Source organism: Blastococcus sp. SYSU D00820, from assembly GCF_054050695.1.
In genome coordinates this window covers 566833-793746 of the sequence record NZ_JBJGZW010000001.1, presented here as the reverse complement: position 1 = coordinate 793746, position 226914 = coordinate 566833, and the positions used below count along the sequence as shown (strand labels likewise).

The window sequence follows — 226914 nt, the reverse complement described above, 5'->3', positions numbered from 1 at the left end:
CGAGTTCGCCGTCCTCGAGTCGCTGGACAACGGCAAGCCGATCCGGGAGTCGCGCGACGTCGACGTGCCCCTGGCCGCGGCGCACTTCTTCTACCACGCGGGCTGGGCCGACAAGCTCGCCCACGCGGGCCTGGGCCCCGACCCGCGGCCGCTGGGCGTGGCCGGGCAGGTCATCCCGTGGAATTTCCCGCTGCTGATGCTCGCGTGGAAGGTCGCCCCGGCGCTGGCCACCGGCAACACCGTCGTCCTCAAGCCCGCCGAGACCACGCCGCTGACCGCGCTGCTGTTCGCCGAGGTCTGCCGGCAGGCCGACCTGCCGCCGGGCGTGGTCAACATCGTGACCGGCGCCGGCGACACCGGCCGGGCCGTCGTCGAGCACGCGGACGTCGACAAGGTGGCCTTCACCGGGTCGACCGAGGTGGGCCGCTCGATCGCCCGCGCCGTCGCCGGCACCCGCAAGAAGCTCACCCTCGAGCTCGGCGGCAAGGCCGCCAACATCGTCTTCGACGACGCCCCGATCGACCAGGCGGTCGAGGGCATCGTGCAGGGCATCTTCTTCAACCAGGGGCACGTGTGCTGCGCGGGCTCGCGGCTGCTGGTGCAGGAGTCGGTGCACGACGAGGTCGTCGCCGCCCTGCAGCGCCGGATCGGCACCCTGCGGGTCGGGGACCCGCTGGACAAGAACACCGACCTCGGGGCGATCAACTCCGCTGACCAGCTGGCCCGGATCCGGGAGCTGGTGGACGTCGGCGAGGCCGAGGGCGCGCAGCGGTGGCAGCCGGCCGGCGAGCTGCCCGAGCGCGGCTTCTGGTTCCCGCCCACGGTGTTCACCGGCGTCAGCCAGGCCTCCCGGATCGCCCGCGACGAGGTGTTCGGGCCGGTGCTGTCGGTGCTCACGTTCCGCACGCCCGACGAGGCGGTCGCCAAGGCGAACAACACCACCTACGGGCTGTCGGCCGGCATCTGGTCGGAGAAGGGCTCGCGGATCATGGCCGTCGCCGACCGGCTGCGGGCCGGCGTGGTGTGGGCCAACACGTTCAACAAGTTCGACCCGACGTCGCCCTTCGGCGGCTACAAGCAGTCCGGCTACGGCCGGGAGGGCGGCCGGCACGGGCTGGCCGCGTACCTGAGGGGTGCCGAGTGAGCGAGCGGCTGGCCGTCCGCAAGACCTACAAGCTGTACGTGAACGGCGCCTTCCCCCGCTCGGAGTCCGGGCGCACCTACGAGGTGACCGACACCAAGGGCCACTTCCTCGCCAACGCCGCGTGGGCCTCCCGCAAGGACGCCCGCGACGCCGTGGTCGCCGCCCGCGCGGCGTTCGCCAGGTGGTCCGCCGCCACCGCTTACAACCGCGGCCAGGTGCTCTACCGGGTGGCCGAGGTGATGGAGGGCCGGCACGCGCAGTTCTGCGAGGAGGTCGCGGCCGGCGAGGGGCTGTCGGCCGGGCGCGCCCGCGCCGCCGTCGACGCCGCCATCGACCGGTGGGTCTGGTACGCCGGCTGGACCGACAAGCTGGCCGCCGTCCTCGGCGGCGCCAACCCCGTCGCCGGCCCCTACGTCGACTTCTCCGTCCCCGAGCCCACCGGGGTGGTCGCGGTGCTCGCGCCGCAGCGCTCGTCGCTGCTGGGGCTGGTCAGCGTGCTCGCGCCGGTGCTGGCCGCCGGCAACACGGCCGTCGTCGTCACCTCGCGGGAGCGGCCGCTGCCCGCGGTCACCCTCGGCGAGGTGCTCGCGACCAGCGACGTCCCCGGGGGTGTGGTCAACCTGCTCACCGGCGACGCGGCGGAGATCGGTCCGTGGCTGGCCGAGCACGACGACGTCGACGGGATCGACCTGACCGGCGCCCCGGCCGGCCGCGCGATGGAGCTGGAGCGGCAGGCCGCGGGCAGCATCAAGCGGGTGCTGCGCCCGCCGGCGGAGGAGCCGGACTGGACGGCCGACCCCGGCCTCTCCCGGATGACGCCGTTCCTGGAGACCAAGACGGTGTGGCACCCGAAGGGGTTCTGACCGAGGCCCTCAGCCCGGTGCCGCCGCACTCCCACCGGTCAGCCGCCGGGTGGACTGCGGCCGCCGGGCGGCGGCCGCCCTCAGGGGCCGGACCACGGTCGCCGGCTCGGGCCGTCGTCCGCGCTTCGCCGGGCTCACCGGCGCCCCCATCGACCGGGACGCACCGGTCGGCACCTGAACCCGGGGTCGCGCTCCCAGCCGGAGACGGCAGGATGGGCCCGTGGCCAGGCCCAGCATCGTCCCCATCGCGCTCACCCTCGACGACCGCACCGGCTACACCCTGTGGGCTCCACCGTGGGAGGAGGACGGTGAGGAGTGGCAGGCGTTCCTCGGCACGACCGAGGACGACACCGCCCGCGTGCACCTGTTCCCCAGCCCGACCGCGCTCGCGGCGTTCTGCCGGACGGCGACCGACCACGACCTCGCCGACCACCCCGTGTGGCCGGTCGTCGTCGGCCTGGACGCCGCCGACCTGACGCCGGACGACGACCACCGCTACGACCTCGACGGCGTCTACGACATCGCCGCGGAGAACCCCGACCGCTGGGCGGTCGAGGAGCTGTCGGCGACCATCGACATCGTCAGCCGGCTGGCCGAGTGCCTCGACACCAGCGAGGACGACGACCTCGAGGACGACCTCGACGACGACGCCGACGAGCGCGAGGTCGACCCCGACGTCGACGTGGAGTCCCGCTCGGGCGACGACGTCACCCGGTACGGCGGGCAGTTCGGCGCCCTCGCCGAGCTGGTCGGCCGGCCCGAGGTCGGCTCGCTGGGCCTGGGCGTGGAGGCGTTCGTCGGCCGCGCTGGCGAGGACGCCTGGGTCGGCGTGGGCGGCGCCCTCGACGAGCTGTGGGAGGACGTCCTCGAGGAGCTGTCGGCGCACCTGGACTGGACCGGCGCCGGCACCGCCTCCCTCGACGACTACCCGTCGGCCGCCGAGGCCGAGGACGAGGACGACGACCTCGACGCCGAGGAGGACGAGGGCGACGCCACCCCGGCCGCGCGCCCGGCCGCCGGCGACACGGCCGCGACCGCGGTGCCGGCCCCGACCGCCGGGGTCTCCACCATCCGGGGCGGCAGCCGGATCACCGCCGGCCCGGAGGCCGTCGCCGCCGCCGCGCCGTTCTGGGAGGGCGTCGGCATCCTGCCGGTGGAGCTGGTCGTGCCCGAGGGCGCCGGGGTGACCCTGCGCTGCTACGTCGAGGACGAGGCCCGCTTCCTCGGCCGGGACGGCGAGGTCTACCTGTTCGCCACGCCGGCCGACCTCGCCCGGTTCTGCGCCGGCGACGAGGAGCACGACCTCACCGAGATCGCCTCGTGGCCGGAGGTCGCCGACACCGACGTCCCGCCGCTGCCGGCCGAGCAGGACCGCTACGACCTCACCGAGCTGGCCGAGGTGCTCGCCGAGGTCGCCGACGGCGCCGCCGGACTGGTGGACCACTCGGCGTTCGCCCAGCCGGTCGAGGGGGTGCGCGACATCGCCGAGTACGCGGGCCTGACCCGCGTCGACGAGCTGCTCACGCCGCCGGCACCGCTCGGCCGGGCGGTGGCCCGTGCCGAGCGCGACCCCGGTGCCACGCTCCGCGCGGAGGACGCCGCGGAGCTGCGGTCGGCCTGGGACGAGGTCGTCACCGAGGTCAGCGGCGCGCTGGTCTTCCGGGAGTAGGAGGACGGCGAGCAGGACACGACGACGGCCGGCCCCGGGAGTCCCGGGACCGGCCGTCGTCGTGTCCGTGCATCGGCCATTCGCGCGCGAATGGCCGGGTGTCAGCCGGAGAAGTGCGTCCGCTGCGGGCGCCCGCCCGGACGGCGCTCCCCGTAGGAGCGCTCGCCGCGCGGGCGGTCGGACCGCTCGCCGAACGAACGCTCGCCGCGCGGCCGGTCGGACCGCTCCCCGTAGGAACGCTCGCCGCGCGGCCGGTCGGACCGCTCGCCGAACGAACGCTCGCCGCGCGGGCGGTCGGACCGCTCCCCGTAGGAACGCTCGCCACGGGGGCGGTCGCCGTCGCGACGGGGACGCTCGCCGTCCCGGCGCGGACGCCGGCCGCCGGGGCCGCCGTGCGGACGGCGCGACTCGCGCACCGGACGCTCGACCGGCTCCACCGGCACGCCGCTGGCGACGAGGTCGGCGATCGGGGCGTCGCCCGGCCGGATGCGGGAGATCTGCGGATCGACCTTGGCTTGGCGGAACCGTCGCTTGGACTGGCCGACCTGGTCGGGCAGCAGCAGCGAGACCACGACACCGGCGGCGCCGGCGCGGGCGGTGCGGCCCGAGCGGTGCAGGTAGGTCTTGTGGTCGGCCGGCGGGTCGTAGTGCAGGACCAGCGAGACGTCGTCGACGTGGATGCCGCGGGCGGCGACGTCGGTGGCGACGAGCACCGGGCTGCGGGCGTCGGTGAACGCCTCCAGCGCGCGGCGGCGAGCCGACTGCGGCAGGCCGCCGTGGATCGCCTCGGCCTTGATGCCGACCGCCTGCAGGTTCTCGGTCAGCCGGTCCACGCCCATCTGGGTGCGGGCGAAGATGATCGTGCGGCCCGGACGGGCGGCCAGCTCCTGGGTCACCGGCACCTTGTCGCGGAACGCCAGGCTGTAGGCCAGGTGCTCGGCCGGCGGCGCGTCGTCGCCGGCGCGCTTGACCTCGTGGCGGGCCGGGTCCTTGAGGTAGCGGCGGACCAGGGTGTCCACCTCGCCGTCCAGCGTGGCCGAGAACAGCAGCCGCTGGGCGTCGGGGCGGGTCTGGTCGAGCAGCTCCTGCACGACCGGGAGGAAGCCGAGGTCGGACATGAAGTCCGCCTCGTCGATGATGGTGACCTCGACCTCGGCCAGGGTGGCCTCACCCTGGTTGATCAGGTCCTGCAGGCGGCCGGGCGTCGCGATGAGGACGTCCACGCCGCGGCGCAGCTGCTGGATCTGGCGGTACATCGAGGCACCGCCGTAGACGGTGGCCATCTGCACGCCGATGGCCTGGCCCAGCGGGGCCAGGTTGTCGTGCACCTGCTGGGCCAGCTCGCGGGTGGGCACGAGCACCAGGCCGCGCGGGGCGCGCGGACCGCGGCGGGCCGTCTCGCCGAGGCGGGACAGCATCGGCAGGCCGAAGGCCAGGGTCTTGCCCGAGCCGGTCGCGGCCTTGCCGAGCACGTCGCGCCCGGCGAGGGCGTCGGGCAGGGCGGAGGCCTGGATGGCGAACGGGTGGCTGATGCCACGCCGCTCGAGGGCGGTGACCAGGGACTGGGGCAGGCCCAGCTGACCGAAGGTCGGGCCCTGCGGCGCCGCGACGGCGTCGGGGGTGACCTCGGGAGCGATCTCAGGGGTGGTCGGGACGTCGACAGTGTCGAACGTGGTCATACGGGTGTGGGACTCCGATACAGCTCGGGCGCGTCCCGTGGTGATAGGCGGGCGCCGCTGTCGGCGTCCTCACTGGCGGTCGCCCTCCCCGACCGGGGCGGCAGACCTGCACGGATGCGCTCATGCCCGGACGGACCGTCCGGGAGGATGACCGGCGAGTGCCGGTACACCCACCGTAGCAGCGGGAACGCCCAGGCTGTTCCCGCGATCGGGGGTGGGGGCGGTCACTCCGCCAGCGCGGCGTACCCCGGGGCGACGACGTCGGCGAGCAGGCGGGCCCGCTCCTCCCCCGGCAGGAAGGCCGCGGCCAGCGCCCGCTCGGTGACCGTGCGGACGTCGTCCCACCCCCAGCCGAACGTGGCGACGACGCCGGCCAGCTCGCTGCTGACCGAGACGCCGCTCATCAGCCGGTTGTCGGTGTTCACCGTGACCGCGAAGCCCAGCCGGTGCAGCCGGTCGACCGGGTGGGCGGCCAGCGACGGGTAGGCGCCGGTCTGCACGTTGGACGACGGCGCGATCTCCAGCGGCACCTGCTCGTCGCGGACCCGCCGGGCCAGCTCCCCGAGGCTGCCGTCCTCGGCGACCTCGTCGGCGATCCGCACGCCGTGGCCGAGCCGCTCGGCGCGGGCGCCGTCCAGGGCCGCGCGGATGCTGTCGATCCCGGCCGCCTCGCCGGCGTGCACGGTGCGGTGCGCCCCGGCCCGGTCCAGCAGCGCGATCGCCGAGGGGTGCCGGTCGGGCGGGAAGCCGATCTCGGGGCCGGCCAGGTCGAACCCGACCACCCCGGCGTCCCGGTGGCGGACGACCAGCCCGGCGACCTCGTCCCAGCGGTCGTTCTGGCGCATGGCGCACAGCAGGGCGCCCACGCGGATCGGCGTCCCGGCCGCGGCGGCCTCGGCGCTGCCGGCGGCGAAGCCGTCGAGGATGGCCTCGACCGCCTCCTCGATCGGCGTCCCGCCGGCGGTGAGCAGCTCGGGGGCCATGCGCACCTCGGCGTAGACGACGCCGTCGGCGGCGAGGTCGAGGGCGCACTCCCGGGCCACCCGGCGCACCGCGTCGGGCCGCTGCATGACCGCGACGGTGTGCGCGAAGGTCTCCAGGTAGCGCACCAGCGAGCCCGAGTCGGCCGCCTGGCGGAACCAGGTGCCCAGCGCCTCGGCGTCCCCGGCCGGCAGGTCGCGGTAGCCGGCCTCGTCGGCGAGCTCGAGCACCGTCTGGGGGCGCAGGCCGCCGTCGAGGTGGTCGTGCAGGAGGACCTTGGGGGCGCGGATCAGCGAGGCGGCGTCGAGCGGTGCGGGCACTGCGACATTGTCGGCCCACCGGCCGGCGGCGCCGTCAGGTGCCCTGCCGTTCGCGCGCGAATGGCGTCAGTCCGCGCCGCGGTCCTGCCAGCGGAAGGTCAGCACGCACAGCACGAGCCCGGCCACGCACCACAGCGCCAGCACGATGGCCACCCGCCCGAGCTCCCAGGTGCCGGCGGGCTCCTGCGCGGCCAGGGCGTCGGGGAGGAACACCGACCGGAAGCCCTGCGCCATCCACTTCAGCGGGAACAGCGAGGCGATCGTCTGCATCCAGGTGGGCACCTGGCTGAACTGGAAGAAGACGCCGGAGATGAACTGCAGGATCAGCGCGATCGGCGTGACCATGGCCGAGGCCGACCGGCCGTTGCGGGCCAGGCTGGAGACCGCGATGCCCAGCAGCGTGCACGCCGCCGAGCCGAGCACCGCCACCCAGACGAAGGTCAGCCAGTCGCTCCCGCTGGGCAGGGCGACGTCGTAGGCGAGGGTGCCGATGGCCAGCAGGATCGCGAGGATCAGCACCGTGACGGCGAGGACCTGCACGATCTTGCCGACGAAGTAGGCGCTCTTGGGCATGGGCGTGCCCGACAGGTGCTTGAGCGTGCCGTCGGAGCGCTCCGTGGCGATGCTGATCGCCATGTTCTGCAGGCTGGCGCCGAGGATGCCCGCGGCGATGATCCCGGCCATGAAGTACTGGGTGAAGCTGATGCCGGAGCCGATGTCGTAGTCGAGGACGGCCCCGAAGACGACCAGCAGGATGACCGGGAAGAACAGCGTGAAGACGACGGACTCGCGCTGGCGGAAGAACTCCTTGAGCTCGACCCCGGCGCGGGAGCGGTAGACGCCGGCGACCGGGGGCAGCCGCAGGTCCGGGGCGGCGGTCACGCGGGCACCTCCGCGTCGGGCAGGACGACGGACGCCGGGGACTCGCCGATCATCTGCAGGTACACGTCCTCGAGGGTGGGCCGGGCGACGGCCAGGTCGGGGATCTCGCCCGGGAACCGGGCGGCCAGGTCGCGCACGAACGCCGTCGGCGTGGCGGTGGCCTCGGTGCGGCGGGCGCCGTCCTCGGTCCAGGAGACGACGGCCGGGGCCGCGCCGCGGCCGCCGAGCGCGGAGGGGACGGCGACCTCGACCAGCCGGCCGCGGGTGATGACGCCGACCCGGTCGGCCAGCGCCTCGGCCTCGTCGAGGTAGTGGGTGGTGAGCAGCATCGTGGTGCCCAGGTCGCGCAGCGACCGGATCAGCGACCAGAACTGCCGCCGCGCCTCGGGGTCGAAGCCGGTGGTCGGCTCGTCGAGGAACAGCAGGCTGGGCCGGCCGACGATGCCCAGGGCGACGTCGAGCCGCCGGCGCTGCCCGCCGGACAGCGCCCGCCCGCGGGCGCGGGCCTTCCCGGTGAGCCCGACCAGCTCGAGCACCTCGTCGGGGTCGCGCGGGTCCGGGTAGTAGGACGCCTGCGCCACCAGCAGCTCGCGGCAGGTGAGCTGGCTGTCCCCCGCGCCGGACTGCAGCACGATGCCCAGCTGCGCCTTCCAGCGGCGGCCGCCGTCGGCCGGGTCGGTGCCCAGCACCCGCACCTCGCCGCCGTCCCGCCCGCGGAAGCCCTCGCAGATCTCGACCGTCGTCGTCTTGCCGGCGCCGTTGGGGCCGAGGAGGGCGAAGATCTCGCCGCGCCGGATGTCGAGGTCGAGACCGTCGACGGCGGGAGCCGCGCCGTACCGCTTCACCAGGCCGCGCACCGAGATGGCGGCGTCAGGATCGAGCGGGCTGCCGGGTCGCGGGGCGGCGGCGTCGGACACCGGGACCGCGGACGTACTCGTCACGAGAGCCCAGTGTGCTCCGCCGCCCGGCGTGACCGGCGCCACCCCCGGTTGCGGAGTGCGGGATGCGAGGAAACCTCGCGTCCCGCACTCCGCCTCAGCCGGAGATGCGGTCGAGGACCAGCGGCAGCGGGCGGTCGTCGGTGTCCACGCCGATCGCGCCCTCCAGCGCCTCCAGCGCCCGGGGGATGCGGGCGGCGTCGTCGGTGTGCAGCTCCAGCAGCGGCTGCCCCGCGGTCACCTGCTCCCCCACGCCCGCGGTCCAGGTGACCCCCGCCGCGGCGGACACCGGATCCTCCTTGCGCGCCCGGCCGGCACCCAGCCGCCACGCGGCGACGCCGAGCGCGTAGGCGTCGAGCCGGGTCAGCGTGCCGGTGGCCGGGGCGGTCACCACGTGCCGCTCGGCCGGCTGCGGCAGCGGCGCGTCGGGGTCGCCGCCCTGCGCGGCGATCATCCGCCGCCACACGTCCATGGCCCGCCCGTCGGCCAGCGCCTCGGCCGGGTCGACGTCCGCGCGCCCGGCGCCGGCCAGCATCTCCCGCGCCAGGGCGAGGGTCAGCTCGACGACGTCGGCCGGTCCCCCGCCGGCCAGCACCTCGACGGACTCGGCGACCTCCACCGCGTTGCCCGCCGCGCGGCCCAGCGGCCGGTCCATCGCGGTCACCAGCGCGACGGTGCGCACGCCCGCCGCCTCGCCCAGGCCGACCATCGTGCGGGCCAGCTCCCGGGAGGAGTCGGGGTCCTTCATGAACGCCCCGGAGCCGGTCTTGACGTCGAGCACCAGCGCGTCGGCGCCCTCGGCGATCTTCTTGCTCATGATCGAGCTGGCGATCAGCGGGATCGACTCCACCGTGCCGGTGACGTCCCGCAGCGCGTAGAGCTTCTTGTCCGCCGGCGCGAGGTCGTGGCCGGCCGCGCAGATGACGGCGCCGACGTCGCGCAGCTGCTGCAGGTAGGCCGCCTCGTGCACGTCGGCCCGCCAGCCGGGGATCGCCTCGAGCTTGTCCAGCGTGCCGCCGGTGTGGCCGAGACCGCGGCCGGACAGCTGCGGCACGGCCACCCCGCAGGCGGCGACCAGCGGCGCGAGCGGCAGCGTGATCTTGTCGCCGACCCCGCCGGTGGAGTGCTTGTCGGCGGTGGGCCGGCCCAGCGAGGAGAGGTCCTTGCGCTCGCCGGAGTCGATCATCGCCCGGGTCCAGACGGCGAGCTCCTCGGGCGCCATGCCGCGGAAGAACACGGCCATGAGCAGCGCGCTGACCTGCTCGTCGGGCACCTCGCCGGCGGTGTAGGCGCCGATCATCCAGCGGATCTGGTCGGCCGAGAGCTGCCCGCCGTCCCGCTTGGTGCGGATGACGTCGATGGCGTCGAAGGCGGCCATCAGCCCTGCCCCCTCTCCGCGGCGGCCGTGAGGTCGTCCGGGCCGAAGGCGTCCGGCAGCACCTCGCGCATCGGCACGATCCCCAGCGACACGGTCTCGATGAGCATCTCCGCGCCGCCGTGCTCCCAGAGCAGCTGGCGGCACCGGCCGCAGGGCATCAGCGGCTGCCCGTCGCCACCGACGCACGCGACGGCGACCAGCCGGCCGCCCCCGGTGCGGGCGAGGTCGCTGACCATCCCGCACTCGGCGCACAGCCCGAGCCCGTACGAGGCGTTCTCGACGTTGCAGCCGGTGACCACCCGGCCGTCGTCCACGAGCCCGGCCACCCCCACGGGGAACCGCGAGTAGGGCGCGTAGGCGTGCGTCATCGCCTCGCGGGCGGCAGAACGCAGCGCGTCCCAGTCGACTGCGGGCACTAGTGCTCCCCTCGTCGGTACACGAGTCCGTCGGCCTTGGGCATCCGTAGTCGTTGGCTGGCGAGTGACAGCACCAGCAGGGTGATCAGGTGCGGGGTGAACCCGACGATCGCCTCGGGCAGCTCCTCCACGGTCAGGAAGCCGATGAGGAACACGACCGCGGCCAGGCCGGCGAGCACCGCCTGCACCAGCCGGCGCCGCACGGCCTGGAAGACGGCGACCGCGGCCAGCACGATCGCCAGCAGCAGGAGCAGCCCCACCACCGGCGGGTTGCTGCCCAGCTGCAGCGCGTCGGCGAAGCCGAACAGGCCGGCGCCGGCGGCCAGGCCACCCGGCCGCCAGTTGCCGAAGATGAGCGCCGCCAGGCCGATGAAGCCGCGGCCGCCGACCTGGCCCTCCTTGTAGGAGTTGGCGACGAACACGAGGAAGACGCCGCCGAGCCCGGCCAGCGCCCCGGAGATCACGACGGCGATGTACTTCAGCCGGTACACCGGCACGCCCAGCGAGTCCGCCGCGGCCGGGTTCTCCCCGCACGAGCGCAGCCGCAGGCCGAACGCCGTCCGCCAGAGCAGCAGGTAGGCCGCGGGCACCATGAGCACCGCGATCAGGGTGAGCACGCCGACCCCGCTGGTCAGCCCGCGCAGCAGGCCCGCCACGTCCGAGATCAGGAACCAGTGCCTGGCCTCGAGGTCACCCAGCAGGTCGGGGCCCGAGCTCAGCACCGGCAGCGAGAAGTTCGGCGGGCGCACCGACAGCGCGGGCGACTGCGTGTCACCGCCGCCGACGTCCGGACCGCCGTAGACCAGTTCGGAGAGGAAGCGGACGACGCCCGCGGCGAGGATGTTGATCGCGACGCCGGAGACGACGTGGTCGACCCCGAAGGTCACCGTGGCGACGGCGTGCAGCAGGCCGCCGATCGCGCCGAACAGCGCGCCGCCGACCAGTGCCCCGGCCCAGCCCCACTGGTAGCCGGCGAAACCGGCGCCCCAGGTGCCCAGGATCATCATCCCGTCGAGGCCGATGTTGACCACGCCGGCCCGCTCGGAGAACAGCCCGCCGAGGGCGGCCAGCCCGATGGGCACCGCCAGCAGCAGCGCCGCGGCGAACGTCGAGGACGACGTCAGGCGCTCCTGGCCGGAGATCACCCGCACGACCGACAGCAGGACGACGAGGGCGACGAAGCCCCACGCCACGCGGCGGGCGGTGCCGCCGCCGAGGAACAGCTCGGCGATCGGGCCGCGCGTGCGGCGGCCGGGGGCCTTGGTGGTCGTCGCGGTGCTCATGCCCCCGCCTCCTGCCGCTCGTCGCCGCCGGTCCGGGCCGGCCCGGTCGTCTCGGTGCCGAGGGCCGGGCCGGGGGCTCCCCCGCCGGCGGTCGGCGCGGCCGCGGGACCGGCCTGGCCGCTGCGGCGCTCGGCGGTGCGGCGGGTCACCTGCCGGGCCACCTCGTTGGCGATGACCACCGCGAGCACGATCGTGCCCTGGATGATCGTGACCACCGAGGCGGGGATGCCGGCGAACTGCAGCGGGATCGCCGACCGGTCGAGGAAGGCGAACAGCAGCGCGGCCAGCGCGATCCCCACCGGGGTGTTGCGTCCCAGCAGCGCGACGGCGATGCCGAGGAAGCCCAGGTTGCCGGTGAACTCGGTGCCGTAGTGGTGGGTGTCGCCCAGCAGGTCGGGCAGGCCGATCAGCCCGGCGATCGCCCCGGAGATGAGCATCGTCTTCACGACCATGCCGCGGGCGTCCACGCCGCTGGCCGACGCGGCCGACGGCGACAGGCCCGTGGCCCGCAGGTCGAAGCCGAAGCGGGTGCGCTTGAGCATCACCGCGACGAGGACGCCGACGACGACGGCCACGAGCAGGAAGCCGTACAGCGGGCGCCGCGGATCGGCCAGCCCGAGGGCGGAGAAGATCCCGTTGAGGTCGGGGAACCACCCGGACTCGGGGATGTCCTTCGTCGTGATGATCTCCGCGCCCGGCGCGCTGCCCCGGAACGGGCCGGTGAGCAGGTAGGAGGCCAGCCCGGCGGCGATGAAGTTCAGCATGATCGAGCTGATGACCTCGCTGACGCCGCGGGTGACCTTCAGCAGCGCCACGATGCCGGCCCACAGGGCGCCGACGGCCATGGCCACCACGATGATCAGCAGCAGGTGCAGCGGCATGGGCAGCGCGACGGCCGCGCCGGCCGCGGCCGCGACCACACCGGCGAGCCGGTACTGGCCCTCGACGCCGATGTTGAACAGCCCCATGCGGAAGGCGACCGCCACGGCCAGGCCGGAGAGGAACAGCGGCACCGCCCGGTTGAGGATGTTGACGATCCCGCGGGTCTGCTGGGCCGGCTCGTCGCCGAAGTCGAACAGCACCCGGACCGCGGCGAGCGGGTCCTGGCCGATGGCCAGGATCACGCCGGTCACGATGACCAGCGCGAGGACGACGGCGATGACCGGCGCGAGGAGCGCCTGCCGGATCCGCTGGGCGAGGGTCATGCGGCACCCGCCGCGTCGGAGGCGCCGGTCATGTGGCTGCCGAGTTCCTCGGGGGTGAGTCGGGCTGGGTCGAGCGTGGCCACCAGGCGGCCACGGAGCATGACGTGCAGGGTGTCGGACAGGCCGATCAGCTCGTCGAGGTCGGCGCTGACCAGCAGGATGCCCAGCCCCTCGGCGCGGGCGTCCTTGAGCAGCTCCCAGATCACCGCCTGGGCGCCGACGTCGACGCCGCGGGTCGGGTGGGCGGCGATCAGCACCCGGGGCGCGGCGCTCATCTCGCGCCCGACGATCAGCTTCTGCTGGTTGCCTCCGGAGAGGGCGACGGCGAGGGTGTCCGGGCCGGGGGCGCGGACGTCGTACTCCTCCATGATCCGCTGGGTGTCGGCGCGGGAGCCCTTGCGGTCGATGAACAGGCCGCGGCTGGCCGGCGGCCGGGTCTGGTGGCCGAGGATGCGGTTCTCCCAGAGCGGCGCCTCGAGCAGCATGCCCTGGCGGTGCCGGTCCTCGGGGATGAAGCCGATCCCGCCCTCCCGGCGGGCGCGCGTGCTCGCCGACGTGATGTCCGCGCCGCCCAGCAGCACCGCGCCTGCGGCCAGGGGGCGCAGGCCCATGACCGCCTCGACCAGCTCGGCCTGCCCGTTGCCCTCGACGCCGGCGATGCCCACCACCTCGCCCTCGCGGACGGTGAGGCTGACGTCGTCGACCGCGGGACGCGCCCCCGAGGAGGCCACGGTCACCCCGCGGACCTCCAGCACCGGCACGTCGCGGACGGCGGAGGTGCGGGTCTGCGGCGAGGGCAGCTCGGCGCCGACCATCATCTCGGCGAGCTGCTTGACCGTCGTCGTCCGCGGGTCGGCGGTGCCCACCGTCGTCCCGCGCCGGATGACGGTGATCGAGTCGGCCACCTTGCGCACCTCGTCGAGCTTGTGCGAGATGAAGATGACCGTCAGGCCCTCGCGCTTGAGCTCGGCGAGGTTGCCGAACAGCTCGTCGACCTCCTGCGGGACCAGGACGGCGGTCGGCTCGTCGAGGATCAGCGTGCGGGCGCCGCGGTAGAGGACCTTGGCGATCTCGACCCGCTGCCGGTCGCCGACGCCGAGGTCCTCGACGAGCACGTCGGGGTCGAGGCCGAGGGCGTAGCGGTCGGAGATCTCGCGGATGCGGCGGCGGGCCTCGGCGCGGTCCAGCCGGCCGCCCTTGCGCGGCTCGCTGCCCAGCACGACGTTCTCGAGCACGGTGAAGTTGTCGGCCAGCATGAAGTGCTGGTGCACCATGCCGACGCCGGCGGCGATCGCGTCGGCCGGGCTGCGGAAGACCGTCTCGCGCCCGTCGAGCAGGATCGTGCCCTCGTCGGGACGGTGCATGCCGTAGAGGGTCTTCATCAGCGTGGACTTGCCCGCGCCGTTCTCGCCGACGATGGCGTGCACCTCGCCCCGGCGGACCCGCAGCTCGATGTCGCGGTTGGCCACCACGCCGGGGAAGCGCTTGGTGATGCCCCGGAGCTCGACGGCCAGCGGGACGCCGTCCGCGTCGGTCCCGACCGGGCCCGGCGCACCGCCGGGCGTGCTCGCTGCGGCCATGTCGGCCCCTCTCTCGTCGCGGCTGCCGGTACGCCGCCGCTCGTCTCCTGTCCGGAGCGGCAGGGTCGCTGCCGGCGCCGGCCGTCCGCGCGCGGCGGACGCAGGTCCCGCCGCATGATGACCCACCGCTGCCGGGCGCCGGTGGGTCAGGGTCGGCCCCGCTCACGACGGCGGGCCCGGGGAGCAGCCTCCCCGGGCCCGCCGGTGTGGTTCTCGCTCAGTCCGAGGACGTCACGGGGTCGTGGGGACCTCGATGTCGCCGTCGATGATCTGCTGCCGGAAGTCGGCGAGCTGGTCCTGGATGTCGTCGATGTAGCCACCGGAGACGGCCAGGCCGACACCCTCGGTCGAGAGGTCGTTGCGGATGTCGCCGCCACCCTCGACGTCACCGTCGGCGTAGGACTCGATGAAGTCCTGCACCGCCAGGTCGACGCGCTTGAGCATCGAGGTCATGATCACGGCCTGCTGGTCGGGCGAGGCGCTCAGCCACTGGTCGGAGTCCACGCCGATGGCCCGCGCGCCGGCCTCGACGGCCGCCTCGAACACGCCCTCGCCGGAGCCGCCGGCGGCGTGGAAGACGATGTCGGCACCGGCCTGGTACATGCCCTGCGCGGCCAGCTTGCCGGCCTGCGGGTCACCGAAGCCGGAGGAGTCGCCCGCGGGCGACAGGTAGTCGACGTCGACCTGGATCTGCGGGTTGACCGCCTCGGCACCGGCGACGTACCCGGCCTCGAACTTCTCGATCAGCGGGCTCTCCTGACCGCCGACGAAGCCGATGTGGCCGGTCTCGGTCTTGAGTGCGGCCGCGGCGCCGGCGAGGAAGCTGCCCTGCTCCTCGGCGAAGACCAGGCCGGTCAGGTTGTCGACGCCGAGCTCCTCGACGGAGGTGTCGACGATGGCGAAGGTGGTGTCCGGGTACTCCTCGGCGACGTCGGCGATGATCTCGCCGTAGGCGAAGCCGACCGCGATCACCGGGTTGTAGTCGCCCTCCGCCAGCTGCACCAGCAGCTCGCGGCGGTTGGAGGCGTCCTCGTTGGGCGAGAGCTCCTGGAAGGTGCCGCCGAGCGCCTCGGTGGCGTTCTCGACGCCGAGGATGGCCGAGTCGTTGAAGGACTTGTCCCCGCGGCCACCGGTGTCGAACGCGACGCCGACCTTGAGCTCCCCGCTGGGCGCGGCGCCGCCGTCGCTGCTGCCGCCGCCACCGCCGTTGTCCTCGTCGCTGGCGCAGGCCGCCAGGGCCAGGCTGCCGGCCATCAGCAGCGCCGCGGCCTTCGTCATCCGCGCAGGGCGCAAGACGCTCTCCTCTCTGGGGGGACCGGCTCCGCGGTGCGGAGCGGTCCCGGTTGTTCAGAACGGTCCCGGACTCCCCGCCGGCCGCACGGCACGGCGGGGAGCAGGGCCTCGGCCACGCTAACCGCGGTCGCCCGCCGGTCCGCCTGCTGGACGGGAGACCGAGACGGGATCGTTGCGAACGACCCACCGCCGTCCGGCCCCCACCACACGGCGGACCGGGACCGTTACCGTCGGCAGCCGTGCGGGGAGCGGGCGACGCGCGGCGCGGGGCAGCGGCCACGCTGCTCGCCGTCCTGCTGCTGCTGGTGGGCGCGGGCCCGGCGCTGGCCGAGGCGCCCCGGCCCACGGTCGACCCGGGTGCCCCGACGCCCACCGCGCCGCACCCCGGCGGCCCGCCGCAGGGCTCGGCACCGGACGGCTCCACGGTCGGCGGCGAGGGGCTGGACACCCGCGGGACGGTCGCCGCCGAGGGCACGCCCCCGCTCCCGGACGGCGTGGTCGCGCCCGGCTGGCTGGTGGCCGACGCGCTGAGCGGCGACGTGCTGGCCGCCCGCGATCCGCACGGCCGCTACTACCCGGCCAGCACGCTCAAGACGCTGACGCTGCTCACCCTCGCCCACCGGCTCGACCCCGGTCTCGTGGTCGAGGGCACCGTCGAGGACGAGCAGGTCGAGGGCAGCCGGGTCGGCCTGGTGGCCGGCGGCCGCTACCCGGTTCCGCTGCTGTTCCTCGCCCTCGTGCTGCAGTCGGGCAACGACGCGGCCAACGCGCTGGCCCGTGCCGCGGGCGGCACGGAGGCCACCCTGGCGGCGATGAACGCCACGGCGGTGGAGATCGGCGCGTTCGACACCGTCGCCGGGACGCCGTCCGGGCTCGACGTCGCCGGCCAGTCGTCCTCGCCCTACGACCTGGCGCTGGTCTTCCGCCGGCTGGTCGCCGATCCGCTCACCGCCGCGGTGCTGACCACGCCGACCGCGCAGATGCCCCCGGTCGAGGGCCGCTCGCCGGGCTACCAGATCCAGAACCAGGACCCGCTGCTCACCAGCTACCCGGGCAACCTGGGCGGCAAGACCGGGTTCACCGACGCCGCCCGGCACACCTTCGTCACCGCGGCCGAGCGCGACGGCCGGCGGCTGGTGGTGAGCGTCATGGGCACCGAGAACGTGCCGCTGCGCGCCGCCGACCAGGCCGCGCTGCTGCTGGACTGGGGCTTCTCCGTGCCCGCCGGCACCGAGGGCGTGGGCGTGCTCGTCGACTCCGGCGCCGAGGCGACCGCCACGGCGCCGTCCCCCACCGCACCGGCCACCCCCACGGAGAGCGCCGCGCCGCGGCCGGTCTCCGCCGGCAGCGCCGCTCCGGCGTCCGGGGACGGCGACCCGCCGGCGCTCCTCGGCATCGGGCTGGCCGTCGCCGCGGCGGCGGTCGTCGCGGCCACCGTCGTGGGCCGGCGCCGGGCGGTGCACCGGACGCCGGCCGAGGGGGACCGGCCGGTCAGGCGTCCACCGGCTCGGGCGCCGGGCGCTGCACCGCACCGCCCACCGGAGGAGCCTCCGGCAGCCGGCGGAGGGTCGCCGTCCACGCCGCGGTGAAGAAGGCCAACCGGAACACGAGGTTGATCCACACCAGGATGCCCACCGAGCCGCCGAACGCCGAGGCCGTCACGTTGCCGGAGATCAGCGACAGGTAGAGGCTGCCCAGCAGCTTCATGACCTCGAAGCCGACCGCTCCGAACAGCGCCCCCGGCAGCAGGTCGCGGATGCGGTGCGACGTCGAGGGCACCACCCGCAGCAGCCACAGGAAGACCACGACGTCGCTGGCCAGCGCCAGGACCGTGCCGAGCAGCCAGGTGAGCAGGAACAGACCGGGGACGTCCTCGAGGCCCAGTGCCTCGAGCAGCCACGTCGTCGCCCCGGTCGTGACGCCGGTCAGGCCCAGGCTGAGCAGGCCGACCGCCCCGAGGACGACCAGGGCGATCAGGTCCTGCACGTTGTCCCGGAGGACGTCGGGCTCGTCGACCCGCCCCTTCCAGATCGTCTCCATCCCGATGCGCAGCTTGTCCATGGCGCGCAGCCCCGCGTAGAGGAACCCGGCCAGGCCGACGACGCCGACCACGCCCGCCGCGCCGACCGCGCCGCGCAGCTCGCTGACGATCTGCCGGCCCGTGGAGCCGGGGAACGCCTCGCGGATGGCGGTGTAGAGCTCGCGCTGCAGGAGGGCGTCCCCCGCCAGCACCAGGCCGATGACCGCCGCGGCGAGGAACAGCACCGGGAAGAGACCGAGGAAGGCGAAGTAGGTGACCCCGGCGGCCAGCAGGTCGCCCTGGCTGCGCTGGTAGCGGCCGCCGGCGCGGGCCAGGTGGTCGAACCACGGCGCGCGGGCGCGCGACCGGTCGACGGCGGCCATGACGCCGCCGGCGACCCGGCGCAGCCAGGCCAGCCGGTCGGGTCCGGGAGCGCTCACCCGCCCGAGTCTGGGGCGCGCCCGCCCCCCTGGCGAGCCGACCGGCCGGCGGCCCGGACCGCAGACGTCCCCGGTGCCGGTCGACACGCTGTGCCGGGACGTGCCCCGCCGCCGCCCACGCGATCAGGTCGTCGACACCGCCGGTCCGTTGCGCCGGTCGCCGGTCCGCTGCTTTACTATCATCCTAGTAAAGCAGGAAGGGCCTCCCGTGTTCGTCTTCCGGCTCGACACCCACTCCGGCGTGCCGCCGTACCTGCAGCTCGTCCAGCAGGTCCGCCAGGCGGTGCTGCTGGGCTTCCTCCGACCCGGCGACCGCCTCCCGCTCATCCGCGAGGTGGTCGAGGACCTCGCGATCAACCCGAACACCGTCGCCAAGGCCTACCGGCAGATGGAGCAGGAGGACCTCGTCACCGGCCGGCCCGGCCAGGGCACGTTCGTCAACGACCAGCAGTCGGCCGCGATACCGCCATCGACGTACACGTCGCTGCACCGCGGCCTGGCGGCCTGGCTGCACCGCGCCTACGCCGCCGGCCTCGACGAGCAGGCGGTCAACGCCCTCTTCGCCGCCGTCCACCAGCAGACCCGGAACGAGGACGTCGCGTGACAGGGACCGAGTTCGCGCTGCACACCGACGGTCTGGGCAAGCGGTACCGGAAGGGCTGGGCGCTGCGCGACTGCACCCTGGCCCTGCCGGCCGGCGGCGTGATCGCCCTGGTGGGGCCGAACGGCGCGGGCAAGACCACGCTGCTGCGCATGGTCGTCGGGTTGCTGGCACCGAGCACCGGCACCGTGGAGGTCCTCGGCCACGACGTCACCGCCAGCACCCCGCACACCCTGTCCCGGATCGGGTTCCTGGCCCAGGACCACCCGCTCTACAAGCGCTTCACCGTCGCCGAGATGCTCCGCTTCGGCCGGGCCTGCAACCTGAGGTTCGACCAGGGGCTGGCCGAGCGCCGGCTGGCGAAGCTGGGGATCCCGCTCGACCGCAGGACCGGTGCCCTCTCCGGCGGGCAGCAGGCCCAGGTCGCCCTGGCCCTGGCCCTGGCGAAGCGACCGGACCTGCTCGTCCTCGACGAGCCGGTGGCCAGCCTCGACCCGCTGGCCCGGCACGAGTTCCTCCAGGTCCTCATGGGCGCGGTCGCCGAAGGCGGGGTGACCGTCCTGTTCTCCTCCCACCTCGTGCACGAGCTCGAGCGCGTCTCCGACCACCTGATCGTGCTCGACCGCGGCCGGGTCACCCTCACCGGCGACATCGACACCCTCCTCGCCGAGCACCGGCTGCTCGTCGGCCCGCGGACGGCCACCGACCTCGACCGGGCCGGCGCCGTCGTGGAGGCCGTCCACAGCGACCGGCACACGACCCTCCTGGTCCGCGACGGCGCGATCCCCACCGCGCCCGGCTGGCAGGCCCATCCGGTCGCGCTGGAGGACCTGGTGCTGGCGTACCTGCGCCGCCCGTCCAGGCCGAGCGCCGCGGGTGCGCCGGAGGTCGCGGCATGACGTGGTTGATCTGGCGCCAGCACCGCACCGAGGTGGGCGTCCTGGGCCTGCTCGTCGGCACGTTCGGCATCGCCCTGCTCGTGCTCGGGACGCAGGCCCACGACCTGTTCCCCGGCGGTCCCGCCCGGTGTGCCGGAGCAGCCGGTCTCGACGAGGGCTGCGCGGCCGCCTTCCGCCGGCTCGACGAGGAGTACGGGTACGTCGAGAACCTCCTGGCGTTCTTCTCCCTGGTCCCCGTCGTCATCGGCGCGTTCCTCGGTGCGCCCCTGCTGGCGCGCGAACTGGAGGGCGGCACCTGGCAGCTCGCGTGGACGCAGGCCGTGCCGCGGATGCGCTGGCTGGCCGCCAAGCTCGCGGCACTGGCCGGCGTCACCGTCGCGCTCACCGCGCTGTTCACCGCGGTGCTCACCTGGTTCCGCCAGCCGTTCGACGCGTGGGAGGGGCGGTTCCAGTACGACGCCTTCGACGTGGAAGGACTCGTCCCGGTGGCGTACGCGCTGTTCGCGTTCGCCGTCGCCACCGCCGCGGGCACGATCCTGCGACGCAGCCTGCCCGCGTTCGGCGTCGCCTTCGGGGCGTTCCTCGTCGCCCGGATGTCGGTGGCGCTGCTGGCCCGTCCCGCGTACGCCACCCCGCTCACCGCCATGGCGGCGGTCCCCGTCGACGACGCGAGGGGCCAGGCGGGGCACCGGTCCGCGCCCGGCTCCGCCGACTGGGTGATCGAACACGGCTACGCAGACGCCACCGGGCACAGGCTGAGCGGGGCCGAGTACGACGAACTGGAGGGCGCCGCCGACCTGGCCGGCACCGACCTCGACCAGTTCCTCCACGCCCGGGGCATCCAGCAGTTCGAGATCTACCACCCGGCCGACCGGTTCTGGACCTTCCAGCTCATCGAGGCGGCCCTGTTCGTCGCCGTCGCAGCGGTCCTGATCGGTGTGGTGGTGTGGCGGGTACGGCGCCGTCTGATCTAGCGCCCTGACCACGGCCGGTGGTGGTCGAGGCGCTAGCGGGGCGGTCCGGTGAGCCGGTACTCCCGCGCCACGACCCACGCCCCGCTGGGCGACTGCTCGAACTCGGTGAAGTGCTCGACCCGGAACTCCACGGACAGGTCGGACAGCGCCTGGTAGGCCAGCTCCAGCATGTCCGGGGCGACGTCGTGCGCCACCGTCACGTGCGGGTGGTACGGATAGGCCAGCGACCGGGCCAGCGGGCCGCAGCGGACGTCGTTGGCGAGCAGCTCGCAGGAGCCGATGCCGCGGGCGACGGCGACGAAGACGACCTCCGAGACCGGCGAGAACGTGCCGGTGCCCGACAGGTGCATGTCGAACGGCGGGTGCGCCCGGGCCACGTTGGACAGGTGCTCGGTGACCGCCGCGCGGTCGGCCACGGGCACCTCGGTGGGCGGCAGCAGCGTCACGTGCGGCGGCACCAGCGTGGCCTGGGGGTCGCCGCACTTGGCCCGCCAGTCGACCAGCAGCTGGGCCCAGGGCTCCGGGATGGCCACGACGACACCCAGGACGGCGGTCTCGGCCGCCGCCCGGCTGCGCGGCACGAACGTGTCGTCGTTCATGCGCCCGCTGCCGCGCCGGCCGGCGCCCCGGGGAGGAAGCCGACCCGGTCGTAGACGGCGGCCACGGTCTCGGCGGCGACCTCACGGGCGCGGGCCGCGCCGGCGGCCAGCACCCGCTCCAGCTCGGCCCGGTCGTCGAGCAGCTCCTGCGTGCGCTCGCGGACCGGGGTCACGAACTCGACGACGACCTCGGCGAGCTCCTTCTTCAGGTCGCCGTAGCCGGAGCCGGCGAACCGCTCCTCGAGCTGCGGCACCGGGGTGCCCGACAGCGCGCTGTGGATGGTCAGCAGGTTGGTGATGCCCGGCTTGCCGACCGGGTCGGCCACGATCTCGCGCCCGGTGTCGGTGACCGCCGAGCGGATCTTCTTGGCCGTGACCTTCGGCTCGTCCAGCAGGAACACGCAGCCGGCCGGCGGCAGGCTCTTGCTCATCTTCTTGTCCGGCGACTGGAGGTCCATGACGCGGGCGCCCCCCTCGGGGATGAAGCCCGCCGGCACGGTGAACGTCTGCCCGAAGCGGCTGTTGAAGCGGGTGGCGAGGTCGCGGGTGAGCTCGAGGTGCTGGCGCTGGTCGTCGCCCACCGGCACCTGGTCGGCCTGGTAGACGAGGATGTCGGCGGCCATGAGCACCGGGTAGGTGAACAGCCCGACGGTGGTGCCCGCCGTCCCCTCCCGCTGGCTCTTGTCCTTGAACTGGGTCATCCGGCTGGCCTCGCCGAAGCCGGTGAGGCACTCCAGCACCCAGGACAGCTGCAGGTGCTCGGGCACGTGGCTCTGCACGAACAGGCTGCTGCGCGCCGGGTCCACGCCCAGGGCCAGCAGCTGCGCGGCCGAGACCAGGGTGTTGCGGCGGAGCTCGGCGGGGTCCTGGGCGACGGTGATCGCGTGCAGGTCGACCACGCAGTAGAAGGCCTCGGTCGACTCCTGGAGCTGCACCCACTGCCGCAGGGCGCCCAGGTGGTTGCCGAGGTGGAAGGAGCCCGCAGTCGGCTGGATGCCGGAGAGGACACGGGGAAGAGGCACGTCGGCCATCAAACCAGCCCGCTGCCGGTCGGGGACCAGCCCGCCCCGTCCCCCGGCGTCCGCCGAGGCAGGGCCCGGCGTGCCGCGGGGACGCGCGTGTCGCCCGGCCTCAGGACGGGACGCCGACCTCGTCGAGCGCGGCGAGGAAGACGTCGTCCTCCTCGGGGCTGCCCACGGTGACCCGGATGCCGGCGTCGGCGAACGGCCGGACGATCACCGCGCGCGCCTCCAGGGCCGCCGCGAGCTGCAGGGTCTGCTCGCCGACCGCGAGCCAGACGAAGTTCGCCTGGCTGTCGGAGACCGTCCAGCCGCGCCCGCGGAGGGCGGCGGTCAGCCGGTCGCGCTCGGCGACCACCGCGGCGACCCGGCGGTGCACCTCGTCCATGCTCGCCAGCGCGGCGACCGCCGCGGCCTGGGCCGGGATGGAGACGCTGAACGGCACGTGCGTCTTGCGCAGTGCCTCGGCGACCGCGGGATCCTCGGCGATCACGTAGCCCACGCGCAGCCCGGCCAGCGAGTACGCCTTGGAGAAGGTGCGCAGCACCGCGACGTTGGGCCGCCCGCGCATCAGCTCCAGGCCGTCGGGCACGTCGGGGTCGGTGACGAACTCGCGGTAGGCCTCGTCGAGGACGACCAGCGTCGACTCCGGCACCGCGTCGAGGAAGCGCTCCAGCTCGGCCCGCCGCACCGCCGTCCCCGTGGGGTTGTTGGGGTTGCAGACCCACACCAGGCGGGTGGTGTCGTCGACCGCGGCGGCGAGGGCGTCCAGGTCGTGGGTGTCGGCCGGGCCGCCGGGCCGGCCGGGCACCAGCGGGACGGCGATGCTGCGCGCGCCGACGACCTGCGCCATGAGCGGGTACATCTCGAACGACCGCCAGGCGAAGGCCATGCTCGTGCCCGGGTCGTTGAACGACTGCGCCAGCTGCTGGCACAGGGAGACCCCGCCACAGCCGGCCACCACCTGCGCGGGGTCGACGCCGTAGTGGGCCGCGAGCGCCTCGGTGAGCACCAGCGCCCCGTTGTCCGGGTAGCGGTTGGTCTCCCCCAGCGACCGCTGCACGGCCTCGACGACGGCGGGCAGCGGCGGGAAGGAGACCTCGTTGCTGGCCAGCTTGATCGCCGACGGGACACCGATCTCGCGGGCGAGGTCGGCGGGGTTGCGGCCCGGCTTGTAGGCGGGCAGGGCCTGCACCGCGGGGCGTGCGCTGACCACGACGTCCGTCCTCCTGGTTCGGGGCCCCGCACCTCGCAGGAGATCCGGGGGGCCCGGACCTAGGGTGGGCCCATGCGCGTACTCGTCGCCGGTGGTGCCGGCTACATCGGCAGCGTAGTCACGGCCGCCCTGCTCGAGGCCGGCCACGAGGTCACCGTGCTCGACGACCTGTCGACCGGCCACGCCGACGCCGTGCCGGAGGGCGCCCGGCTGGTCCAGGCGCGGCTGCAGGAGTCGGCCCCCGTGCTGGCCGAGGTGCGCCCCGAGGCGGTGCTGCACTTCGCGGCCAAGAGCCTGGTCGGCGAGTCGCAGGTCAAGCCGGAGCTGTACTGGGAGCACAACGTCGGTGGCTCGCTGGCGCTGCTGGAGGCGATGCGCGCGGTGGACTGCCGCCGGATCGTCTTCTCCTCGACGGCGGCCACCTACGGGGAGCCGGAGCAGGTGCCGATCCGGGAGGACGCCCCGACCCGGCCGACCAACACCTACGGCGCCACCAAGCTCGCCGTCGACGCGATGCTGACCTCCTACGCCACCGCCTACGACTTCGCCGCGGTGAGCCTGCGCTACTTCAACGTGGCCGGCGCCGCCTACGGCCGCGGCGAGCGGCACACCACCGAGACCCACCTCATCCCGATCGCGCTGCAGGTCGCCGCGGGCACGCGGGAGTCGATCACCGTCTACGGCGAGGACTACCCGACCCCCGACGGCACCTGCATCCGCGACTACATCCACGTACAGGACCTCTCCGACGCCCACCTGCTCGCGCTGAGCGCGCCGCAGCCGGGCGAGCACCGCATCTACAACCTGGGCAACGGCACCGGCTTCTCGGTGCAGCAGGTGGTGGACGCCGTCCGCGAGGTCACCGGGCACCCGATCCCGGTCGAGATCGGCACCCGGCGGGCCGGCGACCCGGCGCAGCTGGTGGCCGCGAGCGACCGGATCCGCGCCGATCTGGGCTGGTCGCCGCGGCACACCGACCTGGCGGGGATCGTCCGCGACGCGTGGGAGTTGACGGACCCCTCTGCCCCCCACCACTCGCAAGCTCGCGGCGGGCCCCTGCAGAGCGGCCGTTAGCCGGCGGCGTCCTCCGCCGGGCGCGGGACGGCCGGCTCCCGGGTGACCGAGAGCCGGGCGATCCGCCGTCCGTCGAGCTCCAGCACGGTCAGCCGCCGGCCGTGCACCTCGACGCAGTCGCCGAGCTCGGGCAGCCGGCCGAGCTCGGCCAGGACGAACCCGGCGACGGTCTCGTAGGGCCCGTCGGGCAGCTCCAGGCCGGTGACCTCGGCGAAGTCGTCGAGGTTGAGCAGCCCGTCCACCTCCTGCGGACCGCCGGGCACCTCCGCGGGCTCGGGGGCGACCTCCTCGTCGTACTCGTCGTAGATCTCCCCGATGACCTCCTCGATGAGGTCCTCGAGGGTGACGATGCCGTCGGTGCCGCCGTACTCGTCGACGACGATCGCCAGGTGCTGGTTCTCCCGGCGCATCTCCGACAGGGCGGTCAGCACGCCTGCCGTGCCCGGCAGCCGCTTGACCTCGCGGGCCAGGTCGCCGACGGTCGCCGCGCGGCCGGCCGGGTGGTTGGGCAGGAGGAGGTCGCGGACGTGCACGAAGCCCAGGACGTCGTCGTGGTCCCGGCCGACCACGGGATAGCGCGAGTGGCTGGAGTCGGCGACCTGCCGGGCGGCGCGGCTGGCGGTCATCGACGCGTCGAGGAAGTCGACCTCGGTGCGCGGCGTCATGACCTCGCGGACCTCGCGGTCGCCGGCGCGGAACACCTCACCGATCAGCTGGCGCTCGTCGGAGCTCAGTGACTCGTGCGCGGCCACGAGGTCGCGCAGCTCCTCCTGGCTGATCTGCTCGCCGCCGGCCTTGGGGTCACCCCCGAGGAGGCGCACCAGCAGGTTGGTCGAGCGGGAGAGCAGCCAGATGACCGGCCGGAAGATCGTGGCGATGCCGTTGAGCGGGGCGGCCACCAGCAGGGAGAAGCCCTCGGCCCGCTGCAGCGCCAGCCGCTTGGGGGTCAGCTCGCCCACCACGAGGGACAGGTAGCTGATCGCGACGGTGACCAGCACCAGCGCGAGCGTGCCGGCGAGGCCCTCGCTCATCCCCCGGGCCACCAGGACCTCGGCCAGGGGCTCGGACAGGGTGCTGGCACCGAAGGCCGCGGAGAAGAAGCCGGCCAGCGTGACCCCGACCTGGACGGCGGCGAGGAAGCGGTTGGGGTCGCTGAGCAGCCGGGCGACGGCCCGGCCGCGCCGCCCGCGGCCCTCGGCCATGCCGCGGACCTGCGACTCGCGCAGCGAGACCAGGGCGATCTCGGCCCCGGCGAACGCCCCGCCGATCAGCACGAAGACGACGACCATGACGAGGTCGAGCCAGACGTCGCTCACCGGCGGCGTGCTCCTCGGGGTGCGGGGGTGACCATGTGCTGCTCCATGCTGCCCGGCCGTGCCGCCGGCGCCCACCGGGCGGCCGGCCGACGCTCCCTTGTTCCAGCAAACGTGACCTTCGCCACAAATCTCTGTATGTGACGGACCGGTCACGGTTAGTCTCTGCCGAAATCACAAACCGGTAACTAGCACCTTGTGAGGACCCCGTCGTGCACCACATGCCGGCCGGCCCGCCGCTGAGCACCCGCCTCGCCGCCGCCCTCGGGCGGTGGTCCCGCGGCATGCGACGCGCGCTGCGGCCGCGCGGCCCGCTCCTGCCCATGCTGGGTATCTCCGGCCTCGTCGCCGCGATCGCCCTGGCGCTCCCCCTGCTGTGGAGCGGCGCCGGCCGGTCCGGCGAGGTCACCCTCGACTCCTCCGCCACGGGGGCGTCCTCCTCGTCCGACGCGGCCGACGGCGGGGACGACGACCTCGACCGGGGCACGGTCGTCCTCGGCGCCGACGGCGCTCCGGTGCCGCCGGGCGGCACCCCGTCCGGGAGCGCGACCAGCGTTCCGCCGGCGGCCGCGCCGGCGCCCGGTGACCCGTCGTCCCCGTCGTCGGCCGCCGACACCCCCGAGGCCCCGGCGGAGACCGCGGGCGGCACGACGCCGCAGGCACCGGCCCCCGACACCACGACCACGACGCCCCCCGCGCCCAGCGCCCCGGGCCCGGCGTCGACCTCCGCACCGGCGCCGTCCGCCCCCGGCACCAGCGCTCCCGCGCCGGCTCCCGCTCCCGCCCCCGCGCCGGCCCCTGCCCCCGCGCCGACCAACGGCAGCGCCGAGCAGCAGGTGCTCGCGCTGGTCAACCAGGAGCGGGCGGCCGCCGGCTGCGCGCCGGTCGTGGCCGACGGCGGCCTGGCCGCCGTCGCCCGGGCGCACAGCGCCGACATGCGCGACCGGGACTTCTTCGACCACACCAACCCCGACGGGTTGGACCCGTTCGACCGGGCCGCCGCGGCCGGGCTCAGCGCCCGTGCCGAGAACATCGCCGCCGGCCAGCCCGACGCGGCCGCCGTCATGGACGCCTGGATGAACAGCTCCGGGCACCGGCAGAACATCCTCAACTGCGGCCTGACCCGGCTGGGCGTGGGCGTGGTCGAGGGGCCCGGCGGCCCCTGGTGGACCCAGCTGTTCGGCTGAGTCCGGTCGAGGCGGCCGCGCCGGCTCAGCGGGTGCGGTAGCGCGCGTAGAGCAGGCCGCCGGCGAAGCTGCGGTGCTCGACCAGCTCCAGGTCCAGGCGGACGCCGTCGGGGAAGAACCGCTTGCCGCCGCCGACCACGCTGGTGGTGTGGAAGAGGTGGTACTCGTCCACCAGGCCGGCGGCGATCGCGTGGGCGGCGAGGGTCGGGCCGTCGATGCTGAGGTCGGCGTCGGACCCGGCCTTGAGCCGGCGGACCGCCTCCGGGTCGAAGGTCCGCTCGATCCTGGTCCGCTCGCTCGACACCGCCTCCAGCGTCGTGGAGTAGACGACCTTCTCGGCGGCCTGCCAGTCACGGGCGTACTGCACGACGTGCGGCGGTGCGTCCGGCAGCGTGTGGGCGGTCTCCCAGAAGACCATCGTCTCGTACATGCGGCGGCCGTAGAGGTACGTGCCGAGGGAGCGGAAGACGTCGCCGATGAAGGTGTGCGCCTCCTCGTCCTCGGCGGCTCCCCAGCCGATGTCGCCCTCGGCCGCCTCGACGTAGCCGTCGAGCGAGCTGATCATCGAGTAGACGAGCTTGGCCATGGGTCTCCTCCGGGTGCGAGCCCGTCGGGCTCCTGGTCACGAGGGCTCCGACCCCCGAAGCACCCGGAACTCATCGCCCGGCCGGGACGGCAGCGGGCCCCCCGACCGGAGTCGGAGGGCCCGCTGTCCGGCCCCGTCCCGAGGGGGACGGGGTCCTGTCTCAGGCCATGGCCTTCTGCAGGTTGGTGTCGATGGCCGCCAGGAAGTCCTGGGTGTTCAGCCACGGCTGTTCCTTGGAGATGAGCAGCGCGAGGTCCTTGGTCATCTGGCCGCCCTCGACGGTGTCGATGCAGACCTTCTCCAGGGTCTCGGCGAAGCGGGTCACCTCGGGGGTGTTGTCCAGCTTGCCGCGGTGGGCCAGGCCCCGGGTCCAGGCGAAGATCGACGCGATCGGGTTGGTCGAGGTCTGCTCGCCGCGCTGGTGCTGCCGGTAGTGGCGGGTCACCGTGCCGTGCGCGGCCTCGGCCTCGACGGTGCGGCCGTCGGGGCTGAGCAGCACCGAGGTCATGAGGCCCAGCGAGCCGAAGCCCTGCGCCACGGTGTCGGACTGCACGTCGCCGTCGTAGTTCTTGCAGGCCCAGACGTAGCCGCCCTCCCACTTGAGGGAGGCGGCGACCATGTCGTCGATCAGCCGGTGCTCGTAGGTGATGCCGGCCTTCTCGAACTGGTCCTTGAACTCGGTCTCGAAGACCTCGGCGAAGAGGTCCTTGAAGCGGCCGTCGTAGGCCTTGAGGATCGTGTTCTTGGTCGAGAGGTAGACCGGGTAGCCGCGGTTGAGGCCGTAGTTCATCGAGGCCCGGGCGAAGTCGCGGATCGAGTCGTCGAGGTTGTACATCGCCAGGGCGACGCCGGCGCCGGGCGCCTGGAAGACCTCGTGCTCGATCGGCGCGGAGCCGTCGGCCGGGGTGAAGGTGACCGTGAGGGTGCCCTCGCCCGGGAAGCGGAAGTCGGTGGCGCGGTACTGGTCGCCGAAGGCGTGACGGCCGACGACGATCGGCTTGGTCCAGCCCGGCACCAGCCGCGGCACGTTCTGCATGATGATCGGCTCGCGGAAGATCACGCCGCCGAGGATGTTGCGGATCGTCCCGTTCGGGGACCGCCACATCTTCTTGAGGCCGAACTCCTCGACGCGGGCCTCGTCGGGGGTGATGGTGGCGCACTTGACGCCGACCCCGTGCTTCTTGATGGCGTTGGCCGAGTCGATCGTCACCTGGTCGTCGGTGGCGTCACGGTGCTCGATGCCGAGGTCGTAGTACTCGAGGTTGACGTCGAGGTACGGGAGGATCAGCTGGTCCTTGATGAACTGCCAGATGATCCGCGTCATCTCGTCGCCGTCGAGCTCGACGACGGTGCCCTCGACCTTGATCTTGCTCACGTGCGTTCTCCTTGTGCACTCGTGGCCCCGCTGCGGGGCTCCACCGCGGTCGTGCGAGCGGTGGGGGCAGTGGGGTCCTTCTTCAGAGGTCGGCTACGTCGGCCTGCTTGGCGCGCACGGCCTCGGCCGCCTCGCGCAGCCCGGCCAGCTCGCTCTCGGCCAGGTCGCTCTCCACGACCCGCCGCACCCCCTGGCGCCCGATCTCGGCCTCCACGCCGAGGTAGACGCCGGAGATGCCGTACTGCCCGTCCACCCAGGCGCAGACCGGCATGACGGCACCGGAGTCCTCCATGACCGCGCGCGCCATGCGGGCGGCGGCCGCGGACGGCGCGTAGTAGGCCGACCCGGTCTTGAGCAGGGCCACCACCTCGGCGCCGCCGTTGCGGGTGCGCTGCACCAGGTGCTCGATGCGGTCGGCGGCCAGCACGTCGGCCAGCGGCTTCCCGTCGACGGTGCAGCGCGAGGGCACCGGCACCATCGTGTCGCCGTGCGACCCCAGCGTGAGGGTCCGCACCGAGGCGACCGGGACGCCGAGCTCCTCGGCGACGAAGTTGCTGAATCGTGCGGTGTCGAGCATCCCGGCCTGCCCCATCACCCGCTCCCTGGGGAACTGGGTGGCGAGCTGGGCGAGCGCGGTCATCTCGTCGAGCGGGTTGGAGACCACGATGACGACCGCGTCCGGCGAGGTGCGCGCGATGTTCTCGGCGACCTGGCGGACGATGCCGGCGTTGGTCTCGATGAGGTCCATGCGGCTCATGCCGGGCTTCCGCGGCAGGCCCGCGGTGATCACCACGACGTCGGAACCCTCGGTGCCCTCGTAGGAGCCGCCGCCGACCCCGACGACCCTGGTCTCGAAGCCCTCGATGGGGCGCGACTGGTTCATGTCCAGCGCCAGGCCCTCGGGCTTGCCCTCGACGATGTCGGTGAGGACGACGGTCTCGAAGAGGTCGTACTCCGCGAGCCGGAGAGCGGTGGTGGAGCCGTAGAAACCGGCTCCGACGACGGTGACCTTCCCGCTGCGCGAGCGGCTGTCCCGGGGCTGCTCTGCCATGGCGGCCAACCTAGCCCTGCACGCGGTCAGCCGCCCGCGGGGGTGGTCGGGACCGTCGGTCCGGCCGGGATGGCCAGCGCCACCACGGCCAGCGTCAACCCCGCGCCGATGAGCAGGACGACGTCCACCGGACGGCTGCGGACGGCGAGGAAACCGACCCGCCGCACGGGCAGCAGCAGCCGCATCAGGCCTCCCCCGACCAGCGCCAGGCCGACGACGACCAGCCCGCGGCGCCAGTGCTCGAAGGTGACCATGACCAGCCCGACACCCACCGCGAGCAGCACCAGGAGCAGCGGCACCTGCCGCAGCAGGCCGGCCAGGAAGGGCCGGCGGGTGTAGAGCGGCGGCCGGGTCATCAGGACGAGAGCGCCTCGACGCCGGCCGCCCGCTCGGCGGCGAGGACCACGTTGGCCAGCAGCATCGCCCGGGTCATCGGCCCCACGCCGCCGGGGTTGGGCGCCACGTGCCCGGCCACCTCGACGACGTCCTTCGCGACGTCGCCGGCGATCTTGCCCTCCACGCGGCTGACGCCGACGTCGAGCACTGCCGCGCCGGGCTTGACCATCGCGGCGGTGACCAGCCCCGGGACGCCGGCGGCGGCGACCACCACGTCGGCCCCGCGCACGTGCGCGGCCAGGTCGCGGGTGCCGGTGTGGCACAGCGTCACGGTGGCGTTCTCGGAGCGGCGGGTGAGCAGCAGGCCCAGCGGCCGGCCGACGGTGATGCCACGGCCGACGACCACGACCTCCGCGCCGGCGATCGGGACGTCGTGACGGCGCAGCAGCTCCACGATGCCCACCGGCGTGCACGGCAGCGGCCCGTCGACGCCGAGCACCAGCCGGCCGAGGTTCACCGGGTGCAGCCCGTCGGCGTCCTTGGCCGGGTCCATGGCCTCCAGGACGGCGTACTCGTCGACCTGGCGCGGCAGCGGCAGCTGCACGATGTAGCCGGTGCAGGCCGGGTCGGCGTTGAGCTCCTCGACCACCTCGAGGACGTCGGCCAGCGTGGCGGTGGCGGGCAGCTCGCGCTGGATGCTCGCGATGCCCACCTGCGCGCAGTCGCCGTGCTTGGCGTTGACGTACCAGCGGCTGCCCGGGTCGTCGCCGACCAGCAGGGTGCCCAGCCCGGGCCGGTGCCCCGCCTCGGTCAGCGCCGCCACGCGGGCGGTCAGCTCGGTGCGGATGGCGGCTGCGGTCGCCTTGCCGTCGAGGATCGTCGCGGGCACGCCGGACAGTGTGCCCGAGACCGCTCCAGGGAGGTCCCCGCGGCCCTAGGCTGCGCGGGCAGCGGATGGCTCCCCCCGTCCGCGCGTCCCCGCGAGGAGAGCCGATGAGCGAGCGCGACCAGTCCCCCGCCGGTACCAGGCCCGACGGGACACCCGACCGGCCGGCCGACTGGCGCGAGCAGACCACCCCGGGCATCGATCCGGTGGGCGGCCAGCCGTCGTCCGGCGTGGGGGCCACGGCGGTGGGCGGGGCGGCCGGCGGCGGGGCGGTCGGGTCGGGCGCGCACGGCTACGCCGGATCGGGTGAGAACTACTACACGACCCCGCAGTACTCGACCGCGCCGGTGACCATCCGCCGTCCCGACGCCCTGGCCGGCGTCCTCCTGGTACTCGCGGGGCTGGCCGCGGCGGCCAGCCTCTTCCTCGACTGGGTGCGCGGCGCCGACTCCGACGGCCTGGACCTGGTGCGCCGCGGCTTCGACGAACTCGGCCAGGGCTTCGGCACGCTGGCCGACTCCGGCTTCTGGCAGCCGCTCGCGGTGGTGCTGGGCGGCGGGGTCCTGCTGGTGCTGGGCCTGCTGATGTTCGTCCGCGCCCGCACCCACCGCACGCTCGGCGTGCTCGCCCTGCTCGTCTCCGGGCTGGTCATCGCCGCCGTCCTGGTCGTGCTGAACAGCCTCGACTGGCAGGCGGCCGACATCGGCATCGGACTCTGGCTGGCCGTCGCGGTCGCGGTGCTGGGCTTCCTCGGGGCCCTCAAGGCGATGCTGACGGGGGTCAAGTACGCGGCGCGGTGACCGCTAGTCGACCAGCGCGCCGTACGCCCGGGCGACCGCCACCGACTGGGGCAGGTCCAGCCGCACCCCGGTGAGCTCCAGCCCCCGCCAGTGCACGGCCTCGGTGGTGGCCCGCCGCAGGTCCGCACCGCGCAGCTTGGCGCCCTGCAGGCGGGTGCGGCTCAGGTCGGCACCGGTGAGGTCGCACTCGCGCAGGTCGGCGTCGGTCAGGTCGGCCTCGCGGAACCGCAGTCCCGACAGGTCCGAGCCCGACAGGTCGACCCCGCGCAGCGAGGTGTAGCTGAGGTCGGTGTCGGTGACCGTCAGCGGCCGCAGCACCGCGCCGGGGAACTGCGAGCCGGTGAGCTTGCAGCCCTCCCACACCGCGTCACCGAGCCGGGCGCGGTCGAAGCGGCAGGAGAGGAACGCCGTCCCGAGGTGGCGGGAGCCGGGCAGCCGGACGCCGGTGAGCACGCACTCCTCGAACACGCACCGCCGCGTGACCACCTCGGTGAGGTCGGCGTCGTCGAAGCGGCAGCGGGTGAAGGTGACGCCGTCCAGCTCGGCGCCCCACCAGTCCACCCGGGCGAGGTCCTCGTCCTCGAGCACCTCGCCCGGCTCCGGTGGCCGCACGTGCGGTCGTGGCCCCGTGTAGGGACCCGACCCGAGCTTGCGAGGGTTGGGGGGCACGGGGTCCTTCCTCAGTGCGCGAAGTGCCGGGTCCCGGTGAGGTACAGCGGCACCCCGGCCGCCGCGGCCGCGGCGATGACCTCCTCGTCGCGCACCGAACCGCCGGGCTGCACGACCGCCCGCACCCCCGCGTCCAGCAGCACCTGCAGCCCGTCGGCGAACGGGAAGAACGCGTCGGAGGCCGCCACCGACCCGGCGGCCCGCTCCCCCGCCCGCGTGACCGCCAGCCGGGCGGCGTCCACCCGGTTGACCTGGCCCATGCCGACGCCGACGGTCGCCTTGTCGTGGGCGAGCAGGATCGCGTTGCTGCGCACCGCGCGGACGCTGCGCCAGGCGAACACCAGGTCGTCGAGGCCGGCGGCGTCCAGGGGCTCGCCGGTGGCCAGGGTCCAGGTGGTCGGGTCGTCGCCGGGGGCGTCGATCCGGTCCATGGTCTGCAGCAGCAGCCCGCCGCTGACCGGGCGCATCTCCGCGCGGCCGGCACCGGCCTCGGCCGGCAGCCGCAGCAGCCGGATGTTCTTCTTCGCGGTCAGCACCTGGAGCGCGTCGTCGGTGAACGACGGCGCGACGACAACCTCGGTGAAGACGTCGGCGACCTGCTCGGCCATGGCGAGGTCGACCTCGCGGTTGGCGGCGATGACGCCGCCGAACGCCGACACCGGGTCGCAGGCGTGCGCCTTGCGGTGCGCCGAGGCGATGTCGGGGCCGACGGCGATGCCGCAGGGGTTGGCGTGCTTGATGATCGCCACGCACGGGTCGCGGTGGTCGTAGGCGGCCCGCCGGGCGGCGTCGGTGTCGACGTAGTTGTTGTAGGACATCTGCTTGCCGTGCAGCTGCTCGGCCTGGGCCAGGCCCGGCAGGTCGCCGCCGCGGTAGAGCGCCGCGCCCTGGTGCGGGTTCTCGCCGTAGCGCAGCACGTCGGCGCGCTCCCAGCTCGCCGCCACCCAGGACGGGAAGGCGGTGTCGGGCTCCGGCGCCAGGACGCTGCCCATCCAGGAGGCCACCGCGATGTCGTAGCTCGCGGTGTGCCGGAACGCGGCGACGGCCAGCCGCTGGCGCTCGGCGAGGGTGAACCCGCCGGCGGAGACGGCGGCCAGGACGTCGCCGTACCGCGCCGGGTCGACGACGACGGCGACCGACGGATGGTTCTTCGCCGCGGCGCGCACCATGGCCGGGCCGCCGATGTCGATCTGCTCGACGCACTCGTCGGGCGTCGCACCGGAGGCGACGGTCTCGGTGAAGGGGTAGAGGTTCACCACGACCAGGTCGAACGCGGCGATGCCCAGCTCCTCGAGCTGGGCGACGTGCTCGGGCTTGCGGCGGTCGGCCAGGATGCCGCCGTGCACCGCCGGGTGCAGCGTCTTGACCCGGCCGTCGAAGCACTCGGGGAACCCGGTGACCTGCTCGACGGGCGTCACCGGGACCCCGGCCTCGGCGATCCGCCGGGCGGTGGCACCGGTGCTGACCAGCTCCACCCCGGCGTCGGCCAGCCCGCGGGCCAGCTCCTCGATGCCGGTCTTGTCGTAGACGCCCAGCAGTGCCCGGCGGACCGGGTTCCTCGGTTCGGTCATCGCGCGCTCTCCCTCTCGTCGCGGCCGGTGGCCAGCTGCGCCACCGTCTCCACCAGGAGCGTGCGCTCCACGGTCTTGATCCGTTCGTGCAGCCGCGCCTCGTCGTCCCCGGGCAGCACGGGCACCTCGCGCTGGGCGATCACCGGGCCGGTGTCCATGCCCGCGTCGACCAGGTGGACGGTGCTGCCGGTGACCTCGACGCCGGCGGCCAGGGCGTCGCGGACGGCGTGCGCGCCGGGGAAGGCCGGCAGCAGCGCGGGGTGGGTGTTGACCAGCCGGCCACCGAAGGCGGCCAGCACGGCCGGCCCGACCAGCTTCATGAACCCGGCGGACACCACGAGGTCGGGGCGGTGCTCGGCGATGGCGTCGGCCAGGGCGGCGTCCCACGCCGAGCGGTCGGCGTGGTCGCGCAGCCGGCAGACGAAGGTGGGCAGCCCGCGCCGGCGGGCGTGCTCGAGGCCCTCGGCGTCCCGGTCGGCGCCCACGGCGACCACCTCGGCCGGGTAGCCCGGCTCGTCGGCGGCCGCGAGCAGCGCGGCGCACAGCGAGCCGGTACCGGAGATGAGGACGACGACCCTCGCCCGCGGGGAGGGCACGGCCGAACCCGGAGGAGAGCCGACCGACACGGTGGCGATCCTAAGAGGACCCCGTCCCCCTCCCGCCTCGCGGGCTCGGCGCGAGCCTCTGGACGGGGCCATGGGAGGCGGGACCCCCTCCCCCTCCCGCCTCGCGGGCTCGGCGCGAGCCTCTGGACGGGGCCATGGGAGGCGGGACCCCCTCCCCCTCCCGCCTCGCGGGCTCGGGGAACCGGCCTCAGCCCCGCGCCCGCCACCGCGCGACGGCGGCGCCCACGGCCGCGGCGATCCCGGCCTGCGCCGCCACGGCCAGCGCGGTGGCCACCGGCGGGGCGCCGACCTCGGCCAGCGCACCGTCGCCCAGCGCCCCGCCGCCGGCCCAGGCCAGCAGTCCGGCACCGACGCCGAGCAGCACGCCGCTGAGCACGCCCCACAGGGCCGCCACCACCGAGCCGCCGTCCTCGTCGCCGAGCCGGCGCCCCAGCGCTCCCCCGGCGACGAGCCCGGCCAGCACCGGCACCGCCTGCGAGACGAACCCGACCAGCGGCACCGCCTGGGTGTCGGGGAGAGCGGCCAGCAGCGGCAGCGCGGGCAGCGGGCCGAGGGCCACGCCGTGCACGGAGACCAGGGTGCCGCTGCCGACGACGAACCCGGGACCGGCGGCCAGGCCGAGGACGGCGGCCGCGGCGTTGGGCAGCAGCAGGACCGACAGCGCCAGCATGCCGACCGCGCCGGCGCCGGAACCGCCGAGCCGGCCGGTGATCGCGGCGTACCCGGCCGCGTCCGAGGCGACCGCGATGGCCACGACCGCGGTGCAGCAGGCGACCGCCGTCAGCAGCCCGGCGAGCGCTCCACACAGCACCGGGCGCACCGGCGGGGGCAGCCGGTCCAGGAGGTCGTCGACCAGCCCGGCCTCCCGCAGCGCCCCCCAGCCGGCGGTGACCGCGGCGAGGACCGCCGCGGCGACGCCGGTGCGCAGCAGCCCCACGCCCGCGCCGTCGTCGTCGACCAGCAGCGCGACGCCGAGCGTGATCAGCAGGTGGACGCCGACGATCGTGCCGACCACGCCGGCCACCGCCGGGGCCCCGGCGACGTCGCGGTAGTGCACGACCCCGCGCCCGGCGCGGCTGAGCCCCCAGGCGAGGGCCAGGGTGAGCAGCAGCGGCGCGAGCACCAGCGGGCCGCTGGGCAGGTCGAGGGCACCGCCCTGCGCGAGCAGCCAGAGGCGGGCGCCCAGCGCCGCGGAGCCCGTCAGCGGCAGGCCCCCGTCGGGGTCGAGGGTCTGCACCACGACGACGGCCAGCCCCAGCCCGACGAGCCCGACGGCGGAGACGGCCGCGGCGGCGAGCGCCGCGAGCCACACCGGCCGTCCGGGCGGGCGGGTCCCGGTGTCGCGCTGTCCGGGCAGCGTGAGGCGGGCGAGCAGCGAGACCACGGCTCCACCATCCCAGCGCGGGCGCCCGGGACGACGGCGCACGCGCCGAACGGACCCGGTCGGTGCACGCGACGAGGGCCGGCGGCTGGATCAGCCGCCGGCCCTCGTCGTGCCGTGCGATGTGTCCCCGGACGGGGACGGCGGTCAGAAGCCGCCGGTGGGCGAGCCCGGGTTCGTGCCCTGGCCCGGGGTGCCCGGGTTCTGCTGACCCCAGCTCGGGGGCTGCTGACCCTGCGCCGGCGCGGCCGGCGGCGGGGGCGGCGGGGCGTACTGCGGCTGGGCCGGCTGCTGCGGCGCGTACTGCTGCGGCGCCTGCGGCTGCCCGTACTGCTGCTGCGGAGCCTGCGGCTGGCCGTACTGCGGCTGGCCGGTGGCACCGCCCTGGGCGGCGAAGTCGGGGGCCTGCTGGTTGGCCCACTGGGCGGCACCGGCGAAGGCACCCGGCACGGCGGGACGGTTCTTCAGCTCGGGCAGCAGGCGCAGCACCGCGAAGACGGTGACGGCCACGGTGACCAGGAGCGCGAGCAGCCCGACCAGGCTGAACTCCCACGAGAAGGTCTGGATCCAGGCGATCAGCGTGAGCAGCAGCGCCAGGCCGGTGAGGCCGACGGTGATCCACCCGCCCGGGAACCCGAGCTTCAGCGTGGTGAACGCCGGGACGAACGACCAGGCGGCCGCGAGCAGCAGCAGGATGAAGCTCAACGTCACCAGGGCACTGAAGGAGAACCCGTTGACGTTGTAGTCCTCGCCGCCGAAGTAGTACTCGTCGAAGTCGATCCACGGCAGGATCGCGAGGACCAGGTAGACGAGGGCACCGCCGGCGACGATGTAGTCGGCGACCTTGAGCTTCTTCAGGTCGAACCCGCCACCGGTGCCCGCCGGGCGCGCGTAGGGGTTCTGCCCGTAGGCAGGAGGCTGCTGGCCGTAGGCCGGCTGCGGCTGCGGCTGCGGCTGGCCGTAGGGCGGCGGAGTGGGCGAGCCGGGCGGCTGCTGGCCGTACGCCGGCTGCCCGTACCCCCCGGGCTGCTGTGGGGGCTGACTGGAAGTCATCGCTCGATTCTCCTCAGTAGTGACTCTCTATCGAGGCGCATGGTGTCCCCAGCATGCTGACCCATGCAACCGCGCCACGCGCGGACATCCCCACCCCGGGGGACATTCGTGACCGCCTCGCAATCCCCCGTTCTCAGTCGAAGGACTCCGCGCAGGTGCCGTAGTAGGGCTCGTCGGAGCGCCAGCCGCAGGTGCTGCCGTAGTCCTCGTACTCGCTGTCGAACGGCGACCGGGCGTACAGCCGGTCGCACGCGGAAAGGTCGCCCTCCGAGCAGGCGACCGCCAGGTCGTGCAGGTCGGGGTCGAAGTCGGCGCTGCCCGGGTCCACCGGTAGCGGAGTGGCGCCCTCGACGCCGGCGGGACCGCCCAGCTCCGGGGCGCTCCCGGCCACGACCAGCGCGGTCACCCCGATGACGCCGACCGCGAGGGCCGCCGCGGCGAGCGACCAGCCGATCCCACGGCCCGGCAGCGCTGCAGGGGCCGGCCGGTCGGGCCGGCCGACGGCGCGGCCGATGGCCCGCTCGGCCGATCGGCGCTCGCCGGCTCCGTACCACCGCCGCGAGGCCGGCAGCCCGGCGAGGACGGCGAGGGCCACCCCGGCGAGCAGCAGCGCTGCCGCCAGGCCGATGCGCAGCCCGTCGGCGTCCTCGAGGACGCTCCAGGCCAGCACCCCGGCCGCGCAGACCGCCAGCAGCACCCCGCCGAGGGTCAGCAGCCCACCGCCCCGGCGGGCCAGCGCGGCGACGATCCCGCCGGCCAGCACACCGGCGACCGGCACGGCGAGCACCGCCGGCAGCACGTCGGCGTCCGTGGGCTGCCACGACGACGCCGTGAGCAGGTCCGGTAGGCCGTCGACGAGCGCGGCGACCAGCACGCCGATCAGCGCGAGCACCCCGACGACGGCGGCGACGACCACCGGCGCCGGGGGCACCGGCAGCGGAGTGGGCGGCGGGCCCGGGGCCGGTGTCGGCGCGGGCGCCGCGGCGGGAGCGGCCGGCCAGGCCGGCTCGGGCTGCGGCTGCGGCTGCGGCTGCGGCCAGGGCGAACTCGCCGGCGGGGCACCCCAGGGCTGCCCGGGCCCCTGCTGCGGCCCGCTCACCGGGCACCGCCGGCCGACGCCGCCGCGGACCGGGCGCGCAGGTGGTCGAACACCGGCGCCAGGAGCAGGACGGCGAGCGCCACCAGCGCCACCACCATCGCGATCACGAGCATGACGCCCCCGCCTCCGGTGTCGATCTCGAACCAGTAGCTCTCCCCGCGCCGGCTCTCGTTCCGGTCCGCCAAGTCGCCGACGAAGGACGTCAGCACCCACCCGGCGCCCACGACCGCGCCGACGGCGCACACGGCGATCCCGGCGGCGACGGTCCGCAACCGCGCGTTCCACCGCGCGGCGAGGACCAGCGCACCGCCCACCAGCAGCAGCAGGGCCGCCCCGGCCAGCGCGAAGCCGTACCGCGGCGCGCCCTCCGCCGAGCCCTCGCCGTCGCTGGCGTCGAAGCCGCGCAGGACGAACTCGTAGTCCCCGATGTCGCCCCGTCCGTCCACGGAGTACAGCGTCAGGAAGGGCGCGATGGCGAGCAGGACGCCGGCAACCAGCAGCAGTGCGCCCGCGACCAGCCGCAGGAGACCGCCGACGTCCACCGGCGGCCGCGCCGGCGCCGGACCAGCCGGCGACTGTCCCCCCGGGGTCCAGGCGACCTGCGGCCCCGCGCCGGGCTGACCCGCCGGCGCCCAGGGGCCGCTCACCGGGCACCGCCCAGGGTCGCCAGGACGGCGGCCCGGCCGCGACGCGCGGTCAGCGCCGCGGCGAGGGCGAGCAGCGTCCCGGCCGCGAGGGCGACCGGCGCCGGACCCCAGCGGGTGACCAGGCCCTCCTGCCGCTCGTAGACCGACACGTCGGCCCAGCCGTAGGCCACGACGACCGCGGTCACCGCGGCGAGCAGGCCGGTGGCGCCGAGCGCCAGCTGCTGGGCTGCCGTCGACCACGGTCCGGGCGCGTCGGTGCGGGCGCCCAGCACGGCGGCGACCGCCGCACCGGCCAGCAGGACGACGGCGAGCACCACCGGCCCGAGCCACTGCACCGTCGTCTGCGGCTCGTCGAGGCCGGTGACGAACTCCCCGTAGGAGTAGACGGTCACGCTCCAGTCGCCGACGTCCTCGGTGGCCCGGACGGTGTCCAGGCTGAGCCCCAGCGAGAGCAGGCCGGACACCGCCGCCGCGACCGCCAGGCCGGCGGCCACCAGGCGGCCGCCCACCGGCCGCAGGACCCGGACCGTTCCCGGCTCCTGCTCCGCCGTCGTCACGTCCGTCCTCCGCCGCGCACCGTGCACCCCCGTCCGCCGCGCACACCCGGCGCGGACCGGGACTGTCTATCGGACCGCGCGTCCCCGTACCGCGGGACCCGCCGTCCGGCCGCGCAGACACGACCGCCCCGGCTCCCTGGAGAGGGAGCCGGGGCGGTCGAGGTGGATCAGGCGCAGGCCCGGGGCCGTCAGGCGCCGACGATCTCCCGCATGAGGCGGGCGGTCTCCGACGGGGTCTTGCCGACCTTGACGCCGGCGGCCTCGAGGGCCTCCTGCTTCGCCTGGGCGGTGCCGGCCGAGCCGGACACGATCGCACCGGCGTGGCCCATGGTCTTGCCCTCGGGCGCGGTGAAGCCGGCGACGTAGCCGACGACCGGCTTGGTCACGTTGGCCTTGATGAAGTCGGCGGCCCGCTCCTCGGCGTCCCCACCGATCTCACCGATCATCACGATGGCCTCGGTCTCCGGGTCGTCCTGGAAGGCCTGCAGGCAGTCGATGTGCGTGGTGCCGATGACCGGGTCGCCGCCGATGCCGACGCAGGTGGAGAAACCGATGTCACGGAGCTCGTACATCATCTGGTAGGTCAGCGTGCCCGACTTGCTGACCAGGCCGATCTTGCCCTGCTGGGTGATGTTGGCCGGGATGATGCCGGCGTTCGAGCGCCCGGGGCTGATCAGGCCCGGGCAGTTCGGGCCGATGATGCGGGTCGAGCCGCCCTGGGCGTGCGCCCAGAAGGAGGTCGAGTCGTGCACCGGGATGCCCTCGGTGATGACCACGGCCAGCCCGATCTGGGCGTCGACGGCCTCGATGACGGCGGCCTTGGCGCCGGCCGGCGGCACGAAGATGACGCTGACGTCGGCGCCGGTCTCCTTCATGGCCTCGCTGACGCTGCCGAACACCGGCACGCTGGCGCCGCCGTCGAAGTCGACGCTCTGGCCGGCCTTCTTGGGGTTCACGCCGCCGACGATCGCGGTGCCCGAGGCGAGCATGCGCTGGGTGTGCTTGCGCCCCTCGGAACCGGTCATGCCCTGGACGATGACCTTGCTGTTCTCGTTGAGGAAGATCGACATCTCTGGAGTCCTGTCGGTAAGGACCTCGTCCTCCTCACCCCTGACACGCTCGGGGTGAGCCTCTGGACGAGGCCGGAGGAGTATTAGGCGGCGAGCTCGGCGGCCCGGCGCGCGGCGCCGTCCATCGTGTCGACCACGGTCACCAGCGGGTGGTTGGCCTCGGCGAGGATGCGCCGGCCCTCCTCGACGTTGTTGCCGTCGAGCCGGACCACCAGCGGCTTGGTGGCCTCGTCGCCCAGGATCCCCAGGGCCGAGACGATGCCGTTGGCGACGGCGTCGCAGGCGGTGATGCCGCCGAAGACGTTGACGAAGACGCTCTTGACGGCCGGGTCGGAGAGGATGATCTCCAGGCCGTTGGCCATCACCTCGGCGGAGGCGCCGCCGCCGATGTCGAGGAAGTTGGCCGGCTTGACGCCGCCGAACTCCTCGCCGGCGTAGGCCACGACGTCCAGGGTGCTCATGACCAGGCCGGCGCCGTTGCCGATGATCCCGACCTCGCCGTCGAGCTTGACGTAGTTGAGGTCCTTCTCCTTGGCGCGGGCCTCGAGCGGGTCGGCCGCGGCGACGTCCTCGAACGCGGCGTGCTCGGTGTGCCGGAAGGAGGCGTTCTCGTCGAGGGTGACCTTCGCGTCGAGGGCCAGCACGGTGCCGTCGGGCGCCTTGGCCAGCGGGTTGACCTCGACGAGGGTGGCGTCCTCCTTGCTGAAGACGTCCCACAGCTGGACGGCGATGGCGATGACCTGGTCGCGCACCTCGGGGGCGAAGCCGGCGGCGTCGACGATCTCGGCGGCCTTGGCGCTGTCCACGCCGACGGTCGCGTCGACGGGGATGCGGGCGAGCGCCTCGGGCCGCTCGACGGCGAGCTGCTCGATCTCCATGCCGCCCTCGACGCTGGCCATGGCCAGGAAGGTGCGGTTGGCGCGGTCGAGCAGGTAGGAGAAGTAGTACTCCTCGGCGATGTCGCTGGCCTGGGCGACCATCACGCGGCGGGTGATGTGTCCCTTGATGTCCAGGCCGAGGATGTCCTGGGCGCGCGCCTTGGCGTCCTCGGGGTTGTCGGCGAGCTTGACGCCGCCGGCCTTGCCGCGGCCACCGGTCTTGACCTGGGCCTTCACGACGACGGTGCTGGCGATCTCCCGTGCGATCGCCTCGGCCTGCTCGGGTGTCTCGGCGACGCCGCCGGGCAGCACGGGGACACCGTGCGAGGCCAACAGGTCACGGGCCTGGTACTCGAAGAGATCCACGAACAGGCACGGTATCGCCCGCGTAACCCCGTCGTCGCATCGGCGTTGGAGGGGGTGGTCGGCATCACAGGGTGCCGTCACCCGTCCGAGCTCCGGCCCGGGCCCCGAGGTCCCCCGACGACGAGGAGCCCCCTCCGTGCGCCGTGCCACCACCGTCCTCCTGACCGGTCTGCTGGCCACCGGCGTGACCTCGGCGTTCGCGCCGGCCGCCACCGCCGCCGCCGACGTCGTCCCCCGGGACCTGACGATCACCGTCACCGGCCTGGGCACCGAGCAGCGCACCTGCAGCATCGACGCCGACCTCTACCTGCCGCCCGGGGCGAGCGCGTCGCGGCCGGTGCCCGCGGTGCTGGCGACGAACGGCTTCGGTGGCACCAAGGCCGACCAGGCCGACCTCGCCCAGGGGCTGGCCGAGCACGGCTACGCCACGCTGTCCTACACCGGCCTGGGCTTCGTCGACGGCGACCTGTGCCCGATCACCCTGGACGACCGCGAGCACGACGGCGCCGCGGCCGGACAGCTGCTGCGCTTCCTCGGCGGCGACCCGGCGATCGTCGCGGTCGACGACGCCACCGGCCGGCGGGTCACCGTGACGGAGGTGGTCCGGGAGGACGGGCCGGACGGACGGCGGTACGACCCCGCCGTCGGCATGGTGGGCGGCTCCTACGGCGGCCAGATCCAGTTCGCGACGGCCGGATACGAGCGGTCGGCCGGCACCGACCGGCTCGACGCGATCGTGCCGATGATCACCTGGAACGACCTCGCCTACTCGCTGGACCCGAGCAACAGCGGCTTCACCCCCGGGCAGTCGGTCACCTCGGCGCAGTCCGGGGTCTTCAAGTACCAGTGGGCGGTGCTGTTCACGGTGCTCGGCGCGGTGAACGGCGTCCAGGACCTCCCGTCGCTGGCCGACCCGGTGCAGTGGCGCAACGTCGTCACCGACAACTGCGGCAACTTCGACCCGCAGGTGTGCACCGCGCTGCTCGAGGTCGGCACCCAGGGCTTCGCCAGCGCCGCCTCGATCGACTTCCTGCGGTCCAACTCGGTGTCCAGCTACATCGGCGACATCCGGGTGCCTACCCTGCTGGCCCAGGGCCAGGCCGACACCCTGTTCAACCTGCAGGAGGCGGTCGCCACCTACACCCGGCTGAAGGCCCAGCGCACCCCGGTGTCGATGGTCTGGCACTCCTGGGGGCACAGCGGGATGGATCCCGTCGCCGGCGAGCTGGACATGCGGCACCCGGCCGACAGCTACCAGGGCCGGCAGATCCTCGCCTGGCTCGACCGCCACGTGGCCGGCGACCGGTCCGCGCCGCAGGTGCCGGCGTTCTCCTACTTCCGCGACTGGGCCTACACCGGCCCGGAGAGCATCGACGAGGCCTACACCGAGGCCGGCCGGTTCCCCGTGGGCACGCCCCGCACGCTGTACCTCTCCGGCGGCGGCCCGGCCGGTGGCTCCCTGGTGCCCTCCGCCGCGCAGGTGACGCCGGGCACCAGCGGCTACGGCAGCGTCACCCCGATCGGCCCGAACTACACCGAGACGTCCTACCTCGACCAGTCGCTGCCGGTCACCGACCCGCCGGGGACGGCGATCCGGTTCGCCACCGATCCGCTGACCGCACCCCTGGACGTCGTCGGCTCGCCGGTGCTGACCGTGCAGCTGGACGCGCCCGCCGTGGCCGCCACCCAGCTGGCCGGCCCGGGCGGGCAGCTGGTGCTGTTCGCCAAGGTCTACGACATCGGTCCCGACGGCGCGGTCGAGCTGCCGCACCGGCTGGTCAGCCCGGTCCGCGTCGGCGACGTCACCCGCCCGGTGACCATCGAGCTGCCGGCGATCGTGCACCGGTTCGAGCCCGGGCACCGGCTGGCCGTCGTCCTCGCCGGCGGCGACTCCGCCTACCGCGGATCGACCCTCCCCCAGCAGGTCGCCCTGTCCACCGGCCCCGGCCGGGTGCAGCAGCTGACCCTGCCGGTCACCCCCTGAGGGTCACGTCCCGCCGGCGGTGCGGGCGCGCAGCCAGGCGACGACGTCGTCCGGCGGGGTGCCCGGGGGGAAGTCGCGGACGCCGTCCGGGAGCTCGCCCGCCACCCCGATGGTGAACAGCGCGACGTCGTCGGCGCCCTGCTCGCGCAGCAGGGCGCCAACGCGCGCCAGTACCTCGGCGGGCGCGCCGGCGAGGCCGAGCGCGTCCGCGTCCTCCTGGACGACGGTGGCCGCCAGCGGCGCGGCGGCCGGTGCCCGGTCCGTGTAGACGACCTCGGCCCCGGCGTCGCGCAGGCAGCGGGCGAGGACGACGGCGGCGGGGTCCTCCCCGCCGCCGGAGTCGGCGACGACCACGCGCAGACGCTCCTCGGCCACGGCCGGAGCGTAGGTGGGCGGCTCAGGCGCCGGCCGGCCGCCCGCGGCGGAGCCGCCACGCCAGGACGGTGAGCCCGGCGTAGCCGCAACCGGCGACCAGGAGCCCGGCGCCGGGGAGCGTCCACTCGAGGTCCTCGGAGACGACGGCGTCGCGGGCGCCGGTCAGCCCCAGCGACAGCACGACCGCGGCGATGGCGAGCAGGCCGCCGACGGTGGCCAGGCGCGGCCGCAGCGAGGGTGCGAGCACCGAGCAGAGCACCACGGCACCGGCCAGCAGCAGGCCACCGAGCAGGGCCAGGCCGGGCCGCTCGAGGAGGGCCTGCGGCCCGGGCTGCTCGACGACGGTCTGCACCAGGGTCGCCGGGTCGGTGACCAGCCGGTCCGGGACGTCGGCGGCCGGCAGCGCCAGGCACAGCACGGTGCCCACGCCCAGCAGGCCGGCGAGCCCGGCCAGCCCCGGCCGGGCGGGGTCGAGCGTGCCGCCGTCCTCCATGACGGTGCGGCCCCAGGTGCCCGCGGCCACCGCGCCGGCCAGCACGGTGAGGCCGAGCCCGGCCAGGGCGAGCCACCAGCCGGCCCCGGGGCGGACGGAGCTGGTCAGCAGCCACTCGCCGGCCAGCACCTCCTCACCCGGGCGCAGCGTGGACGACGATCCGCGGTAGACCTCCAGCAGCAGCGAGCCGAGCGAGAGCGCACCGGCGATCGCGGCGTAGGACAGGCCGAACTTCGGGATCCGCCCGCCGGCGAGCACCCCGCCGACCGCGAGCGACACCAGCGGGACCAGCAGGGTGACCAGCACACCGCCCAGCCCGGTGGCCAGCGAGATCGCGCGCCCCCCGACGACCAGGTAGGTGGGCACCACGGCGGCCGCGCCGGCGAGCCCGGCCAGGACGAGCAGCGCCCCGGCGACCCGGGCGCCGACCGGGGGATCGCCCAGCACCAGCGCCTCCGTGGCCGCCGGGCGGGCCTCCGGACGCCCGGCACCGCGGGCGGACCCCCGGCGCGGAGAGACCGCCCCCGCGCTGCGGCCGGAGCCGGACCGCGACCGCGCGTCGGCGGCCGAGCCGCGCCGTCCGGCCGGTGCGCGGTCCCGGCCGGAGCCGGTGCGCCGGGCCGAGCCGGTGCGGGGAGAGCCGGTGCGGGGGGAACCGTCGCGGGGTGGCACGGGTCCTCCTTCGGTCGGGATGGTCACGAACGGGACTCGAGAGGCCGGAGACCGGGACGGTTGTGTGACGTGTGACACACGAGGGCATTACCGTCGGGTGAACGGAGCACATCAGTGCTCGCCCGCCCGAGGCGCCGAGCCCCGGCACCGACGGCGGGTCCACACGGGGAGGAAGCCGTCATGCGCCCGCTCAGCGACCCCGAGTCGGCACCAGCGTCGCACACCGCGGGCACTGCGGAGGGTGCGCCACGGGGTGTCCTCCGGGCACTGGCGACACCCGCGACCCTGACCGGCGGCATCACCGAGCTGGCCCTCGTCGGGGCACACGTCCTCATGTACCCGCTGGGCACGCGGATGGAGCAGCTGCGCCCCGACCCGAGCCGCCGGCCCGGTGAGCAGCCCCCCGGCGTGCGCGCCCTCTTCGCCGCCGATCCGCTGGCCGCCCGGGTACCCGTCCTGCTGGTGCACGGCCTGGTCGACAACCGGTCGATCTTCACGGTGATGCGCCGGACCCTGCGCAAGCGCGGCTTCGCCCACGTCTGCACCTGGAACTACAGCCCGCGGCTGGACTGCGCCGCCCGCGGAGCCGCCGATCTGGCCGAGCACGTCGAGCGGATCTGCCGGCAGACCGGGCACGACCGCGTGCACGTCGTCGGGCACAGCCTGGGCGGCCTGATCAGCCGCTACTATGTGCAGCGGCTCGGCGGCGGCCGGCGGGTGGCGAGCCTGACCACCCTGGGCACCCCGCACGGAGGATCGGTCCTGGCCCACCTGCTGCCCACCCCCCTGGGCCGCCAGCTGCGGCCGGGGTCGAGCCTGCTGGGCGAGCTCGCCGAGCCGGCGCCGGGCTGGCGCACGCCGCTGACCGCCGTCTACAGCGACCTGGACCAGCTCGTGCTGCCGACCAGCGCCGGCCGCTGCGACCACCCCGACCTCGGCGCCCGCAACGTGCTGGTGCGGGGCGTGGGGCACATGTCGCTGCCCTTCTCGCGCAGCGTCGTCCACGAGGTGACCGCCACGCTCGCCGGCCTCCGCGCGCCCGCGCCCGCCGAGGCCGCGGTCGCCTGACCGGTCGTCCGCCGCCGAGACGCGTCTCACCGTCTGGAGACAAAGCGACACGCTCGGTCAGCTCCCGGGCGATGGCCTGACTGACGGTTACGGTCTGATCACGGCGCCGGTACCCACCGGCGGGCGGATCGCCAGACCGCCCCAGCCGCCGTCGCTCCCCCGGCGGGCTGCTGCGAAGCAGCCGGCGGGCGGGCACCAACGGGAGGGTGCAGCGTGTCTCGCCAGTCCGGTCCCGCGCTCCTCGAGCGGCCCGGGACCTCGCGCGAGCTCCCCGAGCCCGCCGAGGTCACCGCACCCGCCGCAGCCCCCGCCGCCGACGCCCCCGCCGCCGACGACGCCCCGGCCCGCCGCCGCCTCCCCCGCCCGCCGGGCAAGCGCGGGCCGCTCTGGCTGGCCGCCCTGGTCACCGGGGCCCTGATCGCCGGTGTGCCCGGCCTCTTCGGCTTCGGCGAGGCGCCGGCACCGATCACCGCCGACGCCGCCGACTACGGCCTCGGCATCGCCTCCGACATCGGCCTCACCGGGGACATGGAGGACGCCGGCGTCCGCCGCGGCATCACCGAGGCCGAGGCGCAGGCCCGCCTGGGCGAGCTCGCCGCCTCCCGAGCCGCGCGCACGCCCACCACCGTCGCGCCGGTGGCCAACGCCCGCATGACCACCTGCTTCTGCCAGCGCTGGGGCTCGATGCACTACGGCGTCGACCTCGCCGCGCCGCTGGGCACGCCCATCTACGCCGCCGTCGACGGCGTCGTGATCCGCGCCGGCCGCGCCTCCGGCTACGGCAACGCCATCTACATCCAGGACGCCGACGGCGACGTGCACATCTACGGCCACATGCGCTACTACAGCGTCGAGGCCGGCGACATCGTGCACGCCGGCGACGAGATCGCCAAGGTCGGCAGCGAGGGCCAGTCCACCGGCCCCCACCTGCACTACGAGATCCACCGCGGCGGCATGGACGGCCGGCGGATCGACCCCGAGGAGTACCTCGCCGAGCGCGGCGTGATCATCTGATCGGGCTCTGCCCGATCACCGCGGCCAGGTGACGTCCCCGTCGTGAGTTGAGCCCTCCTCGCCGCTCGTCAGGGGACCCTCCGGGTCCCGCTGCCTCGTGGCGTCTCGCGGAGCGGCTCACCGTCGGGTCCGCGACTGCCTGCAGCACCGACTGACAGGCGCGGGCTCCAGGACCCCCGTCGGGGAACCCTCCGGGTCCCCGCACCGGGGGTCCTAGAGCTTGACGAGGGGGGCGTAGCGCAGGACCAGGCGCTTGGTGCCGCCGCTGCCGAAGTCGACCGTCGCCTGGGCCTTGTCGCCCACGCCGTTGACCTCCACCACCGTGCCGAGCCCGAACGCGTCGTGGCTGACCCGGTCGCCCACCTCCACGGAGATGACCGCCCGGTTGCCCGCGCCGCCGCGCAGGCCGCCGGTCGACAGGCCGGTGGCCGCGACCCGCTGCTGGGCCGAGCGGTAGCCGGTACTCGGAGCGGGGGTGGGCTCCTTGCCCTCCCACTCCACGGTGTCCGGCGGCAGCTCGTCGAGGAACCGGGACGGCGGGTTGTACGCCGGCTGCCCCCAGCTCGTGCGCACCGTCGCCCGCGAGAGGAACAGCCGCTGCTGGGCGCGGGTGATGCCCACGTAGGCCAGCCGCCGCTCCTCCTCCAGCTCCCGCGGGTCGCCCAGGGCCCGCAGGTGCGGGAAGACGCCGTCCTCCAGGCCGGTCAGGAAGACGACCGGGAACTCCAGGCCCTTGGCGGTGTGGAGGGTCATCATCGTGACCACGCCGGCCTCGTCGCCGGACACGGGGATCTGGTCGGCGTCGGCCACCAGCGACACCTGCTCGAGGAAATCGGTGACCGTGCCCTCGGGGCTGGCCGCCTCGAACTCCGCGGCCACGCTGATCAGCTCGTTGAGGTTGTCGACGCGGCCCTCGTCCTGCGGATCGGTGCTGGCCGAGAGCTCGGCGAGGTAGCCGGTGCGGTCGAGGATGCTCTCCAGCAGCGCGGCCGGCCCCGAGCCGGTCTCCACCAGCTGCTCGAACTCCTCGAGCAGCGCGACGAACTCCTCGATGTTCTTCCGCGACCGGACGGCGAGGGTCTCGACCTCGCTGCAGCGGCGCAGCGCCGAGGCGAACGCGATCCGCTCCCGGTCGGCGAACTGCTCGATGCAGGCCTCGGCCCGCTCGCCGATGCCGCGCTTCGGGACGTTGATGATCCGCCGCAGGCTGACCACGTCGGCCGGGTTGGCGACCACCTTCAGGTAGGCCAGCGCGTCGCGGACCTCCTTGCGCTCGTAGAAGCGCACCCCGCCGACGACCTTGTAGGGCATGCCGACGCGGATGAACACCTCCTCGAACACCCGGGAGGCGTTGTTGGTGCGGTAGAAGACCGCGATGTCCTTGGGCTGGACGGCGCCGCCGTCCACCAGCTCGTCGATGCGCTCGGCGACCCAGGCGGCCTCGTCGTGCTCGTTCTCCGCGACGTAGCCCGTGATCAGCTCGCCGTCGCCCGCGTCGGTCCACAGGTTCTTGGGCCGGCGGCCGGTGTTGCGGGAGATGACCTGGTTGGCCGCCTTGAGGATCCGCTGGGTGGAGCGGTAGTTCTGCTCCAGCAGAATCGTGGTGGCCTCGGGGTAGTCGCGCTCGAACTCGTCGATGTTGCGGATCGTGGCGCCGCGGAAGGCGTAGATCGACTGGTCGGCGTCGCCGACGACGCACAGCTCGGCCGGCGGCACCGGCCCGCCCGGCGGCCCGACCAGCTCGCGGACCAGCACGTACTGCGCGTGGTTGGTGTCCTGGTACTCGTCGACCAGCACGTGCCGGAACCGGCGGCGGTAGTGCTCGGCGACGTCGGGGAACGCCTGCAGCAGGTGCACCGTGGTCATGATCAGGTCGTCGAAGTCCAGCGCGTGCGCCTGGCGCAGCCGCTGCTGGTAGAGCGTGTACGCCTGGGCCAGCACCTTCTCCGGCGGCGTCGTCGGGACGTAGCTCTCCTCGTCGACGAGCTCGTTCTTCAGGTTCGACACCTGCGCGGCGAGGCTGCGGCCGGGATAGCGCTTGGCGTCCAGCTCCAGGTCGCGGGCGACCATCGTCATGAGCCGCACCGAGTCGCCCTGGTCGTAGATCGTGAACGACGACTTCAGGCCCAGCTTGGCCGCCTCGGCGCGCAGGATGCGCACGCACATCGAGTGGAACGTCGACACCCACATGGCCCGGGCGCGCGGCCCGACCAGGTGCGCCACCCGCTCCTTCATCTCGCCGGCGGCCTTGTTGGTGAAGGTGATCGCCAGCACCTCGCCCGGCTGCACCCCGCGCGCGCCCAGCAGGTAGGCGATGCGGTGGGTGAGCACCCGGGTCTTGCCCGAGCCGGCCCCGGCGACGATGAGCAGCGGGCTGCCCTCGTGGACGACGGCCTGGCGCTGCGGCCCGTTGAGGCCGGCGAGCATGCGGTCGAGCTCCCGGCCCACCGACCCCGAGGCCGTGCGCTGGAGCGAGGCGGTTCCGGGGAGGGCCTGCTGGACGCTCATGCCGGGGCCCCCGCGGGGACGTGGAGCGCCAGCGGAGCGTCGTCGTGGGGTGGGCTCATAGCCACACCACTGTAGTTCGGACGGGTGACAGCTCCGGTCGGCGCCGGACCACCCCCCTGGAGGTCAGCGCCGCTGCCGGCTGGCGGCGATCAGCGCGTGCGGCGAGGTGTCCACGGCGAACCAGTTCGCGATCCCGGCGTCCTCACCCGGCCGCGACCACGCCACCGCGACGTGCAGGGCGACGGTCGCGCCGGCCGGGAGAGCGGGCAGCAGCCAGCCGAGCTCGTGGGTCGTCCTCGCGAAGACCCCGGAACCGGTCACCTCGACGTCGGAGAACGCACCCCGCCACTGCTCCGGGAACGTGTGCTCGTCCACCCAGGCCTCGAGCAGGTCGTCGCCCGGCCCGCCGACCGTGAGCACCCAGTCGGGGGTCTCGTACAGGCACGCGGCCAGGTACTGACCGTCGTCCGGGCTGCCCTGCAGGCCCTCGGGAAGGGACGCCACGACCTCGATGGGCGCGGTCGCCCGCGGGCATGCGACGGTCACCACGACACCCCAGCTCGCGGTCACGCGGTACTGCGGCATGCCCTCGAGGCCGTCGTACGGCGTCACCAGCACCTCGACGGCGGGCCCGTCCTCGGCGGGCCACCGGGACAGCAGGCCGCCCGCCGGTGTCGAGGTCGGCTCAGCCGGGGGCCGGCGCACCGCACCGCGGTGGCCGACCGACACCTCCAGCGGACCGAGCGGCGTCGCGAGGACGACGGCGCACGCCACGTCCCCGGAGATCGGATCGGCCTGTTCCTCGGGAATCACGGCTGCCGATCGGCCCCCTCGTCGCACCGCCGTCGGCGCGCGTGGCACACTACGGGCGTGCTGCTTCCCAGCTCCAGCTTTACCTACGGCCACCGGGTTCCGGTGTCCGTCACCGCTGGCTGAGCAACCGCCGCAACAGACGCCCCGGGCCCGAGGAGCCCGGGGCGTTCGTGTGTCCGGGGTCCGACGGCCGAACCGCCACCAGGAGGACCCCATGACCACCGCCACCACCGCGCCCGTCGACGACGCCACCACCCGCATCGCCGCGCTGCGCGAGCAGATCGACGCCTGCGACGCCGAGATCATCGAGCTGGTCCGCCGCCGGCTGGAGGTCTCCCGCGAGATCGGTGCCCTGCGCGCCGCCTCCGGTGGCACCCGGCTGTCGCTGTCGCGCGAGTCGCAGGTGATCGCCCGCTTCCGCAGCGCGCTGGGCGACGAGGGCGCCGCGCTCGGGATGATGCTGCTCCGCCAGGGCCGCGGCCGGCTCTGAGCGGGCCTTCTAGGCTCCGGACGTGACCCTGCCCCCGCCCCGGAAGCCCGCCGAGCACGTCGAGCGCGCCCTGTGCGTGCTCGCCCACCCCGACGACGTCGACTTCGGCAGCGCCGGGACGGTCGCCACCTGGACCTCGGCCGGCACCGAGGTCACCTACTGCATCGTCACCGACGGCGACGCGGGCGGGTTCGACGAGACCCCGCGCGAGCAGATGGGGCCGCTGCGGCAGGCCGAGCAACGCGCCGCCGCGGCGGCGGTCGGCGTCACCGACGTGCGCTTCCTGGGCTATCCCGACGGCCGGCTGGAGCTGACCCTCGACATGCGCCGCGACATCGCCCGGGTCATCCGCCAGGTGCGGCCGCAGCGGGTGCTGACCAGCTCACCGGAGCGGTTCTACGAGCGGATCGGCGCCAGCCACCCCGACCACATGACGGTCGGGGAGTCGACGCTGCGGGCGGTCTACCCCGACGCCCGCAACCCGTTCGCCTTCCCGGAGCTGCTGGCCGACGAGGGCCTGGACGCGTGGACGGTGTCGGAGGTGTGGCTGGGCGCCAGCCCGCGGCCCGACCACGCCGTCGACGTCACCGACGTCGTGGAGCTGAAGTACGCCGCGCTGAAGAGCCACGTCACCCAGGTCTCCCACCGCGACGACCTCGAGGTGTTCGTCGGCGGGTGGATGGCGCAGACCGCGCGCACCTTCGGCCTGCCGGCGGGGCGGCTGGCCGAGGCGTTCCACGTCGTCTACACCGAGTGACGCTCACAGCAGCCGGTTGGTCGCCGCCCAGCGGGTCAGCTCGTTGCGGTTGGACAGCTGCAGCTTGCGCAGCACGTTCGACGCGTGCGACTCGACGGTCTTCACCGAGATGAACAGCCGCGAGCCGATCTCGCGGTAGGTGTAGCCGCGGGCCAGCAGCTGCATCACCTCGCGCTCCCGGGCCGACAGCAGGTCCAGGCCGGGGTCGGTCGCCGGGTCGGCCGACGGCGCGGCGGGCGCGCCGGAGGCGGCGAAGGCGTCGAGCACGAACCCGGCCAGCCGGGGGCTGAAGACGACGTCGCCGTCGGCCACCCGCTGCACCGCGGCCCGCAGGTCGGGTCCGGAGATCGTCTTGGTCACGTACCCGCGGGCGCCGGCGCGGATGACGGCGATGACGTCCTCGGCGGCGTCGGACACCGACAGCGCCAGCCAGCGGACGTCGGGCAGCTCGGCCCGCAGGGCCTCCAGCACCGCCCGGCCGCCCCCGCCGGGCAGGTGCACGTCGAGCAGGACGACGTCCGGGACGGCCGACCGGATCCCGGTCACCGCCGACTCGACGTCGGCCGCCTCGCCGACGATCTGCACCTCGTCGCCGAGCTCCGCGCGCACGCCCGAGCGCACCATGGCGTGGTCGTCGACGAGGAAGACCCGCGGCCCGCCTCCCGTCACTGGGCCTCCCTGGGCAGCAGCAGCTCCACCTCGGTCCCCTCCCCCGGCGCCGAGCGCACGGTCGCCGTCCCCCCGAGCCGGGTCAGCCGCCCGGTCACCGAGTCCCGCAGGCCGCGCCGGTCGGCGGGGACCGCCGCCGGGTCGAAGCCCGCGCCGCGGTCGCGCACGAAGACCGACGCCTGCTGCGGGGTCACCTCGGTGTACAGGTCCGCCGACGCCGCACCGGAGTGCTTCGCCGCGTTCACCAGCGCCTCCCGCGCCGCCGCCCCCAGCGCGACGAGCCCGTCGTCCACCGGCGCGTCGCCGACCACCACGGGATCGACGGTCAGCGCGTGGTCGGCCTCGACCTCGGCGACCATCGCCGACACCAGCCCGGCCCAGGTGCCGCCGGCGGACTTCTCCGGCTCGTACAGCCAGGTGCGCAGCTCGCGCTCCTGGCTGCGGGCCAGCCGGGCGACCGCCTGCTGGTCGCCGGCGTGGCGCTGGATGAGGGCCAGCGTCTGCAGCACCGAGTCGTGCAGGTGCGCGGCGACCGCGGCCCGCTCCTCCGAGCGGATCCGGGCGGTGCGCTCGAGCTCCCGGGAGGTGAGCAGCCGGCGCCAGATCGGTGCGGTCGCCAGCGCGATGCCGACCAGGATGACCAGGGTCGCGGCGAAGCCGTTGCGGGCGTTGGCCAGCTGGCCGGTGGTCGCCAGCAGCAGCAGGACGCCGGCGCCGGCGACCGCCACGCCGCCGGCCAGCACCCAGCGCACGCCCGGGCGGGCCAGCGTGCGGTCGGTGTCCAGCTGCCGCCAGATGACGGCCAGGCCGCCGCCGACGAGCAGCAGGGGGAAGATCAGGTCGCTGTCGCCCCAGGTGGCGAGGTTGGTGACCAGCACCAGCGCGCCCACCCCGAGGAACGCCAGGCCCACGGTCTGCCGCCGGCTCGGTTCGGCCACGGGCGCGGCCGTGGGCGGCGCGTCGACCGTCGCCACCGGCATGAAGAACCACAGCAGCGCGTAGGCCACGACGCCGATGCCGGTCACGGCCAGGACGACGAACGCGACCCGCACGACGAGCGGATCGGCCCGCAGGTGCGCCGCCGTGCCGGACGCCACCCCGGCCAGCATCCGGCCCGAGCGCGGGCGCGCCAGGGGCGGCCGGTCGGGGACGGCGAGCGCCGTCCCGCTCCCGGGCAGGGTGGTGGTCATGGCGCCGATCGTCGCACCGGCGCCCCCTCCCGCGGCACCGGGAACCCCCCGGTCGCAGGGACCAGGGTCGGATGGGGGCGTTCCCTGATGGATCGGCGGCCGCGCCCGGCGCAGGCTCCTCCCATGACATCCGCACCGCCCCCCGCACCGCCGTCGGTGGACCCGCCGGGCGCCGACTGGCCGCCGCCCCCGCCGTCCGCCCCCGTGCCGGACCGACCCGTGCTGCGCCGCAGCCGCACCGACAAGATGGCCGGCGGCGTGGCCGGCGGCCTGGCCGAGTACAGCGGGATCGACCCGCTGCTCTGGCGGGTCGGCTTCGTCGCCCTGACCCTCGCCGGCGGCGCCGGCGTGCTGGTCTACCTGCTGCTGTGGGTGCTCCTGCCGGCCGGCGCCGGCCAGGGCGCGCCGGCGGCACGAGCCGGCCGGGCGCCGCGCGAGCCGCGCTCCCCCGTCGCCGGGCTCACCCTCGCCGCCACGCTGATCGTCGTCGGGCTGCTGGCCGGGTTGACCCGCCTGACCGACTGGGACCCCGGGCCCCGGGGCTTCCTCGGCGGCGCCCTGCTGGTGGTCGGCCTGGGCCTGGTCGCCGCGGCGTTCACCGGCGGCCGGACGGCGAAGGGTGGGCTGATCGCCCTGGGCGTCGTCCTCTCCCTGGCGCTGGTGTTCGCCTCCAGCGTGCCGTGGGCCGACGGCGCCGGGGTCGGTGACCGCACCTACCGGCCGGCCTCGGCGGCCGAGGTGCGCGACACCTACCGGCTGGGCGCGGGTGACATGACCGTCGACCTGAGCCGGGTCGACGTCTCCGACCTGGACGAGCCGATCCGCCTGACCGTCGAGCACGGGGTCGGCGACCTCGACGTGGTGCTGCCCCGCGAGGCCGACGTGCAGCTGGACGTGGACGCCGGCGTCGGGCAGGTCGAGGTCTTCGACGTCGGCTCGTCCGACGGCGGGTTCTTCCCGGGCACCGGCTCCGGCCGGGACGTCGGGGACGACGAGGCCGAGATCATCCTGTCCATCGAGCACGGCGTGGGCGACCTGGAGGTGTCCCGTGGCTGACTACAGCGAGTTCCCGACCACCCCGACCGCCTGGCAGGAGCGCGCGCTCCAGGACATGATGCCAGTCGCCGTCGAGACCGCGCCCACCCCGCCCGCGCGCCGGGGGGTCGACCTCACCGCGCTGGTGCCGGGCCTGGTGTTCGTCGTCCTGGCCGTGTTCGGCCTGGCCGGCGCGGCGCTCCCCCTGGGGCTGTTCGAGGACGGCGGCATCCTGTGGCTGGTGCTGGTCCTCGCCGGGGTCTGGCTGCTGTTCAGCGAGCTGCGGCGGTCGCGCCGCCGGCACTGATCCGCCCGGTCCGGGGGCGGACGGGGAACGAGGGCCCGGGGAGCACCGCTCCCCGGGCCCTCGCCGCGTCCGGCGGAACTCGCGACGGGCTCTCCGCGTGGAGAGGACGTGCGCCTGGCCGCGATCGTGCTGCTGGTCACCGGCCTGCTCGCCGCCTGCGGCGACCGCGGCGCCGGCAGCCCGGACGTCGTCGGGTCCTGGCAGTTCGCCGACGGCACCGCCGACGGGGCCGCCCTCCCCCGGCCCGCCGGAGCGGGCGCGACGCTGGAGGTGACCCCCGGCGAGCTGCGCGGCCGCAGCTTCTGCAACTCGTTCTCCGCCGGCTACCGGCAGGACGGCGACTCGATCGCGCTCGACGGGCTGGGCGGCACCGAGATGGGGTGCGAGCCCGAGCTCATGGCCGCGGAGAGCGCCTTCCTCGGCGCCCTGGGCCGGATCACGACGGCGGCGCGGGACGGCGCCGACCTGGTGCTGACCGGCGACGGCGTCCGGCTGCGGTTCACCCCGGTGGTCCCCGCGCCGGACCGGGACCTCGCCGGCACCCGCTGGGTGCTCGACACCCTCGTGGACGGCCGGACGGCCTCGTCCACGGTCTCGAGCGCGGCGCCCGGCACGCTGGAGCTCGCACCCGGCGGCCCGGTGACCGGCTCGACCGGCTGCAGGGGCTTCGTCGGCACCTGGGAGACCGCCGGTGACGTCCTCACCCTGGTGGTGGACCGTGACGACGTCGGCTGCCCGGACGACCTCGGCCGCCAGGACGCGCACGTGCTGGCCGTGCTCGACAGCGGCCCGCGGTGGACCGTCGCGGCCGACCGGCTCACCCTCACCGCCGACGACGGCCGGGGCCTGGGCTACCGCGCCGGCTGACCGCAGGCCCCGCGCCGGGCGTCAGCGAGGGGTGGGGGGCAGCGGGGTCCTCACTCCCACTCGATGGTGCCCGGCGGCTTGCTCGTCACGTCCAGGACCACGCGGTTGACCTCGGCCACCTCGTTGGTGATGCGGGTGGAGATCCTCGCCAGCACGTCGTAGGGCAGGCGGGTCCAGTCGGCGGTCATCGCGTCCTCGCTGGACACCGGCCGCAGCACGATCGGATGGCCGTAGGTGCGCCCGTCGCCCTGGACGCCCACCGAGCGGACGTCGGCCAGCAGCACGACCGGGCACTGCCAGATCTCGGTGTCCAGCTTGGCGGCGGTCAGCTCGGCGCGGGCGATCGCATCGGCCTGGCGCAGCACGTCGAGCCGCTCGCGGGTGACCTCGCCGACGATGCGGATGCCCAGCCCCGGCCCGGGGAACGGCTGGCGCTGCACGAGGGTGTCGGGCAGGCCGAGCTGGCGGCCGACCTCGCGCACCTCGTCCTTGAACAGCGTGCGCAGCGGCTCGACCAGCGTGAAGGTGAGGTCCTCGGGCAGCCCGCCGACGTTGTGGTGGCTCTTGATGTTCGCCGTCCCGGTGCCGCCGCCGGACTCGACGACGTCGGGGTACAGCGTGCCCTGCACCAGGAAGTCGACGGTCTCGCCGTGCGCCTGGGCGTCGGCGACGACGTCGAGCGCGGCCTGCTCGAAGACCCGGATGAACTCGCGGCCGATGATCTTCCGCTTCTGCTCCGGATCGCTCACCCCGGCCAGCGCGGACAGGAACTGCTCGCCGGCGTCGACCACCCGCAGGTCGGCGCCGGTGACGGCGACGAAGTCCCGCTCGATCTGCTCGGTCTCGCCCTGCCGCATGAGGCCGTGGTCGACGTAGACGCAGGTGAGCCGGTCGCCGATGGCGCGCTGGACCAGTGCGGCGGCGACGGCGGAGTCCACCCCGCCGGAGAGCCCGCAGATGGCCCGCCGGTCCCCGATCTGCTCGCGGATCCGCTCGACCTGCTCGTCGACGACGTTGGCCATCGTCCAGGTGGGCTCGAGGCCGGCGATGTCGAAGAGGAAGTGCTCGAGCACCGTCTGGCCGTGCGCGGTGTGCCGCACCTCGGGGTGGAACTGCACCCCGGCCAGCTTCCGGTCGACGTCCTCGAACGCCGCGACCGGCGCGCCGGTGGACGTCGCGGTCACGGTGAACCCGGGCGGGGCCTCCGCGACGGCGTCCCCGTGGCTCATCCACACCGACTGCTCCACCGGCAGGTCGCCGAACAGCCGGCCCGTGGTGGTGACGGTCAGCGGGGTGCCGCCGTACTCGCGGTCGCCGGTGCGGGCGACGGTGCCGCCGAGGGTCTGCGCCATGGCCTGGAAGCCGTAGCAGATGCCGAACGCGGGGGTGCCCGCCTCGAACAGCGCCGGGTCGACCTGCGGGGCACCCGGCTCGTAGACGCTCGACGGGCCGCCGGACAGCACGATCGCCGCCGGCTTGCGGGCGAGGATCTCCTCGGCGGGCGTCGTCGAGGGCACCAGCTCCGAGTACACGCCGGCCTCGCGGATCCGCCGGGCGATGAGCTGGGCGTACTGGGCGCCGAAGTCGACGACCAGGACGGTCGGGAAGTCCATCAGGACTCGCCGTCCCCGCCGATGACCAGGTCGACCCGCTGGAACTCCTTGAGGTCGCGGTAGCCGGTCTTGGCCATGGTCCGGCGCAGCGCACCGAAGAGGTTGGTGCGCCCGTCGGCGGTCTCCGCCGGGCCCAGCAGCAGCTGCTCCAGCGACCCGGCCGGCGGCACGGCCGGGGAGGCGCCACCGCGGGGCAGCCGCGGGTGCGCGGCCACCGAGTCCCACCAGACGCCGCCGGCCGGCGCCTCGGCCGCCGCGCGCAGCGGCTCGCCGAGCTGGACGGCGTCGGCTCCGCAGGCCAGCGCGCGGGCGATGGCGCCGCTGGTCTCGATGCGGCCGTTGGCGATGACGTGCACGTACCGGCCGCCGGTCTCGTCGAGGTAGTCGCGGCGGGCGGCCGCGGCGTCGGCGATGGCGCTGGCCAGCGGCACGCGGATGCCCATGACGGCGTCGCCGGTGGAGAAGCTGTCGGCACCGACGCCGACGATCACGCCGGCCGCGCCGGTGCGCATCAGGTGCAGGGCCGTCGTGTAGTTCGCCGCCCCGCCGACGATCACGGGGACGTCGAGGTCGGCGATGAACTCCTTGAGGTTGAGCGCGTCGCCCTGGGTGGTGACGTGCTCGGCGGAGACGATCGTGCCCTGGATGACCAGCAGGTCCACCCCGGACGCCAGCACCGTGGGCGCCAGCTGGAGCGTGTGCTGCGGGGAGACGCGGACCGCGGTGGTGACCCCGGCGTCGCGCATCTCCTTGACCCGGGCGGCGATCAGGTCGGGCTTGACCGGCTCGCCGTAGACCTGCTGGAGCAGCGAGACCGGCGGCGGGCCGTCGGCGGCGGCCTCCCGCAGCTGCCGGTAGACCGGCGCCGGGTCGTCGTAGCGGGTCCACAGGCCCTCGGCGTTGAGCACGCCGAGCCCGCCGGCCTGGCCGACGGCGACCGCGGTGGCCGGGCTGACGACGGCGTCGCTGGGGCTGGTGACCAGCGGGATGTCGAAGCGGAAGGCGTCGATCTGCCAGGCGGTGGAGACGTCGTCGACGTCCCGGGTGCGCCGGGACGGCACGATCGAGACCTCGTCGAGGTCGTAGCCGCGTCGGGCGAACCGGTTGAGACCGATCTCGACGGTGTCACGGGCAGGCATGGTCAGCGGCCTCGGTAGTTGGGGGCTTCGGCGGTCATCTGGATGTCGTGCGGGTGGCTCTCGACCAGGCCGGCGGAGGTGATGCGGGTCAGCTGCCCGCGCTCCTGCAGGTCGGCGACGGTCGCCGCGCCGGCGTAGCCCATCGACGCGCGGAGCCCGCCGACGAGCTGGTGGGCCACGCCCGCGAGCAGGCCGCGGTAGGGCACCTGGCCCTCGATGCCCTCGGGGACGAGCTTGTCGTCGGAGAGGACGTCGTCGGCGAAGTACCGGTCGCGGCTGTAGGACTGGTTGCCGCGCTTCTGCATCGCGCCCAGCGATCCCATGCCGCGGTAGGTCTTGTACTGCTTGCCGTTCATGAAGACCAGCTCGCCCGGGGCCTCCTCGACGCCGGCGAACAGCCCGCCGATCATCACGGTGTCGGCGCCGGCGACCAGGGCCTTGGCGATGTCGCCGGAGTACTGCAGGCCGCCGTCGGCGATGACCGGCACACCGGCCGGCCGGGCGGCCAGCGAGGCCTCGTAGATGGCGGTGATCTGCGGAACGCCGACGCCGGCGACCACGCGGGTGGTGCAGATCGAGCCGGGGCCGACGCCGACCTTGACCGCGTCGACGCCGGCGTCGACCAGGGCCTGCGCGCCCGCGCGGGTGGCGACGTTGCCGCCGACCACCTGCACGCCGCCGTCCCCGCCGAAGTCCTTGCGCACCCGGGCGACCATGTCGAGCACCGCGCGCTGGTGGCCGTGCGCGGTGTCGACGACGAGCACGTCGACCCCGGCCTCGACCAGCAGGCCCGCGCGCTTGTAGGCGTCGTCGCCGACGCCCAGGGCCGCGCCCACGACCAGCCGGCCGTCGGCGTCCTTGGTGGCGTTCGGGTACTGGTCGCGCTTGACGAAGTCCTTGACGGTGATCAGGCCGCGCAGCCGGCCCGCGTCGTCGACGATCGGCAGCTTCTCGATCTTGTGCTTGGACAGCAGCCGCAGCGCGGTGTCGGCATCGACCCCGACCGGCGCGGTGACCAGCGGCATCGGCGTCATCACGTCGCGGACGAGCCGGTTCTGGTCGGTCTCGAAGCGCATGTCGCGGTTGGTGCAGATGCCGACGAGCACGCCGTCGGCGTCGACGACGGGGGCGCCGGAGATGCGGTAGCGGCCGGAGAGGGCGTCGACCTCGGCGAGGGTGTTGTCCGGCGAGCAGGTGACCGGGTTGGTGACCATGCCGGCCTCCGACCGCTTGACCAGGTCGACCTGGCCGGCCTGCTCCTCGGCGGCGAGGTTGCGGTGCAGGATGCCGACGCCGCCGACGCGGGCCATGGCGATGGCCATGCGCGCCTCGGTGACGGTGTCCATCGCGCTGGAGACCAGGGGCACCGCCAGGCGGATGCCGCGGGTGAGCCGGCTGCTGGTGTCCACCTCGGCGGGGACGACGTCGGACGCCCCCGGGATGAGCAGGACATCGTCGTAGGTGAGGCCGAGCGGCGCGAACTTCGCCGGCAGCTCGGGTACGAAATCGTCGGGCCGCATTGGGAAGCCGCCACCCCTCCGGGATCGGTCTGCGCCCTGCTGGGCGCGCGGGGAACCGCCCCCGATCGTAGGCGGCGGGGTGTGGGGGGCGGTCTTTCCCCTCGGGGACGGTTACCGTGGACCCTCGGGCGTGCCGCCCCGGCACGGCCCAGAGACGGTGGACGCAGCCGACGAGCGCCGGCGAGGAGGAAGCGTGAACCCGTTCGACGACACGAGCGGCCCGGACTTCGGGCCGGCCGACCCGTCGGGACCACCGCCGCTCACGATGGAGGAGCGCGCCGGCGTCCTCGACGACCTGGCCGAGCTCGAGGTGTTCCGGACGCTGCTGGAACCGACCGGGATCAAGGGCATCGTCGTCGACTGCCCGGACTGCGACGAGGAGCACCACGTCGACTGGGCGCTGATGCAGGCCAACCTGCGCCAGCTGCTGGAGGAAGGGCAGACCGGCCGGCACGAGCCGCCGTTCGACCCCGACCCCGACGACTACGTCAGCTGGGACTACGCCAGCGGGTACGCCGACGGCATCGCGGCGCTCGCCGAGCGCGAGGAGCCCGGCGGCCAGCGCGGCGGGAAGCACGCCCGCGAGGACTAGGACTCCGTCGGCCTACCGGCCGACACCGCGGCCAGGAGCCGTCCCCGACCGAGCGGAGCCGCTGCGTCGCGCCTGCGCGGACCCCTCCGGGGCCCACTCGGCGCGACCTCCGGTGGTCGCCTTCCTGGACGAAGACAGCGCGCCCTCCTCCGAATCGGAGGGGGGCGCGCTTCGTCGTGCGGTGCGGTCCGGTAGGACCGCCGAGTCACTGCATCATGCCCCGGCGGAACCCGGTGGCCACGGCCTCGGCGCGGTCCTTGGCGCCGAGCTTGCGGAACAGCCGGCGGGCGTGGGTCTTGATGGTGTCCTCGGAGAGGTAGAGCTCACGGCCGATCTGGGCGTTGCTCTTGCCCTGGCTCATGCCGGTGAGCACCTGCATCTCGCGCATCGACAGGCTGACCTGCGGGGTGTCGCGCACGGCGGCCCGCACCGTGGTGGGGGCGGCACCGGCCAGCGGGGCGGCACCGTTCCAGGCGGGGGTCGGCGCGTGCGCCCCGACCGAGGCCAGGGGCACGGGGTGGCCGTTGGCCGGCTGCGGCGTCCGGCCGTCGACCCGCAGGCCCACGCGCGACAGGCCCAGGCCCATCTCGAGCGCGGTGGCGTCCCAGCGGAGGTAGCCGCGGGCGCCGACGGCGACCGCCGCGCGCACCGACTCGGCGTCGTCCGGGGCGCCGAGCACCAGCACCGGGAGCCGCGGGTAGGCCCGCAGCGCCTGGGTGGCGACGGTGAGGCCGGAGTCGACCGCCCGCTGGGTGCCCACGAGCAGCACGTCGGGCTGGCGGGTCGCCAGGCGGGACATCAGGCCGGTGGCGTCGCCGACGACCTCGACCCGGCCGACGAAGGGCAGGGCGACCAGCCGGGAGGCGATGTCGTCCCGCACCCGGCGCCGCTCGTCGTAGACCCACACGGTCGTGGTGCCCTGACCGGGACCGCGCATCCTGTCGTCGATCACCCGATTGCTCCTCGCTCTCCCGGCGGCGTGCCAGGGGATCCCCCACCGTCCGGGGCTCCCCCGGCCGGACCTCGCACGGACGGCACCCCGTCCGGGGAGCCGCCGTCGTGCGCGGGGACGCGCCGGGCCGGCAGGGCTCCCACCAGGCCGTTCGGCACGTCCGGACTCCACCTTGATCGCCGTCCAGGGCACGGGACAGACGTCCTCACCCAGCGGGGTGAGGCGGGAGCCAGCAAAATGCCGGGGTTGCGTGTGTTTGACCCGCGCAGGCCTCGGGCACCGGGCCCCTTGCAGCCGGACCGCCCCCTCCGGCTCGCATCACGAGCCGAGGAGGACCACATGGCTGACATCCGCCGACTCCCCACCCCCGTCGCCGAGGTGTGGGACTGGCAGCTCCACGGCGCCTGCCGTGGGGAGAGCACGGCCCTGTTCTTCCACCCCGACGGTGAGCGCGGCCCCGCCCGGGCCCGTCGCCAGCAGGCCGCCAAGGCCGTCTGCGCGCGCTGCCCCGTCATCGACGCCTGCCTCAAGCACGCGCTGAGCGTGCGGGAGCCCTACGGGGTGTGGGGCGGCATGAGCGAGGAGGAGCGGGCCCGGCTGATCGCCGCAGAGCCTGCTGCCGTCGCCGCGGGCGTGTAGCGCCCCCATAGACACCGAGAGGGCCGGTCCAGCGAGTCGCTGGACCGGCCCTCTCGTCTTCTCAGGCCCTCCCGGGCCTGGGTCGGCCCCCCTGCAGGGCCCCGCCGCGAGCGTGCGAGCGGCGGGGGGCAGGGGGGCCCTTCCTCAGTGCGAGTGCCCGTGGCCGCCGTGCGAGTGGCCGTGGGTGTGGTGCCCGTTGCCGTGCTCGTGCTCCTCCTCCGGCGCCTCCACGACGGCGGAGTCGGTGGTGAGCACCATCGCCGCGATCGACGCGGCGTTGCCCAGCGCGGCCTTGGTGACCTTGACCGGGTCGATGACGCCCTGGGCGGCCAGGTCGCCGTACTCGCCGGTCGCGGCGTTGAAGCCCTGGCCGACGCCGGCCTCGCGGACCTTGCTGACGACGACGCGGCCCTCGTAGCCGGCGTTCTCGGCGATCCGCACCAGCGGGGCGTCGAGGGCGGCACGGACGGCGCGGGCACCGGTCAGCTCGTCGCCGGTGAGGTCGAGGGAGTCGACGGCCGCTGCGGCGTGCACCAGTGCGGAGCCACCACCGGGGACGACGCCCTCCTCCACCGCGGCGCGGGTGGCGGCGATGGCGTCCTCGATCCGGTGCTTCTTCTCCTTCATCTCGACCTCGGTGGCCGCGCCGACGCGGATGACGCCGATGCCGCCGGCCAGCTTGGCCAGCCGCTCCTGCAGCTTCTCGCGGTCCCAGTCGGAGTCGGTGGCCTCGATCTCGCGGCGGATCTGCGCGACCCGGTCGCCGATGGCCTCCTGGGTGCCGCCGCCGTCCACGATCGTCGTCGTGTCCTTGGTGACGGTGACCCGGCGGGCGGTGCCGAGCACCTCGAGGCCGACGGCGTCGAGCTTGAGGCCGACGTCCTCGCTGACGACCTGGCCACCGGTGACGACGGCGAGGTCGGTCATGAACGCCTTGCGCCGGTCGCCGAAGTAGGGCGACTTCACCGCGACGACCTTGATGGTCTTGCGGATGGAGTTGACGACGAGGGTCGACAGCGCCTCGCCCTCGACGTCCTCGGCGACGATGAGGAGCGGCTGACCGCCGCGGCCGAGCACCTTCTCCAGCAGCGGGAGCAGGTCGGCCAGGGCGCTGATCTTGCCGCTGACCAGCAGGACCAGGGCGTCCTCGAGGACGGCCTCCATGGCCTCCTGGTCGGTGACGAAGTAGGGCGAGAGGTAGCCCTTGTCGAACTGCACGCCCTCGGTCACGTCGAGGTCGGTGGAGAGGGTGTTGCTCTCCTCGACGGTGATGACGCCGTCCTTGCCGACCTTCTCCATGGCCTGGCCGATGAGCGCGCCGACCTCGGCGTCCTGCGCCGAGATGGTGGCCACGCCGGCGATGGCGGCCTCGTCGGTCACCGGGATGGCGACCTCGTCGAGCGCTGCGGAGACGGCGTCGACGGCGGCGCGCATGCCGCGGCCCAGACCCATCGGGTTGGCGCCGGCGGCGACGTTGCGCATGCCCTCCTTGACCAGGGCCTGGGCGAGCACGGTGGCGGTGGTGGTGCCGTCACCGGCGACGTCGTTGGTCTTGGTGGCGACGTTCTTGGCCAGCTGGGCGCCGAGGTTCTCGTACGGGTCCTCGAGCTCGACCTCGCGGGCGATGGTCACGCCGTCGTTGGTGATGGTCGGGGCGCCGAACTTCTTGTCGAGGACGACGTTGCGCCCGCGCGGGCCGAGGGTCACCTTGACCGCGTCGGCGAGCTTGTCGACACCGCGCTCGAGCGCGCGGCGGGCGTCCTCGTTGAACTTGATGATCTTGGCCATGGGCCCTTCCGATCAGAGAACAGGGGGCGGACGACGACCGCCCCGGGACCCGGTCACTCGGGTCGCCGGGGCGGTCGCGTGCGTGCTGGAGCGGCCCCGTCGCAGGGCCCCGCGGCGAGCGGAGCGAGCGATGAGGGGCGACGGGGTCCTGCTACTTCTGCACGACGGCGAGCAGGTCGCGCGCGGAGAGCACGAGGTACTCCTCGCCCGCGTACTTCACCTCGGTGCCGCCGTACTTGGAGTAGATGACCACGTCGCCGACCTGGACGTCGAGCGGAACGCGGTTGCCGTTGTCGTCGATGCGGCCGGGGCCCACGGCGATGACCGTGCCCTCCTGCGGCTTCTCCTTGGCGGTGTCCGGGATGACCAGACCGGAGGCGGTGGTGGTCTCGGCCTCGTTGGCCTGGACCACGACGCGGTCCTCCAGCGGCTTGATGGTGACCTTGGTAGCGGTCGTCACGTCGGTGACGCCCCCTTCGGTGTCGAGCGGCTGGTGGGTGTGGTGCTGATGCTGTGGCACGGAAACCGCGCGCCTGCCGTCGCGGGGGTCAGGCGTCAGCCCGTGTCGATTGGCACTCTACCCAGGAGAGTGCCAGCCCCTCAACCGGGTCCCGCGATTGTGTCCCGGACCGGTGCGTCACGCTCTCCCCGTGCCCTCCGACCATGGTCCCGACGGCGTCCTGGAACGACTCCGGTGGCTGCAGACACCGGAGGGCGCGGCCGCCGTCGCGCACGCCGCGGAGCTGCTCGCCGCCGGCACCGATCTGCTGGCCGGCCTGGACCGGCTGCGCGCGCTCGTCGGTGCGGAGGGCGCCGGCCCGGCGTGGGAGCTGGCCCGGCTCCGGGCCCGCGCACGCCCGGTCTTCGGTGCCGACGCCGACCGCCTGTTCCTCACCGCCGACACCCTCGAGCAGGCCGGCCGGCCTGCGCTCGCCGCCCGCCGGGCGGCCCGCCTCCTCGCCGGGGGCGCCGAGGAGGTGGACTCCGCCGTGGACCTCGGCTGCGCGGCCGGCACCGACACCGTGGCCCTGGCGCGGGCGGGGGCGACGGTCCTGGCGGTCGACCTCGACCCGGTGGCGCGCGAGCTGACCGCCGCCAACGCGGCCGCCCTGGGCGTGGCCGACCGCGTGTGGGTGACCGCCGGCGACGCCGTCGAGCTGGTTGCGGCGGCCCGGGGCGGGGAGGTCGCCGGCTGCGCGGCGGCGGTCCTCGATCCGGCCCGGCGGGCCGGCGGCCGCCGGCAGCTGGACCCCGACCGCTGGTCCCCGCCGTGGTCGACGGTCGAGGAGCTGCTCGACCGGGCCCCGGTGGCGGTGGTCAAGGTGGCGCCGGGCCTGGACCACGACCGGGTGCCCGACGGCGTGGAGGCCGAGTGGGTGTCGGCCGGCGGCTCGATCGTCGAGGCGCTGCTGTGGGGGCGAGGGGTGTCGGCGACGTGGCGGCGGGCCACCGTGGTGGCCGCCGACGGCGCCGTCTGCGAGCTGGTCGCCGACGCCGACCCCGGCCCGGCACCGGTGGGGCCGGTACGCGGATGGCTGCACGAGCCCGATCCCGCGGTGATCCGCTCCGGTCTGGTGTCGCTGGCGGCCGCCGAGCTCGGCGCCACGCTCGTCGACCCGACGATCGCCTACCTGACCTCCGACGCGGCCGCCCCCGGCTCGCCCTGGGTCACCTCGTACCGGGTCGACGAGGTGCTGCCGTTCTCGCTCAAGCGGCTGCGGGCCCTGCTGCGCGACCGCGGCATCGGCCGGGTGACGGTGAAGAAGCGCGGCTCGGCGATCGAGCCCGAGCAGCTCGTGCGGCAGCTGCGCGGCCCCGGCGCGGGCACGGCGACCGTCGTCGTCACCCGGGTGGCCGGCGCGCCGACCGTCCTCGTCTGCGACGTCAGCGGAGTGTGAGGGCGCGGAAAGTGCGCCCCTCCCACTCCACCTAGCGGGTGACGACGTCGATCGGCAGCGAGCTGTCGGCCCCCAGGTCCGGGGACGACGGCGCGACGCCGGCCGCCACCAGCCGTGAGCCGAGCGCCGCCACCATCGCGCCGTTGTCGGTGCACAGCCGCGGGCTGGGCACCCGCAGCACGATCCCGGCCGCCGCGCAGCGCTCCTCGGCCAGGGCGCGCAGCCGCGAGTTGGCCGCCACTCCCCCGCCGAGCACCAGGTGGTCCACGCCGTGGTCGCGGCAGGCCCGCACCGCCTTGGCGGTCAGCACGTCGGCCACCGCCTCCTGGAACGAGGCGGCGACGTCGGCCACCGGCACGGGGTCCCCGGCCCGCTGCCGAGCCTCCACCCAGCGGGCCACGGCGGTCTTGAGGCCGGAGAAGGAGAAGTCGTAGGCCGCGTCGCGGGGGCCGGTGAGGCCGCGCGGGAAGTCGATGGCGGCCGGGTCGCCCTCGCGGGCGGCGCGGTCGATCGGCGGCCCACCCGGGAACGGCAGGCCGAGCACCCGGGCGACCTTGTCGAAGGCCTCGCCCGCGGCGTCGTCGATGGTGCGGCCCAGCGGCTGCACGTCGCGGGCGAGGTCGGGCACGAGCAGCAGCGAGCTGTGCCCGCCGGAGACGAGCATCGCGATCGACGGCTCGGCCAGCGCGCCGTGCTGCAGCTCGTCCACGGCGACGTGCGCGGCGAGGTGGTTGACCCCGTAGAGCGGCACGTCCAGGGCCAGCGCGTAGGCCTTGGCCGCCGCCAGGCCCACCAGCAGCGCCCCGGTCAGCCCGGGCCCGGCGGTCACCGCCACCGCGTCGACGTCGGAGGCCTGCACCCCGGCCTCGGCCAGCGCCCGGTGCACCGTCGGCACCATGGCCTCCAGGTGCGCGCGCGAGGCGATCTCCGGCACCACGCCGCCGAAGCGCTCGTGCTCGGCCATCGACGTGGCGAGGGCGTCGGAGAGCAGCGTGCGCCCGCGCACCAGCCCCACGCCGGTCTCGTCGCACGAGGTCTCGAAGCCCAGCACCAGCGGCTCGTCATGCTCCCGGACCTGTCCGCTCACGAGCGGTCCCTCCTCATCACCACGGCGTCGCTTCCGCTCGGCTGGTAGTACCGCGGCCGCCGGCCGATCTCGGCGAAGCCGCGTCGCCGGTAGAGCCCCTGCGCGTGCTCGTTGTCCGCCCGCACCTCGAGCAGCACCACCGGGCTGCGGCGGTCGGCCTCGGCCAGCAGCGCGTCGAGCAGCAGCGCGCCGATCCCCTCGCCCTGCCGGCTGCCGGCGACCCCGATGGTCGCCACGTGCGCCTCCTCGGGGTAGGCGATCAGCCCCGCGTACCCGACCACCGTGCCGTCGTCGTCGGCCACCAGGTAGTGCCGGGTGTCGGTGCGGGCCAGCTCGTCGCGATACATGGCGGCGGTCCAGGTGTCCGGCGCGAAGAGCTCCTCCTCCAGCGCCAGGACGGCGGGCAGGTCGGCCAGCCGCATCGGCCGCAGCCGGGGGGTCACGACGTCGTCACCGGCTTGAACGACGTCGGCGGGACGGCGTCCGGACGGCGCAGGTACAGCGGCACCAGCGGCCCGGCCGACCCCGGGTCGGCCAGCTGCCCGGCCGCCGCGCGCAGCAGGCCCGCGGTGCTCACGTCGGCCGGCGTGACGGCCGCGCCCAGCCGCTCGCCGAAGCGCTCGTCACCGACGAACGGGCCGGCGGCGGTCAGCTCCTCCGGGCGGACGACGCCCGGCCCGTCGACCCGCTCCCCGCCCGCGCCGTAGGCGGCCCAGTAGACCTCCTTGCGGCGGGCGTCGGTGACCACCGTCCGGGCGCCGGAGCCCACGGCGTCCAGCGAGCAGACGCCCACGACCGGCACCCCGCGGGCGTCGGCCAGGGCGGCGGCGGTGACGATGCCGACCCGCAGGCCGGTGAACGGCCCGGGGCCCAGCCCGGTCACCACGGCCTCGACGTCGGCGAGGGTCAGCCCGGCGTCGGCGAGCGCGCCGCGGACGGCCGGCACCAGCAGCTCGGCGTGCCGGTTGCCCGAGGGCACCAGCCGCTCGGCGAGCACCTCGACCGCGCCGTCGGGGGACCGGCGCGCGACGCCGGCGAGGAGCGTCGGCGTGGCGGTGTCGAGGGCGAGGACCAGCACGGACAGCCAGGTTACTGAGCGGCCGCGAGGCGCTGCTCCCAGCCGGGCCCGGACGGCACGAGGACGGCGGTGCGCACGTCGTCGTCCCGGCGGTCCAGCCGCACCTCGAGGTGCTCGTCGGCGAGCCGCTCGACCAGCCCCTGCCCCCACTCGACGACCGTCACCGACTCCTCGGTCGAGGCGTCGAGGTCGAGGTCGTCGACGTCGGCGACCGACCCCAGCCGGTAGGCGTCGACGTGCACCAGCGGCAGCCGGCCGCCGCGGTGCACGCGGGAGATGACGAAGGTGGGCGAGGTGACCGGCTCCCGGACGCCGAGCGCCTCGCCGATGCCCTGGGTGAGCGCGGTCTTGCCCGCCCCCAGCGGCCCGACCAGGACGACGAGGTCACCCGGGCGCAGCAGCCCGGCCAGCGCGGCGCCGAGGGCGCGGGTGTCCTCGGCGGTGGGCAGCACGTGCTCGCGGTTCACGACAGGCTCCCGGCGACGGCGGTGAGGTCCTCCAGCAGGCCGGCACGGGGCGCGCCGTTCGGCCCGAACCGGATGGCGGCCGAGGGGTGGTAGGTGGCCCACACGGCGCGGCCGTCGACGTCGTGCGGCCGGCCGCGGACGGCGGCGAGCACGGTGCGCGGACCGAGGAACCACTTCGCCGACGACAGCCCCAGGGCCACGACCACCGGCGGGTCGAGCAGCTCCAGCTGCCGGCGCAGCCAGCCGCTGCAGCGGGCCACCTCCGGGGCCTTCGGCGTCCGGTTGCCCGGCGGCCGGCACTTGACCACGTTGAGCACCGCGGCCTCGGCCCGGCTCAGGCCCGCCTCGGCGAGCAGCTGGTCGAGCAGCGCGCCGGACCTGCCCACGAACGGCCGGCCGGTCTCGTCCTCGGTGGCCCCGGGGGCCTCGCCGACGAGCACGAAGCGGGGCCGGCCGCCGGCGGGCACGTCGCCGACGACCACGTGCTGCCGGGTGGCGGCCAGCTCCGGGCAGGCGACGCACGGCGAGGCCGCGGCGGCCAGCTCGGCCCAGTCGCGGGCGGCCGCGGCCGTGCGGGCGACCTCCTCGGCCGCGGCGTCGAGGCGGGGCGGACGGGGAGCGGCCACGTCGGCACCCTACGGCGCGGCCTCAGGCGCTCGCCGCGCCCGCGGGCTGGCCGGCGCCGACGCGGCGCAGCAGCGACGACAGCGCGGCGGTGACCTCGGCCGGCTTCTCCAGCGGCACCATGTGCCCGGCGTCGGGGACGACGACGAAGTCCACGTCGTCGGCGTCCGGGCCGCCCAGCAGCTCGACGAGCTTCTCGCTGTGCTCCGGCGGGATGAGGGTGTCGGCGTCGCCGGTGAGCACGAGGGTGGGCACGGCGCGCAGGGGCTCGAGCGCACCGGTCTCGTCCATGCCGGCCAGTGCCGGGTAGAACTCCGCGATCACGTCGACCGGCGTGCCGGCGATCATCGCGTCCACGTACCGGCCCAGCCGCGGGTCGACGTCCCGCGAGGCGAACGACAGCGACCAGGTGGCCGCGGAGATCACGGAGGCGGCCACCTTGCGGGTGCGCTCGGCGAAGCCGGGCCGGCGGCGCATGGTCCAGGCGGCCACCGGGATCACCGCGGCGCGGACCCGGGTCAGGAACTCCGGCAGGCCGAAGGAGAGCTCGGCGAGGTTGCCGCTGGAGGTCGACATCAGCGCGACGCCCACCACGCGCGAGCCGAACAGCTCGGGCCGCAGCGCGGCCAGCGACATGATCGTCATGCCGCCCATCGAGTGCCCGACCAGCACGACCGGGCCGCGCGGCACCCGCGCGCGCAGCACCGCGGCGAGATCGTGGCCGAGCTGCTCCATGGTCGAGTTCTCCGACGCCCCGCGGCCGGAGGAGCCGTGGCCGCGCTGGTCGTAGAACACCAGCCGGGCCTTGGGCCGCGATCCGTTGGCCGTGGCCAGCTCCGCCCCCAGCGCCCGGCGCTGGAAGGTCCACGACGCCATCGACAGCGTGTAGCCGTGCACGAAGACGACGGTCAGCGGCGCGTCGGTCGGGCCGACCTCCTCGACGGCCAGCAGGACGCCGTCGTCGGCCTGCACCAGCGCCGTCCGGTCGGCGCGGCGCGACGCCGGGCCGAGCGGGTCCTCGTCGCGCAGCTCGGCGTCGCTGGCGCCGGCCGGCAGCCCGGCCGCCGACCCCACCCGCTGGGCGCCGACCCGGCGGGTGGCGATCCGGCTGACGGCGACGCCGACCGCGGTGCCGGCGGCGGCCAGGCCGACCACCGCGCCGACGACCCCGGCGGTGTGGTGCGGCCCGTAGGGGTGCTTGGCGGCCTTGCGCGGGTGCGCGGCCATCAGACCGCCCCCGCCGAGCCGACGTACCGGCGGGTGAAGCGACCGCCGATCCGGGCCACCAGCTCGTAGTGGATGGTGTCGCAGGCGTCGGCCCACTGCTGCGCCGTCGGCTCGCCGTCGGTGCCCGGGCCCCACAGCACCACCCGGTCGCCCGGGGCGACGGGGTCGTCGCCGAGGTCGAGGACGAACTGGTCCATGCAGACCCGTCCGGCGATCGGCCGCTGCGCGCCGCCGGCGAGCACGGGGGCGCGGTTGCTGCCGGCCCGCGGCACGCCGTCGGCGTACCCCACCGGGACGACGGCCAGCGTGGTCTCGCGCTGCGTCGTGTACGTGTGCCCGTAGGAGACCCCCGCGCCGGCCGGCACCCGCTTGGTGAGCATGACCCGCGCCTGCGCGGTCATCGCCGGGCGCAGGCCGTACGCCGCCGGGTCGCCGCCGAGGGGGTCCAGGCCGTAGACGGCCACACCGGGGCGGACCAGGTCGTACCAGGTGTCGGGCAGCGCGACCGTGGCCGCGGAGTTGGCCAGGTGCCGGCGGGCGTCGGTCAGGCCGGCCGCGCGGGCCACCTCGACGGCCTCGTCGAAGACCGCGCGCTGGCGCCCGATCGTCGGGTGGGTGGGCGCGTCGGCGTAGGCCAGGTGGCTCCACAGCCCGGCGACCTCGACCTCGCCGTCGGCCTGCGCGCGGGCGGCGGCGGCCACGAGGGCGGGCCACTCGTCGGGCGTCGCGCCGCCCCGGGCCAGGCCGGTGTCGATCTTCAGGTGCAGCCGCGCGGTGCGGCCGGTGGCGCGGGCGGCGTCGACCACCTCGGCCAGGCCCCAGGTCGCGTTGACCGACACCTCGAGGTCGGCGGCCAGCGCCGCGGCGAAGTCCTCGCCCGGCCCGTTCAGCCAGGCCAGCACCGGCGCCGTGACGCCGGCGGCGCGCAACGCCAGCCCCTCCTCCAGCGCCGCGACGCCGAGCGCGTCGGCGCCCCCGGCCAGCGCCGCGCGGGCGGCGGGCACCAGGCCGTGGCCGTAGCCGTCGGCCTTGACCACGGCCATGAGCGGTCGGCCGACCCGCTCGCGCAGGACCGCGGTGTTGGCGGCGATGGCGTCGAGGTCGACGACCACCTCGGCCCGGGCGGCAGGAGACGTCACGGAACTCAGTCTCCCAGGGTCCCCGCGCCACCTCCGCGCACGCGGGCGAGTGTCTCGGGCAGCCGGCGCACCAGGTCACCGGCGATCAGCGGCCCCGCGGCGGCCGCGAGCTGCCCCGCCCGGCCGTGCAGGTGGGCGGCGGCTGCCGCTGCCCGCTCCGGGGGCAGGCCGGTGGCCAGCAGCGCACCGGCGATGCCGGAGAGCACGTCGCCGGTGCCGGCGGTGGCCAGCCACGGGGTGCCCGTGCCGTTGACGAACGCCGCGCCGTCGGGCCCGGCGACGACGGTGGCGTCGCCCTTGAGCAGCACGACTGCGCCGAGGTCGCCGGCCAGCCGGCGGGCCGCGCCGATGCGGTCGTCGCCGACCTCGCGGCCGAACCGGGCGTACTCCCGGTCGTGGGGGGTGAGCACGGTGGGGGCCGCCCGTCCCCGGACCAGGTCGGGGGCCTGGGCGGCCATCGTCAGCGCGTCGGCGTCCAGCAGCACCGGCAGGTCGGTCGCGAGCACCTCGGCGAGCACGCTCCGGGCGTCGTCGTCGGTGCCCATGCCGGGGCCGACGACCCAGGCCTGCACCCGCCCCGCGTCGCCGGGGCGGCCGTCGGTCACGATCGCCTCCGGCCAGGCGGCGCGGACGCCGTCCCCCGCGGTGCCGGCGTAGCGGACCAGGCCCGGCCGGGTGCGCAGCGCGGCCCCGGTGCACAGCACCGCGGCGCCGGGATAGGTCGCGGAGCCGGCGACGATGCCGACCACGCCGCGGGAGTACTTGTCGTCGTCGGACGACGGGGCGGGCACCAGCGCGGCGACGTCGGCGTCGGTGAGCTGCCGGGTGCGGGGGGCGGGCAGGTCCAGCCCGATGTCGACCAGGTGGACGACGCCGGCGTGCCCGCGGCCCTCCCCCACCACCAGCCCGGGCTTGACCGCGCCGAAGGTGACCGTGTGCTGCGCGGGGAACGCCGCGCCGGGCACCGCGCCGGTGTCGGCATCCACCCCGGACGGGACGTCGACGGCCACCATCAGACCCGGCCCGGTCGCCGCCTCCTCCACCAGCGCCGCGGCCGCGGGCCGCAGCCCGCCGCGGCCGCCGATGCCCACGATGCCGTCGAGGACCAGGTCGGCGCGGTCCAGCCCGGTGGCCCCGGCGCCGGCGACCACCACCCGGCCACCGGCCCGGCGCAGCGCGGCCAGCCCGGCGGCGTGCGCGCGTCCGGGGTCCAGCAGCACGGCGGTGACCCGCGCGCCGCGGCGGGCCAGGAACGCGCCGGCGAACAGCGCGTCCCCGCCGTTGTCGCCGGCCCCGACCAGGGCGGTCACCCGGGTGCCGTGCGCGCGGCCGAGCAGCCGCAGGCAGACGGTGGCCAGCCCGGTGGCGGCACGCTGCATGAGCGCGCCCTCGGGCCCGGCGGCGAGCAGGGGGGCCTCGGCGGCGCGCACCTCGCCGGCGGTGAACAGGCCGATCACCCCGCCACCTCGCCGGCCCGCGCGATGCCCTCGGCGACGACGACCGCCGAGGCGATGCCGCCGTCGTGGCTGAGCGACACGTGCCAGGACGTGACGCCGAGCTGGTGCGCGCGGCGGGCCACGGTGCCGCGGACGGACAGGTGCGGGCGGCCGTGCTCGCCCACGGTCACCTCGGCGTCGTGCCAGTGCAGGTCGCCGGGCGCGCCGAGGGCCTTGGCCAGCGCCTCCTTCGCCGCTAACCGGGCGGCCAGCGACTCCCCCGTGCGCTCCCCGCCCGACGGCGTCCGCTGCTCGTCGGCGGTGAACAGCCGGTCCCGCAGCGCCGGGGTGCGGGTGAGCGACTCGGCGAACCGCGCGACGGGCACGACGTCGATGCCGATCCCGATGATCACCGGCCCAGTCTGCCGGGCGCGCCCGCGGGCCGCCGGACGCCGTCCTCCCCGACCGTGCGGGGTGCTCCCGGACGGTGCACCGCCGGGGAGGACCACACATGATCAGGGACCCTGATCATGTGGGCCGCCGACGCGGGCTACTCCACCGTGACGCTCTTGGCCAGGTTCCTCGGCTGGTCGACGTCGTAGCCGCGGGTGTCGGCGATCTCGCAGGCCAGCACCTGCAGCGGCACCGTGGTCACGACCGGCGCGAGCAGGGTCGGCGTCCGCGGCACGCGGATGACGTGGTCGGCGAAGGGGACGACGTCCTCGTCGCCCTCCTCGGCGATGACGATCGTGCGCGCCCCGCGGGCCCGGACCTCCTGGATGTTGGAGACGACCTTGCCGTGCACGGACTCCCGGCTGCGCGGCGAGGGGACCACGACGATGACCGGCGTCCCCTGGTCGATGACGGCGATCGGGCCGTGCTTGAGCTCGCCGGCGGCGAAGCCCTCCGCGTGGATGTAGGCCAGCTCCTTGAGCTTGAGCGCACCCTCCAGGGCCACCGGGAAGCCGACGTGCCGGCCGAGGAAGAGCACCGTGTTCGCATCGGCCAGCGAGCGGCCGAGCTCGCGCACCGGCTCCATCTGCTCGAGCACCTTCGAGACGGCGTCGGGCAGCTGGCGCAGCTCGTCGACGATCTGGGCGATCTCGTCCTCGTACTTCAGGCCGCGGACCTGGGCCAGGAAGAGCCCGACCAGGTAGCAGGCGACCAGCTGGGTGAGGAAGCCCTTGGTGGAGGCGACCGCGATCTCCGGCCCGGCGTGGGTGTAGAGGACGGCGTCGGACTCGCGCGGGATCGTGGAGCCGTTGGCGTTGCAGATCGCGAGCACGCGGGCCTTCTGGTCCTTGGCGTGCCGCAGGGCCATGAGGGTGTCCATCGTCTCGCCGGACTGGCTGATGACGACGACGAGCGTGGAGCGGTCGAGCACCGGGTCGCGGTAGCGGAACTCGCTGGCGACCTCGACCTCGACGGGGATGCGGGTCCAGTGCTCGATGGCGTACTTGGCGATCAGCCCGGCGTGGTAGGCGGTGCCGCAGGCGACGACGAACACCTTGTCGATGTCGCGGAGGTCCTGGTCGGTGAGCCGCACCTCGTCGAGCACCAGCTCGCCGCGCTCGCCCAGCCGGCCCAGCAGGGTGTCGGCGACCGCGCGGGGCTGCTCGGCGATCTCCTTGAGCATGAACCAGTCGTAGCCGCCCTTCTCGGCGGCCGCGGCGTCCCAGTCGACGGTGTAGGCGGTCGGCTCGACGGTGTTGCCCGCGAAGTCGGTGACCGTGGCGCCGCGCTCGCGGTCGATCTCCACGACCTGGTCCTGGCCCAGCTCGAGGGCCTCGCGGGTGTGCGCGATGAACGCCGCGACGTCGGAGCCGACGAAGTACTCGCCGTCGCCCACGCCGACCACCAGCGGGCTGTTGCGCCGCGAGGCGACCAGGCGGTCGGGCTCGTCGGCGTGCGCGGCGACCAGCGTGAAGGCGCCCTCCAGGCGGCGGCTGACCACGCGCATGGCCTCGGCCAGGCGGTCGCGCCCCGCGGGCAGCTCCTCGTAGGCGGTGCGCAGCAGGTGCGCGGCGACCTCGGTGTCGGTGTCGGAGGCGAGCTCGACGCCGGTGGCCTCGATCTCGGCCCGCAGCGCGGCGAAGTTCTCGATGATCCCGTTGTGGATCACCGCCACCCGGCCGTCGGCGGACAGGTGCGGATGCGCGTTGCGGTCGGTCGGACCGCCGTGCGTGGCCCACCGGGTGTGCCCGATGCCCAGCGTCGCGGCCGGCAGCGGCGAGTCGGCGAGCACCTTCTCCAGGTTGGCCAGCTTCCCGGCCTTCTTCGCCGTCGCCAGCGAGCCGTCCGCTCCGTCAGCGCCGACCCGGACCGCGACGCCGGCGGAGTCGTATCCCCGGTACTCGAGCCGCCGCAGGCCCTCCAGGACGACGTCCAGGGCGTCCTGCGGGCCCACGTACCCCACGATTCCGCACATTTGACCGAGGGTACCGGCGGAGGCGGACCGATCCGTCCATCCGCGGCGTGTCCCCCCCTCGGAGGGGTCGGCCTCCCTACGGCCTCAGCCGACCGCCCGGACGACGTCGGCCAGCCGGTGGGCCACCTCGTCGGCGTGCTCCTGGGTGGCCGCCTCGACCATCACCCGCACCAGCTGCTCGGTGCCCGACGGGCGCAGCAGCACCCGGCCGGTGTCGCCGAGCTCCTCCTCGACGGCGTTGACCGCCTCGGCGACCCGGTCGCTCTCCACCACGGCCATGCGGTCGCGCACGGGCACGTTGACCAGCACCTGCGGCAGGCGCTGCACCACGGAGGTCAGCTCGGCCAGCGAGGCGCCGGTGACGGTCATGCGTGACATCAGCGACAGCGCCGTGAGCAGCCCGTCGCCGGTGGTGGCGTGGTCGAGGAAGACCAGGTGGCCGCTCTGCTCGCCGCCGAGGGAGAGCCCGCGCTCGCGGAGGGCCTCGAGCACGTAGCGGTCGCCGACGGCCGTCGTCCGGACAGCGATGCCGGCGTCGCGCATCGTGTGGTGGAAGCCCAGGTTGCTCATCACGGTGGCCACGACGGTGTCGTCGCGCAGCTGCCCGCGCTCGTGCAGCCCGATGGCGCAGACGGCGAGGATCGCGTCGCCGTCGACGACCTCGCCGTCGGCGGTGACCGCCAGGCAGCGGTCGGCGTCGCCGTCGTGGGCGATGCCGAGGTCGGCGCCGTGCTCGCGCACCGCTGCGGTGAGCGGGTCCAGGTGCGTGGAGCCGATGCCGTCGTTGATGTTCCAGCCGTCGGGCTCGCCGCCGATGACGTGCACGGTGGCGCCCGCCTGTCGGTAGACCTCGGGGGCGACGGTCGCCGCGGCGCCGTGCGCGCAGTCGACGACGACGGTGAGGCCCGCGAGCGGCTGCTCGAGCGTGGCCAGGAGGTGCTCGGCGTAGTCACCGACCGGGTCGGCCAGGTCGTGCACCCGGCCGATCTCGCGGCCGGTCGGACGGCGGCCGTCGCCGTCGGCGTCGCCGGCGCGCCGGCGCGGGGTGACGACGGAGTGCTCGATCGCGGCCTCGACGGCATCGGGCAGCTTGTGCCCGCCGCGGCTGAAGAGCTTGATGCCGTTGTCGGGCATCGGGTTGTGGCTGGCGGAGATCATCACGCCGAGATCGGCGCCGGTGGCGCCGGTGAGGAAGGCGACGGCCGGCGTGGGCAGCACGCCCGCGCGGAGCACCTGGGCACCCGCGCTGGACAGCCCGGCCACGACCGCGGCCTCGAGCATCTCCCCGCTGGCGCGGGGATCGCGGCCGACGACCGCGACGGGACGCGAGGTCCCGTCGCGGTCGGCGAGCACGCCGGCGGCAGCACGTGCCACCGAGAGGGCCAACTCCGGCGTGAGGTCGGCGTTGGCCCGACCCCGGACGCCGTCGGTCCCGAAGAGGCGACCCACGGACGGACCGGTCAGCGCTTGCTGTACTGCGGGGCCTTGCGGGCCTTCTTGAGGCCGTACTTCTTGCGCTCCTTGACCCGCGCGTCGCGGGTCAGGAAGCCGGCCTTCTTGAGGGCCGGACGGTCCTCGGCCTCGACCTCGATGAGCGCCCGGGCGATCGCCAGGCGCAGCGCGCCGGCCTGCCCGGTGACGCCGCCACCCTTGAGGATGCCGACGACGTCGTACTGCTCGGCCTTCTCCAGGGTCACGAACGGCTCACGGATGAGCTGCTGGTGCACCTTGTTCGGGAAGTAGTCCTCGAGGGTGCGGCCGTTGAGGCGGAACTGGCCGGTGCCGGGCAGCAGCCGCACGCGGACCACCGCCTCCTTGCGCCGGCCGACGGTCTGGACCGGACGCCCCTCGGCGTCGGTCACGGTCAGCGAGCTGGTCACTGGGCCACCTGCTTGATCTCGAAGGTCTGGGGCTGCTGCGCGGCGTGCGGGTGCTCGGGCCCGGCGTACACCTTGAGCTTCTTGAGCATCTGCCGGCCGAGGCTGTTGTGCGGGAGCATGCCCTTCACGGCGCGCTCGATGACGCGGTCGGGGTGCGTCCGCAGCTGGTCGCCGACGGGGATCGCCTTGAGGCCGCCCGGGTACCCGGAGTGGCGGTAGGCGATCTTCTCGTCGCGCTTGGACCCGGTGAGGGCCACCTTGCCGGCGTTGACGATGACGACGAAGTCGCCGACGTCCACGTGCGGGGCGTACTGCGGCTTGTGCTTGCCGCGGAGCAGGACAGCGGTCTGGCTGGCCAGTCGACCGAGCACCACGTCAGTGGCGTCGATGACGTGCCATGCCCGGCTGACCTCGCCGGGCTTGGGGGTGTACGTGCGCACGGCGCTCGTGTCCTCCGTCGTCGTCGGGATGGCTGGTGGGATCGCCTCACCGAGCACGGGAGACGTCGCGGTGCGCGCGCACCAACCAGCGGCCGCGCACCAACAGAGAACAGTACCAGCCACGCGCCCACGACCTGCGGCCTGCTGCTGGACGAGAGCCGGCCCGGCCCTCCTGCGGGGGCAGGAGGGTCCGTCAGCCGTCGATCAGGTCACGCTGGGCCGGGAGCAGCGCATCCATCGCCGCGACGTCCTCCGGGGCCGACAGCCCCAGCACGTCGACGCTGGCCAGGTAGCTGCCGTAGCCGACGTAGCACCGCTGGTAGTAGCTGTCGCCCTCCTGGAACCAGAAGCACGGCGCGGCCGGGATCGACGGCAGGGTGAACCGCGTCCCGCCGTAGGCGGCGGTCTCCAGCTCCGAGAAGGTCGTGTAGACGGTGTTGGTCTCCGCCGACGTCGGGAAGGCGTACAGGGCGACGGCGTACAGCAGGTCGCCCTCCTCCGACTGCTTGGCGTAGAAGCCGCGGAAGCCGTTGGCGGTGAGCACCTCGCGCTCGCGGGCGGGGTCGATGGCGATCCGCAGGTAGCCCTCGAGGTCGTAGGGGCCGGAGAAGTTGTTCAGCTCGCCGGGCGGGTCCAGCGCGAGCGCCTGCAGCCCGACCGGGTCGGTCGGCAGCGACGGGACGTCGGCCTGCGGGGTCGGCGTGAAGCCGCGCAGCAGCTGCACCTGGTCGCCGAGCACCCGGTCCAGGTCCGTCGCGGCGTCGGCCGTCGCGCTCTGGTGGTAGACGTAGGCCAGCATCCGGCCCACCGGCGCGAACGCCTGCACGGTCGCGGTGTCGCCGTCCTCCATCAGCAGGACGCCGCCGTCACCGTCGACGTCCACCTCCTCGTACCCGCCGCCGGCCTGCGCCTCGACCAGCTCCTCGGCCGCCCGCACCGCGGACTCCGGGTCGGAGAGCTCGACGGCGAGGGTGAGCGTGGCGAACCCGCTGGCCGGGGAGCTGTTGCACTGGCCCCAGCCGGCCACGAAGCCCCAGCTGTCGAGGATCTCCTCCGTGCTGCCGTCGCCGAAGTAGAGGGCGTCGACGGCAGCGGCGCTGACCACCGGCCCGGAGGGGAAGCAGCTCTCGGTGCGGTCGGGGAAGCTCGTCTGCACCAGGGCGGTGACCGAGGCGATCCGGTGCGCCTCCAGGAGCGTGCCGACGCCCGGCGCGGGGGCGGGCGTGACGTCGACCGGCTCCTCGGTGGGCTCGGCCGGCTCGGACGTCGAGGGCGGGGCGCTGGTGGTGGGCACCGCGGACTCCGCCGGGCTGGCCGTGCCCTCGACCGTGGCCGTGCACCCGGTCAGCGCGACCGCGAGCAGTGCCGCCGCCGGCAGGGTCGCACGCACCTCGGTCAGTCCGTGATCTCGGTCAGCCGGCCGGTGGCGACGTCGTACACCGTGCCGCGGACCGCGCGGGACACCAGGTAGGGGCTCTCGGCGATCAGCCGCATCGACTCGCGGACGTCCTCGGCGGCGTCGCGGAAGGCCCGCACCGCCCACGTCGGGCGCCGGCCGGTGGCCTGCTCGACGAGGTCGGCGAAGGAGTTGTCGTCGGTGGCCTGCAGGCCGCACTGGGTGTGGTGGACCAGCAGGATCTCGCGGGTGCCCAGCACGTGCTGGGAGACCGTGAGCGACCGGATGACGTCGTCGGTGATGACCCCGCCGGCGTTGCGGATCACGTGCGCGTCCCCGACCTCGAGACCGAGCATCTGGAACAGCGGCATGCGCGAGTCCATGCACGCCACCACCGCGACCTTGCGCTGCGGACGGACGTCCTTGGAGCCGGGGAACCGGGCCGCCCACTCCTCGTTGGCCGCCAGCATCCGGTCGATCTCGGACAATCCGCACCTCCGTCAGTCGCCTGTCTCCGCACCCTAACCAGGCCGGTCGGGCGCCGTGGCACCGGCGGAGCGCAGCGGCCCACCGGGTGATCGGCCAGGATGGCCGGGTGCGCACGGTCGAGGAACACCAGGCGGTCGTCGCCGGGCTGCTGCCGGCGATGCCGGTCGAGACGGTGCCGCTGGCGCAGGCCCACGGCCGCGTGCTGGCCGCCGACGTCCCGGCGCTGGTCGCCCTGCCGGGCTTCGACAACTCCGCGATGGACGGCTACGCCGCCCGGTGGGCCGAGGTGGGCAGCGCCGGCGAGCAGCCGGTGCGGCTGCCGGTGGCCGACGACGTCCCGGCCGGGCGTACCGACGTCGTGCCGCTGGCCCCGGGCACGGTGCAGCGGATCATGACCGGCGCCCCGCTGCCGGCCGGCGCCGACGTCGTCGTGCCGGTCGAGCTCACCGACGGCGCCACCGACGTCGTGACCATCACCGCCTGCCCGGCGCGCGGCACGCACGTGCGCGCCGCGGGCGAGGACATCGCCGCCGGCACCGTCGCGCTCGCCGAGGGCACGCCGCTCGGCGCCGCCCAGCTGGGGCTGGCCGCGGCCGTCGGGCACCGGGAGCTGCCGGTGCGCCGCCGGCCCCGGGTACTGGTGCTGTCGACCGGCAGCGAGCTGGTCGAGCCCGGCGCTCCGCTGCTGCCCGGGCAGATCTACGAGTCGAACTCCGCGCTGCTGGTCGCCGCGGTCGGCGACGCGGGCGGGGAGGCCCGCCGGCTGCACTTCGTGCCCGACGACGTCGACCAGTTCCTGACCACCGTCCGCGCCGAGCTGGCCACCGCCGACCTGCTGGTCACCAGCGGCGGGGTGAGCGCCGGCGCCTACGAGGTGGTCAAGGACGCCTTCGCCGGCCTGGGCACCGTGGAGTTCGCCAAGGTGGCCATGCAGCCGGGCGGGCCGCAGGGCGCCGGCACGGTCGACGGCGTCCCGGTGGTGACGCTCCCGGGCAATCCGGTCAGCGCGTTCGTCTCCTTCGAGGTCTTCGTGCGCCCGGCGCTGCGCCGCGCGCTCGGGCACGCCGCGCCCGGCCGGCTGCGCGCCCCGGCCACGCTCACCTCGCCGCTGCGCTCCCCGGCCGGCCGGCGGCAGTTCCTCCGCGGCCGCTACGACGACGGGCGGGTGTCGCAGGTCGGCGGGCCGGGCTCGCACCTGGTCGCCCATCTCGCGCGGGCCAACTGCCTGGTCGTCGTCCCGGAGGACGTCACGGAACTGCCGGAGGGGGCCCGGGTGGACGTCGTGCTGATCGAAGGAGCGTTGCAGTGACCGAGTTCCGGTTGACCCACGTCGACGAGAAGGGCGCCGCCCGGATGGTCGACGTCACCGAGAAGGCGGTGACCGCCCGCGTCGCGACCGCCGCCGGCCGGGTGACCGTCAGCCCGGAGGTCGTGGCCCTGCTGCGCGGCGCCGGGGTGCCCAAGGGCGACGCGCTGGCCGTGGCGCGGATCGCCGGCATCGCCGGTGCCAAGCGGACGCCGGACCTCGTGCCGCTGTGCCACCCGATCGCCCTGCACGGCGTCACCGTCGACCTCGAGGTGACCGACGACGCCGTGGAGATCACCGCCACCGCCCGCACCGCCGACCGCACCGGCGTGGAGATGGAGGCGCTGACCGCCGTGGCCGTCGCCGGGCTGACGATGATCGACATGGTCAAGGCCGTGGACCCGCGGGCCGCGGTCACCGACGTGCGGCTGCTGGCCAAGTCCGGCGGCAAGAGCGGCGAGTGGACCCGGTGACCGGGCTGCCGCCGGGCGCGCGCGCCGTGGTCCTCACCGCGTCCAACAGGGCCTCGGCCGGCGTCTACGAGGACCGCAGCGGCCAGGCGCTCGCCGCCGGGCTGCGGGAGCTGGGCTTCGAGGTGGAGGGCGTGCACGTGCGGCCCGACGACGTCGCGGAGCTGCAGGCGGTCCTGCGCGCCGCGGTCGACGCCGGCGTCGACGTCGTCCTCACCACCGGGGGAACCGGCCTCTCCCCCACCGACGTCACGCCCGAGGCCACCCGCGGCGTGCTCGAGCGCGAGGCACCCGGCCTGGCCGAGGCGGTCCGGCGGTACGGCGCGGAGAAGGTGCCGACGGCCGTGCTCTCCCGCGGGATCGCCGGCACCGCCGGGCGGACGCTCGTCGTCAACCTGCCCGGGTCGACCGGCGGCGTGAAGGACGGGCTGGCGGTGCTGGGACCGCTGCTGCCGCACGTGGTGAGCCAGCTCCGCGGCGGCGACCACGGCTGACGGAGTGCGACGGCGCAGGAAACCTGCGCTCTCACACTCCGGTGATGCGCTCCGGCCGGGTGTAGACGTTGCAGCCGTCGCCGCGCAGGAAGCCCACGAGGGTGATGCCGACGTCGGCGGCGAGCTCCACGGCCAGCGACGACGGCGCCGACACCGCCGCCAGCAGCGGGATGCCGGCCATCGCCGCCTTCTGGGTGAGCTCGAAGCTCGCCCGACCGCTCACCATGAGCACGTGGCCGGCCAGCGGCAGCCGGCCGGCGCGCACCGCGTCGCCCACCACCTTGTCGACGGCGTTGTGCCGGCCGACGTCCTCCCGCAGCGCCACCAGCTCGCCGTCCGCGGTGAACAGCCCGGCCGCGTGCAGCCCGCCGGTCCTGTCGAACACCTGCTGGGCCGCGCGCAGCCGGTCGGGCAGCGCCAGCAGGGTCTCCAGCGGCAGCCGCAGCGCGTCGTCGGCGACGGCGTGCCGGGTGCGGGTGCGGATCGCGTCGATGCTGGCCTTGCCGCAGACGCCGCACGAGCTCGAGGTGAGGAAGTTGCGGTCCAGCGCGGTGTCCGGCGGCTCGACGCCGGGCGCGAGGTCGACGTCGACGACGTTGTAGGTGTTGCGCCCGTCGGCGTCCACGGAGTCGCAGTAGCGCAGGGCCAGGACGTCGGCGTCCGAGCCGATGACCCCCTCGGTCGCCAGGAACCCGTGCACCAGGTCGAAGTCGTCGCCGGGGGTCCGCATCGTCACGGCCAGCGGCGTGCCCGACAGCCGGATCTCCAGGGGCTCCTCGGCGGCCACGGTGTCCGGCCGGGTGGTGCGCACCCCGCCGCGGATCCGCAGCACCGGCGTCCGGCTGGTCACTCGTCCCACGCAGGCGACGGTACCCACGCCGACGGCCTACCGTCGCAGCCGTGGCACCCCTCCCCCCGTACGCGGCCGTCGTGCTGGCCGGCGGCCGGGCCGCGCGGCTCGGCGGCCAGGCCAAGCCGCAGCTGGAGGTCGGCGGGCGGACGATGCTCGCCGTCGTGCTGGCCGCCGTCGCCGACGCCGCGCAGCGCGTGGTCGTGGGCCCCGTGCAGCCGGTGCCGCCGGACGTCGTCCTGGTCCGCGAGCAGCCGCCGGGCGGCGGGCCGGTGGCCGCCATCCGTGCCGGTCTCGCCGCGGTGGACGCCGACGTCGTCGCCGTCCTCGCCGGCGACCTCCCGTTCCTCACCGCCGACGTGCTGCGGCAGCTCCGCGAGGCGCTGGCCGACGACGGCGCGCTGGTCGTGGACGACACCGGTCGCGACCAGCTGCTGCTCGGGGTCTGGCGCACCGCGCCGCTCCGGGCCGCGGTCGCCGGGGCGGCGGGGCCGACGCCGGTGCGTCGGGTGCTGGCGCCCCTGCGGTTCGGCCGGCTGCGCCCCGAGGTACCGGCGGGGACGCCGCCACCGTGGACCGACTGCGACACCCCCGCCGACCTGGCGCGCGCCCGCGCCGCGGCGGGGTAGCACGGCAGCGACCGGGTAGGGCCCGGGCATGCGCATCGTCGTCGCCGGGGCCCACGGGCAGGTCGCCCGCCGCCTCGGCCGTCTGCTGTCCGCCCGCGGCGACGCCGTCACCGGCATCGTCCGCAACCCGGCCCACACCGCCGACCTCGAGGCCGACGGCGTCGCACCGGTCGTGCTGGACCTGGAGCAGGCCTCGGTGGAGGAAGTCGCGGCCGTCGTCACCGGTGCCGACGCCGTCGTCTTCGCCGCCGGTGCGGGCCCGGGCAGCGGCATCCCGCGCAAGGACACCGTCGACCGCGCCGCGGCGGTGCTGCTCGCCGACGCCGCGGAGCGCGCCGGCGTCGGCAGCTACCTGCTGGTGTCGTCGATGGGCGTGGACGCCGTGGCCGGTGGCCGCACTCCCGACGGCGTCGACGACGTGTTCGTGGCCTACCTGCGCGCCAAGCTCGCCGCCGAGGAGGACGTCCTGCGCCGCACCGGGTTGGCGGTCACCGTGCTCCGCCCGGGCGGCCTCACCGACGACCCCGGCACCGGACGGGTCACCCTGGCGCGGTCGGTCCCGCGGGGCTCGGTCCCGCGCGACGACGTGGCCGCCGTGCTCGTCGCCCTGCTGGACAGGCGCAGCCACGGGCTGGTGGCCGAGCTGGTCTCGGGGCCGACGCCGGTCAGGGAGGCGGTGGCGGCGCTGTCCTGACCGCGCGGGTGACCAGGGCCCGGGCAGCGAGCTCGGCGTCGGACGGGTAGTCGACCCGCACCAGCGTGAGCCCGCCGGCCGGGGCCACGGCCACCTCGTGGGCCCGGGCGCTGCGGCTGAGCAGGCCCGCCGGCCAGTCCGGCGGCCGGCGGCCCTCCCCCACGGCGAGCAGCGCCCCCACCAGGCTGCGCACCATCGAGTGGCAGAACGCGTCGGCCGAGGCGGTGATCTCGATGATCCCCTCGGGCGTGCGGGTCACCTGCAGCGCGGTCAGCACCCGGATCGTGGTGCCGTGCTCGCTGCGCCGGCAGTAGGCGGCGAAGTCGTGCTGGCCGAGCAGGAGCATCGCCGCGACGTCCATGGCGGCGACATCCAGCGTCCGCGGCCAGCCGACGGTGTCCGCCCGGCGCAGCGGCGGCGGCCCCGCCGGGTCGTCGGTCAGCCGGTAGACGTAGTGCCGGGCCAGCGCGCCGAAGCGGGCGTCGAAGTCCGGGTGCGCCTCGCGGACGTCGCGCACCGAGATGTCCGGCGGCAGCACGCCGCGCAACCGCCGGACCAGGCGGGCGCGGTGGGCGGCCCACAGCTCGGCCGGCAGGTCGCAGTGCGCGACCTGGCCGGTGGCGTGCACGCCGGTGTCGGTGCGGCCGGCCACCGTGAGCGCGACCGGGCGGCGCAGCACCGTGGCCAGCGCGGCCTCGAGGTCGTCCTGCACGGTGCGCTGGCCGGGCTGCCGCGCCCAGCCGCGCAGCGCGCTGCCGTCGTAGGCGACGTCCAGCCGGAGACGGACGAGCCCGCCACCGGTCTCGGTGGCGGGCTCGTCGTCAGGTGGTGCGGTGCTCAGGGAGCGCTCACTTCGGGTCGGGCGCGGCGTCGCCGCCCTGGTACTGCTGGCTCGCGGTGGCCGCGTCGCCGAGCTCGGCGGCCTCCACCTCCGCGGCGGCCGCGGCGGCGACCTCCGGCGAGAGCGCCGGGTCCTCCACGACGGCGATGTTCTGCCGCTGCGGCTGCGGAACGACGTCGCCGTCGTCCTGACGCTCGCCGTCGGGGTTGAAGACGTCGGTGACGATCTCCTGCGCCTCGGGGTCCACCGAGCCGTCGGTCACGGCCGGCGAGGTGTCGCCACCGGGGCCGGTCGTCTCACCGGCGAAGGTCGCGCCCTGGTCGCCGCCGCCGGCGGAGACGCCGGCCGCGCCCGCGCCGGGGACGTCCTCGGGCGAGCTCATCGGGTGCCGTCCGTGCCCTCGGCCTCGTCCGTGGCCCCGTCCGTGGCCTCGGTGTCGTCCGTCGCCTCGGTGTCGTCCGTGGCCTCGTCGGTGGCCTCGTCCGGGCTGTCGGCCGAGTCGGCGCTGTCCGCGGAGTCGGCGCTGTCCGCCGAGTCGGCGGAGTCGGCGCTGTCGGCGTCCTCGAGCGCGTCGGCGGTGACCTCACCGGCGGCCGAGGCCGAGCCGGCACCGGCGGCGAACCGGGTGCCGCGGGCGCGCTCGGCCTCGCCGACGGCCTGCTGCGCGACGGTGAGCGCCTCGACCAGCTCGATGACGGCCATGGGGGCGTTGTCGCCCTTGCGCGGGCCGACCTTGGTGATCCGGGTGTAGCCACCCGGACGGTTCTCGAAGCGGGGCCCGATCTCGGCGAACAGGTGGTGGACGACGTCCTTGTCCCGGATCAGGGTCATGACCTGGCGGCGGGCGTGCAGGTCACCGCGCTTGGCGAAGGTCACCAGCTTCTCGGCGAGCGGACGCAGCCGCTTGGCCTTGGCCTCGGTGGTGGTGATCCGGCCGTGCTCGAACAGCGACGTGGCCAGGTTGGCCAGCATCAGCCGCTCGTGCGACGGGGAACCGCCGAGACGGGGGCCCTTGGTGGGGGTGGGCATGTCGGTCCTTCCTCAGGCGGCCGGGCGGTGCGTGCCGGCTGCATCCGTGGTGCTGTCGTCGCGTCGCGCAGGTCGACGGGCGAGAGCTGTCCTGCGCTGGTCGTGCGTCCGGGACCAGTGTGGCGGCCCCGAGGGCGACGTCGGACGGCGGGTCGCCCCGCCGTCCGACGTCTGCTCGTCAGAGCTGCTCGGTCTCCTGGTAGGAGGCCTCGCTGTAGTCGCCACCCTCGCCGTAGCCGGTGCCGTGGTAGGCGTCGGTCTCGTAGCCCTCGTCGTAGCTCTCGACCGAGGTGGGGATGAACCCGGGCGGGCTGTCCTTGAGCGCCAGGCCCATGGCCGCCAGCTTCATCTTGACCTCGTCGATCGACTTGGCGCCGAAGTTGCGGATGTCGAGCAGGTCGGCCTCGGAGCGGGTGACGAGCTCACCGACGGTGTGCACGCCCTCGCGCTTGAGGCAGTTGTAGGACCGGACGGTGAGGTCCATGTCCTCGATCGGCATCGAGAAGTTCGCGATGTCGGCGGCCTCGGCCGGGCTCGGCCCGACCTCGATGCCCTCGGCGTCGAGGTTCAGCTCGCGCAGCAGGCCGAACAGCTCGACGAGGGTCGAGCCGGCGCTGGCGATGGCGTCGCGCGGGGCGATCGACGGCTTGGTCTCGACGTCGACGACGAGGCGGTCGAAGTCGGTGCGCTGCTCGACACGGGTGGCCTCGACGGCGTAGGTCACCTTGAGCACCGGCGAGTAGATCGAGTCGACCGGGATGCGGCCGATCTCCTGGCCGGGCTGCTTGTTCTGCGGGGCGGGGACGTAGCCGCGGCCGCGCTCGACGACCAGCTCGATCTCCAGCCGGCCCTTGCCGTTCAGCGTGGCGATGTGCAGCTCGGGGTTGTGTACCTCGACACCGGCCGGGGGCGCGATGTCGGCGGCGGTGACCTCACCGGGGCCCTGCTTGCGCAGGTACATGGTCACCGGCTCGTCGGAGTCGGAGCTGACGACCAGGCCCTTGAGGTTGAGGATGATCTCGGTGACGTCCTCCTTGACGCCCGGCACGGTGGTGAACTCGTGCAGGGTGCCCTCGATCCGGATGCTGGTGACAGCAGCGCCGGGGATCGAGGAGAGGAGCGTGCGGCGCAGGGAGTTGCCGAGGGTGTAGCCGAAGCCGGGCTCCAGCGGCTCGATGACGAACCGCGAGCGCTGCTCGGAGATGGTCTCCTCGGTCAGCGTGGGGCGCTGTGCGATGAGCATGGTGCTTCTCCTTCATGTCCTCCGGCGACCGCCATATGACGCCGTGAGGGGGTGGTGCTGGCTCCGGCGGGCATCTGTCCGCCCGCCGGAGCCGGTACTGCGGTCCTGCCGGCCCCCTGCCGGGGGCCGTCGATCACTTGGAGTAGAGCTCCACGATCAGCTGCTCCTGCACCGGGGTGTCGATCACCTGGCGGGCCGGGACGCTGTGCACGAGCACGCGCAGCTGGCTGCTGATGACCTCCAGCCACGGCGGCACGGGACGCTCGCCGGCGCGGGCCTGGGCGACCTCGAACGGCATCAGGCGACGCGACTTCTCGGCCACCTCGATGATGTCGTTGGCGCTCACCCGGTAGGACGGGATGTCGACCTTGCGGCCGTTGACCCGGATGTGGCCGTGGCGCACGAGCTGACGAGCCATGTCGCGGGACTCGGCGAAGCCGGCCCGGTAGATGACGTTGTCGAGGCGGGACTCGAGGATCTGGAGCAGGACCTCACCGGTCTTGCCCGACTTCTTGTTCGCCTCCTCGTAGTAGCCGCGGAACTGCTTCTCCAGCACGCCGTAGATGCGGCGGGCCTTCTGCTTCTCGCGCAGCTGCAGGAGGTACTCGCTGTCCTTGCTGCGGCCCCGGCCGTGCTCGCCCGGCGGGTACGGCCGGATCTCGATCGGGCACTTCGGGGACTCGCACTTGCTGCCCTTGAGGAACAGCTTCATCTTCTCGCGCCGGCACATCCGGCAGTCGGCTCCGGTGTAACGGGCCACGTCAGGTACTCCTCGTTCGTCTCGTCAGTGACCGGTCAGACCCGGCGGCGCTTCTTGGGGCGGCAGCCGTTGTGCGGCTGCGGCGTCACGTCCTGGATCTGGCCCACCTCGAGGCCGGTGGCCTGCAGCGAGCGGATCGCGGTCTCGCGGCCCGAGCCCGGGCCCTTGACGAAGACGTCGACCTTGCGCATGCCGTGCTCCTGCGCCTTGCGGGCCGCGTTCTCGGCGGCCATCTGCGCGGCGAACGGCGTGGACTTGCGGGAGCCCTTGAACCCGACGTGCCCGGCGGACGCCCAGCTGATCACGTTCCCGTTGGGGTCGGTGATCGACACGATCGTGTTGTTGAAGGTGCTCTTGATGTGCGCGGCGCCGTGGGCGACGTTCTTCTTCTCCTTGCGGCGGACCTTCTTGGCACCAGCCGCGGCGCGAGCCCTGGGAGGCATGTCTCTCCGGTTTCCTTCTGATCAGTGGCCAGATGCAGCACGCTGCGCGCCGTCGCCCCCGCCCTCACGGGTCGCTGCGACGGCGCGCATCAGCGGCTTACTTCTTGCCGGCCTTCTTCTTGCCGGCGATGGTCTTGCGCGGGCCCTTGCTGGAGCGCGCGTTGGTACGCGTCCGCTGCCCGTGGACGGGCAGGCCGCGACGGTGACGCAGGCCCTGGTAGCAGCCGATCTCCACCTTGCGGCGGATGTCAGCGGCCACCTCACGGCGCAGGTCACCCTCGACGCGGAAGTGCTCGTCGATGTAGTCACGCAGCTTCAGCAGGTCCTCGTCGGAGAGGTCCTTCGCGCGCAGGTCGGGGCTGACGCCCGTTGCCGCGAGGGTCTCCTTGGCGTGGGCCTTGCCGATGCCATAGATGTAGGTGAGCGCGATCTCCATCCGCTTCTCGCGGGGCAGGTCGACGCCGGCCAGTCGTGCCACTTCGAAACTCCCTCAGCCCTGGCGCTGCTTGTGCCGGGCGTTGTCGCAGATGACCATGACCCGGCCGTGCCGGCGGATCACCTTGCACTTGTCGCAGATCTTCTTCACCGACGGCTGGACCTTCACCGGTGCCGCCCCTCATTCCTGTCGATCGTGTTGCCGTCCGCCCGCCGCCCTCGGAGGAGGGGGTGCGGACCGGCGGTTACTTGTACCGGTAGACGATGCGACCGCGGGTCAGGTCGTAGGGCGAGAGCTCCACGACCACGCGGTCCTCGGGCAGGATGCGGATGTAGTGCTGCCGCATCTTGCCGCTGATGTGGGCGAGCACCCGGTGCCCGTTCTGCAGCTCCACCCGGAACATCGCGTTGGGCAGCGGCTCGACGACGCGACCCTCGACCTCGATGGCCCCGTCCTTCTTCGCCATGCCCTACACGGCCTCCCTGACTCGGTGGTGCTGGTGTCTGTGGTGCTGGTGTGGTCCGTGTGGTCCCACACCGGTGCCCGGCGGGTATCCACGTGGATTCGCAGAACAGGTGGTGCAGACGCTCTCGCGAGGGCGCCCCGGGTCATGCGGCCACAGCACGACGACGGGACGGCGCGAACGCCATCGGCCACTGTACCCCGCCGTTGCGGGGCTCTCCACACCGGGGCGGAGTGATCCCCGCCCCGCCCGCGTCAGGTGCGCGGGGTGACGCCGAACGGGGCGAGCCCCGCGACGCCGCCGTCCTCCGCCGTGAGGACCCAGGGGCCCTCCGGGGTGATGGCGACGGTGTGCTCGAAGTGGGCCGCGCGCGACCCGTCCTTGGTGACCACCGTCCAGCCGTCCTCGAGCTCGACGGTGGCCGGGTCGCCGACGGTGACCATCGGCTCGATCGCCAGGGCGAGCCCGGGGACGAGCTTGGGCCCCCGGCCCGGGCGGCCGTAGTTCAGGACGTGCGGGTCCTGGTGCATCTCGGTGCCGATGCCGTGCCCGCCGTAGTGGTCGACGATGCCGTAGCGGTGCTGCTCGGCGGTGATCGTCTCCTCGACCGCGTGGCTGATGTCGGTCAGCCGGCCGCCGGCGATCGCGCGGGCCAGGCCCGCCCACATCGACCGCTCGGTGACCTCCAGCAGGGCGGCGTCCTCGGGTGACGGCTCCCCCACCGTCACGGTGATCGCCGAGTCGCTGTGCCAGCCGTCGAGGATCGCGCCGCAGTCGATGGAGATGTTGTCGCCCTCGGCCAGCCGGCGGTCGGGGTCGGGGATGCCGTGCACGATCTCGTCGTTGATCGACGCGCAGATCGTGCCGGTGAACCCGTGGTAGCCGAGGAAGTTCGGCACCGCGCCGCAGGACCGGATGTGGTCCTCGGCGACGGCGTCGAGCTCCTTGGTGCTGACGCCGGGACGCACCGCGGCCCGCACGGCCTTCAGCGCACCGGCCGTCACCAGCCCGGAGGCGCGCATGAGCTCGATCTCGTGCGGTGTCTTGACCTGGATCATGCGTCCACTCCACTTCGCCAGCAGAGGCAGGCGGCCCAGGATCCCGGACGTCATCCGTGCCGCCGCCTCTCGTCAGTCCCCTGCGGGCCGGCCGGCCGCCGCGTCGGGACCGGCCGGTGCCGGGTGACCGAGCGCGGCCAGGGCCCGCTCGGTGACCTCGTCCACCGCGCCGATGGCGTCGATGCGGGCCAGCAGCCCCTCACCCTCGTAGAACCCGGACAGCGGGGCGGTCTGTTCCCGGTACACCTGCAGCCGGTGCCGCACCGTCTCGGGCTTGTCGTCCTCGCGCTGCACCCACTCGCCGTCGACCAGCATGCGCCGGCCCGACAGCCGCCGGACCAGCTCCTCCTCGTCGACGACGAGCTCGAGCACGCGGTCGAGGCCGTGGCCCAGCTCGGTGAGCGAGGCCCGCAGCTGCTCGGCCTGGGCGATCGTGCGCGGGAAGCCGTCCAGCAGGAACCCGGCCTTGGCGTCGGGCTCGGCGAGCCGGTCCTTGACCATCGCCACGGTGATCTCGTCGGGCACCAGGTCGCCGGCGTCCATGTAGACCTTGGCCGCCAGGCCCAGCTCGGTCTGGCCGCTCACGTTGGCCCGGAAGATGTCGCCGGTCGAGATGGCCGGCACGCCCAGCTGGCCGGCGATGATCTGCGCCTGCGTTCCCTTGCCCGCGCCCGGAGGGCCGAGCAGCACGACGCGCACTACTTCAGGAACCCTTCGTAGTTGCGCTGGTTGAGTTGCGTCTCGATCTGCTTCACCGTCTCCAACCCCACTCCGACCATGATCAACACTGCGGTCCCGCCGAACGGGAAGTTCTGGTTCTGCCCCTGCTGGGTGACCGACAGGAACAGGTTGGGCAGCACTGCCACCAGACCCAGGTAGATCGACCCGGGGAGGGTGATCCGGGACAACACGTACTGCAGGTACTCCGCCGTCGGCCGGCCCGGGCGGATGCCGGGGATGAAGCCGCCGTAGCGCTTCATGTCGTCGGCCCGCTCCTCCGGGTTGAACGTGATCGACACGTAGAAGTACGTGAAGAAGACGATCAGGCCGAAGTAGATGGCGATGTGGACCGGGCTGCTCTGGTCGATGACGTGCCGCTCGAAGAAACGGCGGATCGGACCGGTCTCGTCACCCTGCAGCTGCGTGATCAGCTGCGGCAGGTACAGCAGCGACGAGGCGAAGATGACCGGGATGACGCCGGCCTGGTTCACCTTCAGCGGCAGGTAGGTCGACGTCCCGCCGTACATGCGGCGGCCGACCATGCGCTTGGCGTACTGCACGGGGATGCGGCGCTGGGCCTGTTCGACGTAGACCACCGACGCGATGATCACCAGGGCCAGCAGGCAGATGAGCGCGAAGACGAAGCCGCCGCGGCTCTGCAGGATCGAGCCGCCCTCGGCGGGGATGCGCGCGGCGATCGAGGTGAAGATCAGCACGGACATGCCGTTGCCGATCCCCTTCTCGGTGAGCAGCTCGCCCAGCCACATGATGACGGCGGTGCCGGCGGTCAGGGCGATGACCAGGATGACCGTCGACCAGATCGAGTCGGCCGGGATGATGTCCTCGGTGCAGCCTGGGAAGAGCTGGCCGCTGCGCGCCAGGGCGATGATGCCGGTGCTCTGCAGGACGGCGAGCGCGATCGTCAGGTAGCGGGTGTACTGGGTCAGCTTCTGCTGCCCGGCCTGCCCTTCCTTCTTCAGCTGCTCGAAGCGCGGGATGACCACGACCAGCAGCTGCACGATGATGCTCGCCGTGATGTACGGCATGATCCCGAGCGCGAAGACCGACAGGCGCAGCAGCGCACCACCGGAGAACAGGTTGACCAGCGAGTAGATGTCGCGCTGGTCGGAGCGCTGAGCGGCCTCGAGGCAGCGGTTGATCGCCTCGACGGAGACCCCGGGCCCCGGGACGGCGGCGCCGAGCCGGTACACGGCGATGATCGCCAGGGAGAACAGCAGCTTGCGCCGGAGGTCTGGCGTCCGGAACGCCGCGGCGAACGCCTGCAGCACGTGCCCTCCCCGAGTCGGTCGTGTGAGGTTAGCAACGAGGGTGCGCCGGACGGCTGACACCCGTCAGGCCGGGTGTCCCCCGCCGGCCACGGGTCGGGCCGGGCACAGGGACGCCCGGCCCGGGAAGAGGAAGGCCCCCCTGCCGGGCCCCGCCGCGCGGGTGCGCGGCGGGGAGCAGGGGGGTCCTTCGTCAGACCAGGGAGGTGCTGCCCCCGGCCGCGGCGATCTTCTCGGCAGCGGACGCGGAGAAGGCGTGCGCCTGCACGTCCACCGCGACGCCACCCAGCTCGCCGGTGCCGAGCACCTTGACCGGCTGGCCACGGCGGACGGCGCCGGCGTCGGCCAGCGTGTCGGGGTCGATGCGGCCGCCCTGGGGGAACAGCGACGCGATCCGGTCGAGGTTGACGACCTGGAAGACGACCTTGTTCGGGTTCTTGAAGCCCGAGAGCTTGGGCAGCCGCATGTGCAGCGGCGTCTGCCCGCCCTCGAACCGCGCGGAGGTGTTACCGCGCGCGCCGGTGCCCTTGGTGCCGCGACCGGCGGTCTTGCCCTTGGAGCCCTCACCCCGGCCGACGCGCGTCTTGGGGGTGTGGGCGCCCGGGGCCGGGCGCAGGTGGTGGACCTTGAGAGTCATGACGAGTCCCTGCTCAGATTTCCTCGACGGCGACCAGGTGCGGCACCGTCGCGACCATCCCGCGGATCTCGGGACGGTCCTCCTGCACGACCGAGTCGTTGATCCCCTTCAGCCCGAGCGAACGCAGCGTCTGACGCTGGTTCGGCTTGGTGCCGATGGCGGACCGGACCTGGGTGACCTTCAGCTGCGCCACGTCACACCCCCTGGCCGGCACGCGCCCGCAGCATGGCGGCCGGGGCGACGTCCTCGAGCGGCAGACCGCGGCGGGCCGCGATCTCCTCGGGGCGGACGAGGTCCTTCAGCGCCTGCATCGTCGCGTGCACGATGTTGATCGGGTTCGACGAACCCAGGCTCTTGGAGAGCACGTCGTGGATGCCCGCGCACTCCAGCACGGCACGCACCGGCCCACCGGCGATGACACCGGTACCGGGGCTGGCCGGCTTGAGCAGCACCACACCGGCCGCCGCCTCACCCTGCACCGGGTGCGGGATGGTGCTGGCGATCCGCGGCACCTTGTAGAAGTGCTTCTTGGCCTCCTCGACGCCCTTGGCGATCGCCGCGGGCACCTCCTTGGCCTTGCCGTAGCCGACGCCCACGGTGCCGTCGCCGTCGCCCACGATCACCAGGGCGGTGAAGCTGAAGCGACGACCACCCTTGACGACCTTGGACACGCGGTTGATGGCCACCACGCGCTCGATGAAGTTGCTCTTCTCGGCAGGCGCGCCGCCGGGCCCCCGCCCGCCGTCACGACGGTCGCGGCGGTCGTTCCCGCCGCCGGCGCCGCCGCCGCGTCGCTGTGGTCCTGGCATCAGACGTCCCTCTCGATCTCGATATGCGTGCTGCTCATCAGAAGTCCAGACCGCCCTCGCGAGCGCCGTCGGCCAGCGCGGCGATCCGCCCCTGGTACCGGTTGCCACCGCGGTCGAAGACCACGGCGGTGATGCCGGCGGCCTTGGCACGCTCGGCGACCAGGGCGCCCACCTGGCGGGCCAGGGTGGACTTGTCCCCCTCGGCCGTGCGCAGGCTGGCGTCGAGCGTCGAGGCGCTGACCAGCGTGCGGCCGACCGTGTCGTCGACCACCTGCACGTGGATGTGCCGCGAGCTGCGCTTGACCACCAGGCGCGGACGCTCCGGCGTACCGGAGACGCGCTTGCGCAGGCGGTTGTGCCGGCGCAGCCGCGAGACGCGGCGGGCGGTGCTGATGTCGGTGCCGACGGGCTTGTGCACCCGAGCGGTCTTCTCGGCCTGTGCCATCACTTACCCGTCTTCCCGACCTTGCGCCGCACGACCTCGCCCTGGTACCGCACGCCCTTGCCCTTGTACGGGTCGGGCTTGCGGATCTTGCGGATCTTGGCGGCGACCTCACCGACCTGCTGCTTGTCGATCCCGCTCACCCGCAGGCGGGTGGGGGCCTCGACGGTGAAGGAGATCCCCTCGGGGGCCTTCACGACGACCGGGTGGCTGAAGCCCAGCGCGAACTCGAGGTCGGTGCCGCGGGCCTGGACCCGGTAGCCGACGCCGACGATCTCGAGGACCTTGCTGTACCCGTCCGTGACACCGGTGATCATGTTGGCGATGAGGGTGCGCGACAGCCCGTGCAGGGCCCGGCTCTCCCGCTCGTCGTCCGGGCGCGCCACCTTCAGCGTGCCGTCCTCGTCCCGCGCGACCGTGATGGGTGCAGCGACGGTGTGGGACAGCTGGCCCTTGGGGCCCTTCACGCTGACCGTCTGACCGTCGATGGCGACATCGACACCACTGGGCACCGGAATCGGGAGTCGTCCGATCCGTGACATGTCTGCTGCTCCTCTTACCAGACGTAGGCGAGGACTTCCCCACCCACGCCCTTCTTGTTCGCCTGCCGGTCGGTCAGCAGCCCGGTGGAGGTCGAGATGATCGCCACACCGAGCCCGCCGAGCACCTTGGGCAGCGCGTTCGACTTGGCGTACACCCGCAGGCCAGGCTTCGACACCCGCCGGACGCCGGCGATGCTCCGCTCCCGGTTGGGGCCGTACTTGAGGTCCACCACCAGCTCCTTGCGGGTGGTGCCGTCCTTCTCGACCTCGTTGACCTTCCAGCCGGCGATGTACCCCTCCTGCTGGAGGATCTCCGCGACGTGCGTCTTCAGCTTCGAGGACGGCATCGTGGTGGAGTCGTGGTACGCCTGGTTGGCGTTGCGGATACGCGTGAGCATGTCCGCGATCGGGTCCGTCATCGTCATGGGTGTCGTGCCTCTCTCGCCGCGGTTCCTCGTGCGCTGGGTCTCGGGGACTTGGCGCAGGGCCTCTCGGCGATCAGTACTGCTCGAGTGGGGTGTTACCGGAGCGGCCCGGCTGCCGGGGAGCAGCCGGGTCCCTCACCAGCTGGACTTGCTCACGCCGGGGAGCTCCCCGGCGTGCGCCATCTCCCGCAGGCAGATCCGGCACAGGCCGAACTTGCGGAAGACGGCGTGCGGACGGCCGCACCGCTGGCAGCGGGTGTAGCCGCGGACCGCGAACTTCGGCTTGCGGGCCGCCTTGTTGATCAGAGCCTTCTTGGCCATCTCGGTGTCTCCTCGCCCCGGCTCAGCGGGTCGTGTTCACGACGGTCTGGCCGGCGAAGGGGAAGCCGAGCAGGCGGAGCAGCTCGCGACCCTCCTCGTCGGTGGTGGCGGTGGTGACGAGCGTGATGTCCATGCCGCGCGGACGGTCGATCTTGTCGACGTCGATCTCGCGGAACATCGACTGCTCGGTCAGCCCGAACGTGTAGTTGCCGTGACCGTCGAACTGCTTGGCGCTCAGGCCGCGGAAGTCACGGATGCGGGGCAGGGCCAGCGACAGCAGCCGGTCCAGGAACTCCCACATGCGGTCGCCGCGGAGGGTGACCTTCGCACCGATCGGCATGCCCTCGCGCAGCTTGAACTGGGCGATGGACTTGCGGGCACGGACGACGGCCGGCTTCTGACCGGTGATGGCGGTGAGGTCGCGGACCGCGCCGTCCATCAGCTTCGCGTCACGGGTCGCCTCGCCGACGCCCATGTTGACCACGATCTTGGTCAGCCGCGGGATCTGCATGACGTTGGCGTAGCCGAACTCCTGCTGCAGCGCCGGCACGATCTCCTCGCGGTACCGGTCGAGCATGCGGGGCAGCTCACGGGTGGGTGCACTCATGTCGCTCAGAGGTCCTTACCGGTGCGCCGCGAGACCCGGATGCTGCGGCCTTCCTCGTCCTTGCGGTAGCCGACCCGGGTCGGCTTGTCCTCGGAGTCGATCACCATCACGTTGCTCACGTGGATGGGCGCCTCCTGCGTGACGATCCCGCCCTGCTGGGCGCCGCGCTGGGTCGAGCTGATCCGGGTGTGCTTCTTGACCCGGCCCACGCCCTCCACGAGGACCTTCTGGTCCTGCGGGTAGGCGGCGATGACCCGGCCCTTCGCGCCCTTGTCCTTGCCGGACAGCACGACGACCGTGTCGCCCTTCTTCACCTTCATCGACGGCGCCTTCTTGGGCTGCTTCTGCGTCGACATGGTCAGAGCACCTCCGGGGCGAGCGAGATGATCCGCATGAACCGCTTGTCGCGCAGCTCGCGGCCGACGGGGCCGAAGATGCGGGTACCGCGCGGGTCGCCGCTGTCGCGGATGATCACCGCGGCGTTCTCGTCGAAGCGGATGTAGGAACCGTCGGGACGACGGCGCTCCTTCACGGTGCGGACGACGACGGCCTTGACCACGTCACCGCGCTTCACGCCGGCGCCGGGCAGCGCGTCCTTCACGGTGGCGACGATCACGTCGCCGATGCCCGCGTAGCGTCGCCCGGAGCCGCCGAGAACACGGATGCAGAGGATCTCCTTCGCACCGGTGTTGTCGGCGACCCGCAGCCGCGACTCCTGCTGGATCACGTCCTACTCCCAAATCTCAGTGGTGACAGCCGGGCCGGAACGGTGAACCGGCTGTCCGGTACCCACGTGCGGGCGCACCGGCAGCAACGGGCTGCCGGTGCGCCCCGAGCACGGGTACCGGGATGCGGCGCGCACCCGGAGGGCGCGCCAGTCGTCCAGAGTACCTCTTCGGTCCACGGCCCCGGAGGGCCGCCTGGACTCGACCCTTACTTGGCCTTCTCGATGACCTCGACCAGCCGCCACCGCTTGGTGGCCGACGTCGGCCGGGTCTCCATGATCTGCACCCGGTCGCCGATGCCGGCGACCTGCTGCTCGTCATGGGCCTTGAGCTTGCTGGTACGGCGGATGACCTTGCCGTAGAGGCCGTGCTTCACGCGGTCCTCGACCTCGACGACGATGGTCTTGTCCATCTTGTCGCTGACCACGAGGCCCTCGCGGACCTTGCGGTAGCCACGGCCGGCCAGGCCGGGGCCCGACGCGGTGGCACTGTTGTCGGTCGTCGCCGACTGGGGCTCGCTCATGCCACACCCTCGTTCGGGGCGACCGACAGGCCCAGCTCGCGCTCGCGCATGATCGTGTAGATCCGGGCGATGTCGCGGCGGACGGTCTGCAGCCGCCGGTTGTTGTCCAGCTGGCCGGTGGCCACCTGGAACCGCAGGTTGAACAGCTCTTCCTTGGACTCGCGGAGGCGGGAGGCGAGCTCGTCAGCCGAGAGCTCGCGCAGCTCCGGAGCGGTCAGACCGGCGGCCATCACACCTCTCCTTCACGCGTGATGAAGCGGCACTTCATGGGCAGCTTGTGGATCGCGCGGCGCATGGCCTCGCGGGCCACCGGCTCGGCGACACCGGAGAGCTCGAAGAGCACGCGGCCGGGCTTGACGTTGGCCACCCACCACTCGGGCGAACCCTTACCGGAACCCATGCGGGTCTCGGCCGGCTTCTTGGTCAGCGGACGGTCCGGGTAGATCGAGATCCACACCTTGCCGCCACGGCGGATGTGCCGGGTCATGGCGATACGGGCCGACTCGATCTGCCGGTTGGTGACGTACGCCGGCTCGAGCGCCTGGATGGCGTACTCGCCGAAGTTGATCGCGGTACCGCCCTTGGCGCGGCCGGACCGGCTCGGGTGGTGCTGCTTGCGGTGCTTGACGCGCCGGGGGATCAGCACGTGTCAGCCCTCCGTGTTCTCGGTGGCCGTCGCCTCGGCGGCAGCGGTGCCCTCGGGGCCCGCGACCTCGGCGACGGTCGTCTCGGGCGCGACCTCACCGGAGGTCACCGCCACGGTCGACTCGGCGGTGTCCACGGCCGGACCGGTCGTGGACTCGGCGGCGGCGCGGCCGGCCTCGGTGCCACCGGCGGTGGTGCCGCTGGAGCCGGACCGGCGCTGCGGACGCTGGGCCCGCTCGCGGCGCTGCTGGCGGGCGGCGAGGGCCTCGAGGGCCTCGCGCTCGGCACGGGAGCCGCTCACGTCGCCCTTGTAGATCCACACCTTCACGCCGATGCGGCCGAAGGTCGTGCGGGCCTCGTAGATGCCGTAGTCGATGTTCGCGCGCAGCGTGTGCAGCGGCACACGACCCTCGCGGTAGAACTCCGACCGGCTCATCTCGGTGCCACCCAGGCGACCGGAGCACTGGACCCGGATGCCCTTGACCTGCGGGCTGCGCTGGGCCGACTGCATGGCCTTGCGCATGGCGCGACGGAAGCTCACGCGGCTGGACAGCTGCTCGGCGACGCCCTGGGCGACCAGCTGGGCGTCGGCCTCGGGGTTCTTCACCTCGAGGATGTTCAGCTGCACCTGCTTTCCGGTCAGCTTCTCCAGCTCGCCGCGGATGCGGTCGGCCTCCGCGCCGCGACGGCCGATGACGATGCCCGGCCGGGCGGTGTGGATGTCGACGCGGACGCGGTCACGGGTGCGCTCGATCTCCACCTTGGAGATGCCGGCCCGCTCCATGCCCTTGCTCATGAGCTTGCGGATGGCCACGTCTTCCTTGACGTAGTCCTTGTACAGCTTGTCGGCGTACCACCGGGACTTGTAGTCGGTGGTGATGCCGAGTCGGAACCCGTGCGGGTTGACCTTCTGACCCACTAGCGGGTCCCTCCCCTCGTGTTGGTCTTCTGCTGGGCCGCCGGGCCGGACTGGCCGGTGTCGCGGCGGGCCTTGCGGGACTTCTGGGCGAGCTCGGCGCTGGAGGCGACCTCGCTGACCTCGACGGTGATGTGGCTGGTCCGCTTGTTGATGCGGAACGCCCGGCCCTGCGCCCGCGGACGGATCCGCTTGAGCGTGGGGCCCTCGTCGACGTACGCGGCGCTGACGACCAGCGCGTTGCGGTCGAGCTGCAGGTTGTGCTCGGCGTTGGCGACCGCGCTGGCGACCACCTTCGCGACGGGCTCGCTGGCCGCCTGGGGGGCGAAGCGCAGCAGCGCCAGCGCCTCGTCGGTCGGCAGGTAGCGGATGAGGTCCACCACCCGGCGGGCCTTCATGGGGGTGACGCGGACGAACCGGGCGGTGGCCCGGGCGACCGGCGTCTCCTGTCCCAACTGGGAGGTCATCGTGAGATCTCTTCTCTTCCTGGCCGGGCCGTCAGCCCCGCCGCGAGCGGCGGTCGTCCTTGACGTGCCCACGGAAGGTCCGGGTGGGCGCGAACTCGCCGAGCTTGTGCCCGACCATCGCCTCGGTCACGAAGACCGGGACGTGCTTGCGGCCGTCGTGCACGGCGATCGTGTGCCCGAGCATGTCGGGGATGATCGTCGAGCGCCGCGACCACGTGCGGATGACGGTCTTGGTGCCCTTCTCGTTCTGGGCGTCCACCTTCGCGAGCAGGTGGTCGTCGACGAACGGGCCCTTCTTCAGGCTGCGTGGCATGTCTGTCGAACTCCTCTAACCCGCTCAGCGCTTCTTGTTGGTGCGCCGGCGGCGCACGATCATGGCGTCACTGGGCTTCCGCTTGCGCGTACGCCCCTCCGGCTTGCCCTTCGGGTTCACCGGGTGGCGACCACCGGAGGTCTTGCCCTCACCACCACCGTGCGGGTGGTCCACCGGGTTCATCGCCACACCGCGGACGGTCGGGCGCTTGCCCTTCCACCGCATGCGGCCGGCCTTGCCCCAGTTGATGTTGGACTGCTCGGCGTTGCCCACCTCGCCGACGGTCGCGCGGCAGCGCACGTCGACGTTGCGGATCTCACCGGAGGGCATCCGCAGCTGCGCGAAGCGACCCTCACGGGCGACCAGCTGGACGCTGGTGCCGGCCGAGCGGGCGATCTTCGCGCCGCCACCGGGACGGAGCTCGATGGCGTGAACGACGGTGCCCACCGGGATGTTCCGCAGCGGCAGGTTGTTGCCCGGCTTGATGTCGGCGGCGGGGCCGCACTCCACCGTGTCGCCCTGCTTGAGGCGGGCCGGGGCGATGATGTAGCGCTTCTCGCCGTCGGCGAAGTGCAGCAGCGCGATGCGCGAGGTGCGGTTCGGGTCGTACTCGATGTGCGCGACCTTGGCCGGCACGCCGTCCTTGTCCGCCCGACGGAAGTCGATCACCCGGTAGGCGCGCTTGTGCCCGCCGCCCTGGTGCCGCGCCGTGACCTTGCCGTGCACGTTGCGCCCACCGCGGCCGTGCAGCGGCCGGACCAGCGACTTCTCGGGATGGTCGCGGGTGACCTCGGCGAAGTCGGCGACGCTGGAGCCGCGGCGGCCCGGCGTCGTCGGCTTGTACTTGCGGATAGCCATTGCTGACTCAGTCCTCTATCTCTGGTCCGTGGTGAACCGGGCGCCTCAGGCGCCCGGGCCGCCGAAGATCTCGATGCGGTCGCCGGGAGCGAGCGAGACGATGGCGCGCTTGGTGTCCTTGCGCTTGCCCATCCGCGCGCCCTTGCTCCGCTTGCGCTTGCCCTGGCGGTTGATCGTGTTGACCCCGAGCACCTTCACGTTGAAGACCTGCTCCACCGCGATCTTGATCTGGGTCTTGTTCGCCTCGGGCAGCACGATGAACGTGTACTGGTTGTCGTCCAGCAGCCCGTAGCTCTTCTCCGAGATGACCGGCGACAGCAGGACGTCCCGGGGGTCGCGGACGCTCATGCCTTCTCCTCAGTGCTCGCGTCGGTGGTGCCGTCCTCGGTGGGAGCGGTGGCGTCGGGGCCGGCGTCGGCCACCTCCGCCTGCTCCGCGGGGGCCTTCGCCGCCTCGGCGGCGGTGGCCGGCGCGGCGTCCTCGGCCGGGGCGGCCTTGGCCGTGCGCTTGGTCAGGACCGGCTCGGCCCCGGTGACGGCCTCGACGGTGCCCTCGCCCTCGGCGGGGGCGATCGAGGGGACGCCACCCGGGGTCAGGTGCGTGCCGACGTCGGGCAGCTCGGCGCCACCGCGAGCGGAGTGCGGGCCGGCGACGAACTCGGCCAGCGCGGCCTCGGTGAAGACGACCTCGTCGGAGAGGAGCACGTCGTAGGTGTTGAGCTGGCCGGCCTCGAGCAGGTGCACGCGGGGCTCGTTGCGCAGGCTCACCCAGTTGAGGACGTCGTCGCGGTCGAGGACCACGAGCACGCGCTTGGCCTGGGTGATGGCGTCCAGCGTGGCCAGGGCGGCCTTGGTCTTCGGGGCGTCGCCCTCGACGAAGGTGCTGACCACGTGCACGCGGTTCTCACGGGCCCGGTCGGACAGGGCGCCACGCAGGGCGGCGGCCTTCATCTTCTTGGGGGTCCGCTGCGTGTAGTCACGCGGCTGCGGGCCGTGGACGGTGCCACCGCCGGCGAACTGCGGCGCGCGGGTCGAGCCCTGACGGGCGCGGCCGGTGCCCTTCTGGCGGTACGGCTTGGCGCCACCACCGCTGACCAGACCACGGGTCTTGGTCGCGTGCGTGCCCTGGCGCGCGGCGGCCAGCTGGGCCACCACGACCTGGTGCATCAGGGACACGTTGGCCGAGGCGTCGAAGAGCTCGCCGGGCAGCGTCACGCTGCCGGAGGTCTCCCCCGCCGGCGTGCGCACGTCGACCTGCCGGTCGGTGCGCGTGTCGGTGGACTGGGTCACTGGTCGTCACTCCCCACGGGGCCGCCCTTGACGGCCGAGCGGACCAGCACGAGGCCGCCCTTCGGGCCGGGGATGGCGCCCTTGATCAGCAGCAGCCCGCGCTCGGCGTCCACCTTGTGGACGGCGAGCGAGAGCGTCGTCGTCTTGACCGCGCCCATGCGGCCGGCCATGCGCAGGCCCTTGAACACGCGCCCCGGGGTGGACGCGCCACCGATGGAGCCGGGCGACCGGTGCTTGCGCTGCGTGCCGTGCGCGGCGCCGAGGCCCTTGAAGCCGTGACGCTTCATGACACCGGCGGTGCCCTTGCCCTTGCTGGTGCCGATGACGTCGACCTTGGCCACGCCGTCGAACAGCTCGGCCGTCAGCTCCTGGCCGACCGTGTAGTTCGAGGCGTCCTTCGTGCGCAGCTCGACCAGGTGCCGCCGCGGGGTGACGCCGGCCTTGGCGAAGTGCCCGCCCTCGGGCCGGTTCACCTTGCGCGGGTCGATCTCACCGAAACCGAGCTGGACGGCGGAGTAGCCGTCGACCTCGGGGGTGCGCACCTGGGTCACCACACACGGGCCCGCCTTGACGACGGTCACCGGCACGATGCGGTTGTTCTCGTCGAAGACCTGGGTCATCCCCAGCTTCTCGCCGAGGAGACCACGAAATGTGCTCGCCATGTCTGCTGACTGCCCTTACTGGATGTTGACGTCGACCGAGGCCGGCAGGTCGATGCGCATGAGCGCGTCGACCGTCTTCGGCGTCGGGTCGAGGATGTCGATGAGGCGCTTGTGCGTACGCATCTCGAAGTGCTCCCGCGAGTCCTTGTACTTGTGCGGGGACCGGATGACGCAGTACACGTTCTTCTCCGTCGGCAGCGGCACCGGGCCGACGACGCGCGCACCGGTCTTCGTGACGGTGTCCACGATGCGCCGCGCCGAGGCGTCGATCGCCTCGTGGTCGTAGGCCTTCAGCCGGATGCGGATCTTCTGTCCCGCCATCGCCTGTCTTCGCTCCTGCCGATCGGTGTGTCTGTCTGGATGTCTCGAGCCGGTGGTCGAAAACCGTGAGCCGGTCTCGTTCCAGCGGGGTCGGGTCACGGACTGGGCCGGACCCGGGAGACGGGCGGCGGCCGAACCGGCCGCCGCCCGTCTGCGGGGACTTACTTGAGGATCTTGGTGACGCGGCCGGCGCCCACGGTCCGACCACCCTCGCGGATGGCGAACTTGAGGCCCTCCTCCATGGCGATCGGCTGGATCAGCTCGACCGTCATCTCGGTGTTGTCGCCGGGCATGACCATCTCGGTGCCGGCGGGCAGGGTCACGACGCCCGTCACGTCCGTCGTCCGGAAGTAGAACTGGGGACGGTAGTTGTTGAAGAACGGCGTGTGACGGCCACCCTCGTCCTTGGAGAGGATGAAGACCGAGGCCTCGAAGTTCGTGTGCGGGGTGATGGAACCCGGCTTCACGACGACCTGGCCGCGCTCGACGTCCTCGCGCTTGATGCCGCGCAGCAGCAGACCGACGTTGTCACCGGCCTGGCCCTGGTCGAGCAGCTTGCGGAACATCTCGACGCCGGTGACGGTGGTCTTGGTCGAGGACGGGCGGATGCCGACGATCTCGACCTCCTCCGACACCTTGACGATGCCGCGCTCCACGCGACCGGTCACGACGGTGCCGCGGCCGGTGATGGTGAAGACGTCCTCGACGGGCATGAGGAACGGCTTGTCGATCTCACGCTGCGGCTCGGGGATGGCCGAGTCGACGGCGTCCATGAGCTCCATGAGGCGGTTGCCCCACTCGGCGTCGCCCTCGAGGGCCTTGAGCGCCGAGACGCGGACCACGGGGACGTCGTCGCCCGGGAACTCGTACTCGGACAGCAGCTCGCGGACCTCCAGCTCGACGAGCTCGAGGATCTCCTCGTCGTCGACCATGTCGGCCTTGTTCAGCGCCACGACGATGTAGGGGACGCCGACCTGGCGGGCCAGGAGGACGTGCTCCTTGGTCTGCGGCATCGGGCCGTCGGTGGCGGCGACCACGAGGATGGCGCCGTCCATCTGCGCCGCACCCGTGATCATGTTCTTGATGTAGTCGGCGTGCCCGGGGCAGTCGACGTGCGCGTAGTGACGGTTCTCCGTCTGGTACTCGACGTGCGCGATCGAGATCGTGATGCCGCGGGCCTTCTCCTCGGGCGCCTTGTCGATCTGGTCGAAGGCGGACGCCTCGTTGAGGTCCGGGTACTTGTCGTGCAGGACCTTGGTGATCGCCGCGGTCAGCGTCGTCTTGCCGTGGTCGATGTGCCCGATGGTGCCGATGTTGACGTGCGGCTTGGTCCGCTCGAACTTGGCCTTGGCCACTGGGTTCCTCTCCTCGTGGTTACGCAGGTGGTGCGTGCTCTGGGGTGGGCAGTGCTCGGGTGGCGGCGGGCCCCGCGGGGCCCGCCGGCCGGATTACTCGCCGGTGGCCTTGGCGATGATCTCCTTGGCCACGTTCTGCGGGACCTCGGCGTACGAGTCGAACACCATGGTGTAGCTCGCCCGCCCCTGGGTGCGGCTGCGCAGGTCGCCCACGTAGCCGAACATCTCCGAGAGCGGGACCAGGGCCCGGACGACGCGGGCGCCGGAGCGCTCCTCCATCGCCTGGATCGTCCCGCGCCGGGAGTTCAGGTCGCCGATGACGTCACCCATGTAGTCCTCGGGCGTGACGACCTCGACGGCCATGAGCGGCTCGAGCAGGGCCGGGCTGGCCTTGCGGGCGGCCTCCTTGAAGACCATCGAGCCGGCGATCTTGAACGCCATCTCGGACGAGTCGACCTCGTGGTACTGGCCGTCGACGAGAGTGGCCTTGACGCCCACCATCGGGTACCCGGCGAGGATGCCGTACTGCATGGCGTCCTGGATGCCCTGATCGACCGAGGGGATGTACTCCTTCGGGATGCGACCACCGGTGACGGCGTTGACGAACTCGTAGGTCGCCGAGTCGCCACTGATCTCCAGCGGCTCCAGGCTGACCTGGACCTTGGCGAACTGGCCCGACCCACCGGTCTGCTTCTTGTGGGTGTAGTCGACCTTCTCGACCGCCTTGCGGATGGTCTCGCGGTAGGCGACCTGGGGCTTGCCCACGTTCGCCTCGACGCGGAACTCGCGCCGCATGCGGTCGACCAGGATCTCCAGGTGCAGCTCGCCCATGCCGGAGATGACCGTCTGACCGGTCTCCTCGTCGAGGCGGACCTGGAAGGTCGGGTCCTCCTCGGCCAGCTTCTGGATGGCGGTGCCGAGCTTCTCCTGGTCGCCCTTGGTCTTGGGCTCGATCGCGACCGAGATGACCGGGGCGGGGAAGGTCATCGACTCCAGGATCACCGGCTTCTGCGGGTCGCAGAGGGTGTCACCCGTCGTCGTCTGCTTCAGGCCGTTGACCGCCACGATCTGGCCGGCGCCCACGCCGTCGCGCTCCTCGCGCTTGTTGGCGTGCATCTGGTAGATCTTGCCGACCCGCTCCTTGCGGTCCTTGGTGCTGTTGAGCACCGGGGACCCGGCGTCCAGCCGGCCGGAGTACACGCGGATGTAGGTCAGCTTGCCCAGGTGCTGGTCGGTCTGGATCTTGAACGCCAGCGCGGAGAACGGCTCGCTCTCGTCGGCGTGCCGGAGGACCTCGGTCTCGCCGTCCAGCGCGGTGCCGACGATGGCCTCGATGTCCAGCGGGCTGGGCAGGTAGTCGGTGACCGCGTCGAGCAGGGGCTGGATGCCCTTGTTCTTGAACGCCGTCCCGGTCAGGACCGGGTTGACCTGCGCGGCGATCGTGGCCTTGCGGATCGCGGCCTTGATGGTCTCGACCGAGATCTCCTCGCCACCGAGGTAGGCCTCCATGATCGAGTCGTCGAAGTCGGCGATGCCCTCGATGAGCTTCTCGCGGTACTCCGCGGCCTGGTCGGCGAGCTCGGCGGGGATCTCCTCGACGGCGTAGTCCTCGCCCATCTTGGTCTCACCACGCCAGGTGAGCGCGCGCATCTGGACCAGGTCGACGACCCCGAGGAAGTCGGCCTCGGCGCCGATCGGCAGCTGGAGCACCAGCGGGTTGGCACCCAGCCGCTCGACCATCATGTCGACGCAGCGGAAGAAGTCGGCACCGGTGCGGTCGAGCTTGTTGACGAAGCACATGCGCGGGACGCCGTACTTCTCGGCCTGCCGCCACACCTGCTCGGTCTGCGGCTCGACGCCGGCGACCCCGTCGTAGACGGCGACGGCACCGTCGAGCACCCGCAGCGACCGCTCCACCTCGACGGTGAAGTCGACGTGCCCGGGGGTGTCGATGATGTTGATGTCGTAGCCGTTCCAGGAGCACTTCGTCGCGGCGGACGTGATGGTGATGCCGCGCTCCTGCTCCTGCTCCATCCAGTCCATCGTGGCCGCGCCGTCGTGGACCTCACCGATCTTGTAGTTGATACCGGTGTAGAAGAGGATGCGCTCGGTCGTCGTGGTCTTGCCGGCGTCGATGTGCGCCATGATCCCGATGTTGCGGGTCTTGGCGAGCTGGGCCTGGGTGTCGGCCATTCCTCACTCCTCTGTGCTTCGGGTCCGCGTGCGGGTTCCGGGGTTGGCCCGGCGTTCCCGCCGGCGGGGCGCTGGTGGACGGATGCCACCAGCGGGGGGCGACTACCAGCGGTAGTGGGCGAAGGCCTTGTTCGACTCGGCCATCTTGTGGGTGTCCTCGCGGCGCTTGACCGCGGCACCGAGGCCGTTGCTGGCGTCGAGCAGCTCGTTCATAAGGCGCTCGGTCATCGTCTTCTCGCGGCGGGCGCGGCTGTACTGGATCAGCCAGCGCAGGCCCAGCGTGGTGCTGCGGGAGGCGCGGACCTCGACCGGGACCTGGTAGGTCGCGCCACCGACACGGCGGCTGCGGACCTCGAGGGCCGGCTTGACGTTGTCCAGCGCGCGCTTGAGCGTGACCACCGGGTCGGTGTCGGTCTTGGCCCGGCAGCCCTCGAGGGCGCCGTAGACGATCGACTCGGCGACGGAACGCTTGCCGTCGACGAGCACCTTGTTCACCAGCTGGGTGACCAGCGGCGACTGGTAGACCGGGTCGGAGACCAGGGGACGGCGCGGAGCGGGGCCCTTGCGCGGCATGTCAGCTCTTCTCCTTCTTCGCGCCGTAGCGGCTGCGAGCCTGCTTGCGGTTGCGGACGCCCTGGGTGTCCAGCGAACCGCGGATGATCTTGTAGCGCACGCCCGGGAGGTCCTTCACACGGCCGCCGCGCACGAGCACCATCGAGTGCTCCTGCAGGTTGTGGCCCACACCGGGGATGTAGGCGGTGACCTCGATGCCACTGGTGAGACGGACGCGGGCGACCTTGCGGAGCGCCGAGTTCGGCTTCTTCGGCGTCGTCGTGTACACGCGGGTGCACACGCCGCGACGCTGAGGGGAGCCCTTCAGCGCCGGGGTCTTGGTCTTCTCGACCTTGTCCTCGCGGCCCTTGCGGACCAGCTGGTTGATCGTGGGCATGGGTGGCCTGGATCTCCTACCTGCGCTGGGTCGTGCTCTGTGGATGGTGCGATGTCGGTCGTACCGGGTGCCGGTCCTGCAAGGAGGGCCACCCCGATCCTGGCGCACGCCTCCGTCCGGCCCCCGCGGTCGGGCGTGTCGCCCTTCCCAGGACCGGCCGGCTGGTGGAACCGGATCGGTCGCCCCCCGCGACTCGGCGCCGCCACCCCCGGCCGCCTGAGCAGCCCTGGGACGGAACCCGGTGGCTCAGAGGCCGGACCTCTGGACACCCAGGCGCACCGCGAACGGGAGCAGGCCCAGGGCACCCTGGGCACGGCAGACCACGATACCCGCGTGCTGGGGGCCGGTCAAAGCCGGGTCCCCAACCCCTCCGGGCGGCGGTCGATCACCCCGCCGGAAGCCTGCACTGTCCGGGTCAACCGGGGGGTCTGGACGGGCATTCCCGTGTCGTGCGCCACTCCGGGGGCCCGGCGCGGCGGTGGCGGCGACTGTACCGCCGTCCCCGGCGGTCGCGGGAGACCCGCCGACACGGCGCGCGGACGCGATCTGTCGTACCCCGCTCCTACCGTGAGTGGCACGACACACACCCACGGCCACCAGCCGGGAGAGGCGGACACCCCGTGCACATCGACTCGGCGCGCGAGCTCAAGGCGCGCCTGTCCACCCGGCTGGCCGGCTGGCCGGTCCCGGTCAGCGCCAGCTCCCTGGGGCCGGGGCGGCCGTGGTTCCGCCCGGCGCTGGGCCTGGCGCCCGGGAGCGCCGGGGCCGCGCGGCTGGCGATCCGGGTCGCCCTCCCCGACGACGCGGAGGTGCTGCTGGCGGGCCTGCCCGCCAGCGTGCGCGCGGAGGTCGACGTCCGGGTGATCGGGCCGGTGCGTGCCCTGACCGCTCCTCCGCCGGAGGTCCTCCAGCGGCGCACCCGCCCGTTGCGGCCCGGGGTGTCCGTCGCGCACCCGACGGTCACCGCGGGCACCCTGGGTGGCTTCGTGCGCCTGGACGGCCGGCTGGCGGTGCTGTCGAACAACCACGTGCTGGCCGCCAGCGACGCGGCCGCCGTGGGTGACCCCGTGCTGCAGCCGGGGCCGGCCGACGGCGGCGTCGCGGCCGACCGGATCGGCACGCTGACCCGCTTCGAGCGCTTCGCGGCCGGCCTGCCCAACCGGGTCGACGCCGCGGTCGCCGTCCTCGACCCGGGGGTGGCGGCCGAGCCGGGGGCGGTGCCCGGGGGCCCGCTGACCGGGGCCGTGCTCGCCGAGGACGACGTGGACCCCGACGACCTCGTGGAGAAGATCGGCCGGACCACGGGGCACACCCGCGGGCGGGTCACCGCCGTGGAGGTCGACGGGGTGGCGGTGCAGTACGACGACGTCGTCCACACCTTCGACGGGCAGGTGGAGATCGAGGGGCTCATCGGGTCGTTCAGCGCCGGTGGCGACAGCGGGTCGGTCATCTGGCGGAGCGCGGACCGGGCGCCGCTGGGGCTGCTGTTCGCCGGCAGCGACGTCGGCGGCAGCAACGGCGGCGGGGTCACCTTCGCCGCTCCCCTGGCGACCGTGCTGGACGTCCTGGACGCCACCTGGGTGGCCGGCTGACCCCTCCCCCGCTCCCCGGGGCGCAGGGGCTCCCTCCAGGGCGTTCGGAGGAGCACCATGGGCAACATGACCGACCGCGCGTCCGCCCGCGCCGCCAAGAGCGCCCTGACGGCTCAGCTCGCGGCGGTGCCCGAGGTCGTCGGCATCGGCCTGGCCCGCCGCGGCTCGGGCTACGTGGTGAAGGTCGACCTCGCCGATCCCCGGGCCGCCCGGCGCGTGCCCGCCGACGTCGACGGGGTCCGCGTGGTCACGCAGGTCGTCGGGACGATCCGCCCGCTCTGAGCCCGGCCGCTACGGTCGGCGGGGCGTCAACGGTGGCGCCGCCGACCTGAGGAGTGCACGTGCGCATCGGCATCCAGGCCAGCTATGCCGGGGGCTTCCGGGAGACCGCGGCGGAGATCCGCGACCTGGAGTCCGCGGGCCTCGACGTGGCCGCGGTGGCGGAGGTCTACACCTTCGACGCGGTGAGCCAGCTGGGCTACCTGGCGGCCGTCACCGAGCGCGTCGAGCTGCTCAGCGCCATCTTCCCCATCTACAGCCGCACGCCGGCGCTGACCGCCATGACCGCGGCCGGCCTGGACTTCGTCTCCGGCGGGCGCTTCACCCTCGGCCTGGGCGCCTCGGGCCCGCAGGTCATCGAGGGCTGGCACGGCGTCCCCTACGACGCGCCCCTGCAGCGGACCCGCGAGATCGTCGACATCTGCCGCACCGTGTGGCGGCGTGAGCGGCTGGACCACCACGGGCCGAAGTACGACGTCCCCCTGCCCCCGGAGCAGGGCACCGGCCTCGGCAAGCCGCTGAAGCTGATCAACACCCCGGTGCGGGAGCGGATCCCGGTCATGCTGGCCGCGCTGGGCCCCAAGAACGTGGAGCTCGCGGCCGAGATCGCCGAGGCCTGGGAACCCATCTTCTTCGTGCCCGAGAAGGCCTCCGCCGTCTGGGGCGACGCGCTGGCCGCCGGCCGGGCCAAGCGGGCTCCGGAGCTGGGCGACCTCCAGGTGGTCACCGGGGTGCCCGTCGCCATCGGGGACGACGTCGAGCCGCTGCTGGACTTCGTGCGGCCGGCACTGGCCCTCTACATCGGCGGCATGGGCGCCCGCGGCAAGAACTTCTACAACGACCTCGCGGTGCGCTACGGCTACGAGGCCGAGGCACGCACGATCCAGGACCTCTACCTCGCGGGCAGGAAGGACGAGGCCGCGGCCGCGGTGCCCCTGGAGCTGGTCCGGGCGTCGTCCCTCATCGGCCCGGAGGGCTACGTCGCCGAGCGGATCGCGGCGTTCGCCGAGGCCGGCGTCACCACCCTGATGCTCCAGCCCCTCGACGGCAGCCGCGAGGCCCGCCTGCGCACCGTCGAGACGATGAAGGGATTGAGCGACTGAACCGGGGGCCGTGACCGGTCCGCACCGGCCGGGGACGGCCGGCGGGCCGGGGTGGACCCGTCGCGGGGCCCGGAGGGTCCCCGACGGGGACACGGGCAGCGGCTCCGGGCAGGTGGGGACGGCACCTGGCTGCGGTGTCGTCCGGGAGACGACAGATGGAAGGGCCCCCGAGTCCGGAGACTCGGGGGCCCTTTCGTCACTGCCTATCGGGGATCAGCCCCGCCAGTCGTACTCCTCGAGGCGCACGGCCTCGCCGGAGCCACTGCCGAAGACGTCCGGGCTGTAGTACTGCCCGTCGTCGTACCCGGCCATCGTGTAGACGGCGGCGCGGGCCTCCTCGGTCGGCTCGACCGTGATGTTCCGGTAGCGGCTGATGCCCGTACCCGCCGGGATCAGCTTGCCGATGATCACGTTCTCCTTGAGGCCGAGCAGGCTGTCGCTCTTGCCCTGGATCGCGGCGTCGGTCAGGACCTTGGTCGTCTCCTGGAAGGAGGCGGCCGACAGCCAGGACTCGGTCGCGAGCGAGGCCTTGGTGATGCCCATCAGGACCGGACGGGCCGAGGCCGGCTCGCCGCCCTCGGCGACGACGCGGCGGTTCTCGGTCTCGAACAGCGTCCGCTCGACCAGCGCACCGGGGAGGAACTCCGTGGCGCCCGAGTCGATGATGGTCACCCGCTTCAGCATCTGACGGATGATCACCTCGATGTGCTTGTCGTGGATCGACACGCCCTGGCTGCGGTAGACCTCCTGGACCTCGCGGACCAGGTGCAGCTGCACCTCGCGCGGGCCCATGATCCGCAGCACCTCGTGCGGGTCGACCGCACCCTCGGTGAGCTGCTCGCCGACCTCGACGTGCTGACCGTCCTCGACCCGCAGCCGCGACCGGCGCGACAGCTTGTCGTAGACGACCTCGTCGGAGCCGTCGTCCGGGGTGATGGTGAGCTTCCGGAACTGCTCGCCGTCCTCGATCCGGACGGTGCCGGCGAGCTCCGCGATCGGGGCCTTGCCCTTGGGGACACGGGCCTCGAAGAGCTCCACGACACGCGGCAGACCGTGGGTGATGTCCTCACCCGCGACACCACCGGTGTGGAAGGTGCGCATCGTCAGCTGGGTGCCGGGCTCGCCGATCGACTGGGCGGCGATGATGCCGACCGCCTCGCCGACGTCCACCAGCTTGCCGGTCGCCAGCGAGCGGCCGTAGCAGGTGGCACAGGTGCCCAGCAGCGACTCGCAGGTCAGGACGCAGCGGACCTTGACCTCGGAGACCCCGGCCTCGACCAGCTCGGCGATGAGGACGTCGCCGAGGTCGGCGCCGGCCTGCGCGATGACCGTCCCGTCCTCGGCCACCACGTCGGCGGCCAGGGCGCGGGCGTAGACACCGGTCTCGACGTGCGCGTCGCGGGTCAGCTGACCGTCGACCACCGTGGCGATCGGCATGATCACGCCGCGCTCGGTGCCGCAGTCCTCCTCGCGGATGATGACGTCCTGGGAGACGTCGACCAGCCGCCGGGTGAGGTATCCGGAGTCCGCGGTCCGCAGGGCGGTGTCGGCCAGACCCTTGCGGGCACCGTGCGTGGAGATGAAGTACTCCAGCACGGACAGACCCTCCCGGAAGTTGGCCTTGATCGGCCGCGGGATGATCTCGCCCTTCGGGTTGGCGACCAGGCCACGCATACCGGCGATCTGGCTGATCTGCATCATGTTGCCTCGGGCGCCCGAGTTGACCATGACCCAGACCGGGTTGGTGGTCGGGAAGTTGTCCACCATCGCCTGGCTGACCTCGGCCCGCGCGCGGGTCCAGATCTCGATGAGCTCACCGCGACGCTCGGCGTCGGTGATGACGCCGCGCTCGTACTGGCGCTCGATCTGCCGGGCCTCGTTCTCGTGCCGGTCGAGGATCTCCTGCTTGGCCGGCGGGGTGACGACGTCGTCGATGGCGATCGTGACACCCGAGCGGGTGGCCCAGCGGAAACCGGCCGACTTGAGGGCGTCCAGCGTCGCCGCGACCTGCACCTTGGGGTAGCGCTCGGCGAGGTCGTTGACGATCGCCCCGAGCTCCTTCTTCGGCACCTGGTAGTTGACGAAGCGGTAGTCCTCGGGCAGTGCCTCGTTGAACAGCACGCGGCCCAGGCTGGTGACCACGGTGGCCGGGCCACCGGGGGTCCAGTCCTCCGGCTGCTCCCACGCCTCGTTGACCTTGCCGTTGTCGACGCCGAACACCTCGTCGAGGCGGATCAGCGCCCGCTCCTGCAGGCCCAGCGCGCCCTTGTCGTAGGCCATGATCGCCTCGGCCGTCGACGAGAACGCCGCGGGCTTGCCACCGTCGGCCTCGTGCCGGCTCGGCACCAGGGTCGTCAGGTGGTACAGGCCCAGCACCATGTCCTGGGTCGGCGCGGTGATCGGGCGGCCGTCGGCCGGGCTCAGGATGTTGTTGCTGGACAGCATCAGGATCCGGGCCTCGGCCTGCGCCTCGGCCGACAGCGGCAGGTGCACCGCCATCTGGTCACCGTCGAAGTCCGCGTTGAACGCGGTGCAGACCAGCGGGTGGATCTGGATGGCCTTGCCCTCGACCAGCTGCGGCTCGAAGGCCTGGATGCCCAGACGGTGCAGGGTCGGCGCGCGGTTCAGCAGCACCGGGTGCTCGGTGATGACCTCCTCGAGCACGTCCCACACGACCGGCCGCGCGCGCTCCACCATCCGCTTGGCGGACTTGATGTTCTGCGCGTGGTTGAGGTCGACCAGCCGCTTCATCACGAAGGGCTTGAACAGCTCCAGGGCCATCTGCTTGGGCAGACCGCACTGGTGCAGCTTCAGCTGCGGGCCGACGACGATGACCGAACGGCCGGAGTAGTCGACGCGCTTGCCGAGCAGGTTCTGGCGGAACCGGCCCTGCTTGCCCTTGAGCAGGTCCGACAGCGACTTCAGCGGGCGGTTGCCCGGGCCGGTGACCGGCCGGCCGCGGCGGCCGTTGTCGAACAGCGCGTCCACGGACTCCTGGAGCATCCGCTTCTCGTTGTTCACGATGATCTCGGGCGCGCCGAGGTCGAGCAGCCGCTTGAGCCGGTTGTTCCGGTTGATCACCCGGCGGTACAGGTCGTTCATGTCGCTGGTGGCGAAGCGGCCACCGTCGAGCTGCACCATCGGGCGCAGGTCCGGCGGGATGACCGGGACGCAGTCCAGCACCATGCCCATGGGCGAGTTGCGGGTCTGCTGGAACGCCGCGACGACCTTCAGCCGCTTGAGCGCGCGCAGCTTGCGCTGGCCCTTGCCGTTGCGGATGGTGTCGCGCAGCGAGGCGGCCTCGGCGTCGAGGTCGAAGTCGGCCAGCAGCTTCTGCAGGGCCGCGGCACCCATGCCGCCCTCGAAGTACTCACCGAAGCGGTCGCGCAGCTCGCGGTAGAGGCCCTCGTCGGCGATGAGCTGCTTGACCTCGAGCTTGCGGAAGGTGTCGAGCACCTCCTCGAGGCGGTCGATCTCCCGCTGGGCGCGGTCGCGCAGCTGGCGCATCTCGCGCTCGCCGCCCTCGCGCACCTTGCGGCGGACGTCGGACTTGGCGCCCTCCGCCTCGAGCTCGGCGAGGTCGGCCTCCAGCTTCTGCTGGCGGGCCTCCACGTCGGCGTCGCGGCGGTTCTCCAGGTTGGACTTCTCCGCGCTGATCTCGGCCTCGATGGTCGGGAGGTCGCGGTGGCGCGCCTCGTCGTCGACCGAGGTGATCAGGTAGGCCGCGAAGTAGATGATCTTCTCGAGGTCCTTGGGCGCCAGGTCGAGCAGGTAGCCCAGGCGCGACGGGACGCCCTTGAAGAACCAGATGTGGGTGACCGGCGCGGCCAGCTCGATGTGGCCCATCCGCTCGCGGCGGACCTTGGCCCGGGTCACCTCGACGCCGCAGCGCTCACAGATGATGCCCTTGAACCGGACCCGCTTGTACTTGCCGCAGTAGCACTCCCAGTCCCGCGTGGGACCGAAGATCTTCTCGCAGAAGAGACCGTCCTTCTCCGGACGCAGCGTCCGGTAGTTGATGGTCTCGGGCTTCTTCACCTCACCGTGCGACCACTGGCGGATGTCGTCGCCGGTGGCCAGACCGATGCGCAACTCGTCGAAGAAGTTGACGTCGAGCACTGAGTGGACCCCTTTCCCGGGGCTCGGTTACTGCACTTTCTCGAATGGAAGTCGGGGGCGCCGGCCGGCCCCGGGCGGGGCCGGCCGGCGGCCGATCACACGTCCTCGACGCTGGAGGGCTCGCGGCGGGACAGGTCGATGCCCAGCTCCTCCGCGGCCCGGAAGACCTCGTCGTCGGTGTCGCGCAGCTCGATCGCCTGCCCGTCGCCGGAGAGGACCTCGACGTTCAGGCAGAGCGACTGCAGCTCCTTGAGCAACACCTTGAACGACTCCGGGATGCCCGGCTCGGGGATGTTCTCGCCCTTGACGATGGCCTCGTACACCTTGACGCGGCCGAGGATGTCGTCGGACTTGATGGTCAGCAGCTCCTGCAGCGCGTAGGCCGCGCCGTAGGCCTGCATGGCCCAGCACTCCATCTCGCCGAACCGCTGGCCACCGAACTGCGCCTTACCACCCAGCGGCTGCTGCGTGATCATCGAGTAGGGGCCGGTCGACCGGGCGTGGATCTTGTCGTCGACCAGGTGCAGCAGCTTGAGGATGTAGACGTAGCCCACCGAGATCGGCTCGGGGAACGGCTCGCCGGAGCGGCCGTCGAACAGCCGCGCCTTGCCGGTCTCCTGGACCATCCGCTTGCCGTCGCGGTTCGGGGTCGTCGAGCCGAGCAGCCCGATGATCTCCTCCTCGCGGGCACCGTCGAACACCGGCGTCGCCGTCCGGGTGCCGGGCCCGGCCTGCCGCGCCTGCTCCGGGAGGTTGGCCGCCCACTCGGGGGTGCCCTCGACCTGCCAGCCGGACTTGGCGATCCACCCGAGGTGGGTCTCCAGGACCTGGCCGACGTTCATGCGGCCGGGGACGCCGAGCGGGTTGAGCACGATGTCCAGCGGGGTGCCGTCCTCGAGGAACGGCATGTCCTCCTGCGGCAGGATCTTCGCGATGACGCCCTTGTTGCCGTGGCGGCCGGCGAGCTTGTCACCGTCGGAGATCTTGCGCATCTGGGCGACGTAGACCCGGATCAGCTCGTTGACGCCGGCCGGCAGCTCGTCGCCGTCCTCGCGCGAGAACACGCGGACGCCGATGACCTTGCCCGACTCACCGTGCTTGACCTTGAGGCTGGTGTCGCGCACCTCGCGGGCCTTCTCACCGAAGATCGCCCGCAGCAGCCGCTCCTCGGGGGTCAGCTCGGTCTCGCCCTTGGGCGTGACCTTGCCGACGAGGATGTCGCCGGGGACGACCTCGGCACCGATGCGGATGATGCCGCGCTCGTCGAGGTCGGCGAGGACCTCCTCGGAGACGTTCGGGATGTCCCGGGTGATCTCCTCGGCACCGAGCTTGGTGTCGCGGGCGTCGACCTCGAACTCCTCGATGTGGATCGAGGACAGGACGTCGTCCTGCACGAGGCGCTGCGACAGGATGATCGCGTCCTCGTAGTTGTGGCCCTCCCACGGCATGAACCCGACGAGCAGGTTCTTGCCCAGCGCCATCTCGCCCTGGTCGGTGCACGGCCCGTCGGCGATGACCTGGCCGACCTCGACCCGCTGGCCCTCGTCGACGACCGGGGTCTGGTTGATCGAGGTGCCCTGGTTCGAGCGGCGGAACTTCAGCAGCCGGTAGGTCTGCCGGGTGCCGTCGTCGGCCATGACGGTGACGTAGTCGGCGGTGGAGTCCTCGACGACACCGGCCTTCTCCGCCACGACGACGTCGCCGGCGTCGACGGCGGCCCGCAGCTCCATGCCGGTGCCGACCAGCGGCGCCTCGCTGCGCAGCAGCGGGACGGCCTGGCGCTGCATGTTCGCGCCCATGAGCGCGCGGTTGGCGTCGTCGTGCTCGAGGAACGGGATCATCGCCGTCGCGACCGAGGTCATCTGCCGCGGCGAGACGTCCATGTAGTCGACGCTCTCGGGGGCGAGGTAGTCGACCTCACCGCCCTTGGTGCGGACCAGGACGCGGTCCTCGGCGAACCGGCCCTGGGCGTCCAGCGGCGAGTTGGCCTGGGCGACGACGAAGCGGTCCTCCTCGTCGGCGGTCAGGTAGTCGATCTGGTCGGTGACCCGGCCGTTCTCGACCTTGCGGTACGGCGTCTCGATGAAGCCGAACGCGTTGACCCGGCCGAACGAGGACAGCGAGCCGATCAGGCCGATGTTCGGGCCTTCCGGCGTCTCGATCGGGCACATGCGGCCGTAGTGGCTCGGGTGGACGTCACGGACCTCCATGCCGGCCCGCTCGCGGGACAGACCACCGGGGCCCAGCGCCGACAGGCGGCGCTTGTGGGTCAGGCCCGCCAGCGGGTTGGTCTGGTCCATGAACTGGGACAGCTGGCTGGTGCCGAAGAACTCCTTGATGGAGGCGACGACCGGCCGGATGTTGATCAGGGTCTGCGGCGTGATCGCCTCGACGTCCTGGGTCGTCATCCGCTCGCGGACGACGCGCTCCATGCGGGAGAGGCCGACCCGGATCTGGTTCTGGATCAGCTCGCCGACGGTGCGCAGCCGGCGGTTGCCGAAGTGGTCGATGTCGTCGACGCCGTGGTCGGGCTCGCCGGCGTGCAGCCGCACGACGTACTCGATGGTGGCGACGATGTCGTCCTCGGTCAGCGTCAGCGTGGCCTGGGGCACCTCGACGCCGAGCTTCTTGTTCACCTTGTAGCGGCCGACCTTCGCCAGGTCGTAGCGCTTCGGGTTGAAGAAGAGGTTCTCCAGCAGCGCCTGGGCGCTCTCCCGCGTCGGCGGCTCGCCCGGCCGCAGCTTGCGGTAGATGTCCAGCAGCGCCTCGTCCTGGCCGGCGATGTGGTCCTTCTCCAGGGTGGCCAGCACGGTGGGCGACCACTGGAAGTGCTCGCGGATGCGGTCCTCGGTCCAGCCCAGGGCCTTGAGCAGGACGGTGACCGGCTGGCGGCGCTTGCGGTCGATGCGGACGCCGACGGTGTCGCGCTTGTCGACGTCGAACTCCAGCCACGCACCGCGGCTGGGGATCACCTTGGCGCTGAAGACGTCCTTGTCCGACGTCTTGTCCAGGGTCTTGTCGAAGTAGACGCCCGGGCTGCGGACCAGCTGCGAGACGACGACGCGCTCGGTGCCGTTGATGACGAACGTGCCCTTGTTCGTCATGATCGGGAAGTCGCCCATGAACACCGTCTGGCTCTTGATCTCGCCGGTGGTGTTGTTCATGAACTCGGCGGTGACGAACAGCGGCGCCGCGTAGGTCATGTCCTTGTCCTTGCACTCCTCGAGGGACGCCTTGACGTCCTCGAAGCGCGGGTTGGAGAAGGACAGCGACATCGAGCCGCTGAAGTCCTCGATCGGGGAGATCTCCTCGAGGATCTCGGCCAGACCGCCGACCGCGGTCGCCTGCTCCTCGGGCGAGAGGGTGGCGCGCCACTCGGGGCTGCCGATCAGCCAGTCGAACGACGCGGTCTGGAGCGCCAGCAGGTCCGGGACCTCGAGGGGCTCCCGGATCTTGGCGAAGGAGACGCGGAGCGGGGCACCGGGGATCTTCTGCGCGTCGGCGCCGCCGGTGTGCGGGCCGGGCTGGGGGACCTGCGGGGTGTTCTGGGTGGTGCCTGACTCGGTGGTGCTGGCGGAGATGCTGGTGGGGCGAGAGCCTGCCAAGATGCGTCCTTCCAAGGACCTCACGACGTGCGGGCGGTCGGTGCTGGTTCGTCCTGGGTCGTCGTCGGTTTCGGCGGGGCTGCCCACTGGGCTGCTGACCGGCCCGACCGACGGTCGACGGGTGCTCGGAGCAGGGTTCCCCGGGCACCCCAGGCGACCCGTCTCGGCGGGCATGCAGTCAGGGGGCAGCGCAACAGGGAACCCTACCCCTGACTCGGAGGGCTGTCCACGTCGGGTGTCCGGGAGCGACCAGGAACACACCGGGAAGGACAGCGACCGCCCGAGGGGGTGGGCGACTGCCGCGGCCATGATGCCAGCCCGGCCGGCTCCGGTCAGCTGCCACGCCGGGTGAGGACCCCGCCGGGCGCCGCCGCGGGCGGGCCGGGCGGGGTCCTCACCCGGTGGTCAGGAGCGTCAGGTCGCTGATCTTCCAGGCCTCGTCGACCTGCACCATGTCGATCCGCACCGTCTGGGTGCAGGACTGCTCGCCCTCCTCGGTGACGACGCACTCCGAGCCCTCCGGCGCCGGCTGCGTGCCGCTGTTCACCGACTCCACCACCAGCTGGCCGAAGACGACGAGCGTGGCCGCCGTCTGGTCGTCGTTGACCTGCTGGAGGCCCACGTCGACGACCTCGTACCGGGTGGTGGCCGAGACCTGCTCGTAGGTGGCGATGATCGAGCTCTGCGTCTCGGCCTCGTACTGGTCGCGCAGGTCGCCGGTGAGCACGTCGAGCTGGCCGGCGACGCTGCCGTCGGCGTCCCGGTAGTCGAACGCGTAGAGCGCCTCGACGTTGGTGCGGGCGGCGTCGAAGACGTCGGGGGTCACGAACGTGCGGTCCACCGGCTTCCAGAGCAGGTAGCCGACCGCGGCGGCCGCCAGCACGCACAGCGCGGCGAGGACGGCGCCCACGGGCACCCGCCGGCTGCGGGCCGCGGGGGGAGCCGGGCGCGCCGGCGCGGGCCGGCTGCGCCGGGCGGCCGGGCGGGCGGCGGGCCTGCGCGCCGGCGCCGGCTTCGCCAGGGACACCGGCTCCTCGGCGGACGCCGCCGGCCGCCCGGTGCCGCTGCGCGGTGCGGGCCGCGGCTGCGGGCGCGGGGAGGTGCGGGCCGGCTCGCCGCCCGCCTCGTCGCGGTCGCGGCGGCTGCCGGCCACCCGCGGGCGCGGGCTGGGGCGCGGGCCGGATGCGGGCCTGGGCCGCGGGGTGGGCCGGGGCCGCTCGTCGGGGGTCTCGCTCACCACCGCGTCACCGCCCCGTGATCCCGGAGAGCAGCCAGCGGCCGTCCTCGCGCGTCATCTCGACCTCGATCCGGTAGCGGGTCACCTGCCCCTGCTGGCCGGCGGACGCAGTCGTCGCCTGGATGACCATCAGGACGGTCGCCTCCTCCTCGCCGGCGCGGGTGACGCCGGCCCCGACCACCTCGGTGTTGACGACGACCTGGCCCTGGACCAGCGCGTCGCGCTGCTCCTCCAGCCGGGCCACCGACTCCTCCCGCAGGTCGCCGGTGGTCACCCGCCGGGCCTGCTGGATGTCGTCGTCGAGGGTCAGGTGGTCGAACGAGGTGAGGTCGACGACGTTGGCGCGGGCGGCCTGCAGCACCCCCACGTAGGAGTCGGTGCGGACGGCGGACTCCTCGGCGAACAGGCGCGGGGCCAGCAGCCAGCCGATCGCGGCCAGGAGCAGCACGAGGACGACGGCCAGGAGCGGCACCAGCGGCACCGCCGGCCGGCGCCCCCGGGTACGTGCGCGGGGGGCTTTCTCGGCGTCGTCGTCCGCGGGATCCTCGTCGGCCTCGCCGGGGGTGTCCGCCACCGGTGCCGCGGTCGCACCCCGGCGGCGCCGCCGGGGGCCGCGGGCCGCCGGCGCCTCGGGCGCAGCGTCCCCGGGCCCCGGTCGGTCCTCCTCCGCGGCGCCGGCCTCCGGCGCCTCGGTCAGGGTCGTCCGGCCGCCGTCCTCCCCCGTGACCGCAGCCGGCTCGTCGGCCTCGGCAAGGCCCGTGGTGGGCGCGCCGGAGGGCGCACCCCCGGTCGTGCCGCGGCGCGCTCGCGCCTTGCTCGTCACCCGCGTCTGTCCTCTCGTCGGTCGGTCTGGTCGGGCCGGCGGCCGGTGCCGCGGTCAGCCCACGGTGCGGGAGAACGGCGTGGCACCCAGGATCGTGCCCAGGACGCCGTCGACGATCCCGGTGACGGGGTCCAGGGCCCCGGTGATCGGGCCACCGCCGCCGCCCTGGCCCTGGGGGCCGGGGGCGCCGACGCCGCCGTCGCGGCCGATGTTCTGCTCGCCGCGCAGGTTCGACCCGGACTCGTCCAGGCCGTCGCCCGGGTCCGGGTCGACACCGTTGACGACCTGGCAGGACACCGAGTCGACGTCGACGGTCGCCACCGACGCCGGGGTCGGCGTCTGCCCCGTGGAGACGTAGCCGCTGGTGCAGGCCCGCGGGTCGTCGGCGTTGAGCACGAAGCCGAAGTGCGCCCGCATCGTGCCGCCGTCGTTGCGGACGACGGTGAAGCCGCCGGAGACGACGTCGGGATAGGTGACCAGCAGCTGCTCGACGCCGTCCAGGCGCGGGATGTAGACGCCGTTGAGGATGTCGAGGTTGCGCACCAGCGAGCCCAGCCCGGGACCGGCCCGGTCCACCAGCTGCTGCAGGGCCTCGCCGGCGTCGGGGGCGTTGACCACGAGCGAGCGCAGGTCCGGGTCGATCTGCACCAGCGTCTCGCTGATCAGCCGGAGGTCCTCGGCCCACTGCTCGATCGCCGAGCGGCCGGCCACCTGCGTCTCGAGCACCGTCCGGCCGTCGGTGATGAGGGTGAGCGTCTGCGGCAGCGACTCCTCGGCCCGGGCCAGCAGGAGGTCGCCGTTGTCGATCAGCCGGGCGAGGTCGTCGCCGGCGCCCTGGAAGGCCTCGCCGAGCTCCTCGACGACGATCCGCAGGTCCTCCGGGTCCAGGGAGGTGACCAGCTCGTCGACGTTGAGCAGCAGCTGCTCCACCGGGATGGGGATCGACGTCCGGGACTGCGGGATGACGTCGCCGTCGGCCAGGAAGGGCCCCTCGCCGTCCGGCGGCCGGAGGTCGACGTACTGCTCGCCGACCGCGCTGCGGTTGGCGACGACGGCCGCGGTGTCGGCGGGGATGGGCGCGGCGTCCGGGTCGATGGTGAGGGTGACCCGCACCCCGTCGTCGATCAGCGCCATGTCGCTGACCCGGCCGACCGCCACGCCGCGGTAGGTGACCTCGGCGTTGACGAAGATGCCGCCGGAGTCGACGAAGTCGGCCTCCACGTCGTAGCCGCTGCCCAGCAGCAGCCGGTCCAGGCCCACGTAGTTGAAGCCGACGTAGGAGATGCCGAGCAGCGCCACCAGGGCGAAGCCCAGCAGCTGGAGCTTGGTCCGGCGCGTGATCACGGCTGGCCCCCCGTCGTGCCGGGCAGCGGGCCGATGCCGTCCAGGCCCGGGATGACGCCCGTGCCCTGCCCGGTGCCGCCGGTGCTCCCCTGCGCGGTGCTGCCCCCGGTGGTGCCGCTGCCACCGGCCGTGGCGTTGCCCGGCGGGGTGCCGGCGACGCCACAGCTGCCGCCGGCGACGTCCTGGGGCTCGAGGGTCTCCAGGGCGCCGGTGACCGGGTCGACCACGTAGCGGCAGAGCAGCTCGCGCAGGTCGAAGTTCAGCGTCGCGGTCATGTTGGTGAACAGCCCGTACCCGCCGGTGCGCATGTCCGGCCGGTAGTTCAGCGCGCCCAGCGAGCTGGCCGGGAACGGATAGGTCAGCAGCAGGTCCAGCGAGCCGGCCAGGTCGGGGCCGGCCGCGGCCAGCTGGCTGAGGATCGGCTGCAGCTGCTCCAGGTCGGCGACGGTGTTCGCGCCGGCCTCGTTGATCACCCGGGTGCCGACCTCGCCGAGCCGGGCCAGGCTGTCGAGCATCTGCACCAGCAGGTCGCGCTGGGAGTTGATGACGTCCAGCCCGGGGCCGATGCTGTCCAGCGCCGTCTCGATGGTGCCGGTGCGGGCGGCGAGGGTCTCGGCCAGCGCGTTGGCGCTCTCGATCGCCCGGACGATCTCCGCGCGCTGCTCGTCCAGCCCGCCGATCAGCGTGTCGAGCTGCTCCAGGGTGGCGCGGATGTCGTCCTCCCGGCCCTCCATCGCGTCGGCGAGCTCCCGGCTGATCGTCTGCAGCTGGGCCAGGCCGCCGCCGTTGAGCACCAGCGACAGTGCCCCGAGCAGCTCCTCGACCTCCACGTTGCGGTTGGTGCGGTCGAGGGTGATCAGCGCGCCGTCGGCCAGCTCGCCCTGGGGCTGCTCGCTGCCGGGGGCGGCCAGCTCCACGTACTTCTCCCCCAGCAGCGAGGACTGCTGGATCATCGCCACCGCGTTGGCCGGCAGGTCGACGTCCCCGTTGACCTCGACGGTCACCAGCGCCGTCCAGTCGTCGCCGAGCTCGATGGCCTCGACCCGGCCGACCGGCACGTCGGCCACCCGGACGCCGGCCTGCGGCACCAGGTCGAGGACGTCGGCGAACTGGATCTGCACCGTGTACGGGTCGTCGCCGAGGTCGGCGCCGCCCGGCAGCGACAGCGAGTAGGCGCCGCGGAAGCCGCAGCCCGAGAGCAGCACCAGGCCGGCGCCGAGCGCGCCGAGCCGCCGTGTCAGTGCGTTCACCGGTTCCCTCCCAGGTCCGGCAGGCCGATGACGCTGCCGCCGGTGCCGGGCGACGGGGCGCCGCCGCCGAAGAGCGTGCCGAGCAGCTCCTGGAGGTCGGGGATCCCGTTGCCGTTCAGGTCGTCGAGCTGCCCGTCGTTGCCGGGGTCGCCGGAGAGCAGCCGCAGGCAGATCTGCTCGGTCGGCGGCAGGGTGAGGAACTGGGTCAGGTCGGTGAGGTCGACCCCGGCGACCTGCAGCCGGCCGGCGGTCTGCAGCAGCTGGCACACCACGATCTCCGGGCTGGTCGCGCCCAGCGAGTTGTCGCGCGTGTCGAGCGTGCCGTAGTCGGGGTTGTAGGCGTGCGCGACGTTGCCCAGCGCCGCCGGTGCGACCTCGAGGATCTCGGCCAGCGCGGCCCGCTGCTGCACCAGGGTGAGGGTGACGTCGGCCAGCCGGTCGACGTTCGTGGTGAGCAGCGCGCTGTTGGTCTGGACGAAGGTCGCGATCTCGCCCAGCGCCTGCGACAGCAGCGCCACGGCGGCGGCGAGGTCGGCCCGCTCCGCCTCCAGCTGGGCGGTGACCGCGGCCATGTTGTCGTTGAACTGCGACACCTGGGCGTCGATCGTGGCCAGCGCGGTGGTGAAGGTCTGCAGGTTGTCGATCGAGCCGAACAGGTCCTCGCGGTTCTCGGCGAGGGTCTCCACCGCCTGCGAGAACCCGGTCAGCGTGCGGTTGAGGGCCTCGCCGTTGCCCTCGAGGTTGTCCGCGCCGACGGCGAGCAGGTCCTGCAGCGCGCCGTCGCTGTTGGCCCCCGTGGGCCCGAGGGCGGCGGAGAGCTCGTCGAGGGCGCTGTACACCGAGTCGAGCTCCACCGGCGTGCCGGTGCGGTCCAGCCCCAGCTCCGCGCCGTCGGCCATCGTCGGCCCCCCGCTGTAGACGGGGGCGAACTGCACGTACCGGTCGGAGACCAGCGACGGGGCCAGGATGACCGCGTCGGCGTCGGCCGGGATGTCGTAGTCCTCGTCGATCAGCATCTCGACCCGCACCCGGTCCCCCTCGGGGACGACGTCGGTGATCTCGCCGACGTCGATGCCGAGGATCCGCACGTCACCACCCGGGTAGACGCCGATGGCCTGGGTGAAGTACGCGGTCACCCGGAACTGATCGGCCGGCCGGAGCACCGTCCAGCCCAGCGCCCCGAGGAGCACCAGCGCCGCGGCCAGCGCGACGCCGCGCTGCAGGGTGCCGCTCACGGCGTGTCCGCGCAGGTGACGAGGCCGCCGGGGATCTGCTCGGTGGTGCCGCAGACCACGGAGGCCACCACGCCCGGCAGGAGGTTCTCGACGAAGCTGTCGAACCACCGGCCGTTGCCCAGGGTGTTGGTGAACACCCGGACGAACGGGGCGAAGTTGGCCACCGTCTCCCCCAGCTGGGTGCGGTTGCGGGACAGGATGTCGGTCACCGTCGCCAGCTGCTGCAGCGCCGGGGTCAGGGCCTCGCGGTTGTCGGCCACGAGCCCGGAGAGCTGTTCGGCCAGCTCCTGGGTGTTGGTGAGGATCGCGTCGATCAGCGCCCGCCGCTCCTGCACCTCGGTGAGCAGGGTGTTGGAGTCCACGATCAGCCGGGTGAACTCGCCGTTGCGGTCGGAGAGGACGGCGGTGACGTCGCGCGTGGCCGACAGCAGCTGCTCGAGCTCGGCGTCCCGGGAGGAGATCGTCTCGGACAGCCGGGCCAGCCCCTGCAGGGAGGTCCGCACCTCCTCCGGGGTCTCGGCGAAGGTCTCGGCCAGCACCTCGAAGGAGTCGGCGAGCTGGGCGGTGTCGATCTGGTCCACGGTCGTCGACAGCCCGGTGAAGGCCTCGACGACGTCGAAGGGCGACGCGGTGCGCTCCAGCGGGATGCGCTCGCCGGGGTCCAGCGGCGTCGTGCCCCGGGGCACGAGGGCCAGGTACTTGGCGCCGAGCACGGTCTCGATCTTGATGGCCGCCTGCGACTGGTCGCCGACGAAGGCGTCCCGGACCCGGAACTCGACGGTGACCGCGCCGTCCTCCAGCGACAGGCTCTCCACCTGGCCGACCTTCACGCCGGCCACCCGCACCGGGTCGTCGGGCTTCAGGCCCGCGGCCTCGGAGAACTGGGCGCGGTAGACCTCGCCGCCGCCGATGATCGGCAGCGACTGGGCGTTGAACGCGAGCAGCACCAGCAGCGCGATCACCGAGAGGCTGATCGCCCCGATGGTGACCGGGTTCCGGTCGCGGAACGGCTTGCCGTGCCGGGCCATCACCCGCACCCCCCTGCGCCGCTGTTCAGGCCGCCGGCGGGGACCTCGCTGCCCTGCGTCTGGCCGGGCAGGACGACGTAGCCCGACGCCCCGCACATGTAGAAGTTGAACCAGCTGCCGTTCACCGCGGTCCGCGTGATCAGGTCGATCTTGGTCGGCGCGAGCTGGAGGAAGCCCTCGAGCACGTCCCCGGTGTCGGCGAGGTTGCCCGCCAGGTCGCCGAGGGCCTGGATGTCGGCGGCCAGCGGGGGGCGGGCGTCCTCGAGCAGCTGGGTGGTCGAGACGGCCAGCCCGTCGATGGTCTGCAGCGAGTCGAAGATCGCGTCGCGGTCCTCGCTGAGCCCGGTGACGAACTGCTGGAGGCTCACGATCAGCGACGACAGCTGCTGGTCGCGGTCGGCGACGGTGCTCATCACGGTCGTGAGGTTCTCGATCAGGCTGCCGATGACGGCGTCGCGGTCGGCCAGGGAGGTGCTCAGCGAGGCGACGTGGCCGAGCAGGCTCTCCACCGTGCCGCCCTCGCCCTGGAAGACCTGGATGATCTCGAACGACAGCCGGTTGACGTCCTCGGGCGACAGGGCCTGGAACAGCGGCTGGAAGCCCCCGAACAGGGTGGTGAGGTCCAGCGCCGGGCGGGTCTGCGACAGCGGGATGACCCCGCCCTCCTCGAGCCGGCGGCCGGCCGAGCCGTCGCCCTCGGTCAGCGCGATGTAGCGCTGCCCGACCAGGTTCCGGTAGCGGATCGTCGCCTGGACGCCCGCCGGCAGCGGCACGTCGGCGGCCACCTCCAGCCCGACCTCGGCCAGGGGCTGGTCGCCGTCCTGGACCAGCTCGATGCCGGTCACCTGGCCCACCCGCACACCGGCGATGCGGACCTCGTCGCCCTCGACCAGCCCGGCGACGTCGGTGAACCGCGCCTTGTAGGCCAGCTGGTCGCCGTAGCCGGCGTTGGTGATGGTGGCGACCAGCACGTAGCTGGCCAGCACGGTGACCAGCGCGAAGATCGCCAGCTTGGTGAGGGGCCCGGCCAGGCTCTTCACGTCGTCACCCCCGCTCCCCGGTTCGCCGTCGTCGTCATCGGACCAGCACCTCCGTGCCGCGCAGCAGCGGCGTCAGCACCGAGGCGCCCAGGTCGCTGATCTCCCCCGGGTCGGTGCCGGCCTGGTAGCCCATGAGGCTCCGGACGAAGTCCAGCTCCGCGGTGGACCCCGCGAGGTCGGGGGGCAGCGAGTTGCCCGCGCTCCCCGGGTTCGGGTCGCCGGCGCCGTCGGGGACGTCGTCGGGACCGCGGCCGCCGAGGCAGTTCGGGTTGCCGGTGACCGGGTTGTCCACCGAGTCCACGCCGTCCTCCGGCGGGGTGGGGCAGTAGTACTCCCCGCGCTCGGCCGCCGCGATGAGCCCGTCGATGTCGTCCAGGCCCTGGCAGTCGGGCCCGGACCGGTCGATGTAGGCCGGCTGGTCGCCGGGCTGGTAGGGGTTCCGCGGCGGGAAGGAGACGGTGATGTTCAGGTTCAGCGCCGGGTCGCCGTCCCCGCCGAAGGCCTCGGTGATCATCGGGTTGAACCGGGTCAGGCCGTTGAGCAGGCACGGGTACTCCGGCGAGTACTCGGCCAGCAGCGACAGCACCGGCAGCGAGGTCTCCGCCAGCGAGATGAGGTTGGCCTCGTTCCGCTCCAGGAAGTCCGCCGCGGTGGCACCGGCCGCGTCGCCGACGGTGAAGGTGCGGCGCAGCTGCTCCTCCTGGTCGACCAGCGTCGTCGCGGTGACCGACAGGTCGTCGAGGACGTCGAGCAGGTCGTCGGCCGCGGCCTCGTAGGTGTCGGCGAAGTCGGCCAGCCCGGAGATGTCGGCCTGCAGCTCGGGCAGCACGGTGTTGAGCTCCCCGACGTAGCCCCCGACCGAGGCCAGGTTCTGCCCGAGCGACTCGCCGCGGCCCCGCAGCGCGCCGGCCACCGCGCCCAGGGTGTAGCTGATGTCCTGCGGCTCGACCGCCTGCAGGATCGGCAGCAGGTCGTCGATGACCCGCTGCAGCTCGATGGCGTTCTCGGTGCGGTCCTGCCCGATGACGTCGCCGTCGGCCAGCCGCTCGGCGCTGGGCTGCTCGGGCAGCACCAGGGCGACGTACCGCTCGCCGAACAGCGTCTTGGGCAGCAGCCGGGCGGTGACGTCGGCCGGGATCTGCTCGAGGAACTCCGGCCGGATCGCCAGCTCGATGGTGGCGCCGTCGGCGCTGGCCTCGACCTCGCGCACCTCCCCGACGATCATCCCGCGCACCTTGACGTCGGAGGTCTCCTGCAGCTGGTTGCCGGCGGTGTCGGTCTCGAGCAGCACGGTCGCCGTCGAGACGAACGCCTTCTGGTACAGCGCGACGGTCAGCCCCAGCAGCAGCGCCAGGACGACGAGGAAGGCCAGACCCTGCAGCCGGCGACGGAGCACCCGGCCCTTTCCACTGCTCATCGACGGTTCACCCCGCGATCCGGACGGTGGTGGTGGAGCCCCAGATGGCCAGCGACAGGAACAGGTCGATGACCATGACGGCGACGATCGAGAACCGCACCGCCCGGCCCACGGCCAGGCCGACGCCCGCGGGGCCGCCCGCGGCGCGGTAGCCGTAGTAGCAGTGGCTCAGGATGATCACCACGGCGAAGACGAGCACCTTCACGAACGACCACAGCACGTCCTGCGGCGGCAGGAAGAGGTTGAAGTAGTGGTCGTAGGTGCCGGCGGACTGCCCGTAGACCGTCGTGGTGATGGTGCGGGTGGCGAAGTAGCTGCACAGCAGGCCGATGACGTACAGCGGGATGACCGCGACGAAGCCGGCCACGATGCGGGTGGTGACGAGGAAGGGCAGCGACGGCACGCCCATGACCTCGAGGGCGTCGATCTCCTCGTTGATCCGCATCGCGCCGATCTGCGCGGTGAAGCCGCAGCCCACCGTCGCCGACAGCGCCAGCCCGGCGACCAGCGGCGCGATCTCCCGGGTGTTGAAGTACGCGGAGAGGAAGCCGGTGAAGGCCGAGGTGCCGAGCTGGTCGAGGGCGGCGTACCCCTGCAGGCCGACCTCGGTGCCGGTGAAGAAGGACAGGAAGCCGATGACGCCGACCGTGCCGCCGATGACGGCCAGCGCGCCGGAGCCGAAGCTGACCTCGGCCAGCAGCCGCGCGGTCTCCTTCTTGTAGCGGCGGAGGGTCCGCGGGGTCCAGCCCAGCGCCCGGCCGTAGAACGACAGCTGGTCGCCGAGGTCCTCCAGCGTGCCCATCGGCCGCTTGTAGACGGTGTTGACCAGCTTGCGGACGCCGACCCGCACGCGGTCGACGGGGTTGAGCAGCGCCATCACTGCCCCTTCGGCGGCACGAGCTGGAAGTAGATGGCCGTCATCACGAAGTTCACCGCGAACAGCAGCAGGAACGTGATGACGACCGACTGGTTGACCGCGTCGCCGACGCCCTTGGGCCCACCTCCGGCGCGCAGACCCTTGTACGAGGCGACGATGCCCGCGATCAACCCGAAGACCAGCGCCTTGATCTCGCCGGACCAGAAGTCCTCGACCTGGGCCAGCGCGCCGAACGAGGCCAGGTAGGCCCCCGGCGTCCCGCCCTGGAGGATGACGTTGAAGAAGTAGCCGCCCGCGACGCCGACGACGCTGACCAGGCCGTTGAGCAGCGTGGCGACCAGCATGGCGGCCAGCACCCGCGGCACGACGAGGCGCTGGATGGGGCTGATCCCCAGCACCTCCATGGCGTCGATCTCGTCGCGGATCTTGCGCGCCCCGAGGTCGGCGCAGATCGCCGAGCCGCCGGCGCCGGCGATGAGCAGCGCGGTGACGATCGGACTGGCCTCGCGCAGCACCGCCAGCACCGAGGCCGAGCCGGTGAACGACTGGGCACCCAGCTGGCGGGTCAGCGAGCCCAGCTGCAGGGCGATGACGGCGCCGAAGGGGATGGCGACCAGCGCCGTGGGCAGGATCGTGACGCTGGCGACGAACCAGGTCTGCTGGATGAACTCGCGCAGCTGGAACGGGCGCTTGGGCATCGCCCGGAAGGTGTCCAGCGCGAAGGCGAACAGGTTGCCGCTGGCCCGGATGGGCCGCAGCGGCGAGAGCTTCCCGTCGAGGAGGCCCGGCGCCTTCGGCTCGTGCGTGGCCGTCACGAGCCGCCCCGCGGGCCGGGCAGGACGCTCGTGTGCGCGCCGGCAGGCCGGCGCGCGCCGTCGGTGGCCCAGTGCCGGCCGCCGTCGCCGGCCGTCGGCTGGAAGACGCCGGCGTCGGCCTGGGCGAGCAGGTCGTCGGGCAGGGATCCGCGGATGGCCTCGGCGGTGTCGGGGTCGTAGGTGTGCAGCATCCGGGCCACGCGCTCCTGCCGGCGGCGGACCGCGCGGCGCTCGGGCAGCCCCGGCGAGGGGTCCAGCTGCGGCGGGACGGCGTCCCCGCCGGTGGCGCCCTTGGGGCCCACGCCGTTGTGCTGGTCGCCGCCGCGCGCCTCCAGGGCGGCCATCTCGGCCTCCACCTGGGCGACGTCCTTCTCCTCGCTCATGCCGATCGGCCCCTCGCGGCGGCCGTTGAGGAACTGGCGGACGACGGGCTCCTGGCTGGTCAGCAGCTGCTCGCGCGGCCCGAACATGGCCAGGTGCCGGCGGAAGAGCAGGCCGAGGTTGTCCGGGACGGTGCGGGCGGTGCCGATGTCGTGGGTGACGATGAGGAACGTCGCGTCGATCTGGGCGTTGAGGTCGACGATCAGCTGGTTGAGGTAGGCGACGCGGACCGGGTCGAGGCCGGAGTCCGGCTCGTCGAACAGGATGATCTCCGGGTCGAGCACCAGCGCGCGGGCCAGACCGGCGCGCTTGCGCATGCCGCCGGAGATCTCGCCCGGCAGCTTCCCCTCGGCGCCCTGCAGGCCGACCATGTCCATCTTCTCGAGGACGATCCGGCGGACCTCGGTCTCGCTCTTCCTGGTGTGCTCCCGCAGCGGGAAGGCGATGTTGTCGAACAGGTTCATCGAGCCGAACAGGGCGCCGTCCTGGAAGAGGACGCCGAACAGCTTCCGGATCTCGTAGAGCCGGTGCTCGCTGCAGGTCACGATGTCGGTGTCGCTGATGACGATCGAGCCGCGCTCGGGCTTGAGCAGCCCGACCAGGGACTTGAGGAACACCGACTTGCCGGTGCCCGAGGGGCCCAGCAGCACCGAGATCTCGCCGGGCGGCAGGGTGAGCGTGACGTCGCTCCAGATGTTCTGGCTGCCGAAGGACTTCGTCAGCCCCTCGACCTCGACCGCGACGCCCACCGTGGCCCTCCTCCTGCTCCGGCTCCGCTGCCGGTTCCGTGCCGCCATCGCCGGATCCCGGCAGGGCAGTCTGCAATCCCCCGGACGAACGCGCACGTCGGAGGCCCTGCGACCCTTCTCTACTCGCCAGTAACGACGATGACGGTGCAGAGGTTACGTGCGTCACGCCGGAGAAGTGACGCGGGTCGCCCGGCCAGGGGACACCCGCCCCCGCAGACGCCACAGGGGCCGCCCTCCCGGAGGAGGACGGCCCCTGTGGAGCACTCCGTGTGCGGGCCCCGTCCCGGGTCCCACCCTGAGCTAGCGAAGGGTGGGCAGGACGGGGTCCTTCACTTGACGGTGACGGTGGCGCCGGCGCCCTCGAGGGCGGCCTTGGCCTTCTCGGCAGCGTCCTTGGCGACCTTCTCCAGGACCGGCTTCGGCGCGCCGTCGACCAGGTCCTTGGCCTCCTTGAGGCCGAGCGAGGTCAGGCCGCGCACCTCCTTGATGACCTGGATCTTCTTGTCGCCGGCGCTCTCGAGGATGACGTCGAACTCGTCCTGCTCCTCGGCAGCGGCAGCGTCGCCACCGCCGCCACCGGCGGCCGGGGCGGCCGCGACGGCGACCGGGGCAGCGGCGGTGACCTCGAAGGTCTCCTCGAACTGCTTGACGAAGTCGGACAGCTCGAGAAGCGTCATCTCCTTGAACGCGTCGAGCAGCTCCGCGGTGGACAGCTTGGCCATGATCTCTCCTTCTGGGGTCAGTCGGTGCTGGCCGCGGCGTCCGCGGCGTCAGCGGTGTCGGTGTCGGTGGTGTCAGCAGCAGCGGAGTCGGCGCCCTCGGCGGGCTTCTTCTCCTGCAGCGCGGCGGCGAGGCGGGCGACCTGCGACAGCGGGGCCTGGAACAGCCCGGCGGCCTTGGTGAGGTTGCCCTTCATCGCGCCGGCCAGCTTCGCGAGGAGCACGTCACGCGGCTCGACGTCGGCGAGGGCGGTGACCTCACCGGCGTCGACGGTGCGGCCCTCGACGACGCCACCCTTGATGACGAGCAGCGGGTTGGCGCGCGCGAAGTCCCGGATCGCCTTGGCGGCCTCGACCGGGTCACCCTCGATGAAGGCGATCGCGGTGGGGCCGTTGAGCAGCGGAGCGAGGTCGGAGTGACCGACCGCGTCCGCCGCACGCTTCGTCAGGGTGTTCTTGACGACGGCGTAGCTGCTGCCCGCACCGAGGGAACGGCGCAGCTGGGTCAGCTGCGCCACGGTCAGCCCGCGGTACTCGGTGAGCACGGCCGCGCTGGACTTCTGGAACCGCTCGGTGATCTCGTCGATCACCGCGGCCTTCGCCTGCGTGGGCATGGGCCTCCTCTCGTCTGTCGGGCGACCACCGGCCGGTGCACGACGGCGGGCGATCCACGGCCCCGGAGACGAGGAACGCCCCGGCGCAGGGCGCACGGGGCGAGGGCGGGCACGCGGTGGCGCCCGGCGATCGAACCGTCCTCCTGCGCGGGCCGCCCGGTGTTCCGGGACCTTCGATCGCACGCGGACGTGCGACGACCAGCGGTCGTGGGATGAACGACGTCGAGAGTACGCCATCTCCGGACGGAGGCGGCGGCCACCCCGGTCGCGCGAACGCCGAGGGCCCCGCCGCGCGATGCGCAGCGGGGCCCTCAGCGACGAACCCGGAGGCCTCCTCGCAGGGGGCGAGGAGGTCCTTCCTCAGGCGGTGGGCTCGTCCACCGTCAGGTTGCGGGTGCGGTTCGGGTCGACCGGGATGCCGGGGCCCATGGTGGTCGAGATGGTGACCTTCTTCAGGTACCGGCCCTTGGCCGCGGCCGGCTTGGCCCGCAGGACCTCGTCGAGCGCGGCGGCGTAGTTCTCGACCAGCTTGGTCTCGTCGAACGAGGTCTTGCCGATCACCAGGTGCAGGTTGGCCTGCTTGTCGACGCGGAAGTTGATCTTCCCGCCCTTGATGTCGTTGACGGCCTTGGTGACGTCGGGGGTCACGGTGCCGGTCTTCGGGTTCGGCATCAGGCCGCGGGGGCCGAGGATGCGGGCGATCCGGCCGACCTTGGCCATCTGGTCGGGGGTGGCGATCGCCGCGTCGAAGTCCAGGAAACCGCCCTGGATGCGCTCGATCAGGTCGTCCGAGCCGACGACGTCGGCGCCGGCGGCCTCGGCCTCGGCGGCCTTGTCACCGGTCGCGAAGACGATGACGCGGGCGGTCTTGCCGGTGCCGTGCGGCAGGTTGACCGTGCCGCGGACCATCTGGTCGGCCTTGCGGGGGTCGACACCGAGGCGCATCGCGACCTCGACGGTGGCGTCGTAGGCCGTCGGCGACGTGTCCTTCGCCAGCGTGGCGGCCTGGAGCGGGGAGTACAGGTTCTCGCGGTCGACCTTCGCGGCCGCCTCGCGGTACTTCTTGCCGTGCTTCGCCATGGTGGTTCCTCTCCCCCGGACACTGCCGGGGATCGCGTGGTGCACGGGCCTGGCCGGCCCTCCCACGTGGTGACTGGAAGGACCTCGTCCTCCTCGCCCCGCACACGCTGGGGGCGAGCCTCGGAACGAGGCCGTTACTGGACGGTGATGCCCATCGACCGGGCGGTGCCGGCGATGATCTTCTCCGCCTCGTCGAGCGAGTTGGCGTTCAGGTCGGCCATCTTGGTCTGCGCGATCTCGCGGACCTGGTCACGGGTGACCGTGGCGACCTTGGTCTTGTGCGGCTCGCCGGAGCCCTTCTCGATCCCGGCGGCCTTGAGCAGCATGCGCGCGGCCGGCGGGGTCTTGGTGACGAAGGTGAACGAGCGGTCCTCGAAGACCGAGATCTCGACCGGGACCACGTTGCCGCGCTGCGACTCGGTGGCGGCGTTGTACGCCTTGCAGAACTCCATGATGTTGACGCCGTGCTGGCCGAGCGCCGGACCCACGGGCGGGGCGGGGGTGGCCGCACCGGCGTTGATCTGGAGCTTGATGACCGCGGTCAACCGCTTCCTGGGGGGCATGACTTCCTTCTTCTTCTGTGGCCTGCCTGTACGGGGCCCGGATCAGATCTTGCTGACCTGGGTGAAGGACAGCTCGACGGGCGTCTCGCGCCCGAAGATGGAGACCAGGACCTGCAGCTTCTGCTGCTCGGCGTTGATCTCGTTGATGGTCGCCGGGAGGGTGGCGAACGGGCCGTCCATGACGGTCACCGACTCACCGATCTCGAAGTCGACGACCGCGACCGGGGCCGCAGCGGCCGCCGGGGCCTCCGCCGCCTTGGGCGCCTGCGGCGTGGTGGCCGGCGCCAGGATCTTCACGACCTCGTCGAGGGTGAGCGGGGACGGCCGCGAGGTCGCGCCGACGAAGCCGGTGACGCCGGGGGTGTTGCGCACCGCGCCCCACGACTCGTCGTTGAGCTCCATGCGGACCAGCAGGTAGCCGGGGAAGACCTTCCGGTTGACCTGCGTGCGCTTGCCGTTCTTGATCTCGGTGACCTCCTCGGTGGGCACCTCGATCTGGTAGATGTAGTCCTCCATGTCCAGCGACTGGATGCGGGACTCGAGGTTGGTCTTCACCTTGTTCTCGTAGCCCGCGTAGGAGTGCACGACGTACCAGTCGCCGGGCGCGATCCGCAGCGCCTTGCGCAGCGCCTCGACCGGGTCCTCGTCCTCCGCCGGCTCCTCGGTCGCCGGGACGGCCAGCGGGTCGGTGGCCAGGCTGGCGGGGTCGCCGCTCTCCACCTCCGGCACCACGTCGGCGACCTCGGTGGCGGTGTCCTGGTCGGCGGTGTCCGAGGACCCCTCGGCCGAACCGATCTCGCCGGCGCCGGTCTCGAGGTCCACGCTGCCGCGCTCGTCGATCCGGGCGTCGTCGAGGTCGGTCGCCGGGACGGCGCTGTCGGTCTCGAAGGGCTCGCGGGGGTCGGTCACGGGGATCTCTTCCTTGTCGTCTCGTGTGGTGCGTCGGGCGTGGGTCAGCCGAAGACGGCCAGCACGCCCTGGGCGAAGAGCAGGTCCAGGCCGGCCACCAGCGCGACGATGAAGGCCACGAAGACGATGACGACGGTCGTGTAGGTGATCAGCTCCCGGCGGCCGGGCCAGATGACCTTGCGCAGCTCCGCGACGACCTCGCGGAGGAAGCGCCGCAGGCTGCGCTTCTGCCGGATCTCGTCGGCACGGGCGCGCTCGGCGGCCGCGCGCGACCGGGTGCCGGCGCCCTCGGCGCTGCGGCCCGCCGGGCGGGAGGGGGTGCGCTCGCGGGCGGCGCGGCGGATGCGCGGGGCGGCCGGCTCGTCGTCGTCCTCGTCGTCGTCACCGGCGGTGATCCGGCCACCGCGGCGGCGCGCCGGACGGGGAACGACCTTGTCCTCGTCGGCCTCGGCCTCGGCGGCCAGCTCGGCCTCCGCGGCCTCGAGCTCGGCGGCGTCGTCGACCCCGGGGGCCTCGCGGTCGAGCTGCTCGTCGGTCAGCTCGGCGTCGGAGGAGGCACGGGGGTCGTCCCCGGGTCCCCGCTTCTCGTCGCTCACTGCGCCTCGCTCGCCTCGTGGTGGTGGCCGCCGGAGGGGCCCTCGGTCCGGTGTCGCTGGTCGTGCTCGTGGTCTCGCGCGTGCTCGCCCCCGGCGTCGACGCCGGCGGCACGGGCAGGGGTGACAGGACTTGAACCTGCAGCCTGCGGTTTTGGAGACCGCTGCTCTGCCAATTGAGCTACACCCCTGTGGGGACGCTGTGCCCGCCGCGACCGCGCCGGGCCCCGAGGGGATCCGGGGCACGCCGGTGGCGGGGTCAACTGCCCCAGGACAGCCAGTGTACGGGACCGCCGGAGGGTGGGGCCAACGTCCTCCCGACCGGCCACGCCGAGCGGGTCGCCCGGCGCCGGCCGGGGCGGGGACCGGCCGGGTATCGGGGCGACCGGGGCGGCCCGGCTTTGACACGATGGGGCCCATGACTGCCGTCTCCTCGCCGGAGCCCGCCGCCCCGTCCGACCTGCCGCCGGCCCAGCGCCGGATCTCGCGCCGCATCGGCGCGATCGCGGAGTCCGCCACGCTGGCGGTCGACGCCAAGGCCAAGGCGCTCAAGGCGGCGGGCAAGCCGGTGATCGGGTTCGGCGCCGGCGAGCCGGATTTCCCGACCCCCGACTACATCGTCGAGGCCGCCGTGGCCGCCTGCCGGCAGCCGGCGATGCACCGGTACACCCCCGCGGGCGGGCTGCCGGCGCTCAAGGAGGCGGTCGCGGCCAAGACCGCCCGCGACTCGGGCCTGCAGGTCTCCCCCGCCCAGGTGCTGATCACCAACGGCGGCAAGCAGGCGGTCTACGAGGCCTTCGCCACGATGCTGGACCCGGGCGACGAGGTGCTGGTGCCCGCGCCGTACTGGACGACCTACCCCGAGGCCATCGCGCTGGCCGGTGGCGTGCCGGTGCCGGTGGTCGCCGACGAGGAGAGCGGGTACCTGGTGTCGGTCGCCCAGCTCGAGGCCGCCCGGACGCCGCGCACCAAGGTGCTGCTGTTCTGCTCGCCGTCCAACCCGACCGGCGCGGTCTACCCGCCCGACCTGGTCGAGGAGATCGGCCGGTGGGCGCTGGAGAACGGCCTGTGGGTGCTCACCGACGAGATCTACGAGCACCTGACCTACGGCGGGGTGACCGCGCCGTCGATGCCCGTGGTCGTGCCCGAGCTCGCCGACCGCTGCGTGGTCGTCAACGGTGTCGCCAAGACCTACGCCATGACCGGCTGGCGGGTGGGCTGGATCGTGGGCCCCACCGACGTGGTGAAGGCCGCGACCAACCTGCAGTCGCACGCCACCTCGAACGTCGCCAACGTCTCCCAGGCGGCGGCGATCGCCGCGCTGACCGGCGACCTGTCCGCGGTGGCCACGATGCGGGAGGCCTTCGACCGGCGCCGGCAGACCATCGTGTCGATGCTGCGGGAGATCCCCGGGGTGGCCTGCCCCGAGCCGCAGGGGGCCTTCTACGTCTACCCGTCGGTCAAGGGCCTGCTGGGCCGGCCGATCAACGGCCGTACCGCGTCGACCAGCGTGGAGCTCGCCGGGCTGATCCTGGAGGAGGCCGAGGTGGCCGTCGTCCCGGGCGAGGCGTTCGGCACCCCGGGCTACCTGCGGATGTCCTACGCCCTCGGTGACGACGACCTGATCGAGGGCGTCTCCCGCATGCAGCGGCTGCTGGGCGCCGCGAGCTGAGCGAGCGGGCCCCCGGTGCGGGCCTACTCGGGCAGGTCGTCCTCGGTGAGGGCACCGGCGTCGAGCAGGACCTGCAGCGCCGCCGGGAGGTCGGCCAGGGCCGCCGCGACGTCGTCCGGCGTCGCGGTGGTCCAGGCGTTGGCGTCCACGTAGCAGCGGATCGCGGCGTCGAACGCCTCGGCGCCGGCGGCCTCCCGGGCGGCCAGCAGCGCCGCGCCGCCCTTGGCGTAGACCTGGTTGCCGTACTGGCGGCCGGAGTCGAAGGCGGTCATGGGGGCCCCGACCGGGCCGGGCACCGCCAGGGCGCGCTCGATGCCGGCCTGCGAGGGCTGGCCGGCGACCGACTCCGCGTACGTGGCGAAGCCCTCGTCCAGCCACGGGTCGCGGAACTGGGAGTCGCCGACCATCCCGTAGAAGTACATGTGGGCGACCTCGTGCAGCAGCACCTGCTGGTTGGCCCCGGCCATCAGGATCGAGCTCGGGTACTCGATCCCGCCGCCGTAGTCGGGCAGCAGCGGCACGGTGAGCGTCGCGTACGGGAAGGGCCCGAAGCGCTCCTCGAGGGCCGCGATGGACTCGACGGTCCACTGCGCCATCTGCTCGGCGGTGGCGTCGGGATCGGGCAGGACGCCGGCCGTGACCTCCACCCCGCCGGGCGTGGTGACCGTGGCGGTGTCGAACTCGCCCACGGCGACGCTGACGTCGCGGGCCACCGGCTCCTCCGACGTCCAGGTGCGCCGGCCGTCCTCGGGCTCGGAGGGGTCGTCCTGGTCGCCGGTCATGAGCACGGTGAGGTCCTCGGGCGCCGTGACGCTGATCGTCGTGTCGGCGACCGGGCTGCTCGAGGTCTCCCCCAGGACGTCGACGAACGGGTCGCGGGCCCAGCCCACGCCGGGCTCCCAGGCCAGCAGGGGGGCGCCGCTGGCCCACCAGGAGACCCCGGGCGCGGTGCCGAACCGCTCGAAGCCGCCGCTGCCCAGCGTCAGCGTGAAGTCCAGCTCCACCTCGGTCGGGTCGCCGGGCTGCAGCTCGTCGTCGAGGGCGATGACGTAGAGCCCGCCGGGCTCCGCGGCGCCGGCGGACTCGTAGCCCGCGGCCGCGACGTCGTCGCCCCGGACGTCGTCGACGGTCAGGCCGTTGCCCTCCTGCTCCGAGGGCCCGTTCGGCGTGAGCCGGAAGACCAGCTCGTCGGTGGCGACGTCGGGGGTGAAGACGACGGTCTCGGTGCCGGTGACCGTGCGCAGGTCGTCGGCGAGGGTGTACTCGAGGTCGACGACCGGCCGGTCCGGGTCGGGCTCGGCGCGCTCGGCCGGGCAGCCGCCCTCCTCGGCGGCCGGCGGGGCCTCGGCCGACGGCGTCGCGGACGCGGCGGCCTCGGCGGCCAGCGTGTCGGCGAAGGAGGTCACCCCGCAGCCGGGCAGCACCAGCAGGAGCGGGAGGACGGCGAGGGTGCGGCGGCGGCCGCTCACCCGAGCTGCACCACGGCCCGGGCCAGGGAGAGGACCTTCTCCCCGTTGCTGGTGACGGTGAGGTCGACGCGGACCCGCCCGCCGTCGAGGACGGCGGCCACCCGCCCGCGCACGGTGACCTCGGTGCCGGTGTCGTCGTCCGGCACGACGACCGGCCGGCCGAACCGCACCTGGTACTCGGCGATCGCGCCGGGGCCGCCGGCCCAGGCGGTCACCGCGCGGCCGGCGAGGGCCATCGTGAACATGCCGTGGGCGATGACGCCCGGCAGGCCGACGGAGGTGGCGACCCGGTCGCTCCAGTGGATGGGGTTGAAATCGCCCGAGGCGCCGGCGTAGCGGACCAGGTCGGCCCGGGTGACGCGGTAGGTCTGCTCGGGCAGCTCGGTGCCGACCTCGACGTCGCCGGCCCGGACGCTCACGCCGTCCCCCGGGCCACGAGCATCGAGATCGCGGTGCAGACGGCCTCGCCGTCCTCGGCCACGACGTCGACCCGGGTGGTCAGCATGTCGTTGCCGGCCACGGTGCGCACCGCCTCGACGGTCGTGGTGGCCACCAGCCGGTCACCGGCACGGATCGGCCGGTGGTGGGTGAAGCGCTGCTCGCCGTGGACGACGCGGCTGTAGTCCAGCTCGACGTCGGGGTCGGCGAGCACCACCTGGGCGGCCTCGAGGGTCAGCACGATGGCGAAGGTGGGCGGCGCGACGACGTCGGGGTGGCCGGCGGCGCGGGCGGCCTCGGCATCGGTGTGCACCGGGTCGGTCTCACCGATCGCCGCGGCGAACTCCGCGAGCTTGACCCGGCCGACCTCGTAGACGGCGGAGGGCGGGTAGCTGCGCCCGACCAGTCCTGCATCCAGCGCCATGCTCCCGCCCTCCTGCCGTCCCCGGCCGCCGCGTCAGGGCCGCTCGGTCAGCGGGTCTCGCGGTGGACCGTGTGCTTCCGGTCCGTCGGGCAGTACTTCTTCAGCTCGAGCCGGTCGGGGTCGTTCCGCCGGTTCTTGCGGGTGATGTAGTTGCGGTTCTTGCACTCCTGGCAGGCCAGGGTGATCTTCGGACGGACGTCGGTGGCTGCCATGGAGGCTCTCCTAGCCTTGTCGGTTCGTGGCGGCTGCTGCCGACACGACGACGGACCCCGGGGAACCGGGGTCCGTCTGCAGTAGCGGTGACCGGACTTGAACCGGTGACACAGCGATTATGAGCCGCTTGCTCTACCAGGCTGAGCTACACCGCCGGGATGACCGCGCGGCCCGGTCTCGCGACTGGACCGGCTGGTCACTTCTGATGCTAGAGCCCCTTTACGGAATCGAACCGTAGACCTTCTCCTTACCATGGAGACGCTCTGCCGACTGAGCTAAAGGGGCGTGCTCTGCGAGCCGTCGAGAACTGTACCCGACGTCCGCGGGGGTCCTGCAGCGGGGTCCTCCGGGTGGCTCAGGTCCGCACGAACAGCCGCCGGTGCGTGGCTCCCGGAGCGGCGGAGCGGACGCCGGCCCGGGCCAGCAGCCAGCTCTCCAGCCGGTCGTCGGGCAGCGGCCGGCTGACCAGGAAGCCCTGCAGCTTGTCGCAGCCCATGTCGGCCAGCGCGTTGCGGGTGAGCTCGTCCTCGACGCCCTCGGCCACCACGCGCAGGCCCAGGTTGTGCGCCAGCTCGATGATCGAGCGGGCGATGAACGACTCCCCCTGGCTGGTCGACATGCCCAGCACGAAGGACTTGTCGATCTTGACCTCGTCGATGGGCAGCTGGCGCAGCTGCGACAGCGACGAGTAGCCGGTGCCGAAGTCGTCCATCGACAGCCGCAGGCCGAGGGCGTGCAGGTCGGCCAGGACGGTGCTGCTGCGCACCGAGTCGTCGACGACGCTGCCCTCGGTGAGCTCCAGGGTGAGCAGCTCCCCGGGCACGCCGTGCCGGCGCAGCGCCCGGCGCACCCGCTCGACGAGGTCGGGCTCGGTGAGGCAGCGCGCCGAGAGGTTGACCGCGACCGACAGCGAGATGTCCTCGTCCAGCCAGCGGCGGCAGCGGGCCAGCGCCAGGTCGAGCACGTGGTCGGTGAGGGGGCCGATCCGGCCGATCTGCTCGGCCAGGTGGATGAACTCGTCGGGGGCGATCGCGCCGTAGCGCGGGTGCGCCCACCGCACGAGGGTCTCCACCGAGACGATGTCGGAGGTGCGGGCGTCGATGATCGGCTGGAAGACGACGCTGATCTGGCCGTCGGCCATCGCCTGCTCGAGCTCGGTGCCCAGCTGCAGCCGGCGGAGGCTCTGCTGGTCGAGCACCGGGTGGTAGCTGGCCACGCCGTTGCCGGCGGCGGCGGCGAGCAGCGCGACGTCGGCGCGCTGCATGAGGGTGCCGCTGTCGGTGCCGTGCACGGGGGCGGCGGCGACGCCGATGGTCAGGGTGACCTCGAGGTCCAGGCCGGCCACCCTCGCGCGGGTCGAGGTGGCCTCGCGCAGCCGGCGGGCGGCGCGCTCGGTGGCCGCCAGCGACAGCCCGGGCAGCAGGACGGCGAACTGCTCGCCCTCCATGCGGGCCACGAGGGCCTGCGGCGGGGCGTGCTCGCGCAGCAGCCCGGAGGTGACCAGCAGCAGCTCGTCGCTGGCGGCGTGCCCGAGGGTGTCGGTGACCTCGGTGTAGTTGTCCAGCGCGGCGAGGATCAGGCCGGCCCGCGCGGACACGGGGTCGGTGGCCAGCATCGCGTCGATCTCGGCGGCCAGCCGCTGGCGGTTGGGCAGGCCGGTCAGCCGGTCGTGGTCGGCGTCGTAGCGGATCTGGGTGAGCAGCTGCTGCTGCCGGATCGCCGCGTTGATGTGCGTGATCATCGAGACCAGCGCGCTGCGGTCGCCGTCGCCCCACGACAGGGTCTCGTGGCGCCGGTCGCAGACCTCCAGGTACCCCGGCTCGCCGGCCGCGGTGGTGATGGCGGCACCGAGGAGGTCGGAGGCCCCGCGGCGGGCCAGCGCCTGGGCCTCCTGCTCGTCGGCGCGGGCGGCCGACACGAGCAGCGGCACCCCGGTGGGGCTGCTGGTCGCGCGGCGGCGGAAGAGGTCGTCGGGGTCGCCCGGGCCGTCGTACCACTCCTCGTTGTCCGAGGCGACGACCAGGCGGGGCCCCTCGTCGAGGTAGGGGGGCAGCCACAGCGCCACCCGCTCGGCGTTGAGCAGCTCCCGGACGGCGACGACGATCTGCCGGGCGCCGTCCTCGTCGGGGGTGACCTGCTCGACCTCGCGGGCGAACTCGTAGACCTTCTCCAGGTCCTGCCCCTCGCGCGTGACGGCGGCGAACCGCCGGTAGAGCAGCACCAGGCCGGCGAAGAGCGGGGCGATGAGCAGCAGCGACCAGGCCGTGACGCTCACCAGCAGGAGCACCGACAGGCCGACCAGCACCGCCATCGGCGTGACCGTGAACGTGGTGAGGAGCAGGCTGGTCCACAGCGCACGGCCCGGGTAGCCCTGGGTGGCGATGATGGCCAGCCGGATGGCACCGCCACCGGCCAGCGTGGCCAGGACGATCGCGACCAGCGCGTGCACCCACGTCGAGGGCGAGGAGACCGCGCCCAGCGGCAGCACCCAGCCGACGGCGGTGGCGACGCAGACCTCGAGGACGGCGACCGCGGCGTTGACCGCCACCTTGGAGGGGGCGAAGCGCTGGGCGACGCAGACACCACCGACGGCGACCGCGCGGGCCAGCGCCGTCCAGGTGGGGCCCATCTCGACGAGTGCCACGACGAAGGCCAGCTCGGTCGCCGAGAGCGAGACGCCGTGCCGGCGGAACTCGAAGGTCAGGTTGTAGCACTCGGCGATGACCAGGGCGAAGAGCACGCCGAGCAGGGCCAGCGGCGCCACCGGGTCGAAGCGGGCGGGCAGCACGAGCAGGGCGACGGGCAGGGTGAGCGCCACGCTCGTCCACGCCACGACGGAGGGCCCCAGCGTGGGGACGGCCCGTCGGGGCGCCGGGGCGTCCTGCTTGGCCACTGCTACCTGCAATCAGCCGGGGGAAAGGGCGCGCCGAGGCTAACAGCGGAGAAGCGCCCGCCGAGGGGTCCGACGGCTCCGCCCACCCCCAAGGAGTCAGGCCGGGAGACGGCGTCGGCGGGCCCGGGACGCGTGCTGCGCCCCCGGACCCGCCGACGTCGGACTCGCGGAACTCAGCCCGCGGTGGAGATCAGCTCCACTTGTTCCCGCGGCTCCACTTGTTGCCACGGCTCCACTTGTTCCCACGGCTCCACTTGTTGCCGGCACGCTCGATGCTCACGACGCCTCCTCAGGCACGAAGAACTGCTCTCTTCGATGCGGGTCACCCGGGCGCGGGGGCAGAGCGTCTGTCGGTACGGACCGCACCCGAGACATTGCTTCCCGTCACCCGTTCGGGACAAGCACGGACCATCACGGAAGAGTGACGCGTCGTCATGTCATCACCGTGCGTCATGCAAGATCACCGATCCGTCACCTGTACGCGTGACGGGTGAGGCGGATGGGGGAACGCGGGCCCGGCGGGAGCCGGCGGTGCCGCCGGACGGGCGGGCCGCCGAGACCAGGAGGAGCACGCCGGCGCCCCCGGAGGTGGCCACCCGGTGTCCACAGGGCGACCGCCCGGCGACCGGGGATCCACCCGATCGTGTCCACATCCGTCCACAGCCCCGTCCACAGCTCGTGGACAACGGGGACGGCGGCCTAGCCTCCGCGGCGTGCGCGACGACGACCGGACGGCGGAGCGGGGCTCGACGCTCCCCTTCGTCCTCGTCTGCTGGCTGGTCGCCGCGCTTATGGCGCTGGGCGCGATCGCCGCCTCCGACGCGTTCCTCGAGCAGCAGGAGGTGCAGTCGGTCTGCGACGGCGCCGCCCTCGCCGCGGCGAACCGCGCCGACGAGGCGGCGGTCTACGCCCGCGGCGTCGACGGCACGGTGCCGCTCACCCGCGCCGGCGCCCAGGCGGCCGTCGCCGACCAGCTCGCCGACGGCGGAACCCGGCTGGACGCCTGGTCGGTGGAGACCGACGGCGTCGAGGTCACCGTGCGCTGCACCCGGTCGGTCGAGATCGCGTTCGGCTGGCTGTTCCTGGCCGGCCGGCCGCTCGAGCGCACCGCCGTCGCGAGCGCGCGGGCGCCCACCGCCGGCTGACCGGGGGCGGGAACGCCGACGGCCCCCGACCGGAAGGTCGGGGGCCGTCTCGTACCGGTGGCGGGTGAAGGATTCGAACCTTCGTAGGCTAAGCCGACGGATTTACAGTCCGCTCCCATTGGCCACTCGGGCAACCCGCCGTGGTGGTACCGGAAGAGGATACAAGACGGCCCGACGGGGTTCTGCCGGGCCCGCCCGCGCGTCGCGCGCGAGAGGAAGGAGCCACGCACATGGCCGACTCGTCCTTCGACGTCGTCAGCAAGGTCGACCGCCAGGAGGTCGACAACGCGCTCAACCAGGCGGGCAAGGAGCTCTCCCAGCGGTTCGACTTCCGCGGCACCAACGCCTCGATCGCCTGGGCCGGCGAGGAGGGCGTCACCCTCACCGCCGACACCGAGGAGCGCGTGTCGGCCGCGCTCGACGTCTTCAAGGAGAAGCTCGTCAAGCGGGGCATCTCGCTCAAGTCGCTCGACGCCGACGAGCCGCAGTCCTCCGGCAAGTCCTACAAGATCTCCGCGCGCATCAAGCAGGGGATCGAGTCCGACGTCGCCAAGAAGATCGCCAAGCTGATCCGCGACGAGGGCCCCAAGGGCGTGCAGGCGCAGATCCAGGGCGACCAGCTCCGGGTGAGCGGGAAGAAGCGCGACGACCTGCAGGCGGTGCAGCAGCTGCTGCGTGGCGCCGACCTCGACGTCGCGCTGCAGTTCGACAACTACCGCTGATCCCGTCCGCGGCCGGACCCCGGGCGGCGCGGGCCGCCGGGTCCGGAGCGGCGGGCGGGGAACGGTGGATCGACCGTAGGGTGACCGCGTCCGCTGCCGGTCGAACGACGCTGGAGGCCCCGCACGTGCCTCGACCCCTTCCCGAGCGCCTCGAGGTCCTGCGGGACCGCATCCGCCGCGTCCCCCGCCCGTGGCGGCGCGTGCACGACGTCCGTGGTGGGCTGCAGGCGCAGGTGCAGCTCGGGATCCTCCGGGCGGTGGTCCTGGCCGCCCGCCCGCTCGGCCAGCGCGGCGCGCACCGGGTGACCTGGCGGCTGGCCCGCCTGTTCCGGCCGGGCAACGACGCCGTCGTCGACACCGACCACGGCCGCTTCCTCGTGCCGCTGGGCGACGGGTACGCGGTCAAGCTGCTGGACCCGGCCTACCACTACGAGCCCGAGCTGGAGCCGTACTTCACCGCGGCCATGCGCGCCGGCTGCGCGTTCCTCGACGGAGGCGCCAACCTCGGCTACTGGAGCGTCGTCGCCAGCAGCGAGTGCGACGAGCCGGGGCGCGTGGTCGCCGTCGAGCCCGTGCCGGCCATCTTCGCCCGGCTGCGCGAGAACGCGCGGCTCAACGACGACCGCTTCGTGTGCGAGCAGGCGGCGCTGTGGTCCGAGCCGGACGCGGAGGTCACCATGGCCAGCCACCCGCAGTGGCACGCCGGCTCGGGCGTGCTGCACGGCCCCCGAGCGGCGGCCGAGGGCCAGTACACGACGCAGGTCCCCACCACGACGATCGACCGCGTGGCGCAGCGCCACTGGCCCGACGGGCGGCCGCTGCTGATCAAGCTGGACGTCGAGGGCGCCGAGTCCGCCGCGCTCGCCGGCGGCGCGGACACCCTGGCCCACCGCGACGTGGTGCTGATCTACGAGGACCACGGCAGCGACGCCGAGCACGCCTCGACCCGGGCGGTGCTCGAGGGTCTCGGCTTCCGGGTCTACGCCTGCACCGGGAACGGACCGGTCGAGATCGGCGGACTGGACGACGTGGCGCGGATCAAGACCGACACCGTCCACGGCTTCAACTTCCTGGCCTTCCCGCCCCGCAGCACGGTGGGGCCGGCCATCCTCGCCGCGGCCGCCTGACGGCCGCGGGCCGCCTCAGCGCTGGCCGAGCTCGCGGGCCAACTGCTCCAGCCGGGCGATCCGCTCGGGCATCGGCGGATGGGTGGAGAACAGCGAGGCCAGCCCCTGCCCCCGGAAGGGGTTGGCGATCATCAGGTGGCTCTGGGTGACCAGCCGGTCGTCCTGCGGCAGCGGCCGGGCCGCGGCACCCCGCTCGATCTTGCGCAGCGCCGAGGCCAGCGCCAGCGGATCGCGCGAGAGCGCCGCGCCGGTCGCGTCGGCCTGGTACTCGCGGCTGCGGCTGACCGCCATCTGCACCAGCCCGGCGGCCAGCGGGCCGAGCACGACCAGCAGCAGGCTGCCCAGCGCGTTGCCGCCGCCGCGGTCGTCGGAGCGGCCGCCGAACAGCGAGGCGAACATCGCCATGTGCGCCAGGTAGGTCACCACCGTGGCCATCGCGCCGGCGACGCAGCTGATGAGGATGTCGCGGTTGTAGACGTGGGACAGCTCGTGGGCCAGCACGCCGCGCAGCTCGCGCCGGTCGAGCAGCTCGAGGATCCCCTGGGTGCAGCAGACCGCCGCGTTGCGCGGGTTGCGGCCGGTGGCGAAGGCGTTGGGCTGGTCGGTGGGGCTCACGTAGAGCCGGGGCATCGGCTGGCGGGCCTCGGTGGCCAGCTCCCGGACGATCGCGTAGAGCTGCGGGGCCTGCGTCTCGGTGACGGGGAAGGCGCGCATCGCGCGCAGCGCCAGCTTGTCGGAGTTGACGTAGGCGAACCCGTTGACGCCGAGTGCGATCAGCAGCGCGAGGAACAGGCCCGTCCGGCCGCCGATCAGCCCGCCGGCGGCGACGATGAGACCTCCCATCAGGCCCAGGAGCAGGGCCGTCTTGAGTCCGTTGTTCCAGCGGTGCACGTCCGGTCCAACGCCGGCCCGCGGGGGGCCGTTCCCCGGGGGCCATCGCGGCGTCAGGTGCGTCACCCGCGGAATGCACCGGCACCGCCGCGGGTTTCGGAAGAGGACGGCGCGACGCCCGTCCGGGCAGTATCGCCCCAGGCGTGTCCGGGGCCACACGACGCGCACCATCCACGCACGTAATCTCGGCCGGTGGAGGTACACCACTGATGACTGCGACCGACCCCGCCCTCGTGGCCGGCAGCTCGGCTCCCGGCGGGCTCGTGAAGAGCGTCGTCGAACTGGACCGGGTCGTGATCCGGCTCGCCGGCGACTCCGGCGACGGCATGCAGCTGACCGGCAACCGCTTCACGAGCGAGACCGCGTCCTTCGGCAACGACCTGTCGACGCTGCCCAACTTCCCCGCCGAGATCCGGGCGCCGACGGGCACCCTCCCCGGCGTCAGCTCCTTCCAGCTGCACTTCGCCGACCACGACATCATGACCCCGGGCGACGCGCCCGACGTCCTGGTGGCGATGAACCCGGCCGCGCTCAAGGCCAACCTCTCCGACCTGCCCGGCGGCGGGCTGCTGATCGTCGACTCCGACGAGTTCACCCCGCGCAACCTGGCGAAGGTCGGCTACGCGACCAACCCGCTCGAGGACGGCTCGCTCGACGGGTGGCAGACCGTCGCCGTCCCGCTGACGTCGATGACCCTCGACGCGCTCGCCGAGTCCGGCCTGGGGAAGAAGGAGGCCGAGCGCTCGAAGAACATGTTCACCCTCGGGCTGCTGTCGTGGATGTACCACCGGCCCACCGAGGGCACCGTCCGGTTCCTCGAGCGCCAGTTCCGCCGCAAGCCCGAGATCGCCGCGGCCAACATCGCCGCCTTCCGGGCCGGCTACAACTACGGCGAGACCACCGAGGCGTTCGCGGTCTCCTACGAGATCAAGCCCGCGCCGATGGCGCCGGGCCGCTACCGCAACATCTCGGGCAACCAGGCGCTGGCCCTGGGCATCGTCGCGGCCGGGCAGCGCTCCGGGCTGCCGGTGTTCCTCGGCGCCTACCCGATCACCCCGGCGTCGGACATCCTCCACGAGCTGTCCCGGCACAAGTCCTTCGGCGTGCGCACCTTCCAGGCCGAGGACGAGATCGCCGGCATCGCCTCGGCGATCGGCGCCTCCTTCGGCGGCGCCCTGGGCGTGACCACGACGTCGGGGCCCGGCGTCTCGCTGAAGTCCGAGGCCCTGGGCCTGGCGGTCATGACCGAGCTGCCGCTGGTCGTCGTGGACGTGCAGCGCGGTGGCCCGTCCACCGGCCTGCCGACCAAGACCGAGCAGTCGGACCTGCTGCAGGCGATGTTCGGCCGCAACGGCGAGGCGCCGCTGCCGGTCATCGCGCCCCGCTCCCCCGGTGACTGCTTCGACGCAGCCCTCGAGGCGGCGCGGATCGCGCTGACCTACCGCACGCCGGTGATCCTGCTGTCGGACGGCTACCTCGCCAACGGTGCCGAGCCCTGGTCCATCCCGGCCGTCGACGAGCTGCCCGACCTGCGGGTCGAGTTCGCCACCGCGCCCAACGGCGAGGACGGCGAGTTCCTCCCCTACCTGCGCGACCCCGAGACCCTCGCCCGGCCGTGGGCGATCCCGGGTACCGCGGGCATGCAGCACCGCATCGGCGGGCTGGAGAAGGCCGACCGCACCGGCAACATCTCCTACGACCCGGCCAACCACGACTTCATGACCCGCACGCGGCAGGCGAAGGTGGACGGCATCGCGGCGTCCATCCCGCCCACCGACGTCGAGGACCCGGACGGCGACGCGCGCGTCGCGGTCATCGGCTGGGGCTCGACCTACGGCCCCATCGGGGCGGCCTGCCGGCGGATCCGCCGCTCGGGCCGGTCCGTGGCGCAGATCCACCTCCGCCACCTCAACCCGATGCCGGCCGACCTCGGCGACGTGCTGCGTCGCTACGACCGGGTGATCTGCCCGGAGATGAACCTCGGCCAGCTGGCGCTGCTGCTGCGCGCCAAGTACCTCGTCGACGTCCAGAGCCACACCCAGGTGCGCGGGCTGCCCTTCCGGGCCGCCGAGCTCGCCGCCGTCATCCAGGACGTCATCGACTCCACGACCGGAGGAACCCAGTGAGCACCGTCGACCTCGGCATGCCCGAGGGTCCGATCGCCGACGCCATCGCCGCGTCCGTGGCCAGCCAGGGCGAGAAGCAGACCGCCCTCAAGGCCAAGGACATGAAGACCGACCAGGAGGTGCGCTGGTGCCCCGGGTGCGGTGACTACGTCATCCTCAACGCCGTCCAGAGCTTCCTGCCCAGCCTCGGCATCGCCCGCGAGGACATGGTCATCGTCTCGGGCATCGGCTGCTCGTCGCGCTTCCCGTACTACATGAACACCTACGGGATGCACTCGATCCACGGCCGCGCGCCGGCGATCGCGACCGGCCTGGCCGCCTCGCGGCCGGACCTGTCGGTGTGGGTCGTGACCGGGGACGGCGACGCGCTGTCCATCGGCGGCAACCACCTGATCCACACGCTGCGCCGCAACGTGAACATGACGATCCTGCTGTTCAACAACCGGATCTACGGGCTCACCAAGGGCCAGTACTCGCCCACCAGCGAGGTCGGCAAGGTCACCAAGTCCACGCCGATGGGCTCGCTGGACCACCCGTTCAACCCGGTGTCGCTGGCGATCGGTGCCGACGCCACCTTCGTCGGCCGGGCCATGGACTCCGACCGCAAGGGCCTCACCGAGGTGCTGCGCCAGGCGGCGGAGCACCAGGGCACGGCACTGGTGGAGATTTACCAGAACTGCAACATCTTCAACGACGGCGCGTTCGAGCTGCTCAAGGACCCGGCGACCGGCCCCATGTGGACCATCCCGCTGGTGCACGGGCAGCCGCTGGTGTTCGGACCGGACGGCGCCTCGTGCGTCGTCCGCGACGAGGCCGGGGGGCTGCGGATCGCCGAGACCAACCAGGTCGACGCCTCGGAGATCGTGGTGCACGACGCGCACCGCACCGACCCCTCCTACGCGTTCGCGCTCTCCCGGCTGTCCAGCCAGGACCTGCGCTACACGCCGATGGGCGTCTTCCGCGCGGTGCAGAAGCCGACCTACGACCGGCTGATGGCCGACCAGCTCGAGGACGCCCGGGCCCAGGGCCCGGCGGACCTCGACGCTCTGCTGGCCGGCGGGGACACCTGGACCGTCAGCGCCTGATCACCGGCACCGGCCCGCCTCCCGCAGGGAGGCGGGCCGGTGGCGTTCCCGGGTCATCCCGCCCGCAGCACCCCGGTGAGCACCGGCAGGGCCCGGCGCAGCTCGTCGCGGGCGGGCGAGGCGAAGCCGAGCACGATGCCCGCGCCGGTCGCCGCGAGCGAGTGCCGGGCCAGGCCGTCCAGCGCCAGGCCGGCTGCGGCGGCCCGGGCCCGCACGTCCTCCTCCGTGGCCCGGTCCGGCAACGGCACGAGGACGTGCGCCCCGGCGGGGTCGCCCTCCACCCGGCGGCCGGCCGCGACGATCGCCTCGGCCACCTCCGCCCGCCGGCCGGCCAGCTCGCGGCGCAGCCGCCGCAGGTGCCGGGCCAGGTCACCGCTGGTGGCCAGCGCCCCGAACACCCGCTGCCCCGCCCGTGCCGGCCGGGTGGCGGTGACCGTGCGCCGCTCGACCAGCCGGTCCCGCAGCTCCGCCGGGGCCACCATCCAGCCCACCCCGAGCGTCGGGCTGACGATCTTGCTCGTCGTGCCGAGGTGCACGACGACGTCCCGGCCCAGGGCCCCCAGCAGCGGCAGCGGGGCGACGTCGTAGCGCAGCTCGCCGTCGTAGTCGTCCTCGAGCACCAGCAGCCCCTCGGCGCGGGCCCGGGCGACCAGCGCCACGCGCCGGGACGCCGACATCCGCCGTCCCCTCGGGTACTGGTGCGCCGGCGTGCAGTACACGCCGGCCAGCCCGGCCGGGAGCGCCTCGACCACCAGGCCCTCGTCGTCCACCGGCACCGGCACCGGCTCGACGCCGGCCGCCCGCAGCGCGCCCACCACCCGGCCGTAGCCCGGGTCCTCCACCGCCACCCGGCTGCCCGGGGGGAGCAGCCCGGCCACCTCGGCGACCGCCGCCGAGGTGCCGGCGGTGGCCAGCGCGTCGCCGGGCCCGGCGACCAGGCCGCGGTGGCGCAGCAGGTGCTCGGCCACCGCGGCGCGGAAGACGGGATCGCCCTCCGGAACGGGGTGGGCGTCCGGGGCGGCGTCGCCGGCGGCCCGCCACGCCCGCCGCCACGCGGCCCGGTCCAGCACCTCCAGGCACGGCGTCCCGGCCCGCAGGTCCACCGGCCCGGGGCCGGCGGGTGCCGGCCGCCGGGCAGCCGCGGGCGCCGTCGGAAGCCCGGCCACTGAGCCGACCACGAAGGTGCCCACGCCGCGCCGGCTGCCGGCCCACCCCTCGGCGAGCAGCTGGTCGTACGCCGCCGCGGTCACCGTGCGGCTGAGCCGCAGCGCGGCGGCCAGGGCGCGGGTCGACGGCAGCCGGTCGCCGGGGCGCAGGGTGCCGTCGGTGGCCGCGGCACGCAGCGCGTCGGCCAGCTGCACCGGCAGCGGCGTGCCCGAGGTGCGGTCCAGCACGACCGGCGGCATGTCCAGCACGGCACCCCCTCGTTAGTGGCCTGCCGGAAAGCTACGGGATTGGCCCTGGGAGGAGGCCACCGGCTGCTCCAGGATCGTCGGCATGGACACCGCCGCGCCGCCGCTCTCCCCCACTCCCCGCAGCACCCTGACCCGGCTCGCCGAGCGTGCCCGCAGCGACCGCGCGGACCTGTACGCCGTCCTCGACGCCGGGCTGGTCGGCCACCTCGGCGTCGTCCTGGGCGGCGCGCCGGTGGTGCTGCCCACCGGCTACGGACGGCGCGGCGACACCCTGTACCTGCACGGCTCGACGGGTGCGACGACGCTGCGCGCGGCCGCCGCCGGCGCGCCGGTCTGCTTCACCGTCACCCACCTCGACGGCATCGTCTACGCCCGCTCCTCGTTCCACTTCTCGGTCAACTACCGCTGCGCGGTCGTGCACGGCACGGCGCGGGTGCTCACCGACCCCGACGAGCGGCTGCTGGGCCTCGAGGTGCTCACCGAGCACCTCGCCCCGGGCTCGTGGACCGAGACGCGGCAGCCCGACCGCAAGGAGCTCGCCGCCACCGCCGTGCTCGCCCTGGACCTCGCCGAGGCCAGCGTGAAGGTGCGCACCGGCCCGCCGGGCGACGACGAGCGCGACCTGACCGCGCCGGTCTGGGCCGGGGTGCTCCCGTTGCGCACCGTCGCGGGCGAGCCGGTGCCCTGCCCGCTCCTGCCCGACGGCGTCCCGGTGCCGGCCCGGGTGCACGACCGGACGGTCAGCCCGCCTCCGGCGTGACCCGCAGCAGGAGGTCCTCCCCGCCGCCGTTGTCCGTGGTCACGTAGAGGGCGCCGTCGGTGCCCAGCTGCGGGGTGCGCAGCCGGCCGTAGGCATCCTCCAGCTCCGGGATCCGGAAGGCCTCCTCGAGGGTGCCGTCGTCGGCCAGCCGCAGCGCCAGCAGGCCGGTGTCCTTCTGCACGCCCACCACGAGCAGCCCCTCGTAGGAGGCCCAGTCGTCGCCCTCGAGGAAGGTGCCGCCGGAGGTGGCGATCGTCGGGTCGCCGGAGGCCCAGGCCGCCGGCAGCACGCCGGAGATGGCCGGATCGGTCATGGGCACGCTCTCGTCGTACCCGCCGCCCGCGCCGTCGGGGTCGTAGCCGCCGTTGCCGCCGGCCCGCAGCAGGGTGACCTCGTCGTCCCGGCCGGTGCCCTGCTCGACCGCGTAGACCTGGCCGGAGCCCGGGCGCACGGCCAGCCCCTGCACGTTGCGGTGCCCCGTCGTCCAGATCCGCGGATCGGCGCCCGGCTGGCCGGCGAACGGGTTGCCCGGCCAGGCCTGCCCGGTCGCCGGGTCGACGCGGAGCACCTTGCCGGCGGCGGTTCCGAGGTCCTGCGGATGGCTGCCGACGGCGTTGTCGCCGGTGCCCACGAGCAGGGCGCCGTCGGGGTCGAAGCGCAGCCGGCAGCCGCCGTGCCGGCCGATCGCCTCGTTGGCCGGGATGCCGCCGACCAGCGGATCGGCGACCCGCTCGGCGCTGGTCCAGTCGGCGGAGACGGTCCAGGCGACCACGGCGATCGAGGCGCCGGTCCCGTCCTGCACGCCCTGGCAGGTGTAGAAGCGGCGGCTGTCGGCGAAGCCGGGGTCGAGCACCAGGCCCATGAGGCCGGTCTCCCCGTCGGCGAACAGGTCGTCGAAGTCGGCGTCGACGGCCCGCACCGCGCCGTCGGGCCGGACGGCGGTCAGCCCGCCCCCGCGCTCGTCGAGCAGCAGCGTGCCGTCGGGGGCCTGGGCGACGTCCCACGGGTGGTCCAGGCCCTCGGCGACGACCTCCACGCGCAGCGCGGGCGACCCCTCGGGCGGCTCGGCGGCCGGCGCGGCGTCGGAGCAGCCCGTCAGCGCGAGCAGGAGAGCGAGCCCGGCCCCCGTGCAGGGTCCCGCCGCGAGCCTGCCAGCGGTGGGGGGCACCGCCCCGGCCCCCGTGCAGGGTCCCGCCGCGAGCCTGCGAGCGGTGGGGGGCACGGGGGTCCTTACTCAGCTCGTGCGGGTGACCACGTACTCGCAGAGCGCCGCCAGCGCCTCGCGCACCGGCCCCTCGGGCACCGCGGTGAGCCGGCCGCGGGCCCGGTCGGCGTACTGGCGCAGCACCCCGGTGGCGCGGGTCAGCGAGGCCGAGGAGCGCAGCAGGGCCAGCGCCTCGGCGTGCTCGCCGTCGTCGGTGATCGGCCGGGCGACCAGCTCGCGCAGCCGCGCCTCGGCCGGGTCGTCGCCGGCGAGGGCGAACAGCACCGGCAGCGTGGCGATGCCCTCGCGCAGGTCGGTGCCCGGCGACTTCCCGGACGCGCCGCCCTCGCTGACGATGTCGAGCAGGTCGTCGGACAGCTGGAAGGCGACGCCGACCTCCTCGCCGAAGGTGGTCAGCTCGGCGACCAAGGCGTCGTCGACACCGGCGAACGAGGCGCCGAAGCGGGCCGAGGTGGCCACGAGCGAGCCGGTCTTGTCGGCCAGCACCTCGAGGTAGTGGGCGATCGGGTCCTCGCCCGGCGCGGCGCCGACGGTCTCCCGGATCTGGCCGGTGACCAGCCGCTCGAAGGTGCGCGCCTGGATCCGCACCGCCTCCGGGCCGAGGTCGGCCAGCAGGTCCGACGCCCGCGCGAAGAGGAAGTCGCCGGTCAGGATGGCGATGCTGTTGGTCCAGCGGGTGTTCGCACTCGGCGCACCCCGGCGGACGGCGGCCTCGTCCATGACGTCGTCGTGGTACAGCGTGGCCAGGTGGGTCAGCTCGCAGACGACCGCGGCGTCGGTGACCTCCGGCGCGTCCGGGTCGCCCAACTGCGCGGCCAGCAGCGCCAGCAGCGGCCGGAAGCGCTTGCCGCCGGCGGCCATGAGGTGCCCGGCCGCCTCCTGCACGAAGGGGTGGGGGCTGTCGACGGCGGCGACGAGCGCGGTCTCGACCCGCGCCAGGCCGTCGGCCAGCGCGGTCCCCAGCGCACCCTCGGGCAGCCAGGGACCGATCGTCGACGCCGGGGAGGACCCCCGGTGCCAGACGTCGCCGCTCGGGACGCCGTCGACTGCGGCGCTGGCTCCGGTCATCAACCGACGAATCTAGCCGCCTGTTCGGCCAGGTCGAGCACCGCCCCGGGCACGATCCCCAGGACGAGTGTCGCCGCGGCGCTGATCGCCACCACGATCGTGGTGGGCAGACCCGGGACGCCGACGGTGGGGCCGTCGGCGGCCGGCTCGGAGAAGTACATGAGGACGACGACCCGCAGGTAGAAGAAGGCGGCCACCGCGCTGGCCAGCAGGGCCACCACCGCCAGCGGCCAGGCGCCGGCCTCGATCGCGGCGCGGAAGACGGCGAACTTCCCGGTGAAGCCGCTGGTGAGCGGGATCCCGGCGAGCGCCAGCAGGAACAGCGTCATCACCGCGGCCAGCAGGGGTGAGCGCTGGCCGAGCCCGGCCCACTGCGAGAGGTGGGTGGCCTCGCCGTCGCCGTCCCGGACCATGGTGAGGACGGCGAACGCCCCGAGCGTGGTCAGGCCGTAGACGAGCAGGTAGAACATCGTGGCCGCGAGGCCGGTGCCGTCGGCGCCGCCGCCGAAGCCGATGACGCCGGTGAGCAGGAACCCCGCGTGCGCGATCGAGGAGTAGGCCAGCATCCGCTTGAGGTCGGTCTGGGTCAGGCCGAGCACGGCGCCGACGACCATCGAGACGATCGCGATGCCGTAGACCAGCGGCCGCCAGGTCCACTCGCTGGTGCCGAAGGCGACGTAGAGCAGCCGCAGGATGGCGCCGAAGGCCGCGACCTTGGTGCAGGCGGCCATGAACGCGGTCACCGGCGTCGGGGCGCCCTGGTACACGTCCGGCGTCCAGCTGTGGAACGGGGCGACGCTGGCCTTGAACATCAGGCCGACGATCAGCAGGCCGAGCCCGAGCACGAGCAGCACGTCGCCGCCGCCGCCGGCCACCGCGTCGCGGATACCGCCCAGGCGGATGGTGCCGGTGGCGCCGTAGACCAGCGCGAGGCCGTAGAGGAAGAAGGCCGAGGCGAAGGCGCCGAGGAGGAAGTACTTGACCGCGGCCTCCTGCGACAGCAGCCGCCGGCGGCGGGCCAGGCCGCTGATCAGGTACAGCGGCAGGCTGAGCACCTCGAGCGCGACGAACATGACCAGCAGGTCGTTGGCCGCGACGAACAGCATCATGCCGCCGATGGCGAACGTGGCCAGGGGGTAGACCTCGGTCTGCACCCGGGGCTCGGTCAGCAGCTCGCGGTCGCGGACGCTGCCGGCCGGCACGGCGGCCGAGGCGACGAACGCCGAGCGGGCCGGGTCCAGCGCCCGCTCGGCGAACAGCAGCACCGAGAGCGCGCCGAGGCCGGCGATCGTCGCCTGCAGGAACAGCGCCGCCTCGTCGACGGCCAGGGCTCCGGCGGCCGTCACTTGGCCGACCTCACCGGTGCCGGCCAGCAGCAGGGTGCTGACCAGCCCGCCCACGGTGCCGACCAGGGCCACCCCGACCTGGGCGGGGTGGCGGCTCTCCCGGGGCGCGAACGCCTCGATGAGGACGCCGATGCACGCGGCACCGAACAGGAACAGCAGCGGCGTCAGGGCCGCCAGCGAGAGGTCGGGGGCCTCGATCATGGGGTGGTCCCCTCGTTCTCCGGGCTGGGAGCGGCGTCGCCGGCGGCGGGCGTGACCCCGTCGGGATCGCCGCCGACGTCCTCGACGGTGGCGGCCACCGACGGCTCGATGAGGTCGATCAGGGGCTGCGGGTAGACGCCGAGCGCGATGATCAGCGCGACCATCGGGGTGACCACGGCGATCTCCCGGCGGGAGAGGTCGCGCAGCGGCCGGGTGGCGGCCGGCGCCGGGGCGGTCAGCGTGGCGGCGGCCGCACCGCCACCGGTGCCCCCGCCTCCGATGCCCTCGGCGAACGGCTGACCGGCGGCGTCCGGCGGGAACAGCACGCCGCGGGGCGGGCCGTGCATCGTCCGTTGGTAGACCAGCAGCACGTAGAGGGCGGCCAGGATGATGCCGACCGTCGCGAGGATCGTGTACACCGGCCGGGTCGGGAACGAGCCGATCAGCACGAGGAACTCGCTGACGAAGCTGTTGGTGCCGGGCAGCGCGAGCGAGGCGAGGCCGGCGACGAGGAAGACCCCGCCCAGCAGCGGCGCCCGCGAGGCCACCCCGCCGTAGTCGACGATCCGCCGCGATCCGCCGCGGGCGATGAGCATGCCGACCACCAGGAACAGCAGGCCGGTCGCGATGCCGTGGTTGACCATGTACAGCACCGCGCCGGTGCCGGCCTCGGTGGTGAAGGCGAAGATGCCGAGCGCGATGAAGCCGAAGTGGGCGATCGAGGTGTAGCTGACCAGCCGCTTGAGGTCGCTCTGCCCCATCGCCAGCAGCGCGGCGTAGAGCACGCCGACGACGGCGAGCACCAGCACCAGCGGCGCGAGGTCGCGGGAGGCGTCGGGGAACAGCGGCAGGCAGTAGCGCAGGAAGCCGAAGGTGCCCACCTTGTCGAGGACGCCGACCAGCAGCACGGCGCCGCCGATCGGGGCCTCGGCACCGGCGTCGGGCAGCCAGGTGTGGAAGGGCACCAGCGGCGCCTTGATCGCGAAGGCCACGAAGAAGCCGAGGAACAGCAGCTTCTGCACGGCCGGGTCGAAGGTCAGCGCGTTGAGCGCCTCGAAGGCGAAGGTGCCCTCGCCGGCCTGGGCACCGGCCACGTAGAGGCCGATGACCGCGGCCAGCATGACCAGCCCGCCGACCAGGCTGTACAGGAAGAACTTCACCGCCGCGTACTGCCGTCGCGGCCCGCCGAAGCTGCCGATCAGGAAGTACATCGGAACGAGCATCGCCTCGAAGAAGACGTAGAACAGGAAGACGTCGGTGGCCGCGAAGACGCCGACCATGAGCGCCTCGAGCAGCAGCAGCCAGGCGAAGAACGTCTTCATCGACCGGTGGCCGGTCGAGGTGTCCTCCCACGAGGCGCCGACGACGACGGGCACCAGCACGCCGATGAGCAGCAGCATCACCAGCGCGATGCCGTCGACGCCGAGGGCGAAGGACACGCCGAAGTCGGGGATCCAGGAGACCGACGTCGTCAGCTGGAAGCGCGGGCCGTCGGTGTCGAAGGCGACCGTCGCCGCGACGGCGAGCACCAGCACGACCAGGGAGATCCCCAGCGCGAGCTGCTTGGCCAGCACGTCGCGGCCGCGCGGCAGGGCGGCGACGACGCCGGCGCCCACCGCCGGGACGGCGATCATGGCCAGCAGGTACGGGAAGCCGTTCACGCTCGGGGCACCTCTTCCGACGTCGTCGTGCCTGCTCGGGGGCTGCCGCTCATCCCGCCGTCACCGCCAGGAGCGCCCCGGCCACCAGCACCGCGCCGCCGAGCATCCCGAGGGCGTAGGTGCGCACGAAGCCGGTCTGCGCGCGGCCCAGCCGGGCCGAGGAGCCGCCGAGCGTGGCGGCCAGGCCGTTGACCGCGCCGTCCACCCCGCGGTTGTCCACCCAGACCAGCGCCCGGGTGAGCCACTGGCCCGGGCGCATGAACAGCGACTCGTTGACCGTGTCGGCGTACAGCGCCTTGCGCGCGGCGCGCACCACCGGCGAGACCCGCGCCGGCGCGACCTCCGGCACCTCGCGCCGGCCCACGAACAGCCAGGCGGCGAGGACGCCGAGCAGCATCACGACGGTCACCACGATGCCGACGGTGAGTGGGGCGACCACGTGCGCGGCCTCCTCCGGCTCGCCGAACACCGGGGCCAGCCAGTCCTGCAGCGGGAAGGCCTGCACCAGCAGGAAGCCGGCGGCCACCGAGCCGACGGCGAGCACCACCATCGGCAGCGTCATCACCGACGGCGACTCGTGCGGGTGCACGTCCTCGGTCCAGCGCGGCCGGCCGAAGAAGGTCATGAGCATCAGCCGGGTCATGTAGAAGGCGGTCAGCCCGGCGCCGAGGACGGCGACCCCGCCGAGCACCCATCCGGAGACGCCGCCGCGGTCGAGCGCGGCCTCGATGATCGCGTCCTTGGTCCAGTAGCCCGACAGCAGCGGGAAGCCGATCAGCGCCAGGTAGCCCAGCCCGAAGGTCACGAAGGTGACCGGCAGCTTCTTCGCCAGCCCGCCGAAGCGGCGCATGTCCACCTGGTCGTTCATCGCGTGCATGACCGAGCCGGCCCCGAGGAACAGCCCGGCCTTGAAGAATCCGTGGGTGAGCAGGTGGGCGATGCCGGCGGCGTAGCCGACCGGTCCGAGCCCGACGGCCAGGAACATGTAGCCGATCTGGCTGACCGTGGAGTAGGCCAGCACCTTCTTGATGTCGTCGTGGGCGCAGCCGACGATCGCGCCGATCATCAGGGTGATCGCCCCGATGGCCAGGACGACGGTGCGCGCGGTGGGCGTGAGGTCGTAGATCGGCGCCGAGCGGGCGATCAGGTACACCCCGGCGGTGACCATGGTCGCGGCGTGGATCAGCGCGGAGACCGGGGTGGGACCCTCCATGGCGTCGGGCAGCCACGCCTGCAGCGGGAACTGGCCGGACTTGCCGCAGGCGCCGAGCAGCAGGAGCAGGCCGATCGCGGTGATCGTGCCGCCGGCCAGGGTGCCGATCGCGCCGAACACGCCCTCGTAGGAGACGGTGCCCAGCTGGGTGAACATCAGGAAGATCGCCAGCGCCAGGCCGACGTCGCCGACCCGGTTCATGATGAACGCCTTCTTGGCCGCGGTGGCCGCGTTCGGCCGGTCGTGCCAGAAGGCGATCAGCAGGTAGGAGGCCAGGCCCACGCCCTCCCAGCCGACGTAGAGCGCCACGAAGTTGTCGCCGAGGACCAGCAGCAGCATCGCGGCGACGAACAGGTTCAGGTAGGCGAAGAACCGGCGCCGCCGCGGGTCGTGGCTCATGTAGCCGATCGAGTACACGTGGATCAGCGCGCCGACCCCGGTGATCAGCAGGACGAAGACCGCCGACAGCGGGTCGAACAGCAGCCCGGCGGAGACGTCCAGCGAGCCGGTGGCGACGAAGGTGAACAGGTGGACGGCGACCGACCGCTCGCCCTCCTCCGCCCCGGCCAGCTGCAGCGTGCAGGCCAGCCCGAGCACGAACGCCGCGGCCACCGTGGCGGTGCCCAGGAGGTGACCCCAGCGGTCGGTGGCCCGGCCGCCCAGCAGCAGCACCGCGGCGCCGGCCAGCGGGAGCGCGATGAGCAGCCACGCGGAGCCCAGCAGGCCCTCGGCGGGCACGGTGGCCAGCTCTGCGGACGTGATGTCCATCCCCGGGTTCCCCGTCCCTCGCAGGTCAGTACTTCAGGAGGTTGGCGTCGTCGACCGACGCCGAGCGGCGGGTCCGGTAGATCGACATGATGATCGCCAGGCCGACCACGACCTCGGCCGCGGCGACGACCATCACGAAGAAGGCCATGATCTGGCCGTCGATGGTGCCGGTGGCCCGGGCGAAGGTGACCAGGGTGAGGTTCACCGAGTTGAGCATCAGCTCGACGCACATGAAGACGACGATCGCGTTGCGCCGCACCAGCACGCCGACCGCGCCGATGGTGAACAGGATCGCGGCGAGCACCAGGTAGTGGGTGAGCGTCACCGCGGGTCACCGCCCGAGGCGCCGTCCTGGGTGCCGAGCGCCGCGTCGGGGCTGCCGAGCTGGGCCCGGCCGGTGGGACGCGGCATCTGGTCGACCTCCTGGGGCTCGATGCCCGTGGCGAAGCTGTCCTCGGCCAGCCGGCCGTCGGGCAGCAGCGCCGGTGCGGCGACGGAGTTGGCGCGGGCGTAGACGCCGGGGCCGGGGAGGGTCTGCGGCCGGTCGCCGTCGAGGAACCGGGCCCGCGACAGCTCCTTCTGTGTGCGCCGGGTGCCGGGCTCGCGCTCGATGTGGGCGAGCACCATCGCGCCGACGGCTGCGGTGATCAGCAGCGCGCTGGTGACCTCGAACGCCAGCAGGTACCGGGTGAACAGCACCTCGGCGATCGCGCGGATGTTGCTCTCGTCGCCCTGCGCCGCCGCCAGCCCGGCGGCGGGCAGCTCCTGGGTGGCCCGGGCGATGCCCGCCCCGACCAGCCCGGCGAAGCCGATGCCCAGCACGATCGCCGCCACCCGCTGCCCGCGGAGGGTCTCCACGACCGAGTCCGACGAGTCGCGCCCGACCAGCATGAGCACGAACAGGAAGAGGATCATGATCGCGCCGGTGTAGACGATGATCTGCACCGCGCCGAGGAACGGCGCCTCCTGGACGACGTAGAAGACGCCCAGGCACAGCATGGTGTTGACCAGCCACAGCGCCGAGTGGACGGCGTTGCGCGAGAGCACCATGCCCAGCGCGCCGGCCAGGGCGATCGGCGCCAGCACCCAGAAGACGACGGCCTCTCCCCCGCCGAGCTCCACGCCGGTGTCCGCGGCCGCGGCGAGCACGCTCATGCGCGCTCCCCCTGCACGTAGTAGTCCTTCTCGTCCGTGCCCAGGCGCATCGGGTGCGGCGGCGCCTCCATGCCCGGCAGCAGCGGGGCCATCAGCTGCTCCTTGGTGTAGATGAGGTCGCGCCGGTTGTCGTCGGCCAGCTCGAAGTCGTTGCTCATCGTCAGCGAGCGGGTCGGGCAGGCCTCGATGCACAGCCCGCAGAAGATGCAGCGCAGGTAGTTGATCTGGTAGACGCGGCCGTACCGCTCACCGGGCGAGTAGCGGGCGTCCTCGGTGTTGTCCCCGCCCTCGACGTAGATGGCGTCGGCCGGGCAGGCCCAGGCGCACAGCTCGCAGCCGACGCACTTCTCCAGCCCGTCGGGGTGCCGGTTGAGCACGTGCCGCCCGTGGTAGCGCGGCTTGGTCACCTTGGGCGTCTCGGGGTACTGCTCGGTGGTCACCTTCTTGAAGATCTGCGCAAAGGTGACGCCGAACCCCTGGCCGGGCGCCGGCAGGAGGCTCCTGCGCTGCGCCGGCACCTCGCCGGGCCGGCCGGCGCGCTCGACCGCGCCGCCCGCGGCGGCCTGCGCCAGCCCCTTCTCGGACCCGCTCGTGGCGGGGTGCTGCTCAGACATCGCCGTCCTCCTGGACGCGGGTGCTGCCGGAGCCGCGGCGGCCGGTGCTCACGACGCCCCCCTCGGGACGCGCGCCGGCCCCCACCGGCTCGCTGCGGCGCAGCCGCGGCGAGGGCGGGACGACGAGGTCCATCGGCGGGACGGGGAAGCCCCCCTCGGCGCGGCTGGGGCCGGTGCGCTGGGCCGGCCGGCGCCGCGGGCCGGCCGGGGGCAGCACCTGGGGCTCCGGTTCGGTCGGGTGGTTGGAGCCGGCGGCGGCCTTCTCCGCGGCGATCCGGGTGGTGCGGTTGCTCATCCGGCTGGCGATCAGCAGCGCGGCGAGCACCAGCAGGGCGATCGGGACGCCGACGAAGACGGCCACCTGACCGGCGGAGAGGTCGGCCTCGCGGGAGACCGTCCGCATCGTGGCGACGACCAGGATCCACACCAGCGCGGTGGGGACCAGCACCTTCCAGCCGAAGCGCATGAACTGGTCGTAGCGCAGCCGGGGCAGCGTGCCGCGCAGCCAGATGAAGACGAACAGCGCGACGACGACCTTGAGGAAGAACCAGAGCATCGGCCACCAGCCGGAGTTGGCGCCGTCCCAGATCGACAGCGGCCACGGGGCCCGCCAGCCGCCGAGGAAGAGCGTCGCGGCCAGGGCCGAGACGGTGACCATGTTGATGTACTCGGCGAGGAAGAACAGCGCGAACTTCAGCGACGAGTACTCGGTGTGGAAGCCGCCGACCAGCTCGCTCTCGGCCTCGGGGAGGTCGAAGGGCGCGCGGTTGGTCTCGCCGACGACGGCGATGGCGTAGATGACGAAGCTGACCGGCAGCAGGACGGCGAACCAGCTGGGGCCGGTGAACTCCAGGCCGAAGAACGACAGCTGGTTGCCGTCGGCCTGGGCGGCGACGATCTCCGAGGTCGACATCGAGCCCGCGTACAGGAACACCGCGACGATCGACAGCCCCATCGCGATCTCGTAGCTGACCATCTGGGCGGCGCTGCGCAGCCCGCCGAGCAGCGGGTAGGTCGACCCCGAGGCCCAGCCGGCCAGCACGATGCCGTAGACGCCCATCGCCGAGCAGGCCAGGACCACCAGCACCCCGACGGGGGCGTCGGTGAGCTGCAGCGGGGTGCGCTCGCCGAAGATGCTGACCGTCGGCCCCATGGGGATGACCGAGAAGGCCAGGAACGCGGGGACGGCGGCGATCACCGGGGCCAGGAAGTAGACCGGCTTGTCCGCCAGCGCCGGCATGATGTCTTCCTTGAACGCCAGCTTCAGCCCGTCGGCCAGGCTCTGCAGGTAGCCGCGCGGACCGACCCGGTTGGGGCCGCTGCGCTGCTGCATCCGCGCGACGACCTTGCGCTCGAAGACGATCGCGAACAGCGTCATCAGGACCAGCACGACGAAGACGCCGACGATCTTGATGAGCACGATCCACCACACGTCGTGCCCGAAGTCCTCCAGCGTGGGCTGGTCGGGGCTGGCGAGCAGGCTCATGCGGCACCTCCGGCCACCGTCAGGCGGACGACGCAGCCGGGCGCGGTGCCCAGCTGGGCGCGCACCTCGCTGCCGGGCGAGCGCATCGGCACCCACACCACCCGGTCGGGCATCTCGGTCACCTGCACCGGCAGGGTGATCGCCCCGGTCGCGCCGGTGACGGTGAGCCGGTCGCCGTCGGCCAGGCCGAGGCGGGCGGCGACGTCGCGGCCGACGCGGGCGACCGGCGGCCGGGCGGTGCCGGCCAGCTCGGGCTCGTCGCGCTGCAGGGTGCCGACGTCGAGCAGTTGCCTCCAGGAGGCCAGCACCGCCTCGTCGTCGGCCGGCTCGGGATCGGCCGGCGGCGGCACGTCGAGCCCGGCGACCCGCGCCGGCGGCGGAACCGCGCCCAGGGCGGCGAGCTCGGCGCGCGCGGCCTCCACCGTGGGCAGCCGCAGGTCGACGTCCAGGGCGTCGGCCAGGCCGTGCAGCACCCGGCCGTCGGTCAGCAGCCCGGTGCCGTGGAGGGTGGCGTCGAACGGGCGCACCCGGCCTTCCCAGTCCAGGTAGCTGCCGGCCTTCTCCGGTGCCGCGGCGACCGGGAGGACGATGTCGGCGTACTCGGTGACCGTGCTCGGCAGCATCTCGAGGCTGACCACGAAGCCGGCCGCGGCCAGCGCCGCCTCGGCCAGCCGCGGGTCGGGCAGGTCGGCGGGGTCGACGCCGCCGACCAGCAGGCCGCCCAGCACGCCGTCGCGGACGGCGGTGAGGATGCCGGTGAGGTCGCGGCCGGGCGCGGCCGGCAGCGCGCCGGGGGCCAGGCCCCAGCGCGCGGCGACGTCGGCGCGGTGCGCGGCGTCGGGAACGCTGCGCCCGCCGGGCAGCAGCCCCGGCAGGGCGCCGGCCTCGACCGCGCCCCGCTCACCGGCGCGGCGGGGCACCCAGGCGACCCGGGCGCCGGTCGCGCGGGCCAGCTCGGTGAGCGCCGACAGCGCGCCGGGCAGCTCGGCCAGCCGCTCACCGGCGAGGACGACCGCGCCGGGCTGCCGCAGCGCCTCCACCGCGGGGCCGCCCCAGGTGCCGGCGGCCAGCGCGGCCAGCGAGCGGGCCTCGGTGCCCGGCACGGTGCCCAGGACGGTGGCCTGCAGCTTGGCCGCGGCGCGGGTGGCGAACGGCGCGAGGTCGAACACCGGCAGGCCGCGGGTGCGCACCGCGCGGCGCAGCCGCAGGAAGACGATCGGCGACTCCTCCTCCGGCTCCAGGCCCGCGAGCAGGACGGCGGGCGCCGCGGAGAGGTCGTCGTAGGTGACCGCCCCGCCGCCGGGGAACCGGCCGGCCACGTGCGCGGCGAGGAAGGCCTCCTCCTCGGCGGAGTGCGCGCGGGCGCGGGCGTCGACGTCGTGCGTGCCCAGCGCGACCCGGGCGAACTTCGCGTAGGCGTAGGCGTCCTCGACGGTGAGCCGGCCACCGGGCAGCACGCCGACGCCGCCGGCCGCGCGCGCGGCCGCCAGGCCCTCGGCCGCCGCGGCCCAGGCCTCGGGCCACGAGGCGGGCTCCAGCCGGCCGTCGCGGCGGACCAGCGGCGTCATCAGCCGCTCGTTGGCCGTGGCGTACCGGAAGGCCCAGCGGCCCTTGTCGCAGTTCCACTCCTCGTTGACCGCGGGGTCGTCGCCGGCCAGCCGGCGCAGCACCTTGCCGCGGCGGTAGTCGGTGCGCTGGGCGCAGCCCGACGCGCAGTGCTCGCAGACGCTGGGCTCGCTGCGCAGGTCGAACGGCCGGGAACGGAAGCGGTACTGGGCGCTGGTCAGCGCGCCGACCGGGCAGATCTGGGTGGTGTTGCCGGAGAAGTAGGAGGTGAACGGCTCGTCCTCGTAGATCGCCACCTGCTCCAGGGCGCCGCGCTCGAACAGTTCGATGAACGGGTCGCCGGCCACCTGCTGGGAGAACCGGGTGCACCGCGCGCACAGCACGCAGCGCTCGCGGTCCAGCAGCACCTCGCTGCTGATCGGCAGCGGCTTGGGATAGGTGCGCTTGACGTCGACGAAGCGGGTCTCGGCGCGGCCGTTGCTCATCGCCTGGTTCTGCAGCGGGCACTCGCCGCCCTTGTCGCACACCGGGCAGTCCAGCGGGTGGTTGATCAGCAGCAGCTCCATCGTGCCCTGCTGCGCCTTGTCGGCGACCGGGCTGGTGAGCTGCGTCTTCACCACCATGCCGTCGGTGACCGGCATGGTGCAGGAGGCCACCGGCTTGCGCTGGCCCTCCACCTCGACCAGGCACTGCCGGCACGCGCCGACCGGCTCCAGCAGCGGGTGGTCGCAGAACCGCGGGATCTGGACGCCGATCATCTCGGCGGCCCGGATGATCAGCGTCCCCTTCGGCACGGCGACGTCGAAGCCGTCGATCACGCAGTGGACGGCGTCCGCCGGGGTGTGCGGTCCGGGCGCGCCCGGCGGCACCGCGGCCGCCGGCGGTGGGCTGGCAGGCGTCATGGTCACGAGGCGGCCCCCACGGGCTCGAGGCGGAGGGAGCGGCCCAGCCGGCCCTGCTCCTCGGGCGGGAGCAGTGCGACGTAGTCGTCCCGGAAGTACTTCAGCGAGCTGGCGATGCAGCTGGTGGCGCCGTCACCGAGGGCGCAGAAGGAGCGGCCCAGGATGTTGTCGCAGGTGTCGGTGAGCAGGTCCAGGTCGGCTGCCGTCCCGCGGCCGTGCACGATCCGCTCCAGGATCTGGACCAGCCAGTAGGTGCCCTCCCGGCACGGGGTGCACTTGCCGCAGCTCTCGTGCGCGTAGAACTCGGTGAACCGCAGGGTGGCCTCGACGATCGAGTCGGTCTCGTCGAAGACCATGAGCGCGGTGGTGCCGAGCATCGAGCCGGCGGCGGCCACCGAGTCGAAGTCCAGGGGGACGTCGAGGTGCTCGGCGGTGAAGTAGGGCGTCGACGAGCCGCCCGGCGTCCAGAACTTGAGCTGGTGGCCGGGCCGGACGCCGCCGGCCATCTCCAGCAGCTCGCGCATCGTCGTCCCCATCGGGGCCTCGTACTGGCCCGGCCGGACGACGCGACCCGACAGCGAGTAGATCTTCGGGCCCGGGGACTTCTCCGGGCCGAACCGCTTGAACCAGTCCGCCCCGCCGCGGACGACGAACGGCACGGTGGCCAGCGTCTCCACGTTGTTGATGACCGTGGGGGCGCCGTAGAGGCCGGCGACCGCGGGGAACGGCGGCTTGAGCCGCGGCTGGCCGCGGTAGCCCTCGAGGGAGTCCAGCAGCGCCGTCTCCTCGCCGCAGATGTAGGCCCCCGCGCCCGCGTGCACGACCAGCTCCAGGTCGTAGCCCGAGCCGAGGATGTCGCGGCCGAGGTAGCCGGCGGCGTAGGCCTCCTCCACGGCCGAGACCAGCCGGCGGTGGGCGTGCACCGCCTCGCCGCGGACGTAGATGACGGCGAACCGGCAGCGGATCGCGTACGCCGAGATGATCACGCCCTCCACCAGGGAGTGCGGGTCGGTCATCATCAGCGGGAGGTCCTTGCAGGTGCCCGGCTCGCCCTCGTCGGCGTTGACCACGAGGTACTTGGGCATCGCCGCCGGGCCGGTGGGCGTCTCCCCCGGCTTCGGCTGCGGGATGAAGCTCCACTTCATGCCGGTCGGGAAGCCGGCGCCGCCGCGGCCGCGCAGGCCGGAGTCCTTGACCAGCGTGACCAGCTCGTCGGGAGCCATGGTCAGCGCGGTGCGGAGGGCCGAGTAGCCGTCCAGCCGCTCGTAGGTGGCCAGCCGCCAGGGCTGCTCGGCGCCCCACCGCGAGGTGAGCACGGGGGTGAGGGGCATGTCAGGCCTCCCGCTCGGTGGACGTCTCGCTGGAGCCGCGTTGCTCGGTGCCGGTGCGCCCGTCCGGCAGCCGCCGACCGGCGGGCTCGGGGGCGTCGGGGTGCGAGCCCGCGGCGCCGGCCCGCTCCGCGGGGGTGTCGGCGGCCGCGACCCGGGCGTCGGCGGCCTCCTGCCCCGGCGTCTCGCCCGTCCGACCGGACGGCGCGACGGTCTCGGCCGGCTCGTCGGCGTCGGGCGCCGGGGCCTGCGGGCCGTCCATCGGCGGGGCGGACTCCCCGCGCTCGGCGGCCAGCCGGACGCCGGCCAGCGTGGGCTCCAGCGCGCCGGGCGCGTCGACGGCGGCGGCCGGGTCGTCGTACTGCGAGAAGCCGGCCAGCTGGCGGGAGATGCCACGGAAGTCGGTGAGCGGGGCGCCGCGGGTGGGGTGCGGCTTCTCGCCGCGGCGCAGCGCGGCCACCAGCTCGCGGGCGCTGTCGACGTCCTGCTGGTCGTAGAACTCGTAGTCGACGGTGACCACCGGCGCGTAGTCGCAGGCGGCCAGGCACTCGGCGTGCTCGAGGGTGACCGAGCCGTCGGGCGCGGTCTCGTCGTGGTGGACGCCGAGGTCGGCCGAGAGCGCGTCGAAGATCCGCTGCCCGCCGAGGACGGCGCACAGCGTGTTGGTGCAGACGCTGACCAGGTGCCGGCCGGTGGGGCGGCGCTTGTACATCGTGTAGAAGGTCGCGACCGCGCCGACCTCGGCCTTGGTCAACCCGAGCTCCTCGGCGCAGAGCGCCACGCCCTCCGGGGAGACGTAGCCCTGCACCGACTGGACCAGGTGCAGCATCGGCAGCAGCGCCGAGCGGGCGACCGGGTAGCGGGCCATGATCTCCCGCGCCTCGAGCCGGGTCTGCTCGGTCAGCGGTGGCAGGTCGGCCGGGGCGGGCAGCACCGGGCTCGAGTCGAGCCCGGTGACCGCCGTCCCCTCGGCGGAACCAGGAAGGGCGCTCATCAGCGGTCCACTCCCCCCATGACGGGGTCGATCGACGCGACCGCGGCGATGACGTCGGCGATCATGCCGCCCTCGCTCATCGCGGCCGTGGCCTGCAGGTTCACGAAGCTGGGGTCGCGCACGTGGACGCGCCACGGGCGGGTGCTGCCGTCGCTGACCACGTGGTAGCCGAGCTCGCCGCGGGGCGACTCGATCGGCACGTACACCTGGCCGGCCGGCACCCGGAAGCCCTCGGTGACCAGCTTGAAGTGGTGGATCAGGGCCTCCATCGAGGTGCCCATGATGTGCGCGACGTGCTGCGGGGAGTTGCCCATGCCGTCGGGCCCCAGCGACAGCTGCGCGGGCCAGGCGATCTTGCGGTCCTCGACCATCACCGGGCCCGGCTCCAGCCGGTCCAGCGCCTGGGCGATGATCCGCATCGACTCGTTCACCTCGGCCATGCGGACCAGGTAGCGGCCCCAGGCGTCGGAGGTGTCGGCGGTGGGCACCTCGAAGTCGTAGGTCTCGTAGCCCAGGTAGGGCTCGACCTTGCGCAGGTCCCAGGGCAGGCCCGCGGCGCGCAGGATCGGCCCGGTCACGCCGAGCGCCACGCAGCCGGTGACGTCGAGGTAGCCGACGTCCTTGAGCCGGCGCTGCCAGATCGGCTGGCCGGTGAGCAGCCGGTGGAAGCCGGTCACCCGCTCCGGCATGACCTCGAGGAACTCGCGGATGTGCTCGACCGCGCCGGGCGGGAGATCCTGGGCCAGGCCGCCGGGGCGGATGTAGGCGTGGTTCATCCGCAGCCCGGTGATCTCCTCGAGCAGGTCGAGGACCAGCTCCCGCTCGCGGAAGCCGTTGGTCATGCCGGTGAGGGCGCCCATCTCCATGCCGAAGGTGGCCAGCGCGACCAGGTGCGAGGCGATCCGGTTGAGCTCCATGACCAGCACGCGGATCGTCTGCGCCCGCTGCGGCACCTCGATGCCCAGCAGCTTCTCGACCGCCATGCAGTAGCCGGCCTCGTTGAACAGCGGCGCCAGGTAGTCCATCCGCGTCACGAAGGTCGTGCCCTGCGTCCAGTTGCGGTACTCGGTGTTCTTCTCGATGCCGGTGTGCAGGTAGCCGATGGTGACCCGGGCCTTGGTCACCGTCTCGCCCTCGAGGTCGAGGACCAGCCGGAGGACGCCGTGCGTCGACGGGTGCTGCGGCCCCATGTTGACGACGAGGCGCTCCTCGCCGTCCAGGTCGACGCCGAAGGTCTGGTCCCAGTCGCCGCCGGTGACCGTGTAGACGCGGCCCTCGGTGGTCTCCCGGGAACCGGCGTACGGGTCGTGAGTGGTGGTCATCGGGTGCCCCTCACCGGTACGCGCGCCGGGTGTCCGGCGGCGGGATCGTCGCGTCGTGGTACTCCACCGGGACGCCGCCGAGCGGGTAGTCCTTGCGCTGGGGGAAGCCGTCCCAGTCGTCGGGCATGAGGATCCGGGTGAGCGACGGGTGGCCGTCGAAGACGATCCCGAACATGTCCCACGTCTCGCGCTCGTGCCAGTCCGCCGTCGGGTAGATGCCGGTCACGGAGGGCACGTGCGGGTCCTCGGCGGTGACGGCGACCTCGAGCCGGATCCGCCGGCGGTAGGTCATCGAGGTCAGGTGGTAGACGACGTGCAGCCGCGGCCGGTCGGGGGTGGCCGCCGGGCCGCCGCTGTCGAGGTAGTCGACGCCGGAGACGCTGCTGCACAGCTCGAAGCGCAGCGCCTCGTCGTCCCGGAGGGCCTGCACCAGGGTGAGCAGGTGCTCGCGGACGACGAAGTAGGTGATCTCCCCCCGGTCCACCAGCACCCGCGGGACGGCGGCGTCGTAGGTCGCCTGGCCGACGGCCTCGATCAGCGCGTCGGTGACCTCGTCGAACCAGCCGCCGTAGGGCCGGTCGGTGGAGTGCAGCGCGACCGCGCCCCCGGGCTCGACGCGCACCAGGCCGCCGAAGCCGGAGGTGTCGCCGCTGCCGCTGACCCCGAAGGCGCCCTTGCGGAAGCCCCCCGAGCCCGCGGTGCTCGCGCCGTAGCCGGCCTCCTCGCGGCCGGGGACGACCTCGCCGCCGTCGTTGCTCATGACTGCGCCCCGGCCTTCTGCGGCCACGGCACCGCGGTGCCGCCGCGCTGCTCGATGGCGAACTGGCCGGTGCGGCCCTCGGCGGCGGCCTGCTCGTAGGCGCGACGCGCGGCCTTGTCGGCGCGGACGCTGGAGGGCATCTCGACCAGCAGGTCGGGGGCGGTCCCCTCCTCCTGCGCGCGGGCCAGCGCCTTCTGCCGCTTGGGGCCCAGCGGCTCGTGCTGGATCTTGTAGTGCAGCTTGAGGATCGCGTCCATCAGCATCTCCGGCCGCGGCGGGCAGCCGGGCAGGTACATGTCCACGGGCACGATGTGGTCGACGCCCTGCACGATCGCGTAGTTGTTGAACATCCCGCCGGAGCTGGCGCACACGCCCATGGCCAGCACCCAGCGCGGCTCGGGCATCTGGTCGTAGATCTGGCGCAGGACCGGCGCCATCTTCTGGCTCACCCGGCCCGCGACGATCATCAGGTCGGCCTGCCGCGGCGAGGCGCGGAAGACCTCCATCCCGAAGCGGGCGAGGTCGTACCGGCCGGCGCCGGTCGCCATCATCTCGATGGCACAGCAGGCCAGGCCGAAGGTGGCCGGCCAGAACGACGACTTCCGCGTCCAGTTGACGAGCTTCTCCACCGTCGTCAGCAGGACGCCGTTGGGGAGCTTCTCCTCGAGACCCATGGTCCGTTTACCTCAGTCCCACTCGAGCCCGCCGCGACGCCACACGTAGGCGTAGGCGAGGAACACCGTGCCGATGAAGACGACCATCTCGACCAGCCCGAAGACGCCCAGCGCCTCGTTGGCCACCGCCCACGGGTAGAGGAAGACGATCTCGATGTCGAAGACGATGAAGAGCATCGCCGTCAGGTAGTACTTGACCGGGAAGCGGCCGCCGGTCAACGGCTGGTCGACCGGCTCGATGCCGCACTCGTAGGCCTGCAGCTTGGCGCGGTTGTAGCGACGGGGGCCGACGTACGGCGCCATGGTGACCGAGAAGAGCGCGAACGCCGCGGCCAGGGCGAACAGGCCGACGATCGGCACGTACATCGAGAGCATCAGCGGCACCCTACGGTGGTGCAGGTCACATCGAGGTCACGATCTGTACTCGCCGTGTCGATTCGACTGCTCATCGTGTTGACCACCTTCACACCGCCGGCGTGAGCCGGGTCAGGACGGCGACGGCACGGTCGAAGCGGTCGCCGTCCCGGCCGTCGGAGAGGTTGCCCATGAGCCGCAGCGCCGCGTTGACCAGCGCCGGGCGCTTGAGCCCGTGTGCCGTGCTGAAGCGGACGACGCCCGGCCGGCCGAGCAGGGCGAGGAAGCCCATGCCGAGCCGGTGGTGCCGCCCGTACTCCTCGGCCAGGCGCGCGGGGTAGCGGCGCAGGACCGCCTCGCGGGCCGGGCCCTCCGGGGCGGCGAGCGCCTCGGCCGCCGTCTCGGCGGCCATCCGCCCGGTCTCGAGGGCGTAGCTGATGCCCTCGCCGTTGAACGGGTTGACCACCCCGGCGGCGTCGCCGGCCAGGAGCAGGCCGCGGGTGTAGGCGGGCTGGCGGTGCAGGGCCATGGGCAGTCCGGCGCCGCGCAGCGGGGTGACCGCGTGCTCCTCGCCCAGCTGCCACTCCTCGGGGAGGGTGGCCAGCCAGCGGCGCAGCACGGTGCGCGGCTCGGCGCCGGTGCCGCGGCGGGTGTCGAGCAGGCCGAAGCCGACGTTGGCGGTGCCGTCGCCCATGCCGAACGACCAGCCGTAGCCCGGCATGGAGTCGGCGCTGGGGCCGGACTCGGAGAGGTCGAAGGAGATGTCGAGGTACGGGTCGGCGGTGCGCGGCGTCCGCACGTAGCGGCGGACGGCGACGCCCAGCGGGCGGTCCTCGCGGCGGACCAGGCCCAGCGACTTGGCCAGGCGCCCGGAGAGCCCCTCGGCGGAGACGACCAGCGGGGCGCGCCAGGTGGCCGGCTCCCGGTCGGGGCCGACCTGGGCCTGCACGCCGGCGACGCGGCCGGCGTCGTCGAGGAGCGGCTCGGTGACCGTGACGCCGGTGGTGACCCGGGCACCGGCGGCCTCCGCGTGCGCGGCGAGCAGCGAGTCGAGGTCGCTGCGGGTGCGGATGAGGCCGTAGCCGGGCCACGAGTCGAGCGCGGGCCAGTCGACCTCGACGACCTGGCCGCCGCCGTGCACCCGCAGCCCCCGGTGGCGGATCCAGCCGGTGGTGTCGACGCCGAGGTCGTGCAGGGCCTTGACCCCGCGCGGGGTGAGGCCGTCGCCGCAGACCTTCTCGCGCGGGAAGGCCGCCTTCTCGAGGACGGCGACGTCGAGGCCCGCGGCGGCGAGGGTGCGGGCGGCCGCGGACCCCGCGGGACCGGCGCCGACCACGACGACGTCCGCCCGCAGGTCGGACCCGCGCGGCACCTCGTTCGTCCCCGGCACGTCGGCACCCCCCTCGGAGTTCCCACCCGCCTTGTGAAGAGATTCACAAAGTCGGCTGCTCCGAGTCTAGGCCGGGGTGTGAGCAACGGAACAAGACCCCCTCCGGGGAGGCCTGCGTCACACCCCGTCGAGGGCCGCCCGCACCTCCTCGTCCGAGGTCTCGCCGAAGTCCGCGTAGGCCTGACCGACCGCCCGGAAGCCGGCGGGCGCCCCGGCCACGACCAGGGCGTCGACCTGCGCGGCGAGGTCGGCGCACGCGCTCGGCGCGGCCACGGGCACGGCCAGGACGACGGCCGCGGGGCGCCCCTGGCGGATGGCGGCGACCGCGGCGCGGGCGGTGGCTCCGGTGGCGATGCCGTCGTCGACGAGGACGACGGTGCGGCCCTCCACCGGGACGGGCGGCCGGTCGCCGCGGTAGGCGGCGGTGCGCCGGCGCAGTTCGGCGAGCTCCCGCTCCTGCACCGCGGCGAAGGTGGCCTCGTCCACGCCGGCGCGGGCGAGGACGTGCGCGTTGCGGACCGTCTCGATCCCGTCGCCGACGGCGGCGATCGCGCCCATGGCGAGCTCGGGACGGGCGGGCAGGCCCAGCTTGCGGACCACCAGCACGTCGAGCGGCGCGGCCAGGGCGCGGGCCACCTCCGCGGCGACGACGACGCCGCCGCGCGGCAGGCCGAGGACGACCATCTCCGGGCCGGCCGCCCGGTCCGCCGGCGGGCAGGCGGCGGCGACCTGCTCGGCCAGGACCCGGCCGGCGTCGCGGCGGTCGGCGAACCGGGGCGCGGACACGGCTCTCCGCCGGCTCAGCAGGCCGCGGTCAGAGCGGCTCCGGCGAGGGGGCCGGCGGTGGCGCGACCGGATCGGCCGGGTCGGGCGTCGGGTAGGGCGCGGGCATCGGCGGCGGCATCGGGTCGACCGGCGAGGGAGACGGCGACGGCGGCTGGGGGCCGGGCGGCGGGATCGTCATGGACCGACGCTAGGACCCGGTCCCGGTCGAGACCACCCCCTGGCGCGGCCGCGCGCTGCGCTCTGAGCGGACGCCGGCCGGGGCGCTCGGCGGGCGGCGGTCCACGGGGTCGGGGTGGACCGCCGCCCGGGTCGGTGGGCGCAGCCGGTCAGAAGGGCGGCGGTTCAGCATCGGCGGTGACCGCACGCCGCTGCTGGCCGGGGAGGCCGGGTGGTGCGGGGCCGGGGTACCAGTCGGGGCCGGGTGGGCGGGTGATCCGGGTGATGCCGCTGGGTGTGGTGACGGTGAGGTGGCCGTCGGGGGTCATCGAGAACGACCAGCCGCGGGCGTGGGTCTTGAGGCGGTGGTGGCGCCGGCAGAGGCAGCAGAGGTTCTGGCAGGCGGTGGCGCCGCCGGCGGCGTGGGGGATGACGTGGTCGAGGTCGGCCCAGCCGGCCCGGTGGTGGCAGCCGGGCATGCGGCAGTGCTGGTCGCGGGTGCGCACGAACCGGTCGGTGGGGTTCGGTGGCCGGTAGGCGTCGACGGGGGCCGGCCGGTCGAGCAGCGGGCAGGCGCATCTGCGGTCGGTGTGGTCGTCGGGGTGGTCGCGGCAGCCGCGGCGGGCGAGGCGGTCGAGCTCGGCGCGGGTCAGGGTGGCGCGCAGTTCGCCGGTGTCGGGGTCGATCAGGGCGATGTCCAGGCTGCCGCACTGGGGTGCTCGGAGGCCGCCGGGGCACAGGGCGTCGAGTTGCTCGAGGACCTGGCGCAGGTGGGCGGCGGTGATGGGCTGGCCGTCGACCGCACCGACCGCGCCGCCCTCGCAAGCGGCTTGGAGCGCGGGTAGGGGGGCGAGCACGGTGATGTGTGCGGTGACCGGCGGTCGGGTGTCGTCCCAGGGCCGGGTGATCAGGGCGTGCAGCGCCGCCACGCGCAGCACGCCGATGGGTCGGTCGTCCCCGTCGGCCTTGGCGGCGCGGGCCAGCTGGTCGGCGGTGGCGTGCATGGCGGCGATCTGCTCGGCGGTGCCGGTGACCTCCAGCCGCGCCATCCCGTCGCCCAGAGCCCGGTGCTCCACGTTCGAGGTCTTCTTCGCCTGCTCCCGACGCCGGTCGGCAGCCTGCTGGTCCAGCCGCTGCAGCTCGCGCTGCACCGCTGCCCGCACCCCGGCGACCGACAGCTCCATCGCCGTCGGCAGTACCAGCGCCTCGACCGTGCGGATGATGTCGAGGGAGGTCTGGCCGGCCTTCTCCACCCCGAGTTCCTGGGCGATGACCCGGGCGCGGGGCCAGTCCAGCTCCCCGTCGGCCAGCGCCGCCCAGGTCGCCGGCAGCCGGTGCACCAGGTCCAGCGACAACCCCAGCAACCCGGTCGCGGTCGCCCGATGACAGCGCAGCACCAACGCCAGCTCGTCCGGGAAGAACTCGCTCACCTCGCTGGGCAGCGGATCCGCGGCCCAGCCCGGAGACGCCGCACCCGGGGTGTTCGGCGCCGGGTCGTCGGTGACGGGCCGCCGGGCAGCCAGCTCCGCCACCAGCCCCACCTCGTAACCGGCCAACCGCGACCGCAACTGCTGCACCCGCTCCAGCTCGACAGCCAGCTCGGCATCGGTACGCGTCTCCGGCGGCAGCACGTCGGACAACCGCGCCGGCCGCTGCCCGGCCAGCAGCGGCGGACGCGCAGCGGCAGGCAGCACCTGCGCCACGGTCAACCCGACCCCGAACCCCTCGAACACGTGATCGATGATGCCGAGGGGTACGACAGGAACGCGCAGCTCAGGCTGCTGTGGACAGGGTCTTGCCTGTGGATCCGAGAGAGCCCTCAGCTCCGCCGCGCCCGGTGCAGCGCCACGATCCCCCCGGTCAGGTTCCGCCACGCGACGTCCGTCCAGCCGGCCGCCTGCACCCGCCCGGCGAGCGCGGCCTGGTCGGGCCAGGCCCGGATCGACTCGGCCAGGTAGACGTAGGCCTCGGGGTTGCTGCTCACCGCCCGTGCGATCCGCGGCAGCGCCCTCATCAGGTACTCGGTGTAGACGGTCCGGAACGGCGCCCACGTCGGCGAGGAGAACTCGCAGATGACGAGCGTGCCGCCCGGACGGGTCACCCGGCGGAACTCGCGCAGCGCGACGTCGGGGTCGGCGACGTTGCGCAGCCCGAAGGAGATGACCACGCTGTCGACGCTCTCGTCGGCCAGCGGCAGCGCCATCGCGTCGCCGGCCACCTTGGGCACCGGCCGGGCGGCGCCGGCCCGGAGCATCCCCTGGGAGAAGTCGCAGGCGATGGCGGTCACCCCGCCCGACGCCAGCTCCACCGTGGAGACCGCGGTGCCGGCCGCGACGTCGAGGACCGTCTGCCCCGGCCGCGCCCCCAGCGCCTCGCGGGTGGCGCGTCGCCAGGAGACGTCCCGCCCGCCGGAGAGCACCGTGTTGGTGAGGTCGTAGCGGCGCGCGACCCGGTCGAACATCGCCGCGACGTCGGCGGGCTGCTTGTCCAGCCCGGCCCGGAGGCCCGCGGTGTGTGCGCTGTCTCGCCGGTCTCCCACGGCGCCGACGCTACCGGCCTGCCTACGCTGGGGAGGTGACCGCGGCAGCCGTGACCTCGATGGACGCCGTCGCGCCCGTCGTCACCACGGTCGAGCTGCCCGACCTCCCCGAGCTGCTCCCCCTCCTCCCGGCCGAGGGCGCCCTCTCCTGGGTCCGCCGGGGCGAGGGCCTGGTCGGCTGGGGCGAGGCCGCCCGGCTCGAGGTCACCGGCCCCACCGCGCTCGCCGACGCGGCGACCTGGTGGTCGGCCCTGTCGGACGACCTGGCCGCCGACGACCCGGTGCGCGTGCCGGGCTCGGGTCCGGTCGTGTTCGCCAGCATCGCCTTCGACCCCGCAGCGGGGACGTCGGTCTTCGTCGTCCCCGAGGTGGTCGTCGGCCGCCGCGACGGCCGGGCCTGGGTCACCGCCGTCGGTGACACCGACCCGGTCGGCGCGCTGCGGGCAGCGCCGGCACGCACCGCCGCCCCCGGCCGGCTGCGCTACGCCGACGGCGCGCTCGACCCGGTCCGCTGGCAGGCCGCGGTCGCCGCCGCGGTCGCCCGGATCGACGAGGACGACCTCGCCAAGGTGGTGCTCGCCCGCGACCTGCTGGTCACCGCCGACGCACCGCTCGACGCGCGCCGGCTGCTCGACCGGCTGGCCGCGCGCTTCCCCGACTGCTGGACCTTCGCCGTCGACGGCCTGCTCGGCGCCACCCCCGAGCTGCTGCTGCGCCGTACCGGCCGGCAGCTGTCCTCCCGCGTGCTGGCCGGCACGGCGCCGCGTGGCGCGGGCGCCGAGGACGACCGGCTGGCCGCCGCCCTCCTGGGCTCGGCCAAGGACCGTGCCGAGCACGCGCTCGCCGTGGAGTCCCTGGTCCGCGAGCTCGACCCCTTCTGCACCGCGCTCTCGGTGCCCGCCGAGCCCTCGCTGCTCACCCTGGCCAACGTGCGCCACCTGGCCACCGACGTCGTGGGCACCCAGCGCCGGTCCGGCGAGCGCGGACGGGCCGGGCTGCTCGACCTGGTCGCCGCCGTGCACCCCACCGCCGCCGTCTGCGGCACGCCGCCCGACCGTGCCGCCGCGGTGATCGGCGAGCTGGAGGGCATGGACCGCGGCCGCTACGCCGGCCCGGTCGGCTGGCTCGACGCCCGCGGCGACGGCGAGTTCGGCCTGGCCCTGCGCTGCGCCCAGCTCGACCCGGCCGATCCGGCCAGCGCCCGGCTGTTCGCCGGCTGCGGCATCGTGGCCGGCTCCGACCCGGCGGCCGAGCTGGCCGAGACCCAGTCGAAGTTCGCGGCGTTCCAGGCGGCGCTGGAGGGCTGAGCCCGGCACGTCATGATCACGGCGTGTCCGCAGCGTCCGACATCGTGATCCCTGCGCCCGAGCGTCTCGGGTCCACCCGCCTGCCGGACGGCCGGCGGCTCGCCTGGTCCGAGTGGGGACCGGAGACGGGGCGCCCGGTCCTGCTGTTCCCCGGCGCGGCCACCAGCCGGCACCTCGGCCTGACCGCCGGCGCGCTGTCCGGGCTCGACGTCCGGCTGATGTCGATCGACCGGCCGGGGCTGGGCGGCTCCGATCCGCATCCCGGGCGCACGCTCGGCACCTGGGCCGACGACGTCGCGGCCTTCGTCGCGCTGCGGGAGCTCGGCCGCCCGGCCGGCGTGGCGTTCTCGCAGGGCGCGCCGTTCGGGCTGGCCTGCGCGGCGGCCGGCGTCCTGTCCGCCCTCGCCGTGGTCTCCGGCACCGACGAGCTCGCCGCTCCGGAGGTGCGGCCGGCGCTCGTGCCCGACGTCGCGCGGCTGGTGGAGCTCGGCGGCGCCGACCCCGCCGCGGCGGCCGCGGTGTTCGCGCAGCTCGCGACCACCGACGCGATGTGGCAGATGGTCCTCGGCATGAGCGGGCCGGCCGACCGCGCGGTGTACGAGGAGGCGTCCTTCGCGGCCGCCTACCGGCAGGCCATGGAGGAGGCGTTCGTGCAGGGGCCCGAGGGCTACGCGACGGACACGCTGCTGTCCATGCGCCCGTGGCCCTTCGCCGCCGACGCGATCGACGTCCCGGTCCACCTCTGGTACGGCGCCCTCGACACCAGCCCGGTGCACGCGCCGGACGCCGGTGCCCGGCTGCACCGCGCCGTCCCCGGGTCCCGGCACACCGTGCTGGCCGACGAGGGCGGGGCCCTGCTGTGGACCCGCGGCCGGGAGGTCCTCACCGCGCTGCTGCAGGCGGCTCCGGCGACCTAGTCGTCGTCGGAGCGGACGTCCGCCCGCTGCTCGGCGGCCGTGGGACCGCGCCGGTGCAGCTGCTTGTTCTTGCGCGCCAGCCGGGCGGCGTTGGCCACCCAGAAGGCCAGGATCCCGCCGATCAGCACGATCGCGAGGACGATCCACGCCCACGTCGGCACGGGCCACCTCCGGGCTCCGGGCAGGCTTGCGGACGCCCGTGCGCCCTGCTGCACACTCCCCCGCTCCCTACCCGCCCCGCCACCGGACAACCCGGTGGCGCACGACCGATCTCGGGCCGGCGGTCAGAGCGCCCGGACGGCGGCCTCCCGCAGCCGGACGGCGAGGTCGGCCTCGGCCCGCTGGTCGGTGCCGACGACGACCACCCGCGGCCCGCCGGGGGCCAGCGCCCCGGCCAGCTCCTCGGGCGCGGTGACCCGCGTCGCGGGCCACCCCAGCGCGCCGGCGACGGCGACGAGGTCGCGGCCGTGCGGGGTGCCGAACACCCGGCGGTAGCTGTCCGCGTGCGCGGGCTGCCCGGGCTCCAGTTGGGCGAAGATGCCGCCGCCGTCGTTGTCCGGGACGACGACGGTGAGGTCGGGCACCTGCTCCCCCTCGCCGGTCAGCAGCCCGGTGAGGTCATGCAGGAACGTCAGGTCGCCCATGAGCGCCACCGCCGTCCCGCCGTGGGCGAGCGCCGCCCCGACAGCCGTCGACAGCGTGCCGTCGATGCCGGCGACGCCGCGGTTGGCCACCACCGGGACGTTCCCCCGCGGCACCGCCAGCCGGTCGACGTCGCGCACCGGCGTCGAGGACCCCAGCACCAGCAGCGCGCCGGCCGGCAGCGCCGCGACGACGTCGCGGGCCAGCCGGGCCGCGGTCAGCGCGGGCGCAGCGTCGAGCAGGCCGTCCACGGCCGTCCCGACCTGGTCGGCCGCACCGGTCCAGGCCGCCCGCCAGGCGGGGTCCGCGGCGACACCGGGTGCCGGCAGCCTGCCGACGAGCGCGGTCGTGCGGCCGGCGTCGGCGAACCGCGGCGACGCCGCCACGGTCTCGACCCGCACCGAGGGGTCGGCCAGCAGCCGGGAGACCGGCCGCGACAGCGTCGGCCGTCCGACGACCAGCACCCGGTCGGGGCGGTGCGCGGCCAGCCAGTCCGCGGCCCCCAGCAGCAGCGCCCCGCCGCGTACCGAGGCACCCCACGCGCCGCTGCTCGGCTCGGCCACCACCGGCCAGCCCTGCGCGGCGGCGAGGTCGGCGGCGGCGCGGCCCAGCGCCGCCGGGGCGTCGCCGACGACCACCAGCGTGCGGGCCGGCCCCTGGTCGGGCACGGGAGCGGGGCGGGCGGCGGGAGCCGCGGCGGTCCAGGGCGCACCGTCGGGACGGCCGGCCCACGGGCCGCCGAGGTCGACCGGGAGGTCCGGCAGCAGCGGCTCGCGGAACGGCAGGTTCAGGTGCACCGGGCCGGGGTCGCCGGAGAGATCCCCGCGGGCGCTGATCAGCGCCCGCGACACCAGCGCCCGCCAGTAGCGGTTCTGCGCCTCCTCGCGGCCGGCCTCGGGCACCCCGGCGTCCGCGGCGAAGCGCACCGCGCCGCCGTAGAGGCCGGGCTGGTCGATCGTCTGGTTGGCCCCGGTGGCCCGCAGCTCCGGCGGCCGGTCGGCGGTCAGCGCCAGCAGCGGCACGCCGGTGGCGTCGGCCTCGAGCACCGCGGCGTGCAGGTGCGCGGTCGCCGTCCCGGAGGTGGTCAGCACCGGGACCGGACGGCCGGTGCCGCGCGCCAGGCCGAGGGCGAGGAACGCCGCGGTGCGCTCGTCGATCCGGACGTGCAGCCGCAGCCGCCCGGCCCGCTCGGCGTCGGCGAGGGCCAGCGCGACGGGAGCCGACCGGGAGCCCGGCGCCACCACCGCGTCGGTGACGCCGCCGCGGAGCAGCTCGTCGACCAGCACCCGCGCGCACGCGGTCGAGGGGTTCACGCCGCCCTCACCGCGGCCAGCCGCGCCCGCCAGCGCGCCTCGGTCGCCGGATCGGCGGCCACCTCGGCCAGCCGGTCGGGCTCGGGCCGGATGACCGGGAGCGCCCCGTCGACGGGAAGCAGCGGGCTGCCGGCGACGTCGTCGGTGAACAGCGCCACCGTCGCCAGCCCGCAGGCGAACGGCAGCTCGGGCAGCGCCGCGGCCAGCGCGACGCCGGCGGCGATCCCCACGGACGACTCCAGCGCCGAGCTCACCACGCACGGCAGGCCGTGTGCCTCGGCCACCCGCAGCGCGGCCCGGACCCCGCCGAGCGGCTGCACCTTGAGGACGACGACGTCCGCGGCCTCCCGCAGGTCGACCCGCAGCGGGTCGGCCGAGCGCCGCACCCCCTCGTCGACGGCGATCCGCACGTCCGTGCGCCGCCGCAGCGCGGCGAGGTCGGCCAGCGAGGCGCACGGCTGCTCGGCGTACTCCAGGCCCACCCGGTCCAGCTCGCGCAGCCGGGCGACGGCGGTGTCGACGTCCCAGGCGGCGTTGGCGTCGACCCGGATCGCGCCGTCGGGGCCCAGGGCGTCGCGCACCGCCTCGACCCGCGCGAGGTCGTCGGCCGGCGCCTGCCCCGGCTCGGCCACCTTGACCTTGGCCGTGCGGCAGCCCGAGCCGGCGACGATCGCGTGCGCCCGCGCGGCGTCCACGGCGGGCACCGTCACGTTCACCGGGACGGCGTCGCGCAGCGGCGCCGGCCAGCCGTCGACCGCCGCCTCCCGCGCCGCGGCCCACCAGCGGCGGCTCTCGGCGACGTCGTAGTCCCAGAACGGGGAGAACTCGCCCCAGCCGGCCGGGCCGCGCACGAGCACGCCGTCGCGGACGTCGATGCCGCGGAAGCGGGTGCGCAGCGGCACGCAGTAGACGTGCACCGCAGTCGGGTCCGCCGCGGTCGTCACGGTGGCCACCCTAGAAGGACCCCGCGGCCCCATCGCTCGCCCGCTCGCGGCGGGCCCCTGCCGAGGGGCCGATACCGTGGACCCTCGTGGCCCGGCAGCTGACCCTCGTGCCCGCGCCGGCCGATCCCCGCGAGCTCCTCCCCGCCCTCCGGGCCGCGCTGGACGGCGACCGCCCGCTCGCGGTGCTCCCGGCCGGCCCGCCGGCCGCGGTCGAGGCCGCCCGGGCGGTGCTCGCCCCCGGCGAGCCCCTGGAGGACGGCGCCGACCTCGTCGTCGTCACCTCCGGGTCGACCGGCGGCGGCCGGGGGGTGCTGCTGCCCGCGTCGGCGCTGCACGCCTCGGCGACCGCCACCCTCGACGCGCTCGGCGGGCCGGGCGGCTGGCTGCTGGCGCTGCCGGTGTCGGCGATCGCCGGGCTGCAGGTGCTCGTCCGCTCGGTGCTGTCCGGCACCGAGCCCGCGGTCCTCGCCGCGGGGGAGCCGCTGGCCGCCGGCCTGGACCGGGTCCGCGGCGGACGGCGCTACACGGCGATGGTGCCCACCCAGCTGCGCCGGTGGCTCGACGCCGAGCCCGAGGCGCTGCGCGGCTTCGACGCGGTCCTGGTCGGCGGCGCCGCCACCGACCCCGCGCTGCTGGCCCGCGCCCGCGCGGCCGGCGTCGCCGTGGTCACCACCTACGGCATGACCGAGACCGCCGGCGGCTGCGTCTACGACGGCCGGCCGCTGGCCGGCGTCCGGGTCCGGGTGGACGGCGAGGGCGTCGCGCTGGCCGGCCCGGTGCTGGCGCTGGGCTACCGCCGTGACCCGGAGGGCACCGCGGCCGCCTTTGCCGGCGGCTGGTTCCGCACCCGCGACGCCGGGACGCTGGACGCCGGCGGCCGGCTCACCGTCACCGGCCGGCTGGACGACGTCGTCGTCACCGGGGGCGTCAACGTCGCCCCCACCGCCGTCGAGGGCGCGCTGCGCGAGCACCCCGACGTCGCCGACGCGGTCGTGTTCGGCCGGCCCGACGAGGAGTGGGGCCAGCGCGTGGTCGCCGCCGTCGTCCCGGCGGCCGGCGCCGTGCCCACGCTCGCGGACCTGCGCGCGTGGGTGACCGAGCGGCTGGGCGCACCCGCCGCACCGAAGGAGCTGCACCTCGTGGACGCCGTCCCCACCCTGCACACCGGCAAGCCCGACCGGCGCGGCGTCGCCGCCGCCGTCCTCGGGACGGCGCGCTGATGGCCACCCCCGCGCAGTGGATCGCCGGCGCCCGGCCGCGCACGCTGCCGGCCGCCGTCGCCCCGGTGCTGGTCGGCACCGGTGCGGCCGTCGCCCTCGACGGCTTCCGGCCCGTGCCCGCGGTGCTCGCCCTGCTGGTGGCGCTCGCCCTGCAGGTGGCGGTCAACTACGCCAACGACTACTCCGACGGCCGGCGCGGCACCGACGCCGACCGGGTCGGGCCGATGCGGCTGGTGGGGTCCGGGGCGGCGACGCCGCGACAGGTGCTGACCGCGGCGCTGCTGTCCTTCGCCGTCGCCGGGGTCGCCGGTCTCGCGCTGGCCGCGCTGTCGAGCTGGTGGCTGGTGGCCGTGGGGGCGGTCTGCATCGTCGCCGCCTGGACGTACACCGGCGGGCCCGTGCCCTACGGGTACCGGGCGCTGGGCGAGGTGTTCGTCTTCGTCTTCTTCGGCCTGGTCGCCGTCACCGGGACGACGTTCGTGCAGACCCGCTCGGTCGAGGGCCTGGCGCTGGCCGCCTCGGTGCCGGTGGGCCTGCTCATCGTGGCGATCCTGGTGGTCAACAACCTGCGCGACCTCGACGGGGACGCCGCGGTGGGCAAGCGGACGCTCGCGGTGCTGCTCGGCGACCGGGGCACCCGGCTCACCTTCACCGGGCTGATCGTCGTCGCGTTCGCCGTGGTGGTCGCGATCGGCGTCGCGCGGCCCTGGGCGCTGCTGGCGCTGTTCGCCGTCCCGCTGGCGGTGCCGCCGGCCCGGGCCGTGCTCACCGGCGGCCGCGGGCCGGTGCTCATCGGGGCCCTGGGCGCCACCGGCCGGCTGACGCTGGTCAGCGGCGTCCTCCTCGGCCTGGGGCTGGCGCTCAGCGGCTGACGCCGGCCGGCCCGAACGGCTCCGGCCGGCCGAACAGGAAGCCCTGCCCGTAGCGCACGCCGCGGGCGGCCAGCGCGTCGCGCTCGGCGGCGGTCTCCACGCCCTCGGCGACCACCCGCACCCCCACCTCGCCGGCGAAGGTCTGCATCGCGGCCACCAGCGCCTGCTTGGCGGGATCCCGGTCGACGCCGCTGACCAGGGCCGCGTCGAGCTTGATGACGTCGGGCTCGAGCCGGAGCACGTGCTGCAGCGACGAGTAGCCCGAGCCGGTGTCGTCGATGCTGACCGTCACCCCCGCCTCGCGCAGCAGCCGGCGGGCGCGCAGCAGGCCGGCGTAGTCGTCCACCCGGGCGTGCTCGGTGATCTCGACGCCGATCCCGTCGCCGGCGGCGGCGAGCACCATGTCGAGCACCGACGGGGTGAGCAGCGCGGCCGGCGAGAGGTTCACCGCCACCCGGACCTCGTGCGGCCGGTCCCGGGCCGCGGCCAGCGCGGTGCGCGCGGCCAGCTCCTCCAGCTCCACCGACAGCCCGGCGCGCAGCGCGTCCCCGAACACCCGCTCGGGGTCGGCGCCGGAGAACCGCGCGAGCGCCTCGTAGGAGACCACCCGCCCGCCGTCGAGCTCGACCACCGGCTGGAACACCGGCTGCACCGTGCGCTCGCGCAGCACCGCGGCGACCCGCTCGCGCGGTGTCGTCCCGGTGTCCGGCTCGCCGGCCTCGCCCCGGCGGAGGTGCTCGCCGACCAGCTCGGCGAGGAACTCGACGAACCGCGCGGACTCCCGGTCCAGCTGCGCGCCGTCGTCCCGGCCGAGGCAGCAGAGCATGCCGACCGGCGGCCCGCCGGCGGTGGTGTGCACCGGGGCCCCGACGTACGAGCCGATGCCCAGCTGCGCGGTGACCGGCAGGTCGCGGGTGCGCGGATCGCGCCCGGCGGCGGTGACCACCGGCGGCAGCTGACCGGTCAGCACCCGGACGCAGAAGGACCCCGCGAGCGGGGTGGCCATGCCGACGTCCACGTGCATCGCGGCGAGGTCACCGGTGGCGGCGCGGACCACCTGCTGGTCGCCGTCGAACTCGGAGATCCAGGCGATGTCGGTGCGCAGGCGGGTGCGGGCGGTGTCCAGCAGCCACCGCAGCCAGGGGTCCCCGGCCAGCCGGGCGACCGCGGACGCAGCCATGGCGCGGGTCAGCTCTCCTCGTCGCCGCTCAGCCGGGCGCGGAGGTCCTCCTTGGCGGCCTTGCGGGCCAGCGACCGGGCGGCGAGCGCCTCGGTGAGCCGGTCGCGCACCCCGCGCAGCAGCAGGTAGGACACCGGCATCGACAGCAGCAGGCCGAACAGCAGCGCGGGGATGCCCGGGAGGCCGAGCAGCCACACCAGCGCCACCAGCGCGGCGGTGATCACCAGCCGGCCCAGCGTGTAGGCGGCCAGCCACGGCCCCACCCGGGGCGGCGTCGCCGGGCCGCCGGTCGGCGAGCCGGGGGTCACCGGGCCGGTACCGGCGGCCGCGCCTGCTCCGGCGGGCCTGCTCTCGTCAGCCATGCCGGCCCTCCCACTTCGTCGACAGCACCACCGTGGTGCGGGTGCGGGCCACCCCGCGTATCCGGTTCAACGCGCTGATGGCCGCCTCCAGTGCCGGGATGTCGGTCACGCGCACCTTGAGCACGTAGCCCTCGCTGCCGGCCACCCGCCAGCAGTCCTCCACCTCGGGCATCGCCGCCAGCGCGGCCTCCAGGCCGGTGTCGTCCACCGAATCGCTCTCGATCACGCCGACCAGCGCGGTGACGGTGAGGCCGAGCGCCGCGGGGTCGACCACCGCCCGGTAGCCGGTGATGACCCCCGCCGCCTCGAGCTTGCCCACCCGCTCGTGCACCGCCGGCGAGGACAGCCCCACCTGCCGCGCCAGCTCCGCGTAGCTGGCGCGGCCGTTAGCGCGCAGCAGCTCGATCAGCCGGGCGTCGACCGCGTCGATGACCTGCTCCGTCCCTGGTCGGCAGCGGCGACGTCCCGTCGCCGCCGTCGAGTATCGCCGCGGACGTACTGTGGAGGCACGGGGGGACGGTCGAGGGGGTGACGCCGGGTGGCTTTCCTGGTGGTTCTGGTGGTCGCGGTCGCCGTGGTCGTGCTCGTCATGCGGGCGGCGGCGAACGCGGGTGGTGCCGGCAACGGCGGACTGGGCGCACCGCGCCCCCCGCGTCGTCCCCGGCCGCCCCGGAACACCCGGCCGCTGGCCCCCGACGACGACCCCGACTTCCTGCGCGAGCTCGAGCGGCGCGCCCGCCGCGACGACGGCTCGCCCGCCCAGGACTAGGCGGCGCGGCCGCCGAACAGCCGGCGCCAGCCCCGCGGGCGCGACGGCGCGGCCGGCTGCGCCGGCGCGACCGGCGGACGGCGGCGGGCGCCGGCCGACGACGACGGCCAGCCCAGCCCCTCGCCCGACCGCTCCGGCCCCGGCCAGCCCAGGCCGCTCGGCGTGCCGTCGGCCCGCAGGCCGCCGTGCCGCGCGGCACCGGCCGCCTCCGGGTGCTGGGAACGGGCGTGCTCGAGTGCCATGGCCACCAGCGGGTGCACCGCGGCGCCCTCGGCTGCCGCGTGCCTACCCACAGTGACCTCCCCGGGGCGTCGTCATGACCCGATCCCAGCACGGAGCGGGGACGACGTCACCCACGGGCTCACCGGTTCAGGGCGAGGATCACCCGGAGTGAGGACATCCGTGCGGGCGGCTGCCGGTCAGTTCACGCCGGCGTAGCTGTGCAGCCCGGTCGACACCATGTTCACGTACAGCAGGTTGAAGATCATCACGCCCAGGCCCACGATGTTGACCCACGCCGCGGGGCGGCCCCGCCAGCCGGCGGTGGTGCGGGCGTGCAGGTAGGCGGCGTAGACGACCCACGCGATGAACGCCCAGGTCTCCTTGGGGTCCCAGCCCCAGAACCGGCCCCAGGCGGCCTCGGCCCAGATGGCGCCGGCGATGACGGCGAAGGTCCAGATGGGGAAGCCGAAGACGGCGGTGCGGTGGGCGACGCGGTCGATCGAGGCGGCGCTGGGCAGCCGGGCGGCGAGGCCGGTCGGGTTCACCTCGGCGCCGGCGGCCACGCGGGCCTCGTACCGGCCGCGCACCAGGTACAGCGCCGCGGCGATGCCGCTGACGAAGAAGATGCCGAAGCCGAGGATCGCCGTCGAGACGTGCACGGCCAGCCAGCTGGACCGCAGCGCGGCCACCAGCGGGCCGCTCTCGACGTAGAGGAACAGGCCGATGGCGACCAGCGAGAGGACCACCGGGGCGAGCACGAAGACGCCGAGGTGGCGCAGCCCGGGGGCGCGCAGGGCGAACAGCAGGTAGGCCACGACGGCGACCAGGACGACGGCCGTCGCGAACTCGTACATGTTGCCCCAGGGCAGCCGGTCGGTGGCCATGCCGCGGGTGACGAGGACCGCGAGGTGGGTGAGTCCACCCAGGACCGTCAGGCCGAGGGCGATCACCCCCCAGCGACGGGAGCGCTCCGGCTCGGCGGCCGGGACGGGGGCGACGGGAGGGGCCGGCGTCTCCGACACCCCGCCGGCGGGCACCAGCGCCTCCGGAGCGGCCTGGCGGGCCGGCCGGCGACCGAAGGCCAGCTGGGCGCAGAACGCGACGACCGCGAGCGAGTACAGGCCGACGCTGATCGAGAACAGCGTGTCCGACAGCTCGGCCAGCGACGGGTCAACGGTCACTCGGGGGGCCTCCGGTCTACGGTGCGTCCCCGCCGGACGGCGGGGTGAGGGGTGGGGCGGGGGCGCGCGCGGCCAGCGCGGCCCGCAGGTCGTCGGTGAGCACCGCGAAGCGGTCGCCGCCCTCGCCGCTGCCCCGCGTCAGCGAGCCGACGGTGAGCACGGTACCGCCGTCGCGGGCGGGCTCGACGCGGGCGAAGAAGCGCTCCCGGCGCAGGAGCAGCATGCCGAGCAGGCCGGCGAGCACGGCGATCGAGGCGACGAGCACCCAGATCTGGCCGGGGTCGTGCGACAGCTGCATCGCGGCGAACTGGGAGAAGCCGGTGAAGGTGATCGCCGTGCCGTCGTCCAGCGTGAGCGTGTCGCCGATCGACAGGTTGGCCGCCCCGACGCGCTCCAGCACGCCGCGGTCGATCTGCGCGGCGTCGATGGAGTAGACCGACTGCGGCAGGCCGGTGTCCAGGCCGAGGTAGCCCTGGTAGGCCACGACCGCCACCTGCGGATCCAGCGGCCGCGGGTCGACTGAGGTCAGGATCCCGCCCTGCACCACGCCGGTCGGGGCGAAGAAGCCCTCGAGCGCGAGCTGCTGGTCGGCGCCGGCGCCGAGGTCGGGCAGCTTCAGCGCGCCCTCGCTGGCCATCGTCGCCTGGTCGGTGGGCAGGAACGGCGCGGAGACGTCGGTGAACGCGGTGCCGTCGGGGAGCGTGACGGTGAACCGCGGCGCGAACCCGTGGCCCGTGACGTAGACGCGGTTGCCGTCGACCCGCAGCGGGTCGTTGACCCCGAGGGTCTCCGCCTGCCCCTCCTCGAAGGGGGCGCCGTAGCGGATGTCGGCGGTGAACGAGGCGGCGGTGCCGTTCTCCTCGTAGTCGGCGTGGAAGTCCTCGAGGTCGACGCACAGGGGGGCGAGGTCGGAGCCCTCGACCAGCGGCCCGGCGGAGTAGTTGTCGTACTGCTGGAAGGAGTTGCAGAACCCCTGGCCCTCGGTGACCAGGATGCTGCCCTCGTAGCCCCACAGCTTGCCGCCGGCCAGGCCGAGCAGGAGCCCGATCAGCGACAGGTGGAAGACCAGGTTGCCGGTCTCCTTCCAGAAGCCCTTCTCCGCCGAGAGCTCCGGGCCGGCGCCGCTCTCGCGCCGGACCACCCGGTACCGGCGGACGCGCAGCTCCTCCTCGAGGATGTCGAGCGCGGCGGGCCCCGGCAGTGCCGTGGGCAGCTCCGCGGAGTCGGGCAGCCGCAGCAGCCGGCGCGGCGCCGCCGGCGGCGGGGTGCGCAGGGCGCGGGCGTGCTCGACCGCCCGCGGGAGCACGCAGCCGATCAGCGAGACGAACAGCAGCAGGTAGACCGCGGCGAACCACGGCGAGCTGAAGACGTCGAACAGGTAGAGCCGGTCCAGCAGGGGCGCCAGCGTGGGGTGGTCGGCGAAGTACCGGGCCACGGCGTTCTGGGACAGCGACCGCTGCGGCAGCAGCGATCCGGGGATCGCCGCGAGCGCGAGCAGGAACAGCAGCACGATGGCGGTGCGCATCGCGGTCAGCCGGCGCCACCAGCGCAGCAGCCAGCCGCGCAGCCGGCGCAGGGCCGAGGGGCGCGCGGGCGGGGGCGGGGCGGCCGCCGGCCGCGGCGGGGCGGTGGTCGTCACAGCGCGGACTCCCCCAGACCGGTGGCGGCCAGCCAGGAGCGCAGCCACTGCATCATCTCGGTCCACGCCCCGGTCACCAGCAGCAGGCCGACCAGCACGAGCAGCCCCCCGCCCAGGCGGGTCACCGTGCGGGCGTGCCGGCGCAGGAACGTCGTGGCGCCCAGGGCCCAGCGCGCGCCGAGGGCGACCAGGACGAACGGGATGCCCAGCCCCAGGCAGTAGGCGACGCCGAGGAACGCCCCGCGCCCGGCGGTCGCCTCCTGGAAGGCCAGGTTCTGGACGGCGGCCAGCGTGGGACCCAGGCACGGCGTCCAGCCCAGCCCGAAGACGACGCCGAGCAGCGGCGCCCCGGCCAGGCCCATGGCCGGGCGCATGGTCAGCCGCTTGGTGCGCTGCAGCAGCGGCAGCCAGCCGAGGAAGCCGAGGCCGACCAGCACGGTCACCACGCCCATGACCCGGGTGATGACGTCGTTGTGCACCAGCAGCAGCCGGCCCAGCCCGCCGAAGGCGGTGCTGATCGCGACGAACACCGCGGTGAAGCCCAGCACGAACAGCAGCGCGCCGAGCACCATGCGCCCGCGCGGCACCTGCGGCTCGGCGCGGACCGCCGTGGCGGTGGCCCCGGCCGGGGCGCCGTCCGTGCTCCCGGCGGCCGGGACCGCCGGGCGCGCGCCGGTGCCCACCAGGCCCGCGACGTAGGAGAGGTAGCCGGGCACGAGGGGCAGCACGCAGGGCGAGGCGAAGCTGATCAGGCCGACCAGCGCGGCGACCGCGGCGGCGACGAGCAGCGGGCCGTCGGTGACCAGGGCCTCGAAGGTCTCACCCACCGCTCAGCCCTCCCCGAGCAGCAGGTCGAGGGTGCTGCGCAGGTCGTCCTGGGCGACGGCCGCGGTGTAGACCGCGGCCACCCGCCCCTCGCGGTCGAGCACGATCGTCGAGGGCACGGCGTTGGCCGGGTAGTCGCGGAAGGCCAGCGCGACCTCCCCGCGCGGGTCGTACAGCGAGGGGAACTCGATGCCCTTGCTGTCGACGAAGGCCTGCGCGAACTGCGGGTCGGTCTCCTTGACGTTGAGGCCGAGGAAGCTCACGCCCTCGTCGCGCACCTCGGCGTAGACCTCCTGGAACTCCGGGGTCTCCACCCGGCAGGGCGGGCACCACGACCCCCAGAAGTTGAGGACGGCGATGTCGCCGGCCAGCTCGGTGGAGGAGAACTCGCCGCCGCCCAGCAGCGTGCCCGAGAACTCCGGCGCCGAGGCGCGCTCGGCCTCGGGGATGACCTCACCGGCCGGCGTCCCGGCGACGAAGCGGAACTCGCCGCCGTTGTTGACGTCGACGGCGCTGCCCTCGCCCGTGGCGCAGCCGGCCAGGAGGGCGAGCGCGGCGACCAGGCCCGCGGCGACCCGTCTCATGCCCCGGGCACCGCGTTCGGATCGGTGGCGCCGGCCGGCTCGGCGTAGCCGATCCCGACCACCCGGTCCCCCTCGTAGGTCACCGAGGTGACGCTGGCCAGGCCGCACTGCCGCTGGCGGGGGTCGTGCACGTAGCGGCGGCCCTCGAGGTGCAGCCGCAGGGTCCAGATCGGCAGCTGGTGGCTGACGCACACCGCGGCGGCGCCGCGGGCGGCGTCCCGGGCTGCCTCGACGGCGGCCAGCATGCGGGCGGCGATCTCCACGTACGGCTCGCCCCACGAGGGGCGGAACGGGTTGCGCAGCTTCCACCAGTGCTGCGGCTGGCGCAGGGCGCCGTCCCCGACGGCGACCCGCAGGCCCTCGAAGGCGTTGCCGGCCTCGATCAGCCGCTCGTCGACGGCCACCGGGAGGTCCAGCGCCTCGGCGATCGGCGCGGCGGTCTGCTGGGCCCGCTCGAGCGGGCTGGAGACCAGGTGCGTGACGCCCCGGCCGGCGAACCAGCCGGCCGCGGTACGGGCCATGGCCTCGCCGGCGGCGGACAGCCGGTAGCCGGGCAGCCGGCCGTAGAGGATCTTCTCCGGGTTGTACACCTCACCGTGCCGGAGCAGGTGCACCACCGTGGTCTCCGCGCTCACGTGCTGACCTCGGAGGGGTCCTGACCGATGGCCCGCGGCGCCTCCTCGGGGCGCGCCTCGGCGGCGGCGTGCGCGGCGGCGGGCAGCGCGTCGAGCACCCGCTCGACGGCGGCGTCGTCCAGCGCGGCGTTGACGAACCACGCCTCGAACGCCGACGGCGGCAGGTACACGCCGCGGGCGAGCATCTCGTGGAAGAACGCGGTGTAGCGGAAGGTCTCCTGGCTGCGGGCGTCGTCGAAGTCGCGCACCTGGCGCTCGTCGGGCACGAAGAACACCGAGAACATCGAGCCGGCCTGCTGCACCCGGTGCGGCACGCCGGCGGCGAACAGGGCGGCGCTGGCCGCCCCGCGCAGGGTGGCGGCCACCTCGTCGCAGCGGGCGTAGACCTCGTCGGTGCAGTTCCGCAGCGTGGCCAGCCCGGCGGCCACGGCCACCGGGTTCCCCGAGAGGGTGCCGGCCTGGTAGACCGGCCCGGCCGGGGCCAGCTGGGCCATGAGGTCGGCCCGGCCGCCGAACGCCGCGGCCGGCAGGCCCCCGCCCATGACCTTGCCGAAGGTGAACAGGTCGGCGTCGGTCGGGTCCAGGCCGTACCAGCCCGAGCGGGAGACCCGGAAGCCGGTCATCACCTCGTCGAGGATCAGCAGCGCGCCGTGGGCGGCGGTGATCCGCCGCAGCTCCTGGTTGAAGCCGGCCAGCGGGGGGACGACGCCCATGTTGCCGGCGGCCGCCTCGCTGATGACGCAGGCGATCTCGCTGCCGCGCTCGGCGAAGACGGCCTCGACCGCGGCGACGTCGTTGTAGGGCAGGACGAGGGTGTCGGCGGCCGCCCCGGTGGTGACGCCCGGGGTGTCGGGCAGGCCGAGGGTGACCACGCCGGAGCCGGCGGAGGCCAGCAGCGCGTCGACGTGGCCGTGGTAGCAGCCGGCGAACTTGACCACGAGCGGCCGGCCGGTGGCGCCGCGGGCCAGCCGGATCGCCGAGAGCACCGCCTCGGTGCCGGAGTTCACCAGCCGCACCCGCTCGACGGGGGCGACCCGGGCGATGATCTCCTCGGCCAGCTCCAGCTCGCCCTCGGTGGGCGCGCCGAAGGACAGCCCGCGCCGGGCGGTGGCGGTGACCGCCTCGACGACCGCGGGGTGGGCGTGGCCGAGCAGCAGCGGCCCCCAGGAGGCGACGAGGTCCACGTAGCGGCGGCCGTCGGCGTCGGTGAGGTAGGGGCCCTGGCCCTGCGCCATGAAGCGGGGCGTGCCGCCGACGGCGCGGAACGCGCGGACCGGCGAGTTGACGCCACCGGGGGTGACGCGCTGCCCGCGGGCGAACAGGTCGGCCGAGACGGGGGCCTCGTAGCTGTAGCGGGAACTGTCCTGCGAGGTCACGGGCCCAGTGTCCCCCTGTCGTCTGTGAGCCCCTCCGGGGGGCGGGTGGCGGTCAGCAGCGCCCGGCCGAGCGCGTCGGGGTCGCGGGTGGGCACCAGCACGGTGCGGCCGTCGGTGAGCCGCAGCGGCAGCCCGGTGCGGCCGCGGGGCACCGACCAGGCTCCGCCGAGCACCGGCGCGCCGGCGTCCACACCGGCCGTCCCCTCGCGGACGGCGCGCAGGTGACCGGTGTCGACGTCGGCCAGCGGCACCCGCTCCCGGCCGACGGTGAGCGCGGGTTCCTCCCCCGAGGCCTCGACGCGGACCGTCCAGGCCCGGCGGGCCGAGGCGGTGCCGGCGACGACGATCCCGAGGACGGCGACGACCGCGACCAGCCACAGCAGCGGCGGCACGTCGGGCCCGGGGAGCAGCAGGTCGAGCAGGAGCAGCGCGGCGAGGAAGGCCGCGAGGAGCCCGGCGGTCCGCCAGGAACCGCCGGGCTCGACGTAGTCGGCCCCCTCGCCGGTCACCGCAGCAGGCGCGCGGCCTCGACCGCCCAGTACGTGAGCACCGAGCCGGCACCGGCCCGCCGGATGGCGGTGAGCGTCTCCAGGATGGCCCGCTCGCGGTCCAGCCAGCCGCGCGCGGCGGCCGCCTCGACCATCGCGTACTCGCCGCTGACCTGGTAGGCCGACACCGGCACCCGGACCTCGTCGGCCACCCGGGCGATGATGTCGAGGTAGGCCAGCGCGGGCTTGACCATGATCGCGTCGGCGCCCTCGGCGAGGTCCTGGGCCACCTCGCGCAGCGCCTCGTCGGCGTTGGGCGGGTCCATCTGGTAGGTCGAGCGGTCGCCGAACTGCGGCGCCCCCTCGGCGGCCTCGCGGAACGGGCCGTAGAAGCCCGAGGCGTACTTGGCCGCGTAGGCCAGCACCGGGATCTCGGTGTACGCCGCGCCGTCCAGCGCCTTCCGGATGGCCGCGACCTGGCCGTCCATCATCCCGCTGGGGGCGATGACGTGCGCCCCGGCCTGGGCCTGGGCCACGGCCACCGCCGCGTAGCGGTCCAGCGTCGGGTCGTTGTCCACGACGCCGGCCGGCGTGACGATCCCGCAGTGCCCGTGGTCGGTGTACTCGCACAGGCACAGGTCGGCCATGAGCACCAGCTCGTCGCCGAGGTCGGACCGCAGCTGCTGCAGCGCCACGTTGACGATGCCGTCGGCGGCGTCGGCCTGGCTGCCCTGCGGGTCCTTCTCGGCGGGGATGCCGAACAGGATCAGCCCGCTGATGCCGGCCTCGGCCGCCTCGTGCGCGGCCTTCCGCAGCGAGTCCGGCGTGTGCTGGACGACGCCGGGCATCGAGGAGATCGGCTGCGGCTCGGCGATGCCCTCCTTGACGAACACCGGCAGCACGAGGTCCGCGGGCGACAACCGGGTCTGCGCGGTCAGCCGCCGCAGCGCGGGCGTCGACCGCAGCCGGCGCCCGCGCGCGAACCCGGGGGTGGCCCCTCCGGCGGTCATCGGGTGCCGCCTTCCTCCTCCTCCGCCCGGCGGGCGGCGGCGAAGGCGGCCAGCGCGTCGACCAGCGGGGCGACCGCGGCGGTCTCGGGCTGCACGTCGACGCGCAGGCCGAACTCCTGCGCGCTCGCGGCGGTGGCGGGGCCGATCACCGCGACGACGGTCTTGGCGTGCGGCTTGCCGGCGATGCCGACCAGGTTGCGCACGGTGCTCGACGAGGTGAAGCACACCGCGTCGAACCCGCCGCCCTTGATCGCCTCGCGGACCGCGGCCGGCGGCGGCGCCGCCCGGACGGTGCGGTAGGCGGTGACGTCGTCGATCTCCCAGCCGCGCTCCTTCAGGCCCGCGGCGAGGGTCTCGGTGGCGATGTCGGCGCGGGGCAGCAGCACCCGGTCGATCGGGTCGAAGACGTCGTCGTAGGGCGGGAAGTCGGCCAGCAGGCCCTCGCTGGTCTGCTCACCGGTCGGCACCAGCTCGGGCACGATGCCGAACGCGCGGACGGCGTCGGCCGTCTGCTGGCCGACGCAGGCGACCTTCACCCCGGCGAACGCGCGGGCGTCCAGGCCCAGCTCGGTGAACTTCTCCCGCACCGCGCGGACGGCGTTGGTGGAGGTGAACACGATCCACCCGTAGCGGCCGGTGACCAGGCCCTTGATCGCGCGGTCCATCTGCGCGGGGCTGCGCGGCGGCTCGACGGCGATCGTCGGCACCTCGACCGGCACGGCGCCGTAGGCGCGCAGCCGGTCGCTCATCTCGCCGGCCTGGTCCTTGGTGCGCGGCACCAGCACGCGCCAGCCGAACAGCGGCCGGCTCTCCCACCAGGAGAGCTTGCCGCGCTTGTCGACGACGGCGCCGACGGTGGCCACGACCCGGCCGGACAGCGCCTCGAGGCCCGCGGTCTTCTCCGCGACGGCGGCGAGCTTGGCGGTCACGCTGCGCTGGTCGGTGCTCGATCCGGCGGCGGTGGCCACCACGGGGGTCGCGCCGGACAGGCCGCCCTCGACGAGCCGGGCGGCGGCGTCGGGCAGGTCGGCGACGTCGCCCTGCAGCACCAGCGGCACCGCGAGGGTGGCGACCGCGCCGGCCAGCGCGGTCAGGTCGACCTCGCCGCGCAGGTCGGCGGTCACCGAGGTGCCGCCCAGCGCCACGCCGGCGAAGCCGGGCACGGCGGTGGCGACGGCGACGCCGGGCACGACGTCGAAGGGCACGGAGGTGCGGCCGACGGCCAGCACCTCCTTGACCACGGCGTCGTCGGTGAACGGGTCGCCGGTGACCAGGCGGACGACGGTGTCGCCGTTCTTGGCCGCGGCGACCGCGGACTTGGCGACGTCGGCGGGCTCGCCGCTGACCGCCGAGGGCTCGACGTCGGGGCGGGTTCCGCGGACGGCGTCCACGAGGGCGGCCGGCAGGCCGGGGTCGGTGAGGACCACGTCGGCCTCGGCCAGCGCGGCGGCGGCTCGCGCGGTCAGCATCCCGGGGTCGCCCGGGCCGGCACCGACGAAGACGACCTTGCCGGCGCCGTCCTTCTTGCGGGGGCGCGTCATCACGTGCTCCTTGCTCTGCGCCCCTCCCGGGGCGGTGTGGTGGTGGTGGGGATCAGGGGTGGTGGGGCCGGTCACCGACCGGCCGCCATGAGCTCCGCGGCGCCGCGGTCGAGCAGGTCGGCGGCGAGCTCGCGGCCGAGCCGCTCGGCGTCGCCGAGCGGGCCGGTGGCCGAGCCGCGGACGCCGTCGCTGCCGTCCAGCGCCGTGACGGAGGCGCGCAGGAACAGCTCCTGGCCCTCCTCGCCCTCGGCGATCTCGGCGTAGGCGGCGACCGGCGCGCTGCAGCCGGCCTCGAGGGTGGCCAGCGTGGTGCGCTCGGCGAGCACGCAGGCGCGGGTGCCGGCGTCGTCCAGCGGGGCGAGCAGCGCGAGGGTCGCCTCGTCGTCGGCCCGGCACTCGACGGCCAGCGCGCCCTGGGCGGGCGCGGGCAGCACCTGCAGCGGGTCGAGGGTCTCGGTCACCGCGTCGAGCCGGCCGAGCCGGGCCAGCCCGGCCCCCGCGAGGACGACGGCGTCCAGGTCACCGGGCACCACCCGGGCCATGCGGGTGTCGACGTTGCCCCGGATCGGCACCACCTCCAGGCCCAGGCCCAGCGCCCGCAGCTGGGCGACCCGGCGCGGGGCGCCGGTGCCGATCCGCGCGCCCGGCGGCAGCTCGCCGAGGGTGAGGCCGTCGCGGGCGACCAGCGCGTCGCGGGGGTCCTCCCGCGGCGGGACGGCGGCCAGCAGCAGCCCCGGCTCCGGCGCGGTGGGGAGGTCCTTGTAGCTGTGGACGGCGACGTCGACGGTGCCCTCGAGCAGCGCCTGGCGGATCGCGGTCACGAAGACGCCGGTGCCGCCGAGCTGCGCGATGGCCGCCGCCGAGCGGTCGCCCTCGGTGCTGATGTGCACCAGCTGGACGGGCACGCCGGTGGCCGCGGTGATCGCGTCGGCGACGTGCCGGGACTGCGTCGTGGCCAGCTGGCTGGCGCGGGTGCCCAGGCGCAGGGTCCGGGTGGGGGCGGCGGTCACGACAGCTCGTCCGGGTCGACGGCGACCGCCTCGGCCAGCCGGGTGCCGGAGGTGGGCACGTCGGTGTCGATGCCGAGGCCGAACAGGGTGCGCAGCGCGCCGGCGTAGTCGACCCCGCCCGGGGCGCTGGCCAGCTCCTTCACCCGCACGGTGGGCTCGTGCAGCAGCTTGTCGACCACCCGGTTGACCGTGCGGGCGATCTCGGCGCGCTCGCGGGCGCCCAGGTCGGGCAGCCGGGTGGACAGCCGCAGCAGCTCGGCCTCGACCACCTCGGCGGCCTGGCTGCGCAGCGCGGAGACCGTGGGGGCGACGGCCGCGGCCTGCCGCTCGGCGCGCAGCAGCGCGGTCTCGGCCTCGATGAGGGCGTGCGCGGCGGCGACGTCGTCGGCGGCGACCGACCCGGCGACCGGCGCGCCGTCGGTGGCCGCCCGCTCGCCCTGCAGCAGCGCGAGGTCGACGACGTGCACGCCGGGCAGGGTGGCGACGGCGGGGTCGACGTCGCGGGGCAGCGCCAGGTCGACCACGGCCAGCGGCCGGTGGGTGCGGCCGGCCATCGCGGTCGCGACCGCGTCGGTGCCCACGACCAGGCCGGTGGCGCCGGTGCAGGTGACCAGCAGGTCGGCGGCGGCGATGGCGGCGGGGAGGTCCTCGAGGTCGGCGGTGGCGCCGTCGACGGCGGCGGCCAGGCGGGCGGCCGACTCGGCCGTCCGGCTGCTGACCGTGACCAGCGCACCGCGGCGGGACAGCGTGGCCGCGGCCAGCGCGCCCATCGAGCCGGCGCCGACGACCAGCACCGGCCGGCCCTCGAGGGAGCCGATCCGGTCCTCGGCACGGTCCAGGGAGACCGACACCAGGGAGGCGCCGGCCTTGTCGATGCCGGTCTCGGAGTGCACGCGCTTGCCCACCCGCAGCGCCCGCTGGGCCACCGGGTGCAGCGCGCGGCCGACCGTGCCCTCCTCGCGGGCGAGGGCGTAGGCGGTGCGCAGCTGGCCGAGCACCTGCGTCTCGCCGACGACCATGGAGTCCAGGCCCGCGGCCACGGTGAACAGGTGGGTGACCGCCTGGTCCTCGTAGTGGACGGTCATGAACGGGGAGAGCTCCTCCACCGTCGCGCCGGCCTGGCGGGCCAGCACCCGGCTGACCTCGGCGACGCCGCCGTGGAAGCGGTCGACCTCGGCGAAGACCTCCACCCGGTTGCAGGTGGCCAGCACGATCGCCTCGCTGACGTGGTCGTTGCCGACCAGCTCGTGCAGCGCCTTGACCGTGTCGTCGGTGCCCATCGCGAACTGCTCGAGCAGCGCGACCGGCGCGGTCTGGTGGCTGATGCCCACCGCGAGCAGGCTCATGCCATCCCCCCGACGGCCGGCACCAGACCGGCACCGTGGCCGGTCGCGGCGTCCCGCTGCCCGTCCAGGAAGGCGAGCACCTGCAGCTCGACGGAGAGGTCCACCTGGCGGACGTCGACCCCCGCGGGCGCGACCAGCGCCACCGGCGCGAAGTTCAAGATGCTCCTCACCCCGGCCGCGGTGAGCCGGTCGCAGACCGACTGCGCCACCTCGGCCGGTGTCGCGATGACCCCGATCGTCGCGCGGGTCGCGGCGACCACCTCGTCCAGTTCCTCGACCGGGCGCACGCTGCGGCCGCCGATCCGCTGCCCCACGCGCGCCGGCGAGCTGTCGAACAGCCCGACGAACTCGAAGCCCCGGCTGCCGAAACCGGCGTAGTCGGCCAGCGCGGAGCCGAGGTTGCCGATGCCGACCAGCACGCAGCCGCGCGAGCGCTCGACGCCGAGCACCCCGCCGATCCGGTCCCGCAGGGTGGCGACGTCGTAGCCGACGCCGCGCACGCCGCACGGGCCCAGGTGGGTGAGGTCCTTGCGCAGCCCCGCGGGGTTGACGCCGGCCGCGGAGGCCAGCTCACCGGAGGAGACGCTGCGCCGGCCGGCGTCGGCCAGGCCGGTCAGCACCCGCAGGTACACGGCCAGCCGGGCGACCGTGGCCTCGGGGATGCGGGACCGCGGCTGGGTCACTGCCCCTCCTCGCGGGCGTCCCCCGGCGGCGCGCCGCTCCACGGCACGTCGACGACCTCGGGGACTGGGTCGCTTGCGTCTGCCCGGGGTCCGCGGGCCGCTGCTGGGCCGGGACGGACGACATCGGGACCGGGCGTGAACCACCCGGTGACAGCCACGGTAACCGCTTGTGAAGGCAGGAACAAAGTCGCTGCGGTCGCCCCGGGCCCGCGGCCAGCGCAGACGTACCCAGCTGTGGTGGAGACCATACCCGGCCGGGTGGGCCGGGCCCCGCCCGCCTACCCCAGCCCGAGGTCGCGGCGCAGCCGCGGCACGTCGACGGTGAAGTAGGAGTGCTCGCGGCCGTCGAGCAGCACGACCGGCACCCGGTCGCCGTACTCGGCCTGCAGGTCGGGATCGGCGTCGACGTCCACCGGAACCGGCGTCAGGCCCGCCTCCGCGGCGATCGGGGCGAGCACCGCCTCGGCGTCGGCGCAGAGGTGGCAGCCGGTGCGGGTGAGCAGCTGCAGCCGTGGCCCCACCCCCGACGGCCCCTCAGCCACTGCCGACCCCCTCGGCCGCGGCCGCCGCCTCGGCGGGGGTGGTCTCCGCGATCTCGTCCGGCCGGCTCAGGCCCAGCTCGCGCAGGCGGGCCCGGCTGACCTTGCCGGTCAGCGAGTGCGGCAGCGAGGCGAGGAAGTGCACCGACGTCGGCACCTTGTAGCGGGCCAGCTGCCCGGCGGCGTGCGCGCGCAGCTCCTCGAAGCCGACCTGCGCGCCCGGGGCCAGCGCGACGACGGCGCGGACGGCCTGCCCGGTGCGCGGATCCGGAACCCCGATCACCGCGCTCTCGGCGACGGCGGGGTGCGCGTCGAGCACCCGCTCCACCTCGGCGGGGTAGACGTTGAAGCCGCTCACGAGCACCAGGTCGCTGCGCCGGTCGACCAGGTGCAGGTCGCCCTCCTCGTCGCGGTAGGCGAGGTCACCGGTGGCCAGCCAGCCCTCGGCGTCGGGACCGTCGGCCGCGTCGGGCCAGTAGCCGGAGAACAGGTTGGCCCCGCGGACCCAGATCTCCCCCGGGCCCTCGTCCGACGCCTCGCGGGGCCCCGGCGACTCCTCGGGATCCCGTGCGGCCGTGTCGCGCAGCGCGACCTCCACTCCCGGCAGCGGGCCGCCGATGCAGGAGGGCTTGGCGCGGCCGGTGGCCAGCGTGCTGGTCACCACCGGGCACGCCTCGGTGAGGCCGTACCCCTCCCAGACCGTGACCGCGGCCCGCTCGCGCATCGCCGTCCAGACGTCGGCCGGCAGTGGCGCGGCACCCGAGGAGGCCATCCGGACCGCGGCGAACGCCCGGCGCAGGTCGGCGTCGCTGCCGGCGGCGTCGGCCGCGGCCAGCCAGGCCTGGTACATCGGCGGAGCGCCGGGGACGGCGGTGACCTGCTCGGCCTCCATCAGGGCGAGCGCGGCCCGGGGGTCGAAGTCAGCCATCAGCACCGCGCAGGCCCCCGTCGCGGCGACCAGGCCGAAGCCGGCGTTGAGGCCGTAGACGTGGAACAGCGGCAGCACCAGCAGCACGCGGTCGTCCGGGCGCACCGGGGGCGGCTGCATCGCCAGGCACTGCTCCTGGTTGGCCCGCAGCGCGGCCGCCGAGAGCATCGCGCCGCGCGGGCGGCCGGTCGTGCCGCTGGTGTAGGCCAGGAAGGCGAGGGCGTCGGGACCGGGCGCGACCTCCGGCGGCGGGCCGTCGGCGTCCGGCGGACCCGGGCAGACCGGCACGCCGGCCACCGCCGGCCGCTCCCCGTCGGCGACCAGCAGCGACGCACCGGAGTCGGTGAGCACGTACTCGAGCTCCGGCTCGGTGTAGGCGGTGTTCACCGGGACGACGACCAGCCCGGCCCGCAGCGCCCCGAGCGTGGCACGCAGCCAGTCCACCCCGTTGGGCAGCTGGACGGCGACCCGGTCCCCCGGGGCGAGCCCGCGCGCGGCCAGGCCCGCGGCCGCGCGGTCGACCAGCGCGTCGAGCTGCGACCAGCTCAGCCGGGTGTCCCCGGCGACCACGGCGGGGGCCTCGGGGCGCTCCCGCGCCGCGGCCCGGACCAGCGCGGGCAGCGACGGTGCGGCCTCGGTCACAGGACGCCTCCTCCGGTGGAGTGTGGTGCAGGTCACCCGCGCGGGCGTCGCCGGACCTGCCGTGGAGGGCAGACCTGCAGGTGACGTGGACGGGCTGGGCCGATGTTGTCACCATGGGCGGTGCCGCGCAGCACCGCGCGACCCGGCCGGGAGGGTCGCTCGGGGTACCGAGCCGTCCCGGGCTCGGCCCATCGACGAGGAGGTCGACGCACCGGATGGCCCAGTCGCGTCCCGTCGGCGAGCGGGATCCCGCCGTCGACGCGACGGGGAGCCCGGTGGCCCCTCCGCCGCGACGGCCCAGCCCGCGTCCCCGGCCCACCCCGCACCCGAGGGTGAGCACCGAGGCCGCACCCCCGGTCCGGGAGCCCAACATCGTGGCCGAGCTGCCGCCGGAGCCGGCCGGCGGCGAGGACCCCGCCCTCGAGGACCCCGCCCTCGAGGACCCCGCCCTCAAGGACGACGCCGACGACGCCGCGCTGGTCGAGGAGGTCGCGGCCCTCGGGGAGGCGCTGCCCGACGAGCCGGTGGACGTCTGGGGGCTGGTCGCCCGCGCCCAGCAGGGGGACGCCGAGGCGTTCGGCCTGCTCTACGACCACTACGTGACCATGGTCTACCGGTACGTCTACCACCGCGTCGGCGACCGGGCGCAGGCCGAGGACTTCACCAGCGAGACGTTCGTCCGGGCGCTGCGCCGGATCGACTCGCTGTCCTTCCAGGGCCGCGACGTCGGCGCCTGGCTGGTCACGATCGCGCGCAACATCATCCGCGACCACGTGAAGAGCAGCCGCTACCGGCTGGAGGTCACCACCGCCGACATGCGCGACGCCGACCGGGTCACCGAGGGCCCGGAGGACGCCGTCGTCGCGTCGCTGACCAGCGAGCAGCTGCTGGCCTGCGTCCGGCAGCTGGGCAGCGAGCAGCAGGAGTGCATCTCGCTGCGCTTCCTGCAGGGCCTGTCGGTGGCCGAGACGGCGGCGGTGATGGGCAAGAAGGACGGCGCGATCAAGGCGCTGCAGCACCGGGCGGTGCGGCGGCTGGCCAGCCTGCTGCCGGAGGGGCTGCGGTGACCGGCGTCCCCCGAGAGGGCGATCTCGTAGTTACTCATGAGTACTGCGTAACCGCCACCGGAGAGCGGTCGTTGGCTCGTCGGATGGCCGCGGACGGCGCGGTCGCCCGCTGCCGACCGACCGGAGGACCCCGATGACTCCCGACGACGGCGCCGCCCCCGGGGGCACCCGCCGCGCGGTCGTGCGGGACCGGGAGGAGGCGCTGGTCGGCCGCCTGGAGCGGCTGGCGACCGAGCTCGACGACGCGCCGGACCCGGCGTTCCGGGCCGCGACCCGCGCCCGGCTGGTCGCGATGGCCGCCGTCCGGCAGCCGGAGGCCGATCCGGCTCCCGAGCGGCGCACCCTGCTCCGCCGGGTGCTGGCCGTGCGGGCCGACGACGACACCCGGCCCTCCCGCTGGCGCACCCGGCTGACCGCGGGCCTGGCCGGGGCCGCGGTGGCCGTGTGCGCGCTCGGCACGCTGGTGGCGCTGTCGTCGTCCGCCGAGCCGGGCGACGTCCTCTACGACCTCAAGCGCGGCACCGAGCAGACGCAGCTGGCGCTGGCCGGCGACGACCGTGGCGCCACCCTGCTGGAGTTCGCCGGCACCCGGCTCGACGAACTGGCCGACCTGGCGGCCTCCGGTGCCCCCGGCGACCTCGTGGTGCAGACGCTGCAGACCATGGACGCCCAGACCGCCGAGGGCGCGGCACTGCTGGTGGAGCAGGCGCTGACCGGTATCGACCCGGCGCCGGTGCAGCAGCTGGCCGACTGGACCGCGCGGCAGTCGGCCGAGCTCGCGGAGCTGGCACCGGAGCTGCCGGGCGAGGCCACCGCGGAGGCCGGTGCCGCGGCCGACCTGCTGGCCGCCGTCGCCGGCCGGGTGGCCGCGGTGCAGGGCGCGCTGGCCTGCCCGACCGGGCCGGTCAGCACCGGCCGCGACGACCTCGGCCCGGTCCCCGCGCCCTGCGCGCCGGCCACCCCGGCACCGGCCCCGGCGCCGGACCCGGCCGCCCCGGGCGGCGGCACCACTGCGCCGTCGACGTCGGGTGCGCCCGTCCCCACCCCGGCTCCCGCGCCGCAGGCGCCCCCGGCACCGGGCGCTCCGCCGGCCGGTCCGACCTCCGGCACCGGCCCTGGGGGCGGCGGTGCGCAGACCGGCGGGAGCACCGGGTCCGGCGGCGGCACGGCCCCGGCGACACCGACCGCGCCGGCGCCGCAGCCGCCGCGCAACCCGCTGCCCCTGCCGGTGCCGGGCGGCTCGTCGTCCACCCCGACGCCGACGCCGACGACGCCGACGATCCCCCCGCTGATCGACACGCCCCTGCCGATCTGCATCCCGCTGGTCATCTGCTGAGGCCGGCCGCCGGGGCACCCGGTGCTCCGGCGGCCCGGCGCACGGGGCCCCACTAGGGTGGCTCCGCGGGGGCCACGCGGGCCTCCCCGCCGGACAGGAGGTCCCCGTGCCGCGACTGCCGTTCCGGGGCCGCCGCACTCGACCGGTCCCCGACGAGGAGACGCGCGCGCACGTCGCCGGTGCCGCGTCGGCGGCCGCGGCCGAGGTCGCACCGCCACCCGCGGTGGTGCCCGACCCGACCGCCGCGGCGTTCTTCGACGTCGACAACACGATGATGATGGGCGCCTCGCTCTTCTGGTTCGCCCGCGGCTTGGCCGCCCGCAAGTACTTCCGGGCGCGCGACCTCGCGCTGTTCGTCTGGCAGCAGGCCAAGTTCCGCATCGCCGGCAACGAGAGCGCCGACGACATGCACACCATCCGCGAGAACGCGCTGGCCTTCGTGGCCGGCCGGCCGGTCACCGAGATCACCCAGGCCGGCGAGGAGATCTACGACGAGCTGATGGCCGACCGGATCTGGTCGGGCACCCGCGTGCTGGCGCAGAAGCACCTGGACGCCGGCCAGCGGGTCTGGCTGGTCACCGCGACCCCGGTGGAGCTGGCCCGCATCATCGCCCAGCGGCTGGGCCTGACCGGCGCCCTCGGCACGGTCGCCGAGGTGGTCGACGGGCAGTACACCGGCCGGCTGGTCGGCGAGCTGATGCACGGCGAGGCCAAGGCCGAGGCGGTCCGCGCGCTCGCCGAGCGGGAGGGGCTGGACCTCAGCCGCTGCACCGCCTACAGCGACTCGTCCAACGACCTGCCGATGCTCACGCTGACCGGCACCGCGGTCGCGGTGAACCCCGACACCGAGCTGCGGGCGGTGGCGCGGTCCCGGGGCTGGGAGATCCGCGACTTCCGCACCGGCCGCAAGGCCGCCAAGATCGGCGTCCCCACGCTGGCCGCGGCCACGCTCGGGGGCGGGCTGGTCGGCGGCGCGGTCGCGCTGCGCCGGCGCAACCGCTGGCCCTTCTAGCCCCAGACGCTCCGGCGCTGCAGCAGCAGCTGGTACAGCGACTGCTGGATGGTCTCCCGCACCTGGTCGGTCAGGTTGAAGACCAGCATCGGGTCCTCGGCGGCGGCCGGGCCGTAGTGCGCCGTCTCGATCGGCGTGCCGAACGCGATCAGCCACTTCGACGGCAGCGGCACCAGGCCCAGGGGGCCGAGCAGCGGGAACGTCGGGGTGACCGGCAGGTAGGGCAGGCCGAACAGCCGCGCGGCCGTCTTGGCGTTGCCGATCATCGGGTAGATCTCCTCGGCCCCGACGATCGCGCACGGGATGATCGGCACCCCGGTGCGCAGAGCCGCCGTGACGAAACCCCCGCGACCGAACCGCTGCAGCGTGTACCGCTCGCGGAACGGCTTGCCGATGCCCTTGAAGCCCTCGGGGAAGACGCCGACCAGCTCGCCCTCGGTGAGCAGCCGCTCGGCGTCCTCGCTGCAGGCCAGCGTGGCACCGAACTTGCGGGCCATCGCGCCGATGAACGGCAGCTCGAAGACCAGGTCGGCGCCGAGCAGCCGGAAGCGGCGCTGCGCCGGGTGGTCGTCGTGCAGCGAGACCGTGGTCATCAGCGCGTCCACCGGCAGGGTGCCGGAGTGGTTGGCCACCACCAGCGCACCGCCCTGCGACGGCACGTTCTCCACACCGTGGGTCTCCACCCGGAACCAGCGGTTGAACCACGGCCGCAGCATCGGCAGCAGCACGTGGTCGGTGAGATCGGGGTCGAAGCCGAACTCGTCGGTGTCGTACTCGCCGGTCAGGCGGCGGCGGAGGAACTCCAGGCCGCCGGCGACCTGCTCGTCCCAGCTGGAGGACGACGGCGGCGGCACGTGCGGCTGGTCGTCGTCGTCCGGGCGCAGCGGGATGACGCGGGCCTCAGGCATCGCGCACCGCCCGCAGGCCGGGGGCGGCAGGAGCCGGGCGGAACCGCTCCCCCACCGACGTGGCCGTGCTGCCCACCCGGCTGACCAGGCCCTCCGCGCGGGCGGTGATCCCGCCGACGGTCTCCGGGGAGAGCACCGGGGGCACGGTGCGCGCGTAGTCGGCCAGCGCCTGCTCGGTGCTGTACCGCGGGGTGTAGCCGAACTCGGTGCGCAGGACGGTGGTGTCCACGACCCGGCCGAAGTTGAGGAAGCGCATCTGCTCGGGTGAGTAGTCGATGAAGCCGAACCGGCGGGTGAGCCGGCCCAGCGAGCCGAGGGTCGGCGAGGGGAGCGGCAGCTGGAGCCGGCCGAGCCGGCGGATGACCTGGGACAGCAGCAGCGTGCCCTCCCCGCCGACGTTGACGGTGCCGGCGAAGTCACCGCTGGTGGCGCGGGTGAGCACGGCGAGGGCGTCGTCCTCGTGCAGCAGCTGGACGCGCGCGTCGTAGCCGAGGGCGGTGGGCACCACGGGCATCCGGAGGAAGCCGGTGAGCAGCGAGTCGATCCGCGGGCCGATGAAGTTGGTGAACCGCAGGACGGCGATGCCGACGTCGGGGCGGCGGCGGCCGAAGGAGCGCACGTAGCCCTCGATGTCGAGGCTGTCCTTGGCGAACCCGCCGGAGGGGACCGCGCGCGCCTGCATCGTCTCGGTGAAGACGGCGGGGTCGCGGGGGGAGGCGCCGTAGACGGCGCTGGTCGACTTCAGCACCAGCCGGCGCACCGAGGGCGCGCGCTGGCAGGCGGCCAGCAGCTGCATCGTGCCGATGACGTTGAGTTCCTTCATCGGCCCCCGCCCGCCGGACCCGGCCGGCGTGGAGCTGATGTTCATGTGCACGACGGTGTCGACACCCGCGGTGGCGATGACCTTGCCGATCAGCGGGTTGCGGATGTCGGCGCGCACGAACTCGGTGCGGCCGAGCCGGCGCAGCGTCTCGGCCGACGGCGGGACGGTGTCCACGCCGATGACCCGCTCGATGGCCGGGTCGGAGGCGAGCTCGGCCGCCAGCGCACCACCCAGCCACCGGCTGACGCCGGTGACGAGGACGACCGCGGGCGGCACGAGCGTCAGCTCACTTCTTGTTGCGACGCTGGACGCGCGTCTTCTTGAGCAGCTTGCGGTGCTTCTTCTTCGCCATCCGCTTGCGGCGCTTCTTGATGACCGAACCCATGGTGCTCTCTCCCGACGTCGTGCCGCGGGCGACCTCGGGGGACCAGGAGGTCCGCCGGACGCCGCGCGAGGTGATCAGCTCGTGTGCGACCGCCGCGGCCAGGGGCCCCGGCGACGCTCGGCGTCCGAGCCTACCCGGCGGGCCCGCGGCGACGCTGCCGCGGGAACCGGTCCGGGTCGTGCCCTCGCCCGAACGGGTCGGGCGAGGATGGAACTACAGGTGCTGGGACGGCACCTGGCCTGCGTGGTCCCGCCGAGTGGGCCCCGGAGGGGTCCGGGTAGGCGGGACCGAGCGGCTCAGCGCGTCCGGGGGACGGCACCTGGCCGCGGTGTCGTCCCGCCGAGTGGGCCCCGGAGGGGTCCGGGTAGGCGGGACCGAGCGGCTCAGCGCGTCCGTGGGACGGCACCTGGCCGCGGTGTCGTCCCGCCGAGTGGGCCCCGGAGGGGTCCGGGTAGGCGGGACCGAGCGGCTCAGCGCGTCCGGGGGACGGCACGTGGCCGCGGTGTCGTCCGGCAGGACGACGGTGTCAGAACTCAGGCGATGTCGGTGTAGGCGTCGCGCAGGTAGTCCTGGACGGCGCGCTCCGGCACGCGGAACGAGCGGCCGACGCGGACGGCGGAGAGCTCGCCGGCGTGGACGAGGCGGTACACGGTCATCTTGGAGACGCGCATCATGCTGGCGACCTCGGCGACGGTCAGGAAGGTGACCGCGGCGCGCGGGGCGGGGACGGCGGGGCGGCCGACGGGCATCGAGGCCGGGTGGGCCGGAGCGACCGGGCGGGCCATGGCGGAGGCCGGCATCGGGCGGCCGACGGGCCGCGGGCCGGGCACGCCCGGGCGGGCGAGAGCAGGGGCGGCGTGGCGCTGGGGCATGGTCATGTCTTCGTCTCCGGACTAGCACGAGTCGGGTGCCGGCTTCCCCACCGGCTACGGGACACGCACGTGCTGATACAGAGAGTAGGGGGATGGGTGGGACAGAAGCGATGGGTGAAACGGACATGCGGACCGGTCCGTCCTCGGCAGATGTGCACCCATGGAGACCTGTCGACATGTGTCCGGGCGCGTCATCGGCGACACGTCCGTGGACGACCCCGCGACGTCCCCGGGATCCCCGCCCGACCCGGTACCCTCACCGGCCTCCTGCGCCCAGCTCCACCGAGCGGGCGTGCGCGGCCTCGATCGCCGCGATGAGCGCGGCCCGGACGCCGTGCCGCTCGAGCTCCCGGATGGCCGCGATCGTCGTGCCGCCGGGGCTGGTGACCGCCTCCCGCAGCACCACCGGGTGCTCCCCGGAGTCCCGCAGCATCACCGCGGCGCCCAGCGCCGTCTGCACGATGAGGTCGACGGCCAGGGCGCGGGGCAGGCCCAGCAGGATGCCGGCGTCGACCATCGCCTCGACGAGGTAGAAGAAGTAGGCCGGGCCGCTGCCCGACAGCGCGGTGACCGCGTCCTGCTGGGCCTCCGGCACCCGGCGCACCCGGCCGACCGCGGCCAGCAGCTGCTCGGCCTCGTCGAGGTGCGACTCGTCGGCGTGCGCTCCCGCCGACAGCACGCTCATGCCCTCGTCGACCAGCGCGGGGGTGTTGGGCATGACGCGGACGACGGGCACGCCGGCCGGCAGCTCCGCCTCGATCCGCGCCGTCGGGATGCCCGCGGCCACCGACACGACCAGGTGCCCCTCGTCGACGTGCGGGGCGAGCAGGGCGAGCAGGGTGCCGATGTCCTGCGGCTTGACCGCCAGCAGCAGCACCCGCGCCTCGGCGGCCGCCTCGGCCAGCCCCAGCACCGGCACGCCGTACCGCTGGGTCAGCTCCGCGCCGCGCTCGGGGCTCCGCTCGCACACCACGATGCCCTCGGACCCGCTGCGCCGCACCAGGCCCGACAGCAGCGCCTCGCCGATCTTGCCGCCGCCGATGATCGCCAGCCCGCTGCGGCCGCTCACCGGGCACTCCCGGCGGCCGGCAGGGCCACCCGCACGCGGTACCCGCCGGCCAGCAGCCGGCGCTGCTCCTCGGTCCGTACTCCCCAGGTCATCACGTACTCCCAGCTGTCGGGGTCTCGGTCGTTCCAGGCCGCGCGCTCACCGGCGATGGCCACCAGCCGCGGATCGGTCGTGCCGACGGCCGGGCGGCCGGCGGCGCTCATCAGCACGTTGAGGCAGCGCACGAAGGTGAGGTCGGCCGCCGCGGTGCCGCGCCCGGGCCAGCCCGCGCGCCCGGCCAGCCGCACGCGGCCACCGGCGAGGGCACGGCAGCGCTCCTCGGCGCCCGGCTCGGTCACCGGCACGACGACCCCGGCGGTGGGCACGGCGTCCAGCACCCGGCGGACCGCCTCGTCGGGCCCGGCGAGCACGACGCCCAGCCCGGCCTCGAGCACCCGGGCGGCGTCCCGGGCGGCGGCGTCGGGTGCCGCGGGATCCACCGCGACGGTGAGCTCGCACGACCCGGCCAGGCCCGCGGCGGAGAGCCGGCCGGCCAGCGCCACCGGGTCCTCCGCGCCGTCCGGGCCGGGCTCCACGGCGACGAGGTGGCCGGCGGCCACCAGGTCACCGGCGGTCCGGACGACGTCCGAGGGACGGCGGGCGGCACCGGGGAGGTGCCGGGACAGCGGGCCCAGGGCCGCCGGGAGGGTGAGCGCTCGCACGGGGCGAACGGTAGTGCGCGGCGGGTGTGCTGCTCGGAGGGCCGGGGTAGCCGCCGCCGCATGGCAGGAGAACTGGACGGGATGAGGGTGGCGGTCCTGGCGACCGACGGCGTCGAGCAGGTCGAGCTGGACCGGCCCTGGCAGACGCTGGAGGAGGCCGGCGCGCAGCCGGAGCTGGTGTCGTTCGAGAGCGGCACGATCACCGCCTACGACCACATCGACAAGGGCGACACCCGGAAGGTCGACGTCACCCTCGGCGAGGCCGACCCCGACGAGTACGCGGCGCTGGTGCTGCCCGGCGGCGTCATCAATGGTGACTTCGTGCGCGCCGACGCCGACGCGGTCGCCTTCGTCAAGGCGTTCTTCGACGCGGGCAAGCCGGTGGCCGCGATCTGCCACGCGCCGTGGGTGCTGGTGGAGGCCGACGTCGTCCGGGGCCGCCGGATGACCTCCTGGCCGTCGCTGCAGACCGACCTGCGCAACGCCGGCGCCGACTGGGTGGACGAGGAGGTCGTGGTCGACGGGAACCTGGTCACCAGCCGCAAGCCCGACGACCTCGACGCCTTCGGCGCCGCGATCGTCGAGGTGTTCGCCGCGGCCGAGGACGCGGCGGAGGACGACGAGGAGGACTGAGCGGCCGGCTGCCGGCCGCCGCCTCAGGTGGCGGCCAGCAGCCCGGCGGCCGGCGCGATGGTCAGCAGCGTCCCGGCGAACACGAGGACGGCGATCAGCCGGAAGCCCAGCGGCTCGCCGCCGAACCGGTGCCGCCACGCCCCGACGCCGCCGACCAGCGCGGTGACCGCGATCGGCGCGAGCACCACCGCCACGTGCGGCAGCTGCTCCCAAAGCACGGTGAACAGGAAGTAGATGCCCACCCCCGCGGCGAGCGCGACGACCAGCTCGCCGGCGAAGCGCACCCAGGCCAGCACGCCCTCGCGGGCGCCGAGGTCCTCGTCCTCCAGCAGCGGCGGGTCGTCGTCGGCGCGGACGATCGGGATCGGGCCGGTGCTCGGGCCCTCCTCGCCGGCCGCGGCGGCGCCCGGCACCCCCGGCTTGCGGGAGGGCCGCAGCCCGGGGATGGCGGCGGTCTGCGGATCGGCCGCGCGGCTGCGCTGCTTCACCGGGTCGGCGGGGGGCACCGCGGGCGGCGTCCGCCCGGTGTCGGCCGCCCGCCGGCCGAACGCCGGCCGGTCGGCGACCCGGCCGGTGTCCCCGGGAGGGCTGTCACGGGGCTCGGTCCCCCGCTGGCGCACGCCGGTGTCACCGGTCTCGTCCCAGCGCCGGCGCCGGCCGCGGGTCGGGGAGTCGACGCCGGCCTCGCGCAGGATGTCGGCGAGCGAGCGCCCGCCGGTCTCCGGGTCCCGGCGCGGGTCCGCCATCACGAGCCTCCCAAGGTGTCCAGCCGCCGGAGGATGACACCCTCGCGCAGGGCCCACGGACAGATGCGGACGAACGGTACGTCCAGCGCCTGCATGGCGGCGTGCGCCACCACGGCGCCCGCGGGCACCTGGTGCGCGCGGTCGGGCGACACGCCGCGCAGCTCGGCCAGGGCGGCGGACTCGATCCGGGAGACGAACCCGATCAGCTGGCCCAGCCCGTCGGTGGTGAGCTGCCGCGGCACCCGCAGCCCGGCCGAGTAGGGGGCCGCACCGGTCAGCCGGGCCAGCGTGCGGAACGTCTTGCTGGTGGCGGCCACCAGGTCCGGGGGCCCGATGTCGCACAGCTTGTCCGCCGCGGGGCGCAGCAGCTCCGCGGCGTACTCCCCGAGCTCCTCGAGCGCGGCCAGATCGGGACGGCCGCCGGCGGCGGCGTCGGGCAGGAACCGCCGGGTCATGCGACCGGCCCCCAGCGGCAGGGACAGCGCGACCTCGGGGTCCTCGTCCACGCCGGCGGCCATCTCCAGCGAGCCGCCGCCGATGTCGAGCACGAGCAGCCGCCCGGCGCTCCAGCCGTACCAGCGGCGGACGGCGAGGAAGGTCAGCCGGGCCTCGTCCTCGCCACTGGTCACCTGCAGGTCCACGCCGGTCTCCTCGCGCACCCGCGCGAGCACCTCCATGCCGTTGGCCGCCTCGCGGATCGCGGAGGTGACCAGCCCGAGCAGCTCCTCGCAGCCCAGCGCCTCGGCCTGCTCGCACGCCTTGCGCACCGCGCGGACCAGCGCCTTCTCCCCCGCCTTGGACAGCTGGTCGTCCGGCCCGATCTCCTCGGCCAGGCGCAGCAGCCAGCGGTCGTCGTGGGTGGGGGTGGGGTGCGCGCCGCGGTGGGCGTCCACCACCAGCAGGTGCACGGTGTTCGATCCGACGTCCAGCACCCCGAGCCGCATGCGGTCAGTCTGCCTGGCCACCTCCGGACGCTCGCGCCGAGCGGAGCGAGGCGGACGGGGGGAGGGGGTCCTCTCTCTACGCTGGGCACCGTGCACGACGTCCCGCCCGAGGTCGACCCCGACTTCGCCCGCGAATGGGTGGAGTTCCCCGACCCGGCCGATCCCCGCCACCGCGTGCGGGCCGACCTCACCTGGCTGGCCTCGGCCTGGACCTGCGTCTTCGGCCAGGGCTGCGCCGGCGTGGTCGCCGGGCGCGCCGCCGACGGCTGCTGCAGCCACGGCGCGTTCTTCGCCGACGAGGACGACCTGCTCCGCGTCACCGCCGCCGTGGCCGACCTCACCGACGAGGACTGGCAGCTCGCCCCCGTCGGGCGGGGCGCCTGGACCGAGGAGGACGAGGCCGACGAGGAGGGCGGCGTCCGCTCCCTCCGCACCCGGCTCGTGGACGGCGCCTGCGTCTTCCTCAACCGGCCGGGCTGGCCCGGCGGCAGCGGCTGCGCGCTGCACCGGATGGCGCTGCGCGAGGACCTGCACCCGCTGACCACCAAGCCCGACGTGTGCTGGCAGCTCCCTGTGCGCCGCGAGCAGGCCGAGGTGGAGCGCCCCGACGGCAGCACCGTGCTGGTCTCGACGATCGGCGAGTTCGACCGCCGCGGCTGGGGGCCCGGCGGAGCCGACCTGCACTGGTGGTGCACCGGCTCCCCGGCCGCGCACGTCTCCCCCGAGCCGCTCGTCGTCACCTACGCCGCCGAGCTCACCGCCCTGCTGGGCGGGCCCGCGTACGCCGAGCTGCGCCGGCTGACCGAGGCCCGGCTGGACGCCGGGCTGGTCGCCCCGCACCCGGCCAGCCCCCCTCCGGTCGCCCTGCCGATGCCGCGCCTCCGGCCCGGCGGGCATCCCCCTGACGGGTGCTGACGTGCCGTCCGGTCCCGAGCCCGCCGATAGCCTTCCCGGAGCGCAGTCGCCGGGGCAGCAGGTCCCGGACGGCGCCGGACGGACGGCGGAGGCAGTGACCGAGGCACGGACGGCGGGCACGACCGCGAGCGCGGCCGGGAGCACCCCGGCCGGCGACAACGCCTTCGTGGCGCTGGTGCGCATCCCGGTCTTCCGGCGGCTGTGGGCGTCGATCACCGTCTCCAGCCTCGGGGACTGGCTGGGCCTGCTGGCCACCACCGCGATGGCCCAGCAGCTCACCCGCGACCAGTCGACGGCGGTCCAGGGCGCGGCGATCTCCGGCGTCATCCTGACCCGCCTGCTGCCCGACCTGCTCCTGGGACCGCTCGCGGGGGCGCTCGCCGACCGGCTGGACCGGCGCACCACCGTCGTCGTCGGCGAGCTGCTGGCCTTCGGCCTCTACCTGTCCATCGCGCTGAGCTATGAGCTCAGCTGGCTCTACATCGCGCAGTTCCTGGTCGAGGCGGTCGGGTTGTTCACCAACCCCGCCAAGCAGGCGATCTGGGTGGCGATCGTGCCGCGGGAACGCCTGGCGGTGGCCAACCAGATCTCGCTGTTCAGCGTGTACGGCGCCGTCCCCGTCGCCGCGGTGCTGTTCGCCCTGCTCTCCACCGTGGCCCGGGTGTTCCCGTCCGAGGGCGCGGCCGGGGAGGCCCGGACGGCGATCGTGGTCGCGCTCATCTTCAACGCCAGCACCTTCGTGCTGTCGGCCTCGACGGTCTTCCTGTCCCGGCGGCTGATCCCGCGGACGGCGACCGACCGCGAGGCGCCGTCCAACGTCTTCTCCCTCGTCGCCGAGGGGGTCAGCTTCCTGCGCGGCCAGCCGCTCATGCGGGCGCTCTACGTCGGCGTCATCGGCGCCTTCGGCGCGGGCGGCCTGACCATCGGCGTCGCCCAGCTCTACGTGGCCACCCTGCAGGCGGGCACCGCGGGCTACAGCGTGCTCTTCGGCGTCGTGTTCACCGGGCTGGCGATCGGCATGCTGGTCGGCCCGCGGATCCTGCCGACGGTGCCGCGGCGCAGCGTGTTCGCCCGCTCGATCGGCTTCGCCGGGCTGGCGCTGCTGGCGATGTCGCTGATCCAGGACTTCGTGCTGGCCACCGCGGCGGCCTTCCTCGTCGGCCTGTTCGCCGGCATCTCCTGGATCATCGGCTACACGCTGATCGGCTTCGAGGTCGAGGACCGGCTGCGTGGGCGGGTGTTCGCCTTCGTCATCTCCTCGGTGCGGATCATGCTGCTGCTGGCCGTGGCCGTCGGGCCGGGCCTCGCCGGCCTGCTCGGTGCACACGAACTGCGGCTCGGCGACCTGCTGCTCACCGTCACCGGCCCGGGGCTCACCCTGCTCATCGGCGGCGTGGTGGCGCTGGTCGTCAGCGCCTACGCCGTCCGGCAGGTGGCGCCCGGGCGGTCCCGCACCCGCCCGCGCGACTTCCTGCGGTTGCTGTGGGGCTCCTCGGACATCCTGTCGGCCTCGGCCAGCGGCGTCGGCCTGTTCGTGGTGGTCGAGGGCGCCGACCGCGACCTCACCCGCCGGTACGCCGCCGACCTCGCCCGGCACCTGCGCGAGTGCGGCTGCCCGGTGATGACCACCCACGAGCCCAGCGACACCGCGCTGGGGCGCCAGGTGCGCGGCGTCCTGTACCCGCCGGCCGATCGGCCCGCCGACGACCAGCCGGTGGCTCCCTACACGGCCGCGCTGCTGGCCGCCGCCGACCGCGCCGAGCACGTGGCCACGGTCATCCGCCCCGCGCTCGAGCAGGCGCAGGTGGTGGTGTGCAACCACTACGTGGACACCTCGATCGCCTTCCACGGCGCCGGCCAGGGCCTCGACGCCGACCGCATCCTGCGCACCTCGGTCTGGGCCACCCGCGGGCTGCTGCCCGACCTCACCGTGGTCGTCGACTCCCCCGTCACCGCCGCGCCGACCGGCGCCGACCCCGCCGCGGTGCGCCGCGCCTTCCTCGCCCAGGCCGAGGCCGCACCCGACCGCTACGTCGTCGTGCCCGGCGAGGGCCTGTCGCCCGACGCCGAGGAGGACCTGGTCGCCGACCCGGTGCGCCGGCGGATCACCTCGCTGCTGGCCCTGCGCTACCCGACCGCCGGCGGCGCCGAGCCCGGCGCCGCCGGGGCGGCCGCCCCGCCGGTGGGCGCTGCCGGTCCCGGAGCGGCGGGCGAGCGCTCCGTAGGGTGAGCGCCGTGAGCGCTCCCGCCGCCTGGACGGCCGCCGACACCGAGGACGTCGCCTGCTGCCTGTGCGGCGTGCCGGGCGAGCTGGTGCACGACGTCGCGCCCTTCGGGGTGGTGCGCTGCCCCACCTGCGGCCTGGTCTTCATCAGCCCGCGGCTGCGGCCGGAGGCCCTGCAGCGGCTCTACGACGACGTCGGCTACTTCGAGGGCGGCGTCTACGGCAGCGGCGTCTCCTCCGACACCGGTGCCGCGGACGGCGAGCAGGCCGGCCGCTGGTCGCCGGCGATGGTGCTGCAGCGCACCTGGACCGCCGGCCGGCTGCGGCTGCTCGACCGGGTCCGCGGCGGGCGGCCGCGGGGGCGGCTGCTGGAGATCGGCAGCGGCTACGGGCTGTTCCTCGACGCCGCCCGGTCCGCCGGCTGGACCACCAGCGGCGTGGAGCTGTCCCGCACCGGCGCCCGCCACGCCCGGGAGGCGCTGGGCCTCGACGTGTTCTGCGGCCAGCTGGCCGATGCTCCGCTCGAGGGCGGCTTCGACGCCGTCTGCGCCTGGGACACCGTCGAGCACGTGCCCGATCCGCTGGCGTTCTGGCGGACGGTGCGGTCGCTGGTGGCCGACGACGGCGTGGTGCTGTTCTCCACGCCCTACGTCGACTCCCTGCCCGCCCGGCTGCTCGGCACCCGCTGGTGGACGCTCAAGCCCACCGAGCACATCTGGCACTTCACCCCGCGCACGCACGCGCTGCTGCTGGCCCGGGCCGGGTTCGCGCTCACCCAGGTGGTGCGCAACCCGCTGGCCCCGGCCAACGTCACCCGGCTGGACTCGCTGGTCGGCGTCGCCCGGCCGATCCCGGGCGCCGCCGGCTAGCGGACGCGGCCGTTCGCGTACGTGATCGTGCCGCCCTGGAAGCGCTGGGCCGTGCCGCCGCGGACGGCGTACGGGTCCCCGACCGGGTAGCCGTAGCGGCCGAACTCCCAGCCGTTGGCGCCCCAGCGGTCGCGGATCGCCCCGTAGTACACGATGTGGGTGCCACCGGCCGGCGAGGAGTAGATCGCCCCGCCCTCGAAGTTCTGGTAGCAGCCGCCGCGGGCCAGGCCGCAGATGGGGTCGGTGACCGGGTAGCCCAGCGGGCCGCGCTCCCAACCCTGCCGGATCCACCGGTCGCGGATGGCGCCGTAGGTGGTGTGCGTGCCCGCCGTCGGGGACGAGTAGATCGAGCCGCCCTCGAAGTGCTGGTAGCAGCCGCCACGGACCAGGCCGCAGATCGAGTCGGTGACCGGGTAGCCGAAGCCGCCGTTCTCCCACCCCGTCGCGGCCCACCGGTCGCGGATGGCGCCGTAGATGACGTGCGTGCCCGCCGTCGGCGACGAGTAGATCGAGCCGCCCTCGAACATCTGCCAGCAGCCGCCCCGCACCAGACCGCAGAGGGAGTCGGTGACCGGGTAGCCGAAGCCGCTGTTCTCCCAGCCGGCCGCGGCCCACCGGTCGCGCAGCGCGCCGTAGATGACGTGCGTGCCCGCCGTCGGCGACGAGTAGATCGACCCGCCCTCGAACATCTGCCAGCAACCACCCCGCACCAGCCCGCAGAGGGAGTCGGTGACCGGGTAGCCGAAGCCGCCGTTCTCCCACCCCGTCGCGGCCCACCGGTCGCGCAGCGCGCCGTAGATGAGGTGCGTGCCCGCCGTCGGCGACGAGTAGATCGAGCCGCCCTCGAACATCTGCCAGCAACCACCCCGCACCAGCCCGCACAGCGAGTCGGTCAGCGGGAACACCAGCCGGCCGCGCTCCCAGCCGGCGGCGGCGTAGCGGTCGTAGATGGCACCGTGGACGAACTGCGCCCCGGTGGCCGGCGTCCAGTAGAGGATCCGCTGCTGGAAGCGCTGGTAGCAGCCGTTCACCAGCGTGAGGTCGCACTGGGTGTCCATCACCGGGTACCCCAGCGGCCCGCTCTGCGCGCCCGTGGCGGCGTACCGCCGGCCGATCACGCCGGTGGTGTAGGCAGCGCCCGTGGCCGGCGACCAGTAGAGGGTGCCGCCCTCGAAGACCTGGGAGCAGCCCCCGCCGGGCAGCCCGCACACCGCGTCGGCCGTCGGGTACCCCAGGAGCCCCATCTCGGTGCCCGTGGACCGGAACTTCGCCACCATCGCCGGCTGGGCGATGGCGTGCGCCCCGCCGGCCGGGCTCCAGAGCACCAGGCCGCCGCGGTAGGCCTGCGAGCACCCGCCGTTGCGCAGCCCGCAGACCGGCGCACCCGTGGGCGCACCCAGCGGCCCGGACGTGCCGCCGGCGGCGGCGTACGCGGCCGCGATGGGGTCCGGGGAGGGCAGGGTGGCCGCCGGGGCGCCGTAGACCGGCGCCGGCTGGCCGGCGACCGCCGGGACGTTCGCCCGGATGAGCGCGAAGCGGCCGTTCTCGCACCCGGTGGTGTAGTCGGCCAGGTGCAGCCGGTCGGCGGAGATCACCGCGCGGTTGGCGGTGGCGAAGCCGTTCCAGTCGACGATCCGCAGGTTCGGGTAGCCGGCGGTGAAGCCCTGCAGCACCGCGTTGAACTCCGCGGCCCGCGCGGCGAAGTCCGGGTAGTAGTAGTTCAGCCACAGCACCGGCCGCCCCTGGGCCTGCTGCAGGAACCAGTCCACGTCGGCCCGGAACTGGGCCACGCTCGACACCCGGATGTCGTTGGTGCCCAGGCCCATCACCAGGACGCCGGCGCTGCGGAAGTGCGCGAGCTCCTCGGCGTGGGAGGACTCGGTCATGAACGGCCAGTCCGGCGCGGTGGAGCTCATCCGCTCCCGCATGTTCCGCGCGGTGCCGCCGTTCCAGCCGACCATGCCCAGGGACCGCTCCCCCAGGCCCAGGGAGTCGCCGCACTGCCAGAACAGCGAGTCGCCGAGGCCGAAGACGGTCGGGTTGGTGACGGTCCAGGCGGGGTCCGGCTGGGCCGCGGGCGCCGCGGCGGGATCCGGCTCGGCCGTCGGCGCGGCAGCGGGATCGGCCGCGGCCGTCGGCGCGGCGGCGGGGTCCGGCTCCGCCGCGGGCGTCGCCGCGGGGTCCGGCTCGGCCGTCGGCGGAGCAGCGGGGTCGGCCTCGGCCGGCGGGGTCGCGGCCGGGTCCGGGTCGGCCGTCGGCGTCGCGGCGGGGTCGGCCTCGGCCGACGGGGTCGCGACCGGATCGGCCTGCGCCGCCGGCGTCGCGATGTTCATGGTGCCGACCAGCGCGAGCGCGGCGAGGAGGACCAGGACGGCGCGCCGGGCGGACCGGCGGGCGAGCCGGCGCAGGGAAGAGGGTCCGCGGAGGAGCACGGCACCGAGGCTGGCGACGCAGCCGCATGCTGCCCTCCGCGGTTCCGCAAGAACTGCGCAAGAACCGCCGCCGCGACCGCCGGAGGACCGGTCGCCGGCGGCGGGGCGCTACGCGGCCGGCTCCTCCGCCGCCGCGCGGCCCGCCGCGGCGAGGGCGGCCGGCCGGCGGAAGGTCTGCCGGTACGCGCGCGGGGAGACACCGCGCCGGCGGGTGAACTGCTCGCGCAGCCCCGCGGCGGTGCCGAAGCCGACCAGCCGGGCGATCTCCTCGACCGGGGCGTCGGTGTCCTCGAGCAGCGCCTCGGCCGCGGCCAGCCGCTGACCGAGCAGCCAGGCGTGCGGCGTCGTCCCGGTGGCGGCCTTGAACCGGCGGGCGAAGCTGCGCGGGCTCATCAGCGCCCGGCGGGCCAGCTGCTCGACGGTGATCTCCTCGGCCAGGTGACCCTGGGCCCACTCCAGGACGACGCCGAGCAGGTCGTCCTCGCAGCGGGCCACCGGCGCGTCGATGTACTGCGCCTGGCCGCCGTCGCGGTGCGGCGGGACGACCATCTCGCGCGCGATGGCGTTGGCCGCCGCCGCGCCCCACTCCCGGCGGACCAGGTGCAGCATCGTGTCGACGCCGGCGGCGGTGCCCGCCCCGGTGATGACCGTGCCGCAGTCGACGTAGAGGACCCGGGGGTCGACCTCGACGGCGGGGTAGCGGGCGGCCAGCTCGCCGGCGTAGCGCCAGTGCGTGGTGGCCCGGCAGCCGTCGAGCAGGCCGGCCTCGGCGACCACGAACGCGCCGGTGCAGTGGCTGACCACCAGCGCTCCGCGGGCGTGCGCCGCGCGCAGCCCGTCCAGCAGCGCGACCGGCGGGCGGTGCGCGAACAGCTCCCAGGCGGTCACCAGCACGATGTCGGAGCGGTCCAGCCGGTCCAGCCCGTGCTCGACGGTGATGCCGATGCCGGTGTCGGTGCGCAGGAGGCCCGGCCGGTCGCTGACCAGGGCGAAGTCGAACTGCGGCAGGCCCATGGCCCGGCGGTCGTAGCCGAAGAACTCGGTGGCCACGCCCAGGCCGAAGCTGCCCACGAGGCCGTCGGCGACGACGGCGCTCACCACGACGGGACGGTCGGTCGGCATCACGGCTGCATGATGGCAGAGATCCTGCGATCGATGTCACTCCCGCCACTCGTCCGCAGCGGGCGCGCGCGCCAGGCTCGTCCCATGTTGCTGATCACCTGCCCCGTCACCAGGACCGACGAGCTGGTCGCCGACCGGCGGATCCGATCGGTCACCAACCACCCCACGCACGTGGCGATGTCCGTCGAGTGCCCCGCGTGCGGCAGCGTGCACGTCTACCGCACCGGCCGGCGGTGGGAGGACGCCCGCCGGGCGGTCGCCGCTCGACCTGCGGAGCAGCTCGCCTCGGCCTAGGCTCGAACACATGAGCGAATCGAACCGCACCACCGGTCAGGCCGGCGACCCCACCGCGGAGAAGGACCCGTCGGACTGGGTGACCGGCGGCGAGCCCGCCACCGGCGCGCAGAAGAGCTACCTGGAGACCCTCGCCCGCGAGGCCGGCGAGGAGGTCCCCGACGACCTCAGCAAGGCCGACGCCTCGCGCAAGATCGACGAGCTGCAGGAGGAGACCGGCCGGGGATCCTGACGCGGCCGGTCCCCTTGCTCAGGCCTCGAACTTGTAGCCGAGGCCGCGGACGGTGACCAGGTACTTCGGGTTGGCCGGGTCGGGCTCGATCTTGGCGCGCAGCCGCTTGACGTGGACGTCGAGGGTCTTGGTGTCGCCCACGTAGTCCGAGCCCCACACCCGGTCGATCAGCTGCCCGCGGGTGAGCACCCGGCCGGCGTTGCGGAGCAGCAGCTCCAGGAGGTCGAACTCCTTGAGCGGCAGCGCCACCGGCTCGCCGTCCACGGAGACCACGTGCCGCTCGACGTCCATCCGGACCGGGCCGGCCTCCAGCGCGGCCTCGGCGACCGCCTCGGGCTCGCCGCGGCGGCGGAGCACCGCGCGGATGCGGGCGACGAGCTCGCGGGCGGAGTAGGGCTTGGTGACGTAGTCGTCGGCGCCCAGCTCCAGGCCGACGACCTTGTCGATCTCGGCGTCCTTGGCCGTGAGCATGATGATCGGCACCGCGCTGCGGCTGCGCAGCGTGCGGCACACCTCGGTGCCCGACAGGCCGGGCAGCATGAGGTCCAGCAGCACGATGTCCGCACCGCCCCGGTCGAACTCGGCGAGCGCGTCGGGGCCGGTGCCGGCCACCACCGCATCGAAGCCCTCGCGCCGCAGCATGTACGACAACGCGTCGGAGAAGGACTCCTCGTCCTCCACGACCAGCACCCGGGTCATGTCCGTCCCTCTCGTTCCCCGCCGTCGTGCTCGACGGCGGACGTCTCGCGGTCGGCGCCGTCGAGGACCGCGAGCGGGATGCGGAGGGTGAACGTCGACCCCAGCCCCTCCTCGCTCCAGACGGAGACCGAGCCGCCGTGGTTGCTGGCCACGTGCTTGACGATGGCCAGGCCCAGGCCGGTCCCGCCGGTGCTCGAGGCACGCGACTGGTCGACCCGGTAGAAGCGCTCGAAGATGCGGGCGCGGTCCTTCCGCGGGATGCCGATCCCGCTGTCGGTGACCGCGATCTCGGCGAAGCCGGAGCGGGCCCGCGCCGCGACGGCGATCCGCGTGCCCTGCGGGCTGTAGGCGACGGCGTTGGCCAGCAGGTTGGTGACCGCGGTGGCCAGCTGCGACTCCACCCCGTTGACCACCAGCCCGCGCTCCCCGCCGACCGCCAGCTCGATGTCCTTGGCGGCGGCGGCCAGCCCGGTGCGGTCGGCCGCCTCGTGCAGCACCGTGTCCACCTCGACCGGAGCCAGCTCCGGCAGCGGCTCGCCACCCTGCAGGCGGGAGAGGTCGATCAGCTCGCGCACCAGCCGGGCCAGCCGGTCGGCCTCGCGGGCCATCCGCCCGGCGAAGCGCTGCACGGTCTCGGGGTCGTCGGCGGCGTCCTGGACGGCCTCGGCCAGCAGCGCCAGCGCGCCGACCGGCGTCTTCAGCTCGTGCCCGACGTTGGCGACGAAGTCACGGCGCACCGCCTCGACCCGGCGCGCCTCGGTGACGTCCTGCAGCACCAGGGCCACCGGCCCGGCCACGGGCGCCGGACCGCTCTCCAGCCGCACCCCGTGCACCCCCACCAGCCGGGGACCGGCGCCCACCAGATCGCCGGGCAGCTGGACGTCGGCGCGCCGGCTGCCGCCCGAGCGGACCTGCCGCGACAGCCGGAGCAGGTCGGGCACCAGCAGCCGGGAGTCGCGGACGATGCCCAGCGCGCGGGCCGCGGGGTTGGCCAGCAGGACGGCGTCGTCGACGTCGAGGACGACGACCGCGGGGTCCATGAGGTCCAGCAGCCGCCGCGCCAGGCTCTGCTCGGCGACGGACGCGGGGACGGCGGGCACCGGCTCGGCCGTCCGGCGCCGCACGGAGAGGACGACCGCGACCAGGGCACCCCCCACGACGAGGCCGGTCACGAGGGCGACCAGCGGGCTCACGCGGCCGATGCTAGGCCGGGTGGCGACAGCGTCATCCCCCGTCCGGGTGGCGGCGCCGATGGGGCCGGGACTGTTCACGTTGCCGTGGACCGGCGTTCACCTCGCGGATTGGTCGCGGGTCAGGGGGCCGACCTAGCCTCGATACCGGCGGGACACCGAGCACAGGTGCCCCACACTGCAGTGCCGCGGCCCACGCCCGGCCAGGAGGAGGGATCCCCGTGCGGGAGCAGTACCGCGAGGAACTCGAGGACATCAACGCCTGCCTGGTGGAGCTGGCGAACTCCGTCGGCTCGGCGATGAGCACCGCCACCACCGCCCTCCTCGACGCCGACGTCGCGCTGGCCGACCTGGTGATCGCCGGCGACGAGCGGATCGACGCGGTGCGGGAGAGCATCGAGGAGCGCTGCTTCACCCTCCTGGCCCGCCAGCAGCCGGTGGCCACGGACCTGCGCACGATCACCGCCGCCATGCGGATCGTCGGCGACCTCGAGCGCATGGGTGACCTCGCCGTCCACGTGGCCAAGGTGGCGCGCATGCGCTTCCCCGACCCGGCGGTGCCCCAGGAGGTGCGGCCGATCTTCCTGGAGGCCGGCCACGTGGCCGAGAGCCTGGTGACCCAGACCGCGACGGTCATCGCCAAGCTCGACGTCGAGGCCGCCGCCCAGCTCGAGGCCGAGGACGACCTCATGGACCAGCTGCACCGCCAGCTGTTCCGCGAGCTGCTCTCCGAGGACTGGCCGCACGGCATCGAGTCGGCGATCGACCTGACCCTGCTCGGCCGCTTCTACGAGCGGTTCGCCGACCACGCGGTCAGCGTGGCGCGCCGGGTGGTCTACCTGGTGACCGGCGAGCGGGAGATGACGCAGCCCACCTGACCGCGGCCAGGTGCCGTCCCCCGAGCGGGGGCCCGGAGGGTCCCCGAGGAACCGCGAGTCCGGCTCGGCGCAGGCCGGGGACGGCCCCTGGCCGCGGTCGTCGGCCGGAGGCCGACAGTGTCAGCGCTTGCCCTGGTTCTTGACCGCCTCGATCGCCGCGGCGGCGGCCTCGGGGTCGAGGTACTGCCCGCCCGGCTGCAGCGGCCGCAGGTCGTCGTCCAGGTCGTAGCGCAGCGGGACGCCGGTCGGGATGTTCAGCCCGACCACCTCCTGCTCGCCCATGCCGTCCAGGTGCTTCACCAGGGCGCGCAGGCTGTTGCCGTGCGCGGCCACGAGCACGGTCAGGCCGGCGCGCAGGTCGGGGACGATCGCGTCGTACCAGTACGGCAGCATCCGGACGACGACGTCGGCCAGGCACTCGGTCGCCGGCCGCACCTCCGGCGGCAGCATCGCGTAGCGCGCGTCGCCGTCCTGGCTGTACTCGCTGCCGGCCTCGATCGGGGGCGGGGGCGTGTCGTAGGAGCGCCGCCAGATCATGAACTGCTCCTCGCCGTACTCGGCGAGGGTCGCGGCCTTGTCCTTGCCCTGGAGGGCGCCGTAGTGCCGCTCGTTGAGCCGCCACGAGCGCTTCACCGGGATCCACTGCCGGTCGGCCTCGTGCAGGGCCAGCTCGGCGGTCATGATCGCCCGGCGCAGCAGCGAGGTGTGCGAGACGTCGGGCAGCAGCCCGTGCTCGGCCAGCAGCCGGCCGCCGCGGGCGGCCTCGGCACGGCCCTTCTCCGACAGGGGCACGTCGACCCAGCCGGTGAAGAGGTTGGCCTTGTTCCACTCGCTCTCGCCATGGCGGAGCAGCACCAGCGTCCCAGTCACGCCGGTCATCCTGCCCGACGCCCCGCGGGCGGGCAGGAGCAGCTCAGCCGGCGAGCGCCGGCCAGACCAGCCAGAGCTCGTACAGCGCCGGCGGCAGGAGCCCGAGCAGCAGCCACGGGCTGCGCACCCGGCGCGCCGCGCCCCAGCGCAGCGCGGCCACCAGCCCGATGCTGCAGACCACCGACACGCCCAGCCACAGCACCACCGCGGAGACGTCGGGCACGAGCAGCTGGGCGAACACCAGCTGCACCGCGCACAGCAGCAGGGGGTAGACCAGGGCCGAGGCCGCGACCACGCCGGCCAGGGCGCGCACGAAGCGCTCCTGCGCGGTGCTGCTGCCCTGCACGCGGTCCACGCTAGCCGCTGCGCCGCCTCCTGGACGGCCGAAACGGAACCGGACGGGTCAGCTGGAGGTCGCGCCCGGCCGGCGGGTGGGGTCGGCGAAGGCGGCGAACGCCTCCAGGTTGCGCAGCGACTCCCCGCGCTTGACCCGCCATTCCCACTCGCGGCGGATCGAGGTGCCGAAGCCGATCTCGAGCATCGTGTTGAACGAGTCGTCGGCGTAGCTCAGCACCGCGCCGAGCAGCCGGTCCAGCTCCTCGGGCGTGACCGCGGCGTGCGGCAGCCGGCCGGTGAGGTAGACGTCGCCGACGGTGTCCACGCTGAACGCCACCCCGTACATGCGGGCGTTGCGCTGCAGCAGGAAGGTCCACAGCTGCTCGCGGTTCTCGTCGGGCTGGCGGCAGACGAACGCCTCCACCCGCAGCGCGTGCTCGCCGACGATCAGTCCGCAGACCGTCTTGAGCTTCTTGGTGCCGGGCAGGTCGACCAGCCAGCGGCCCGGCGCGGGGTGCTCGTGCACCAGCTCGCTGTCGCGCAGCGTCCGGTCGATGACCGCGTCGAGCTCCTCGACGGTCCGCCGCCGCTGCTCGGGGCCGGGCACGCTCACCGGGCCACCTGCGCCCCCGGCACGGCCCGCAGGCCGCCCAACAGCCGCTCGGCGGCCGGCCGGCGCCGTGCGGCACCGGCCATCTCGCGGGCGGCGGCGGTGTAGGCCGCGACGAGGGAGTCCACCGTGCGGTCCCAGGAGAACCCGCAGGCGTGCCGGCGGGCGCCGGCGGCCAGCAGCTCCCGCCGGGCCAGCACCGAGCGGATCGCCGCGGCGTAGGCGGCGGGGTCGCGGCCGTCGACCAGGACGCCGGAGACGCCGTCGCGCACCGCCGTCCGCAGGCCGCCGACGGCGGCGGCGACCACCGGGGTGCCGCAGGCCTGCGCCTCCAGGGCGACCAGGCCGAAGGACTCGTTGTGGCTGGGGACCACGGCGACGTCGGCCGCGCGGAAGTGCTGGGCCAGCTGCTCGGGGTGCTGCGGCGGCAGGAAGCGGACGACGTCGGCGATGCCCAGCGCGTCGGCCAGCTGCTGCAGCTGGCGCGGCGCGTCCAGGCCCGACCCGCTGGGGGCGCCGATCACGTCGACCCGCAGCCGGGCGCGCAGCGCCGGCTCGTCGGCGAGCATCCGGGCCGCGGCCTCCAGCAGCAGGTCGGGGGCCTTGAGCGGCTGGATGCGGCCGACGAACAGCAGCAGGACGGCGTCGTCGGGGACGCCGGCCGCGCGCCGGGCCGCGGCGCGGTCGCCGGGCGCGTAGCGGTCGAGGTCCACCCCGGGCGGGACCACGAGCGTGCGGCGCGGATCGGCGCCGTAGTGGGTGACCAGCTGGCGGGCCTCGTCCTCGGTGTTGGCGATCAGCCGGTCGGCCTCGGCCACCACCTGCTCCTCGCCGATGACCCGCGCTCGCGGCTCGGGCCGGTCGCCGGCGGCCAGCGCGGCGTTCTTCACCTTGGCCAGGGTGTGCGCGCTGTGGATCAGCGGCACGCTCCAGCGGTCGCGGGCCAGCCAGCCGACCTGGCCCGACAGCCAGTAGTGCGAGTGGACGACGTCGTAGAACCCGGGCTCGTGCTGGGCCTCCTCGCGCAGCACGGCGGCGGTGAACGCGCACAGCTGCGCGGGCAGCTCCTCCTTGCCCAGCCCCTCGAACGGCCCGGCGCTGACGTGCCGCACGGTCACCCCGGGGCTCATCTCGACCACCGGCGGCAGGTGGCTGGAGGTGGCGCGGGTGAACACGTCGACGGCGATGCCCCGCTCGGCCAGCCGGCGGGAGACCTCGACGATGTAGACGTTCATGCCGCCGGCGTCCCCGGCCCCGGGCTGGTCCAGCGGGCTGGTGTGCACCGAGAGCGTGGCGACCCGGCGGGGTGTCCCGCGGTCGAAGCGGCGGCGAGCAGCCACGCGCGACCTCCCGCCTGCGGATGTCCTCTGTCGTCGAGCCGGTGTGCGCGTCGCCGGGCCCGGAACGGGTCGGGAGGACACCCCTGTCGGCCCTCCATCCTGCAACAGCGCGAGGATGGGCACATGTCCGGTCCCCTCCCCGCCCCCTCCTCCGGTGCCGGCGCGCTGCCCGGCGCCGGGCGCACCGCCGTCGTCACCGGGGCCTCGAGCGGGATCGGGGCGGCCACCGCGACCCGGCTGGCCGCCGAGGGCTTCGACGTCGTCGTCGCCGCGAGGCGCACCGACCGGCTGGCCGAGCTGGCCGGGCGGATCGGCGCCCGCGCGCTGCCGCTGGACGTCACCGACCCCGCGTCGGTCGACGCGTTCGCCGGCGCGCTGGACCGGGTCGACGTCCTGGTCAACAACGCCGGCGGGGCGTTCGACGCCGCGTCGGTGGCCGAGGCCGACCTGGACTCCTGGGCGCGCACCTACGAGGTCAACGTGCTGGGCACGGTGCGGCTCACCCGGGCGCTGCTGCCGGCGCTGCGCGCCTCCGGCGCCGGCGACGTGCTGTTCGTGAGCTCCACGGCGGCGCTGATCAGCTACGAGGGCGGCGCGAGCTACACCGCGGCCAAGCACGCCGTGCACACCCTCGCCGAGACGCTGCGGCTGGAGGAGGTCGGGCGGCCGATCCGGGTGATCGAGATCGCACCGGGGATGGTGCGCACCGAGGAGTTCTCGCTCAACCGGCTGGGCTCCGCCGACGCCGCCGATGCCGTCTACCGGGGCGTGCGCGAGCCGCTGGTCGCCGAGGACGTCGCCGACTGCATCGCCTGGGCGGTCACCCGGCCGCACCACGTGAACGTCGACCTGCTCGTCGTCCGGCCGCGGGCGCAGGCGGCCCAGCACAAGGTGCACCGGGAAGGCTGACGGAGTGCCAGGGCGCGGAGAACGCGTCCCTCCCACTCCACTAGGGCCGGACGGCGGTCGGCTCCCGGTCCAGCGTGACCCCGAAGCGGTCCCGCACCGTCGCCACGACGCGGTCGGCGTAGGCCAGCAGCTCCCCGGCCGTGGCGCCGTCCTCGGTGGTCAGCGCCAGGCTGTGCCGGGACGACGTGCCCACCCGGCCCTCCCGGGTGCCGCGGCCGAACCCGGCCGACTGCACCAGCCAGGCGGCGCTGAGCTTGACAGCCCCCTCGCCGGCCGGCCAGCTCGGGCAGCCCTCGACGGCCCGCGTCGCCGGCACGATCGGGTTGGTGAAGAACGACCCGGCGCTGCGGCTGTCGGGGTCGGTGGGGTCCCACACCATGCCCTTGCCGCGGCGCAGCCCGAGGACGGCGGCGCGCACGTCGGCCAGCGGCGCCCGCTCCCCCAGCTCGACGCCGAGGGCGCGGGCCAGCTCGGCGTAGCCCACGGGCTTGGACAGGAGGCTCTCCTCCAGGGCGAAGGACACGGTGAGGACGACGAACCGGCCGGGCTCCCGCTTGAGCCGGCTGTCGCGGTAGGCGAACGCGCAGTCGGCCGGGGTCAGCACGCGCTCGCGGTCCTCGGCGCGGTCGTACACCCGCACCGCGGTGATCGTCTGGGCGACCTCCTGGCCGTAGGCGCCGACGTTCTGCACCGGCGTGGCCCCGGTCGAGCCGGGGATGCCGGCCATCGCCTCCATGCCGGCCAGCCCGCCGTCGACGGTGGCGGCGACCAGGTCGTCCCAGGGCTCGCCGGCCTGCACCTCGAGCGCGCCGCCCGTGCGGGCGATCCCCCGCGACCGCACCAGGACGACGTCGCCCGGCCACCCCTCGTCGGGACCGATGACGTTGGATCCGCCACCGAGCACCAGCAGCGGCCGGCCCGCCGCGTCGGCCTCCCGCACCGCGGCCACCAGCTCGCCGGCGGAGGTGACCTCGACCAGCCGGTCGATCGGCCCGCCCACCCCCAGGGTGGTGAGCTGGGCGAGGGTGGCATCGCGTCGGACCTGCACGACCCCACGCTAACCGCGACTACCCTCGGGACCGGTGAGCGCAGGACGGTGAGCAGGTGACGCGCAGCGGCGCGGGCGACGACCACAAGCGCCGGGCGTCACTGGCCCCCGGGAAGAAGGCGCCCCGGCTGGCGGCCGGGCGGGCCCGGGCGCTCGGGCTGCCCACGCGCGGCACCACCAACGCCAACCGGCTGCGCCGGGTCGACCGCTGGCTGCTGGCCACCCAGGTGCCGCGGCTGCGCGACGCCGCCCGCCCGCTGGTCGTCGACCTCGGCTACGGCGCCTCGGCGGTGACCACCGTGGAGCTCGCGGAGCGGCTGGCGCCGGAGGTCCCCGGCCTGGAGGTCGTCGGGCTGGAGATCGACCCGGAGCGGGTGGCCGCGGTGGCCGACGACCGCGATCCGCCGCGGCTGGATTTCCGGGTCGGCGGGTTCGAGCTGGCCGGGCTGCAGCCGGTGCTGGTGCGGGCGTTCAACGTGCTCCGCCAGTACGACGAGGCCTCGGCCGCGCGCGCCTGGGAGACGATGTGCGCCGCGCTCGGCCCCGGCGGCCTGCTGGTGGAGGGCACCTGCGACGAGTGGGGACGCCGCTCGACCTGGGTGGCCCTCGACGCCGACGGCCCGCTGACGCTCACCCTGGCCGCCCGGGTCGGCGACCTGGAGGCGCCGTCCGACCTCGCCGAGCGGCTGCCCAAGGCGCTGATCCACCACAACGTGCCCGGGCAGCCCGTGCACGAGTTCCTCCGCGCGTTCGACGCCGCCTGGGCGGCCGCGGCGGGGATGTCGGCGTTCGGCCCGCGCCAGCGCTGGGTGGCGGCGGTGCAGGCGCTGGCCGACCAGGGCTGGCCGCTGGTCGGGTCCACGCGGCGGTGGCGGCACGGCGAGGTGACGGTCCGCTGGTCGGCCGTGGCGCCGCCCTCGTGAGCCGGCGCGACGCCGATCCGGCACCGGGCCGGGTCGAGGTGGACGGCGGGACGGCGGAGCTGCTCGGCGACGCCGACCGCGAGGGCGCCTGGGTGCTGCTGGTCGACGACACCCCGCAGTCCCACGTGGACCTGGCCGACCCCGGCCACCTGGAGTTCGAGTACGTGCGCCGGATGGGCCACGTGCTCGACCTCGCCGCGCCCGAGGGCCGGCCGCTGGACGTGCTGCACCTCGGCGGCGGGGCGCTCACCCTCCCTCGCTACGTGGCGGTGACCCGCCCCGGCTCCCGGCAGCGGGTGGTGGAGCTCGACGAGCGGCTCACCGAGCTGGTGCGCACCCGCCTGCCGCTCCCCCGGGGGGCGCGGGTCCGGGT

234 protein-coding genes and 4 tRNA genes (2 of these 238 cut by a window edge) are annotated in these 226914 nt (G+C 74.4%); 54 read left to right on the top strand and 184 right to left on the bottom strand.

Annotated elements, in window-relative coordinates; all coding sequences use genetic code 11:
• The 3 genes from ACI79R_RS03885 to ACI79R_RS03875 form a co-directional block, all read left to right on the top strand.
• Window positions 1-1144, top strand: partial view of an aldehyde dehydrogenase family protein gene (locus ACI79R_RS03885; protein ID WP_456572247.1) — the 3' portion only. It extends 299 nt beyond the left edge of the window; 1144 of the gene's 1443 nt are visible here — the last part of the coding sequence; its start codon lies off the left edge, out of view; it ends in the stop codon at window positions 1142-1144.
• Entirely contained in the window at window positions 1141-2007 is an 867-nt protein-coding gene (locus tag ACI79R_RS03880; RefSeq protein ID WP_456572246.1) for an aldehyde dehydrogenase family protein, read from the top strand. The genes ACI79R_RS03885 and ACI79R_RS03880 overlap by 4 nt, the downstream gene beginning before the upstream one ends.
• 220 nt (window positions 2008-2227) lie before the next feature.
• Window positions 2228-3676, top strand: a complete 1449-nt coding sequence (locus ACI79R_RS03875; protein ID WP_456572245.1) for a hypothetical protein — start codon at window positions 2228-2230, stop codon at window positions 3674-3676.
• Window positions 3677-3777: 101 nt separating this feature from the next.
• On the opposite strand, the gene ACI79R_RS03870 is transcribed toward ACI79R_RS03875, so the two are convergent.
• From ACI79R_RS03870 to ACI79R_RS03825, 10 genes are all read right to left on the bottom strand, one after another.
• Window positions 3778-5355 carry a DEAD/DEAH box helicase gene (locus tag ACI79R_RS03870; protein ID WP_456572244.1) on the bottom strand — a complete coding sequence of 526 codons (1578 nt, stop codon included), beginning with the start codon at window positions 5353-5355 and terminating at the stop codon, window positions 3778-3780.
• A 224-nt stretch (window positions 5356-5579) separates the two neighbouring features.
• On the bottom strand, window positions 5580-6656 hold the full coding sequence (locus tag ACI79R_RS03865) for an adenosine deaminase (RefSeq protein ID WP_456572243.1): 1077 nt from the start codon (window positions 6654-6656) through the stop codon (window positions 5580-5582).
• 66 nt (window positions 6657-6722) lie between these two features.
• Window positions 6723-7538, bottom strand: a complete 816-nt coding sequence (locus tag ACI79R_RS03860; protein ID WP_456572242.1) for an ABC transporter permease — start codon at window positions 7536-7538, stop codon at window positions 6723-6725.
• Window positions 7535-8479: an ABC transporter ATP-binding protein gene (locus tag ACI79R_RS03855; protein ID WP_456572241.1), complete on the bottom strand. Its 945-nt coding sequence runs from the start codon at window positions 8477-8479 to the stop codon at window positions 7535-7537. Before ACI79R_RS03855 ends, ACI79R_RS03860 begins: the two co-directional genes overlap by 4 nt.
• Before the next feature lie 94 nt (window positions 8480-8573).
• Window positions 8574-9854, bottom strand: a complete 1281-nt coding sequence (locus ACI79R_RS03850; RefSeq protein WP_456572240.1) for a thymidine phosphorylase — start codon at window positions 9852-9854, stop codon at window positions 8574-8576.
• Window positions 9854-10270 (bottom strand): cytidine deaminase, encoded by a 417-nt coding sequence (locus ACI79R_RS03845; RefSeq protein ID WP_456572239.1) that lies wholly within the window; start codon window positions 10268-10270, stop codon window positions 9854-9856. Before ACI79R_RS03845 ends, ACI79R_RS03850 begins: the two co-directional genes overlap by 1 nt.
• On the bottom strand, window positions 10270-11553 hold the full coding sequence (locus tag ACI79R_RS03840; protein ID WP_456572238.1) for an ABC transporter permease: 1284 nt from the start codon (window positions 11551-11553) through the stop codon (window positions 10270-10272). The genes ACI79R_RS03845 and ACI79R_RS03840 overlap by 1 nt, the downstream gene beginning before the upstream one ends.
• Window positions 11550-12758, bottom strand: coding sequence for an ABC transporter permease (locus ACI79R_RS03835; RefSeq protein ID WP_456572237.1), 1209 nt, complete (start codon window positions 12756-12758; stop codon window positions 11550-11552). The genes ACI79R_RS03840 and ACI79R_RS03835 overlap by 4 nt, the downstream gene beginning before the upstream one ends.
• Window positions 12755-14338: an ABC transporter ATP-binding protein gene (locus ACI79R_RS03830; protein WP_456572236.1), complete on the bottom strand. Its 1584-nt coding sequence runs from the start codon at window positions 14336-14338 to the stop codon at window positions 12755-12757. The genes ACI79R_RS03835 and ACI79R_RS03830 overlap by 4 nt, the downstream gene beginning before the upstream one ends.
• A gap of 231 nt (window positions 14339-14569) precedes the next feature.
• Window positions 14570-15616 (bottom strand): BMP family lipoprotein, encoded by a 1047-nt coding sequence (locus tag ACI79R_RS03825; protein WP_456572235.1) that lies wholly within the window; start codon window positions 15614-15616, stop codon window positions 14570-14572.
• A 254-nt stretch (window positions 15617-15870) separates the two neighbouring features.
• On the opposite strand from ACI79R_RS03825, the gene ACI79R_RS03820 reads away from it, so the two are divergent.
• Entirely contained in the window at window positions 15871-17220 is a 1350-nt protein-coding gene (locus tag ACI79R_RS03820) for a D-alanyl-D-alanine carboxypeptidase family protein (RefSeq protein ID WP_456572234.1), read from the top strand.
• On the opposite strand, the gene ACI79R_RS03815 is transcribed toward ACI79R_RS03820, so the two are convergent.
• Window positions 17123-18091 carry a YihY/virulence factor BrkB family protein gene (locus ACI79R_RS03815; protein WP_456572233.1) on the bottom strand — a complete coding sequence of 323 codons (969 nt, stop codon included), beginning with the start codon at window positions 18089-18091 and terminating at the stop codon, window positions 17123-17125. The two genes, ACI79R_RS03820 and ACI79R_RS03815, sit on opposite strands and share 98 nt — an antisense overlap.
• Before the next feature lie 208 nt (window positions 18092-18299).
• On the opposite strand from ACI79R_RS03815, the gene ACI79R_RS03810 reads away from it, so the two are divergent.
• Genes ACI79R_RS03810 through ACI79R_RS03800 form a run of 3 tightly spaced genes read left to right on the top strand, consistent with a single transcriptional unit; the run spans window position 18300 to window position 20565 of the window.
• Window positions 18300-18695: a GntR family transcriptional regulator gene (locus tag ACI79R_RS03810; RefSeq protein ID WP_456572232.1), complete on the top strand. Its 396-nt coding sequence runs from the start codon at window positions 18300-18302 to the stop codon at window positions 18693-18695.
• Window positions 18692-19591: an ABC transporter ATP-binding protein gene (locus ACI79R_RS03805; RefSeq protein ID WP_456572231.1), complete on the top strand. Its 900-nt coding sequence runs from the start codon at window positions 18692-18694 to the stop codon at window positions 19589-19591. Before ACI79R_RS03810 ends, ACI79R_RS03805 begins: the two co-directional genes overlap by 4 nt.
• Entirely contained in the window at window positions 19588-20565 is a 978-nt protein-coding gene (locus ACI79R_RS03800; protein ID WP_456572230.1) for an ABC transporter permease subunit, read from the top strand. The genes ACI79R_RS03805 and ACI79R_RS03800 overlap by 4 nt, the downstream gene beginning before the upstream one ends.
• A gap of 32 nt (window positions 20566-20597) precedes the next feature.
• Here ACI79R_RS03800 and ACI79R_RS03795 read toward each other — a convergent pair whose 3' ends face one another.
• The 3 genes from ACI79R_RS03795 to hisC form a co-directional block, all read right to left on the bottom strand.
• Entirely contained in the window at window positions 20598-21164 is a 567-nt protein-coding gene (locus tag ACI79R_RS03795) for a 2'-5' RNA ligase family protein (protein ID WP_456572229.1), read from the bottom strand.
• A complete protein-coding gene (gene trpS, locus ACI79R_RS03790) occupies window positions 21161-22195 on the bottom strand; it encodes a tryptophan--tRNA ligase (protein ID WP_456572228.1) in 1035 nt (344 codons plus the stop codon). Before trpS ends, ACI79R_RS03795 begins: the two co-directional genes overlap by 4 nt.
• A 100-nt stretch (window positions 22196-22295) precedes the next feature.
• Complete coding sequence (hisC, locus tag ACI79R_RS03785; protein WP_456572227.1) at window positions 22296-23399, bottom strand: histidinol-phosphate transaminase; 1104 nt, start codon at window positions 23397-23399, stop codon at window positions 22296-22298.
• Between the two features lie 72 nt (window positions 23400-23471).
• On the opposite strand from hisC, the gene galE reads away from it, so the two are divergent.
• Entirely contained in the window at window positions 23472-24473 is a 1002-nt protein-coding gene (galE, locus tag ACI79R_RS03780) for a UDP-glucose 4-epimerase GalE (RefSeq protein ID WP_456572226.1), read from the top strand.
• On the opposite strand, the gene ACI79R_RS03775 is transcribed toward galE, so the two are convergent.
• Window positions 24470-25789, bottom strand: coding sequence for a hemolysin family protein (locus ACI79R_RS03775; protein WP_456572225.1), 1320 nt, complete (start codon window positions 25787-25789; stop codon window positions 24470-24472). The two genes, galE and ACI79R_RS03775, sit on opposite strands and share 4 nt — an antisense overlap.
• A gap of 218 nt (window positions 25790-26007) precedes the next feature.
• Between ACI79R_RS03775 and ACI79R_RS03770 the strand changes: the two genes are divergently transcribed.
• The gene (locus tag ACI79R_RS03770; protein WP_456572279.1) at window positions 26008-26973 is read left to right on the top strand and encodes a CAP domain-containing protein; all 966 of its coding nucleotides are present in this window, start codon (window positions 26008-26010) and stop codon (window positions 26971-26973) included.
• Window positions 26974-26998: 25 nt separating this feature from the next.
• On the opposite strand, the gene ACI79R_RS03765 is transcribed toward ACI79R_RS03770, so the two are convergent.
• The 5 genes from ACI79R_RS03765 to ACI79R_RS03745 all read right to left on the bottom strand — a co-directional run bounded on the left by ACI79R_RS03765 (window position 26999) and on the right by ACI79R_RS03745 (window position 31210).
• On the bottom strand, window positions 26999-27559 hold the full coding sequence (locus ACI79R_RS03765; RefSeq protein WP_456572224.1) for a dihydrofolate reductase family protein: 561 nt from the start codon (window positions 27557-27559) through the stop codon (window positions 26999-27001).
• Between the two features lie 160 nt (window positions 27560-27719).
• A complete protein-coding gene (locus tag ACI79R_RS03760; protein WP_456572223.1) occupies window positions 27720-28934 on the bottom strand; it encodes an NADP-dependent isocitrate dehydrogenase in 1215 nt (404 codons plus the stop codon).
• An 82-nt stretch (window positions 28935-29016) separates the two neighbouring features.
• Window positions 29017-29985, bottom strand: a complete 969-nt coding sequence (mdh, locus tag ACI79R_RS03755; RefSeq protein ID WP_456572222.1) for a malate dehydrogenase — start codon at window positions 29983-29985, stop codon at window positions 29017-29019.
• Between the two features lie 26 nt (window positions 29986-30011).
• Complete coding sequence (locus tag ACI79R_RS03750) at window positions 30012-30341, bottom strand: DUF3017 domain-containing protein (protein ID WP_456572221.1); 330 nt, start codon at window positions 30339-30341, stop codon at window positions 30012-30014.
• On the bottom strand, window positions 30341-31210 hold the full coding sequence (locus tag ACI79R_RS03745) for a bifunctional methylenetetrahydrofolate dehydrogenase/methenyltetrahydrofolate cyclohydrolase (protein WP_456572220.1): 870 nt from the start codon (window positions 31208-31210) through the stop codon (window positions 30341-30343). Before ACI79R_RS03745 ends, ACI79R_RS03750 begins: the two co-directional genes overlap by 1 nt.
• A gap of 104 nt (window positions 31211-31314) precedes the next feature.
• Between ACI79R_RS03745 and ACI79R_RS03740 the strand changes: the two genes are divergently transcribed.
• Window positions 31315-32007 carry a hypothetical protein gene (locus tag ACI79R_RS03740; RefSeq protein WP_456572219.1) on the top strand — a complete coding sequence of 231 codons (693 nt, stop codon included), beginning with the start codon at window positions 31315-31317 and terminating at the stop codon, window positions 32005-32007.
• 3 nt (window positions 32008-32010) lie between these two features.
• Here ACI79R_RS03740 and ACI79R_RS03735 read toward each other — a convergent pair whose 3' ends face one another.
• The 10 genes from ACI79R_RS03735 to sucC form a co-directional block, all read right to left on the bottom strand.
• On the bottom strand, window positions 32011-32619 hold the full coding sequence (locus tag ACI79R_RS03735) for a pentapeptide repeat-containing protein (protein WP_456572218.1): 609 nt from the start codon (window positions 32617-32619) through the stop codon (window positions 32011-32013).
• 68 nt (window positions 32620-32687) lie between these two features.
• On the bottom strand, window positions 32688-34247 hold the full coding sequence (purH, locus tag ACI79R_RS03730) for a bifunctional phosphoribosylaminoimidazolecarboxamide formyltransferase/IMP cyclohydrolase (RefSeq protein ID WP_456572217.1): 1560 nt from the start codon (window positions 34245-34247) through the stop codon (window positions 32688-32690).
• A complete protein-coding gene (purN, locus tag ACI79R_RS03725; protein WP_456572216.1) occupies window positions 34244-34843 on the bottom strand; it encodes a phosphoribosylglycinamide formyltransferase in 600 nt (199 codons plus the stop codon). The genes purH and purN overlap by 4 nt, the downstream gene beginning before the upstream one ends.
• Before the next feature lie 217 nt (window positions 34844-35060).
• A complete protein-coding gene (locus ACI79R_RS03720) occupies window positions 35061-36257 on the bottom strand; it encodes a cell division protein PerM (protein WP_456572215.1) in 1197 nt (398 codons plus the stop codon).
• Window positions 36258-36401: 144 nt separating this feature from the next.
• Window positions 36402-37307, bottom strand: coding sequence for a hypothetical protein (locus tag ACI79R_RS03715; protein ID WP_456572214.1), 906 nt, complete (start codon window positions 37305-37307; stop codon window positions 36402-36404).
• Window positions 37308-37440: 133 nt separating this feature from the next.
• On the bottom strand, window positions 37441-38406 hold the full coding sequence (locus ACI79R_RS03710) for a hypothetical protein (protein WP_456572213.1): 966 nt from the start codon (window positions 38404-38406) through the stop codon (window positions 37441-37443).
• Entirely contained in the window at window positions 38403-39053 is a 651-nt protein-coding gene (locus ACI79R_RS03705; protein ID WP_456572212.1) for a hypothetical protein, read from the bottom strand. The genes ACI79R_RS03710 and ACI79R_RS03705 overlap by 4 nt, the downstream gene beginning before the upstream one ends.
• Complete coding sequence (locus tag ACI79R_RS03700) at window positions 39050-39610, bottom strand: hypothetical protein (RefSeq protein WP_456572211.1); 561 nt, start codon at window positions 39608-39610, stop codon at window positions 39050-39052. Before ACI79R_RS03700 ends, ACI79R_RS03705 begins: the two co-directional genes overlap by 4 nt.
• A gap of 188 nt (window positions 39611-39798) precedes the next feature.
• On the bottom strand, window positions 39799-40680 hold the full coding sequence (gene sucD / locus ACI79R_RS03695; RefSeq protein ID WP_456572210.1) for a succinate--CoA ligase subunit alpha: 882 nt from the start codon (window positions 40678-40680) through the stop codon (window positions 39799-39801).
• A gap of 83 nt (window positions 40681-40763) precedes the next feature.
• A complete protein-coding gene (gene sucC / locus ACI79R_RS03690) occupies window positions 40764-41924 on the bottom strand; it encodes an ADP-forming succinate--CoA ligase subunit beta (protein WP_456572209.1) in 1161 nt (386 codons plus the stop codon).
• A 136-nt stretch (window positions 41925-42060) separates the two neighbouring features.
• On the opposite strand from sucC, the gene ACI79R_RS03685 reads away from it, so the two are divergent.
• Window positions 42061-43908, top strand: coding sequence for a CocE/NonD family hydrolase (locus ACI79R_RS03685; protein WP_456572208.1), 1848 nt, complete (start codon window positions 42061-42063; stop codon window positions 43906-43908).
• A gap of 3 nt (window positions 43909-43911) precedes the next feature.
• Here the strand turns inward: ACI79R_RS03685 and ACI79R_RS03680 are convergent, their stop codons facing one another.
• Together ACI79R_RS03680 and ACI79R_RS03675 are read right to left on the bottom strand one after the other, a co-directional pair.
• Window positions 43912-44283 (bottom strand): methylmalonyl-CoA mutase, encoded by a 372-nt coding sequence (locus ACI79R_RS03680; RefSeq protein WP_456572207.1) that lies wholly within the window; start codon window positions 44281-44283, stop codon window positions 43912-43914.
• A 22-nt stretch (window positions 44284-44305) separates the two neighbouring features.
• Entirely contained in the window at window positions 44306-45448 is a 1143-nt protein-coding gene (locus ACI79R_RS03675; protein ID WP_456572206.1) for a hypothetical protein, read from the bottom strand.
• Window positions 45449-45628: 180 nt separating this feature from the next.
• Between ACI79R_RS03675 and ACI79R_RS03670 the strand changes: the two genes are divergently transcribed.
• Both ACI79R_RS03670 and ACI79R_RS03665 read left to right on the top strand, forming a co-directional pair.
• Window positions 45629-46516, top strand: coding sequence for an esterase/lipase family protein (locus tag ACI79R_RS03670; protein ID WP_456572205.1), 888 nt, complete (start codon window positions 45629-45631; stop codon window positions 46514-46516).
• 213 nt (window positions 46517-46729) lie between these two features.
• A complete protein-coding gene (locus ACI79R_RS03665; RefSeq protein ID WP_456572204.1) occupies window positions 46730-47530 on the top strand; it encodes a M23 family metallopeptidase in 801 nt (266 codons plus the stop codon).
• Window positions 47531-47743: 213 nt separating this feature from the next.
• Here ACI79R_RS03665 and pcrA read toward each other — a convergent pair whose 3' ends face one another.
• The gene (gene pcrA, locus ACI79R_RS03660; protein ID WP_456572203.1) at window positions 47744-50038 is read right to left on the bottom strand and encodes a DNA helicase PcrA; all 2295 of its coding nucleotides are present in this window, start codon (window positions 50036-50038) and stop codon (window positions 47744-47746) included.
• A gap of 123 nt (window positions 50039-50161) precedes the next feature.
• Window positions 50162-50851 carry a hypothetical protein gene (locus tag ACI79R_RS03655; protein WP_456572202.1) on the bottom strand — a complete coding sequence of 230 codons (690 nt, stop codon included), beginning with the start codon at window positions 50849-50851 and terminating at the stop codon, window positions 50162-50164.
• A gap of 214 nt (window positions 50852-51065) precedes the next feature.
• On the opposite strand from ACI79R_RS03655, the gene ACI79R_RS03650 reads away from it, so the two are divergent.
• Complete coding sequence (locus ACI79R_RS03650) at window positions 51066-51341, top strand: chorismate mutase (protein WP_456572201.1); 276 nt, start codon at window positions 51066-51068, stop codon at window positions 51339-51341.
• 22 nt (window positions 51342-51363) lie between these two features.
• A complete protein-coding gene (locus ACI79R_RS03645) occupies window positions 51364-52098 on the top strand; it encodes a PIG-L deacetylase family protein (protein ID WP_456572200.1) in 735 nt (244 codons plus the stop codon).
• Between the two features lie 3 nt (window positions 52099-52101).
• Here the strand turns inward: ACI79R_RS03645 and ACI79R_RS03640 are convergent, their stop codons facing one another.
• Together ACI79R_RS03640 and ACI79R_RS03635 are read right to left on the bottom strand one after the other, a co-directional pair.
• Window positions 52102-52767, bottom strand: coding sequence for a response regulator (locus ACI79R_RS03640; protein ID WP_456572199.1), 666 nt, complete (start codon window positions 52765-52767; stop codon window positions 52102-52104).
• Window positions 52764-53957: an ATP-binding protein gene (locus ACI79R_RS03635; protein ID WP_456572198.1), complete on the bottom strand. Its 1194-nt coding sequence runs from the start codon at window positions 53955-53957 to the stop codon at window positions 52764-52766. The genes ACI79R_RS03640 and ACI79R_RS03635 overlap by 4 nt, the downstream gene beginning before the upstream one ends.
• A 123-nt stretch (window positions 53958-54080) precedes the next feature.
• Between ACI79R_RS03635 and ACI79R_RS03630 the strand changes: the two genes are divergently transcribed.
• The 3 genes from ACI79R_RS03630 to ACI79R_RS03620 all read left to right on the top strand — a co-directional run bounded on the left by ACI79R_RS03630 (window position 54081) and on the right by ACI79R_RS03620 (window position 56166).
• Complete coding sequence (locus ACI79R_RS03630) at window positions 54081-55013, top strand: PspC domain-containing protein (RefSeq protein ID WP_456572197.1); 933 nt, start codon at window positions 54081-54083, stop codon at window positions 55011-55013.
• On the top strand, window positions 55006-55299 hold the full coding sequence (locus ACI79R_RS03625; protein WP_456572196.1) for a hypothetical protein: 294 nt from the start codon (window positions 55006-55008) through the stop codon (window positions 55297-55299). Before ACI79R_RS03630 ends, ACI79R_RS03625 begins: the two co-directional genes overlap by 8 nt.
• 108 nt (window positions 55300-55407) lie before the next feature.
• Window positions 55408-56166 (top strand): META domain-containing protein, encoded by a 759-nt coding sequence (locus tag ACI79R_RS03620; protein WP_456572195.1) that lies wholly within the window; start codon window positions 55408-55410, stop codon window positions 56164-56166.
• Between the two features lie 50 nt (window positions 56167-56216).
• On the opposite strand, the gene guaA is transcribed toward ACI79R_RS03620, so the two are convergent.
• Genes guaA through guaB form a run of 3 tightly spaced genes read right to left on the bottom strand, consistent with a single transcriptional unit; the run spans window position 56217 to window position 60438 of the window.
• Window positions 56217-57779, bottom strand: coding sequence for a glutamine-hydrolyzing GMP synthase (gene guaA / locus ACI79R_RS03615; RefSeq protein WP_456572194.1), 1563 nt, complete (start codon window positions 57777-57779; stop codon window positions 56217-56219).
• Complete coding sequence (locus tag ACI79R_RS03610) at window positions 57779-58918, bottom strand: GuaB3 family IMP dehydrogenase-related protein (RefSeq protein WP_456572193.1); 1140 nt, start codon at window positions 58916-58918, stop codon at window positions 57779-57781. Before ACI79R_RS03610 ends, guaA begins: the two co-directional genes overlap by 1 nt.
• Window positions 58919-58920: 2 nt before the next feature.
• Window positions 58921-60438, bottom strand: coding sequence for an IMP dehydrogenase (guaB, locus tag ACI79R_RS03605; protein ID WP_456572192.1), 1518 nt, complete (start codon window positions 60436-60438; stop codon window positions 58921-58923).
• Between the two features lie 193 nt (window positions 60439-60631).
• On the opposite strand from guaB, the gene ACI79R_RS03600 reads away from it, so the two are divergent.
• On the top strand, window positions 60632-61030 hold the full coding sequence (locus ACI79R_RS03600; protein ID WP_456572191.1) for a DUF5319 family protein: 399 nt from the start codon (window positions 60632-60634) through the stop codon (window positions 61028-61030).
• A 205-nt stretch (window positions 61031-61235) separates the two neighbouring features.
• Here the strand turns inward: ACI79R_RS03600 and ACI79R_RS03595 are convergent, their stop codons facing one another.
• Window positions 61236-61982, bottom strand: a complete 747-nt coding sequence (locus ACI79R_RS03595; protein WP_456572190.1) for a response regulator transcription factor — start codon at window positions 61980-61982, stop codon at window positions 61236-61238.
• 339 nt (window positions 61983-62321) lie between these two features.
• On the opposite strand from ACI79R_RS03595, the gene ACI79R_RS03590 reads away from it, so the two are divergent.
• Entirely contained in the window at window positions 62322-62621 is a 300-nt protein-coding gene (locus tag ACI79R_RS03590; protein ID WP_456572189.1) for a WhiB family transcriptional regulator, read from the top strand.
• Between the two features lie 144 nt (window positions 62622-62765).
• On the opposite strand, the gene groL is transcribed toward ACI79R_RS03590, so the two are convergent.
• Entirely contained in the window at window positions 62766-64409 is a 1644-nt protein-coding gene (gene groL / locus ACI79R_RS03585; RefSeq protein WP_456572188.1) for a chaperonin GroEL, read from the bottom strand.
• Window positions 64410-64560: 151 nt separating this feature from the next.
• Window positions 64561-64929 (bottom strand): co-chaperone GroES, encoded by a 369-nt coding sequence (groES, locus tag ACI79R_RS03580; protein ID WP_456572187.1) that lies wholly within the window; start codon window positions 64927-64929, stop codon window positions 64561-64563.
• A gap of 130 nt (window positions 64930-65059) precedes the next feature.
• Here groES and ACI79R_RS03575 point away from each other — a divergent pair, with 130 nt between their 5' ends.
• On the top strand, window positions 65060-66307 hold the full coding sequence (locus ACI79R_RS03575) for a THUMP-like domain-containing protein (RefSeq protein WP_456572186.1): 1248 nt from the start codon (window positions 65060-65062) through the stop codon (window positions 66305-66307).
• 31 nt (window positions 66308-66338) lie between these two features.
• On the opposite strand, the gene tsaD is transcribed toward ACI79R_RS03575, so the two are convergent.
• The 15 genes from tsaD to ACI79R_RS03500 form a co-directional block, all read right to left on the bottom strand.
• Window positions 66339-67394, bottom strand: coding sequence for a tRNA (adenosine(37)-N6)-threonylcarbamoyltransferase complex transferase subunit TsaD (gene tsaD, locus ACI79R_RS03570; RefSeq protein WP_456572185.1), 1056 nt, complete (start codon window positions 67392-67394; stop codon window positions 66339-66341).
• Entirely contained in the window at window positions 67391-67837 is a 447-nt protein-coding gene (gene rimI, locus ACI79R_RS03565) for a ribosomal protein S18-alanine N-acetyltransferase (protein WP_456572184.1), read from the bottom strand. The genes tsaD and rimI overlap by 4 nt, the downstream gene beginning before the upstream one ends.
• Window positions 67834-68472: a tRNA (adenosine(37)-N6)-threonylcarbamoyltransferase complex dimerization subunit type 1 TsaB gene (tsaB, locus tag ACI79R_RS03560; RefSeq protein ID WP_456572183.1), complete on the bottom strand. Its 639-nt coding sequence runs from the start codon at window positions 68470-68472 to the stop codon at window positions 67834-67836. The genes rimI and tsaB overlap by 4 nt, the downstream gene beginning before the upstream one ends.
• A gap of 11 nt (window positions 68473-68483) precedes the next feature.
• Window positions 68484-68939, bottom strand: coding sequence for a tRNA (adenosine(37)-N6)-threonylcarbamoyltransferase complex ATPase subunit type 1 TsaE (gene tsaE, locus ACI79R_RS03555; protein WP_456572182.1), 456 nt, complete (start codon window positions 68937-68939; stop codon window positions 68484-68486).
• On the bottom strand, window positions 68936-69565 hold the full coding sequence (locus ACI79R_RS03550; RefSeq protein WP_456572181.1) for a uracil-DNA glycosylase: 630 nt from the start codon (window positions 69563-69565) through the stop codon (window positions 68936-68938). The genes tsaE and ACI79R_RS03550 overlap by 4 nt, the downstream gene beginning before the upstream one ends.
• A 22-nt stretch (window positions 69566-69587) precedes the next feature.
• The gene (locus ACI79R_RS03545; RefSeq protein WP_456572180.1) at window positions 69588-70790 is read right to left on the bottom strand and encodes an alpha/beta fold hydrolase; all 1203 of its coding nucleotides are present in this window, start codon (window positions 70788-70790) and stop codon (window positions 69588-69590) included.
• On the bottom strand, window positions 70790-71929 hold the full coding sequence (gene alr, locus ACI79R_RS03540) for an alanine racemase (protein ID WP_456572179.1): 1140 nt from the start codon (window positions 71927-71929) through the stop codon (window positions 70790-70792). Before alr ends, ACI79R_RS03545 begins: the two co-directional genes overlap by 1 nt.
• Before the next feature lie 5 nt (window positions 71930-71934).
• On the bottom strand, window positions 71935-73386 hold the full coding sequence (locus tag ACI79R_RS03535) for an NAD(P)H-hydrate dehydratase (RefSeq protein WP_456572178.1): 1452 nt from the start codon (window positions 73384-73386) through the stop codon (window positions 71935-71937).
• On the bottom strand, window positions 73383-73778 hold the full coding sequence (locus tag ACI79R_RS03530; RefSeq protein ID WP_456572177.1) for a holo-ACP synthase: 396 nt from the start codon (window positions 73776-73778) through the stop codon (window positions 73383-73385). Before ACI79R_RS03530 ends, ACI79R_RS03535 begins: the two co-directional genes overlap by 4 nt.
• A gap of 137 nt (window positions 73779-73915) precedes the next feature.
• Window positions 73916-75793 (bottom strand): glutamine--fructose-6-phosphate transaminase (isomerizing), encoded by a 1878-nt coding sequence (glmS, locus tag ACI79R_RS03525; RefSeq protein WP_456572176.1) that lies wholly within the window; start codon window positions 75791-75793, stop codon window positions 73916-73918.
• Between the two features lie 84 nt (window positions 75794-75877).
• Complete coding sequence (glmM, locus tag ACI79R_RS03520; protein ID WP_456572175.1) at window positions 75878-77242, bottom strand: phosphoglucosamine mutase; 1365 nt, start codon at window positions 77240-77242, stop codon at window positions 75878-75880.
• Window positions 77243-77253: 11 nt separating this feature from the next.
• Window positions 77254-77673 (bottom strand): 30S ribosomal protein S9, encoded by a 420-nt coding sequence (rpsI, locus tag ACI79R_RS03515; RefSeq protein WP_456572174.1) that lies wholly within the window; start codon window positions 77671-77673, stop codon window positions 77254-77256.
• Window positions 77670-78113 (bottom strand): 50S ribosomal protein L13, encoded by a 444-nt coding sequence (rplM, locus tag ACI79R_RS03510; protein WP_456572173.1) that lies wholly within the window; start codon window positions 78111-78113, stop codon window positions 77670-77672. The genes rpsI and rplM overlap by 4 nt, the downstream gene beginning before the upstream one ends.
• 193 nt (window positions 78114-78306) lie before the next feature.
• On the bottom strand, window positions 78307-79503 hold the full coding sequence (locus ACI79R_RS03505) for a DUF7373 family lipoprotein (RefSeq protein ID WP_456572172.1): 1197 nt from the start codon (window positions 79501-79503) through the stop codon (window positions 78307-78309).
• Window positions 79504-79508: 5 nt separating this feature from the next.
• Window positions 79509-79997 carry a beta-class carbonic anhydrase gene (locus tag ACI79R_RS03500; RefSeq protein WP_456572171.1) on the bottom strand — a complete coding sequence of 163 codons (489 nt, stop codon included), beginning with the start codon at window positions 79995-79997 and terminating at the stop codon, window positions 79509-79511.
• A gap of 107 nt (window positions 79998-80104) precedes the next feature.
• Here ACI79R_RS03500 and moeA point away from each other — a divergent pair, with 107 nt between their 5' ends.
• Genes moeA through ACI79R_RS03485 form a run of 3 tightly spaced genes read left to right on the top strand, consistent with a single transcriptional unit; the run spans window position 80105 to window position 82268 of the window.
• A complete protein-coding gene (moeA, locus tag ACI79R_RS03495; protein ID WP_456572170.1) occupies window positions 80105-81307 on the top strand; it encodes a molybdopterin molybdotransferase MoeA in 1203 nt (400 codons plus the stop codon).
• A complete protein-coding gene (gene moaC, locus ACI79R_RS03490; RefSeq protein WP_456572169.1) occupies window positions 81304-81777 on the top strand; it encodes a cyclic pyranopterin monophosphate synthase MoaC in 474 nt (157 codons plus the stop codon). The genes moeA and moaC overlap by 4 nt, the downstream gene beginning before the upstream one ends.
• On the top strand, window positions 81765-82268 hold the full coding sequence (locus ACI79R_RS03485; protein WP_456572168.1) for a MogA/MoaB family molybdenum cofactor biosynthesis protein: 504 nt from the start codon (window positions 81765-81767) through the stop codon (window positions 82266-82268). The genes moaC and ACI79R_RS03485 overlap by 13 nt, the downstream gene beginning before the upstream one ends.
• A gap of 31 nt (window positions 82269-82299) precedes the next feature.
• Here the strand turns inward: ACI79R_RS03485 and fdhD are convergent, their stop codons facing one another.
• Window positions 82300-83127, bottom strand: a complete 828-nt coding sequence (gene fdhD / locus ACI79R_RS03480) for a formate dehydrogenase accessory sulfurtransferase FdhD (RefSeq protein WP_456572167.1) — start codon at window positions 83125-83127, stop codon at window positions 82300-82302.
• Between the two features lie 41 nt (window positions 83128-83168).
• Between fdhD and mobA the strand changes: the two genes are divergently transcribed.
• Together mobA and ACI79R_RS03470 are read left to right on the top strand one after the other, a co-directional pair.
• A complete protein-coding gene (gene mobA / locus ACI79R_RS03475; RefSeq protein ID WP_456572166.1) occupies window positions 83169-83747 on the top strand; it encodes a molybdenum cofactor guanylyltransferase in 579 nt (192 codons plus the stop codon).
• Between the two features lie 28 nt (window positions 83748-83775).
• Window positions 83776-84441 (top strand): NAD(P)H-binding protein, encoded by a 666-nt coding sequence (locus ACI79R_RS03470; protein WP_456572165.1) that lies wholly within the window; start codon window positions 83776-83778, stop codon window positions 84439-84441.
• Here the strand turns inward: ACI79R_RS03470 and truA are convergent.
• The 37 genes from truA to rpsL all read right to left on the bottom strand — a co-directional run bounded on the left by truA (window position 84413) and on the right by rpsL (window position 107719).
• The gene (gene truA / locus ACI79R_RS03465) at window positions 84413-85216 is read right to left on the bottom strand and encodes a tRNA pseudouridine(38-40) synthase TruA (RefSeq protein WP_456572278.1); all 804 of its coding nucleotides are present in this window, start codon (window positions 85214-85216) and stop codon (window positions 84413-84415) included. The genes ACI79R_RS03470 and truA overlap by 29 nt on opposite strands.
• A gap of 73 nt (window positions 85217-85289) precedes the next feature.
• On the bottom strand, window positions 85290-85664 hold the full coding sequence (locus ACI79R_RS03460; RefSeq protein WP_456572164.1) for a hypothetical protein: 375 nt from the start codon (window positions 85662-85664) through the stop codon (window positions 85290-85292).
• On the bottom strand, window positions 85661-86311 hold the full coding sequence (gene rplQ / locus ACI79R_RS03455) for a 50S ribosomal protein L17 (protein WP_456572163.1): 651 nt from the start codon (window positions 86309-86311) through the stop codon (window positions 85661-85663). The genes ACI79R_RS03460 and rplQ overlap by 4 nt, the downstream gene beginning before the upstream one ends.
• Before the next feature lie 178 nt (window positions 86312-86489).
• The gene (locus ACI79R_RS03450; RefSeq protein WP_456572162.1) at window positions 86490-87554 is read right to left on the bottom strand and encodes a DNA-directed RNA polymerase subunit alpha; all 1065 of its coding nucleotides are present in this window, start codon (window positions 87552-87554) and stop codon (window positions 86490-86492) included.
• A gap of 133 nt (window positions 87555-87687) precedes the next feature.
• The gene (gene rpsD, locus ACI79R_RS03445; protein WP_456572161.1) at window positions 87688-88314 is read right to left on the bottom strand and encodes a 30S ribosomal protein S4; all 627 of its coding nucleotides are present in this window, start codon (window positions 88312-88314) and stop codon (window positions 87688-87690) included.
• A gap of 35 nt (window positions 88315-88349) precedes the next feature.
• Entirely contained in the window at window positions 88350-88757 is a 408-nt protein-coding gene (gene rpsK / locus ACI79R_RS03440; protein ID WP_014377968.1) for a 30S ribosomal protein S11, read from the bottom strand.
• A gap of 97 nt (window positions 88758-88854) precedes the next feature.
• Window positions 88855-89235, bottom strand: a complete 381-nt coding sequence (gene rpsM, locus ACI79R_RS03435; protein WP_456546202.1) for a 30S ribosomal protein S13 — start codon at window positions 89233-89235, stop codon at window positions 88855-88857.
• A 12-nt stretch (window positions 89236-89247) separates the two neighbouring features.
• Entirely contained in the window at window positions 89248-89361 is a 114-nt protein-coding gene (rpmJ, locus tag ACI79R_RS03430; RefSeq protein ID WP_012950458.1) for a 50S ribosomal protein L36, read from the bottom strand.
• A 76-nt stretch (window positions 89362-89437) separates the two neighbouring features.
• The gene (infA, locus tag ACI79R_RS03425; RefSeq protein WP_012950459.1) at window positions 89438-89659 is read right to left on the bottom strand and encodes a translation initiation factor IF-1; all 222 of its coding nucleotides are present in this window, start codon (window positions 89657-89659) and stop codon (window positions 89438-89440) included.
• Between the two features lie 251 nt (window positions 89660-89910).
• Window positions 89911-90714, bottom strand: coding sequence for a type I methionyl aminopeptidase (gene map / locus ACI79R_RS03420; protein ID WP_456572160.1), 804 nt, complete (start codon window positions 90712-90714; stop codon window positions 89911-89913).
• A 72-nt stretch (window positions 90715-90786) separates the two neighbouring features.
• Window positions 90787-91404, bottom strand: coding sequence for an adenylate kinase (locus ACI79R_RS03415; protein ID WP_456572159.1), 618 nt, complete (start codon window positions 91402-91404; stop codon window positions 90787-90789).
• Between the two features lie 8 nt (window positions 91405-91412).
• A complete protein-coding gene (gene secY, locus ACI79R_RS03410; protein ID WP_456572158.1) occupies window positions 91413-92723 on the bottom strand; it encodes a preprotein translocase subunit SecY in 1311 nt (436 codons plus the stop codon).
• Window positions 92724-92913: 190 nt separating this feature from the next.
• A complete protein-coding gene (gene rplO, locus ACI79R_RS03405; protein ID WP_456572157.1) occupies window positions 92914-93357 on the bottom strand; it encodes a 50S ribosomal protein L15 in 444 nt (147 codons plus the stop codon).
• Window positions 93358-93370: 13 nt separating this feature from the next.
• Window positions 93371-93550, bottom strand: a complete 180-nt coding sequence (gene rpmD / locus ACI79R_RS03400; protein ID WP_456572156.1) for a 50S ribosomal protein L30 — start codon at window positions 93548-93550, stop codon at window positions 93371-93373.
• Between the two features lies 1 nt (window position 93551).
• Window positions 93552-94166 carry a 30S ribosomal protein S5 gene (gene rpsE, locus ACI79R_RS03395; RefSeq protein ID WP_072919083.1) on the bottom strand — a complete coding sequence of 205 codons (615 nt, stop codon included), beginning with the start codon at window positions 94164-94166 and terminating at the stop codon, window positions 93552-93554.
• 37 nt (window positions 94167-94203) lie between these two features.
• Entirely contained in the window at window positions 94204-94611 is a 408-nt protein-coding gene (rplR, locus tag ACI79R_RS03390; protein WP_456572155.1) for a 50S ribosomal protein L18, read from the bottom strand.
• Window positions 94611-95150 carry a 50S ribosomal protein L6 gene (gene rplF, locus ACI79R_RS03385; RefSeq protein WP_456572154.1) on the bottom strand — a complete coding sequence of 180 codons (540 nt, stop codon included), beginning with the start codon at window positions 95148-95150 and terminating at the stop codon, window positions 94611-94613. The genes rplR and rplF overlap by 1 nt, the downstream gene beginning before the upstream one ends.
• A 14-nt stretch (window positions 95151-95164) precedes the next feature.
• Window positions 95165-95569, bottom strand: coding sequence for a 30S ribosomal protein S8 (rpsH, locus tag ACI79R_RS03380; RefSeq protein ID WP_456572277.1), 405 nt, complete (start codon window positions 95567-95569; stop codon window positions 95165-95167).
• Between the two features lie 141 nt (window positions 95570-95710).
• Window positions 95711-95896, bottom strand: a complete 186-nt coding sequence (locus tag ACI79R_RS03375; RefSeq protein WP_113838243.1) for a type Z 30S ribosomal protein S14 — start codon at window positions 95894-95896, stop codon at window positions 95711-95713.
• 22 nt (window positions 95897-95918) lie between these two features.
• Window positions 95919-96503 carry a 50S ribosomal protein L5 gene (gene rplE / locus ACI79R_RS03370; RefSeq protein ID WP_456572153.1) on the bottom strand — a complete coding sequence of 195 codons (585 nt, stop codon included), beginning with the start codon at window positions 96501-96503 and terminating at the stop codon, window positions 95919-95921.
• A 5-nt stretch (window positions 96504-96508) separates the two neighbouring features.
• Window positions 96509-96859, bottom strand: coding sequence for a 50S ribosomal protein L24 (rplX, locus tag ACI79R_RS03365; protein WP_456572152.1), 351 nt, complete (start codon window positions 96857-96859; stop codon window positions 96509-96511).
• Window positions 96860-96861: 2 nt separating this feature from the next.
• Entirely contained in the window at window positions 96862-97230 is a 369-nt protein-coding gene (rplN, locus tag ACI79R_RS03360) for a 50S ribosomal protein L14 (protein WP_012950472.1), read from the bottom strand.
• Window positions 97231-97436: 206 nt separating this feature from the next.
• A complete protein-coding gene (rpsQ, locus tag ACI79R_RS03355; protein ID WP_456572151.1) occupies window positions 97437-97751 on the bottom strand; it encodes a 30S ribosomal protein S17 in 315 nt (104 codons plus the stop codon).
• Entirely contained in the window at window positions 97748-97981 is a 234-nt protein-coding gene (rpmC, locus tag ACI79R_RS03350) for a 50S ribosomal protein L29 (protein WP_097194642.1), read from the bottom strand. Before rpmC ends, rpsQ begins: the two co-directional genes overlap by 4 nt.
• On the bottom strand, window positions 97981-98397 hold the full coding sequence (gene rplP / locus ACI79R_RS03345) for a 50S ribosomal protein L16 (protein WP_113838246.1): 417 nt from the start codon (window positions 98395-98397) through the stop codon (window positions 97981-97983). The genes rpmC and rplP overlap by 1 nt, the downstream gene beginning before the upstream one ends.
• A 3-nt stretch (window positions 98398-98400) precedes the next feature.
• The gene (gene rpsC / locus ACI79R_RS03340; protein ID WP_456572150.1) at window positions 98401-99315 is read right to left on the bottom strand and encodes a 30S ribosomal protein S3; all 915 of its coding nucleotides are present in this window, start codon (window positions 99313-99315) and stop codon (window positions 98401-98403) included.
• The gene (gene rplV, locus ACI79R_RS03335; RefSeq protein WP_456572149.1) at window positions 99315-99779 is read right to left on the bottom strand and encodes a 50S ribosomal protein L22; all 465 of its coding nucleotides are present in this window, start codon (window positions 99777-99779) and stop codon (window positions 99315-99317) included. Before rplV ends, rpsC begins: the two co-directional genes overlap by 1 nt.
• 31 nt (window positions 99780-99810) lie before the next feature.
• Entirely contained in the window at window positions 99811-100092 is a 282-nt protein-coding gene (gene rpsS / locus ACI79R_RS03330; protein WP_091108665.1) for a 30S ribosomal protein S19, read from the bottom strand.
• A gap of 24 nt (window positions 100093-100116) precedes the next feature.
• Window positions 100117-100950, bottom strand: a complete 834-nt coding sequence (rplB, locus tag ACI79R_RS03325) for a 50S ribosomal protein L2 (RefSeq protein ID WP_456572148.1) — start codon at window positions 100948-100950, stop codon at window positions 100117-100119.
• 45 nt (window positions 100951-100995) lie between these two features.
• Window positions 100996-101298: a 50S ribosomal protein L23 gene (gene rplW, locus ACI79R_RS03320; protein ID WP_456572147.1), complete on the bottom strand. Its 303-nt coding sequence runs from the start codon at window positions 101296-101298 to the stop codon at window positions 100996-100998.
• Window positions 101295-102239 (bottom strand): 50S ribosomal protein L4, encoded by a 945-nt coding sequence (gene rplD / locus ACI79R_RS03315; RefSeq protein WP_456572146.1) that lies wholly within the window; start codon window positions 102237-102239, stop codon window positions 101295-101297. The genes rplW and rplD overlap by 4 nt, the downstream gene beginning before the upstream one ends.
• On the bottom strand, window positions 102236-102901 hold the full coding sequence (rplC, locus tag ACI79R_RS03310; RefSeq protein WP_456572145.1) for a 50S ribosomal protein L3: 666 nt from the start codon (window positions 102899-102901) through the stop codon (window positions 102236-102238). Before rplC ends, rplD begins: the two co-directional genes overlap by 4 nt.
• Before the next feature lie 15 nt (window positions 102902-102916).
• Entirely contained in the window at window positions 102917-103222 is a 306-nt protein-coding gene (rpsJ, locus tag ACI79R_RS03305) for a 30S ribosomal protein S10 (protein ID WP_014742859.1), read from the bottom strand.
• A 161-nt stretch (window positions 103223-103383) separates the two neighbouring features.
• Window positions 103384-104577 carry an elongation factor Tu gene (tuf, locus tag ACI79R_RS03300; protein ID WP_456572144.1) on the bottom strand — a complete coding sequence of 398 codons (1194 nt, stop codon included), beginning with the start codon at window positions 104575-104577 and terminating at the stop codon, window positions 103384-103386.
• A gap of 93 nt (window positions 104578-104670) precedes the next feature.
• Window positions 104671-106770, bottom strand: coding sequence for an elongation factor G (gene fusA, locus ACI79R_RS03295; protein ID WP_456572143.1), 2100 nt, complete (start codon window positions 106768-106770; stop codon window positions 104671-104673).
• Window positions 106771-106872: 102 nt separating this feature from the next.
• Window positions 106873-107343 (bottom strand): 30S ribosomal protein S7, encoded by a 471-nt coding sequence (gene rpsG / locus ACI79R_RS03290; protein ID WP_456572142.1) that lies wholly within the window; start codon window positions 107341-107343, stop codon window positions 106873-106875.
• Between the two features lies 1 nt (window position 107344).
• Window positions 107345-107719, bottom strand: a complete 375-nt coding sequence (gene rpsL / locus ACI79R_RS03285) for a 30S ribosomal protein S12 (RefSeq protein WP_012950487.1) — start codon at window positions 107717-107719, stop codon at window positions 107345-107347.
• 620 nt (window positions 107720-108339) lie between these two features.
• On the opposite strand from rpsL, the gene ACI79R_RS03280 reads away from it, so the two are divergent.
• From ACI79R_RS03280 to ACI79R_RS03270, 3 genes are all read left to right on the top strand, one after another.
• Window positions 108340-109311: a hypothetical protein gene (locus tag ACI79R_RS03280; RefSeq protein ID WP_456572141.1), complete on the top strand. Its 972-nt coding sequence runs from the start codon at window positions 108340-108342 to the stop codon at window positions 109309-109311.
• A 66-nt stretch (window positions 109312-109377) separates the two neighbouring features.
• Window positions 109378-109593, top strand: coding sequence for a hypothetical protein (locus ACI79R_RS03275; protein WP_456572140.1), 216 nt, complete (start codon window positions 109378-109380; stop codon window positions 109591-109593).
• Between the two features lie 59 nt (window positions 109594-109652).
• Window positions 109653-110693 carry an LLM class F420-dependent oxidoreductase gene (locus ACI79R_RS03270; protein WP_456572139.1) on the top strand — a complete coding sequence of 347 codons (1041 nt, stop codon included), beginning with the start codon at window positions 109653-109655 and terminating at the stop codon, window positions 110691-110693.
• A gap of 213 nt (window positions 110694-110906) precedes the next feature.
• Here the strand turns inward: ACI79R_RS03270 and ACI79R_RS03265 are convergent, their stop codons facing one another.
• The 20 genes from ACI79R_RS03265 to ACI79R_RS03170 form a co-directional block, all read right to left on the bottom strand.
• Complete coding sequence (locus tag ACI79R_RS03265) at window positions 110907-114812, bottom strand: DNA-directed RNA polymerase subunit beta' (RefSeq protein ID WP_456572138.1); 3906 nt, start codon at window positions 114810-114812, stop codon at window positions 110907-110909.
• Window positions 114813-114907: 95 nt separating this feature from the next.
• Window positions 114908-118417, bottom strand: coding sequence for a DNA-directed RNA polymerase subunit beta (gene rpoB, locus ACI79R_RS03260; protein WP_456572137.1), 3510 nt, complete (start codon window positions 118415-118417; stop codon window positions 114908-114910).
• Window positions 118418-118811: 394 nt separating this feature from the next.
• Window positions 118812-119654: a hypothetical protein gene (locus tag ACI79R_RS03255; protein ID WP_456572136.1), complete on the bottom strand. Its 843-nt coding sequence runs from the start codon at window positions 119652-119654 to the stop codon at window positions 118812-118814.
• Window positions 119655-119661: 7 nt separating this feature from the next.
• The gene (locus ACI79R_RS03250) at window positions 119662-120477 is read right to left on the bottom strand and encodes a hypothetical protein (RefSeq protein WP_456572135.1); all 816 of its coding nucleotides are present in this window, start codon (window positions 120475-120477) and stop codon (window positions 119662-119664) included.
• A 54-nt stretch (window positions 120478-120531) separates the two neighbouring features.
• Entirely contained in the window at window positions 120532-121821 is a 1290-nt protein-coding gene (locus tag ACI79R_RS03245) for an MCE family protein (protein WP_456572134.1), read from the bottom strand.
• On the bottom strand, window positions 121818-123071 hold the full coding sequence (locus tag ACI79R_RS03240; RefSeq protein ID WP_456572133.1) for an MCE family protein: 1254 nt from the start codon (window positions 123069-123071) through the stop codon (window positions 121818-121820). The genes ACI79R_RS03245 and ACI79R_RS03240 overlap by 4 nt, the downstream gene beginning before the upstream one ends.
• The gene (locus tag ACI79R_RS03235) at window positions 123068-124306 is read right to left on the bottom strand and encodes an MCE family protein (protein WP_456572132.1); all 1239 of its coding nucleotides are present in this window, start codon (window positions 124304-124306) and stop codon (window positions 123068-123070) included. The genes ACI79R_RS03240 and ACI79R_RS03235 overlap by 4 nt, the downstream gene beginning before the upstream one ends.
• Complete coding sequence (locus ACI79R_RS03230) at window positions 124303-125334, bottom strand: MCE family protein (protein ID WP_456572131.1); 1032 nt, start codon at window positions 125332-125334, stop codon at window positions 124303-124305. Before ACI79R_RS03230 ends, ACI79R_RS03235 begins: the two co-directional genes overlap by 4 nt.
• Window positions 125334-126374 (bottom strand): MCE family protein, encoded by a 1041-nt coding sequence (locus ACI79R_RS03225; protein ID WP_456572130.1) that lies wholly within the window; start codon window positions 126372-126374, stop codon window positions 125334-125336. The genes ACI79R_RS03230 and ACI79R_RS03225 overlap by 1 nt, the downstream gene beginning before the upstream one ends.
• A 34-nt stretch (window positions 126375-126408) precedes the next feature.
• Window positions 126409-127791 carry an MCE family protein gene (locus ACI79R_RS03220; RefSeq protein WP_456572129.1) on the bottom strand — a complete coding sequence of 461 codons (1383 nt, stop codon included), beginning with the start codon at window positions 127789-127791 and terminating at the stop codon, window positions 126409-126411.
• 7 nt (window positions 127792-127798) lie between these two features.
• Complete coding sequence (locus tag ACI79R_RS03215; RefSeq protein ID WP_456572128.1) at window positions 127799-128668, bottom strand: MlaE family ABC transporter permease; 870 nt, start codon at window positions 128666-128668, stop codon at window positions 127799-127801.
• Window positions 128668-129483, bottom strand: a complete 816-nt coding sequence (locus ACI79R_RS03210) for an MlaE family ABC transporter permease (protein WP_456572127.1) — start codon at window positions 129481-129483, stop codon at window positions 128668-128670. The genes ACI79R_RS03215 and ACI79R_RS03210 overlap by 1 nt, the downstream gene beginning before the upstream one ends.
• Window positions 129480-130613 carry an ABC transporter ATP-binding protein gene (locus tag ACI79R_RS03205; RefSeq protein WP_456572126.1) on the bottom strand — a complete coding sequence of 378 codons (1134 nt, stop codon included), beginning with the start codon at window positions 130611-130613 and terminating at the stop codon, window positions 129480-129482. The genes ACI79R_RS03210 and ACI79R_RS03205 overlap by 4 nt, the downstream gene beginning before the upstream one ends.
• A 329-nt stretch (window positions 130614-130942) precedes the next feature.
• Complete coding sequence (gene rplL / locus ACI79R_RS03200) at window positions 130943-131335, bottom strand: 50S ribosomal protein L7/L12 (RefSeq protein ID WP_456572125.1); 393 nt, start codon at window positions 131333-131335, stop codon at window positions 130943-130945.
• Window positions 131336-131352: 17 nt separating this feature from the next.
• The gene (gene rplJ / locus ACI79R_RS03195) at window positions 131353-131946 is read right to left on the bottom strand and encodes a 50S ribosomal protein L10 (protein ID WP_456572124.1); all 594 of its coding nucleotides are present in this window, start codon (window positions 131944-131946) and stop codon (window positions 131353-131355) included.
• A 360-nt stretch (window positions 131947-132306) separates the two neighbouring features.
• On the bottom strand, window positions 132307-133026 hold the full coding sequence (gene rplA / locus ACI79R_RS03190; protein ID WP_456572123.1) for a 50S ribosomal protein L1: 720 nt from the start codon (window positions 133024-133026) through the stop codon (window positions 132307-132309).
• 134 nt (window positions 133027-133160) lie between these two features.
• The gene (gene rplK, locus ACI79R_RS03185; protein WP_456572122.1) at window positions 133161-133589 is read right to left on the bottom strand and encodes a 50S ribosomal protein L11; all 429 of its coding nucleotides are present in this window, start codon (window positions 133587-133589) and stop codon (window positions 133161-133163) included.
• 42 nt (window positions 133590-133631) lie between these two features.
• The gene (nusG, locus tag ACI79R_RS03180) at window positions 133632-134498 is read right to left on the bottom strand and encodes a transcription termination/antitermination protein NusG (protein ID WP_456572121.1); all 867 of its coding nucleotides are present in this window, start codon (window positions 134496-134498) and stop codon (window positions 133632-133634) included.
• A 44-nt stretch (window positions 134499-134542) separates the two neighbouring features.
• Window positions 134543-135094: a preprotein translocase subunit SecE gene (gene secE, locus ACI79R_RS03175; protein ID WP_456572120.1), complete on the bottom strand. Its 552-nt coding sequence runs from the start codon at window positions 135092-135094 to the stop codon at window positions 134543-134545.
• A 115-nt stretch (window positions 135095-135209) separates the two neighbouring features.
• Window positions 135210-135282 (bottom strand) — tRNA-Trp (locus ACI79R_RS03170).
• 227 nt (window positions 135283-135509) lie between these two features.
• Here ACI79R_RS03170 and ACI79R_RS03165 point away from each other — a divergent pair.
• A complete protein-coding gene (locus ACI79R_RS03165) occupies window positions 135510-136763 on the top strand; it encodes a pyridoxal phosphate-dependent aminotransferase (RefSeq protein ID WP_456572119.1) in 1254 nt (417 codons plus the stop codon).
• Window positions 136764-136786: 23 nt separating this feature from the next.
• On the opposite strand, the gene ACI79R_RS03160 is transcribed toward ACI79R_RS03165, so the two are convergent.
• From ACI79R_RS03160 to ACI79R_RS03130, 7 genes are all read right to left on the bottom strand, one after another.
• Entirely contained in the window at window positions 136787-138232 is a 1446-nt protein-coding gene (locus ACI79R_RS03160; RefSeq protein ID WP_456572118.1) for a M1 family aminopeptidase, read from the bottom strand.
• Window positions 138229-138651, bottom strand: a complete 423-nt coding sequence (locus tag ACI79R_RS03155; RefSeq protein WP_456572117.1) for a MaoC family dehydratase — start codon at window positions 138649-138651, stop codon at window positions 138229-138231. Before ACI79R_RS03155 ends, ACI79R_RS03160 begins: the two co-directional genes overlap by 4 nt.
• Window positions 138648-139094, bottom strand: a complete 447-nt coding sequence (locus ACI79R_RS03150) for an FAS1-like dehydratase domain-containing protein (RefSeq protein WP_456572116.1) — start codon at window positions 139092-139094, stop codon at window positions 138648-138650. The genes ACI79R_RS03155 and ACI79R_RS03150 overlap by 4 nt, the downstream gene beginning before the upstream one ends.
• 47 nt (window positions 139095-139141) lie before the next feature.
• Complete coding sequence (gene rpmG / locus ACI79R_RS03145) at window positions 139142-139306, bottom strand: 50S ribosomal protein L33 (protein WP_152731633.1); 165 nt, start codon at window positions 139304-139306, stop codon at window positions 139142-139144.
• Between the two features lie 82 nt (window positions 139307-139388).
• A tRNA-Met gene (locus ACI79R_RS03140) sits at window positions 139389-139462 on the bottom strand.
• Window positions 139463-139519: 57 nt separating this feature from the next.
• Window positions 139520-139592, bottom strand: a tRNA-Thr gene (locus ACI79R_RS03135).
• 70 nt (window positions 139593-139662) lie between these two features.
• Window positions 139663-142140, bottom strand: a complete 2478-nt coding sequence (locus tag ACI79R_RS03130; RefSeq protein WP_456572115.1) for a putative bifunctional diguanylate cyclase/phosphodiesterase — start codon at window positions 142138-142140, stop codon at window positions 139663-139665.
• Window positions 142141-142913: 773 nt separating this feature from the next.
• On the opposite strand from ACI79R_RS03130, the gene ACI79R_RS03125 reads away from it, so the two are divergent.
• Window positions 142914-143345: a pilus assembly protein TadG-related protein gene (locus ACI79R_RS03125; RefSeq protein WP_456572114.1), complete on the top strand. Its 432-nt coding sequence runs from the start codon at window positions 142914-142916 to the stop codon at window positions 143343-143345.
• Window positions 143346-143403: 58 nt separating this feature from the next.
• On the opposite strand, the gene ACI79R_RS03120 is transcribed toward ACI79R_RS03125, so the two are convergent.
• Window positions 143404-143485, bottom strand: a tRNA-Tyr gene (locus tag ACI79R_RS03120).
• 90 nt (window positions 143486-143575) lie between these two features.
• Between ACI79R_RS03120 and ACI79R_RS03115 the strand changes: the two genes are divergently transcribed.
• Complete coding sequence (locus ACI79R_RS03115; protein ID WP_456572113.1) at window positions 143576-144067, top strand: YajQ family cyclic di-GMP-binding protein; 492 nt, start codon at window positions 143576-143578, stop codon at window positions 144065-144067.
• A gap of 125 nt (window positions 144068-144192) precedes the next feature.
• Complete coding sequence (locus tag ACI79R_RS03110; RefSeq protein WP_456572112.1) at window positions 144193-145194, top strand: FkbM family methyltransferase; 1002 nt, start codon at window positions 144193-144195, stop codon at window positions 145192-145194.
• Between the two features lie 15 nt (window positions 145195-145209).
• On the opposite strand, the gene htpX is transcribed toward ACI79R_RS03110, so the two are convergent.
• Complete coding sequence (gene htpX, locus ACI79R_RS03105; protein ID WP_456572111.1) at window positions 145210-146085, bottom strand: zinc metalloprotease HtpX; 876 nt, start codon at window positions 146083-146085, stop codon at window positions 145210-145212.
• Window positions 146086-146294: 209 nt separating this feature from the next.
• Here htpX and ACI79R_RS03100 point away from each other — a divergent pair, with 209 nt between their 5' ends.
• Both ACI79R_RS03100 and ACI79R_RS03095 read left to right on the top strand, forming a co-directional pair.
• Window positions 146295-148211: a 2-oxoacid:acceptor oxidoreductase subunit alpha gene (locus tag ACI79R_RS03100; RefSeq protein WP_456572110.1), complete on the top strand. Its 1917-nt coding sequence runs from the start codon at window positions 146295-146297 to the stop codon at window positions 148209-148211.
• On the top strand, window positions 148208-149296 hold the full coding sequence (locus tag ACI79R_RS03095; RefSeq protein WP_456572109.1) for a 2-oxoacid:ferredoxin oxidoreductase subunit beta: 1089 nt from the start codon (window positions 148208-148210) through the stop codon (window positions 149294-149296). Before ACI79R_RS03100 ends, ACI79R_RS03095 begins: the two co-directional genes overlap by 4 nt.
• Window positions 149297-149349: 53 nt before the next feature.
• Here the strand turns inward: ACI79R_RS03095 and ACI79R_RS03090 are convergent, their stop codons facing one another.
• Window positions 149350-150702 (bottom strand): aminotransferase-like domain-containing protein, encoded by a 1353-nt coding sequence (locus tag ACI79R_RS03090; protein WP_456572276.1) that lies wholly within the window; start codon window positions 150700-150702, stop codon window positions 149350-149352.
• A gap of 91 nt (window positions 150703-150793) precedes the next feature.
• Between ACI79R_RS03090 and ACI79R_RS03085 the strand changes: the two genes are divergently transcribed.
• Window positions 150794-151471 carry a pyridoxamine 5'-phosphate oxidase family protein gene (locus tag ACI79R_RS03085; protein ID WP_456572108.1) on the top strand — a complete coding sequence of 226 codons (678 nt, stop codon included), beginning with the start codon at window positions 150794-150796 and terminating at the stop codon, window positions 151469-151471.
• Here the strand turns inward: ACI79R_RS03085 and ACI79R_RS03080 are convergent.
• From ACI79R_RS03080 to ACI79R_RS02980, 21 genes are all read right to left on the bottom strand, one after another.
• Window positions 151452-152639, bottom strand: coding sequence for a PQQ-dependent sugar dehydrogenase (locus ACI79R_RS03080; RefSeq protein WP_456572107.1), 1188 nt, complete (start codon window positions 152637-152639; stop codon window positions 151452-151454). The genes ACI79R_RS03085 and ACI79R_RS03080 overlap by 20 nt on opposite strands.
• 66 nt (window positions 152640-152705) lie before the next feature.
• Window positions 152706-153764 (bottom strand): polyprenyl synthetase family protein, encoded by a 1059-nt coding sequence (locus ACI79R_RS03075; RefSeq protein WP_456572106.1) that lies wholly within the window; start codon window positions 153762-153764, stop codon window positions 152706-152708.
• The gene (nuoN, locus tag ACI79R_RS03070; RefSeq protein WP_456572105.1) at window positions 153764-155311 is read right to left on the bottom strand and encodes an NADH-quinone oxidoreductase subunit NuoN; all 1548 of its coding nucleotides are present in this window, start codon (window positions 155309-155311) and stop codon (window positions 153764-153766) included. The genes ACI79R_RS03075 and nuoN overlap by 1 nt, the downstream gene beginning before the upstream one ends.
• Complete coding sequence (locus ACI79R_RS03065) at window positions 155308-156972, bottom strand: NADH-quinone oxidoreductase subunit M (protein WP_456572104.1); 1665 nt, start codon at window positions 156970-156972, stop codon at window positions 155308-155310. The genes nuoN and ACI79R_RS03065 overlap by 4 nt, the downstream gene beginning before the upstream one ends.
• A gap of 49 nt (window positions 156973-157021) precedes the next feature.
• Window positions 157022-158953, bottom strand: a complete 1932-nt coding sequence (gene nuoL, locus ACI79R_RS03060) for an NADH-quinone oxidoreductase subunit L (RefSeq protein WP_456572103.1) — start codon at window positions 158951-158953, stop codon at window positions 157022-157024.
• Window positions 158954-158978: 25 nt separating this feature from the next.
• Window positions 158979-159278 (bottom strand): NADH-quinone oxidoreductase subunit NuoK, encoded by a 300-nt coding sequence (nuoK, locus tag ACI79R_RS03055; protein ID WP_075013278.1) that lies wholly within the window; start codon window positions 159276-159278, stop codon window positions 158979-158981.
• A complete protein-coding gene (locus tag ACI79R_RS03050) occupies window positions 159275-160108 on the bottom strand; it encodes an NADH-quinone oxidoreductase subunit J (protein ID WP_456572102.1) in 834 nt (277 codons plus the stop codon). The genes nuoK and ACI79R_RS03050 overlap by 4 nt, the downstream gene beginning before the upstream one ends.
• Complete coding sequence (gene nuoI / locus ACI79R_RS03045; RefSeq protein ID WP_456572101.1) at window positions 160105-160722, bottom strand: NADH-quinone oxidoreductase subunit NuoI; 618 nt, start codon at window positions 160720-160722, stop codon at window positions 160105-160107. The genes ACI79R_RS03050 and nuoI overlap by 4 nt, the downstream gene beginning before the upstream one ends.
• A complete protein-coding gene (gene nuoH / locus ACI79R_RS03040; RefSeq protein ID WP_456572100.1) occupies window positions 160715-162208 on the bottom strand; it encodes an NADH-quinone oxidoreductase subunit NuoH in 1494 nt (497 codons plus the stop codon). The genes nuoI and nuoH overlap by 8 nt, the downstream gene beginning before the upstream one ends.
• A complete protein-coding gene (locus ACI79R_RS03035; protein ID WP_456572099.1) occupies window positions 162205-164676 on the bottom strand; it encodes an NADH-quinone oxidoreductase subunit G in 2472 nt (823 codons plus the stop codon). The genes nuoH and ACI79R_RS03035 overlap by 4 nt, the downstream gene beginning before the upstream one ends.
• 2 nt (window positions 164677-164678) lie before the next feature.
• A complete protein-coding gene (gene nuoF / locus ACI79R_RS03030; protein ID WP_456572098.1) occupies window positions 164679-166007 on the bottom strand; it encodes an NADH-quinone oxidoreductase subunit NuoF in 1329 nt (442 codons plus the stop codon).
• 1 nt (window position 166008) lies between these two features.
• Complete coding sequence (nuoE, locus tag ACI79R_RS03025; protein WP_456572097.1) at window positions 166009-166998, bottom strand: NADH-quinone oxidoreductase subunit NuoE; 990 nt, start codon at window positions 166996-166998, stop codon at window positions 166009-166011.
• Window positions 166998-168320 (bottom strand): NADH-quinone oxidoreductase subunit D, encoded by a 1323-nt coding sequence (locus tag ACI79R_RS03020; protein WP_456572096.1) that lies wholly within the window; start codon window positions 168318-168320, stop codon window positions 166998-167000. The genes nuoE and ACI79R_RS03020 overlap by 1 nt, the downstream gene beginning before the upstream one ends.
• A 10-nt stretch (window positions 168321-168330) precedes the next feature.
• On the bottom strand, window positions 168331-169080 hold the full coding sequence (locus ACI79R_RS03015; protein WP_456572095.1) for an NADH-quinone oxidoreductase subunit C: 750 nt from the start codon (window positions 169078-169080) through the stop codon (window positions 168331-168333).
• Window positions 169077-169754 (bottom strand): NuoB/complex I 20 kDa subunit family protein, encoded by a 678-nt coding sequence (locus ACI79R_RS03010; RefSeq protein WP_456572094.1) that lies wholly within the window; start codon window positions 169752-169754, stop codon window positions 169077-169079. The genes ACI79R_RS03015 and ACI79R_RS03010 overlap by 4 nt, the downstream gene beginning before the upstream one ends.
• Window positions 169755-169766: 12 nt before the next feature.
• On the bottom strand, window positions 169767-170129 hold the full coding sequence (locus ACI79R_RS03005) for an NADH-quinone oxidoreductase subunit A (protein ID WP_456572093.1): 363 nt from the start codon (window positions 170127-170129) through the stop codon (window positions 169767-169769).
• Window positions 170130-170217: 88 nt separating this feature from the next.
• Entirely contained in the window at window positions 170218-171498 is a 1281-nt protein-coding gene (locus ACI79R_RS03000) for a geranylgeranyl reductase family protein (RefSeq protein ID WP_456572092.1), read from the bottom strand.
• 117 nt (window positions 171499-171615) lie between these two features.
• Window positions 171616-172284 carry a phosphoribosyltransferase gene (locus ACI79R_RS02995; RefSeq protein WP_456572091.1) on the bottom strand — a complete coding sequence of 223 codons (669 nt, stop codon included), beginning with the start codon at window positions 172282-172284 and terminating at the stop codon, window positions 171616-171618.
• Between the two features lie 28 nt (window positions 172285-172312).
• Complete coding sequence (locus tag ACI79R_RS02990) at window positions 172313-172462, bottom strand: hypothetical protein (RefSeq protein ID WP_456572090.1); 150 nt, start codon at window positions 172460-172462, stop codon at window positions 172313-172315.
• A gap of 148 nt (window positions 172463-172610) precedes the next feature.
• Entirely contained in the window at window positions 172611-174173 is a 1563-nt protein-coding gene (locus tag ACI79R_RS02985; RefSeq protein WP_456572089.1) for a DUF222 domain-containing protein, read from the bottom strand.
• Window positions 174174-174259: 86 nt separating this feature from the next.
• Complete coding sequence (locus ACI79R_RS02980; protein WP_456572088.1) at window positions 174260-174979, bottom strand: demethylmenaquinone methyltransferase; 720 nt, start codon at window positions 174977-174979, stop codon at window positions 174260-174262.
• A 35-nt stretch (window positions 174980-175014) separates the two neighbouring features.
• Here ACI79R_RS02980 and ACI79R_RS02975 point away from each other — a divergent pair, with 35 nt between their 5' ends.
• Together ACI79R_RS02975 and ACI79R_RS02970 are read left to right on the top strand one after the other, a co-directional pair.
• Complete coding sequence (locus tag ACI79R_RS02975; protein ID WP_456572087.1) at window positions 175015-176286, top strand: isochorismate synthase; 1272 nt, start codon at window positions 175015-175017, stop codon at window positions 176284-176286.
• A gap of 23 nt (window positions 176287-176309) precedes the next feature.
• Entirely contained in the window at window positions 176310-177203 is an 894-nt protein-coding gene (locus tag ACI79R_RS02970; RefSeq protein ID WP_456572086.1) for an alpha/beta fold hydrolase, read from the top strand.
• Here the strand turns inward: ACI79R_RS02970 and ACI79R_RS02965 are convergent.
• The 3 genes from ACI79R_RS02965 to ACI79R_RS02955 form a co-directional block, all read right to left on the bottom strand.
• Window positions 177200-177364, bottom strand: a complete 165-nt coding sequence (locus ACI79R_RS02965; RefSeq protein WP_456572085.1) for a hypothetical protein — start codon at window positions 177362-177364, stop codon at window positions 177200-177202. The two genes, ACI79R_RS02970 and ACI79R_RS02965, sit on opposite strands and share 4 nt — an antisense overlap.
• A gap of 123 nt (window positions 177365-177487) precedes the next feature.
• Window positions 177488-179158, bottom strand: coding sequence for a 2-succinyl-5-enolpyruvyl-6-hydroxy-3-cyclohexene-1-carboxylic-acid synthase (menD, locus tag ACI79R_RS02960; RefSeq protein WP_456572084.1), 1671 nt, complete (start codon window positions 179156-179158; stop codon window positions 177488-177490).
• Window positions 179155-180102 carry an o-succinylbenzoate synthase gene (locus ACI79R_RS02955; RefSeq protein ID WP_456572083.1) on the bottom strand — a complete coding sequence of 316 codons (948 nt, stop codon included), beginning with the start codon at window positions 180100-180102 and terminating at the stop codon, window positions 179155-179157. The genes menD and ACI79R_RS02955 overlap by 4 nt, the downstream gene beginning before the upstream one ends.
• 86 nt (window positions 180103-180188) lie before the next feature.
• On the opposite strand from ACI79R_RS02955, the gene menE reads away from it, so the two are divergent.
• Both menE and ACI79R_RS02945 read left to right on the top strand, forming a co-directional pair.
• On the top strand, window positions 180189-181322 hold the full coding sequence (gene menE / locus ACI79R_RS02950; protein WP_456572082.1) for an o-succinylbenzoate--CoA ligase: 1134 nt from the start codon (window positions 180189-180191) through the stop codon (window positions 181320-181322).
• The gene (locus ACI79R_RS02945) at window positions 181322-182194 is read left to right on the top strand and encodes a 1,4-dihydroxy-2-naphthoate polyprenyltransferase (protein ID WP_456572081.1); all 873 of its coding nucleotides are present in this window, start codon (window positions 181322-181324) and stop codon (window positions 182192-182194) included. The genes menE and ACI79R_RS02945 overlap by 1 nt, the downstream gene beginning before the upstream one ends.
• Here the strand turns inward: ACI79R_RS02945 and ACI79R_RS02940 are convergent.
• The 3 genes from ACI79R_RS02940 to ACI79R_RS02930 are packed head-to-tail and all read right to left on the bottom strand — an operon-like array spanning window position 182184 to window position 184166.
• A complete protein-coding gene (locus ACI79R_RS02940) occupies window positions 182184-183374 on the bottom strand; it encodes a sensor domain-containing phosphodiesterase (protein WP_456572080.1) in 1191 nt (396 codons plus the stop codon). The genes ACI79R_RS02945 and ACI79R_RS02940 overlap by 11 nt on opposite strands.
• An 8-nt stretch (window positions 183375-183382) precedes the next feature.
• Entirely contained in the window at window positions 183383-183736 is a 354-nt protein-coding gene (locus ACI79R_RS02935) for a DUF4229 domain-containing protein (RefSeq protein ID WP_456572079.1), read from the bottom strand.
• Entirely contained in the window at window positions 183729-184166 is a 438-nt protein-coding gene (locus tag ACI79R_RS02930) for an Lrp/AsnC family transcriptional regulator (RefSeq protein WP_456572275.1), read from the bottom strand. Before ACI79R_RS02930 ends, ACI79R_RS02935 begins: the two co-directional genes overlap by 8 nt.
• A 108-nt stretch (window positions 184167-184274) precedes the next feature.
• Here ACI79R_RS02930 and ACI79R_RS02925 point away from each other — a divergent pair, with 108 nt between their 5' ends.
• On the top strand, window positions 184275-184505 hold the full coding sequence (locus ACI79R_RS02925) for a hypothetical protein (RefSeq protein ID WP_456572078.1): 231 nt from the start codon (window positions 184275-184277) through the stop codon (window positions 184503-184505).
• On the opposite strand, the gene ACI79R_RS02920 is transcribed toward ACI79R_RS02925, so the two are convergent.
• From ACI79R_RS02920 to ACI79R_RS02850, 15 genes are all read right to left on the bottom strand, one after another.
• Window positions 184502-184798 carry a hypothetical protein gene (locus ACI79R_RS02920; protein ID WP_456572077.1) on the bottom strand — a complete coding sequence of 99 codons (297 nt, stop codon included), beginning with the start codon at window positions 184796-184798 and terminating at the stop codon, window positions 184502-184504. The genes ACI79R_RS02925 and ACI79R_RS02920 overlap by 4 nt on opposite strands.
• Window positions 184799-184924: 126 nt before the next feature.
• A complete protein-coding gene (gene ccsB, locus ACI79R_RS02915; RefSeq protein ID WP_456572076.1) occupies window positions 184925-185908 on the bottom strand; it encodes a c-type cytochrome biogenesis protein CcsB in 984 nt (327 codons plus the stop codon).
• 16 nt (window positions 185909-185924) lie between these two features.
• Window positions 185925-187547: a cytochrome c biogenesis protein ResB gene (resB, locus tag ACI79R_RS02910; protein WP_456572075.1), complete on the bottom strand. Its 1623-nt coding sequence runs from the start codon at window positions 187545-187547 to the stop codon at window positions 185925-185927.
• Window positions 187544-188374, bottom strand: coding sequence for a cytochrome c biogenesis CcdA family protein (locus ACI79R_RS02905; RefSeq protein ID WP_456572074.1), 831 nt, complete (start codon window positions 188372-188374; stop codon window positions 187544-187546). The genes resB and ACI79R_RS02905 overlap by 4 nt, the downstream gene beginning before the upstream one ends.
• A gap of 3 nt (window positions 188375-188377) precedes the next feature.
• Window positions 188378-188956 (bottom strand): TlpA family protein disulfide reductase, encoded by a 579-nt coding sequence (locus tag ACI79R_RS02900; protein WP_456572073.1) that lies wholly within the window; start codon window positions 188954-188956, stop codon window positions 188378-188380.
• Window positions 188953-189591 carry a histidine phosphatase family protein gene (locus tag ACI79R_RS02895; protein WP_456572072.1) on the bottom strand — a complete coding sequence of 213 codons (639 nt, stop codon included), beginning with the start codon at window positions 189589-189591 and terminating at the stop codon, window positions 188953-188955. Before ACI79R_RS02895 ends, ACI79R_RS02900 begins: the two co-directional genes overlap by 4 nt.
• Window positions 189588-190967: a glutamate-1-semialdehyde 2,1-aminomutase gene (hemL, locus tag ACI79R_RS02890; protein WP_456572071.1), complete on the bottom strand. Its 1380-nt coding sequence runs from the start codon at window positions 190965-190967 to the stop codon at window positions 189588-189590. Before hemL ends, ACI79R_RS02895 begins: the two co-directional genes overlap by 4 nt.
• Complete coding sequence (locus ACI79R_RS02885) at window positions 190964-191476, bottom strand: hypothetical protein (protein ID WP_456572070.1); 513 nt, start codon at window positions 191474-191476, stop codon at window positions 190964-190966. The genes hemL and ACI79R_RS02885 overlap by 4 nt, the downstream gene beginning before the upstream one ends.
• Entirely contained in the window at window positions 191473-192465 is a 993-nt protein-coding gene (gene hemB / locus ACI79R_RS02880) for a porphobilinogen synthase (protein ID WP_456572069.1), read from the bottom strand. The genes ACI79R_RS02885 and hemB overlap by 4 nt, the downstream gene beginning before the upstream one ends.
• Window positions 192462-194006, bottom strand: a complete 1545-nt coding sequence (locus ACI79R_RS02875; RefSeq protein ID WP_456572068.1) for a uroporphyrinogen-III synthase — start codon at window positions 194004-194006, stop codon at window positions 192462-192464. The genes hemB and ACI79R_RS02875 overlap by 4 nt, the downstream gene beginning before the upstream one ends.
• A 71-nt stretch (window positions 194007-194077) precedes the next feature.
• Entirely contained in the window at window positions 194078-195016 is a 939-nt protein-coding gene (hemC, locus tag ACI79R_RS02870) for a hydroxymethylbilane synthase (protein ID WP_456572067.1), read from the bottom strand.
• Complete coding sequence (locus ACI79R_RS02865) at window positions 195013-196362, bottom strand: glutamyl-tRNA reductase (RefSeq protein WP_456572066.1); 1350 nt, start codon at window positions 196360-196362, stop codon at window positions 195013-195015. Before ACI79R_RS02865 ends, hemC begins: the two co-directional genes overlap by 4 nt.
• Entirely contained in the window at window positions 196359-197045 is a 687-nt protein-coding gene (locus ACI79R_RS02860; protein ID WP_456572065.1) for a redox-sensing transcriptional repressor Rex, read from the bottom strand. Before ACI79R_RS02860 ends, ACI79R_RS02865 begins: the two co-directional genes overlap by 4 nt.
• Before the next feature lie 278 nt (window positions 197046-197323).
• Window positions 197324-197566 (bottom strand): glutaredoxin family protein, encoded by a 243-nt coding sequence (locus ACI79R_RS02855; RefSeq protein ID WP_456572064.1) that lies wholly within the window; start codon window positions 197564-197566, stop codon window positions 197324-197326.
• Window positions 197567-197579: 13 nt separating this feature from the next.
• Complete coding sequence (locus ACI79R_RS02850) at window positions 197580-199154, bottom strand: AMP-binding protein (RefSeq protein ID WP_456572063.1); 1575 nt, start codon at window positions 199152-199154, stop codon at window positions 197580-197582.
• 332 nt (window positions 199155-199486) lie between these two features.
• Here ACI79R_RS02850 and ACI79R_RS02845 point away from each other — a divergent pair, with 332 nt between their 5' ends.
• From ACI79R_RS02845 to ACI79R_RS02835, 3 genes are all read left to right on the top strand, one after another.
• Window positions 199487-200221 (top strand): sigma-70 family RNA polymerase sigma factor, encoded by a 735-nt coding sequence (locus tag ACI79R_RS02845; RefSeq protein ID WP_456572062.1) that lies wholly within the window; start codon window positions 199487-199489, stop codon window positions 200219-200221.
• 133 nt (window positions 200222-200354) lie between these two features.
• Window positions 200355-201557 carry a DUF5667 domain-containing protein gene (locus ACI79R_RS02840; RefSeq protein WP_456572061.1) on the top strand — a complete coding sequence of 401 codons (1203 nt, stop codon included), beginning with the start codon at window positions 200355-200357 and terminating at the stop codon, window positions 201555-201557.
• A gap of 106 nt (window positions 201558-201663) precedes the next feature.
• Window positions 201664-202569, top strand: a complete 906-nt coding sequence (locus ACI79R_RS02835; protein WP_456572060.1) for an HAD family hydrolase — start codon at window positions 201664-201666, stop codon at window positions 202567-202569.
• Here the strand turns inward: ACI79R_RS02835 and ACI79R_RS02830 are convergent.
• The 6 genes from ACI79R_RS02830 to ACI79R_RS02805 form a co-directional block, all read right to left on the bottom strand.
• Window positions 202566-203477: a lysophospholipid acyltransferase family protein gene (locus ACI79R_RS02830; protein ID WP_456572059.1), complete on the bottom strand. Its 912-nt coding sequence runs from the start codon at window positions 203475-203477 to the stop codon at window positions 202566-202568. The genes ACI79R_RS02835 and ACI79R_RS02830 overlap by 4 nt on opposite strands.
• Window positions 203470-204576 (bottom strand): NAD-dependent epimerase/dehydratase family protein, encoded by a 1107-nt coding sequence (locus tag ACI79R_RS02825; RefSeq protein WP_456572058.1) that lies wholly within the window; start codon window positions 204574-204576, stop codon window positions 203470-203472. The genes ACI79R_RS02830 and ACI79R_RS02825 overlap by 8 nt, the downstream gene beginning before the upstream one ends.
• A gap of 10 nt (window positions 204577-204586) precedes the next feature.
• A complete protein-coding gene (locus tag ACI79R_RS02820; protein ID WP_012854759.1) occupies window positions 204587-204685 on the bottom strand; it encodes a 30S ribosomal protein bS22 in 99 nt (32 codons plus the stop codon).
• Between the two features lie 533 nt (window positions 204686-205218).
• Complete coding sequence (locus tag ACI79R_RS02815; protein WP_456572057.1) at window positions 205219-205563, bottom strand: excisionase family DNA-binding protein; 345 nt, start codon at window positions 205561-205563, stop codon at window positions 205219-205221.
• Between the two features lie 250 nt (window positions 205564-205813).
• Complete coding sequence (gene proC, locus ACI79R_RS02810; protein ID WP_456572056.1) at window positions 205814-206626, bottom strand: pyrroline-5-carboxylate reductase; 813 nt, start codon at window positions 206624-206626, stop codon at window positions 205814-205816.
• On the bottom strand, window positions 206623-207327 hold the full coding sequence (locus ACI79R_RS02805; protein ID WP_456572055.1) for a hypothetical protein: 705 nt from the start codon (window positions 207325-207327) through the stop codon (window positions 206623-206625). The genes proC and ACI79R_RS02805 overlap by 4 nt, the downstream gene beginning before the upstream one ends.
• Window positions 207328-207408: 81 nt before the next feature.
• Here ACI79R_RS02805 and ACI79R_RS02800 point away from each other — a divergent pair, with 81 nt between their 5' ends.
• A complete protein-coding gene (locus tag ACI79R_RS02800; protein WP_456572054.1) occupies window positions 207409-207960 on the top strand; it encodes a type 1 glutamine amidotransferase domain-containing protein in 552 nt (183 codons plus the stop codon).
• A gap of 23 nt (window positions 207961-207983) precedes the next feature.
• On the opposite strand, the gene ACI79R_RS02795 is transcribed toward ACI79R_RS02800, so the two are convergent.
• Window positions 207984-208706 (bottom strand): hypothetical protein, encoded by a 723-nt coding sequence (locus ACI79R_RS02795; protein WP_456572053.1) that lies wholly within the window; start codon window positions 208704-208706, stop codon window positions 207984-207986.
• Window positions 208706-209671 carry a Ppx/GppA phosphatase family protein gene (locus ACI79R_RS02790; RefSeq protein WP_456572052.1) on the bottom strand — a complete coding sequence of 322 codons (966 nt, stop codon included), beginning with the start codon at window positions 209669-209671 and terminating at the stop codon, window positions 208706-208708. The genes ACI79R_RS02795 and ACI79R_RS02790 overlap by 1 nt, the downstream gene beginning before the upstream one ends.
• Before the next feature lie 69 nt (window positions 209672-209740).
• Here ACI79R_RS02790 and ACI79R_RS02785 point away from each other — a divergent pair, with 69 nt between their 5' ends.
• From ACI79R_RS02785 to ACI79R_RS02775, 3 genes are all read left to right on the top strand, one after another.
• The gene (locus ACI79R_RS02785; RefSeq protein ID WP_456572051.1) at window positions 209741-210565 is read left to right on the top strand and encodes a hypothetical protein; all 825 of its coding nucleotides are present in this window, start codon (window positions 209741-209743) and stop codon (window positions 210563-210565) included.
• Window positions 210566-210659: 94 nt separating this feature from the next.
• Window positions 210660-212795, top strand: coding sequence for a bifunctional MFS transporter/dTMP kinase (locus ACI79R_RS02780; protein WP_456572050.1), 2136 nt, complete (start codon window positions 210660-210662; stop codon window positions 212793-212795).
• A gap of 5 nt (window positions 212796-212800) precedes the next feature.
• On the top strand, window positions 212801-213658 hold the full coding sequence (locus ACI79R_RS02775) for a class I SAM-dependent methyltransferase (protein WP_456572049.1): 858 nt from the start codon (window positions 212801-212803) through the stop codon (window positions 213656-213658).
• Here ACI79R_RS02775 and ACI79R_RS02770 read toward each other — a convergent pair.
• Window positions 213655-216090: a hypothetical protein gene (locus ACI79R_RS02770; protein WP_456572048.1), complete on the bottom strand. Its 2436-nt coding sequence runs from the start codon at window positions 216088-216090 to the stop codon at window positions 213655-213657. The genes ACI79R_RS02775 and ACI79R_RS02770 overlap by 4 nt on opposite strands.
• Before the next feature lie 108 nt (window positions 216091-216198).
• The gene (locus tag ACI79R_RS02765) at window positions 216199-217212 is read right to left on the bottom strand and encodes a helix-turn-helix domain-containing protein (RefSeq protein ID WP_456572274.1); all 1014 of its coding nucleotides are present in this window, start codon (window positions 217210-217212) and stop codon (window positions 216199-216201) included.
• 84 nt (window positions 217213-217296) lie between these two features.
• Here ACI79R_RS02765 and ACI79R_RS02760 point away from each other — a divergent pair, with 84 nt between their 5' ends.
• Both ACI79R_RS02760 and ACI79R_RS02755 read left to right on the top strand, forming a co-directional pair.
• Window positions 217297-217506 carry a hypothetical protein gene (locus ACI79R_RS02760; RefSeq protein ID WP_456572047.1) on the top strand — a complete coding sequence of 70 codons (210 nt, stop codon included), beginning with the start codon at window positions 217297-217299 and terminating at the stop codon, window positions 217504-217506.
• A 10-nt stretch (window positions 217507-217516) separates the two neighbouring features.
• A complete protein-coding gene (locus tag ACI79R_RS02755) occupies window positions 217517-217738 on the top strand; it encodes a DUF3072 domain-containing protein (RefSeq protein WP_456572046.1) in 222 nt (73 codons plus the stop codon).
• 18 nt (window positions 217739-217756) lie between these two features.
• On the opposite strand, the gene ACI79R_RS02750 is transcribed toward ACI79R_RS02755, so the two are convergent.
• Together ACI79R_RS02750 and ACI79R_RS02745 are read right to left on the bottom strand one after the other, a co-directional pair.
• The gene (locus ACI79R_RS02750) at window positions 217757-218437 is read right to left on the bottom strand and encodes a winged helix-turn-helix domain-containing protein (protein ID WP_456572045.1); all 681 of its coding nucleotides are present in this window, start codon (window positions 218435-218437) and stop codon (window positions 217757-217759) included.
• The gene (locus ACI79R_RS02745) at window positions 218434-219630 is read right to left on the bottom strand and encodes a sensor histidine kinase (RefSeq protein WP_456572044.1); all 1197 of its coding nucleotides are present in this window, start codon (window positions 219628-219630) and stop codon (window positions 218434-218436) included. The genes ACI79R_RS02750 and ACI79R_RS02745 overlap by 4 nt, the downstream gene beginning before the upstream one ends.
• Window positions 219631-219848: 218 nt before the next feature.
• Between ACI79R_RS02745 and phoU the strand changes: the two genes are divergently transcribed.
• Window positions 219849-220505, top strand: coding sequence for a phosphate signaling complex protein PhoU (gene phoU / locus ACI79R_RS02740; protein WP_456572043.1), 657 nt, complete (start codon window positions 219849-219851; stop codon window positions 220503-220505).
• 120 nt (window positions 220506-220625) lie between these two features.
• Here the strand turns inward: phoU and ACI79R_RS02735 are convergent, their stop codons facing one another.
• The 4 genes from ACI79R_RS02735 to mshA are packed head-to-tail and all read right to left on the bottom strand — an operon-like array spanning window position 220626 to window position 223661.
• Entirely contained in the window at window positions 220626-221384 is a 759-nt protein-coding gene (locus ACI79R_RS02735) for a phosphoglyceromutase (protein WP_456572042.1), read from the bottom strand.
• A 34-nt stretch (window positions 221385-221418) separates the two neighbouring features.
• Complete coding sequence (locus ACI79R_RS02730; protein ID WP_456572041.1) at window positions 221419-221721, bottom strand: hypothetical protein; 303 nt, start codon at window positions 221719-221721, stop codon at window positions 221419-221421.
• 57 nt (window positions 221722-221778) lie between these two features.
• Entirely contained in the window at window positions 221779-222324 is a 546-nt protein-coding gene (locus ACI79R_RS02725) for a YbjN domain-containing protein (protein WP_456572040.1), read from the bottom strand.
• The gene (gene mshA, locus ACI79R_RS02720; protein WP_456572039.1) at window positions 222321-223661 is read right to left on the bottom strand and encodes a D-inositol-3-phosphate glycosyltransferase; all 1341 of its coding nucleotides are present in this window, start codon (window positions 223659-223661) and stop codon (window positions 222321-222323) included. The genes ACI79R_RS02725 and mshA overlap by 4 nt, the downstream gene beginning before the upstream one ends.
• 123 nt (window positions 223662-223784) lie before the next feature.
• On the opposite strand from mshA, the gene ACI79R_RS02715 reads away from it, so the two are divergent.
• Complete coding sequence (locus tag ACI79R_RS02715) at window positions 223785-224570, top strand: SDR family oxidoreductase (RefSeq protein WP_456572038.1); 786 nt, start codon at window positions 223785-223787, stop codon at window positions 224568-224570.
• 40 nt (window positions 224571-224610) lie between these two features.
• On the opposite strand, the gene ACI79R_RS02710 is transcribed toward ACI79R_RS02715, so the two are convergent.
• Window positions 224611-225618, bottom strand: a complete 1008-nt coding sequence (locus ACI79R_RS02710; RefSeq protein ID WP_456572037.1) for a UDP-N-acetylmuramate dehydrogenase — start codon at window positions 225616-225618, stop codon at window positions 224611-224613.
• A gap of 56 nt (window positions 225619-225674) precedes the next feature.
• Here ACI79R_RS02710 and ACI79R_RS02705 point away from each other — a divergent pair, with 56 nt between their 5' ends.
• Window positions 225675-226541, top strand: coding sequence for a class I SAM-dependent methyltransferase (locus ACI79R_RS02705; RefSeq protein ID WP_456572036.1), 867 nt, complete (start codon window positions 225675-225677; stop codon window positions 226539-226541).
• Window positions 226538-226914 carry the 5' end (the start) of a spermidine synthase gene (locus ACI79R_RS02700; RefSeq protein WP_456572035.1) on the top strand. Its footprint extends 478 nt past the window's final position, so the window shows 377 of its 855 coding nt (coding positions 1-377); the start codon lies at window positions 226538-226540; its stop codon lies off the right edge, out of view. The genes ACI79R_RS02705 and ACI79R_RS02700 overlap by 4 nt, the downstream gene beginning before the upstream one ends.

Coding starts and splice junctions, on each gene's coding strand:
- ACI79R_RS03050 (WP_456572102.1), bottom strand. CDS start 160,108: ATGAGCGTGCTCGCCGCGGCCGCGGACACCGGCGTGGAGCTCGGCGGG.
- nuoE (WP_456572097.1), bottom strand. CDS start 166,998: ATGAGCGCCCTTCCTGGTTCCGCCGAGGGGACGGCGGTCACCGGGCTC.
- ACI79R_RS03715 (WP_456572214.1), bottom strand. CDS start 37,307: ATGACTTCCAGTCAGCCCCCACAGCAGCCCGGGGGGTACGGGCAGCCG.
- rplL (WP_456572125.1), bottom strand. CDS start 131,335: ATGGCCAAGCTGTCCACCGCGGAGCTGCTCGACGCGTTCAAGGAGATG.
- ACI79R_RS02935 (WP_456572079.1), bottom strand. CDS start 183,736: ATGGCTGACGAGAGCAGGCCCGCCGGAGCAGGCGCGGCCGCCGGTACC.
- ACI79R_RS02865 (WP_456572066.1), bottom strand. CDS start 196,362: ATGAGCCTGCTCGCGGTGGGCATCAGCCACCAGACCGCGCCGGTCGCG.
- ACI79R_RS02840 (WP_456572061.1), top strand. CDS start 200,355: ATGACTCCCGACGACGGCGCCGCCCCCGGGGGCACCCGCCGCGCGGTC.
- ACI79R_RS03100 (WP_456572110.1), top strand. CDS start 146,295: ATGACTGCGACCGACCCCGCCCTCGTGGCCGGCAGCTCGGCTCCCGGC.
- ACI79R_RS03795 (WP_456572229.1), bottom strand. CDS start 21,164: ATGAACGACGACACGTTCGTGCCGCGCAGCCGGGCGGCGGCCGAGACC.
- ACI79R_RS02900 (WP_456572073.1), bottom strand. CDS start 188,956: ATGAGACGGGTCGCCGCGGGCCTGGTCGCCGCGCTCGCCCTCCTGGCC.
- ACI79R_RS03220 (WP_456572129.1), bottom strand. CDS start 127,791: ATGAGCAGTGGAAAGGGCCGGGTGCTCCGTCGCCGGCTGCAGGGTCTG.
- ACI79R_RS03830 (WP_456572236.1), bottom strand. CDS start 14,338: ATGGCCGCAGCGAGCACGCCCGGCGGTGCGCCGGGCCCGGTCGGGACC.
- ACI79R_RS03230 (WP_456572131.1), bottom strand. CDS start 125,334: ATGGCCCGGCACGGCAAGCCGTTCCGCGACCGGAACCCGGTCACCATC.
- rplA (WP_456572123.1), bottom strand. CDS start 133,026: ATGGCGAAGCACGGCAAGAAGTACCGCGAGGCGGCCGCGAAGGTCGAC.
- ACI79R_RS03635 (WP_456572198.1), bottom strand. CDS start 53,957: ATGACCACCACCCTGCCCGGGAGCGGGACGGCGCTCGCCGTCCCCGAC.
- rpsK (WP_014377968.1), bottom strand. CDS start 88,757: ATGCCTCCCAGGGCTCGCGCCGCGGCTGGTGCCAAGAAGGTCCGCCGC.
- ACI79R_RS03020 (WP_456572096.1), bottom strand. CDS start 168,320: ATGACCACCACTCACGACCCGTACGCCGGTTCCCGGGAGACCACCGAG.
- purH (WP_456572217.1), bottom strand. CDS start 34,247: ATGACCGAACCGAGGAACCCGGTCCGCCGGGCACTGCTGGGCGTCTAC.
- fusA (WP_456572143.1), bottom strand. CDS start 106,770: ATGGCCGACACCCAGGCCCAGCTCGCCAAGACCCGCAACATCGGGATC.
- ACI79R_RS02990 (WP_456572090.1), bottom strand. CDS start 172,462: ATGACGATCCCGCCGCCCGGCCCCCAGCCGCCGTCGCCGTCTCCCTCG.
- ACI79R_RS03835 (WP_456572237.1), bottom strand. CDS start 12,758: ATGACCCTCGCCCAGCGGATCCGGCAGGCGCTCCTCGCGCCGGTCATC.
- ACI79R_RS03090 (WP_456572276.1), bottom strand. CDS start 150,702: ATGCCGCCGGTCGTGCTGGACCGCACCTCGGGCACGCCGCTGCCGGTG.
- ACI79R_RS02830 (WP_456572059.1), bottom strand. CDS start 203,477: ATGCCTGAGGCCCGCGTCATCCCGCTGCGCCCGGACGACGACGACCAG.
- rplK (WP_456572122.1), bottom strand. CDS start 133,589: ATGCCCCCCAGGAAGCGGTTGACCGCGGTCATCAAGCTCCAGATCAAC.
- rplQ (WP_456572163.1), bottom strand. CDS start 86,311: ATGCCCACCCCCACCAAGGGCCCCCGTCTCGGCGGTTCCCCGTCGCAC.
- rplW (WP_456572147.1), bottom strand. CDS start 101,298: ATGAGCGTCCGCGACCCCCGGGACGTCCTGCTGTCGCCGGTCATCTCG.
- rplJ (WP_456572124.1), bottom strand. CDS start 131,946: ATGCCCACGCAGGCGAAGGCCGCGGTGATCGACGAGATCACCGAGCGG.
- ACI79R_RS03275 (WP_456572140.1), top strand. CDS start 109,378: ATGACCGACCGCGCGTCCGCCCGCGCCGCCAAGAGCGCCCTGACGGCT.
- rpsH (WP_456572277.1), bottom strand. CDS start 95,569: ATGACGGACCCGATCGCGGACATGCTCACGCGTATCCGCAACGCCAAC.
- ACI79R_RS03460 (WP_456572164.1), bottom strand. CDS start 85,664: ATGAGCTCGCCCGAGGACGTCCCCGGCGCGGGCGCGGCCGGCGTCTCC.
- ACI79R_RS03470 (WP_456572165.1), top strand. CDS start 83,776: ATGCGCATCGTCGTCGCCGGGGCCCACGGGCAGGTCGCCCGCCGCCTC.
- rpsJ (WP_014742859.1), bottom strand. CDS start 103,222: ATGGCGGGACAGAAGATCCGCATCCGGCTGAAGGCCTACGACCACGAG.
- pcrA (WP_456572203.1), bottom strand. CDS start 50,038: ATGAGCGTCCAGCAGGCCCTCCCCGGAACCGCCTCGCTCCAGCGCACG.
- ACI79R_RS03825 (WP_456572235.1), bottom strand. CDS start 15,616: ATGACGAAGGCCGCGGCGCTGCTGATGGCCGGCAGCCTGGCCCTGGCG.
- ACI79R_RS03215 (WP_456572128.1), bottom strand. CDS start 128,668: ATGGCGCTGCTCAACCCCGTCGACCGCGTGCGGGTCGGCGTCCGCAAG.
- ACI79R_RS03590 (WP_456572189.1), top strand. CDS start 62,322: ATGGCTGACATCCGCCGACTCCCCACCCCCGTCGCCGAGGTGTGGGAC.
- ACI79R_RS02755 (WP_456572046.1), top strand. CDS start 217,517: ATGAGCGAATCGAACCGCACCACCGGTCAGGCCGGCGACCCCACCGCG.
- ACI79R_RS03115 (WP_456572113.1), top strand. CDS start 143,576: ATGGCCGACTCGTCCTTCGACGTCGTCAGCAAGGTCGACCGCCAGGAG.
- ACI79R_RS02945 (WP_456572081.1), top strand. CDS start 181,322: ATGGCCACCCCCGCGCAGTGGATCGCCGGCGCCCGGCCGCGCACGCTG.
- ACI79R_RS03850 (WP_456572240.1), bottom strand. CDS start 9,854: ATGGCCGCCTTCGACGCCATCGACGTCATCCGCACCAAGCGGGACGGC.
- ACI79R_RS03545 (WP_456572180.1), bottom strand. CDS start 70,790: ATGGCCGCGCACCCGCGCAAGGCCGCCAAGCACCCCTACGGGCCGCAC.
- glmS (WP_456572176.1), bottom strand. CDS start 75,793: ATGTGCGGAATCGTGGGGTACGTGGGCCCGCAGGACGCCCTGGACGTC.
- guaB (WP_456572192.1), bottom strand. CDS start 60,438: ATGCGGCCCGACGATTTCGTACCCGAGCTGCCGGCGAAGTTCGCGCCG.
- rplR (WP_456572155.1), bottom strand. CDS start 94,611: ATGGCACAGGCCGAGAAGACCGCTCGGGTGCACAAGCCCGTCGGCACC.
- ACI79R_RS03035 (WP_456572099.1), bottom strand. CDS start 164,676: ATGACGCCTGCCAGCCCACCGCCGGCGGCCGCGGTGCCGCCGGGCGCG.
- ACI79R_RS03075 (WP_456572106.1), bottom strand. CDS start 153,764: ATGACCGGAGCCAGCGCCGCAGTCGACGGCGTCCCGAGCGGCGACGTC.
- ACI79R_RS03165 (WP_456572119.1), top strand. CDS start 135,510: ATGACTGCCGTCTCCTCGCCGGAGCCCGCCGCCCCGTCCGACCTGCCG.
- ACI79R_RS03630 (WP_456572197.1), top strand. CDS start 54,081: ATGACATCCGCACCGCCCCCCGCACCGCCGTCGGTGGACCCGCCGGGC.
- rpmG (WP_152731633.1), bottom strand. CDS start 139,306: ATGGCAGCCACCGACGTCCGTCCGAAGATCACCCTGGCCTGCCAGGAG.
- ACI79R_RS02940 (WP_456572080.1), bottom strand. CDS start 183,374: ATGGCTGCGTCCGCGGTCGCCCGGCTGGCCGGGGACCCCTGGCTGCGG.
- rplB (WP_456572148.1), bottom strand. CDS start 100,950: ATGGCTATCCGCAAGTACAAGCCGACGACGCCGGGCCGCCGCGGCTCC.
- ACI79R_RS03750 (WP_456572221.1), bottom strand. CDS start 30,341: ATGACCCGGCCGCCGCTCTACACCCGCCGGCCCTTCCTGGCCGGCCTG.
- rpsG (WP_456572142.1), bottom strand. CDS start 107,343: ATGCCGCGCAAGGGCCCCGCTCCGCGCCGTCCCCTGGTCTCCGACCCG.
- ACI79R_RS02820 (WP_012854759.1), bottom strand. CDS start 204,685: ATGGGTTCGGTCATCAAGAAGCGCCGCAAGCGGATGGCGAAGAAGAAG.
- ACI79R_RS03650 (WP_456572201.1), top strand. CDS start 51,066: ATGACCACCGCCACCACCGCGCCCGTCGACGACGCCACCACCCGCATC.
- rplE (WP_456572153.1), bottom strand. CDS start 96,503: ATGAGTGCACCCACCCGTGAGCTGCCCCGCATGCTCGACCGGTACCGC.
- ACI79R_RS03610 (WP_456572193.1), bottom strand. CDS start 58,918: ATGCCTGCCCGTGACACCGTCGAGATCGGTCTCAACCGGTTCGCCCGA.
- ACI79R_RS03840 (WP_456572238.1), bottom strand. CDS start 11,553: ATGAGCACCGCGACGACCACCAAGGCCCCCGGCCGCCGCACGCGCGGC.
- nuoL (WP_456572103.1), bottom strand. CDS start 158,953: ATGGACATCACGTCCGCAGAGCTGGCCACCGTGCCCGCCGAGGGCCTG.
- rpsE (WP_072919083.1), bottom strand. CDS start 94,166: ATGCCAGGACCACAGCGACGCGGCGGCGGCGCCGGCGGCGGGAACGAC.
- rplO (WP_456572157.1), bottom strand. CDS start 93,357: ATGACTCTCAAGGTCCACCACCTGCGCCCGGCCCCGGGCGCCCACACC.
- ACI79R_RS03765 (WP_456572224.1), bottom strand. CDS start 27,559: ATGGCCAAGCTCGTCTACTCGATGATCAGCTCGCTCGACGGCTACGTC.
- ACI79R_RS03770 (WP_456572279.1), top strand. CDS start 26,008: ATGCCGGCCGGCCCGCCGCTGAGCACCCGCCTCGCCGCCGCCCTCGGG.
- nuoF (WP_456572098.1), bottom strand. CDS start 166,007: ATGCCCCTCACCCCCGTGCTCACCTCGCGGTGGGGCGCCGAGCAGCCC.
- ACI79R_RS03740 (WP_456572219.1), top strand. CDS start 31,315: ATGAGCGAGCGCGACCAGTCCCCCGCCGGTACCAGGCCCGACGGGACA.
- ACI79R_RS03150 (WP_456572116.1), bottom strand. CDS start 139,094: ATGGCGCTGGATGCAGGACTGGTCGGGCGCAGCTACCCGCCCTCCGCC.
- ACI79R_RS02750 (WP_456572045.1), bottom strand. CDS start 218,437: ATGACCCGGGTGCTGGTCGTGGAGGACGAGGAGTCCTTCTCCGACGCG.
- rplF (WP_456572154.1), bottom strand. CDS start 95,150: ATGTCACGGATCGGACGACTCCCGATTCCGGTGCCCAGTGGTGTCGAT.
- ACI79R_RS02715 (WP_456572038.1), top strand. CDS start 223,785: ATGTCCGGTCCCCTCCCCGCCCCCTCCTCCGGTGCCGGCGCGCTGCCC.
- ACI79R_RS02735 (WP_456572042.1), bottom strand. CDS start 221,384: ATGACCGGCGTGACTGGGACGCTGGTGCTGCTCCGCCATGGCGAGAGC.
- ACI79R_RS02760 (WP_456572047.1), top strand. CDS start 217,297: ATGTTGCTGATCACCTGCCCCGTCACCAGGACCGACGAGCTGGTCGCC.
- mdh (WP_456572222.1), bottom strand. CDS start 29,985: ATGGCAGAGCAGCCCCGGGACAGCCGCTCGCGCAGCGGGAAGGTCACC.
- rpsS (WP_091108665.1), bottom strand. CDS start 100,092: ATGCCACGCAGCCTGAAGAAGGGCCCGTTCGTCGACGACCACCTGCTC.
- ACI79R_RS02875 (WP_456572068.1), bottom strand. CDS start 194,006: ATGACGCGCCCCCGCAAGAAGGACGGCGCCGGCAAGGTCGTCTTCGTC.
- rplC (WP_456572145.1), bottom strand. CDS start 102,901: ATGGCGAGCACATTTCGTGGTCTCCTCGGCGAGAAGCTGGGGATGACC.
- ACI79R_RS02800 (WP_456572054.1), top strand. CDS start 207,409: ATGAGGGTGGCGGTCCTGGCGACCGACGGCGTCGAGCAGGTCGAGCTG.
- ACI79R_RS03015 (WP_456572095.1), bottom strand. CDS start 169,080: ATGAGCAACGACGGCGGCGAGGTCGTCCCCGGCCGCGAGGAGGCCGGC.
- ACI79R_RS03010 (WP_456572094.1), bottom strand. CDS start 169,754: ATGGGTCTCGAGGAGAAGCTCCCCAACGGCGTCCTGCTGACGACGGTG.
- nuoN (WP_456572105.1), bottom strand. CDS start 155,311: ATGATCGAGGCCCCCGACCTCTCGCTGGCGGCCCTGACGCCGCTGCTG.
- galE (WP_456572226.1), top strand. CDS start 23,472: ATGCGCGTACTCGTCGCCGGTGGTGCCGGCTACATCGGCAGCGTAGTC.
- guaA (WP_456572194.1), bottom strand. CDS start 57,779: ATGGACTTCCCGACCGTCCTGGTCGTCGACTTCGGCGCCCAGTACGCC.
- ACI79R_RS02795 (WP_456572053.1), bottom strand. CDS start 208,706: ATGGCGGACCCGCGCCGGGACCCGGAGACCGGCGGGCGCTCGCTCGCC.
- sucD (WP_456572210.1), bottom strand. CDS start 40,680: ATGTCGATCTTCCTCAACGAGAACAGCAAGGTCATCGTCCAGGGCATG.
- rpsL (WP_012950487.1), bottom strand. CDS start 107,719: ATGCCCACGATCAACCAGCTGGTCCGCAAGGGCCGCGAGGACAAGGTC.
- nuoH (WP_456572100.1), bottom strand. CDS start 162,208: ATGAGCCTGCTCGCCAGCCCCGACCAGCCCACGCTGGAGGACTTCGGG.
- ACI79R_RS03450 (WP_456572162.1), bottom strand. CDS start 87,554: ATGCTCATCGCACAGCGCCCCACGCTGACCGAGGAGACCATCTCCGAG.
- groL (WP_456572188.1), bottom strand. CDS start 64,409: ATGGCCAAGATCATCAAGTTCAACGAGGACGCCCGCCGCGCGCTCGAG.
- ACI79R_RS02765 (WP_456572274.1), bottom strand. CDS start 217,212: ATGCCGACCGACCGTCCCGTCGTGGTGAGCGCCGTCGTCGCCGACGGC.
- ACI79R_RS03800 (WP_456572230.1), top strand. CDS start 19,588: ATGACGTGGTTGATCTGGCGCCAGCACCGCACCGAGGTGGGCGTCCTG.
- ACI79R_RS03085 (WP_456572108.1), top strand. CDS start 150,794: ATGGACACCGCCGCGCCGCCGCTCTCCCCCACTCCCCGCAGCACCCTG.
- rplX (WP_456572152.1), bottom strand. CDS start 96,859: ATGTCGACGCAGAAGCAGCCCAAGAAGGCGCCGTCGATGAAGGTGAAG.
- trpS (WP_456572228.1), bottom strand. CDS start 22,195: ATGGCCGACGTGCCTCTTCCCCGTGTCCTCTCCGGCATCCAGCCGACT.
- ACI79R_RS03670 (WP_456572205.1), top strand. CDS start 45,629: ATGCGCCCGCTCAGCGACCCCGAGTCGGCACCAGCGTCGCACACCGCG.
- ACI79R_RS03375 (WP_113838243.1), bottom strand. CDS start 95,896: ATGGCCAAGAAGGCTCTGATCAACAAGGCGGCCCGCAAGCCGAAGTTC.
- ACI79R_RS03870 (WP_456572244.1), bottom strand. CDS start 5,355: ATGACCACGTTCGACACTGTCGACGTCCCGACCACCCCTGAGATCGCT.
- infA (WP_012950459.1), bottom strand. CDS start 89,659: ATGGCGAAGAAGGACGGGGCCATCGAGGTCGAGGGTCGCGTCGTCGAG.
- ACI79R_RS02815 (WP_456572057.1), bottom strand. CDS start 205,563: ATGACCATGCCCCAGCGCCACGCCGCCCCTGCTCTCGCCCGCCCGGGC.
- hemB (WP_456572069.1), bottom strand. CDS start 192,465: ATGACCGCCGGAGGGGCCACCCCCGGGTTCGCGCGCGGGCGCCGGCTG.
- map (WP_456572160.1), bottom strand. CDS start 90,714: ATGATCCAGGTCAAGACACCGCACGAGATCGAGCTCATGCGCGCCTCC.
- ACI79R_RS03005 (WP_456572093.1), bottom strand. CDS start 170,129: ATGCTCTCGATGTACGTGCCGATCGTCGGCCTGTTCGCCCTGGCCGCG.
- nuoI (WP_456572101.1), bottom strand. CDS start 160,722: ATGTCTGAGCAGCACCCCGCCACGAGCGGGTCCGAGAAGGGGCTGGCG.
- rpsQ (WP_456572151.1), bottom strand. CDS start 97,751: ATGAGCGAGCCCCAGTCGGCGACGACCGACAACAGTGCCACCGCGTCG.
- rplV (WP_456572149.1), bottom strand. CDS start 99,779: ATGACCTCCCAGTTGGGACAGGAGACGCCGGTCGCCCGGGCCACCGCC.
- rpmC (WP_097194642.1), bottom strand. CDS start 97,981: ATGGCCGCCGGTCTGACCGCTCCGGAGCTGCGCGAGCTCTCGGCTGAC.